214 protein-coding genes, 6 tRNA genes, 1 pseudogene and 1 riboswitch (1 of these 222 cut by a window edge) are annotated in these 198530 nt (G+C 65.5%); of the genes and pseudogenes, 126 read left to right on the plus strand and 95 right to left on the minus strand.

Annotated features, from left to right (window positions below):
- On the plus strand, positions 1-1120 hold the 3' portion of the coding sequence (locus tag QOL62_RS06640; protein WP_103730681.1) for a RelA/SpoT family protein. It extends 974 nt beyond the left edge of the window; 1120 of the gene's 2094 nt are visible here — the last part of the coding sequence; the start codon falls outside the window, past its left edge; its stop codon occupies positions 1118-1120.
- A gap of 34 nt (positions 1121-1154) precedes the next feature.
- On the opposite strand, the gene QOL62_RS06645 is transcribed toward QOL62_RS06640, so the two are convergent.
- Positions 1155-1481 (minus strand): DUF1905 domain-containing protein, encoded by a 327-nt coding sequence (locus QOL62_RS06645; RefSeq protein WP_283405678.1) that lies wholly within the window; start codon positions 1479-1481, stop codon positions 1155-1157.
- Positions 1478-2458, minus strand: a complete 981-nt coding sequence (locus tag QOL62_RS06650) for a peptidylprolyl isomerase (protein WP_283405679.1) — start codon at positions 2456-2458, stop codon at positions 1478-1480. The genes QOL62_RS06645 and QOL62_RS06650 overlap by 4 nt, the downstream gene beginning before the upstream one ends.
- Positions 2459-2535: 77 nt before the next feature.
- On the opposite strand from QOL62_RS06650, the gene QOL62_RS06655 reads away from it, so the two are divergent.
- Together QOL62_RS06655 and QOL62_RS19895 are read left to right on the plus strand one after the other, a co-directional pair.
- Positions 2536-2626, plus strand: a tRNA-Ser gene (locus QOL62_RS06655).
- 67 nt (positions 2627-2693) lie between these two features.
- Positions 2694-2948 (plus strand): annotated as a pseudogene (locus QOL62_RS19895) (phage integrase central domain-containing protein); the annotation flags it as partial.
- 19 nt (positions 2949-2967) lie between these two features.
- On the opposite strand, the gene QOL62_RS06660 reads toward QOL62_RS19895, so the two are convergent.
- The 5 genes from QOL62_RS06660 to QOL62_RS06680 all read right to left on the minus strand — a co-directional run bounded on the left by QOL62_RS06660 (position 2968) and on the right by QOL62_RS06680 (position 7795).
- On the minus strand, positions 2968-3924 hold the full coding sequence (locus QOL62_RS06660; RefSeq protein ID WP_158250708.1) for a Csu type fimbrial protein: 957 nt from the start codon (positions 3922-3924) through the stop codon (positions 2968-2970).
- Positions 3921-6302, minus strand: coding sequence for a fimbria/pilus outer membrane usher protein (locus tag QOL62_RS06665; protein ID WP_283405680.1), 2382 nt, complete (start codon positions 6300-6302; stop codon positions 3921-3923). The genes QOL62_RS06660 and QOL62_RS06665 overlap by 4 nt, the downstream gene beginning before the upstream one ends.
- Before the next feature lie 22 nt (positions 6303-6324).
- On the minus strand, positions 6325-7038 hold the full coding sequence (locus QOL62_RS06670) for a fimbrial biogenesis chaperone (RefSeq protein ID WP_283405681.1): 714 nt from the start codon (positions 7036-7038) through the stop codon (positions 6325-6327).
- A gap of 11 nt (positions 7039-7049) precedes the next feature.
- Positions 7050-7574, minus strand: a complete 525-nt coding sequence (locus tag QOL62_RS06675; protein ID WP_146049685.1) for a Csu type fimbrial protein — start codon at positions 7572-7574, stop codon at positions 7050-7052.
- 62 nt (positions 7575-7636) lie between these two features.
- Positions 7637-7795, minus strand: a complete 159-nt coding sequence (locus QOL62_RS06680; protein WP_283405682.1) for a hypothetical protein — start codon at positions 7793-7795, stop codon at positions 7637-7639.
- Positions 7796-8121: 326 nt separating this feature from the next.
- On the opposite strand from QOL62_RS06680, the gene QOL62_RS06685 reads away from it, so the two are divergent.
- Together QOL62_RS06685 and QOL62_RS06690 are read left to right on the plus strand one after the other, a co-directional pair.
- Positions 8122-9831: a sulfatase family protein gene (locus QOL62_RS06685; RefSeq protein ID WP_283405683.1), complete on the plus strand. Its 1710-nt coding sequence runs from the start codon at positions 8122-8124 to the stop codon at positions 9829-9831.
- A 147-nt stretch (positions 9832-9978) separates the two neighbouring features.
- Positions 9979-10797: a hypothetical protein gene (locus tag QOL62_RS06690; protein ID WP_283405684.1), complete on the plus strand. Its 819-nt coding sequence runs from the start codon at positions 9979-9981 to the stop codon at positions 10795-10797.
- 117 nt (positions 10798-10914) lie between these two features.
- Here the strand turns inward: QOL62_RS06690 and QOL62_RS06695 are convergent, their stop codons facing one another.
- Together QOL62_RS06695 and QOL62_RS06700 are read right to left on the minus strand one after the other, a co-directional pair.
- Positions 10915-11175 (minus strand): hypothetical protein, encoded by a 261-nt coding sequence (locus tag QOL62_RS06695; RefSeq protein ID WP_283405685.1) that lies wholly within the window; start codon positions 11173-11175, stop codon positions 10915-10917.
- Between the two features lie 137 nt (positions 11176-11312).
- Positions 11313-11930 carry a TetR/AcrR family transcriptional regulator gene (locus QOL62_RS06700; RefSeq protein ID WP_283405686.1) on the minus strand — a complete coding sequence of 206 codons (618 nt, stop codon included), beginning with the start codon at positions 11928-11930 and terminating at the stop codon, positions 11313-11315.
- Positions 11931-12029: 99 nt separating this feature from the next.
- Between QOL62_RS06700 and QOL62_RS06705 the strand changes: the two genes are divergently transcribed.
- The 4 genes from QOL62_RS06705 (at position 12030) to QOL62_RS06720 (ending at position 20299) form a co-directional block, all read left to right on the plus strand.
- A complete protein-coding gene (locus QOL62_RS06705; RefSeq protein ID WP_283405687.1) occupies positions 12030-13208 on the plus strand; it encodes an efflux RND transporter periplasmic adaptor subunit in 1179 nt (392 codons plus the stop codon).
- A gap of 6 nt (positions 13209-13214) precedes the next feature.
- Positions 13215-16394: an efflux RND transporter permease subunit gene (locus QOL62_RS06710; RefSeq protein WP_283405688.1), complete on the plus strand. Its 3180-nt coding sequence runs from the start codon at positions 13215-13217 to the stop codon at positions 16392-16394.
- Positions 16395-16396: 2 nt separating this feature from the next.
- Positions 16397-17848: an efflux transporter outer membrane subunit gene (locus tag QOL62_RS06715; RefSeq protein ID WP_199183727.1), complete on the plus strand. Its 1452-nt coding sequence runs from the start codon at positions 16397-16399 to the stop codon at positions 17846-17848.
- 186 nt (positions 17849-18034) lie between these two features.
- Complete coding sequence (locus tag QOL62_RS06720) at positions 18035-20299, plus strand: NADP-dependent malic enzyme (RefSeq protein WP_103727459.1); 2265 nt, start codon at positions 18035-18037, stop codon at positions 20297-20299.
- A gap of 80 nt (positions 20300-20379) precedes the next feature.
- On the opposite strand, the gene QOL62_RS06725 is transcribed toward QOL62_RS06720, so the two are convergent.
- From QOL62_RS06725 to QOL62_RS06740, 4 genes are read right to left on the minus strand one after another with little or no spacing between them, the layout of a single operon-like run.
- Complete coding sequence (locus QOL62_RS06725; RefSeq protein WP_233203696.1) at positions 20380-21468, minus strand: LLM class flavin-dependent oxidoreductase; 1089 nt, start codon at positions 21466-21468, stop codon at positions 20380-20382.
- Positions 21465-22373 (minus strand): aldo/keto reductase, encoded by a 909-nt coding sequence (locus QOL62_RS06730; protein WP_103727458.1) that lies wholly within the window; start codon positions 22371-22373, stop codon positions 21465-21467. The genes QOL62_RS06725 and QOL62_RS06730 overlap by 4 nt, the downstream gene beginning before the upstream one ends.
- 11 nt (positions 22374-22384) lie before the next feature.
- Positions 22385-23401, minus strand: coding sequence for a LacI family DNA-binding transcriptional regulator (locus QOL62_RS06735; protein ID WP_103727457.1), 1017 nt, complete (start codon positions 23399-23401; stop codon positions 22385-22387).
- Positions 23398-25431, minus strand: coding sequence for an alpha-glucosidase (locus QOL62_RS06740; protein ID WP_379502549.1), 2034 nt, complete (start codon positions 25429-25431; stop codon positions 23398-23400). Before QOL62_RS06740 ends, QOL62_RS06735 begins: the two co-directional genes overlap by 4 nt.
- 127 nt (positions 25432-25558) lie before the next feature.
- On the opposite strand from QOL62_RS06740, the gene QOL62_RS06745 reads away from it, so the two are divergent.
- Positions 25559-27883, plus strand: a complete 2325-nt coding sequence (locus tag QOL62_RS06745; protein WP_283405690.1) for a TonB-dependent receptor — start codon at positions 25559-25561, stop codon at positions 27881-27883.
- 546 nt (positions 27884-28429) lie between these two features.
- On the opposite strand, the gene QOL62_RS06750 is transcribed toward QOL62_RS06745, so the two are convergent.
- Positions 28430-29701, minus strand: coding sequence for an MFS transporter (locus tag QOL62_RS06750; RefSeq protein WP_283405691.1), 1272 nt, complete (start codon positions 29699-29701; stop codon positions 28430-28432).
- A gap of 164 nt (positions 29702-29865) precedes the next feature.
- Between QOL62_RS06750 and QOL62_RS06755 the strand changes: the two genes are divergently transcribed.
- From QOL62_RS06755 to glpK, 3 genes are read left to right on the plus strand one after another with little or no spacing between them, the layout of a single operon-like run.
- Positions 29866-30930, plus strand: coding sequence for a YeiH family protein (locus QOL62_RS06755; RefSeq protein ID WP_283405692.1), 1065 nt, complete (start codon positions 29866-29868; stop codon positions 30928-30930).
- A 20-nt stretch (positions 30931-30950) separates the two neighbouring features.
- Positions 30951-32435 (plus strand): glycerol-3-phosphate dehydrogenase, encoded by a 1485-nt coding sequence (locus QOL62_RS06760; RefSeq protein WP_283405693.1) that lies wholly within the window; start codon positions 30951-30953, stop codon positions 32433-32435.
- Positions 32432-33910 carry a glycerol kinase GlpK gene (gene glpK, locus QOL62_RS06765; protein ID WP_283405694.1) on the plus strand — a complete coding sequence of 493 codons (1479 nt, stop codon included), beginning with the start codon at positions 32432-32434 and terminating at the stop codon, positions 33908-33910. The genes QOL62_RS06760 and glpK overlap by 4 nt, the downstream gene beginning before the upstream one ends.
- Positions 33911-33982: 72 nt before the next feature.
- Here the strand turns inward: glpK and ahpF are convergent, their stop codons facing one another.
- The 4 genes from ahpF to aroC all read right to left on the minus strand — a co-directional run bounded on the left by ahpF (position 33983) and on the right by aroC (position 38078).
- On the minus strand, positions 33983-35572 hold the full coding sequence (gene ahpF / locus QOL62_RS06770; protein ID WP_283405695.1) for an alkyl hydroperoxide reductase subunit F: 1590 nt from the start codon (positions 35570-35572) through the stop codon (positions 33983-33985).
- 142 nt (positions 35573-35714) lie between these two features.
- Positions 35715-36281, minus strand: a complete 567-nt coding sequence (gene ahpC / locus QOL62_RS06775) for an alkyl hydroperoxide reductase subunit C (RefSeq protein WP_103727449.1) — start codon at positions 36279-36281, stop codon at positions 35715-35717.
- 221 nt (positions 36282-36502) lie between these two features.
- Positions 36503-36967: a YaiI/YqxD family protein gene (locus tag QOL62_RS06780; protein WP_283405696.1), complete on the minus strand. Its 465-nt coding sequence runs from the start codon at positions 36965-36967 to the stop codon at positions 36503-36505.
- Positions 36968-36998: 31 nt separating this feature from the next.
- Complete coding sequence (gene aroC / locus QOL62_RS06785; protein WP_283405697.1) at positions 36999-38078, minus strand: chorismate synthase; 1080 nt, start codon at positions 38076-38078, stop codon at positions 36999-37001.
- Between the two features lie 93 nt (positions 38079-38171).
- On the opposite strand from aroC, the gene QOL62_RS06790 reads away from it, so the two are divergent.
- The 4 genes from QOL62_RS06790 to QOL62_RS06805 are packed head-to-tail and all read left to right on the plus strand — an operon-like array spanning position 38172 to position 39755.
- Entirely contained in the window at positions 38172-38315 is a 144-nt protein-coding gene (locus QOL62_RS06790) for a hypothetical protein (protein WP_283405698.1), read from the plus strand.
- A complete protein-coding gene (locus QOL62_RS06795) occupies positions 38312-38659 on the plus strand; it encodes an ArsC family reductase (protein ID WP_283405699.1) in 348 nt (115 codons plus the stop codon). The genes QOL62_RS06790 and QOL62_RS06795 overlap by 4 nt, the downstream gene beginning before the upstream one ends.
- A gap of 26 nt (positions 38660-38685) precedes the next feature.
- Positions 38686-39249, plus strand: coding sequence for a nicotinamide riboside transporter PnuC (gene pnuC / locus QOL62_RS06800; protein ID WP_283405700.1), 564 nt, complete (start codon positions 38686-38688; stop codon positions 39247-39249).
- Positions 39246-39755: an AAA family ATPase gene (locus QOL62_RS06805; RefSeq protein WP_103727444.1), complete on the plus strand. Its 510-nt coding sequence runs from the start codon at positions 39246-39248 to the stop codon at positions 39753-39755. Before pnuC ends, QOL62_RS06805 begins: the two co-directional genes overlap by 4 nt.
- On the opposite strand, the gene QOL62_RS06810 is transcribed toward QOL62_RS06805, so the two are convergent.
- Together QOL62_RS06810 and ubiG are read right to left on the minus strand one after the other, a co-directional pair.
- Positions 39752-40801 carry an NAD(P)H-dependent amine dehydrogenase family protein gene (locus tag QOL62_RS06810; protein WP_283405701.1) on the minus strand — a complete coding sequence of 350 codons (1050 nt, stop codon included), beginning with the start codon at positions 40799-40801 and terminating at the stop codon, positions 39752-39754. The two genes, QOL62_RS06805 and QOL62_RS06810, sit on opposite strands and share 4 nt — an antisense overlap.
- Positions 40802-40893: 92 nt before the next feature.
- Positions 40894-41643 carry a bifunctional 2-polyprenyl-6-hydroxyphenol methylase/3-demethylubiquinol 3-O-methyltransferase UbiG gene (gene ubiG, locus QOL62_RS06815; protein WP_283405702.1) on the minus strand — a complete coding sequence of 250 codons (750 nt, stop codon included), beginning with the start codon at positions 41641-41643 and terminating at the stop codon, positions 40894-40896.
- An 82-nt stretch (positions 41644-41725) separates the two neighbouring features.
- Between ubiG and QOL62_RS06820 the strand changes: the two genes are divergently transcribed.
- Positions 41726-42985, plus strand: a complete 1260-nt coding sequence (locus tag QOL62_RS06820) for an aspartate kinase (RefSeq protein ID WP_103727441.1) — start codon at positions 41726-41728, stop codon at positions 42983-42985.
- A gap of 63 nt (positions 42986-43048) precedes the next feature.
- Here the strand turns inward: QOL62_RS06820 and QOL62_RS06825 are convergent, their stop codons facing one another.
- On the minus strand, positions 43049-44344 hold the full coding sequence (locus QOL62_RS06825; protein ID WP_283405703.1) for an acetyl-CoA hydrolase/transferase family protein: 1296 nt from the start codon (positions 44342-44344) through the stop codon (positions 43049-43051).
- Between the two features lie 224 nt (positions 44345-44568).
- On the opposite strand from QOL62_RS06825, the gene QOL62_RS06830 reads away from it, so the two are divergent.
- From QOL62_RS06830 to QOL62_RS06845, 4 genes are all read left to right on the plus strand, one after another.
- The gene (locus QOL62_RS06830) at positions 44569-45600 is read left to right on the plus strand and encodes an NAD(P)H-dependent flavin oxidoreductase (RefSeq protein ID WP_283405704.1); all 1032 of its coding nucleotides are present in this window, start codon (positions 44569-44571) and stop codon (positions 45598-45600) included.
- Positions 45601-45611: 11 nt separating this feature from the next.
- Positions 45612-46466, plus strand: a complete 855-nt coding sequence (purU, locus tag QOL62_RS06835) for a formyltetrahydrofolate deformylase (protein WP_103727438.1) — start codon at positions 45612-45614, stop codon at positions 46464-46466.
- 72 nt (positions 46467-46538) lie between these two features.
- Positions 46539-46940 carry a VOC family protein gene (locus QOL62_RS06840; protein WP_283405705.1) on the plus strand — a complete coding sequence of 134 codons (402 nt, stop codon included), beginning with the start codon at positions 46539-46541 and terminating at the stop codon, positions 46938-46940.
- Positions 46941-46997: 57 nt separating this feature from the next.
- The gene (locus tag QOL62_RS06845; protein ID WP_283405706.1) at positions 46998-47870 is read left to right on the plus strand and encodes a dienelactone hydrolase family protein; all 873 of its coding nucleotides are present in this window, start codon (positions 46998-47000) and stop codon (positions 47868-47870) included.
- Positions 47871-48072: 202 nt separating this feature from the next.
- Here the strand turns inward: QOL62_RS06845 and QOL62_RS06850 are convergent, their stop codons facing one another.
- Entirely contained in the window at positions 48073-48396 is a 324-nt protein-coding gene (locus QOL62_RS06850; RefSeq protein ID WP_283405707.1) for a hypothetical protein, read from the minus strand.
- Between QOL62_RS06850 and QOL62_RS06855 the strand changes: the two genes are divergently transcribed.
- From QOL62_RS06855 to trxC, 3 genes are all read left to right on the plus strand, one after another.
- On the plus strand, positions 48396-49397 hold the full coding sequence (locus QOL62_RS06855) for a TerC family protein (protein WP_283405708.1): 1002 nt from the start codon (positions 48396-48398) through the stop codon (positions 49395-49397). The genes QOL62_RS06850 and QOL62_RS06855 overlap by 1 nt on opposite strands.
- Positions 49398-49518: 121 nt before the next feature.
- Entirely contained in the window at positions 49519-50067 is a 549-nt protein-coding gene (locus tag QOL62_RS06860; protein WP_283405813.1) for a pseudouridine synthase, read from the plus strand.
- Between the two features lie 15 nt (positions 50068-50082).
- A complete protein-coding gene (gene trxC / locus QOL62_RS06865) occupies positions 50083-50535 on the plus strand; it encodes a thioredoxin TrxC (RefSeq protein ID WP_103727432.1) in 453 nt (150 codons plus the stop codon).
- 27 nt (positions 50536-50562) lie between these two features.
- Here trxC and QOL62_RS06870 read toward each other — a convergent pair whose 3' ends face one another.
- From QOL62_RS06870 to QOL62_RS06905, 8 genes are all read right to left on the minus strand, one after another.
- Positions 50563-50706, minus strand: coding sequence for a hypothetical protein (locus QOL62_RS06870; protein ID WP_283405709.1), 144 nt, complete (start codon positions 50704-50706; stop codon positions 50563-50565).
- Entirely contained in the window at positions 50703-52379 is a 1677-nt protein-coding gene (gene ybaL / locus QOL62_RS06875; protein ID WP_283405710.1) for a YbaL family putative K(+) efflux transporter, read from the minus strand. The genes QOL62_RS06870 and ybaL overlap by 4 nt, the downstream gene beginning before the upstream one ends.
- A gap of 95 nt (positions 52380-52474) precedes the next feature.
- The gene (locus tag QOL62_RS06880) at positions 52475-52807 is read right to left on the minus strand and encodes a hypothetical protein (RefSeq protein WP_283405711.1); all 333 of its coding nucleotides are present in this window, start codon (positions 52805-52807) and stop codon (positions 52475-52477) included.
- 154 nt (positions 52808-52961) lie between these two features.
- A complete protein-coding gene (nadA, locus tag QOL62_RS06885) occupies positions 52962-53948 on the minus strand; it encodes a quinolinate synthase NadA (protein ID WP_103727429.1) in 987 nt (328 codons plus the stop codon).
- A gap of 83 nt (positions 53949-54031) precedes the next feature.
- The gene (locus QOL62_RS06890) at positions 54032-54742 is read right to left on the minus strand and encodes a hypothetical protein (protein ID WP_283405712.1); all 711 of its coding nucleotides are present in this window, start codon (positions 54740-54742) and stop codon (positions 54032-54034) included.
- A gap of 73 nt (positions 54743-54815) precedes the next feature.
- A complete protein-coding gene (locus QOL62_RS06895) occupies positions 54816-55712 on the minus strand; it encodes an MBL fold metallo-hydrolase (RefSeq protein WP_283405713.1) in 897 nt (298 codons plus the stop codon).
- Positions 55709-56227, minus strand: a complete 519-nt coding sequence (locus QOL62_RS06900; protein ID WP_283405714.1) for a DUF1465 family protein — start codon at positions 56225-56227, stop codon at positions 55709-55711. Before QOL62_RS06900 ends, QOL62_RS06895 begins: the two co-directional genes overlap by 4 nt.
- Positions 56228-56339: 112 nt before the next feature.
- Positions 56340-56537 (minus strand): YdcH family protein, encoded by a 198-nt coding sequence (locus QOL62_RS06905; RefSeq protein WP_103727425.1) that lies wholly within the window; start codon positions 56535-56537, stop codon positions 56340-56342.
- Between the two features lie 248 nt (positions 56538-56785).
- Here QOL62_RS06905 and QOL62_RS06910 point away from each other — a divergent pair, with 248 nt between their 5' ends.
- The 5 genes from QOL62_RS06910 (at position 56786) to tilS (ending at position 62550) form a co-directional block, all read left to right on the plus strand.
- Positions 56786-56941, plus strand: a complete 156-nt coding sequence (locus QOL62_RS06910; RefSeq protein ID WP_103727424.1) for a DUF465 domain-containing protein — start codon at positions 56786-56788, stop codon at positions 56939-56941.
- 139 nt (positions 56942-57080) lie between these two features.
- Positions 57081-59357 (plus strand): phosphoenolpyruvate--protein phosphotransferase, encoded by a 2277-nt coding sequence (gene ptsP, locus QOL62_RS06915; protein ID WP_283405715.1) that lies wholly within the window; start codon positions 57081-57083, stop codon positions 59355-59357.
- Positions 59358-59525: 168 nt separating this feature from the next.
- Positions 59526-60482, plus strand: a complete 957-nt coding sequence (locus QOL62_RS06920; RefSeq protein WP_283405716.1) for a helix-turn-helix domain-containing protein — start codon at positions 59526-59528, stop codon at positions 60480-60482.
- 147 nt (positions 60483-60629) lie between these two features.
- A complete protein-coding gene (locus tag QOL62_RS06925; RefSeq protein WP_103727421.1) occupies positions 60630-61583 on the plus strand; it encodes a hypothetical protein in 954 nt (317 codons plus the stop codon).
- Positions 61564-62550, plus strand: coding sequence for a tRNA lysidine(34) synthetase TilS (tilS, locus tag QOL62_RS06930; protein WP_283405717.1), 987 nt, complete (start codon positions 61564-61566; stop codon positions 62548-62550). Before QOL62_RS06925 ends, tilS begins: the two co-directional genes overlap by 20 nt.
- Before the next feature lie 6 nt (positions 62551-62556).
- Here the strand turns inward: tilS and QOL62_RS06935 are convergent, their stop codons facing one another.
- Both QOL62_RS06935 and QOL62_RS06940 read right to left on the minus strand, forming a co-directional pair.
- Positions 62557-63204, minus strand: coding sequence for a L,D-transpeptidase family protein (locus tag QOL62_RS06935; RefSeq protein ID WP_283405718.1), 648 nt, complete (start codon positions 63202-63204; stop codon positions 62557-62559).
- A 95-nt stretch (positions 63205-63299) separates the two neighbouring features.
- Entirely contained in the window at positions 63300-63932 is a 633-nt protein-coding gene (locus QOL62_RS06940) for a TetR/AcrR family transcriptional regulator (protein ID WP_283405719.1), read from the minus strand.
- Positions 63933-64044: 112 nt separating this feature from the next.
- Between QOL62_RS06940 and QOL62_RS06945 the strand changes: the two genes are divergently transcribed.
- From QOL62_RS06945 to QOL62_RS06955, 3 genes are all read left to right on the plus strand, one after another.
- Positions 64045-66417 carry a TonB-dependent receptor gene (locus tag QOL62_RS06945; protein ID WP_283405720.1) on the plus strand — a complete coding sequence of 791 codons (2373 nt, stop codon included), beginning with the start codon at positions 64045-64047 and terminating at the stop codon, positions 66415-66417.
- A 22-nt stretch (positions 66418-66439) separates the two neighbouring features.
- The gene (locus tag QOL62_RS06950) at positions 66440-67306 is read left to right on the plus strand and encodes an alpha/beta fold hydrolase (protein WP_283405721.1); all 867 of its coding nucleotides are present in this window, start codon (positions 66440-66442) and stop codon (positions 67304-67306) included.
- Between the two features lie 113 nt (positions 67307-67419).
- A complete protein-coding gene (locus QOL62_RS06955) occupies positions 67420-68709 on the plus strand; it encodes a spinster family MFS transporter (RefSeq protein ID WP_283405814.1) in 1290 nt (429 codons plus the stop codon).
- Positions 68710-68749: 40 nt separating this feature from the next.
- Here the strand turns inward: QOL62_RS06955 and QOL62_RS06960 are convergent.
- The 3 genes from QOL62_RS06960 to QOL62_RS06970 form a co-directional block, all read right to left on the minus strand.
- Positions 68750-68825: transfer RNA gene (locus QOL62_RS06960), tRNA-Thr, on the minus strand.
- A 98-nt stretch (positions 68826-68923) separates the two neighbouring features.
- Complete coding sequence (locus tag QOL62_RS06965; protein ID WP_283405722.1) at positions 68924-69817, minus strand: hypothetical protein; 894 nt, start codon at positions 69815-69817, stop codon at positions 68924-68926.
- A 34-nt stretch (positions 69818-69851) separates the two neighbouring features.
- The gene (locus QOL62_RS06970; protein ID WP_283405723.1) at positions 69852-71174 is read right to left on the minus strand and encodes a replication-associated recombination protein A; all 1323 of its coding nucleotides are present in this window, start codon (positions 71172-71174) and stop codon (positions 69852-69854) included.
- A 78-nt stretch (positions 71175-71252) separates the two neighbouring features.
- Between QOL62_RS06970 and QOL62_RS06975 the strand changes: the two genes are divergently transcribed.
- A complete protein-coding gene (locus tag QOL62_RS06975) occupies positions 71253-71687 on the plus strand; it encodes a hypothetical protein (protein ID WP_283405724.1) in 435 nt (144 codons plus the stop codon).
- Positions 71688-71753: 66 nt separating this feature from the next.
- Complete coding sequence (locus tag QOL62_RS06980; protein WP_283405725.1) at positions 71754-72581, plus strand: sugar phosphate isomerase/epimerase family protein; 828 nt, start codon at positions 71754-71756, stop codon at positions 72579-72581.
- 3 nt (positions 72582-72584) lie between these two features.
- On the opposite strand, the gene QOL62_RS06985 is transcribed toward QOL62_RS06980, so the two are convergent.
- Positions 72585-74168, minus strand: coding sequence for a GMC family oxidoreductase (locus QOL62_RS06985; protein WP_283405726.1), 1584 nt, complete (start codon positions 74166-74168; stop codon positions 72585-72587).
- Positions 74169-74330: 162 nt separating this feature from the next.
- On the opposite strand from QOL62_RS06985, the gene QOL62_RS06990 reads away from it, so the two are divergent.
- Positions 74331-75221: a TIGR03620 family F420-dependent LLM class oxidoreductase gene (locus QOL62_RS06990; protein ID WP_283405727.1), complete on the plus strand. Its 891-nt coding sequence runs from the start codon at positions 74331-74333 to the stop codon at positions 75219-75221.
- Positions 75222-75417: 196 nt separating this feature from the next.
- Here the strand turns inward: QOL62_RS06990 and QOL62_RS06995 are convergent, their stop codons facing one another.
- From QOL62_RS06995 to QOL62_RS07025, 7 genes are all read right to left on the minus strand, one after another.
- Positions 75418-75618 carry a hypothetical protein gene (locus tag QOL62_RS06995; protein WP_103727410.1) on the minus strand — a complete coding sequence of 67 codons (201 nt, stop codon included), beginning with the start codon at positions 75616-75618 and terminating at the stop codon, positions 75418-75420.
- A 79-nt stretch (positions 75619-75697) separates the two neighbouring features.
- A complete protein-coding gene (locus QOL62_RS07000) occupies positions 75698-76192 on the minus strand; it encodes a DUF1810 domain-containing protein (RefSeq protein ID WP_283405728.1) in 495 nt (164 codons plus the stop codon).
- A 3-nt stretch (positions 76193-76195) separates the two neighbouring features.
- Positions 76196-76417 (minus strand): hypothetical protein, encoded by a 222-nt coding sequence (locus tag QOL62_RS07005; RefSeq protein WP_103727409.1) that lies wholly within the window; start codon positions 76415-76417, stop codon positions 76196-76198.
- Positions 76418-76566: 149 nt separating this feature from the next.
- Positions 76567-77400, minus strand: coding sequence for a 2,3,4,5-tetrahydropyridine-2,6-dicarboxylate N-succinyltransferase (dapD, locus tag QOL62_RS07010; RefSeq protein WP_103727408.1), 834 nt, complete (start codon positions 77398-77400; stop codon positions 76567-76569).
- Positions 77401-77522: 122 nt separating this feature from the next.
- Positions 77523-78188 (minus strand): guanylate kinase, encoded by a 666-nt coding sequence (gene gmk, locus QOL62_RS07015; RefSeq protein WP_103727407.1) that lies wholly within the window; start codon positions 78186-78188, stop codon positions 77523-77525.
- A 96-nt stretch (positions 78189-78284) separates the two neighbouring features.
- On the minus strand, positions 78285-78734 hold the full coding sequence (locus tag QOL62_RS07020; protein WP_103727406.1) for a hypothetical protein: 450 nt from the start codon (positions 78732-78734) through the stop codon (positions 78285-78287).
- Positions 78735-78762: 28 nt separating this feature from the next.
- Complete coding sequence (locus tag QOL62_RS07025; RefSeq protein ID WP_103727405.1) at positions 78763-79260, minus strand: SspB family protein; 498 nt, start codon at positions 79258-79260, stop codon at positions 78763-78765.
- A 197-nt stretch (positions 79261-79457) separates the two neighbouring features.
- Between QOL62_RS07025 and hisB the strand changes: the two genes are divergently transcribed.
- The 15 genes from hisB to QOL62_RS07100 all read left to right on the plus strand — a co-directional run bounded on the left by hisB (position 79458) and on the right by QOL62_RS07100 (position 89057).
- Positions 79458-80060, plus strand: a complete 603-nt coding sequence (gene hisB / locus QOL62_RS07030; protein ID WP_103727404.1) for an imidazoleglycerol-phosphate dehydratase HisB — start codon at positions 79458-79460, stop codon at positions 80058-80060.
- Between the two features lie 49 nt (positions 80061-80109).
- The gene (gene hisH / locus QOL62_RS07035) at positions 80110-80733 is read left to right on the plus strand and encodes an imidazole glycerol phosphate synthase subunit HisH (protein WP_283405729.1); all 624 of its coding nucleotides are present in this window, start codon (positions 80110-80112) and stop codon (positions 80731-80733) included.
- A 4-nt stretch (positions 80734-80737) separates the two neighbouring features.
- On the plus strand, positions 80738-81469 hold the full coding sequence (gene hisA, locus QOL62_RS07040) for a 1-(5-phosphoribosyl)-5-[(5-phosphoribosylamino)methylideneamino]imidazole-4-carboxamide isomerase (protein WP_283405730.1): 732 nt from the start codon (positions 80738-80740) through the stop codon (positions 81467-81469).
- Complete coding sequence (locus QOL62_RS07045) at positions 81466-81711, plus strand: hypothetical protein (protein ID WP_103727401.1); 246 nt, start codon at positions 81466-81468, stop codon at positions 81709-81711. The genes hisA and QOL62_RS07045 overlap by 4 nt, the downstream gene beginning before the upstream one ends.
- 4 nt (positions 81712-81715) lie before the next feature.
- Positions 81716-82477, plus strand: coding sequence for an imidazole glycerol phosphate synthase subunit HisF (gene hisF / locus QOL62_RS07050; RefSeq protein WP_103727400.1), 762 nt, complete (start codon positions 81716-81718; stop codon positions 82475-82477).
- Between the two features lie 86 nt (positions 82478-82563).
- On the plus strand, positions 82564-82767 hold the full coding sequence (locus tag QOL62_RS07055) for a PEP-CTERM sorting domain-containing protein (protein ID WP_283405731.1): 204 nt from the start codon (positions 82564-82566) through the stop codon (positions 82765-82767).
- 67 nt (positions 82768-82834) lie between these two features.
- Positions 82835-83161: a phosphoribosyl-ATP diphosphatase gene (locus QOL62_RS07060; RefSeq protein ID WP_103727467.1), complete on the plus strand. Its 327-nt coding sequence runs from the start codon at positions 82835-82837 to the stop codon at positions 83159-83161.
- 13 nt (positions 83162-83174) lie between these two features.
- Positions 83175-83552 (plus strand): histidine triad nucleotide-binding protein, encoded by a 378-nt coding sequence (locus tag QOL62_RS07065; protein ID WP_103727399.1) that lies wholly within the window; start codon positions 83175-83177, stop codon positions 83550-83552.
- Between the two features lie 102 nt (positions 83553-83654).
- The gene (locus QOL62_RS07070; RefSeq protein ID WP_283405732.1) at positions 83655-84140 is read left to right on the plus strand and encodes a YbgC/FadM family acyl-CoA thioesterase; all 486 of its coding nucleotides are present in this window, start codon (positions 83655-83657) and stop codon (positions 84138-84140) included.
- Positions 84137-84844 (plus strand): protein TolQ, encoded by a 708-nt coding sequence (gene tolQ, locus QOL62_RS07075; RefSeq protein ID WP_103727397.1) that lies wholly within the window; start codon positions 84137-84139, stop codon positions 84842-84844. Before QOL62_RS07070 ends, tolQ begins: the two co-directional genes overlap by 4 nt.
- On the plus strand, positions 84844-85287 hold the full coding sequence (locus QOL62_RS07080; RefSeq protein ID WP_103727396.1) for an ExbD/TolR family protein: 444 nt from the start codon (positions 84844-84846) through the stop codon (positions 85285-85287). The genes tolQ and QOL62_RS07080 overlap by 1 nt, the downstream gene beginning before the upstream one ends.
- A 24-nt stretch (positions 85288-85311) precedes the next feature.
- Positions 85312-86361 carry a hypothetical protein gene (locus QOL62_RS07085; protein WP_283405733.1) on the plus strand — a complete coding sequence of 350 codons (1050 nt, stop codon included), beginning with the start codon at positions 85312-85314 and terminating at the stop codon, positions 86359-86361.
- Positions 86358-87725: a Tol-Pal system beta propeller repeat protein TolB gene (gene tolB, locus QOL62_RS07090; protein ID WP_283405734.1), complete on the plus strand. Its 1368-nt coding sequence runs from the start codon at positions 86358-86360 to the stop codon at positions 87723-87725. The genes QOL62_RS07085 and tolB overlap by 4 nt, the downstream gene beginning before the upstream one ends.
- Before the next feature lie 154 nt (positions 87726-87879).
- On the plus strand, positions 87880-88419 hold the full coding sequence (gene pal / locus QOL62_RS07095; RefSeq protein ID WP_283405735.1) for a peptidoglycan-associated lipoprotein Pal: 540 nt from the start codon (positions 87880-87882) through the stop codon (positions 88417-88419).
- A 104-nt stretch (positions 88420-88523) separates the two neighbouring features.
- Entirely contained in the window at positions 88524-89057 is a 534-nt protein-coding gene (locus tag QOL62_RS07100; RefSeq protein ID WP_103727392.1) for a J domain-containing protein, read from the plus strand.
- A 91-nt stretch (positions 89058-89148) separates the two neighbouring features.
- On the opposite strand, the gene infC is transcribed toward QOL62_RS07100, so the two are convergent.
- Both infC and pdeM read right to left on the minus strand, forming a co-directional pair.
- Positions 89149-89670 (minus strand): translation initiation factor IF-3, encoded by a 522-nt coding sequence (gene infC / locus QOL62_RS07105; RefSeq protein WP_103727391.1) that lies wholly within the window; start codon positions 89668-89670, stop codon positions 89149-89151.
- Positions 89671-89834: 164 nt separating this feature from the next.
- Positions 89835-90527 carry a ligase-associated DNA damage response endonuclease PdeM gene (gene pdeM / locus QOL62_RS07110; RefSeq protein ID WP_283405736.1) on the minus strand — a complete coding sequence of 231 codons (693 nt, stop codon included), beginning with the start codon at positions 90525-90527 and terminating at the stop codon, positions 89835-89837.
- A gap of 91 nt (positions 90528-90618) precedes the next feature.
- On the opposite strand from pdeM, the gene hemF reads away from it, so the two are divergent.
- From hemF to QOL62_RS07130, 4 genes are all read left to right on the plus strand, one after another.
- Positions 90619-91482, plus strand: coding sequence for an oxygen-dependent coproporphyrinogen oxidase (hemF, locus tag QOL62_RS07115; protein ID WP_283405737.1), 864 nt, complete (start codon positions 90619-90621; stop codon positions 91480-91482).
- 79 nt (positions 91483-91561) lie between these two features.
- Positions 91562-92860 carry an MFS transporter gene (locus QOL62_RS07120; RefSeq protein WP_283405738.1) on the plus strand — a complete coding sequence of 433 codons (1299 nt, stop codon included), beginning with the start codon at positions 91562-91564 and terminating at the stop codon, positions 92858-92860.
- A 287-nt stretch (positions 92861-93147) separates the two neighbouring features.
- Positions 93148-93354, plus strand: coding sequence for a ParD-like family protein (locus QOL62_RS07125; protein ID WP_283405739.1), 207 nt, complete (start codon positions 93148-93150; stop codon positions 93352-93354).
- A gap of 39 nt (positions 93355-93393) precedes the next feature.
- Positions 93394-93804: a DUF6841 family protein gene (locus QOL62_RS07130; RefSeq protein ID WP_283405740.1), complete on the plus strand. Its 411-nt coding sequence runs from the start codon at positions 93394-93396 to the stop codon at positions 93802-93804.
- Positions 93805-94007: 203 nt separating this feature from the next.
- Here the strand turns inward: QOL62_RS07130 and uvrB are convergent, their stop codons facing one another.
- Positions 94008-96194 (minus strand): excinuclease ABC subunit UvrB, encoded by a 2187-nt coding sequence (gene uvrB, locus QOL62_RS07135; RefSeq protein WP_103727386.1) that lies wholly within the window; start codon positions 96192-96194, stop codon positions 94008-94010.
- Between the two features lie 114 nt (positions 96195-96308).
- Here uvrB and QOL62_RS07140 point away from each other — a divergent pair, with 114 nt between their 5' ends.
- Complete coding sequence (locus QOL62_RS07140; RefSeq protein ID WP_283405741.1) at positions 96309-96854, plus strand: DUF3617 domain-containing protein; 546 nt, start codon at positions 96309-96311, stop codon at positions 96852-96854.
- A 16-nt stretch (positions 96855-96870) separates the two neighbouring features.
- Entirely contained in the window at positions 96871-97632 is a 762-nt protein-coding gene (locus tag QOL62_RS07145) for an esterase/lipase family protein (RefSeq protein WP_283405742.1), read from the plus strand.
- A gap of 13 nt (positions 97633-97645) precedes the next feature.
- Here the strand turns inward: QOL62_RS07145 and QOL62_RS07150 are convergent, their stop codons facing one another.
- The gene (locus QOL62_RS07150; RefSeq protein ID WP_283405743.1) at positions 97646-99154 is read right to left on the minus strand and encodes a YifB family Mg chelatase-like AAA ATPase; all 1509 of its coding nucleotides are present in this window, start codon (positions 99152-99154) and stop codon (positions 97646-97648) included.
- A 197-nt stretch (positions 99155-99351) separates the two neighbouring features.
- On the opposite strand from QOL62_RS07150, the gene QOL62_RS07155 reads away from it, so the two are divergent.
- The 11 genes from QOL62_RS07155 to QOL62_RS07205 all read left to right on the plus strand — a co-directional run bounded on the left by QOL62_RS07155 (position 99352) and on the right by QOL62_RS07205 (position 108382).
- Positions 99352-100062: an alpha/beta hydrolase gene (locus QOL62_RS07155; RefSeq protein ID WP_283405744.1), complete on the plus strand. Its 711-nt coding sequence runs from the start codon at positions 99352-99354 to the stop codon at positions 100060-100062.
- A 70-nt stretch (positions 100063-100132) separates the two neighbouring features.
- The gene (gene rpmH / locus QOL62_RS07160) at positions 100133-100267 is read left to right on the plus strand and encodes a 50S ribosomal protein L34 (protein ID WP_039388288.1); all 135 of its coding nucleotides are present in this window, start codon (positions 100133-100135) and stop codon (positions 100265-100267) included.
- Between the two features lie 148 nt (positions 100268-100415).
- Positions 100416-100799, plus strand: a complete 384-nt coding sequence (rnpA, locus tag QOL62_RS07165; protein WP_103727550.1) for a ribonuclease P protein component — start codon at positions 100416-100418, stop codon at positions 100797-100799.
- Positions 100796-101041: a membrane protein insertion efficiency factor YidD gene (yidD, locus tag QOL62_RS07170; protein WP_283405745.1), complete on the plus strand. Its 246-nt coding sequence runs from the start codon at positions 100796-100798 to the stop codon at positions 101039-101041. Before rnpA ends, yidD begins: the two co-directional genes overlap by 4 nt.
- 69 nt (positions 101042-101110) lie before the next feature.
- Positions 101111-102874, plus strand: coding sequence for a membrane protein insertase YidC (yidC, locus tag QOL62_RS07175; protein WP_103727552.1), 1764 nt, complete (start codon positions 101111-101113; stop codon positions 102872-102874).
- The gene (gene yihA / locus QOL62_RS07180; protein WP_103727553.1) at positions 102871-103512 is read left to right on the plus strand and encodes a ribosome biogenesis GTP-binding protein YihA/YsxC; all 642 of its coding nucleotides are present in this window, start codon (positions 102871-102873) and stop codon (positions 103510-103512) included. The genes yidC and yihA overlap by 4 nt, the downstream gene beginning before the upstream one ends.
- A gap of 190 nt (positions 103513-103702) precedes the next feature.
- Complete coding sequence (locus tag QOL62_RS07185; protein WP_103727554.1) at positions 103703-104836, plus strand: DUF47 family protein; 1134 nt, start codon at positions 103703-103705, stop codon at positions 104834-104836.
- A gap of 10 nt (positions 104837-104846) precedes the next feature.
- The gene (locus tag QOL62_RS07190; RefSeq protein ID WP_103727555.1) at positions 104847-105848 is read left to right on the plus strand and encodes an inorganic phosphate transporter; all 1002 of its coding nucleotides are present in this window, start codon (positions 104847-104849) and stop codon (positions 105846-105848) included.
- A gap of 80 nt (positions 105849-105928) precedes the next feature.
- Complete coding sequence (locus QOL62_RS07195; protein ID WP_103727556.1) at positions 105929-106594, plus strand: glutathione S-transferase family protein; 666 nt, start codon at positions 105929-105931, stop codon at positions 106592-106594.
- Between the two features lie 16 nt (positions 106595-106610).
- Positions 106611-107456, plus strand: a complete 846-nt coding sequence (locus tag QOL62_RS07200) for a S1/P1 nuclease (protein ID WP_283405746.1) — start codon at positions 106611-106613, stop codon at positions 107454-107456.
- A gap of 8 nt (positions 107457-107464) precedes the next feature.
- Positions 107465-108382 carry a DMT family transporter gene (locus QOL62_RS07205; protein ID WP_283405747.1) on the plus strand — a complete coding sequence of 306 codons (918 nt, stop codon included), beginning with the start codon at positions 107465-107467 and terminating at the stop codon, positions 108380-108382.
- On the opposite strand, the gene QOL62_RS07210 is transcribed toward QOL62_RS07205, so the two are convergent.
- Positions 108375-109154 carry an SDR family NAD(P)-dependent oxidoreductase gene (locus tag QOL62_RS07210; protein WP_283405748.1) on the minus strand — a complete coding sequence of 260 codons (780 nt, stop codon included), beginning with the start codon at positions 109152-109154 and terminating at the stop codon, positions 108375-108377. The two genes, QOL62_RS07205 and QOL62_RS07210, sit on opposite strands and share 8 nt — an antisense overlap.
- Before the next feature lie 93 nt (positions 109155-109247).
- Positions 109248-110576 (minus strand): NupC/NupG family nucleoside CNT transporter, encoded by a 1329-nt coding sequence (locus QOL62_RS07215; protein WP_283405749.1) that lies wholly within the window; start codon positions 110574-110576, stop codon positions 109248-109250.
- Positions 110577-110683: 107 nt separating this feature from the next.
- Here QOL62_RS07215 and QOL62_RS07220 point away from each other — a divergent pair, with 107 nt between their 5' ends.
- From QOL62_RS07220 to QOL62_RS07270, 11 genes are all read left to right on the plus strand, one after another.
- Entirely contained in the window at positions 110684-111334 is a 651-nt protein-coding gene (locus tag QOL62_RS07220; protein ID WP_103727561.1) for a queuosine precursor transporter, read from the plus strand.
- 80 nt (positions 111335-111414) lie between these two features.
- Entirely contained in the window at positions 111415-112314 is a 900-nt protein-coding gene (argB, locus tag QOL62_RS07225; protein ID WP_103727562.1) for an acetylglutamate kinase, read from the plus strand.
- A 40-nt stretch (positions 112315-112354) separates the two neighbouring features.
- The gene (locus QOL62_RS07230) at positions 112355-112906 is read left to right on the plus strand and encodes a hypothetical protein (RefSeq protein WP_103727563.1); all 552 of its coding nucleotides are present in this window, start codon (positions 112355-112357) and stop codon (positions 112904-112906) included.
- Positions 112907-113109: 203 nt separating this feature from the next.
- The gene (locus tag QOL62_RS07235) at positions 113110-113403 is read left to right on the plus strand and encodes a YggT family protein (protein WP_103727564.1); all 294 of its coding nucleotides are present in this window, start codon (positions 113110-113112) and stop codon (positions 113401-113403) included.
- Positions 113403-114293 (plus strand): bifunctional methylenetetrahydrofolate dehydrogenase/methenyltetrahydrofolate cyclohydrolase FolD, encoded by an 891-nt coding sequence (folD, locus tag QOL62_RS07240; protein ID WP_103727565.1) that lies wholly within the window; start codon positions 113403-113405, stop codon positions 114291-114293. The genes QOL62_RS07235 and folD overlap by 1 nt, the downstream gene beginning before the upstream one ends.
- Before the next feature lie 28 nt (positions 114294-114321).
- Entirely contained in the window at positions 114322-115035 is a 714-nt protein-coding gene (locus QOL62_RS07245; RefSeq protein WP_283405750.1) for a Cif family virulence factor, read from the plus strand.
- A 10-nt stretch (positions 115036-115045) separates the two neighbouring features.
- Positions 115046-115681 carry a MarC family protein gene (locus QOL62_RS07250; protein ID WP_103727567.1) on the plus strand — a complete coding sequence of 212 codons (636 nt, stop codon included), beginning with the start codon at positions 115046-115048 and terminating at the stop codon, positions 115679-115681.
- Positions 115681-116022 carry a YnfA family protein gene (locus QOL62_RS07255; RefSeq protein ID WP_103727568.1) on the plus strand — a complete coding sequence of 114 codons (342 nt, stop codon included), beginning with the start codon at positions 115681-115683 and terminating at the stop codon, positions 116020-116022. The genes QOL62_RS07250 and QOL62_RS07255 overlap by 1 nt, the downstream gene beginning before the upstream one ends.
- A 78-nt stretch (positions 116023-116100) precedes the next feature.
- Entirely contained in the window at positions 116101-117111 is a 1011-nt protein-coding gene (locus tag QOL62_RS07260) for an LLM class flavin-dependent oxidoreductase (RefSeq protein WP_283405751.1), read from the plus strand.
- 7 nt (positions 117112-117118) lie between these two features.
- The gene (locus QOL62_RS07265; protein ID WP_283405752.1) at positions 117119-117916 is read left to right on the plus strand and encodes an IclR family transcriptional regulator; all 798 of its coding nucleotides are present in this window, start codon (positions 117119-117121) and stop codon (positions 117914-117916) included.
- Positions 117917-118051: 135 nt separating this feature from the next.
- Positions 118052-118726 carry a response regulator transcription factor gene (locus QOL62_RS07270; protein ID WP_103727571.1) on the plus strand — a complete coding sequence of 225 codons (675 nt, stop codon included), beginning with the start codon at positions 118052-118054 and terminating at the stop codon, positions 118724-118726.
- A gap of 9 nt (positions 118727-118735) precedes the next feature.
- On the opposite strand, the gene QOL62_RS07275 is transcribed toward QOL62_RS07270, so the two are convergent.
- Entirely contained in the window at positions 118736-119344 is a 609-nt protein-coding gene (locus QOL62_RS07275; protein ID WP_103727572.1) for an LON peptidase substrate-binding domain-containing protein, read from the minus strand.
- 5 nt (positions 119345-119349) lie between these two features.
- Positions 119350-120249, minus strand: coding sequence for a tetratricopeptide repeat protein (locus tag QOL62_RS07280; RefSeq protein WP_103727625.1), 900 nt, complete (start codon positions 120247-120249; stop codon positions 119350-119352).
- 211 nt (positions 120250-120460) lie between these two features.
- Between QOL62_RS07280 and QOL62_RS07285 the strand changes: the two genes are divergently transcribed.
- The 3 genes from QOL62_RS07285 (at position 120461) to QOL62_RS07295 (ending at position 121169) form a co-directional block, all read left to right on the plus strand.
- Positions 120461-120535 (plus strand) — tRNA-Gly (locus tag QOL62_RS07285).
- A 113-nt stretch (positions 120536-120648) separates the two neighbouring features.
- Positions 120649-120993 (plus strand): hypothetical protein, encoded by a 345-nt coding sequence (locus QOL62_RS07290; protein ID WP_103727573.1) that lies wholly within the window; start codon positions 120649-120651, stop codon positions 120991-120993.
- A gap of 101 nt (positions 120994-121094) precedes the next feature.
- Positions 121095-121169, plus strand: a tRNA-Gly gene (locus QOL62_RS07295).
- Between the two features lie 129 nt (positions 121170-121298).
- Here QOL62_RS07295 and QOL62_RS07300 read toward each other — a convergent pair.
- Complete coding sequence (locus QOL62_RS07300) at positions 121299-122645, minus strand: TldD/PmbA family protein (RefSeq protein ID WP_283405753.1); 1347 nt, start codon at positions 122643-122645, stop codon at positions 121299-121301.
- A 90-nt stretch (positions 122646-122735) separates the two neighbouring features.
- Positions 122736-123161 (minus strand): hypothetical protein, encoded by a 426-nt coding sequence (locus QOL62_RS07305; RefSeq protein ID WP_103727575.1) that lies wholly within the window; start codon positions 123159-123161, stop codon positions 122736-122738.
- A gap of 200 nt (positions 123162-123361) precedes the next feature.
- Here QOL62_RS07305 and lptB point away from each other — a divergent pair, with 200 nt between their 5' ends.
- The 3 genes from lptB (at position 123362) to QOL62_RS07320 (ending at position 126642) form a co-directional block, all read left to right on the plus strand.
- Positions 123362-124159, plus strand: a complete 798-nt coding sequence (lptB, locus tag QOL62_RS07310; protein ID WP_283405754.1) for an LPS export ABC transporter ATP-binding protein — start codon at positions 123362-123364, stop codon at positions 124157-124159.
- A 110-nt stretch (positions 124160-124269) separates the two neighbouring features.
- The gene (gene rpoN / locus QOL62_RS07315; RefSeq protein WP_283405755.1) at positions 124270-125769 is read left to right on the plus strand and encodes an RNA polymerase factor sigma-54; all 1500 of its coding nucleotides are present in this window, start codon (positions 124270-124272) and stop codon (positions 125767-125769) included.
- 273 nt (positions 125770-126042) lie between these two features.
- Entirely contained in the window at positions 126043-126642 is a 600-nt protein-coding gene (locus QOL62_RS07320; RefSeq protein WP_283405756.1) for an energy transducer TonB, read from the plus strand.
- A gap of 271 nt (positions 126643-126913) precedes the next feature.
- On the opposite strand, the gene dinB is transcribed toward QOL62_RS07320, so the two are convergent.
- A complete protein-coding gene (gene dinB / locus QOL62_RS07325) occupies positions 126914-128044 on the minus strand; it encodes a DNA polymerase IV (RefSeq protein ID WP_283405815.1) in 1131 nt (376 codons plus the stop codon).
- A gap of 106 nt (positions 128045-128150) precedes the next feature.
- On the opposite strand from dinB, the gene QOL62_RS07330 reads away from it, so the two are divergent.
- The gene (locus QOL62_RS07330) at positions 128151-129401 is read left to right on the plus strand and encodes a multidrug effflux MFS transporter (protein ID WP_233203711.1); all 1251 of its coding nucleotides are present in this window, start codon (positions 128151-128153) and stop codon (positions 129399-129401) included.
- A 19-nt stretch (positions 129402-129420) separates the two neighbouring features.
- On the opposite strand, the gene QOL62_RS07335 is transcribed toward QOL62_RS07330, so the two are convergent.
- The 6 genes from QOL62_RS07335 to crtY form a co-directional block, all read right to left on the minus strand.
- The gene (locus QOL62_RS07335) at positions 129421-129567 is read right to left on the minus strand and encodes a lmo0937 family membrane protein (RefSeq protein ID WP_103727580.1); all 147 of its coding nucleotides are present in this window, start codon (positions 129565-129567) and stop codon (positions 129421-129423) included.
- An 88-nt stretch (positions 129568-129655) separates the two neighbouring features.
- Positions 129656-130618 carry a phytoene/squalene synthase family protein gene (locus tag QOL62_RS07340; protein WP_283405757.1) on the minus strand — a complete coding sequence of 321 codons (963 nt, stop codon included), beginning with the start codon at positions 130616-130618 and terminating at the stop codon, positions 129656-129658.
- 67 nt (positions 130619-130685) lie between these two features.
- Positions 130686-131279: an LOG family protein gene (locus QOL62_RS07345; RefSeq protein ID WP_283405758.1), complete on the minus strand. Its 594-nt coding sequence runs from the start codon at positions 131277-131279 to the stop codon at positions 130686-130688.
- A gap of 1 nt (position 131280) precedes the next feature.
- Complete coding sequence (locus QOL62_RS07350; RefSeq protein WP_283405759.1) at positions 131281-131718, minus strand: hypothetical protein; 438 nt, start codon at positions 131716-131718, stop codon at positions 131281-131283.
- A complete protein-coding gene (locus QOL62_RS07355) occupies positions 131715-133193 on the minus strand; it encodes a phytoene desaturase (protein WP_283405760.1) in 1479 nt (492 codons plus the stop codon). The genes QOL62_RS07350 and QOL62_RS07355 overlap by 4 nt, the downstream gene beginning before the upstream one ends.
- Entirely contained in the window at positions 133190-134389 is a 1200-nt protein-coding gene (gene crtY, locus QOL62_RS07360; RefSeq protein ID WP_283405761.1) for a lycopene beta-cyclase CrtY, read from the minus strand. The genes QOL62_RS07355 and crtY overlap by 4 nt, the downstream gene beginning before the upstream one ends.
- Positions 134390-134451: 62 nt before the next feature.
- Here crtY and QOL62_RS07365 point away from each other — a divergent pair, with 62 nt between their 5' ends.
- The 3 genes from QOL62_RS07365 (at position 134452) to creD (ending at position 137496) form a co-directional block, all read left to right on the plus strand.
- Positions 134452-135024 carry a GNAT family N-acetyltransferase gene (locus tag QOL62_RS07365; RefSeq protein ID WP_283405762.1) on the plus strand — a complete coding sequence of 191 codons (573 nt, stop codon included), beginning with the start codon at positions 134452-134454 and terminating at the stop codon, positions 135022-135024.
- A 91-nt stretch (positions 135025-135115) separates the two neighbouring features.
- Entirely contained in the window at positions 135116-135961 is an 846-nt protein-coding gene (locus QOL62_RS07370) for a MipA/OmpV family protein (RefSeq protein ID WP_233203712.1), read from the plus strand.
- A gap of 83 nt (positions 135962-136044) precedes the next feature.
- The gene (creD, locus tag QOL62_RS07375) at positions 136045-137496 is read left to right on the plus strand and encodes a cell envelope integrity protein CreD (protein WP_283405763.1); all 1452 of its coding nucleotides are present in this window, start codon (positions 136045-136047) and stop codon (positions 137494-137496) included.
- On the opposite strand, the gene QOL62_RS07380 is transcribed toward creD, so the two are convergent.
- The gene (locus tag QOL62_RS07380) at positions 137493-138083 is read right to left on the minus strand and encodes a uracil-DNA glycosylase family protein (protein WP_283405764.1); all 591 of its coding nucleotides are present in this window, start codon (positions 138081-138083) and stop codon (positions 137493-137495) included. The two genes, creD and QOL62_RS07380, sit on opposite strands and share 4 nt — an antisense overlap.
- A gap of 57 nt (positions 138084-138140) precedes the next feature.
- The gene (locus QOL62_RS07385) at positions 138141-138761 is read right to left on the minus strand and encodes an SOS response-associated peptidase family protein (protein WP_283405765.1); all 621 of its coding nucleotides are present in this window, start codon (positions 138759-138761) and stop codon (positions 138141-138143) included.
- Positions 138762-138804: 43 nt separating this feature from the next.
- Positions 138805-138916: riboswitch (TPP riboswitch) on the plus strand.
- A 61-nt stretch (positions 138917-138977) separates the two neighbouring features.
- Here QOL62_RS07385 and thiC point away from each other — a divergent pair.
- From thiC to QOL62_RS07400, 3 genes are all read left to right on the plus strand, one after another.
- On the plus strand, positions 138978-140837 hold the full coding sequence (gene thiC, locus QOL62_RS07390) for a phosphomethylpyrimidine synthase ThiC (protein WP_283405766.1): 1860 nt from the start codon (positions 138978-138980) through the stop codon (positions 140835-140837).
- A 67-nt stretch (positions 140838-140904) separates the two neighbouring features.
- Entirely contained in the window at positions 140905-141192 is a 288-nt protein-coding gene (locus QOL62_RS07395; protein WP_283405767.1) for a hypothetical protein, read from the plus strand.
- A complete protein-coding gene (locus QOL62_RS07400) occupies positions 141189-141941 on the plus strand; it encodes a DUF72 domain-containing protein (protein WP_283405768.1) in 753 nt (250 codons plus the stop codon). Before QOL62_RS07395 ends, QOL62_RS07400 begins: the two co-directional genes overlap by 4 nt.
- A 39-nt stretch (positions 141942-141980) precedes the next feature.
- Here the strand turns inward: QOL62_RS07400 and QOL62_RS07405 are convergent, their stop codons facing one another.
- Entirely contained in the window at positions 141981-142610 is a 630-nt protein-coding gene (locus QOL62_RS07405) for a twin-arginine translocation pathway signal protein (RefSeq protein WP_103727593.1), read from the minus strand.
- Positions 142611-142801: 191 nt separating this feature from the next.
- On the opposite strand from QOL62_RS07405, the gene QOL62_RS07410 reads away from it, so the two are divergent.
- From QOL62_RS07410 to QOL62_RS07420, 3 genes are all read left to right on the plus strand, one after another.
- On the plus strand, positions 142802-143119 hold the full coding sequence (locus tag QOL62_RS07410) for a YciI-like protein (RefSeq protein WP_103727594.1): 318 nt from the start codon (positions 142802-142804) through the stop codon (positions 143117-143119).
- Positions 143116-143496 carry a DUF4440 domain-containing protein gene (locus QOL62_RS07415; RefSeq protein ID WP_283405769.1) on the plus strand — a complete coding sequence of 127 codons (381 nt, stop codon included), beginning with the start codon at positions 143116-143118 and terminating at the stop codon, positions 143494-143496. Before QOL62_RS07410 ends, QOL62_RS07415 begins: the two co-directional genes overlap by 4 nt.
- 88 nt (positions 143497-143584) lie before the next feature.
- Complete coding sequence (locus QOL62_RS07420; protein WP_103727596.1) at positions 143585-143944, plus strand: hypothetical protein; 360 nt, start codon at positions 143585-143587, stop codon at positions 143942-143944.
- On the opposite strand, the gene QOL62_RS07425 is transcribed toward QOL62_RS07420, so the two are convergent.
- A complete protein-coding gene (locus tag QOL62_RS07425; RefSeq protein WP_283405770.1) occupies positions 143941-144408 on the minus strand; it encodes a hypothetical protein in 468 nt (155 codons plus the stop codon). The genes QOL62_RS07420 and QOL62_RS07425 overlap by 4 nt on opposite strands.
- A gap of 194 nt (positions 144409-144602) precedes the next feature.
- Positions 144603-144875 (minus strand): hypothetical protein, encoded by a 273-nt coding sequence (locus QOL62_RS07430; RefSeq protein ID WP_103727598.1) that lies wholly within the window; start codon positions 144873-144875, stop codon positions 144603-144605.
- Positions 144876-145182: 307 nt separating this feature from the next.
- On the opposite strand from QOL62_RS07430, the gene QOL62_RS07435 reads away from it, so the two are divergent.
- On the plus strand, positions 145183-145626 hold the full coding sequence (locus tag QOL62_RS07435; RefSeq protein WP_283405771.1) for a COG3650 family protein: 444 nt from the start codon (positions 145183-145185) through the stop codon (positions 145624-145626).
- Here QOL62_RS07435 and QOL62_RS07440 read toward each other — a convergent pair.
- The gene (locus QOL62_RS07440; RefSeq protein WP_283405816.1) at positions 145623-146090 is read right to left on the minus strand and encodes an OsmC family protein; all 468 of its coding nucleotides are present in this window, start codon (positions 146088-146090) and stop codon (positions 145623-145625) included. The genes QOL62_RS07435 and QOL62_RS07440 overlap by 4 nt on opposite strands.
- A gap of 303 nt (positions 146091-146393) precedes the next feature.
- Between QOL62_RS07440 and QOL62_RS07445 the strand changes: the two genes are divergently transcribed.
- Complete coding sequence (locus tag QOL62_RS07445; RefSeq protein ID WP_283405772.1) at positions 146394-146726, plus strand: hypothetical protein; 333 nt, start codon at positions 146394-146396, stop codon at positions 146724-146726.
- A gap of 118 nt (positions 146727-146844) precedes the next feature.
- On the opposite strand, the gene QOL62_RS07450 is transcribed toward QOL62_RS07445, so the two are convergent.
- Complete coding sequence (locus tag QOL62_RS07450; RefSeq protein ID WP_103727602.1) at positions 146845-147996, minus strand: glycosyltransferase family 4 protein; 1152 nt, start codon at positions 147994-147996, stop codon at positions 146845-146847.
- A 122-nt stretch (positions 147997-148118) separates the two neighbouring features.
- Positions 148119-148592, minus strand: a complete 474-nt coding sequence (locus QOL62_RS07455) for a hypothetical protein (RefSeq protein WP_283405773.1) — start codon at positions 148590-148592, stop codon at positions 148119-148121.
- 437 nt (positions 148593-149029) lie between these two features.
- Between QOL62_RS07455 and QOL62_RS07460 the strand changes: the two genes are divergently transcribed.
- The 5 genes from QOL62_RS07460 (at position 149030) to QOL62_RS07480 (ending at position 154604) form a co-directional block, all read left to right on the plus strand.
- Positions 149030-149758 carry a response regulator gene (locus QOL62_RS07460; protein ID WP_103727604.1) on the plus strand — a complete coding sequence of 243 codons (729 nt, stop codon included), beginning with the start codon at positions 149030-149032 and terminating at the stop codon, positions 149756-149758.
- The gene (locus QOL62_RS07465; RefSeq protein ID WP_103727605.1) at positions 149758-151083 is read left to right on the plus strand and encodes an ATP-binding protein; all 1326 of its coding nucleotides are present in this window, start codon (positions 149758-149760) and stop codon (positions 151081-151083) included. The genes QOL62_RS07460 and QOL62_RS07465 overlap by 1 nt, the downstream gene beginning before the upstream one ends.
- Before the next feature lie 127 nt (positions 151084-151210).
- Positions 151211-151900 (plus strand): carbonic anhydrase, encoded by a 690-nt coding sequence (locus QOL62_RS07470; protein ID WP_283405774.1) that lies wholly within the window; start codon positions 151211-151213, stop codon positions 151898-151900.
- The gene (locus QOL62_RS07475) at positions 151897-153438 is read left to right on the plus strand and encodes a SulP family inorganic anion transporter (protein WP_103727606.1); all 1542 of its coding nucleotides are present in this window, start codon (positions 151897-151899) and stop codon (positions 153436-153438) included. The genes QOL62_RS07470 and QOL62_RS07475 overlap by 4 nt, the downstream gene beginning before the upstream one ends.
- A gap of 302 nt (positions 153439-153740) precedes the next feature.
- On the plus strand, positions 153741-154604 hold the full coding sequence (locus tag QOL62_RS07480) for a TorF family putative porin (RefSeq protein WP_283405775.1): 864 nt from the start codon (positions 153741-153743) through the stop codon (positions 154602-154604).
- Between the two features lie 173 nt (positions 154605-154777).
- Here the strand turns inward: QOL62_RS07480 and typA are convergent, their stop codons facing one another.
- Positions 154778-156610, minus strand: a complete 1833-nt coding sequence (gene typA / locus QOL62_RS07485) for a translational GTPase TypA (protein WP_103727608.1) — start codon at positions 156608-156610, stop codon at positions 154778-154780.
- Positions 156611-156849: 239 nt separating this feature from the next.
- Here typA and QOL62_RS07490 point away from each other — a divergent pair, with 239 nt between their 5' ends.
- On the plus strand, positions 156850-157317 hold the full coding sequence (locus QOL62_RS07490) for an RDD family protein (protein ID WP_283405776.1): 468 nt from the start codon (positions 156850-156852) through the stop codon (positions 157315-157317).
- Between the two features lie 25 nt (positions 157318-157342).
- Here QOL62_RS07490 and QOL62_RS07495 read toward each other — a convergent pair whose 3' ends face one another.
- A complete protein-coding gene (locus tag QOL62_RS07495) occupies positions 157343-159898 on the minus strand; it encodes an ABC transporter permease (protein WP_379511575.1) in 2556 nt (851 codons plus the stop codon).
- The gene (locus tag QOL62_RS07500) at positions 159861-160637 is read right to left on the minus strand and encodes an ABC transporter ATP-binding protein (RefSeq protein ID WP_283405817.1); all 777 of its coding nucleotides are present in this window, start codon (positions 160635-160637) and stop codon (positions 159861-159863) included. Before QOL62_RS07500 ends, QOL62_RS07495 begins: the two co-directional genes overlap by 38 nt.
- 49 nt (positions 160638-160686) lie before the next feature.
- On the opposite strand from QOL62_RS07500, the gene QOL62_RS07505 reads away from it, so the two are divergent.
- Positions 160687-161382 (plus strand): arylesterase, encoded by a 696-nt coding sequence (locus tag QOL62_RS07505; protein WP_283405778.1) that lies wholly within the window; start codon positions 160687-160689, stop codon positions 161380-161382.
- Positions 161383-161407: 25 nt separating this feature from the next.
- Here the strand turns inward: QOL62_RS07505 and recF are convergent, their stop codons facing one another.
- Together recF and QOL62_RS07515 are read right to left on the minus strand one after the other, a co-directional pair.
- On the minus strand, positions 161408-162511 hold the full coding sequence (gene recF, locus QOL62_RS07510; protein WP_283405779.1) for a DNA replication/repair protein RecF: 1104 nt from the start codon (positions 162509-162511) through the stop codon (positions 161408-161410).
- Positions 162512-162569: 58 nt separating this feature from the next.
- On the minus strand, positions 162570-163310 hold the full coding sequence (locus QOL62_RS07515) for a queuosine precursor transporter (RefSeq protein WP_103727612.1): 741 nt from the start codon (positions 163308-163310) through the stop codon (positions 162570-162572).
- A 98-nt stretch (positions 163311-163408) separates the two neighbouring features.
- Between QOL62_RS07515 and QOL62_RS07520 the strand changes: the two genes are divergently transcribed.
- Positions 163409-163485: transfer RNA gene (locus tag QOL62_RS07520), tRNA-Arg, on the plus strand.
- A gap of 56 nt (positions 163486-163541) precedes the next feature.
- On the opposite strand, the gene QOL62_RS07525 is transcribed toward QOL62_RS07520, so the two are convergent.
- From QOL62_RS07525 to QOL62_RS07560, 8 genes are all read right to left on the minus strand, one after another.
- Positions 163542-164336: an NUDIX hydrolase gene (locus QOL62_RS07525; RefSeq protein WP_283405818.1), complete on the minus strand. Its 795-nt coding sequence runs from the start codon at positions 164334-164336 to the stop codon at positions 163542-163544.
- 326 nt (positions 164337-164662) lie between these two features.
- A complete protein-coding gene (gene grxD, locus QOL62_RS07530) occupies positions 164663-164992 on the minus strand; it encodes a Grx4 family monothiol glutaredoxin (protein WP_283405780.1) in 330 nt (109 codons plus the stop codon).
- A gap of 30 nt (positions 164993-165022) precedes the next feature.
- Positions 165023-165256, minus strand: coding sequence for a BolA family protein (locus QOL62_RS07535; protein WP_283405781.1), 234 nt, complete (start codon positions 165254-165256; stop codon positions 165023-165025).
- Between the two features lie 23 nt (positions 165257-165279).
- Positions 165280-165597 carry a DUF1476 domain-containing protein gene (locus tag QOL62_RS07540; RefSeq protein ID WP_103729436.1) on the minus strand — a complete coding sequence of 106 codons (318 nt, stop codon included), beginning with the start codon at positions 165595-165597 and terminating at the stop codon, positions 165280-165282.
- 143 nt (positions 165598-165740) lie between these two features.
- A complete protein-coding gene (gene leuD, locus QOL62_RS07545) occupies positions 165741-166340 on the minus strand; it encodes a 3-isopropylmalate dehydratase small subunit (RefSeq protein ID WP_283405782.1) in 600 nt (199 codons plus the stop codon).
- Positions 166340-166522: a hypothetical protein gene (locus QOL62_RS07550; protein WP_103729434.1), complete on the minus strand. Its 183-nt coding sequence runs from the start codon at positions 166520-166522 to the stop codon at positions 166340-166342. The genes leuD and QOL62_RS07550 overlap by 1 nt, the downstream gene beginning before the upstream one ends.
- Positions 166523-166548: 26 nt before the next feature.
- Entirely contained in the window at positions 166549-167988 is a 1440-nt protein-coding gene (gene leuC / locus QOL62_RS07555) for a 3-isopropylmalate dehydratase large subunit (RefSeq protein WP_103729433.1), read from the minus strand.
- 80 nt (positions 167989-168068) lie between these two features.
- Positions 168069-168419: a hypothetical protein gene (locus tag QOL62_RS07560; protein WP_283405783.1), complete on the minus strand. Its 351-nt coding sequence runs from the start codon at positions 168417-168419 to the stop codon at positions 168069-168071.
- A 170-nt stretch (positions 168420-168589) separates the two neighbouring features.
- On the opposite strand from QOL62_RS07560, the gene QOL62_RS07565 reads away from it, so the two are divergent.
- The 3 genes from QOL62_RS07565 to QOL62_RS07575 all read left to right on the plus strand — a co-directional run bounded on the left by QOL62_RS07565 (position 168590) and on the right by QOL62_RS07575 (position 170917).
- Positions 168590-169111: a sterol desaturase family protein gene (locus tag QOL62_RS07565; RefSeq protein WP_283405784.1), complete on the plus strand. Its 522-nt coding sequence runs from the start codon at positions 168590-168592 to the stop codon at positions 169109-169111.
- Positions 169112-169303: 192 nt separating this feature from the next.
- A complete protein-coding gene (locus QOL62_RS07570) occupies positions 169304-169558 on the plus strand; it encodes a hypothetical protein (protein WP_103729430.1) in 255 nt (84 codons plus the stop codon).
- Between the two features lie 72 nt (positions 169559-169630).
- On the plus strand, positions 169631-170917 hold the full coding sequence (locus QOL62_RS07575; RefSeq protein WP_283405785.1) for a L,D-transpeptidase family protein: 1287 nt from the start codon (positions 169631-169633) through the stop codon (positions 170915-170917).
- Between the two features lie 25 nt (positions 170918-170942).
- Here QOL62_RS07575 and QOL62_RS07580 read toward each other — a convergent pair whose 3' ends face one another.
- Positions 170943-171302 (minus strand): YbaN family protein, encoded by a 360-nt coding sequence (locus QOL62_RS07580; RefSeq protein WP_103729428.1) that lies wholly within the window; start codon positions 171300-171302, stop codon positions 170943-170945.
- Entirely contained in the window at positions 171289-171699 is a 411-nt protein-coding gene (locus QOL62_RS07585; RefSeq protein WP_283405786.1) for a SufE family protein, read from the minus strand. The genes QOL62_RS07580 and QOL62_RS07585 overlap by 14 nt, the downstream gene beginning before the upstream one ends.
- Before the next feature lie 80 nt (positions 171700-171779).
- Here QOL62_RS07585 and QOL62_RS07590 point away from each other — a divergent pair, with 80 nt between their 5' ends.
- Positions 171780-173849, plus strand: a complete 2070-nt coding sequence (locus QOL62_RS07590; protein WP_283405787.1) for an NAD(+) synthase — start codon at positions 171780-171782, stop codon at positions 173847-173849.
- Between the two features lie 467 nt (positions 173850-174316).
- Here QOL62_RS07590 and QOL62_RS07595 read toward each other — a convergent pair whose 3' ends face one another.
- From QOL62_RS07595 to QOL62_RS07625, 7 genes are read right to left on the minus strand one after another with little or no spacing between them, the layout of a single operon-like run.
- The gene (locus QOL62_RS07595; RefSeq protein WP_103729425.1) at positions 174317-174562 is read right to left on the minus strand and encodes a hypothetical protein; all 246 of its coding nucleotides are present in this window, start codon (positions 174560-174562) and stop codon (positions 174317-174319) included.
- Complete coding sequence (locus QOL62_RS07600) at positions 174559-174849, minus strand: hypothetical protein (protein ID WP_103729424.1); 291 nt, start codon at positions 174847-174849, stop codon at positions 174559-174561. Before QOL62_RS07600 ends, QOL62_RS07595 begins: the two co-directional genes overlap by 4 nt.
- Positions 174849-175154 carry a hypothetical protein gene (locus QOL62_RS07605; RefSeq protein WP_103729423.1) on the minus strand — a complete coding sequence of 102 codons (306 nt, stop codon included), beginning with the start codon at positions 175152-175154 and terminating at the stop codon, positions 174849-174851. Before QOL62_RS07605 ends, QOL62_RS07600 begins: the two co-directional genes overlap by 1 nt.
- An 11-nt stretch (positions 175155-175165) precedes the next feature.
- Positions 175166-175450 (minus strand): hypothetical protein, encoded by a 285-nt coding sequence (locus tag QOL62_RS07610; protein WP_103729422.1) that lies wholly within the window; start codon positions 175448-175450, stop codon positions 175166-175168.
- A 31-nt stretch (positions 175451-175481) separates the two neighbouring features.
- Entirely contained in the window at positions 175482-175868 is a 387-nt protein-coding gene (locus QOL62_RS07615) for a PspC domain-containing protein (protein ID WP_283405788.1), read from the minus strand.
- Positions 175869-175896: 28 nt separating this feature from the next.
- A complete protein-coding gene (gene pspA, locus QOL62_RS07620; RefSeq protein ID WP_103729420.1) occupies positions 175897-176679 on the minus strand; it encodes a phage shock protein PspA in 783 nt (260 codons plus the stop codon).
- Positions 176676-176867, minus strand: a complete 192-nt coding sequence (locus QOL62_RS07625) for a hypothetical protein (protein ID WP_103729419.1) — start codon at positions 176865-176867, stop codon at positions 176676-176678. Before QOL62_RS07625 ends, pspA begins: the two co-directional genes overlap by 4 nt.
- 161 nt (positions 176868-177028) lie before the next feature.
- Between QOL62_RS07625 and pspF the strand changes: the two genes are divergently transcribed.
- The 8 genes from pspF to rbfA all read left to right on the plus strand — a co-directional run bounded on the left by pspF (position 177029) and on the right by rbfA (position 186103).
- Positions 177029-178060 carry a phage shock protein operon transcriptional activator gene (pspF, locus tag QOL62_RS07630; RefSeq protein ID WP_283405789.1) on the plus strand — a complete coding sequence of 344 codons (1032 nt, stop codon included), beginning with the start codon at positions 177029-177031 and terminating at the stop codon, positions 178058-178060.
- A 130-nt stretch (positions 178061-178190) separates the two neighbouring features.
- The gene (locus QOL62_RS07635) at positions 178191-178952 is read left to right on the plus strand and encodes an EAL domain-containing protein (RefSeq protein ID WP_283405790.1); all 762 of its coding nucleotides are present in this window, start codon (positions 178191-178193) and stop codon (positions 178950-178952) included.
- Positions 178953-179167: 215 nt separating this feature from the next.
- Entirely contained in the window at positions 179168-179728 is a 561-nt protein-coding gene (gene rimP, locus QOL62_RS07640; protein WP_283405819.1) for a ribosome maturation protein RimP, read from the plus strand.
- A gap of 3 nt (positions 179729-179731) precedes the next feature.
- The gene (gene nusA / locus QOL62_RS07645) at positions 179732-181381 is read left to right on the plus strand and encodes a transcription termination factor NusA (protein ID WP_283405791.1); all 1650 of its coding nucleotides are present in this window, start codon (positions 179732-179734) and stop codon (positions 181379-181381) included.
- Positions 181362-182117: a DUF448 domain-containing protein gene (locus QOL62_RS07650; protein ID WP_103729415.1), complete on the plus strand. Its 756-nt coding sequence runs from the start codon at positions 181362-181364 to the stop codon at positions 182115-182117. The genes nusA and QOL62_RS07650 overlap by 20 nt, the downstream gene beginning before the upstream one ends.
- A gap of 22 nt (positions 182118-182139) precedes the next feature.
- The gene (gene infB, locus QOL62_RS07655; RefSeq protein ID WP_283405792.1) at positions 182140-184911 is read left to right on the plus strand and encodes a translation initiation factor IF-2; all 2772 of its coding nucleotides are present in this window, start codon (positions 182140-182142) and stop codon (positions 184909-184911) included.
- Positions 184912-185035: 124 nt separating this feature from the next.
- Positions 185036-185572 (plus strand): DUF1697 domain-containing protein, encoded by a 537-nt coding sequence (locus tag QOL62_RS07660; RefSeq protein ID WP_103729413.1) that lies wholly within the window; start codon positions 185036-185038, stop codon positions 185570-185572.
- 138 nt (positions 185573-185710) lie between these two features.
- A complete protein-coding gene (rbfA, locus tag QOL62_RS07665) occupies positions 185711-186103 on the plus strand; it encodes a 30S ribosome-binding factor RbfA (protein ID WP_103729412.1) in 393 nt (130 codons plus the stop codon).
- 77 nt (positions 186104-186180) lie between these two features.
- Here rbfA and QOL62_RS07670 read toward each other — a convergent pair whose 3' ends face one another.
- Positions 186181-187788, minus strand: a complete 1608-nt coding sequence (locus QOL62_RS07670; RefSeq protein WP_283405793.1) for a DUF1963 domain-containing protein — start codon at positions 187786-187788, stop codon at positions 186181-186183.
- 143 nt (positions 187789-187931) lie between these two features.
- On the opposite strand from QOL62_RS07670, the gene QOL62_RS07675 reads away from it, so the two are divergent.
- From QOL62_RS07675 to pnp, 5 genes are all read left to right on the plus strand, one after another.
- Positions 187932-188522 (plus strand): thymidine kinase, encoded by a 591-nt coding sequence (locus QOL62_RS07675; RefSeq protein WP_103729410.1) that lies wholly within the window; start codon positions 187932-187934, stop codon positions 188520-188522.
- Between the two features lie 73 nt (positions 188523-188595).
- Positions 188596-189102, plus strand: coding sequence for a DUF2239 family protein (locus QOL62_RS07680; RefSeq protein ID WP_283405794.1), 507 nt, complete (start codon positions 188596-188598; stop codon positions 189100-189102).
- Positions 189102-190007 carry a tRNA pseudouridine(55) synthase TruB gene (truB, locus tag QOL62_RS07685; protein WP_283405795.1) on the plus strand — a complete coding sequence of 302 codons (906 nt, stop codon included), beginning with the start codon at positions 189102-189104 and terminating at the stop codon, positions 190005-190007. Before QOL62_RS07680 ends, truB begins: the two co-directional genes overlap by 1 nt.
- A gap of 5 nt (positions 190008-190012) precedes the next feature.
- Positions 190013-190282: a 30S ribosomal protein S15 gene (gene rpsO, locus QOL62_RS07690; RefSeq protein WP_103729407.1), complete on the plus strand. Its 270-nt coding sequence runs from the start codon at positions 190013-190015 to the stop codon at positions 190280-190282.
- A 201-nt stretch (positions 190283-190483) separates the two neighbouring features.
- Entirely contained in the window at positions 190484-192781 is a 2298-nt protein-coding gene (pnp, locus tag QOL62_RS07695; RefSeq protein ID WP_103729406.1) for a polyribonucleotide nucleotidyltransferase, read from the plus strand.
- 104 nt (positions 192782-192885) lie between these two features.
- Here the strand turns inward: pnp and QOL62_RS07700 are convergent, their stop codons facing one another.
- Positions 192886-193371 carry a hypothetical protein gene (locus tag QOL62_RS07700; protein ID WP_283405796.1) on the minus strand — a complete coding sequence of 162 codons (486 nt, stop codon included), beginning with the start codon at positions 193369-193371 and terminating at the stop codon, positions 192886-192888.
- Between the two features lie 119 nt (positions 193372-193490).
- Between QOL62_RS07700 and QOL62_RS07705 the strand changes: the two genes are divergently transcribed.
- A complete protein-coding gene (locus QOL62_RS07705; RefSeq protein ID WP_283405797.1) occupies positions 193491-193901 on the plus strand; it encodes a hypothetical protein in 411 nt (136 codons plus the stop codon).
- Between the two features lie 62 nt (positions 193902-193963).
- On the opposite strand, the gene QOL62_RS07710 is transcribed toward QOL62_RS07705, so the two are convergent.
- Together QOL62_RS07710 and QOL62_RS07715 are read right to left on the minus strand one after the other, a co-directional pair.
- A complete protein-coding gene (locus tag QOL62_RS07710; RefSeq protein ID WP_283405798.1) occupies positions 193964-194638 on the minus strand; it encodes a peptidylprolyl isomerase in 675 nt (224 codons plus the stop codon).
- Positions 194639-194653: 15 nt separating this feature from the next.
- Entirely contained in the window at positions 194654-195355 is a 702-nt protein-coding gene (locus QOL62_RS07715) for a GcrA family cell cycle regulator (RefSeq protein WP_283405799.1), read from the minus strand.
- Between the two features lie 96 nt (positions 195356-195451).
- Between QOL62_RS07715 and QOL62_RS07720 the strand changes: the two genes are divergently transcribed.
- Positions 195452-196345 (plus strand): ABC transporter permease, encoded by an 894-nt coding sequence (locus tag QOL62_RS07720; RefSeq protein WP_103729401.1) that lies wholly within the window; start codon positions 195452-195454, stop codon positions 196343-196345.
- A 51-nt stretch (positions 196346-196396) separates the two neighbouring features.
- On the opposite strand, the gene hspQ is transcribed toward QOL62_RS07720, so the two are convergent.
- A complete protein-coding gene (gene hspQ, locus QOL62_RS07725) occupies positions 196397-196777 on the minus strand; it encodes a heat shock protein HspQ (protein ID WP_103729400.1) in 381 nt (126 codons plus the stop codon).
- A gap of 153 nt (positions 196778-196930) precedes the next feature.
- On the opposite strand from hspQ, the gene QOL62_RS07730 reads away from it, so the two are divergent.
- Together QOL62_RS07730 and QOL62_RS07735 are read left to right on the plus strand one after the other, a co-directional pair.
- Positions 196931-197020, plus strand: a tRNA-Ser gene (locus QOL62_RS07730).
- An 86-nt stretch (positions 197021-197106) separates the two neighbouring features.
- A complete protein-coding gene (locus QOL62_RS07735; protein WP_283405800.1) occupies positions 197107-198369 on the plus strand; it encodes a hypothetical protein in 1263 nt (420 codons plus the stop codon).
- Positions 198370-198530: the final 161 nt, after the last annotated feature.

Here is a 198530-nt window from a genome sequence, read left to right on the forward strand (position 1 = left end):
GCGTGAGATGCACCGCCTGAACGAATTCGGCCTTGCCGCTCACTGGGCCTACAAGCAGGGTGGATCGCGACCCGACGGTCAGGTCGGCTGGCTGCGCGACCTCATCGAGATCGTCGATGCCAGCCATGACGCCGAGGAACTGCTCGAGAATACCAAGATGGCGATCTATCAGGATCGCATCTTCGCCTTCACTCCAAAGGGCGCTTTGTTCCAGTTGCCCAAGGGGTCGACGGCGGTGGACTTCGCTTTCGCGGTTCACACCAAGCTCGGCAATGCGGCGGTCGGTGTGAAGATCAACGGCCGCCACGTGCCGTTGCGCACCCAGCTGGCCAACGGCGACGTGGTGGAAATCATCAAGAGCACCACGTCCGAGCCGCAGCTTTCGTGGCTCGGCTTCGTCGTCACCGGCAAGGCGCGGGCCGCCATCCGCCGCGCCGTCCGCGCCAAGGAGCGCGCCGAAGTGGCCGAGATCGGCTCCAAGCTCTACGACGAGATCGCGAGCCGCCTGCCGCAGAAAGTCGGCAAGAAGGCGCTCGCCCATGCGGTGGAACGTCTGGACTTGCGTGATGAGGAAGACCTGATGTTCGCAATCGGCTCAGGCCGTTTGTCGGACCGCCAGGTCATGGAAGCCCTGGTTCCCGGCAGCACGGCTGAACTGCCTGAGGATCCCGAGTGGACCCGCACCGAACGCGCGATCTCGATCCGGGGGCTTACCGCCGGGGTCGGTTTCGAGCTGGCGGAATGCTGCCATCCGGTCCCCGGCGACCGCATCGTCGGTCTGCGCCGCCCCGATCACAAGGTGGAAGTCCACGCGATCGACTGCATGACGCTGGCCAGCGGGGTCGATGCCGACTGGCTCGATCTTTCATGGGGCGAGCGGACCACCGGCGCGGTCGGGCGCTTGCAGCTGATCCTCTACAACCGCCCCGGTACACTTGCCGAAGTGACGCAGATCCTCGCGAGCAACCGCGCCAATGTCACCAACCTGCAGATGACCCAGCGCGATGAGCCTTTCGGCACTTACGAGGTGGACCTTGAAGTCTCCGACCTCGCGCACCTTACCCGCATCATCGGTGCCCTGCGGGCCAGCGATGCGGTGGCAGACGCCGAGCGGATCTAGTTCCTGCCCGCGTGCGCTGCGGAAGGGGGCATCCTCAGAAGGTCAGCGAAACCTCCACGGCATCGCCTTCGCCGATATCCTCGGCCTCGCGCACGGCGGCCTTCACCGGCAGCAGCCAGCCACCGTCGGAGGTGCTGGGGAACACTGAAGTCGCGAACTCCGTCTCCCCGATCCGCGCCTTGACCTTTAGCGACCCGAACCCGCGCGCGGTGCCCTCCAGCTTGCGCATAATCGCGGTGCCCGAAAGCGTCTCGCCTGCCGCGCCGTCGATGGTAAGGAAATGCCAGGTGCCGTTGTTCGCACCACCGGTCCAGCGCCAGAGGCGGCCGGTGTAGCGCAGGTGCTCTTCATGAAGGGTCACGGTGTCACTACCCGGATCGGCACCGGCGCGTTGCAGATATCCACGCCGCCTGCAGGCTGGATGTAGAAGCTGTCCTTCCGGTTGGCGCGCTTGTCGACATAAGCGGCGAAGCTGGCGCTTTCGGTGGAGAGGTATTCGTAGGCGGCCAAATCGGCGACGTCATTGCCCATCCGCACCGAGACGATCCGCGTGCGTTCCGCCGGCGTTTCATAGAAGCCCAGTGGTCCCGTGCCGCGTGGCAGCGAGGACATGTGCTCCATCCCCGCGATGATCCGACCGACGAGCGCGATATTGCGGTCGAGCTGGCGCGGCGCCTGCCCGATCACGGTATAAAGCTCCGCTCCGGTGCCCGTATCAGGCGAGAGATTGCGGCCGACGCCGACCATGCCGTAGCAGTGGACAGGCCAACCGACACGACCATCGGCGGCAAGGGGCCAGCCCCGATCGAAAAGACTGAGGCCGTTGGGCAGATAGGAATCGGGATTGGTCGGCAGCGCCGCGGTTCGGCCGGCTTCCTTTGCGCTGCGCTGCACGAACGTCGAGCGCAGCCTTTCATCCAGTTGCGCCACGTAGTCCTTTTCAGTCGGCCCCGCCAATCCTGCCGGCAGCGCCTTTGCCTTTCCCGGCGTTTCGCCATCGGGATCGCCCCATTGCACGACGTAGTTATCCTGCACCCGCACCACCGCGATCCCGTCGAACCAGTGCGCGGCCACGAGCTTGCGGATGTTTCCCACCCATCCTTGCGAAAACGGCGCGGGCATGAGCTGGATCACCACTCGGCGCGGCTTGCCTCTGGTATCGGGAGCCAGATCCATGACCATCAGATCGTTGGGCGCGATCCGCTGCCAGTCCGATTCAGGGGCGGCGTCGACGACCTCGTTGGGCGTCACGAATTTATCCGTGGCTGCCTGCGACGGCACGGTGCCGATGGCAGGGAAGAGGGCCACAAGCGACAGAGCGGAAAGGAATTTGCGCATAAGGCTTCATGCCATCACCACACCGCTTGCGAAACCCTCCGCGACTCGCTAGTGGCCGCCTCCTAACCAGTGCATGCGGAGCGGTGGCCGAGTGGTCGAAGGCGCTCGCCTGGAAAGTGAGTATACGTCAAAAGCGTATCGAGGGTTCGAATCCCTCCCGCTCCGCCAGCAGCTAGTCTGCAAGTATCCCTAAACGTCTGACTTCAGCCAATTCGGGCGCTTCGGCGTGGCCGCTGTGTCTGCTATCGGCCTCGTTTATTCTCATACATCGGCTCCGCCATGGCACGTCGGCCAAGCGGGGCAAAAACTGCAAAAAGGCCGCTGGTCGAAGGTTCAGGCACAGGATGTAGCGGGTGGTCCGGACGGAGCGGTATATCCGTCTCTCGGGCGCAAGGCGATCGAGGACATCGAGGCCCCGGATGTTCGGGCACGGCTGCAAGGAATCTTGGGCGCGAGAGGGATCCAGGCGGCGCATCGGACGCGGCAGCCGATCAGCGCCATCCAGGCGCCTAGAAGTGTAGCACCACGGTCACCGTGTCCGAATAGCTTCCTACAGGCGGGGGCATGGCCACGGTCACGCGGCCATAGACGGGATTGGACTGCACGGTGCCAGTTCCTGTCCCGAGGATTGTTCCGTCGATCGGGATAAGTTGAGACCGTGCGGTGTCGCGGTAGAGCCGGTAAGGAACATAATCGCCGCCCGCACTGCGCATCCGGCGCTCGCTTCCATCGAGATACTGCCCACCATCGAAACTCAGCGTCCAGCTGGTTGCGGCAGGGCAGGTCACCTGCACGGACCCGACCGCATCCACTTCGGTCCAGAAGCCCGCGGGCGCACCGAAATCGACAGCTTCGATGATACCCAGGTTGCACGCCTCGGCGAGGTTTGCCGTGACGTTGATAGAAAAGTCCAGCCCGCTAAGGTCATTCAACTGAGACACGCAGGTCTGCGAACCCGCCGCCAGAAAACCCAGAACAGTATTGAAGAAAAAGGCCTGGTACGTTCCGACGGGCGATGACTGTCCGGCCGGTATGCGGCCGTAAAACGTCAGGGTCCCGCTTATGGTTGCCCCCGCCGCGACGGTCGCGGTTTGCGCAATCGGCAGCGTTTTGGTCCAGGCAATGGTCGCAGCAGGATCGACGTACAGATTGAAATCGAGCGTGTTTGCACCGCTCTGCAGCTTGGGTTGGGCCGCCGTGCCGGGAAAGCTGGGATTGCCAATGCCCGTGCAGATCGTAAAAGTCGTGGGTGTCGTGTTGAAGCTCCGGCAGGTGTAGCGGATATCGCCGCTTGCGGTAAGCGAGGTGCCGAAATTAATCGTCACCGGCTGAGTGGTGAGCGAGCAGACGACGTTCGCCTTCGCCGGTTGAGGCGCCAGTAAGAGAACGAGGGCCGCCAAGGCAACGAGCAGTGTCAGGATAGCGGGAGCGGCGTGCCTGACGACGCCGGGCGGCGAAGCGATCATTGACATGTCACCGGCCCGATCTGAGGCAAGCCGCCAACGACCGGCACAAAGTCGAAGCTTGCGCGGCATTCCCCTCCCTCCGGCAGCTCTACAAGAATGCGATTGTGCGCAGCCAGCCCGGTGAGGAATACGCGCCCATCATGACCGACCACTGTCGGGCCGCCGCCATCCTCGATCGTCACCAGTGCACCGACAGCCAGCGGCTGCGACGCACCATCGACCAGAATGATCACGGCCGCCGCTTGGGGTCTGACGCCGAAATCCACGATGACCCCGGCGCGATCATCGGGCACAACCTCGATCTCGGTTTGCGGAGCGCTCATGTCGAGGGGAAGGCTGGTCGGGTCAATCTCGATGCGATTGGTCGCCAGAGAACGCAACGAAGGCAGCAGCGCGCGACCGTGCGCGTCCGTATGGCCGACCTCCCGCGAATCGACGAGCAGCGGCGTGTTGGGCCCGCCTCCGCGAACTACGGCGAAGCTTCGGTCTACCGTTGGCGCCAGGAAGAGACCGCCCATGGCCACGATCGACCCCTGAATGAAGCCATTGACCCTCGTCTCACCGTCGAAATTGTCGACGCCGCCGCCGAGAGTGGCGTGGTGACCGCGATAGCGCACGTCGGCCGCGCGATAGTCGGTCCCGGTCCCGGAGACGACTTCCTGGCTTGCCAGGTTGACGTTCCAGGAACCCTCTCCATAGCCGCTGTTGTAGGTGAAGCGCGACGATATTCGCGTCGCATCGCGCGAGTGCGCAACATTCGCGGCTGCTGTGCTGCGCCGGCCGAGCGCGACGGTCAGTCCCACTGCGACGCCATAATCCTTGCGGTCCGTGAAGTCTCTGAACCCGTTGACCCACAGCGACAGGTTTGTGCCCAAGGACCGTTGCGCGGAAAAGTTCGCAGCACGGAATTGCTGGTTCGCCAGTTCGACATGGGTGTAGGCCAGGTTGATGCCGATATCGGCGATCGAGAAGCTTGCCCCGAAGCGATCGATCTTGCGCGCAAAGGCAACGAGCAGCGGATCGTCGTCAGGCGTTGGCAGTGGATCGGTTGGCAAGCCGGGATGGACCGCACCCAGCGGATCCGCGCGCCTGGTGGCATGGAATGAGGTTGCTCCCACGAGGGTCTGATAGCGGGAGTTCGAGCGTTCGATCCCACCAAAAAAATCTATCCCAAGCACATGGGCCTGCCCTTCCAGCACGAAGCGTCTGCCGGTGCGCTCGCGGAAACGGCTCACCGAGGCACCTGCCGAGATGGCACCGAACCCGCCAAGCCGCACGGTGCCGCCCAAGCTACCCATGACATGGCCGCGCATACCTTCGACATGGGCGCGCAAGGTCAGCGCGTCCGACACCCCGTATCTGACGCTTGCGGACCCAGAGAACCGGGAAAGATAGTCAAAGGACTCCGAGCCGTAGTTCAACCTGGGAAAGCCGGCCTCGACCGAAAAGTCCAGCCTGCCCTGCGGGAGCAAGTCGGGAGCGAAGAACAGTGGCTTGCTGAGCCTGGTCTCTCGACCCGTCGCATCCGTCAGCACGACCGTCGCGGTCGCCCCGCCGCCGATATTGGGCAGCGAGCGAAACTGGAATGGCCCTCTGCCCACTGTACCGGTAAAGTACCGCAATCCATTGATGTAGAGGTCGACCGTGGAGGGAACCGCCGCAGTTCCGTTGAGCGTCGGCAGCGCCATGGTGACAAGGTCGGGGCGGGATTCGAAATCGCGCTGGATCTGGATGCCGGCGAGCCGATAGGCGCTCGCAATCCCTCCGCCGCTGCCGATCGTGTCGCCAAGCGTCAGGGCAATCGCTGTTCTCACATCGACGATGCGCCAGTAGGTATCGAGCCGAGTGTGGTCCACCCCGCCGTTGCCATCGTCCGCAAGAGTGGCAAATCCTGTCGTGGATAGCACACCCCGCCGGGTCAGGATGCGCAGGTCATATTGCGCCGACGCCTGGCTATCCTTGCCGATATCGGCGTATACGCCGTAGTTGAGCAGCGCGCCGGTGTTGCGCGTAACTTTGTCCAAGTCGATTTCCCGGGGAGCGATTCCCGCATCCAGCACCATCGGAACAACCGCCGCATCCGTCGCATCGATCTCGACCGCCTGAGCCGCTTCGATGTAGCGATAGGTAATGCCGGGCAGGTCATCCAGTCGAACGAGGTCTGCCGGGGGCCGCGCAGGCGGCACTTTCAGCCCGAGGCCCTGCAGGCGTTCGGCCGTTGCCGCAAGCGCTCCGTCTGGAAGCTGGACGAACTCCCACAACAAGGGCGACCGCACGCCGTTCACCCGAACCTCAAGGACGAGCGTGACGGGTGTTTGCGGACTCGACTGCGCGTTCACCGGCGATGGAACCCAGCTCACCCCCGCGATCGCAACCATCAGCGCGGACAACAGGCACGGGTTAGTTGCTCGCGATGGTGATCGGCGCGCGGACTTCACGATCGCCAACTTCGGCCACAAGTGTCAGGTTGGCGTTGGTTGCGGGAAGGGGGGTGTTCGCCGCCGACGTCCACCGCCGCATGCTTCCGGGCAAGACATACCCGTTCAAGCCGCTTCCGAACGACACATTCCCCACCGCCAGCGCCTCGACGCGCGCGTGGCCCGTGCCCGTGTTCGTCGCCTCCACTAACAGGCGGCCGCCCGACTTGTAGGCTTTCCACGAAAGGCTCGAGGAGGCGTTTGCCGTGCCGAAAAAGACCGGTAGATCGTATCGGATGAGAATGTCGACGGTGCGGGCTTCTGCACGCTTCCGCTCCGCTGCGGGCAACTCATCCACCCAAAGCCGGTAGCTTTTCTCTCCGGAGGCTACCGCGCCGGCTGTCCGCGCGACCCGGATGGTGTACGAAGCGCCGCCCGGGATTGTCGTCGCAGGCGGGCTGACCACGACGTCGGTAGTGGGCGTGAGCGTGTCCTTCCCATTCGCCTGGGACCATTCGAAGACCCGGATCTGGACCGAAACCTTCTCAGCGCTGGTGTTCTGAAGGGTGATTGCGGACGCCTGCGATGGTGCGCTTACCACCACACGCAGGGGTTCTACGCGTAGCGAAGCCTGCGCCGCGGCGACGTTCGGAATGGAGAGAAGGGCCGCAAGGGCGGCGGACAAACGCACGTACATCGCAATCTCCTTCAAAAACTGACCGTTACGATGACATTGTCAGTATAGCTGTCCGCTGGGGGTGTCGGGCTCAAAGGGGGCACGCGACCGTAGACGGGGACCGGCTGATAGGCGCCGTTCGCGGTAACAAAGATGTTCGATAGGACGGCAGTTCGCGCAGCGTCGCTGTAAATCTGGTAAGGGATCAACTGCGAGGTGTTTACCGCGCCGCGCATTGCCCGGTTATCGATATCGCTGGCGTTCTCGCCCGGGCCGAACGTCACACTGTATGTCGTGCCTGCGTTGCAGCGCACCTCAATGCCACCGACTGTTCCGGTGCCGATCTCGCGATCTATCGGATCGTCGAGTCGAGATGTCGTCCCGAAGTCCAGTTCCGCTTCACCCCCGCCAATCGTACTGCCGGGCCATGCAACTTCGCACGCTTCCTCGACAATCAGGCGGACGTCGAGTGATCCAGATTCTTGCCTTAGCTGTGCCTGCGCCGGCGTGATCCACATCACGGCAAGACCCAGAACGGTGGCTGACAATCGTCGCATGATGATGAATCTCCTCTGCCAAAGCGAGAACAAACGTGGGCTGCCCGATTTGCCGACAAGCGCTATTTCGCCCGGTGCGCCATCGCGCCGTGGACCATCTGCGGATACTGGAACAGGTTGTAGATCTTCTGCAGGCGCAGTGTGGTAAAGGGTTCGGCCCACAGGCCCATTCCGATGTCGTCGCCCCAGATTCCCAGAATATTGGGTTTGCCCTTGGGCATCACCGTATCTCCTTCTGTCGCAAGGCTGGGAAGACAACTCGCATCCCCCGGATGTTGCAACAATCGGGGTAAACCCGGCCAACTGCGCAATTTTCCCTGACCGAGAGACTGCATGTTCCGTTCTGAAAAGCGATGGACCGCACAGTGTCGATCGAGGGCGGTCGATCAGCCCAGCCACCGTTCAGTCAGAGCAAGCGGCCTTGTGATTCTCATCGGGATAATCCCGATACCCTGAGCAGGCGGGGATGATATTCGAAGTGTTGGCGCGGCCACGCGGTACCGCTCATGCGCCGCCGCAGGATCGTAGGCAGGACAGGCTTCGAACGATGGCTCATCACGCTTTGGGAGAGGACAAAGCCTCGCGCTACAACGTCATTCTCATCCTTGTCGATCAGGAGCGGTACTTCAGCAGCTATCCCTTTCCGGTAGATGGCCGCGAGCGGCTCATGCGGCAGGGGATTACCTTCACCCGCCATCAGAATTGCTCGAACGTCTGCACGTCGTCGCGCTCGGTGGTTTATACCGGCTGGCACATGCCGATCACGGGCATGTTCGACAATGTCGGACTTCCCTGGATGACGAACAACCTGGACCCGGCGCTGGGCACCATCGGATCGCTGTTCAGGCAGACCGGCTACTACGCCGCCTACAAGGGCAAGTGGCATCTCAGCAACGAGCTGGAGGGAGGCCATTTCGCCGGGGGCAAGCCGGACATCGGCCTTCAGCCTTCGCCTCATTTCCACACCGTCATGGATGGCTATGGCTTCAGCGACTATCACGGGATCGGCGACGTGATTGGTTGGTCGCAAGGCGGCTATCTTTATGATGAGATCACCGCCGCCCAGACCGTAAGCTGGCTGCGCGGAACCGGGCAAACGCTGGCCCGCCAGGGCGAGAACTGGTTCCTTGCCATCAACCTGGTCAACCCTCACGACGTGATGTTCATCGACACCGATGAGCCCGGCACGCCGGTGCAATGGCAAGGCAAACTGAACGACGGCGGCGTGTCAATGAACCCCGCGCAACCGCCCGATCATCCGCTCTACCAAGCGCGCTGGGACAATGTCCCTCTGCCCGAGAGCCGCCATCAACCCTTCGATGACCCCGGACGACCAGCGGCTCACCGCGAGTATCAGCGCGCCCGCGCCGCACTGGTAGGCGATTTTGTGGATGAGGACCGCCGCTGGAGGAAGCTCCAGGACTACTATTTCAACTGCATCCGCGACTGCGACCGGCATGTTGTCACCATCCTGGACGAGTTGGACGCGCTGGGGCTGATGGAGAACAGCGTGATCATGTTCACCGCCGATCACGGGGAACTGGGCGGCTATCACGGCATGCATGGCAAGGGCTCGTCCATATACCGAGAACAAATGCAGGTCCCCATGATCGTCGCGCATCCCGCCGTTCCCGGCGGCGGTCGCTGTGACGCGCTGACCTGTCATCTTGATGTCGTCCCGACGCTTCTGGCGCTTTCCGGCATACCGCAAGCGGAACGAGATTCGATCCTCTCCGATCGCCGGGGGCGCGATTTCTCGCCGCTGCTGGACCGGCCCCAGGAGGCGGGCGTGAATGCGCTGCGCCCTTCAAGCCTCTATTGCTTCAACATGCTGACTTATGCGGATGCCGACTATCTGGCGAAGGTCCAGGCGATCAAGCAGCGGGCGGACCTCACCGAAGAAGGCAAGAAGCGTGAAACGGGCAGTATCGAACTCGACCTGTCGAAGCGGTCGGCCATTCGCTGCGTCAATGACGGCCGCTACAAGTTCGCGCGCTATTTCTCGCCCAGGCAGCACAACAGCCCGCAAAGCATGGACGATCTCCTGAAGTTCAACGACATCGAGCTGTTCGACACGCGGGACGATCCGGACGAAACGAACAATCTCGCGCAGGATACCGAACGCAATGCCGCGCTGATCATGGAGATGAGCAACAAGCTCGAAGCCATCATCAGACAGGAAGTCGGAGAGGATGACGGCGGGTTCCTGCCGCTCAGCGGCCTGGAACGCTGGAACTTAGACGTAGTGGTCGAATAGCGGCCACGGCGTCGCGCCCCCGCAGCCGGGATCGGAAACGAATATCGACGAGCTAAGCAGCCGAACCCGTATCAGGGGCAGTCCAGAAACAAGGCTCCTATTGGCGGTGCTTTCCGCCAACTCAGCGAGCCAGGGCCGGAGATCAAGGTGTCAGACAACCTCAGTCTTTCCTTTCGCATCATCATCGTGGTTCTGGCGGGGTTCTCCTCCTGCTCAGCCGCAGCCCAGGAGGCCGAGGATGCGGACGAACTTGCCCGCAAGATCTCCAACCCCGCCGCCTTCATGATCAGCGTTCCGATCCACGCCGACCTGGATCTCGGCGACGCGGCGCACGATACCGTCGAACGCTACCTTCTCGATATCGAGCCAGTCATTCCCTTCCGGCTCAGCCAGAACTGGAACATGATTTCGCATACGGATTTCCCGCTCGCCTACTCCAATCCGGCGGGGCCCGGCGGCGGCACCTTCGGCCTTGGCGATATCAATCAGACATTGTCTTTCACGCCCGCCAAGCACGGTGGTCTCGTCTGGGCCCTCGGGGCTCGGGCGAGCATCCCGACCGCGACCAGCAAAATCCTCGGCACGGGAAAGCTAGCAGTCGGCCCGTCGCTGCTTCTTCTTCGCCAAACAAAGTCGCTGACCATGGGCGTTTCGGCCGATCATCTCTGGTCCATTGCCGGCAAGAGCGACAGGGCCGACATCAGCAGCACGGAAGTCCAGCCGTTTCTCGCATGGCATATCGGCGGTGGCCGCACGATTTCCAGCAATCTCGACGTGTCCTATGACTGGGAGGGCGACCAGTGGGAGGTGCCGTTAAACGTCTCATTTTCGAAGGTGACGAAAGTCGGCCGGCAGATGATGAGCCTCTCCATCGGCGGGAAATACTGGTTTGAAGCGCCCACCGATCAGCCCGAATGGGGTATCACGATCGGCGCAGTCCTGCTCTTCCCGCAGGGCACCCGCTGAACTCGCCGGGTTCCTGTGGCTGCGAAGGAAGCCCCGGCGCTCCTGCATTCTCCAGGATCTGCTTGCGATACGGCAGGCGCTTGGCGCCCGCCCGCTTGGGCCGCCGGCTCGGCCTGGTCAGTTGACCCGGCGGCGGTGCTTGCCGCCGTAAGTGCGACCGCAGTAGTCGTCGAGTTCGCGCATCTCCGTAGCCGCCGCAGCCGCAATCGAAGCCGCGCAGGGCAGGCTGGTCTCATTAGCGGCGATGCGGGCTTCCACGCGGTCCCGCAGTTCCTCGATGTCGGCGCGCGACAGCACGTTCTTTTCACGCAGGTAGCAAATCAGGCTTTGCAGAAGGATCATCGCCTTTTCGCCGGACTCGACTTCCTTGTTTTCCATCGTCCCATCCTCTCGTATGGCTCGTTAGCCGTTTATTGCAGACAGGATGATATACCTGCGGCCTCTTGTCCAGAGGGCAGGGCAAATCAGGAAGAGCTGCGACGCGTAGATTTTGCAGTGCAGCATTTCTGCATCTGTCAGGTTTGTGACAGGTTCTTCACCTCTTTGCGTAGAAAATCGAGCATCGTTGCGTGCAGCGCCTGCGGGTCGCTGTCAGGATAGAGTTCGCGCAGCGCAGCCAGGCCCCACGACATGGCGACGATGAGATCGATTACCATCGAAAGGCGGGGCGCGGGCGCATTCGGCGCCAGCGATTCGAGCGCGGCGCCGATGCTGCCGCGCAGGCGTGCGTCAACGCGCGCGTTCATTTCCGCGATGATCGGATTGCGCCCCACCTCCGCGAGAATCTCGCACATCAGGCGTCGATCGTCGTCGTCCGGCTCATCGAAGCTTACCCGCTCGATCCAGGCGAGGATGGCCTCGCAGTCCTGCGCCCCGACTGCGGCGCACAGTGTCCCCTCATCCAGCCAGACGCTGATCTGCGCCTCGCAAATGGCCGCGATGATCGCCTCCTTGTTGGCGAAATCCCGGTAGATCTGGCCGACAGCAATCCCTGATGCAGCGGCAATTTGCGCAATGCCGGTCTGATGGAACCCTCTCTCGACGAAAAGGTTACGTGCGGTGTCGAGCAAGTGTTGCCGGCGCGCGGCCGAGCGTGCGGCCCGGGGGCGATCCGTCATGGTTTCCTTTGTCATTCCCCAATCCCGACTTGCATTCGATTGTGCGACGCAATAAACGCGCCAAAGATGAGTGAACGCTCACTCACGCTTTAACTCTTTCTGTGGACATACTCCATGAAAAAAATCGCCCCGGCCATCGTGCTGCTTCTTACGGCCTGCGGAGGAGCTGGCGAACAGCCGGCTGCCGGTCCGCCGGAAGTGGGTGTGATCACGGTGCGCGAGGAGGCGGTGGAGCTCACCACCGAGCTTCCCGGCCGAACGAATGCCTATGAGACTTCGGAGGTGCGTCCGCAGGTCAACGGTCTGATCCTGTCGCGCCTCTTCACCGAAGGCGATCAGGTGCGAGCGGGGCAGCCGCTCTATAGGATCGATCCGGCGCCCTACGAAGCGGCCGTGGCGAATGCGCGTGCGGCGGTGGCGCGCTCGCGCGCTGCCATCGCGTCGACCGAGGCGCTGGCCCGTCGCTACGGCGAGCTGGTGAAGATCAACGCGATCTCGCGGCAGGAGGCGGAAAACGCCGTGACCAGCGCCCAGCAGGCAAGGGCGGACGTGGCGGCCCAGCAGGCGCTCCTGCGCAGCGCCGAGATCGATCTTGCCCGCACGACGATTCGCGCGCCGATCTCCGGCCGCATCGGCCGCTCCACCTACACGACGGGTGCGCTGGTTTCAGCCGCGCAAACCGATCCGCTCACGACGATACAGCGGCTCGACCCCATCTACGTCGACATCCAGCAGTCCAGCGCCGAACTGCTGCGCCTGCGCCAGCAGCTGCTCTCGGGTGAGCTTTCGCGGGGAGGCGGTCAGGTCAACGTCAAGCTGAAGCTGGAGGACGGCAGCGTCTATCCGCAGGACGGCGTGCTGAAGTTCACCGACGTGACGGTTGACCCGCAGACCGGCAGCCAGATCATTCGCGCTCAGTTCCCCAATCCGCGCGGTCTCCTCCTGCCCGGCATGTATGTGCGCGCCCAGTTCGCGCAGGCCACCAAGACCAACGGGCTTCTCGTCCCGCAGATTGCCGTCGCCCGCGACGAAAAGGGCAATCCCACGGTCCTCGTGATCGGGGCGCAGAACAAGCTGGAGATGCGCAAGATCACCGCACCGCGCACGATCGGCAGCAGCTGGCTGGTCACTTCGGGCCTGAAGGCCGGCGACCGCGTCGTCGTCGATGGAGCGCAGATGCTGAGGCCCGGCGTGCCGGTGAAGCCGGTCGCGCCTCAGGGGCAGGCAGCGGGGCAGGGGCAAAAGCCGGCAGGCGCCCCCTCCAACGCGCAACCCGCGAACAAGGGCCGGTAAGCGACCATGTCACGTTATTTCATCGACAGACCCATCTTCGCATGGGTCATCGCGATCGTTCTGATGATGGCGGGTCTCCTCGCCATCCGCAGTCTGCCGATCGCCCAGTTCCCCGAGATCGCGCCACCGACCGTCTCCATCTCCGCCACTTATCCCGGTGCCGATGCGGAAACGCTGGAACGCACCACGACGCAGATCATCGAGCAGCAGCTCAAGGGAATCGACAACCTGCGCTACTTCTCGGCGAACTCCTCGTCGGCGGGCACCGTCTCGATCACCCTGACCTTCGAGCAGGGCACGGATCCGGACATCGCGCAGGTCCAGGTTCAGAACAAGCTTCAGGCGGCCACGCCGCTCCTGCCGCAGGAAGTCCAGCGGCAGGGCGTCCAGGTCCAGAAGTCCGCGGCGAGCTTCCTGCTCGTAACGGCCGTCTATTCGGAGGACGGCAGCCACAGCGCCACCGACCTTGCGGACTACATCGTCAGCCAGGTGCAGGATCCTGTCAGCCGCATCAACGGCGTGGGCGAACTGCAGATCTTCGGCACTCAGTACGCCATGCGTATCTGGGTCGATCCGCTCAAGCTGCGCAGCTATGACCTGACGATCGCGGACGTCCGGAACGCGGTACAGGGGCAGAACGCTCAGGTTTCCGCAGGCCAGATCGGCGCGCTGCCCGCCTCGAATGAGCAGATGCTCAACGCGACTGTCTCGGTGCAGTCGCGCCTGCAGACGCCCGAGGAGTTCGGCAATATCCGCCTGCGCTCCACGCCGGACGGCGCCACCGTGCGCCTTCGTGACGTTGCGCGCGTGGAACTTGGGGCCGAACTCTACGGCTTCGACACACAGTACAACGGCAAGAACGCATCGGGCTTTGGTGTCCGGCTGGCGTCCGGCGCGAACGCGCTCGACACCGTCGATGCGGTGAAGGCCGAGGTCCAGAAGATCGCCAAGAACTTCCCGGCCGACGTCAAGGTCGCCTTCCCTTACGATTCGACGCCGTTCGTGCGCCTCTCGATCGAGCAGGTGGTCCATACGCTCGTCGAGGCGGTGGTGCTGGTGTTCCTCGTCATGTTCCTGTTCCTGCAGAACTGGCGCGCGACGCTGATCCCGACCATCGCGGTTCCCGTCGTCCTGCTCGGCACCTTCGGCGTGATGTCGATGCTGGGCTACTCGATCAACACCCTGACGCTGTTCGGCATGGTGCTTGCCATCGGCCTGCTGGTCGACGACGCCATCGTCGTCGTCGAGAACGTCGAACGCCTGATACAGGAGGAGCATCTTTCTCCGAAACAGGCCGCGCGCAAGTCCATGGACGAGATCAGTGGGGCGCTGATCGGCATTGGCATGGTGCTTTCGGCGGTGTTCCTGCCGATGGCGTTCTTCGGCGGCTCTACCGGCGTGATCTACCGCCAGTTCTCGATCACCATCGTCTCCTCGATGGCCCTGTCCGTGCTGGTGGCCCTGATCCTGACGCCGGCGCTCTGCGCCGCGATCCTCAAGCCGCACAAGTCCGACCAGCCGGAGGGCAACGGACTGCTCGCTCGCTTCTTCCGGTGGTTCAACGACAAGTTCGACCGGGGCACCGAGAAGTACCAGCGCGGGGTGCGCCGCACCGCCCGTGGCTGGAAGCGTTCCGGGCTGGTGTACCTGCTGATTATCGGCGTGATGACGGCCCTGTTCATCCGCCTGCCCAGCGGCTTCCTGCCGGACGAGGACCAGGGCATGATGTTCGCGCTCGTGCAGGGCCCCTCGGGTTCGACGATGCCTCGCACGCAGAAGGCCCTCGACGTGGTGCGCAACCACTTCCTCGAGACGGAGAAAGCGAACGTCGAATCGATCTTCACGATCAACGGCTTCTCCTTCTCCGGCCAGGGCCAGAACGCAGGCATCGCCTTCGTGAAGCTGAAGGACTGGGAGGAACGCAGCGGAGCGGAGAACCGTGCTCCGGCGCTGGCGCAGCGCGCAATGGGCGTGTTCTCCAAGTACCGCGACGCCATGATCTTCGCGGTCATGCCGCCCGCCGTGCAGGAACTCGGCAACGCCACCGGCTTCGACCTGTGGCTGGTGGACGAGACCGGCATGGGTCACGAGAAGCTGATGGCCGCACGCAACCAGCTGCTCGGCATGGCTGCCCAGGACCAGCGGGTGGCGCAGGTCCGTCCGGTCAGCCTTGACGATGCCCCGCAGCTCGACGTGCAGATCGATCAGGACAAGGCCGGCGCGCTCGGGCTGGACATCGGCGCGATCAACTCGGAGATCTCGACCGCATGGGGCGGGGCCTACATCAACGACTTCCTTGATCGGGGTCGCACCAAGCGGGTCTATATCCAGGCCGACCAGCCGTACCGCTCGTCTCCAGAAGCGATAGAGAACCTCTACGTGCGCGGTGAGAACGGCCAGATGGCGCCCTTCAGTTCCTTCGCCACCGTGGACTGGAAGCAGGCCCCTGTGATCCTCACCCGCTACAATGGCCGTCCCGCCATGCAGCTTCAGGGCGCACCGGCAGCGGGCCTGAGCACGGGCGCTGCGATGGAGGCGATCGAGGAGATGCAGCAGAAGCTGCCGCCCGGCACCGCGATCGAATGGACCGGCCTGTCCTACGAGGAACGCCTTTCCGGCGGTCAGGCGCCCGCGCTCTATGCCTTGTCGCTTGCGGTCGTGTTCCTGTGCCTTGCCGCTCTCTACGAAAGCTGGTCGGTGCCGATCTCGGTCATGCTGGTGGTGCCGCTGGGTGTGGTGGGCGCGTTGTTCGCGGCCTGGCTCACCGGGCTGGGTAACGACATCTACCTGCAGGTCGGCCTCATCACCACGATCGGCGTCTCGGCCAAGAACGCCATCCTCATCGTGGAGTTCGCGGAGGAGCGTGTGCAGGCCGGCATGAACGCCTTCGACGCCGCCATGGAAGCCGCGCGCCTGCGCCTGCGGCCGATCCTGATGACGTCGCTCGCCTTCATCTTCGGCGTGATGCCGCTGGCGGTGTCGACCGGTGCGGGCGCAGGTGGCCAGAACGCCATCGGCCGCGCGGTCGTGGGCGGCATGCTCACCGCCACCATCTTCGCGATCTTCTTCGTGCCGATGTTCTTCGTGGTCATCGCCCGGCTGTTCAAGCACGGGCAGACTGACGGCGTCCAAGACGATCCGGACGCGGAGCCTTACGGACGCGGCCCCGCGCCGCAGGAAATCTGAACATGACCAAGCCTATCCTCTTCCTGCTTGCCGGTACGGTGCTGCTCTCCGGGTGCAATCTCGCTCCGAAGTACGAGCGGCCGACCGGGGCCGTGCCCGTCACGCTTCCGCAGGGCGGCATCTACCCCACGGCCCCAACGGACGCGGTGGACGTGTCGCGCATCGGCTGGCGGGACTTCTTCCTCGATGACCGGCTGCAGCGGGTCATCGAGCTGGGCCTCGCCAACAACCGCGACTTGCGGATCGCGGCGGGGAACGTCCTGCAGGCGCGCGCGCAGTACCGGGTCCAGCGGTCCGACCTGCTGCCGACGGTCAACGCCAGCGGCACGGGCACGTACACCAACAACGTGTTCGGCGCCGGCGGTGCCAACGGTGCGACCGGCGGCAGCACCGACATCGAGGCCTATCAGGCGACTGTCGGCCTTTCCGCCTTCGAGCTCGACCTCTTCGGCCGGGTGCGCAACTTGTCGCGTGCCGCGCAGGAGCAGGTCTTCGCCAGCGAGGAGGCGCAGCGCTCGGCCCGCATCAGCCTGATCGCGGAAATCGCGAACGCCTGGCTGACGATGGCCGCCGACAGCGAGCAGCTGCGCCTGTCGCGCGGGACGCTGCGCACGTTTGAGGACACCCTGCGGCTCACCCGTGAACAGTTCCGCGTGGGTATCGGCTCGGAACTGGAAGTCCGGCAGGCGGAGACGAACTACCAGGGTGCCCTGAACGACATCGCGGTGCTGGAAACCAGCATTGCACGCGATCAGAACGCGCTGAACCTGCTGGCGGGGACCACCGTGCCGGCCGCGCTCCTGCCGACCGACTTCGGCAATGCGCCCATGACGCGGGACGCCTTGCCGGGGGACATCTCCTCGGAGGTGCTGCTGCGTCGGCCCGACGTGCTCCAGGCAGAGCATCAGCTCATCGCCGAGAACGCGAACATCGGCGCGGCACGGGCCGCCTTCTTCCCGACGATCTCCCTGACGGCCACGCTTGGCACGCTCAGTACGTCGCTTTCGGGTCTCTTCAAGGACGGCACCTACACCTACAACGCCTCTCCGGGCATCGGCCTGCCGCTGTTCGACTTCGGCCGTCGCCAGGGCAACCTCGACTACGCCCGCGCCTCGCAGCAGGTCGCGGTGGCGACGTACGAGCGCGCGATCCAGACCGCGTTCCGGGAGGTGGCCGACGCGCTTGCGCAGCGCGGCCGCATCGATGAGCAGTTACGGGCGCAGACCAACCGGGCCGAAGCGGCCCGTGTCGCCGCGCGCCTTTCGGATGCCCGGTACCGCTCGGGCGTCGATTCGTTCCTGACGACGCTGATCCAACAGCGGACGGCCTACGCAGCCGAGCAGCAACTCGTGGGAACGCGCCTGACACAGGCCAGCAATCTCGTGGAGCTGTACCGGTCGCTTGGCGGCGGTATCGAGGAGACGACGCCGGTCGGGGCACCGGCGGCGCCCTAAGTCTCATCTTGCGCCGTGCGCCCGGGCGCACGGCGGATTCTCAGGCTATTGCTCTTCGAATCGTGCCGAAAAAGGGCGCTGAGCACTCGACACAGAGGCTCTAAGCGTGTTGGAGGAAACGGACATCCTATCGCTGCCACGATGGGGTGAGACGCTGACTTTGGCTACTGACCACGGGACGAACACATGGACGAGACGCTGCGCCGCGCCGCACTTGATTACCACCGCCTTCCAAGCCCTGGAAAGCTGGCGATCGAGCCCACGAAGCGCATGGTCAACCAGCGTGACCTCGCGCTCGCCTATTCCCCCGGCGTGGCTGCGCCGTGCCTCGAAATTGCCGAGGATCCGGCCAAGGCGCTCGATTATACCGCGCGCGGCAATCTGGTCGCGGTGATCTCCAACGGCACCGCCGTGCTCGGCCTCGGCGCCATCGGCGCGCTGGCGTCGAAGCCGGTGATGGAAGGCAAGGCGGTCCTGTTCAAGAAGTTCGCCGGGATCGACGTCTTCGACATCGAAGTCGACACCACCGATCCCGACAAGTTCGTGGAGGCCGTGGCGCTGCTGGAGCCGACCTTCGGCGGCATCAACCTGGAGGACATCAAGGCGCCGGAGTGCTTCGCGATCGAGGCCGCTCTGAAGGCGCGGATGAACATCCCGGTGTTCCACGATGACCAGCATGGCACCGCCATCGTCGTGGCCGCCGCCGTGCGCAATGCGCTGGTGCTGCAGGGACGCACGCTGGCCGATGCGCGCCTCGTCACCTCTGGCGCCGGTGCCGCCGCGCTCGCTTGCGTGGACCTGCTGGTATCGATGGGCCTTCCGGCCGAGAACGTCACGCTGACCGACAAGGATGGCGTCATCCATTCCGGCCGGGAAGGTATGCTGCCCAACATGGCGCGCTATGCCCGCGACACGGACGCGCGAACGCTTCCCGAAGTCCTGCCAGGGGCCAACGTCTTCCTCGGCCTCTCGGCGCCGGGCGTGCTCAAGCCGGAATGGCTTCCGCTGCTCGCCGACAATCCGCTGATCTTCGCGCTGGCCAATCCGGAACCGGAGATCCGCCCCGAAGTCGCGCGCGAGGTCCGGCCGGACGCAATCATCGCCACGGGCCGTTCGGATTACCCGAACCAGGTCAACAACGTGCTGTGCTTCCCTTACATCTTCCGCGGCGCGCTCGACGCGGGCGCGACGCAGATCAACGAGGCGATGAAGGCTGCCGCGGCCGAGGCAATCGCCGGGCTGGCCCGCGTCCCCGCGCATGACAGCGTTGCTCAGGCTTATGGCGGGCGCAAGCTGGTGTTCGGTCCGGAATACATCATCCCCACGCCTTTCGACCCGCGCCTGATCGTGGAGATCGCGGGCGCCGTCGCCAAGGCGGCGATGGACAGCGGGGTCGCTACCAGGACGCTGGACATCGACGCGTACAAGCGCAGCCTTGCCACCGGCAATGCGCGTTCGGGCCAGCTCATGCTGCCGGTGTTCCAGGCCGCGCGCGGCGCGTACAAGCGCGTGGCCTATGGCGAAGGCGAGGACGAGCGTGTCCTGCGCGCCGTGAAAGATGCGCTCGACGAGGGCATGGTACGCCCGACGCTCGTCGCCCGCCGCCGCATTCTCGAAGAGAAGCTGCCGAAGCTGGGCCTCACCTTCGAACTCGGCAAGGACGTCGACGTGATCGACCCCGAAACCGACGTCGAGATCATGGACCAGCTGGCCGAGGCCTATCGCATGGTCGCTGCGCGCAAGGGCGTGCCGGCGGCGGAAGTGGTGCGCCACACCTATCGTCGGCCCACGGTTACGGCGGCCATGCTGCTGCGTACGGGGCGGGTGGACGCCGCGCTGGTTGGTGGCAACTCGGAATACTGGGGCCAGATCGAGCACGTGCTGCGGATCATCGACCGCGCGCCGGGCGTGAAGCGGGTCTATGCACTCTCGGGCCTCATTCTCGACGCGGGCGCGCTGTTCCTGACGGACACGCACATGGTGCCCGATCCGACGCCGGAGCAGGTGGCGGAAATGACGGTGTTGGCCGCGCAGGCGGTCCGCCACTTCGGGCTCGATCCGAAGATCGCGCTCCTGTCCCACTCGAACTTCGGCGCCTCGCACAGCCCGAGCGCGCGCAAGATGCGCGCCGCCACGCAGCTGGTGCGCGCCGCTGCGCCGGAGCTGAAGGTGGACGGGGAAATGCACGCGGACGCGGCGCTGAGCCAGGCGCTGCGGGACAAGCTTGTGCCGGATTCCGCGTTCGAGGGCGCGGCGAACCTCTTGGTGATGCCCAACCTGGATTCCGCGAACATCGCGCTTACGGCGCTCTCGGCATCGTCAAGCTCGCCCACGGTCGGGCCGATGCTGCTGGGGCTTTCGCAGCCGATCCACGTGCTGACGCCGGGTGTCACCGCGCGCGGCATCCTCAACCTGACCAGCATTGCCGTCTGCGCCGCGGACAGTCACTGAGGCTTGCGGACGCCTCCTGAAGCGTTTTCAGGACGGCCTAAGAAAAAAGGTTCCGGGGGCTACCCGGAACCTTTTTCGTATCAGAGCACCAGAGGGGCGTGATTGATCTTGGGCAGGACGTGCCGCGAGAACAGGTCCGCCTCCGCGGCATGGGGATAGCCCGAGAGAATGAAGGCGTCGATGCCTTCCGCCTGGTAGGCCTTGATCTTGGCGAGCACCTGGTCGGGATCGCCCACGATCGCTGCGCCACAGCCCGAGCGGGCACGGCCGATGCCGGTCCACAGGTTCTCCTCGACGAAGCCGTCGCCACCTGCGGCGGAGCGCAGTTCGGCCTGACGGGTCACGCCTACGCTGGCGGTGTCGAGCGACTTCTGGCGAATGGCTTCGCCGGCCGCGTCATCCAGCTTGGACAGCAGGCGGTCGGCGTAGGTCCGTGCCTCGTCTTCGGTTTCGCGCACGATGACGTGGGCGCGGTAACCGAACTTCAGCGTCCGGCCGTATTTGGCAGCCCGCGCGGTCATGTCGGCGATAGTTTCGCGAACCTTGTCCATCGTGTCGGGCCACATGAGGTACACGTCGCACCCCTGCGCCGCCGCCTCACGCGCGTCCTCGGACAGTCCGCCGAAGTAGAGCGGCGGGCACTTGCCGGAGACGGTGGTGATGCGGGCCGGAGGCAGGTCGAGGTTGTAGAACTCGCCCTGGTACTTGAGGTGCTCGCCGTTCAGCATGATCTTGAGGATCTGCATCACCTCCAGCGTGCGCTGGTAGCGTTCCCGGCTGCCCAGCTTTTCACCAGGCAGGTCGGAGGAGATGATGTTGACCGTCAGACGTCCGCCAAGGATGCGGTCGAGCGTGGCGATGCGGCGGGCCAGCTGCGGCGGCCAGTCCTCGCCCATGCGCACGGCCCAGAGCAGGCGGATCTTCTCCACCAGCGGGGCGATGGCGCCCGCGAACATGGTGGTGTCGATGCCGAGCGCATAGCCGGAGGGAAGCAGGATGTTGTCGAACCCGCCTTTCTCCGCCTGCAGCACGATGTTGCGGCAGTGCTCCCAGCTTGACGCCAGCGCCGGGTCGGGCTGGCCCAGGAACTCGTAGTCATCGTCGCAAAGGGCCGAGAACCAGCTTACTTCGCAGGTCTTGTCAGTTGCAGTCATGGAGCTGTTCGTCATGGCAGGGGCTCTCCTTTCGATGCGACCAGTACCGCGTACCAGCGGGCGCGGGTCCAGCGGACCTTCAGTGCGTCCGCCGCTTCGGCGATCCGGTCCGCTTTTTGCGATCCGACGATCGGAATGACGCGCGCGGGGTGCGCCATGATCCAGCTGTAGGCGGCCGCCGTGCGCGACACGCCGAACTCTTCAGCCACCTCGTCAAGCAGGCCCGCGACGGCCTTTGTGCGCTCATCCGAGGGATTGGCGATACGCCCACCGCCAAGCGGGGACCAGGCCAGGACCGCCATGTCCATGGCAATGGCCTGGTCCAGTTCGCCGTTCTCGATCGGAGCGAGCTTGAGCGGCGAAAGCTCGGGCTGGGTCGAGACGATCGGAAGCTCCAGAAACTGTTGGAGCGTCGCGATCTGGCTCGTAGTGAAGTTAGAGACGCCGAAGCTGCGGATTTTTCCTGCTTTATAGGCTTCGCCGATGGCTTTTGCGATTTCCGAAGGGTGCGTGAGAATATCGGGACGGTGAATCTGCCACAGTTCGACAGTGTCCGTCCCGAGGCGGGTGAGTGAAGCGTCAATGGCCGAGGTGAGATATCCGGCGCTGGAATCGTAGGGCACGCCCATCGAGATGCCGCCCTTGGTGGCGATCACGAACTTGCCGCGCAGCGAGGGATCGGTCGCGAGGGCCCGACCCAGCAGGGCTTCGGAAGCACCGAAGGCCTCGTCGTTGTCGGGGCCGTAGATGTCAGCCGTGTCGATGAGCGTGATGCCGGCGTCGAGCGCGGCGTGAAGCAGCTTGACCACCGCGTCCACATCGTCGCCGCAAAGGCGCCAGTTGCCCCAGGCGAGGGCGGAAACTTCGATGCCGCTCTTGCCGAGCTGGCGGCGCGCGGCGGGGGAGGGAAGGTGAGTCATGGAACGTCCTGTCAGGGAAGAAGATCGGGATTGATGGATGCGACGGATGCGCGCTCGACAAGGTCGTGCGGCAGACGGCGGTGCGTGAGTTGCGAACCGCCGAGGAGAAGCTTGGTCGCCTCGTGCGCCAGCTCTCGCGTGGGTTGGCGGATCGTGGTGAGCTGGGGCCAGACCATCCGCGCCACCATGGTATCGTCGAAGCCGACGACGGAAAGATCGTCGGGAACGATGAGGCCCAGGTCGTGCGCCACCGAAAGGACACCGGCGGCCATGTCGTCGTTGCTGGCGAAAATGGCCGTCGGGCGGCGTCCACCGGCAAGAAGCGCATGAGCGGCCGCCACGCCGCTGTCGAAGTCGAATTCGCCGGGCTGGACCAGCGCCGGTTCGAAGGACAGGCCCGCGCGGTCAAGCGCGCGGCGATAGCCGAACAGGCGTTCCTCGGAGGCCATGTGGTTGGAATGGCCCTTCACGAAGCCGATGTGGCGGTGCCCCTTCGCGATCAGGAAGCTGGTCATGTCATCGGCGGCCTGCGCGTCGTCCATGAACACGGAGGAGGTCATCGCGTGGTTCGTGCCGGGGGATATGCGCACGAAGGGGATGTCCATGCCTTCCAGCGCCTTCAGCACCGGAACGCAGTCCGTCACCGGCGAGGACAGCACGATACCATCGACGTGCGTCTCGGTGACGAGGCCCCGTACCTGATCTCCCACGAGAGGATCCGCAACGTCGACCGGCTGCGCGATGAGGCGCGATCCGGCTTGCTGGCAGGCCTCCCAGCAGCCCATCTGCACCTGGTTCATGTAATAGGGGCTGTGGTTGTCGTAGATGAGCGCGATCTGGCCGGACTTGGTGCCCGCCAGGATGCGCGCCGCGACGCTGGGCCGGAACCCCAGGTCCTGCATCGCCTTCTCCACCCGCTCACGCGTGTCCGCGCTGACGTAGCGGTGGCCGTTCAGCACCCGGCTGACGGTCTTGATCGATACCCCGGCCAGCGCCGAGACGTCCTTGATGTTCGATCGTTCGCTCATATCCTCTCCTTCAGGGAGGCGAAGAGTGGAGCGAAGTTGCTGTCAGGCAAATAGAAAACGGGCGGCTGACCATAAGGCGCCGCGATTCTGTACGTGCCGGGCGCGAAGGTCTCACCGGTCCACAGATGGTGCCACGGCCGGTCGCCGGGGAGGATGACCTCGCGTGTTGTGGCATCGGCTTCCACGATCGGAGCGACGAGCATGTCGCGGCCGTAGAGGTACTGGTCTTGCACTGCGAACAGCGCTTCCTCGAAGTAGTGGAGGAACAGCGGGCGCTGCACCGGCAGCCCGGTCTCCACCGCCTCGTCGCTCAGGTGCCGGACATAGGGCGCCAGCGCCTTGTGAACGCGGGACATGGCGGCGAACTGGGCGAGCAATTCCGGGGTCGAGTCCAGTTGGAGGTTGTCGTCTGGGCGATTGCCCTCATGGCTGCGCATGACCGGCGAAAACGCGCCCAGCTCGCACCAGCGCATCATCAGGTCGGCGGTGCGGACGTTCCCGTGCAGGCTGGTGTAACCGCCGACGTCGCTGTGCGAGTAGGCGTTGCCGACGAGCCCGGCGGAAAGGGCGGCGGTGATGACGGTGTTGATGCCGTCATGCCGGGTGAAGTCGACCGACTGGTCCCCGGCCCAGAGCAGCGGGCAGTGCGCCTGAACGCCGGAGAACCCGGCGCGCATGAAGAACACGACCTCGCCGGTCTTTCCCCGGGAGGCGACCGCGCGGGCATTCGCCTCGGCCCAGAGCACCGGCCAGCGGTTATGCATCAGCATCGGATCGCTGCCGTCGTGCAGGCGCAGGTCGACCGGCAGGTATTCGCCGAAGTCGGCCATCCACCCGGAAAGGCCGAAGTCCAGCATTTCCCGTCCGATCACGCGCTCGGCAAACCAGTCCATCGCGGCGGGGTTGGTGAAGTCCACCACGCCGCAGTCGAACTCGCCGAAGTCGACGAGATAGACCTCGTCGCTGTCCTGCCGCAGGGCAAGATATCCCAGCTCGGCGGCTTCGGCGTACTGCTTGCCGTCGTTCGCCAGATAAGGATTCACGTAGCCGAGGAAGCGCACGCCCTTTTCGGAAAGGGCGGCGATACGCGCGGGCAGGGCGGGGTAGCGCGCCTCGTTCCAGGACCAGTCCCAGAACAGGCGGCGCCCGAAGCTGGTCTGGCGGATGCCGATCCAGTCTTCGCACCACAGGCCGGAGACTTCGGCGCCTGCGTCCATGATCGCGTCGAGGCGGGCGAAGCTGTTTTCGCCGTCCTTGAGGCCCACGATCGCACCGCCGATTGCCCAGTCAGGGAGGGCGGGCTGGCGGCCGAAGCGGGTGCTGAGCTGACCCACCAGCGCAGGCAGATCGGCGGCGGCGAAGAATTCGAGCGTGAAACTGCCTTCCCAGACCTCGATCCGGTGACGGCTGGCGTCCGTGAAGTCGAGCACCGAGTAAGCGCTGGAATCGAGATGGCAGGCCCACAGGTGCGAGGAGATGAACGTCGGCTGCGGGTAGTTGGTCCACCAGTAGTCGCCGCCCGCCATGCCCTGCTCGTCCATGAGGCGAGTCAACTCGGTTGACTTGTCCCGCCCCACGCCGGGTTCGCTGGTCCAGATCGGAAAGCGCCGCCCGGAAAGGTCGAGGTAGCTCATCTGCTCCCCGCCGCCCCAGACATGTTCGCCCGCCTGCGCCGCGAGGTCGATCCATACGCGGTCGAAGCCGGGCTCCAGCGCCTCGATCCGCAGCGTGTTGCCCTGCGCGCTGAGGCGCAGGAGCGGCGCGCCGCCCCGTTGGGAGGAAAGGACGATCGCATCGCCATCAGCCGTGGCAAACGCAGCCTCGACCCGACCACGCGGCGCATCGGAAATGGCGAAGTTGCCGCGCACCATCTCGACGTTGGGCTCGCCGCGCGCCACGGCGACCGCAGGGTGCGCGGATGTGCTGCGCAGCACCTCGGTTCCTGCCAGGAAGCAGGCGAAGCCATCGTCGCGAACGGTGAAGGTCAGCGGCAAGATCCAGATCCCATCAGTGTGTTTCTTTTGCAGCATCGGTGAAGCCACCGTGCTGTCCTCATGTGACAACGCTTGACAGAAATGTTGCGGCCAATCAAGAGGAGCTTAACCGACAGGACCACCTGAGGTGTAACACCTAGGCTGACTGCGCAAGGAGGGGAGAATGACGATTTCCGCACAGGGTATATTCACGTTCCGGCGGACGGCGCTGGGGCTATCGGCATCGGCGCTGGCGTTTGTGGCGGCTACGCCCGCACAGGCGCAGGTTGACGAAATTGTCGTTACTGCTCAAAAGGTTGAGCAGAACATTCAGGATGTTCCCATTGCCATCAGCGCGGTGACGGGTGAAGCGCTTGCACGCGCTGGCGCCAAGAGCCTGGAAGACATCACGTCCATCGTTCCCTCCGTCACGTTCCGCAAGGGCACGACCAGCGCCAACAGCGCGATCGTGATGCGCGGCGTGGGCACGATCAGCTTCTCGATCGCGGCCGAGCCCAGTGTGTCCACCGTTGTCGACGGCGTGGTTCTCAGCCGTTCGGGCCAGTCCTTCCTCGACCTCGTCGACTTCGATCGCCTCGAAGTGCTGCGCGGCCCGCAGGGCACGCTGTTCGGCAAGAACGCGTCGGCCGGCCTCGTCAACATCGTCTCCAGGGGCGGCACCGACACGTTCGAGGCGGAAGCCAATGTGTCGGGCACGACGGACGATGAATATCGCGCGCGTCTCACCCTTTCGGGGCCTGTCGCTGAAAACGTCACCGGCCGCCTGACGGGGTTCTACGGCACGTTCGACGGCAACCTGAAGAACACCTACTACGACAAGACGGTCAACGGCTACGAGCATTATGGCGCCCGCGGCGTCCTTGACTACGATGACGGCAGCAGCCGCCTGCGGTTCATCGCCGATTACTTCAAGGCCGATGACGATTGCTGCGCCGAAGTGACCGGCGTGTCGCGCGGCTCGGCCATCGACAACGAACTGGGCATCGTTCCGCGTGGCGAGGACACGCGTGACGTCAACCAGAACCTCATCACCCGCTCGCTCGACCGGCAGTACAGCTTCACGCTGAACGCTGACATCGATACCTTCGCGGATCACACCTTCAGCATCGTCACCGGCTACCGCAACTGGCGCAACACCGAGATCCGCGACGGCGACTTCCTGCCGCGTCCTCTCGCTCCCCTTCCGGACCAGCTCGCCGGAACCGACCAGCTGCATGACCGCGGCACCGTCAAGACCGACCAACTCTCGGCCGAGGTCCGGCTGGCATCGCCGCAGAACCAGCCGCTCACCTATCAGGTCGGTGGTTTCCTGTGGTACTCGAAGAACACGCAGGACTTCACCCGCGCCGACATCACCTGCTCGGCCGCGGCGGTCGATCCCGCTACGGGTGCGGCTCCGTGCAACCTTGCGGACCCTCTCACGACCCGCTTCCCGACCGCGACTTCGCGCAGCGACGTGTCGTTCCGCAACTGGGCGGTGTTCGGGCAGGCGACGTACGCGTTCACGGACGCGCTGCGCCTGACCCTGGGCGGCCGCTTCACGCATGACAGCGTCAGCTACACCCACACGCGTGCCCCGGCGGTCGATGCCGTGACCGGGCTTCCGGGCACCGGCGCCGGTCTTTCGGGCGTTGGCGCGGGTGGCTCGATTGCCGGCGGCGGCAACGGCACCAACACTTCGAGGGGCAGCACCAGCGCCGACAACTTCTCGGGCAAGGCCGTGTTGCAGTACGACGTCGCGCAGGACGTGATGGTCTACGGCAGCTACACGCGTGGCTACAAGGGGCCGGCGTTCAACGTCTTCTTCAACCACACCGCGCCGACCAATTCGACGCCGATCGATCCTGAGAAGTCGGACAGCTTCGAAGTCGGCTTCAAGAGCCAGTTCCTCGACCGCATGGTGCAGCTCAACGCCGCCGCCTTCCTGGTCGATTACAAGGGCTTCCAGGCCAACAACTTCTTGCTCCTGAACGGCGCCGTGGTCACCAACCTGACCAACGCGGGCACCGTACGCTCCAAGGGCTTCGAAGCAGACCTGACCGTTGCGCCGACCGAAGGCCTGACGCTGCGCGCCAACGCGGCCTATGCCGATGCCAAGGTTCGCCGCTTCAACCCGAACCCGCTGACCAACGCACAAGACGCGCGTGACGGAACCCGTCTGCCGCTGGCGCCGAAGTTCAGCTACACCATTGGCGGCGATTACGACGCCGATCTCGGCCCGGTGAAGCTCTACCTGTCGAGCGACTGGCACCATGTCAGCAAGCAGTACTCGGACCTTGGCGAAAGCGGACCGATCGACCCGTACGGCATCTGGAACGCCAGCGTGGGCGTGTCGGACCCGGACGACAAGTACCGCCTGACCTTCATGGTCCGCAACATCCTCGACGACAGCTATGTCCTGCTCAACACGAGCGCAGGCCAGCGCCTGATGATCCCGCGCGACGCGGACCGTTATGCAGGTATCAACTTGCGAGCGCGCTTCAACTGAGGCGGCCCCCCCGCCTCAGGTGAATGCTTGCAAAGAACCCCCGGTGCTCCTCCTCCTCCGCACCGGGGGTTTTCTTTGTCTTCTTGACATTTTGTACCATTTTGGTTATCTGATCCTGCCGGTCTCGATCGGCAAGCGGCGGGGCGGGCGCGTGAAGCTGACGTTTCCTCTCCCGCACGCGGTCGGCGCCCGGTTGCGGAACACCGGACAAAGCCGCAGTTAAGGGATGCGTGGATGAAGCTGGAGGTATGCCTCCAGGGCCGGCGGCAGGGGAGCGAGCCCGACCCGCCACCCCCGCGCACCACAGGGCCGTGTCGGGAGCATCGTGAGGTCTGCCCCTCTCCGACCGTTCGCAACCGTCAAAGGCAAGACCCGGCATGTCGCCTGAAGCCGGCGGCCCCCAGCGCCGGCCGCAGCCCGTCCGCTGAATTCCCAGGCGTTATCCCGCATTCGCCAGCGGGCACATCGGCGTGCGTGGACAAGAAAAAGGGGAGGGCCGCAGGCGGGGCCTCCCCTTTTTCATAGGTAACCGGCGGTGCGGCGCGTTCAGTCCGCCGTGGCAAGCCGGGGCTGCATGAGGTGGATGAAGGCCAGCGCAACGAGGTAGGCGGAGCCGCAGATCACGAAGAGCGGGCCGTAGCCGAGGCCGGTGTGGAGTGACCAGCCGGCGAACTCGATGATGCCCGTCCCGGTCAGGTTTCCGGCCACGGCGCCCAGCGCGATGACCGTCGCCATGCGCCGCGCCGGAATGATCTCGGTCGCCATGCCGAAGATGTTGGTCGAGAACCCCTGGTGCGCAAAAAGGCCAAGGCCGATGCAGACGGCGGCGATCCACGGGGTCTGGGCTATCAGCGCGAGCGGCATGACAAGGACGATCAGCGCGAAGGCCAGCATCGATCCCTTGCGCGCTACGTTCATCGAAACGCCGCGCAGCAGCAGCGCGGGATAAAGCGCTCCGCTGCTGATCGCGCCCAGCGCCGCCAAGACGAAGATCACGGCGATCGGCCAGCCGAGTTCGCCCTGGCTCAGATCGAACTGCCGCGCGAAGAAGTCGGGGGTCCAGAACAGGACGAACCACCAGACGAGGTCAGTGAATGCCTTCGCGCCGATGACGGTCCAGCTGCGGCGGTCGGACAGGATGGCGCGCCATTCCACCTTTGCGCCCTTCTCCGTGCCGGACGTTCCGCCGGTCTGCGCTGCGACGGGCGTCAGCCTCGCGGTGTTGAGCTTCCAGAGCACCAGCCAGACGAGGCCAAGGCCGCCAGTCACCAGGAAGGCGGCCTTCCAGCCGAAGGCGATGGCGAAGGGCGGGATGATCAGCGGGGTGAGGATGGCGCCGATGTTGGGCGCGGTGTTGATGATGCCGATGCCGACGGAACGCCGCTGCACCGGCAGGTAGATCGCCGCCGTCTTCATCGCCGCGGGGGTGTTCACCGATTCCGCCGTGGCGAGAACGGCACGCGCGATCACGAACTGCTGCACGCTCGCCGCCAGCGCATGAGCCATGCCCGCAAGACTCCAGACGGTGACGGCAAGCCCATAGGCGAAGCGCACGCCGAAGCGGTCGACGAACCAGCCCACGCCCAGCAGCGATACGGCGGCGGACAGCTGGAAGATCGAACCGAGGTGCGCGAACTGCTGGTCGCTCCACTGGAATTCGGCTTCCAGCATCGGCTTGAGAAGGGCCAGCACCTGCCGGTCGACGTAATTCAGGGCGGTCGCGAAGAAGATCAGCGCGATCAGCACGTTCTGCGCGCGGGCCGAGCCCGGTTCGGTAAGGGGCGCGGCCGGTCCGCCCGTGGTCTGGTGGCTGGTCATTGTCGTTCTCCCATATCCGGCCCTTGCAGCAGCGGCAATTCAACCGTGCCTGCTCGCTAAAGCTCTTGCTCCATCGCGTGCATCGCCATAGAGGTCAGTATGACAGCGCAGGACATACGGCAAGCATCTTCGTCGAGAAGGATGCGGCGAAAGGACGGGGACGAGTGAGCGCACAACACGCCGGCGACCTTTATGGCGAGATGTTTCTTGCCGCGCAGGAACAGGCGGCAAAGCCCAGCCGCCTTGAAACATGGAAGAAGCTGTGGCCGGGACTCGCCATCTGCGGCATCGCCAGCATCGCCGCGGCCTGGCTCTCCGAACACTACGGCGCGCCTATCATCCTCATGGGACTGCTGATCGGGCTTTCCCTCAACTTCGTCACCAGCGACACGCGCACGCACCCGGGCCTCGATTTCGCCTCGAAGGCGTGCCTTCGCTGGGGCATAGTCGTGCTGGGCACGCAAGTGACCCTGGCGCAGATCGTCGCGCTCGGGCCGGTGCCTTTCCTCGCGCTGCTGATGGTGATGGCGGCAGCCATGGGAGCGGCTCTGCTGGTGGCGCGGATGACCGGGGCCTCCACGGCGATCGGCATCCTGGCGGGCGGCGCGACGGCGATCTGCGGCGCGTCGGCCGCTCTGGCGCTGTTCGGGGTGCTGGGCGGCAAGCGGATCAGCCAGGCGCAGTTCGCGCTAACCCTCGTCGTCATTTCGATGGCCAGCGCGCTGGCGATGTCGTTCTACCCGCCGCTTGCCGGGATGATGCATCTGGATGATCGGCAGGCCGGCTTTCTGATCGGGGCCTCCATCCACGACGTGGCGCAGGCCATCGGCGGCGGTTACGCCTATTCGGACGTGGCGGGCAGTTACGCGACGATCGTGAAGCTCAGCCGCGTCGCCTTGCTGGCGCCGGTGGTGGCGGTGGTCTCCCTCATCTTCACGGACGAGGACGCAGGCCAGCGCCACTGGATCCGGAAACTCGCGATGCCCTGGTTCATTACCCTGTTTCTGGCCGTGGTCGTGATCAACTCCCTGGTCACGATCCCGCCTTTCGTGGTTCACCTGAACCTGACGCTGTCGAAGGCGCTGCTGCTGCTGGCGGTCACCGCCACGGCCATGCGCTCGCGCCTTGACCTCGTCATGCAGATGGGCTGGCGCGCAGCAATGCCCGTGGTCGCCGCGACGCTCGCGTCGCTGCTGGTGGCGACGGCGTTCAGCATGGTGATCCTGTGACTTTGCCCAAGGAACAGAAAATGAGTGGAACCCTCTACGATATCGCCGTCATCGGCGGAGGCGTGAACGGCTGCGGCATCGCGCGCGATGCGGCAGGGCGGGGCGCCAGGGTGCTGGTGCTGGAGAAGGGCGACCTGGCGAGCGGCACATCCTCGGCCTCCACCAAGCTGATCCACGGCGGCCTGCGTTATCTCGAGCATTACGAGTTCGCCCTCGTTCGCGAAGCCCTCACGGAGCGCGAGCGGCTGTGGCAGATCGCACCGCACATCATCCACCCGATGCGCTTCGTGCTGCCGCATGTGAAGGGCCTGCGCCCGCGCTGGCTTCTGCGGCTCGGTTTGTTCCTTTACGATCATATCGGCGGCCGTCGCGCGCTGCCGCCGACGCAAAGCATCGACCTGCGCAAGCATCCCGCCGGTCGGCCGCTGAAGGCAGGGTTCGGTCCGGCGTTCGTCTATTCCGACGGATGGGTCGATGACGCGCGCCTCGTCGTCCTCAACGCGCGGGACGCGGCGGACAAGGGCGCAACCATCCTCACGCGCACCGGGGTCGAAGGGCTGGAGCGCGTGGACGGCGCCTGGACCATTCACACCCGCACGTGCGAATTTCGCGCCAAGGCCGTGGTGAACGCGGCTGGCCCTGCCGTGCTCGACCTGATCGGCCGCGCGGGAGAGGCGACGCAGCGGCGCATGCGGCTTGTCCGCGGCTCGCACATCGTGGTGCCCCGCCTGTTCGATCACCCTTACGCCTACTTCTTCCAAATCCCCGACGGCCGCATCTTCTTCGCGATACCGTACCAGCAGGATTTCACCCTCATCGGCACGACCGACCGCGACCACGAGGGTTCGCTCGATGAAGTCCACGCGAGCGAGGAGGAGATCGCCTACCTTTGCGAAGCGGCCAACGCCTATTTCGACAAGGCCATTTCGCCGGCGGATGTAGTGTGGACGTATTCCGGCGTTCGGCCCCTGGTCGACGATGGGTCCGGCAAGCCCGAGGCCGCTACACGCGGATACAGCTTCGATCTCGATCTTGATCCGCAGGGTTGCGCACCGTTCCTTTCCGTCTTCGGCGGCAAGATTACCACCTACCGCCATCTGGCGAAGGACGCGGTCGAGAAGCTGCAGCCGCTCGTGCCCGCGCTCGCGGGAAGCGACTGGACCGCCGAAGCCCCGCTGCCCGGCGGCGACTTCCCGATGAAGGAGCTGGACGGGCTGAAGGCCGGCCTCGCGCGCGACTACCGGTTCCTGGACGAAGGCACCGTCGATCGCATCGCGAGGGCATATGGCACGAAGGCGCGCGAGTGGCTCGGTCCGGCGAGCAGCCTGGAGGCGCTGGGTGCGAATTTCGGCCATGGTCTTACGGCTGCCGAAGTGGATTACCTCGTCGCTCGCGAATGGGCGCGTACGGCGGAGGACGTGCTGTGGCGGCGGACAAAGCTGGGGCTGCGGCTGGACGCGACGCAGGTGGAGAGGCTGAAGAACTACATGGGTGGGGAAGAGTGAGCGGCGAATATATCCTGGTCCTTGACGAAGGGACCACTTCGACACGGGCGATCGTCTACGCAGTGGACGGGACCATTCTCCACCTCGCGCAGGCCGAACTGACGCAGTCTTACCCCGAACCCGGCCGGGTGGAGCACGATGCCTCCGAAATCTGGGAAAAGACGCTGTCCTGCGCGCGAGAGGTGATTGGCGAGGCGGGCGGCGCGGAGCGCATCGCCGCCCTTGGCATCACCAACCAGCGCGAAACCGTCGTGGCCTGGGACCGCACCACCGGGGAGCCGATCACGCGCGCCATCGTCTGGCAGGACCGGCGCACGGCGGAGGCCTGCACGCGCCTGCGCGACGCCGGGCACGAGGCCATGTTGCAGGAGCGCACCGGCCTTGTCGTGGACCCCTATTTCTCCGGCACCAAGATGCGCTGGATTCTCGACAACGTGCCGGCGGCGCGAGAGCTTGGCGATCGGCTGGCGCTGGGCACGGTGGAGAGCTGGCTCGTCTGGAAGCTGACCGGCGGGCTTCACGTGACGGACGCCAGCAACGCCAGCCGGACACAGCTTCTGGCGCTCGACGGAGCGGACTGGGATGAGGACCTGCTCGCGCTCTTCGGCGTGCCACGGCACGCGCTGCCCGAGGTGGTCGATACCTGTGGCGTGATCGGCACCTGCGACACGGCCCTTCTGGGCGCACCGATCCCGATCAGTGGCCTTGCGGGGGACCAGCAGGCGGCGACGATCGGCCAGCATTGCCTCAAGGTCGGCGAGACCAAGGCCACCTTCGGCACCGGCGCCTTCATCCTCACCAACATGGGGGAGAAACTGCCGCGCTCCTCGCACCGCCTGCTCGGCACCGTGCTGTGTCAGCACGAGGGCAAGCGGACTTATGCCTTGGAAGGCTCGATCTTCGCGGCGGGTAGCCTGATCAAATGGCTGCGCGACGAACTCGGCGTCATCCGCACGGCGGGGGAGAGCGAGACGCTGGCGCGCGCGGTGCCTGACAACGGCGGAGTGTTGTTCCTTCCGGCGCTGGCAGGGCTGGGCGCTCCCCACTGGAAGCCCGACGCCAAGGGCGTGGTGACCGGCCTGACGCAAGGCAGCACCCGGGCGCATATCGTGCGGGCCGCTATGGAGTCGATGGCCCACCAGTGCCATGACCTTCAGGCGGCCTTTGCCGCGGACGGAGCTGCCTGGACTTCCCTGCGGATCGATGGCGGAATGAGCGCCAACGACTGGATGGCGCAGGATCTTGCCGACCTGCTGGGGCTGCCGGTGGAACGACCCGCCGATACCGAGACGACGGCACTTGGCGCGGCGATGCTGGCTGGCGTCGGTGCCGGTATCCACGCCACGCTCGAAGATGCGATGACGATGGGCAGCGCTTCGCGCCGCTTCACCCCGGACATGGACGAGGGCAGCCGAACTGCTCGTATCGGGCTGTGGCAGGCGGGCTTGCGCAGGCATATCCACGGGCTGGCCTGACGCGCACGAAAAAGCGGGCGGGAATCCTGGAGATTCCCGCCCGCCTCTCGTTGGGACTGGTTCTGGTCAGGCTCAGGCGGCCTGCGCGATCTCCGCCGGAGCTTCGTTGCGGATCAGGTAGTCGAACGCGGAAAGCGCCGCCTTCGAACCTTCGCCCATGGCGATGATGATCTGCTTGTACGGCACCGTGGTCACGTCGCCCGCCGCGAACACACCGGGCAGGTTGGTCGCGGCTTTCTCATCGATGACGATCTCGCCGCGGCCGGTCAGTTCGACGCCGCTGTCCTTCAGCCATTCGGTATTGGGCACCAGGCCGATCTGGACGAACACGCCTTCCAGTTCGATCTTGCGTTCTTCGCCCGAAGTGCGGTCCTTGTAGAGCAGTGCGTTGACCTTCTCGCCATCGCCTTCGACCTCGGTGGTCTGGGCGCTGGTGATGATGACGACGTTCTTCATCGACTGCAGCTTGTCGACCAGAACCTGATCTGCGCGCAGCTTGGCGTCGAATTCGATCAGCGTCACGTGACCGACGATATTGGCAAGGTCGATCGCGGCCTCGACGCCGGAGTTACCGCCGCCGATCACCGCCACGCGCTTGCCCTTGAACAGCGGGCCGTCGCAGTGCGGGCAGTAGGCCACGCCCTTGTTCTTGTACTCGGCTTCACCCGGAACGCCGAGGTTGCGCCAGCGGGCACCCGTGGTCAGGATCACCGAGCGCGCCTTGAGCGATGCGCCGTTGGCGAAAACGATCTCGTGCAGGCCGCCGAGTTCCTTCGCCGGGATCAGCTTTTCCGCACGCTGCAGGTTCATCACGTCGATATCGTATTCACCCACATGCGTTTCCAGCGCGGCGGCGAGCTTGGGGCCTTCGGTGTAGGGAACCGAAATGAAGTTTTCGATGCCCATCGTGTCCTGCACCTGCCCGCCGAAACGCTCCGCGGCGATGCCGGTGGAGAAGCCCTTGCGCGCGGTATAGACCGCCGCTGCCGCGCCCGCAGGACCGCCGCCGACGACGAGCACTTCGAACGGCGTCTTCTCGGCCAGCTTGGCTGCGGCCTTGGCGTCTGCCGTGCTGTCGAGCTTGCCGAGGATTTCCTCGATGCTCATCTTGCCCGAACCCCACATCTGGCCGTTCAGGAAGACCGCCGGCACAGCCATCACGCCGCGCTCCTCGACCTCGGCCTGAAAGGTGCCGCCTTCGATCAGGGTGACGTCCACATGCGGGTTGTTGAGCGCGATCAGCGTCAGCGCCTGCACCACGTCGGGGCAGTTGTGGCACGAGAGCGAGAAATACATCTCCAACTGCAGCGAGCCTTCGAGCGCCTTCGCCTGCTCCAGCACCTCGTCCGAGACCTTCGGCGGGTGGCCGCCGGTCCAGAGGAGAGCGAGCACCAGCGAGGTGAATTCGTGGCCGAGCGGCAGGCCCGCAAAGCGCACCCAGGCGCTCGCGTCCGAAGCGCGGCGGATGATGAAGCTGGGGCGGCGCGCGTCGTCGCCGTCGAACGTGGCAGTGACCTTGTCAGAGAGCGAGGCGATCGTGGTCAGCAGCTCGCGGGTCTCGTCCGATTTCGCATCGTCGCCCAGGGAGGCGACGAGCTCGATCGGCTCGCGCAGCATGCCGAGGTATTGCGAGAGCTGTTGCTTCAGGTTGGCGTCGAGCATGAATCTCAGGTCCTTTGACATTTCTGGATAAAGGGGTGGCCCGGGGTCCGGGTTCCACCGGAGAGCACAGGGGTGCGGCTCCGGGGAAGGAATGCCCCGGGCCGCACACCTTCAGCACGCGACCCGGAAAGTCGCGGCTGTCTTAGAGCTTGCCGACGAGGTCGAGCGAGGGAGCGAGGGTTTCGCTGCCTTCTTCCCACTTGGCCGGGCAGACCTGGCCGGGGTGCTCGCGCCAGTACTTGGCGGCCTTGATCTTGCGGACGAGTTCGGCTGCGTTGCGGCCCACGCCCTCAGGGGTGATTTCAACGAGCTGGATCACGCCGTCGGGATCGACCACGAAGGTGGCGCGATCGGCAAGGCCCGAATCCTCGCGCAGAACGCCGAAGTTGTTGGTGAGCTTGTGGTTCTGGTCACCAAGGAAGGCGTACTTCAGCTTGCCGATCTTGTCGGAGGTGTCGTGCCATGCCTTGTGGCTGAAGTGCGTGTCGGTCGAAACGCCGAACACTTCCACACCCATGCCCTGAAGCGTTTCGTACTGCTCACCAAGGTCTTCCAGCTCGGTCGGGCATACGAAGGTGAAGTCCGCCGGGTAGAAGAAGAAGACGGCCCACTTGCCCGCGATGTCTGCTTCCGTGACGTCGAAGAAGTCCTTGCCGGCCTGGAAGGCGGTGTTCTTGAACGGCTTGATGGTGCTGCCGACGATACCCATGGATGTAATCTCCCTCAGATGGGTGGTTAAAACTGACGTGACGCAGATAGGCCCTGCGAGTGTGGATTTGTAGCCGCTTGATCCGATTGGCATAATCGGATGTGGCGATCACGCAGGACGCGACTTATGGGCTTTGCCGATAAAATGCCCCCCCGTCTGCGGGTTCTCGCTGGAGGAATGACGCAGGAGCGCAGCGCGAGGTTGCGGCTCGGCTCGGCCGTTCACCTGGTGCGGCGGGCGAGCTTCACCAGCATCTCGTCGAGCGAGGAGAGGAAGCGGGAGCGGTCCTGCTTCGAGAAGGGCGGGGGACCGCCAACGACGTCGCCGTTGGCGCGCAGGTCGGCCATGATCGCCCGTGTGGCGATGGCGCCACCGATCGAGGCGGTGGTGAAGGGCTTGCCGTTGGGTGCCAGCACGCTTGCGCCAAGCTTCAGACAGCGGTCAGCGAGGAGAATGTCGGCGGTGATGACCACGGTGCCCGTATCGGTGTTCGCGACGATCCAGTCGTCGGCGGCGTCGAAAGCATCGCTCACCAGCTTGCGGGTGACGAGGGTGCCTTGAGGGACGCGGATCGGGCTGTTGCTGACAACGACGACCGGCACCTTGTGCCGCGTGGCCACCTTGTAGACCTCATCCTTCACCGGACAGGCGTCGGCGTCGATCAGGATGCGCAGGGCTGCGCTCATGGTTGCGCCGGTCCGGCGATCATGCACACGATCACCCGCATTGGCCCCTGTGAAGCAGCTTGTGGTCCGCCAGCACGAGAGCCATCATTGCCTCGACCACGGGAACCCCGCGGATACCGACGCAAGGATCGTGACGGCCCTTGGTGAACATCTCGGTCGCCTCACCGGAGCGGGTGATGGTCTGCTGCGGGGTGAGGATCGAGCTGGTCGGCTTAAAGGCGACCCGGCAGGTCACCGGCTGGCCGGTGGAGATACCGCCTGCGATGCCGCCCGCGTGGTTCGCAAGGAATTCGGGCGCTCCGTCAGGAGCCTCGGCGGAAGGGCGCATCGGGTCGGCGTTCTGCTCGCCCGAAAGGCGCGCGGCGGCGAACCCGTCGCCGATCTCCACGCCCTTGACCGCGTTGATGCCCATCATCGCCGCTGCAAGGTCGGCGTCGAGCTTGGCATAGAGTGGCGCTCCCCAGCCGGCGGGGACGCCGCTGGCGTAGCATTCCACCACCGCACCGACCGAGGAGCCGGACTTGCGCGCATCGTCAACGATCTTCTCCCAGCGCTCGGCAGCGGCGGCATCGGGGCAGAAGAAGGGGTTGGTGGCGATTTCCGCCTCGTCGAACTTGCCGGGATCGATCATGTCGCCGCCGATCTCGGACACGTAGGCGACGATCCTGACCTCTGGGATGACGAGGCGCGCCACTGCGCCCGCAGCCACCCGGCTTGCGGTCTCGCGCGCGGAAGAGCGTCCGCCGCCGCGATAGTCGCGAAAGCCGTACTTGGCGTCGTAGGCGTAATCGGCGTGACCCGGGCGATAGGCGACCGCGACTTCCGAGTAGTCCTTCGACCGCTGGTCGACGTTCTCGATCATGAGGCTGATCGGCGTGCCGGTCGTGCGCCCTTCGAAGACGCCGGAGAGGATACGGACCTGGTCCGGCTCCTGACGCTGGGTCGTGAATTTCGACTGGCCAGGACGGCGCGCATCAAGGAATGGCTGAATCACGCTTTCGTCAATCGCCAGGCCGGGGGGGCACCCGTCGACGACGGCACCGATCGCCGGTCCGTGGCTCTCGCCCCAGGTGGTGAATCGCAGAAGGCGGCCGAAAGTGTTCACGCTCATGCCTGCGCCTTGGCGCGCAATCTTCCGATTGTCCAGAATGCGCGGCGTGCCACATGCTTGCGGAAGCGACTGCGAAGGTCCATGAGCGCGACCATGTTCCTGGAGGTCTTCCGCCACCCCAAGCACGATGACGTAGGCGCCGCCGCGTACCGGGCCGGTGCCCAGGCGCAGGTCAAGGCCGTCCTCCTGTGCAACAGACGACGCGTGCATCACATCGAGAGAGACACAGAATCGTGAGCCTTCACTTCTACGGCATCCCCAATTGCGACACGGTGAAGAAGGCCCGCAAGTGGCTGGAGGCCCGGGACGCCGACTACACCTTCCACGACTACAAGAAGGAAGGCGCCGATGCCGCGCGGCTTGAGGCGTGGGTGGCCAACGTTGGCTGGGAAACGCTGCTGAACCGGGCGGGCACCACCTTCAGGAAGCTGCCGGAGGAGGACAAGCAGGATCTCGATGCCGCCCGGGCCGTCGCGATCATGGTCGCGCACCCGAGCACGATAAAGCGCCCGGTCGTGGAGCATCCGGGCGGGCTGCTGGTGGGATTCAGGGAGCCGGAATGGGCTGCGACGCTGGCGTGATCGGCGGCTGACGCGGGGCAGGCTTCATGAACCTTGTCGAATGGGCGGCGGCGCTGCTCGGCCTTGCCAACATCGCCCTGCTGGTACGCCGCAGTGTCTGGAACTACCCGTTCGGCATGGCGATGGTCGCGCTTTACGCCCTCGTGTTCTTCGAGGCGAAGCTCTACGCCGAGGCCGGGCTGCAGGGCTTCTTCTTCGCCGCGCAGGCCTGGGGCTGGGTGCTGTGGGTCCGGGCCGGTGGAGGCGACACGCAGGTGCCGGTCCGTTGGCTCGGGAACTTCAGCCGCCTCGTCTGGACAACGGCGACCGCGGCGCTGGCGCTGAACCTGGGATGGGTGATGCACCGCTTCACCGACGCGTCGCTGCCCTATGCCGACGCCGCGATCGCAGGCGCCAGCATCGCGGCGCAGATCCTGCTGGCCTTTCGCCGTATTGAGAATTGGGTGCTGTGGATTCTCATCGATATGGCGTCCATCGGCGTTTATGTGAGCAAGGGCCTGTGGCCGACTTCGGGGCTTTATCTGGTGATGCTTTTGATGTCCGTGCAGGGTCTGCGGGAATGGATTTCCGCCGCGAGGAAACCGGCATGAAGACAGTGTGCCTGCACGGCGCGGAAAGCACGGGCAAGTCAGTGCTGTGCGAGCGGCTGCTGACGCTGCGCGGTTGGCCCTTCGTGCCGGAGTACGGCCGCGCCTATTGCGAGGAGCGTGGCACCGACCTCTCGATGGTCGATCTTCTCGTCATCGCGGAGGGGCAGGCGCGGGCCAATCGGCGCGCCATGGCCGAGCAGCCGCCGCTGCTCGTGCTCGATACCGACCAGCTCATGACGGCCGCCTGGGCGCAGATGCTGTTCGGCGAAGTTCCCGATACGCTCCTTTCGTATCCGAAGGCCGATCTCTACCTGCTGTTCGAACCGGATGTGCCCTGGTGCGAGGATGGTACCCGCTTTTTCGGCGAGGACATGGAGCGCCGCCGTTTCGCCGCGCTCAGCGAAGAGATGCTGCTGCGAGCCGGAGTACCGTTCGTGCGGGTTTCCGGTTCGTGGCAGGAGCGCGAGACGATGGCGCTTGGCGCGATAGACCTTCTGCTCGCCTAGCGCCGCGCGCGGTTCCATTCGCCCACGGGTGCCACCGGCAGCCCGACGTCGAGAAGCCCGAGCACGCCAGGGGGTGAGGCCTTGATCTGCGGCACGGCGCTGACGGCGGGCAGGGCGGTCATGATGTCCCAATCGTGGTTCTTCCAGTGCGGCTCCGGGATCAGGCGCATGCGCGTGTCGATGCTCGGTTCACCCTGGACGACGAGATGATACTGATCGTCGTCGATTTCCCAGCCTTCGGCCAGATTGCGGGTGAGGTACCACACGACCGTCAGGATCACGACGGTTTGGCCGCCGACCTTGCCACGCCAGCCGCCGCGCAGGGCGGCGTTGGTGCCCTTGTCCATCCCCATCCAGCCAAGGTCGACGTTCTCCGCGGCGGTGGCGTACTCGCAGAAAAACTCGATGTCGTCGAAGGTCAGGTCAAGGGCGGCACCGATGCGTTCGACAGCGTCGCGAAAGAGGATCAGCCAGGCCTGCGCCCGTTCCGCCAGTTGCGGCGTCATGCCCCCCGGCTCTCCGATGCCGAGGAAGCCCCAGGTCTCCACGGATTCGTAGACGGAACAGTCCGCCGATTCGGTGAGGGAAACGGAACGCACATCGCGGCAGATCGCAGTCAGGCTGGCGGTGACGGAGTTGATCCAGCCGGGATTGATGCCGGTGATGTACAGCGAGGAATTTCCCCTGGCGCAGGCCGCCTCGAGCCGCTCCTTCACTTCGCCCCGGATGCCGCCGACATTGAGGAACAGGTTGGTGGAGACCATGTCGGCGCCGCTCTCCAGCAGTCGCACGGCATGATCGAGATCGGCTTCGAACGGCGTGTAGAGGATGGTGTCGGCGCCCAGCGCGAGAAGGGTTTCGACATCGTTGGTGGCAAGGATGCCGGTGTCCGGTCGTCCGCACAGTGCCCCGGCATCCTGGCCGTTCTTGTCATCCGACCAGGCGAAGCACCCCACCAGTTCCAGCCGGGGATCGTCGAGGATCGCGCGAAGGGCGTGCTTGCCGACCTTGCCGGTGGTCCACTGAATGACGCGCAGCCGTTCCATCTTGCTCTCCCTCTTCCGGGAGGGAATGTTCCGGCATCCGGGCGGCGAGGGAATTCCCGCGTGGGTACGTCCGTCTCGTCCGCCCGCCGGTCTCAGCGCTTGCGGGCGGTGACGATGAAGTTGAGCGAGAGATCGTCGGAGAGGTGGAGGCCTTTGAGCGGCGACCAGGCGATACCGCGCGGGGTGCCGAGTTCCAGGCCGGCCCTGCTGGCCAGATCCTGCAGTTCCGCCGGCGTCACGAACTGGGTCCAGTCATGGGTCCCGCGCGGCACATGGCCGAGCCGCTCGGCTGCCTCCACCAGAAGCAGGCGCGAGCGTGCGGTGCGGTTGGGGCAGGAGAGAATCATCAAACCATCCGGAGCGAGCGCTGCGGCAAGCTGGCTCATGAAGGCGGCCTTGTCCGTCACATGCTCGACCACCTCCAGCGAACAGACGAGATCGAAGTTTGCGAGGCCCAGCGTTCCCAGCTCCCCCGCCCGGTAGTTGATCGGCAGACCCATCGCGTCGGCATGGGCGCGGGCGGCGGCAATGTTTTCCGGCGCGGCATCGACGCCGGTCACGGCTGCGCCCATGCGCGCCAGGGGTTCGCACAGCAGGCCCGCACCACACCCGGCATCGAGCGCGGTCTTTCCGGCCAGAGGCTTCAGCGCGCGCGAATCCTGGCTGAAATGCAGGTCGATCGCCTCACGGATGAAGGCCAGTCGTACCGGATTGAGCTTGTGGAGCATCGCGGAGGAACCGGCGGGATCCCACCATTCTGCGGCCAGGGCGCCGAAGTGAGCGGCCTCCTTGGGATCGATTGTTGCGCCGGAAGCAGGCATCGAGGCAGTTGCATTGTCCATGATCCCCCCCTAACAGCGCCGCCGACTCTTATCCACACCCGCGCATGTCGCCCGGGTATTTATGCAGGGGAGCAACGGCGCCTTGGCACGTATCGTGATGAAATTCGGCGGCACTTCCATGGCCGGCACCGAGCGCATCCGGCGCGTGGCGGGCATCGTCAAACGCCAGCAGGAAGCCGGGCATGAAGTGGCGGTGGTCGTTTCCGCCATGGCCGGCGAGACGGATCGCCTGGTGAACTTCTGCCGGGAAGCCAACGCGCTTTACGATCCCGCCGAATATGACGTCGTCGTCGCATCCGGCGAACAGGTGACCTCCGGTCTCCTGGCGTTGACGTTGCAGGCGATGGGCTGCAAGGCGCGGTCCTGGCTCGGCTGGCAGGTGCCGATCAAGACCGACGACGCACACGCCAAGGCCCGGATCGAGGAGATCGATGCGGATGCCCTGATCGCTTCCATGCAGGCGGGCGAGATCGCGGTCATCCCCGGCTTCCAGGGCGTTTCGCCCGAAGGCCGGGTGACCACGCTTGGCCGTGGCGGCTCGGACACCTCGGCCGTGGCCGTGGCGGCGGCGGTGAAGGCGGATCGCTGCGACATCTACACCGACGTCGATGGCGTCTACACCACTGACCCGCGCATCGTCGCCAAGGCGCGCAAGCTGCCGCTCGTGACGTATGAGGAAATGCTCGAGCTGGCCTCGGTCGGCTCCAAGGTGCTGCAGACCCGCTCGGTCTCCCTCGCCATGAAGGAGAACGTGCGGGTGCAGGTGCTTTCCTCGTTCATCGACGAGGGCGCGCCTGCCGCCGACACCATCCCTGGAACCCTGATCGTCAGCGACGAAGAACTTGAAGGAAGCGATATGGAACGCCAGCTCATCACCGGCATCGCCGCCGACAAGAACGAGGCCAAGGTCACCCTGACCCGCGTGCCTGACCGTCCGGGCGCGGTGGCGTCGATCTTCGCTCCACTGGCAGAATCGAACATCAACGTCGACATGATCATCCAGAACGTTGCCAAGGACAAGGGCGAGACGGACGTCACCTTCACCGTGCCTCAGGCCGACCTCGTGCGCGCCCAGGCGCTGCTGGAAGAACGCAAGGAAGTGATCGGCTACTACCGCCTCATCGCCGACGGTACAGTGGCGAAGATCAGCGTCGTGGGCGTGGGCATGCGCAGCCACGCGGGCGTGGCGAGCACCATGTTCAAGACGCTTGCCGATCGCGGCATCAACATCATCGCCATCTCGACCAGCGAGATCAAGGTTTCGGTCCTGATCGACACGGACGAGACCGAACTGGCCGTGCGCGTGTTGCACACCGCCTATGGGCTGGACGCCGCCGCCTGATCGCAGCGCTCCTGCCGGGACATCAGGAAAAGGCGGCGCGCCGAGCGCCGCCTTTTCGCGTTTTCAGAGCGCTCTCGCCAGTTCGTCCCGGAACTTCGGGTCGGCAAGGCCGATGAGAAGGTCGGCGCGCTCCCGCAGGGACTTGCCGCGCAGGTTCGCCGCGCCGTGTTCGGTGACGACCCAGTGGACGTCGTTGCGCGGCGTGGTCACCGGTCCGTCGAGGCGCGGGACGATCCGGCTGACGGTGCCGCCGCGTGCGGTGGACCGGCAGGCGATCACTGACACCCCATGGCGCGACGCATTGGCTCCTCGCACGAAATCGAGCTGGCCGCCTGCGGCGGAATGCTGCCGTCCCGCCATGAACTCCGAGTTGCAGGCGCCCTGCAGGTCCACCTGGATGGTGGCGTTCACGGATACGACATGATCGTTGCGGCCGATTTCCGCCGGGTCGTTCACGATGTCGACCGGGAGCGAATAGAGCTGCGCGTTCCCGTCCATCCAGCGGTAGAACGGCTCGTCCCCCATGGCGAAGGTGAAGACGCTGCGCCCGGGATGCGTCGCCTTGCGCCGGTTGGTGACGGCGCCCGAGTGCACCAGCCCGGCCAGCGAGGGGGTCAGCAGTTCCGTATGAATACCCAGCTCCGCGCGGTTGCCGATGAGGCGGCAGACCGCAGCGGGCAGGTTGCCGATGCCCATCTGCAGGCAGGCGCCGTCGTCCACCAGTTCCGCGATATAGCCGGCGATCGTCTCATCCTCGGCCGACATGCCCTGTTCGCCGAAGGACAGCAGTGCTGCCCGGTTTTCCACCACCGCGCTGACCTGCGAGATGTGAAGCGGCGTCGAACAGGCGACGCGCGGCATCGCAGGGTTGACCTCGACAATGACGGTGCGCGCGCAGTGAGCGGCAACGGAGGTGTAGTCGTTCGCGACGCCGAAGCTGAAGTATCCGTTCTCGTCCATGGGTGAAACAGTGAGGATGCAGCTGTCGAGCGCCAGTTCGTCGCGCAGGAGGCGGGGTGATCCGCTGAAGGCGCAGGGCACGAAGTCGATCAGCGCTTCGGCCGAAGGGTCGGCAGCGACGAGGGCGCGTTCGACCCCGCTCATGAAGACGCACCGTGGCTGGATGGCCCCAAGCCGGTCGCGTCGCAGGATGGTCGATCCGGCGTGCGCCTGCGAAAGCAGGTACCACACCCGCAGGTCCTGCACGTCGCCCGCCTCTGCACGGCGGGCGAGAGCTGCAAGGAGGGCGGGGGGCTCCGCCACCGCCATGCCAAGGGCAAGATCGCTGCCGCTCCTGACGAGGCGGACCGCTTCGTCCGCACTCATGAGCCTGTCGGCATAGATCTGCTTCGCGTTCATCATCAACTCCCGGCATTGCCTTATCCTTCGCGCAGGTTTGCCGGGGGGCGCCGTCGAGGCAAGTGCAGTGCGTGCAATCGAGCCGCTCCAACGGTCACTCGTCAAGCCGGGCGGCGATGGTCCGGCGGGCTCATCCGACATCTGCCCTTTCTGGCCGCTTGTCTGGGGCCGCTTCGACCCGTATGGCGCACGGCTGTCGAAAAATCCGGGGCATGGGAACGTCAATGACCGCCAACACCAAGACTTCAGCGCTGATGGCGCGTGGCTGCGAATTCCTCGGTAGCGAGACCGCGATCCTGTGCGGCGCGATGTCGTGGGTGTCCGAACGCAATCTCGTTTCGGCGATCAGTAACGCGGGCGGCTTCGGTGTGATCGCCTGCGGCGCGATGACGCCTGCGCTTCTGGACACGGAAATCGCCGCCACCGAGGCGCTGACGTCCAAGCCCTTCGGCGTGAACCTCATCACCATGCACCCGCAGTTGTTCGACCTTATCGATGTCTGCGCAAAGCACGGCGTCACGCATGTCGTGCTGGCTGGCGGTATCCCGCCTAAGGGCAGTGTCGAGGCGATCAAGGCGCATGGTGCCAAGGTCATCTGCTTTGCGCCCACGCTGGCGCTCGGCAAGAAGCTGCTGCGCTCCGGCGCGGACGCGCTTGTGATCGAGGGCATGGAAGCGGGCGGCCACATCGGCCCCGTGTCCACGTCCGTCCTCGCGCAGGAAATCCTGCCGAGCCTTGCGGCGGATCATCTGGTGTTCGTGGCCGGCGGCATCGGCCGCGGCGAAGCGATGGCAGGTTACCTGGAGATGGGTGCGGCCGGCGTGCAACTCGGCACCCGCTTTGCCTGCGCCAGTGAATCGATCGCGCATCCCGATTTCAAGAAGGCGTTCTTCCGTGCCTCCGCGCGGGATGCCATCGCCTCGGTGCAGGTCGACCCCCGCCTGCCGGTGATTCCCGTCCGCGCGCTCAAGAACAAGGGCACCGAGGAGTTCACCGCCAAGCAGATCGAGGTGGCGCGCCGCCTCGACGCTGGTGAGGTCGACATGGGCGAGGCGCAGCTTCAGATCGAGCATTTCTGGGCCGGAGCCCTGCGCCGCGCGGTCATCGACGGCGACGTGGAGAGCGGCTCGATCATGGCCGGACAATCGGTCGGCATGGTCAGCAAGGAAGAGCCGGTCACGGATATCATCGCCGCCCTCATGGCCGAAAGCGAAGCCGCGCTGACCAACCGCGCCGGCGCGCCGATCGCCGCCTGAGGACGGGAACCATGGCCGAACCGCTGATCCTGGCGCTGTCCTGCGCCGACCGTCCCGGCATCGTCGCGCGCGTCACCGGCTATCTCGCGCAGATGGGGGCGAACATCGTCGAGGCCCAGCAGTTCGATGATCAGGAGCAGGGCCGCTTCTTCATGCGGGTCGCCTTCGATCCCGGCACTGCCGACCGAGAGGACATTCGCGAGGGCTTCGGCCCAATCGCTCACGAATACGGGATGGCCTGGTCGATGCAGCGTCGCGACCGGCCCCGGCGCGTGCTGCTGATGGTCAGCAAGTTCGATCACTGTCTGGCCGATTTGCTGTACCGCCACCGGATCGGCGAAATCGCCATGGACATCGTCGGCGTGGTGTCGAACCACCCGCGCGAGGCGGTGAATACCTTGATGCTGGGTGACATTCCCTTCCATCACCTGCCGGTGACCCGTGACACCAAGGCCGAGCAGGAGGCGCAGGTGCGCGCTCTGGTGGAGGAGACGCGGGCCGAACTCATCGTCCTCGCCCGCTACATGCAGATCCTGTCCGATGAAATGGCCGCCTTCCTTTCGGGGCGGTGCATCAACATCCACCACTCGTTCCTGCCGGGCTTCAAGGGCGCCAAGCCCTATCACCAGGCGCACGCGCGGGGCGTGAAGATGATCGGGGCGACCGCGCACTACGTGACCGCCGATCTCGACGAAGGGCCGATCATCCACCAGGACGTCGAACCCGTCACACACGCCGACACGCCAGAGGATATGGTCCGCAAGGGTCGCGACATCGAGCGTCGCGTGCTCGCCGAGGCGGTACGCCTTCACCTTGAGGATCGCGTGCTGCTCAACGGCGCGAGAACGGTTGTATTTCGCAGCTGACGCGGCACGATCACCATTGCCTCCCGGCTCATCCCGCGCGACAGTGGCGGGAAAGACGGAGGGAAGAGGGCCATGCAGGTCAGCGGTATCGATCACGTCAACGTACTGACGGATGACCTCGAAGGCACTGCCCGCTTCTATGAGCGGGTGCTGGGCCTGGTGCGCAGCGAGAACCCTTCCATCCGCGCCGGCATCGCGGGATACTGGATGAGGGACGCCTCCGGTCTGCCGATCGTGCATCTCGTTGACCGGACGACCGCGCCCGGCCGCTATGACGAGTACCAGCCCGGTGCGCCCACGAACGCGCTGCACCACGTCGCCCTGCGCTGCACAGGCTTCGGTGCCGCCTGCGAGCGGCTGGATGCGATGGGGCTCTCCTACCGCGTGAACGACCTTCGCCACATCGGTCTGCGTCAGATCTTCCTGACGGATCCGAATGCAGTGAACCTCGAATTGAATTTCAACGGTGATTGAGCGGATCGGTGCGCAACGCTAGGCTGGCCAGCGAAGCGACGAGCGGAGAAAAAGCCTATGTGTGAAGACTTCACGGCCGAGGATTTCGCCAGGGCAGACCGCCGCATGAGGGGACTCGATCGGCGACAGTTTACCGTGCTTGGCGCCGGCGCGGCACTGGCGGGATGCGGTGCGGTTGCGGGTGAGAGTGGACCGTCGCTGCAGGAGCGCATGGTTTCCATCACCACCGCCGATGGCGTGTGCGACGCGTTCTTCGTCCATCCGGGCAAGGGGGCTCACCCCGGCGTCGTGATGTGGCCCGATGTGGCCGGTTTGCGGGATGCGAAGAAGATCATGGCCCGCAGCCTTGCGGCGCGCGGCTATGCGGTGCTTGTCGTGAACCCCTATTACCGCTCAGCCCCCGCGCCCATCATGAAGAGCTTCGCAGAATTTCGGACCCCGGAAGGACAGGCGAAGATCGGGCCCATGCGCGCCGCGCTGACCCCGGACGCCGTCACACGGGACGCGAAGGCCTACGTGACCTTTCTCGATGCGCAGAAGGCGGTGGATCGAAGGCGGGGGATAGGCAGCAACGGCTATTGCATGGGCGGTCCCTTCACCGTGCGGACGGCAGCGGCCGTACCCGCCAGGGTTGGAGCGGCGGTGTCCCTGCACGGAGCCGGGCTCGTCACCGATGCTGCCGATAGTCCTCACCGGCTGCTGGCCGGAACGAAGGCAGGCTTCCACTTCGCCATCGCTCGAAACGACGATGCGAAGCAGCCCGGGGCCAAAGATGCGCTGCGCAAGGCGGCCGAGGCTGCACATCGCCCGGCGCAGGTCGAAGTCTACCCCGCCGACCACGGATGGTGCGTTCCCGATTCGCCGGCTTATGATCCCGTTCAGGCGGATCGCGCATGGCAGCACATGCTGGAGCTTTTCGCGCAGCTCTGAGGTTCGGCCCGCACTCCCTGTTCGCGCGCCTTCGGCCATGTCGGACGCGGTGGACATCGTTGGGGGTTGAACAGACTCCGGAATTCACGTATTGGAACGGGGCGGGCCGGGCCCCTCTGGCGCGGCGCGATCGGGATATTTCCCTCGCGCCTCGTGATGTCGGACCGCATCGGGTGATCCCGGTGCAGGTTCAGCATTCCTTTCAAGCAAACCATGCGCCGCTCATCCGATCGAACAGCAACCCGTTCGATAGGGATACGTAATGACTGAACGCATGTTCCGCCTGCTCGAGCTCCACCAGAAGCTCGATGCCTCCCTGCGCCGCAAGAAGGCGGCACGGCGCGAGATCGGCGATTTCGTTGAAATCACTCTCCTTACCACACGAAAACTCAAGCTCAGGAACAGGTTGGCCCGGCAGATCGTTCCGCCCGTGGCCGTAGCTAGCCTGTAACCTGCGCGCCGGCGCGCCCTCCCCCCTTCCTGCGCGCCGGCGCAACCCTTTTGCCGTGACAAGGGCGTTCGACAATGGAATTTCTCTTCGCTGACTGGCTTGGCACCCCTGCCTGGTTCTGGCTGGCCTTCGCCGCCGTGGTCCTGCTGCTCACCGCCTTCGATCTCGGCGTCCTGCACAAGGATGACCGGGAGATGGGTATCTCCGAATCCCTGAAGCTGTCGGTGTTCTACATCGGCATCGCCATGGTTTTTGGTGCCTGGATCTGGTGGGCCAAAGGCTCGGCGCCGGCGATCGATTACTACACGGGCTACTTCATCGAGAAGGCGCTCTCGATCGATAACGTGTTCGTGATCTCCATGATCTTCGGATACTTCGCGGTCCCCGCCAAGTACCAGTATCGCGCGCTGCTGTGGGGCATCCTTGCGGTGATCGTGCTGCGCGGCCTGATGATCGCGGGTGGCGCCGCACTGATCGCGAACGCCTACTGGGTCATGTACCTGTTCGCCGCGTTCCTGATCTTCACCGGTATCAAGATGCTGTTCACCAGCGACCATGATCCGGACATCGGCAACAACGCCGCCATCCGCTGGATATCGCGCCACATGCGCGTCACCAAGCAGCATCACGGCGAGCACTTCTTCGTCCGGGAAGCGAACGCCAGCGGGCGCATGGTTCTGGCCGCAACGCCGCTGTTCCTGGCACTCGTCGTCATCAATCTGGCGGACTTGGTCTTCGCGATAGATTCGGTGCCGGCGATCTTCTCGATCACGACGGATACCTTTATCGTCTACACTTCGAACATCATGGCGATCCTTGGCCTTCGCGCGCTTTACTTTGCGCTGGCGGCGATGGTGCACCGCTTCCACTACCTCAAATATGCCCTAGCGCTCGTGCTGGTGTTCATCGGTGGCAAGATCCTGATCGCCGACTTCGTTTTGGGCGGCGCCAAGTTCCCGCCGCTGATAAGCCTCGGCGTGACCCTCGCGCTGATCGCGGGCGGGGTGGCGTGGTCGCTGTGGAAGACGCGCGGCGAAGCGGCCAACGCTACTTCAACGGGCGCATCGCACCGCTAGGACCTGCTCCAAAGACAAGGCATTGGCGGGAGCGGCAATAATCAGGTGCGCCGCTCCCGCCATGCCGCTACCACTCCGGCATGAAAGCACGACGTGCCACTCGCCCGCAGAGGATCGCGCCATGGGGCGCCTGATCCTGTTCAACAAACCCTTTGACGTGCTCTCCCAGTTCACCGACGCGCGGTCACCCACGCCCCGGGCGACGCTGTCGGATTTCGTGGACGTACCCGGCGTCTATCCCGCCGGGCGCCTCGACCGCGACAGCGAAGGCTTGCTCCTGCTGACGGACGATGGCCGGCTTCAGGCCCGCATCGCAAATCCCCGTTTCAAGGTGCCCAAGACCTATCTCGCGCAGGTGGAGGGGGAGCCGGACGAAGCCGCGCTGCAGGCGCTGCGCTCGGGCGTGGTGTTGAACGACGGGCCGACGCGCCCGGCCGAAGCGCGGCGGATCTCTCCGCCCGATCTCTGGCCGCGCACGCCTCCCGTTCGCTACCGCAAGAGCGTTCCGGATTGCTGGGTAGAACTGTCGATCCGGGAAGGGCGTAACCGGCAGGTTCGCCGCATGACGGCAGCGATCGGGCATCCCACGCTGCGGCTCGTGCGTTGGCGGGTAGGTGAATGGTCGCTCGACGGCATCGCTCCCGGCGAATGGCGTGAAGTGACGATCTGACCAAGGAGGCGTTGCATGTCCGACACGATGATCGTGGCCTGTCCGGCCTGCTCCACCCTGAACCGCGTGGCGCGCGAACGGCTTGGGGCGGGGGGCAAGTGCGGGAAGTGCGGCTCGCCGCTGTTCGCCGCCGCGCCGGTGACACTCACGTCCCGGAATTTCGACGCACACGCCGCCCGTAGCGGTCTGCCGCTGCTGGTTGATTTCTGGGCCGCGTGGTGCGGGCCCTGCCGTCAGATGGCACCGGCGTTCGCTGCGGCAGCGGGGCAGCTGGAACCGGAAATGCGGCTGGGTAAGCTGGATACCGAGGCCGAAGGCGCAATCGCCGCTCGCTTCGGCATCCAGTCCATCCCGACCCTTGTCCTTATTCGCGGGGGCCGCGAGATCGCGCGCAAGGCAGGGGCCATGCCCGCAGGGGCCATCACCGCCTGGGCAAGGCAGGCGGCAGGGGGGCGGCAGACCTCCTAGCGCCTCCCGTATTCTCCGGCCGCAACGCTAGTGCGCGAGCGCGGAGAACGTCGCATGGCCGGGAAGTTCCCCGTGGTTCATCACGCAGGCGGTGGGAACGGCGACGGCAAGGACGATGCCGCTCCAGATCGCCCACTTGAACCAGTGCGGCGGCTTCCTGCGCGGCGTCATGCCGTCAGCTCCCCAGGCGTGGGCGCCTTGCGCCTGTCGTCTTCGATGGTGGCCAGCATCTGCCGGGCAATCTCACGTTCGCCAAGCACCACGCTGTCGGCGCCATGCTGCACAAGGTGTTCGCATTGGGCGTCGCTATGTGCGCGTGCGATCACTGAAAGGTCGGGACGCAGGGCCTTGGCCTGTTCGCAGATGGCGCCCGCTTCGAATCCCTCGGGAATGGCGATAAGCATCCGGTGCGCCCGCTCGATGCCGGCCTCGCGCAGCACGCCGGGCTCGACCGCGTTGCCGGTGACCACTTCGAAGCCGTCCGCGCGGGCCTGCCGGGCAAGGTCGCCCTGCGATTCGATCAGCAGCACCGCCGTGGGCTGCGCCCGCAGTCCCCGTGCAACGAGCTTGCCGACGCGGCCGTAGCCGACCAGGATGACGTGCTCCTCGTGCCTGCGCTCGCGTTCGATTTCGGTCTGGACCGCCTCTTCCGCCAGTTGCTTCTTTACGGAACTGGACCGACCCACCGCGAGATTGAAGATGAACGGGTTAAGGAAGATCGAGATGATCGCACCCGCGAGGATGAGATCGCGTCCGGCGTCCGGCAGGAGACCAAGCCCGGCCCCCAGTCCGGCAAGGATGAAGGAAAACTCACCGATCTGGGCCAGGCTGGCCGAGATGGTCAGCGCGGTGTCGTTCCTGTGCCCGAAAGCGCGCACGATGAACCAGGCCGCGAAGGATTTGCCGACGATGATGGTGAGCACCGTCACCAGAAGCGGCAGCGGCTGCTCGGTCACCACGGTCGGGTCGAACAGCATACCGACGGAAACGAAGAACAGAACGGCGAAGGCATCACGCAGGGGCAGGGTTTCTTCCGCCGCTCGGCGGCTGAGCTGAGTCTCGCCAAGGATCATGCCTGCGAAGAACGCCCCCAGGGCAAAGCTGACGTCGAAGACGTAAGCCGCGCCGAAAGCCACGCCGAGCGCCACCGCTAGGACGGCGAGCCGGAACAGCTCGCGCGAGCCTGTGTGCACGACCCAGTGCAGCCCCCAGGGCAGGACCCGGCGTCCGACGATCAGCATGAGCGCGACGAAGCCCGCCACCTTGAGCAATGTGCTGGCCAGCACCCACGGGAGCGAGGCTGCGGCGTCACCGCCGGCCAGCCCGGACGCGAGCGCAGGCAGCAGCACGAGCGCGAGCACCATGACGAGATCCTCGACGATGAGCCAGCCTACGGCGATGCGTCCCCGCTCCGTTTCCACGAGGTTCCGGCTCTGGAGCGCGCGCAGGAGCACCACGGTACTGGCCACCGAAAGAGCCAGGCCGAACACGAAGCCGGCGATCAGGCCCCAGCCCATCAGGGTGCCTATTCCGATGCCCATGAGCGTGGCGGCGCTGATCTGCACCAGCGCGCCGGGTATGGCGATGGACTTCACGGCGAGGAGGTCCCGCAGCGAAAAGTGAAGGCCCACGCCGAACATGAGGAGGATCACGCCGATCTCGGCAAGTTCCTGGGCAAGCCCGACATCGGCTACGAAGCCGGGTGTGAAGGGGCCGACGAGGACGCCGGCGAGAAGATAGCCTGCAATGGGAGAGACCCGCAGGCGGTGGGCAAGTGCACCCATGAAGAAAGCGATCACCAGACCGGCGACCACCGTGCCGATGAGAGGTGTGTGATGAGGCATTGGACGTTCCGTGCTACGCAGCACCCGCCATGCCTCCGGGGCGCAGGGCGGGCATGGCTGAACCCTGGATCGGGTCGACCCGATCCCGCGGCGTGTCAGGCCACCGGGGGTGCTCGCGGCTGGGCCCGGGTGCAGCGCCAGCCCGGACGTTCAGGAGCGCAGGTGCGCCCGGGCTCCCGAGGAGCAACAAGGACGGCAAGCGTCGATGCCGTCGAGCCGGAATGCAGGACGGTAAGTGCGTCGTCCGATGGATCGGGCTGGGCTGCGGCGAGCTGGCCGGGCGCCATCCGGCGCGGCTGCTCGGTGGAGACGTCCACCGTCGAAGGGCTGAAGGGGGAGCCCGTGGTGCGGACTTCGTTCGTGGGCAGGAGCGCATGCGCGAAGACCGCCGCCAGCAGAAGCAGGCACCAGACTTCCAGTTTCCTCATGATGAGGTTTTCACGCAAGCGCTCGAGTCTCCGGGATTGTGAGGGGCGGCACCTGATGTGCCAGCCCCTTGCAATGTAGGAGACGAAGGCCGGTTTCGCCAGTCGTCAGCGCCGCTGTTCTCTCCGTCGACAGCGGAGAGTAGCGCCCAGGAGGTCAGCGCGCGCCGAGGTCGCCCTGTCCGATCGTGCCGCTTGCCATCTCCAGCATCCGGTCGAGGCTCTTCTTCGCGGCAAGACGGAGCCCTTCCTCGATTTCCACGCGCGGGCTCAGGTCGCGCAGGGCGAGGTAGAGCTTTTCGAGGTTGTTGAGCGCCATGTACGGGCAGATGTTGCAGTTGCAGTTGCCGTCCGCGCCCGGCGCGCCGATGAAGGTCTTGTCCGGGATCGCCAGCTGCATCTGGTGGATGATGTGCGGCTCGGTCGCCACGATCAGCGTGTCGCCCGGCATGGTCTTGGCATACTGGAGGATGCCGCTGGTCGAGCCCACGTAATCGGCATGATCGACGATGTGCGGCGGGCATTCCGGATGCGCGGCGATCGGTGCGTTCGGATGCTGGGCGCGCAGCTTGAGCAGCTCGGTCTCGCTGAAGGCCTCGTGTACGATGCAGACGCCCGGCCAGAGCAGCATCTCGCGATCGAACTTGCGCGACAGGTATCCGCCCAAGTGACGGTCGGGACCGAAAATGATTTTCTGGTCACGCGGGATCTGCTGGAGGATGGTCTCGGCGCTGGAACTGGTCACGATGACATCGGACAGCGCCTTAACTTCCGTGGAGCAGTTGATGTAGGTGAGTGCGATGTGATCGGGATGCGCTTCCCGGAAGGCCTTGAACTTCGCCGGAGGGCAGGAATCTTCCAGGCTGCAGCCGGCGTCGAGGTCAGGCAGCACGACGATCTTGTCGGGCGAGAGGATCTTGGCGGTATCCGCCATGAACTTCACGCCGCAGAAGGCGATCACCTCGGCGTCGGTCTCGGCGGCCTTGCGGCTGAGTTCCAGGCTGTCGCCCACGAAGTCGGCCAAGTCCTGCAGTTCCGGCTTCTGGTAATAATGAGCGAGGATGACCGCGTTGCGCTCCTTGCGCAGGCGCTCGATCTCGGCGCGCACGTCGATGCCGGAAAGGTCGGCGGGCATTACGGTCATGGCGTTCCCTACATCCTGTCCCGGACCTTGCTCCGGGTGGGGGCCTATCTAGGGGCGGGAAGGCCCGGACCCAAGAGGAATTTTCAGGCCGTGAACTGCGACGCGAAGGCGATCCACGGCGGGCTGATGGCGAGAAGTTCGATGAGCACGTGCGCGAGGACGACGGCCACGGCGACGGCGGCTGTGGCGGGGTGGACATGCCCGCGCTCGCGCCGGTCGTGCCGCGCGATGAGGGCGACGACGCCTAGCTGCACCGCCATGACCAGCCACTCGCCCCAGGGGGCCAGGAGCGGCATGGGCAGGACACGTCCCAGCGCGGGCTCCATGATGACGATCATCGAACCTACCATCAGGCGCTTGTGCCAGTCCCCCTCATTGCGGCGTGCCACCGCCGCCAGCACCAGGGTCGCGAAGACGATGATGCCGACGTGAACCAGCGCAAGAAAGTAGGCGGGGGTGAACATCGGCGGAAAGAACCCGGCGCGCAGGGCGGCAAGGCAGGTCATGCTCGCCAGCACGATGATCGTCGGAAGCATGACGGCGCTCGCCCAGCCTAGCCGGCGGTGAAGTTCGCGGCCCGCTCCCCTCGCCAGCAGTGCCTGCGTGACGGCAAGCCCCAGCCACGCCAGCATCGCCGCGCCGTGGACGTGAAAGACGATCGGCACCTGCATGTATGGAACAAAGCCCCGAAGGGCAAATTGCGCAAAGCCGAAGACGATGAACAGGCTGAGGCCGATCGTCATTCTTGCCCAGGACGAGACGCGGGAAACACGGGCCGCCGTGACTGTCGTCATGACTATCCTCCACCCTTTTCAGGCCGGGCGATAATACCGCCCTGCGCAGGGTTCAGGCAATACTCGTGGTGCTCTATGCCTCGACTGTGTGGGTGAGTGCCCAGGTGTCGTCGTGTCTTGTTGTAATGCCGCGCTTTTCAAGATCGATGAGGTGCGCGAGAACGGAGCGACCCGCCGCCGGCCAGAGCCGCTCGTCTACGCCCTTGTACATACGGGGCACCATGTCTGCGATTCGGGTGCAGCCCGACTCGATCTGGCGCAGGATCTGCTTTTCGCGCTGCCGGCGATGGCCGATCATGCCGCGCACCAGCTGGCGCGGCTTCGTTACTTCCGGCCCGTGCGCGGGGTAGTAGACACGATCCTGTTCGCGCTCGTACAGCCGGGCGAGGCTGGCCATGTAGGCCGTCATGTCCCCGTCTGGCGGTGACACCACGCTCGTCGACCATCCCATGACATGATCGCCTGTGAAGAGCGCGCCGGTCTCCTCGAGGGCAAAGCAGAGGTGGTTCGACGTGTGGCCGGGTGTCGCGATAGCCCGGAGCGTCCAGCCCGTGCCGGTCACCGCCTCGCCATCGGCAAGCACGCGGTCGGGCGCATAGGCGTCATCGAACGAGGCGTCGGCGCGCGGGCCGTCGTCCCGCAGCGAAAGAGGCGCGCAGCCGACGATGGGCGCGCCGGTGAGGGCGCTCAGCGGGGCTGCGGCGGGCGAATGATCCCGGTGCGTGTGCGTGCAGCAGATCGCAACGACCGTGCTGTCGCCGATCGCCTCCACCAGGGCCGAGAGGTGCTCCGGCTCGTCGGGGCCTGGATCAATCACCGCGATTTCGCCCTTGCCGTGCGGGCCTACCAGGTAAGTCTGGGTGCCGGTGAAGGTGAAAGCCGAAGGATTGCGGGCCAGCACGCGGCGCACGAGCGGGCCGACCTGCTCGGCGCGCGCGTATGGCCGCTCGATCTCGAGGGAAGCGTTCATGCAGGCGATATGGGGTCTCGGGTGTCGCCTGTCGAGTTCGATGGCGCCCTCGGGTCCGAGGGTGCTCTCTTCATCCTTTCTCGCAGGCGTTGCAGAGCCTCGGAGGCCGCAGAGGTGCATGGCGCAGTAAGGCGCCAGGTCTCGTCAAGGCGGGACAGGCGCTCATGGAATTGGCGCGTCGCGTCGCAGAGGCGCCGGGCGGCGGGATCGAGCCGATGGGATTGAGGGCTGGGCGCGGCCGCAGCCGGCAGGCGGGTGCGATGCGAAAGCTCCGCCCGACCGATCTCCCGGCGGAAGAACGCCTGGTACGCATCAAGCCAGGTGAGAGCGGCGATCAGGGTCGTGGCCGCGCGCAATCCCTCCTGTGCCATGACCGAGCGGCGTTCGTCTTTCCCCGCCGGAGCGGCCGGAGCCGGTAGCGGTGCGAACGTGACGGCCACCTCGCTGGAGAGGGCGAGTGCCTCGCGGCGCAGCCCTTCGACGATACGCGGCTTGATGGTCACTGTGGACGGCATGGCACGGCCCTATTTCGCAGTCGGCGGCCCGCTGCAAGCGGTCCGTTCAGCCTTTCCTGCGCAATACGCACTGTAATATGCGGGACTAGATGCCGTCTCCGGGTCGGCCTGCTCAGGCGATGATGTCGGGGATGAGGTAATCCTCGATGTGCGCGATCTGGTCCTTCAGGCGCAGCTTGCGCTTCTTGAGGCGGGCAATCTGCAACTGGTCGCCGCCGCCTGCGGTCATGAGCGCGTCGATGGCAGCGTCCAGGTCGCGGTGTTCGACCCTCAAGATCTCCAGGCGCTTACGCATTTCCTCTTCGGTCACGCCGGAATTCCCCAGTGTTCAAGGCACTTGCTACGCTGTTGAGCCTGCTGCGACCGATTCTCGCCGACGCAGGTTTGATGCGGTTCACCGATATGTAGCATTCCGGGTCTTCGCAAGGTGCAGTGGATGTGTTTCCTTGTTTGCCGCGCCGGATCTCCGATGGCGAGTCGCCAATCAGGTCGCTTGTCATCAGCCCTCTTCTGGGCACCGTTCGCATAGGGTCCGGCCCCCAAGAGGAGGAACGTCCAATGGATAATTCGCACGTCAGCACTCTGCAGCTCAAGCATGCCGGTATCGAACGGCAGATCCACGAGGAGTTGGGCCGCCCGATCCCTGATGCCGCGACGATCCAGGCTCTCAAGAAGAAGAAGCTCAAGATCAAGGAGGAAATGGCCCGATATTGAGCGTGGCGCCGATGTTTTGCATCGAAAAGCCGCGGAAATCGGGCCGGTTGGCTGGCATGACGCCAGTTTAATCCAACCAAGTCGCATCGGCGGCATCCGCTGCGTTCCCAAAGCGAAGACTTTGCGGTACGCCTCGGCGATGACCAGCGGAGCCGTCGAAGCAGCCCGAACCATTCTCACGCGCCTTCATGAGGTGATGGCGTCGCGCAGCAACGCGCAAACCAAGCTCAACAACGTCGTGGAAGTGATCGGCGAATCGCTGAACAGCGAGGTCTGCTCGATCTACCTGCTGCGCGAAGGCATGCTTGAGCTGTTTGCGACTCGCGGCCTGGCGCAGGAGGCCGTCCACGTCACGCGGATGGCCATAGGCGAAGGGCTCGTCGGCACTATTGCCGATCGCATTGAAACGCTGAACCTGGCCGAAGCGGCTGCGCATCCTGACTTCATGTACCGACCTGAAACGGGCGAGGACAAGTTCCACTCCTTCGCCGGCGTACCGATCGTGCGGCGTGAGCGCGCGGTGGGTGCCCTGTGCGTCCAGCACGTCGAGCCGCGCCGTTACGAAGAGGTTGAGATCGAAGCGCTGCAGACGGTGGCGATGGTGCTTTCCGAACTCATCGTGAACGCCGACCTCATCGATGAGGAGGATGCCCGCGCCCTGTCCGCCGCGCAGACCGGGCCGGAGCAGCTTCGTGGCCTTACTCTTGTAAAGGGGCTCGCATCCGGCGTCGCTGTCTACCACCAGCCGCGCGTTACGATCGAACATGTCGTTGCAGAGGACACCGAGGCGGAGCGCCAGCGCGTGATTCTCGCCTTCGAGCGCATGCGCGAGCAGATCGACCGGATGGCCAACCAGGCGGAATTCGGCGTCGGGGGCGAGCATGAGGAAGTGCTCGAGACGTATCGGATGTTCGCCTACGATGAGGGGTGGACGCGCCGGATCAACGAGGCCATCGATTCAGGGCTGACGGCCGAAGCCGCGATAGAGCGTGTGCAACAGCGCACCCGCATGCGCATGCGCCAGATCGACGACCCCCTCCTGGCCGACCGCATGCACGATCTGGAGGATCTTGCGAACCGTCTCCTGCGGATTGTCTCCGGCCAGATCGGCACGGCCGCCACGATGGGGCTGCGCAACGATGCGATCCTCATCGCCCGCAATCTCGGTCCGGCCGAACTTCTCGAATACGATCGGCGGCGCCTGAAGGGCGTGATCCTTGAGGAAGGGTCGCTCACCAGCCACGTGGTCATCGTCGCACGCGCGATGGGTGTTCCGGTGCTCGGCCGGGTGCGCGGGCTGCGCGGTGTCGTGCGCGAAGGCGACCCCCTGTTGCTCGACGCCGATCAGGGCACGGCGATCGTGCGTCCGTCCACCGGCATCTCCGAGGCCTTCGCGGCGCGCTTCGCCCGAAACCGGGAGCGTCAGGCCATCTACGCCGGCATGCGCGACGTCCAGCCGATGACCCGCGACGGCACACGCGTCAAGGTCATGATCAACGCCGGGCTCCGGGACGACGTGGCCAACCTGAACCTCACCGGCGCCGACGGCATCGGCCTGTTCCGGACCGAATTCCAGTTCCTTGTCTCCGCCACGCTTCCCCAGCGCGAGAAGCAGACACGGCTTTATCGCGACGTCATGGACGCGGCCGGGGATCGTCCGGTCATCTTCCGTACCGTTGACATTGGCGGGGACAAGACGCTGCCTTACCTGCGCCACGACGATGGCGAGGGGGAGGAGAACCCGGCTATGGGCTGGCGCGCGCTGCGCGTGGCGCTGGAACGCGATGCGCTCCTCAAGGCACAGGCGCGCGCGCTTCTTGAAGCTGCGGCGGGCCGTCCTCTCAACGTCATGTTCCCTATGGTCGCCGAGCCCTGGGAATTCGATGCGGCCAAGGCCGTGTTCGACCAGCAGCTCGCGTATCTGCGGCGGCAGAAGAAGGCTCTGCCCGAGGCGATCCGCTATGGCGTGATGCTGGAGGTGCCCTCGCTGGCGGAGCAGCTTGATCTGCTGGTGCCGAAGATCGCGTTCCTGTCGATCGGCACGAATGACCTGACGCAGTTTCTCTTCGCCGCCGACCGATCAAATCCCAAGCTGGCGGAGCGGTACGACTGGCTGAGTCCCGCGATCCTTCGCTTCGTTCGCCGCGTCGTGCGGACACTGGAAGGGACGTCGGTCGACATCAGCGTCTGCGGGGAAATGGGCGGCCGGCGGCTTGAGGCGCTTGCCCTGCTCGGTCTTGGCGTGCGGCGCCTGTCGATCACCCCGGCGGCGGTAGGACCGATCAAGGAACTCGTCGGTAAAGTGGATCTCAGTGAGATCAGCGCCGCGATGGACGACTGGCTGGCGGCCCCGCCTGCGAACCTGCGCGGCGCCATTACCGCGTGGGCGGCGGATCGGGACATTTCGGTCGACTGAGAACGGGAACAGGGCGCGGCACCGTTCGCGCCCTGTTCGCGCCTGCTTTCGTCTCCTGAGGGATTTGCCCTATTAATTTGGCCGGAAAGGCGGCCGCTCATTGACTTTGCGGCCCTGCACGGTTTGGTTAGGGCCATCAAGGTTGCCTTCACCACCCGACGGAGCGGAATGGAAAACGTCGAAACCCAAGGTCTTGCTCGTGGGCCACAAAGCGTAGGAAAGCAGCTTCGTGCGGCCCGTGAGGCTGCCGGCAAGACGCGTTCCGACATCGCAACGCACACCAAGATCGCGGAGCGTCATCTGGCCGCGCTGGAAGACGATCGCCTGGGAGACCTCGCGGCTCGCACGTACGCGGTCGGCTTTGCGCGTGCCTATGCCCGCGCCGTGGGGCTGGACGAGCGCCAGATTGCGGCAAAGGTCCGCGAACAGCTCGATCAGGATACGCCGGACCGCCCCCAAACGCCGCCGAGCTTCGAACCCGGCGACCCGGCCCGTGTGCCGACCCGCCGCGTTGCCTGGGGCGCGGCGCTGGGGGTTGTCGCCGTCGTGGTCGTGCTGCTGGTGTTCTGGAGCAATTACCTTTCGCCCGAAGGTGAACTGCCGGAGCTTGTGGCCGAAAAGACCGCTACGCCTGCCAACCGCTCAGCGGCACGGGCTGTGCCCTCGCCACAGGCTGCGGCATCGACGGGACCGGTGGTGCTCACGGCGACGGGCGATCGGGTGTGGGTGAAGGTCACTGACGCAAACGGTGCCCAGGTGCTGCAGAAGGAGCTCGCCAAGGGCGAAAGCTGGGCCGCACCGGGCGAAGTGGCGGGCCTTGAACTGCGCACCGGGCGTCCGGACGCGCTGCAGATCACCGTTGGGGGCAAGGCCATTCCCCCGCTTGCGACCGAACCGCGTGTCGTATCCGGCGTGTCGCTTGCCGCGGCCGATCTGCTGGCACGTGGCAATCCGGCTGCCGCCCCGTCGCAGGGCGCTACGCCGGCGGCATCACCCGGTCCTGTGGCGGCCGCCCCGGCCGTCCCCGTCGCCGTCGCCGAGCGGCCTGTCCGTCGGCGGAACCCGGCGCACCAGCCTGCAGAGGCGCCGACGCCGGAGTCCCTTCTGCCCGCATCGGTGCAGTAGGCTTTCCACGATTTTCGAGGTCCGCCCTCCTCGACAGGCCTGTCTGACTTGGGCAACACCGGCAGGGCGATTGGTTAATCCATGGTGCAGATCGCGCCGATATACGGCAGGCGATCACTTGTGGGTTGGTTGGGAGTTGATTTGGCGATGATACGTTCTCTTGCTGCAGTAGGCTGGCGTGCTGGACGTGAGGCCCGATGGCTTGCCTGCACGGCGATGGTGGTCCTGGCAACTGTCGGTGCGGGCCCCGCGCTTGCCCAGGATGCCAACACCAGCGCTCGGCTCAACAAGGTCGAAGCGGAAGTGCGCGCCCTGCAGCGCAAGGTATTTCCCGGTGCCGACGGGAAGTATTTCGAGCCGCAGATCAGCACCGCTCCCACTCCGACGCCTTCGGTCGGTTCGCCGTCCACTACGCCGCTTACCGACGTGCTGACGCGCATGGAAGCGGTGGAAGCCCAGATGGCCCGCCTTACCGCGCAGGTGGAGCAGAACACCAACCGCATCAGCCAGCTTGAAGCGAAGCTGGTGGCGGCTAATCCTGCCCCTGCGGAGGTAATCGGTGCCCCGGCACCCGCACCCGTCGGCGCTCCGACGACGCTGCCGGTGGCGACCACGCCGCAGCCGCTGGCTCCGGTGGCAACGCCGCGCCCCGCCGCGCCGTCGAACTCGCGGATCGAGGCCGTGAAGGCGATCGTGAAGCCGCAGACCGCCGACGCGGGCGATGATGAGTACAGCTACGGCTTTCGGCTATGGGAAGCGAAGTTCTACCCGGAAGCGCAGCAGCAGCTGAAGCTGTTCCTGGAGAAGTACCCCAAGCACGCACGTGCCAGCTTCGGCCGCAACCTGCTGGGTCGCGCCTATCTGGACGATGGCAACGCGGGAGAGGCGGCGAAATGGTTCCTGCAGAACTTCCAGGCCGATAAGCGCGGGGACCGCGCTCCCGATAGCCTGCTCTACCTCGCCGTGTCGATGAAGCAGCTCAAGGATACGAAGCGCGCCTGCATCGCCCTTGCCGAATTCAGCGAGACTTATCCCGCCGAAGCCGCTGGGCGCCTGGCATCGACCTACAACACCACGCGCAATGGACTCACCTGTAACTGACGGGCTAGGCGCCGCGGCAGACCGCTTCCGGCTCAGCCTTTCGTCAGTCTGGCCCGAGGGAGCGGAGGAAGGGGCGAAGCTGGGCCTGGCGGTTTCCGGCGGCCCTGACAGTCTGGCGCTCCTGCTGCTTGCGCACGCGGTCCTGCCGGGCCGCGTGGAAGTGGCGACGGTGGACCATGCGCTGCGGCCGGAGAGCGCGGCTGAAGCGGCTGAGGTGGCGGCGGTCTGCGCTGAACGAGGCATCGCTCACGAAACACTGCGGGTCGAAGTGGCGCCCGGGAACGTCCAGGCCGAAGCGCGCGCCGTGCGCTACGCCGCAATGGCGGACTGGGCTTCCCGGCGCGGCCTGTGCGCACTGGCGACCGCGCACCACGCGGACGATCAGGCCGAAACCCTGCTCATGCGCCTTAACCGGGCGAGCGGCGTGGCGGGACTGGCGGGTGCGCGGGCGCGGGGCACCGTACCGGGGGCTCGCCTGCTTCTTCTTCGTCCGGTGTTGAACTGGCGCCGGGCGGAACTGGCCGAAGTCGTCACGGCAGCAGGCCTTGTCGCGGCGGACGATCCCAGCAACGCAAACGATCGCTTCGATCGCGTGCGCATCCGCAAGGCGCTGGTGCAGTCGGATTGGCTGGATGTGGATGCCCTCGCGCGCAGCGCTGCGCATATCGCCGAAGCGGACGCCGCGCTCGAATGGATGGCGGCGCTGGAGTGGCGCTCGTGCGTGAAGCCGGAGCCCATGGGCCTGAGGTACCGCCCTCAGGCGCCGCGTGCCGTCGTGATCCGCGTGGTGGCCCGGATCGTTGCCGAACTGGATAGTGCCGAAGCGCGGGGCGGAGCCATCGCCCGGCTGGTGGACGGCCTGTCGAGCGGGCGGCCCGCGTCCATCGGCAACCTGGTGGCTCGGCCGAACGCCGGCGGGTGGAGCTTCTCTCGTGCTCCGGCCCGGGCTCCGAGAAGGCAGGGCTGAGGCAGCTTATCCGCCGAGGAGATTGTCGCCCACGGTAATCCGCTTGCCGCGTGTGATGTAAACCTTGTCGCCCAGCTTCGTCGTGTCGAACACCTTGGCGGCGAAGGCGTTGGGCATACCCACGCAGCCATGGCTGGCATAACCGAGCGCCACGTCGGAGCCGTGCAGGCTGATCCCGTCGTTGGTCAGGCGTTGCATGAAGGGCATGGGCGCACCGGTATAGATGTTCGACACGTGGTCGCGGTCCTTCTCAGTGATGGGAAAGACGCCCAGCGGTGTCGGCTTCTCATCGGTTCCGAGGAGGACGGCAGCCGCACCAATTTCATACCCGCCGCGAAAGACCGAGATCACCCGCGCGTCCAGATCCACGGTGAGCACGATCGGACCGTCCGGCGCGTCCGCATCGTTCCAGTGCCACTCTCCGTACCGGATCGGACCCTTGATGGGCAGGACACGCTTGATGACGAAGGGCTCTTCTTCGGCGGGTGCGGGTGCAGGGGCGAACTGGGGCGTGGGGGCGGCCTGCTGACGCGGCGCGGACGGCGCGAAAGGCGGAGCCTGTTCGGATGAGCCCGAGGACGCGGAGGCAAAGAGCACGGCGGCGATGGTAGCCGCTGCGATGAACCCGGAGGCGAGGAAAAGGCGCGCGTTCAACTTCTACAACCCAGACAATGGCGCCGTTATTCCTGGCAGCCACTCGTTAGTATCACGTAAAGCGTCGGGCCGGAGGATCGTGCCCGATTTTTCGCTTAGGGACGTTTGACTATCCCCTCGCGCAGGATTGAATTGGCCAGTTCGGCGATGTGTTCCGGGGGCTCGTCATCCCAGACCGCGTAACGCAGACCGAGGAACACGTTCATGCCCATGATGGCCCATGCGTGCGCTTCTCCCAGATCCTCGCGAAGATCGCCCTTTACAATGCCGTCTGCAAGGCGCTCGTGGATTCGCGTCGCGGTGGACTGGTAATGCTGGCGGAAGCTTGCAGGATCGACGAATTCGCACTCGTCGATGATGCGGTAGATTTCCTTGTGCTCCGCCGCAAACCGCAGGAAGCCTACGAGCGACGCCCGCTCCGTTTCCAGTGCGGGAAGATCCTGGCTGCGGGCGCTCCGCGCCGCTTCGCGCACCTTGCCTGACAGATCATCGACGAGCGCCCGGAAGATCTCGTCCTTTGAATTGAAGTAGGTGTAGAAGCTGCCCAGCGCAGTGCCCGCGCGCCGGGTGATGCCGGTGATGGACGCCTCGTGAAACCCGCGCTCCCCGAATTCGATGGCCGCCGCGTCCAGCAGCTTGCGCAATGTCCGCCGACCGCGCTCCGTCCTCGGCGACTTGTTTGCCGCAGCTGCATCAGGAGGGATTCGGGAAGACGGCTCTGTGGTCACCCGGCCACAGCTAGACCGGGGATCAAGCGAAGGCAAATTTTCAAAGTTGAAAGTTGGTTCAGGTGTCAATATAGCTGTGCGCCAAGAACGAAAAGCAATGGGAGTGATTGTGATGCCAAAGGCGCGCTTTTTCGCGATTTCTTCGAGTGTGCTGGCGCTGACCGGTGGCTTTGGCGCAGCGCCCACGATGGCCCAGGACGCCGCACCCGCGGCCGAAACGGCGGCCCAGGCTGGCGACATTATCGTCACCGCGCGGCGACGGGAGGAGCGTCTTGTCGATGTCCCGATCTCTGTTTCGACCTTCAGCGGCGCCCAGCTCGAGAAGTCGGGCGCGCTCGACATCACGGACATCGCCAACGTGTCCCCGAACGTGACGCTGGAACCCTCCCGAGGTACGAACTCCACTCTCTCGGCATTCATCCGCGGCGTGGGGCAGCAGGATCCGGTCTCCGGGTTTGAGCAGGGTGTCGGCATCTACCTTGATGACGTGTACCTCAACCGCCCGCAAGCCGCTGTTCTGGACATCTACGACGTCGAGCGGATCGAGGTGCTGCGCGGGCCGCAGGGCACGCTCTACGGACGCAATACCATCGGCGGCGCGGTCAAGTACGTGACCAGGCAACTGCCCCAGGACTTCGCATTCCGGATTCGCGGCACCTACGGCAGCTACGACCAGGCCGACCTCGTCGCGACCGCGTCCGCGCCGGTCAGCGAACTGATCCGCGTGGGCGGTTCGGTCGCGCGCCTGTCGCGGGGCGGCTTCGGCAAGAACCTGACCACGGGCGAGGACAACTACAACAAGGATATCTGGGCAGGGCGAGCCAGCGTCGATATCGGCGGCTATGGCGAACCTGTGCTGATCCGCATCTCCGGCGACTATACTAAGGACAAGTCGAACGCGCGCGGTGGCCATCGCCTGATACCAGGCTATGTCTCGGGCGCCCCGGTGCTGAGTGACGTCTATGACACGCGCGGCGGCCTCAACGATCCGAGGCAGGAAGTCGAGGCCTACGGCTTTGCCATAAACGCCAGCGCCGACCTCACCGATCAGCTGACGTTCCGGTCCATCAGCTCCTGGCGCAAGGACGACAGCGCTTCACCCATCGACTTCGACGCGCTTCCCGCCGTCGATGTCGATGTTCCGGCCTATTACCGCAACGAGCAGATCAGCCAGGAATTCCAGCTGCTCTACGACGACGGCGGCATGGTTCAGGGCCTGATCGGCGCCTACTACCTCAATGCCAACGCCGACACCCAGTTCGACACACGGCTCTTCACCGCCCTCAATGGTCTGACCGCCTTTACGCAGGCCAATGTCGATACCGAGACTTTTGCAGTTTTCGGTGATTTCACGGTCGACTTCAGCGAGCGGCTCAGCCTGTCGGTCGGCGGCCGGTACACGTGGGATGAGCGCAAGGCCGAGATCCTGCGGCAGAACTACCTCGGCGGCGGTTCTCCGGTCTTCGGCGGCGCGGGCCTTGCGCTCGGGGCTCCAAGCACGAACTTCTCAGGCAAGGCCACCTTCAAGAAGTTCACGCCGCGCGCCTCGATCAGCTTCAAGCCGACGCCCGATCACAACATCTACGCAAGCTTCAGCCAGGGCTTCAAGGGCGGTGGGTTCGACCCGCGCGGCGTGGGTGTGAACGCTCCGTCGGCGACACCCGGCGCGCCGACCAGCGCGGAAATCGCCGACTACCTCAGCTTCGAACCGGAGACGGTCGACAGCTACGAGATCGGCTACAAGGGCAACCTGTTCGACGGCGCCCTTTATCTCGCCGCCGCCGGATTCTACATGAACTACAAGGACGTCCAGATCCCCGGCTCCGCAGGCTGCACGGTAGGCGGAATTCCGACGTTCTGCGGCATCATCACCAATGCCGGCAAGGCGCGCTTCAAGGGCGTGGAACTCGAAGCGAACGCCCGGCTGGCGCAGGACCTGATGACTGGTGGCGACAGGCTGAGCCTTTCGGGCGCGCTCGGCTACATCGATGCCGAGTACCGCGAATACATCGCGAACATTCCGATCGACCCGGCCGTTCCGTCGATCACCCAGCCCACCGACGTGGCCGAGTACCGCAAGGTTCAGAACACGCCCAAGTGGACCGTCAGCGGTACGCTCGCCTACTCCACGCCCATCGGAGAGGGCGACCTCGATCTGAGCGCGACATATGCCTACCGCAGCAAGACCTATCAGTTCGAGATCCCCAATCCCTACCTGGACCAGAAGGGTTTCGGTCTGTTCGACGCCAGCCTGGTCTACACCGCGCCGGAAGGCCGCTGGAGCCTGGGCGTGCATGGCAAGAACCTGTTCGACAAGCGCTACAAGACGTCGGGCTACACCTTCCTGGCGGCCGACCCGCGCACCGGCGAACTGGCGACGCGGCCGAATGGTCAATTCGTACCGACGCTCGGCACCGAAGGTATACTGACCGCCTACTACGGCAACCCGCGTCAGGTCTTCGCCACGGCAGCCCTGGCCTTCTGACGTCACAGGGGAGATCCACAGGATGGAGTACCATGTCCACCGCTACCGCAGCGCCTGCGGGCGCCTTGAACTTGCCGCACGTGACTATGCGGCGGCGGAGGGCGCGCCGGTGCTGCTGCTGATGCATGGCCTCACCCGCAACAGTGCGGACTTCGAGCCCTTGGTGGCGGGTCTGGCCGGTCGTTACCGGATGATCGTGCCGGACCAGCGGGGGCGCGGGCTGTCGCAGTGGGATCCTGATCCCGACCGCTATCGCCCGGATGTCTACGCGCAGGACATGCTGGCGCTTCTCGACGGGCTGGAGATCAGGCAGGCGGGGCTGGTGGGAACGTCCATGGGCGGGCTCATGGCGATGGTCATGAACGCGCTTCGTCCCGGACTGGCGCGTGCAATCGTCTTCAATGACATCGGCCCGGTGCTGGACCCTGCCGGGCTTGCCCGCATCCAGTCCTATGTGGGTCCTGGCGGGGCGATGGCCGACTGGGCCGAAGCCGCCGCCCGCACCCAGGCCATCAACGAAGCAGCTTTCCCCGATTACGAAGACGAGCAGTGGCTTGCCTTCGCCCGCCGCATCGCGAAGGACGATGACGCCGGGGGCATCGTCTTCGCCTACGATCCGGCCATATCCCAGAGCATCGCCGGAGACGATCCGCAGACGGTGCCGCCCGACCTGTGGCCTCTGTGGGATCTGCTGGATACGGTGCCCGCGCTGATCGTCCGGGGGGCTCTCTCGGACCTGCTCGCAGCTGCGACAGTGGAGGAGATGGCGCGGCGCCACTCCGGCCCCTTCTTCGCTGTCGAGGTGCCACGGGTCGGACATGCGCCCATCCTTGACGAGCCGGTCGCCTTCGCTGCCATCGACGCCTTTCTCCAGCAGCACATGGCTTGACCCAGGCGCGGGGTCCTGCGCACCGGGAGGACGCGGCGGGCGCGGGCCATCCCGCAGGAGTTCCGCTCACTGCGGCCGCCCCGCCGCGCGGAAGCGACAAGAAGGCAGACATGATGCAGCAATCCGGACGCGCCTCAGATACGCAGACCGCGCAGGGGGCTTCACCGAAGCTCGTGCTGGGCATGCTGCTGCTGGTCTACGTGTTCAACTTCGTGGACCGGCAGATACTGTCCATCCTCGCGGCTCCAATCCAGGCTGATCTCGGTCTGACGGATGCGCAAATGGGCATGCTGGGCGGTCTTGCTTTCGCGATCCTCTATTCTACGCTGGGGGTGCCGCTCGCCTGGATCGCGGACCGGACCAGCCGGTCCTGGGTCATCACCGGGTCGCTGGTGGTGTGGAGCCTTTTCACGGCTGCCTGCGCCATGGCGCAGGGCTTCTGGCACATCTTCCTCGCGCGGCTGGGCGTCGGGGTGGGAGAGGCCGGCGGCGTGGCGCCAAGCTATGCCGTGATCGGCGATCACTTCCCCAGCCATCGACGGGCGTTCGCGCTTTCCATCTACGCCCTTGGCATCCCCCTTGGCTCCGCAGCCGGGGTGATGGCCGGTGGGTATGTCGCCCAGGCTGTCGACTGGCGGATGGCCTTCCTTGTCGTCGGGCTCTGCGGAGTGGTGATCGCGCCCTTGTTCAAGATGGTGGTCAAGGATCGGCCCCGGCCTCAGTCCGGACCTACGGTGCGCTTCGCCGATGTCGCGGCGACGCTCGCGCGCAAACCTTCATTCTGGCTGTTCAGCTTCGGCGCTGCGTCCAGTTCCATGCTGGGATACGGCGTGGCCTTCTGGCTGCCCAGCCTGCTGCAGCGCAGCTTCGGGCTGACTCTTGTCGAGACGTCCTGGTTCTTCGGCGCCATCCTTCTTCTGGGCGGTACGGTGGGTGTTCTCGGCGGCGGCGCTCTTGCGGATCGCTTCGGGAAGGGCGACCGCGCCTGGTACGGCCGCGTACCGGCGATCGGTTTCGTCTGCGCGGTCCCGTTCTACGCGGGCGGCATCTGGACCTCGAGCGTGCCGGTTGCTTTCGTGCTGTTCCTGCTGCCGCAGGCCCTGGCCTATTTCTGGCTTGGCCCGGTGACCAGCGCCGTGCAGCATCTGGTGGATCCGCCCGCCCGTGCCACCGCTTCGGCGCTTTTTCTGCTGATCAACAACCTGATCGGCCTTGGCGGGGGCATTTACGCGCTGGGGGCGCTTTCCACGGCCTTGCAGCCCGTCTGGGGCACGCAATCGCTGCGCTACTCCATGCTCTTCGCTCTGGTCCTCTACCTCGTGGCAGCCCTGCTGATGACCTTGGCGGGACCAAGGCTCCGCACCGACTGGGTAGACGAGGCGCCAGCCCGGCAGCCCGCCTGAGCTATGGTCAGGCGCAGGTAGGCGCGGGAGAGGACGAAAATGGTGCCGGCTACAGGATTCGAACCCGTGGCCCCCTGATTACAAATCAGGTGCTCTACCAACTGAGCTAAGCCGGCGGTGCTTTACAGTACGTCTGCGGCCCTTAACGCGACGAAGGGGCGGCGGTAAAGCCAAATCGAACGTGGCCTGTATCCGGGACGTCGCCGCTCCCCGATCAGGCCGCGCCGAAAGTCCACCCTTCCGTGATTGCAAGCTCGCGATCGAGCTCGGCCGGGCGCCACAGGTGCGGTCGGTGCGCTGCCACGCGCAGCCAGGCCGCGGTCACGATCGCGTCGGCGCTGTGATCATCGATGCGGCCCGTTCCGTCCGCCCGCTTCGATCCGAGCCGTTGGAGAGCCGCATTGACCTCGCAGTAGTCGGTCATCTTCGCACGGCCCACGCTTCGTCCGGCCTCAAGGGCTGCGAGCGAGGTGTAGATTTCCGTCACCACCGACCCGGTGTCCGGAACGGGATCGACCGGCCAGACGGGGAGCCGCCCGCGCAGACGGTGGAGCAGCCGCATCCCCGTGAGACTGGACTTGCCTACTTGCGCGGCGCCCACGAGGTTGAAGTTCGAATAGGGGCGGCAGCCCGCTCGTGCCTGCGCTTCTTCCGTCACGCGCATGCGTCCGCGCCGGTGGTCGGCGCCTGGAAGGTGAAACAGCGCGCCTTCTCGCCCACCATGCCGCCGGAAGTAAGCGCTCGCCGCCTCGTGATCGACGAAGCTGCTTGCGGAGAGATGAGGGTCATCGGCGCAGATTGCGTCAACCAGCGCCCAGAGCGCGGGCGCGTCGGCAGGGCTGTCCGACCAGCCGGGGAAGAAGGCGCCGCCATCCCGGAACGGCAGCGAGAGCCCCAGGTCGAGGCCCACCAGGGTCTCGGCAGGCAGGCGATGAAGGAGGAAGTCGAGGACATCCTGCCGGGACCAGACATCGTGCGATGGCGGGCGCAACAGGCAGGGAGCCTCGTCTCCGCTTGCGCACAGGGCTACGGCGATGCCTTTCTGCCGTTCCCCGACGGCGCCCGACCAGTCGACGGCAAGGAAATGCCGGAAACGCGGCTCCGTCATGAAGCCGGGAATGGGGCTGCAGGTGGCGCTCGCATCACTCGCCGCGCCGCTCGGCCCGCTTCTTGTCCCACCATTCTATCCGCTTCCTGACTTCGCGTTCGAAGCCCCGTTCCACCGGCTCGTAGTACGTTTGCGGTGGCATGCCCTCAGGCCAATAGTTGTCACCTGAAAAGCCATCGGGGGCATCATGGTCGTAGGCGTAGTCCTTGCCGTAGCCGATCTCCTTCATCAGCTTGGTGGGGGCATTCAGGATATTGGCGGGAGGATTGAGCGACCCTGTGTCCCTCGCGCTCTTCCAGGCGGCCTTGAACGCGGAATAGGCGGCGTTCGACTTGGGCGCTGTCGCCAGATAGAGGCAGGCCTGCGCGATCGCCAGTTCGCCTTCGGGCGATCCGAGGAACTCGTAGGTGTCCTTGGCGGCCAGGCACTGGACGAGCGCCTGCGGGTCGGCAAGGCCGATGTCCTCGTTCGCCATGCGTACCAGGCGGCGCAGGACGTAAAGTGGCTCTTCTCCGGCCGTCAGCATCCGCGCAAGGTAGTACAGGGCGGCCTGCGGATCCGACCCACGTACCGATTTGTGCAGTGCGCTGATGAGATTGTAGTGCCCGTCGCGATCCTTGTCGTAGACCGCTACCCGGCGCTGCAGGAAATGCCCCAGCCCACCAGGGTCGAGCGGCTCGGAAATACCGGCGGCATACAGCGTCTCCACTTGGTTGAGCAGGAAGCGCCCATCCCCATCGGCGGAGGCCACAAGCGCGTCGCGCGCGTCCTGTGTGACAGGCAAGCGGCCTTCCAGAGCCTCGGCCTTGTCGAGCAGCGCGTTCAGCGCCTCCGGCCCAAGGCGGTGGAGGATCAGCACCTGGGCCCGGCTCAGCAGTGCCGCGTTGAGAGCGAAACTGGGGTTTTCGGTCGTGGCGCCCACAAGCGTCACGGTGCCCCGCTCAACGAAAGGAAGAAAGCCATCCTGCTGGGCGCGGTTGAACCGGTGTATCTCGTCCACGAAAAGCAGCGTGCGTTGTCCAGCCTTCCCGGCAACATCGGCTTCGGCGAAGGCCTTCTTCAGGTCGGCCACGCCTGAGAATACCGCAGAGACCGCCGCGAAACGCATGCCCACGGCGTCCGCCAGCAGCCGCGCGATGCTGGTCTTGCCTGTGCCGGGTGGCCCCCAAAGGATCATGGAGGAAAGCCGTCCCGCAGCGACCATGCGGCCGATCGCGCCTTCCGGCCCGGTGAGGTGTTCCTGGCCAACAACCTCGGACAGGTTGCGGGGGCGGAGACGGTCCGCAAGGGGCGCGTCGTCCCGCAGCACCTCTGGTGCGGCGGCAGGGGAAAGGTCATCGGCGAAAAGGTCGGCCATGTTGCTTACTTAGTCGCTTGTGCAGCGAATTGCATCGGTTTGCGCAGAGGAGTAGGCTCGCCGCAAAGGGGACGCGGCGTGAGGAACAGCGAAAGGGCAGGAAAGCCGGGTTGGGCCTATTGGGCGATTGCGGCTGCTGCGCTTGCCTGGAATGCCCTTGGCTGCATCGACTTCACTCTCACGGCATCGCGCACTCCGGTTTACCTCGCCCAGATGAAGCCGGAGGTCATCGACTGGCTGGATAGCGCGCCGACATGGAGCATGGCGGCCTGGGCGCTGGGGGTGGGCGGCGGTGCGGCTGGCGCGCTGTTATTGCTGCTGCGGTCCCACTTTGCCCCGGTGGCCTTCGCGGCGTCGCTGACAGGGCTGGGGCTGACGCAGGCGTGGCAGGTTGCCTCCCCGATGCCGGGGGCCACGTTCGCCGCAAGCGCCATGTCGGCGCTGATCTGGATCGTGGCGATCGCTCTCCTGTGGTTCGCCTGGCGACAACGGCGCGCGGGCGTCCTGCGGTGACTCGCGCGAGGCTTCAGCTGGCGACCTCGCGCTTCGTTTGCCCCTTCGATGAAAGGAAACGGGCCCATGCCGCATCCGTTCGGGCTTGATCAGCAGACCGTGCTGGGGCTTGACCCTGTGGCGCACGTCGGGCTGGCGGCGGACCTGGGGTGCCGTACCGTCACGCTCGGGCTTGCCCGGAACGCCGGGGGGGAGAACCCGCACCGGTATCCGCCATGGTCCCTGCGCGAGGATGCGGTGCTTGTGCGCGAGACGAAGGCGGCGCTCCGCGACGGGGGCGTGGTCATCGCAGTGGGAACCGGGTGCGACATCTCGCAGCAGATCGATGCTTCGCAAAGGGCTGCTGACATGGACATGTTCGCGGAACTCGGAGCGGTCCGCGTCAGCGCCTCCGACATGGGCGCGGAGCGGGAGCGCGCGTTCGACCAGTTCGGCGCGCTGGCCGAAATGGCGGCGGCACGGGGCATGGAACTGTGCATCGCGTTTTCCCCGGTGCTCACGATGCGGTCTTTGCCGGATGCCCTGCAGGTTATCGCGCGGATCGGCGCGCAGGGCGGGCCGGGAAGCGCAACCACGGTGCTGATCGACGCCATGCACTTCTTTCGCTCCGGCGGGACGGTGCAGCAGGTGGCCGAGCTTGACCCGGCCCTGATTGGCCATGTCCAGCTTTGCGATGTGCCGCTACGGGGAACCGGCGACTACATGGCCGAAAGCACGTCCGGACGGATGATACCGGGGCAGGGCGAGCTTCCCCTGCGCGAATTTGTGGAAGCGCTTCCGCGGGGGCAGGTGCTGGGCCTTGACGTTCCTCTCATCGGCGCCGCGCGCAGCGGGCGGGACGTGCGCGACTATGTCGGCGAGATCCTCCGGCGAACGCGAGAGTATCTGGCCTGAACGTCAGCGCCGATCGGCCAACATCATCTCGGCGCCTTTCTCCGCGATCATCATGGTTGGCGCATTGGTGTTGCCGGACGTGATGGAGGGCATCACCGATGCATCAATCACGCGAAGCCCGTCGATGCCCGTGACGCGCAGCCTTGCGTCGACGACGGAACCCATGGCCGCCGTGCCCACCGGGTGGAAGATGGTGGTGCCGATCTCCCCGGCCGCGCGTTGCAGGTCGCCTTCACTTTCAAGGCCGGCGCCGGGGCGCACCTCCTCCGGGTGGAAGCGGGCGAGGGCAGGCTGCGCCACGATTCGCCGGGTGATGCGGATCGCCTCTGCAGCGACGCGGCGGTCTTCCTCGGTCGAGAGATAGTTGGGGCGGATGGAAGGCGGTTCAGCCGGATCGGCTGCGGTGATGTGCGTGGCGCCCCGGCTTTCCGGTCGCAGGTTGCACACACTGGCGGTGAAGGCGGGATAGGGGTCCAGAGCGCCACCGAACGCCGCGAGGCTGAGCGGCTGCACGTGATATTCAAGGTTCGGCGTCGCGTAACGCGCGTGGCTGCGCGTAAAGACGCCGAGCTGGCTCGGCGCCATCGCCATCGGCCCTGTGCGGCGCAGAGCGTATTCCAGCCCGATCATTGCCTTGCCCAGCAGGTTGCCCGCCCGGGCATTGAGTGTCGCCACGCCTGACACGCGGTATGCGCAGCGCAGTTGCAGATGGTCCTGCAGGTTCGCCCCGACCTGCGGACGATGAACAACGGGCACCACGCCGAGTTGCGCAAGGTGCGCACCATCCCCGATGCCACTGCGTTCGAGGATCGCGGGCGAGCCGATGGCACCTGCCGCCAGCACGACTTCCCCCCGTGCGCGAGCCTGTCGGCTTTCACCTGCCAGAGTGTAGGCGATGCCGATCGCGCGACCGTTCTCGACAAGGACGCGATCAACCAGCGCGCCGGTTTCCACCTTCAGGTTGCGCCGGGTGCGCACCGGCTTGAGGAAGGCATCGGCGGCGCTCCAGCGCCAGCCGCGGCGCTGCGTGACCTGAAAGAAGCCCGCCCCCTCGTTGTCGCCGGTGTTGAAGTCATGGCTATGGCGAATGCCCTGCTGCTCGCAGGCGTCACGGAACGCCTCCAGGATGTCCCAGCGAAGGCGCTGCCTTTCAACGCGAATTTCGCCGCCCCCGCCATGGTAGGCGCTGGCTCCCTCGTAGTGGTCCTCCGCGCGGGTGAAGTAGGGCAGCACGTCGTCCCAGCCCCAGCCGCTGTTTCCCGCTTGCCGCCATCCGTCATAGTCGGCCGCCTGGCCGCGCATGTAGATCATGCCGTTGATCGAGGAGCAGCCGCCCAGCACGCGTCCGCGCGGATACTTGAGCGCCCGGCCGCCCAGACCCTCCTCGGCTTCGGTGGAAAGGCACCAGTCGGTACGCGGATTGCCGATGCAGTACAGGTAGCCCACGGGGACCCGGATCCAGATGTAGTTGTCCTTGCCGCCCGCCTCCAGCAGCAGGACGCGGTTTGCGGGATTGGCGCTGAGGCGATTGGCGAGCACGCAGCCTGCGCTTCCTCCACCCACGATGATATAGTCGAACTCTCCCATTCATCATGGGCTATGCCGCGGTCCTCAAGCTATCAAGCGGCCGCTTGGGGCAGGCCCTCCTCCGGGGCGAATGGCCGCACGGGCGATGCCGTCGGGCAAGAGGCGTAAAAGGCTTGATGCGCCGGTGGGCGGCCCTCACACCCTGCAGACAAGGAGGAGGCCATGACGATACCTTCCATCGGAAAGGTCGGGGTCTGGTCGCTGGAGCTGCGTTTCGGAGACAAGGCCCGATCCGCCGCAGCGGCCGCCGAGCTTGAGGCAATGGGCTACGGCGCCTTGTGGATACCGGGAGGTATCGACGATGGCGCGCCAGCCGACGTCGAACGGCTGCTGGCCGCGACATCGACCATCACTGTGGCCACGGGCATCCTCAACATCTGGAAGCATGACCCCGCCGAACTGGCGGCCTGGTTTCTGGGCCTTCCGGACGACTGGCGCGCCCGCACGCTCCTGGGCCTCGGCATCAGCCATGGTCCGATCATCGGCGAAAAGTGGGGCAGGCCGCTCGAGGTCATGAGCGCTTTCCTTGACTCGCTGGCGGCCGCAGGAATGCCGCGCGACAGCCTCTGCCTTGCTGCGCTCGGCCCCGGGATGGTGGCGCTGTCCGGCGCACGGACGGCGGGCGCCCACCCCTATCTCGTGACACCCGAACACACGGCGGGCGCCCGCGTGATACTCGGCCCTCGGGCGCTGCTTGCGCCCGAACAGGGCGTCATTCTGGAAAGTGACCCGCAGAAGGCCCGGGCCACGGCGGTTGAGGCGCTCACAAATTATCGGCGGCTCCCCAACTATCGCAAGAACTGGCTGCGCCTGGGTTTCACCGACGCGGAGATTGATGCCGACGATCCCCGTCTCCTCGCCGCCTTGTTTTCCGCCGGAGGACCGGGTGAGGCAGCGGAGCGTCTGCAGGCGCACTTCGACGCCGGAGCGGACCACGTCTGCGTCCAGGTTCTTGCCGGGGCGCAGGGTGGAGACTTGGACGTCCTGCTGCCCAGGTGGCGCGCGATCGCTGACGAACTCGGCCTGACGACGAGGCGGCAGGCGCCGCGTTAACGGTTTGGAAACCCTTCCAGGCTAGATCCGGGGACACAGGAGATGGCGGCTTCGGCCGTCAGATTGACAGGAGCCGCCGGCGAACCGGGCGTGATCCCTGCCGACAGGTTGGGGTCGAAACCGTGGTGAAGGTGCCGCCGTCTGGCGCATCGGCACCTTTCGCGAGCGGCTCCTGGCAATTCCCGACAGCTACCCCTCAGCCTCCCAGTGCATGCTGTTCCGCCGTCACCGGGGCGCGGGACGGCTGGTCCACGACGGCGCGCGTGATCCACACGGCGGACATCGCGACCAGCGCCAGCAGCAGGCTGACGATCAGGACATAGCGGACGATCTGCGGGGTGCTTCCCCCGCGCGCTTCATCGTCATCGAGATGAACTTCGTCACCGGTACGATGCATGGCTGCTCTCCGTCGGCCCGACGGCGGCCTTCATGGTCGCGCATCATCGGACCATCTTGCGGAACGCCAGGAGCGGCAATCAAGTTCCCGGCGATGCGCTTCGAGCATGACGCGCGGATTGCTCCTCGAGCAGATGCAGGGTGCGCCCATCCCGCTTCCCTCCGAAGAACGTCTCGAGCGCATCGGCGAAAGGGGCGGCAGCCTGGCCATCCGGCGACGCGTACTCGAACAGGGTCATGCTGCTGCAGAACTTCATGGCATCGATAGAGCCGAGGATCTCATCCGCGCTTCGCCGTCCGCGCCAGGCCAGCATGAGGTGAGTGACCTCATGCAAACGGCGACCCAGGATAGGGTGGGCAAGGTAGTCCTGGGCCTCGTTCAGATTCGCAATGGCGTAGTGGCGCGCCATCGGGCTTGATCCCAGCCCTGCGATCTGGGGAAAGACGAACCACATCCAGTGCGTGCGTTTGTGTCCGGCTGACAGCTCCACCCGGACCTCATCGAAGATTTCGTCCTGCGCCGGCACGAAACGTTCAAGATCGGGCACCGTGCCGAACGCCTGACTGGTACCCATCGGTCAGGGTTGTTGCGGCTCGTCGCGCTGTTCGGCGACGGCTCGCTCGGTGTCCGCATGACCACCCGTTTCCGGCGTGGTAAGCACGCCCGTCAGCCAGACAGCCGAAAATCCGAGGATGACAAGAACGAGGCTGATGAGGAGGATATACCGCACAATGCCGGGTGTCGAACCGCTGCGGGCCTCGACGTCGCCGAGGTGTACTTCCTCTTTCCGTCTTTCCATTCTCGTCTCTCCGGTAGCGAACGGTGTTCCGCCCATTTCCACACGAAACACTTCAGGGCGACCGGCGTTCCGCCAGCCGCCCTGCAGAGATGGTTTCGTTACCGTGAGCCGCACGCCATCGGTAAGGCGAACGGCCGCTATAGCCGCGATCAGTCGCGCAGGAGTTCGTTGATACCGGTCTTCGAGCGGGTCTGCGCGTCAACGGTCTTCACGATCACCGCGCAGTAGAGCGATGGGCCGGGCGTGCCGTCGGCAAGCGGCTTGCCGGGCATCGCGCCGGGCACGACCACGGCGTAGGGGGGGACACGGCCGATGTGGACTTCGCCGGTCGCACGGTCGACGATCTTGGTCGAGGCACCGATGAACACGCCCATCGAGAGAACCGCACCCTCGCCGACGATGACGCCTTCGGCGACTTCCGAGCGGGCGCCGATGAAGGCGCCGTCCTCGATGATGACGGGGCCTGCCTGGAGGGGCTCAAGCACGCCACCGATGCCGGCGCCGCCCGAGATGTGCACGTTCCTGCCGATCTGCGCGCAGGATCCGACGGTGGCCCAGGTGTCCACCATCGTGCCCTCGCCGATGTAGGCGCCAAGGTTCACGAAGCTCGGCATCAGCACCACGCCCTTGGAGACATGGGCGCTGCGGCGCACCACGGCACCGGGAACCACGCGGACACCGGCAGCCTTGAAGCGGCTTTCATCCCAGCCCGCGAACTTGAGCGGCACCTTGTCGAAGGCGGGCGCGCCGGCTGCGCCGTAGTCCATCACGCCATTGTCGTTCAGGCGGAAGCTGAGAAGGACAGCCTTCTTGAGCCACTGGTTCACGACCCATTCGCCGTCGACCTTTTCGGCCACGCGGGCCTTGCCCGCATCAAGCAGCTCCAGGGCTTCGTCGACGATCTGGCGAACGTCCTCACTGGCGGGCGTGACGGTGTCGCGGGCGTCGAATGCGGCTTCGATCTTGGCGGCAAGGTCGGACATGGCTGGGTCTCCGGAAGATGGGTAGGTCGATCTGTTGCGGCGCGGCCTAGAGGCTGAGCGGCGGGGCGGCAAGAGCTACGTCACCGTGGCGGCGCGCAGGCGGCTTCGCCATAGCGGCCGGGTCAGTCGTCGGGCTGCATCAGTTCGCGCACGAAGCCGATCAGCCCCGTCTGGCGGGCGCGGCGGAGCCGTTCGGCATGGAGAATCTTCTGCACCTGTTCGAAGCAGCGATCGATATCATCATTGACGACGACGTAGTCGTAACCGTCCCAGTGGCTGATTTCGGACCGGGCGCGCTCCATCCGGCCGTGGATGACCTCCGGAGTGTCGGTTCCACGGCCAGTGAGGCGGCGGCGAAGTTCCGCAATGCTGGGGGGCAGGAGGAACACGCGCACCACGTCGCGCTCGAGCTTCTGGTAAAGCTGCTGGGTCCCTTGCCAGTCGATGTCGAACATGTAGTCGACACCCTCCTTCAGGCCGGCCTTGACCTGGGCCTTGGGCGTTCCGTAGCTCTGGCCAAAGACGGTCGCCCATTCCAGGAACTCCCCGTCCTCGGCCATGCGATCGAACTGGGCATGGCTGACGAAGTGATAGTCACGCCCATCGACCTCACCCGGCCGCGGCGCGCGGGTGGTGCAGGAGACGGAGTTGCGGATATGGGGATCGCCTTCGAGCAGCATCCTGGCGATGGTGGTCTTGCCAGCGCCCGAGGGCGAGGACAGGATGAACATCAGCCCGCGGCGGGCGAGTGTACCGGTGGTGTCGGGAGAGGGAGCGTCATGGGCCATGGTTCCCGATGCCGATGACGGCCCCGCAAATCAAGTGGCGGTTGCGCGAGGGGGCAGGTCAGTCGCGGACAGAAGGCCCGGGCCGCAGCCTCCAACTCAGGAGGTTTCCCCATCCTTCGCCTGTTCATGGAGATCCCTGGCGCCTTCGGCGCGCGCCTGCCGGGCACGGCTCCGGTCGTACAGTGTCTTGACCACAAGGGCACCGCTGACCGCCAGCGCTCCGGGGACGGACCCGACGGCGACTCGCGCCAGGGCGCCGTGCAGCAGCGTTTCGCTGATCGAGCGGCCCTTCAGGATCGACTTGGCCTTGCGCGGCGAATAGCTCGCTCCGAGGACGGACCGCTCCACCGCGCGGCGGGCAACCATGGTCCCGGTGCGCAGCGCGATGTCCGCGATGACCAGGTTCGTCGCCGGGTTGGGGCTGGGCCCGTGGAGTTCGCCACCGTTGTTCGCAAGGTTCTTGAGCCCCCTGGCGGGGGCGGAGACGACATTTGCCGCCTTCTTTGCCTGCTTCTTGAGAACTCCGGTTCCAAGCTTCGTAGCCATCTTGCGCCCTATCCCCGGGCGAGCCCGGTCACTTCTTCTTGCCGAAATCCACGGAGACCACGTTCGAGCCATCCTCGCTGGGAGTAATGCGCGAGGCGACATCGCGTTCCGCGTCGTTCTCCGCCGGGGAGACCTGCTCGCTCTCGACGTCGGCCATGGCGTGGAACTGGAGACCAAAGTCGACGGCCGGATCGACGAACGCGGTGATCGCGGAGAACGGAATGTCCAGCTTGGCCGGCATCTGGTTGAAGGAAAGGCTGACGGTGAAACCGGTGTCCGAGACGCCGAGATCCCAGAACTTGTTCTGCAGGACGATGGTCATCTCATCGGGGAAGCGGGCCCGCAGGTCGGCGGGGATGCTTACGCCGGGGGCACCCGTCTTGAAGGTGATGTAGAAGTGGTGTCCGCCGGGAAGAACGCCGTTGGAGGCTTCTACCTGGCCAAGCACGCGGCCGACGACGGCGCGCAGGGCCTCCTGCACGATTTCGTCGTAAGGGATCAGGCTGTCTTGCGTGGTGTCGTTCATCGCGCCCTACGTGCTCATGCTGGCTTGTCCGGTCAAGCGTGTTCCGACCTAAAAAGACGCCGATGGTCCCATTTTCTCTGTTGCAGGAGAGAAAATCGCCTGTTTCGGCTCTCGCCTGTTCAACGCCCCCGTGGCCTTCCGGCTCCGGATGAGGTGCGGAATTGATTCCCGCTCAGACACGTCTATTAGGCACGGCCATGCGTACCGCCACGATCAGCCGCAAGACTCACGAGACCGACATCGAAGTCGAGGTCAATCTCGACGGCACCGGCGCCTATGACGTGTCGACCGGCATCGGTTTTCTTGACCACATGATCGAGCAGTTCAGCCGCCATTCGCTGATCGACATCCGGTGCCGGATCAAGGGCGACCTCCACGTCGACCAGCACCACACGACCGAGGACAGCGCCATCGCCATCGGACAGGCGATCACCAGGGCACTTGGAGACAAGGCGGGCATCGGGCGTTACGGCGACGTGAATTCCCCGATGGATGAGGCATTGAGCCGCGTATCGCTGGACATCTCGGGCCGTCCCTATCTTGTGTGGAAGGCCAGGTTCACCCAGGAGAAACTCGGCGAATTCGATACTGAGATGGTGGAGCACTGGTTCCACTCGATTGCGCAGGCGATCGGCATCACGCTGCACATCGAACTGCTCTACGGCACCAACAATCACCACATCTGCGAAGGCATCTTCAAAGGCTTTGCGCGCGCAATGCGCAGTGCGGTCGAACTCGACCCGCGCAAGGGCGGAGCCATCCCCTCGACCAAGGGAATTCTCGGGCAGGATACGCTGTGATGGCAGGGTTCGTCTCCATGAGCCGCCGCCCTTCCAGGGCTTCGCGCGCGTGACGTTGGCGCTGATCGACTATGGTGCGGGCAACCTGCACTCGGTCGCCAACGCTCTTCGCGCTGCGGGTGCGGAAGACCTGACCATCACCGCCAGTCCCGATGTGGTGCGTGCGGCGGACCGCATCGTTCTGCCCGGCGTCGGCTCCTTCAGGGCCTGCGCGGAAGGGCTGCGCGCCATCGGCGGCATGGTCGAGGCGATGGCCGAGCGCGTGCATGTGGGCGGCGCGCCTTTCCTTGGCATCTGCGTTGGGATGCAACTGCTCGCCACGCGCGGCCTGGAGCATGGCGTTACGCCGGGGCTCGACTGGATCGCCGGCGAAGTTCGCCTGATCGAGCGGACGGACCCGCAGATCAAGATCCCTCACATGGGCTGGAACGACGTGTCGCTTGGTCTTCACGACCCCGCAGAGGGCCTGATCGATGCGGGCGAGGCCTACTTCCTGCACTCTTACCACTTCCAGCCGGAAGACGGGGCAAACGTGGCTGCCATGACGGACCATGGCGGCGGGCTTGTCGCGGCCGTGGCGCAGGACAATGTCGTGGGTGTGCAGTTTCACCCTGAGAAGAGCCAGCAGTACGGCCTTTCGCTGCTGTCCCGTTTCCTCGAATGGAAGCCCTGAGATCATGATCGTCTTTCCCGCCATCGACCTCAAGCAGGGGCAGGTCGTCCGCCTTGCCGAAGGCGACATGGAACGCGCCACCGTCTATGGCGACAACCCTGCGGCACAGGCCACGCTTTTCGCCGAAGCCGGGTCGCAGTTCCTGCACGTCGTCGATCTGGACGGCTCGTTTGCCGGTCGGGCCGAGAACCGCGGCGCGGTGGAAGCGATCCTGGAGGTGTTTCCCGGCCATGTGCAGCTGGGCGGCGGCATCCGAACCCCCGAAGCGGTCGAAGGGTGGTTCGACCTTGGCGTCTCGCGCGTGGTCATGGGCACGGCGGCACTAAAGGATCCGCAGTTCGTCAAAGACATGGCAAAGGCCTTCCCAGGCGGCATCGTCGTTGCCGTGGATGCGCGCGACGGCATGGTCGCGACGGAAGGCTGGGCGGAAGTGTCCGACGTCTCGATCGTGGACATGGCCCGGCGGTTCGAGGACGCGGGCGTTGCCGGCCTCCTGTTCACCGACATCGGACGCGATGGCCTGCTCAAGGGCGTCAACATCGAGGCGACGGTGGATCTTGCGCGGCGCACCGATCTTCCCGTGATCGCCAGCGGCGGGGTGAAGGGGCTTGACGACATCCGCCTCCTGGCGCTGCACGCGAAGGACGGCATCGAAGGCGTGATCACCGGCCGCGCGCTCTACGACGGTCGCCTCGACCTGGCGACGGCGATTCAGTTCGCGGAGCGCGAGGGGTGAACGAGAATCGCCTGATGGCGGTGCTTGCGCTTGCCATCTTCGTGCCGGGCGCGGTGTGGGCCTGGCAGGACTTCCGCGCCGGGAAAGCCCGCCTGATGCTGTTCAGCCGCGCGCGGGTGAAGATCGAGACGATGCGTGCGGACAATCCGCGCAAGTTCGCCATCTACACCGCCTTCAACTTCGCGCTCTGCGCGGTGGTGGCGGTGTTCGCAGTCTTGCTGTTCTTCAAGCCGGTGGAGTGAGGCCATGACCGTACGTATCCGGGTCATCCCCTGCCTCGACGTCCGCGATGGGCGTGTGGTGAAGGGCGTGAACTTCGTCGACCTGAAGGACGCCGGCGATCCCGTCGAGCAGGCGCGCGCCTATGATGCCGCCGGAGCGGACGAGCTGTGCTTCCTTGATATTTCAGCCAGCCACGAGGGACGCGGAACGCTCCTCGATGTGGTGCAGCGGACGGCCGAAGTCTGCTTCATGCCCCTGACCGTCGGCGGCGGCGTGCGCACGGCCGAGGACGCGCGCGCGCTCCTGCTGGCGGGTGCGGACAAGGTGGCGGTCAATTCCGCTGCCGTGACGCGGCCCGAAGTGGTCGCGGACATCGCGGAGAAGTTCGGATCGCAGTGCATCGTGGCGTCGGTGGACGCTCGGCGCACGGCACCGGGCAAGTGGGAAATTTTCACGCATGGCGGCCGCAAGGCCACGGGCATCGACGCCCTCGAACACGCCATGAAGCTTGCGCGTTTCGGAGCCGGCGAACTTCTCGTGACCTCGATGGACGGGGACGGCACGCAGAATGGGTATGATCTTGCTCTCACGCGCGCCATCGCCGAGGCGGTCTCCGTGCCGGTGGTGGCGAGCGGCGGCGTCGGCAACCTCGATCATCTGGTTGCCGGGGTGACGCAGGGGAAGGCGAGCGCGGTGTTGGCCGCCTCCATCTTCCACTTCGGCAAGTATACCGTTGCAGAGGCTCACGCCGCCCTGCGCGCGGCCGGATTGCCCGCCCGCGGCTGAGGCACGGCGTCCCGTTGCGGGAATCCGAAACCGGGGAGCGGCCATGAGCGCGCTTGCCCCGGAGCCGTTCTTCACCGAAGGCGGACGTGGCGATTGAGCCGACTGAAGGATTCGCATTGCCCCGGCTGAAGGTCTTGCCCGCCCTCATTGCGGCCTCGCTTCCACCGTTTCCTGCCCATGCGGCGGGTGGCATCCCGCTTCCTGAGCCAAGCGGCCTCATGCTGCTGGGGATCGGTGTTGCAGGCGTGGTGATAGGGCGCAGATTTTCGGTAAAGCGGCGCGATGATTGAAGCCGCCGCTGACGGTTCGGGCGCGCAGGCGCTTGACCACGCTGCCCGTCCGCCGCATTGCCCCAGCATGAGCAGCCCCGATACCCTCGCGCGTCTAGAAGCCACCATCGCCGAGCGGCGATTAGCCAGCCCCGATACCAGCTATGTCGCCAAGCTGACAGCCAAGGGTGTCGAGAAGATCGCGCAGAAGGTGGGCGAAGAGGCGACGGAGACTGTCATTGCCGCGCTCACCGGCAGTTCTTCGGCATTGGTGGGGGAGGCGGCGGACCTTCTTTTCCATATGATGGTGCTGCTTGGCGAAAAGGGTGTGCCGTTCGCGGACGTGCTGGCGGAACTGGATCGCCGTGAGGGAGTGTCCGGGATTGCCGAAAAGGCCGCCCGCCCCAAGGACTGAACCGGAGAAACCGATGCCGATCGACCCGACACTGCCGTACGACGACACGAACATCTTCGCCAGGATCCTGCGCGGTGAACTGCCGTGCTCCAAGGTCTACGAGGACGATCACGCGCTCGCCTTCAACGACATCCGTCCGCAGGCACCCGTGCACGTGCTGGTGATCCCGAAGGGGCCGTATGTCTCGTGGGATGATTTCACCATGAAGGCCGACGATGCGGAGATCGCAGGCTTCATGCGCGCCGTCGGCAACGTCACGCGCCAGCTGGAGCTCGACGGCCCCGGTTATCGCCTGATGGTGAACATGGGGGCGAGCGGCCATCAGGAAGTGCCCCATCTGCATTTCCATATCTTCGGCGGCCGACAGTTCTACCAGATGATCGCCGACTGATCGCCGCAATCCACCGGAAATTTACCTCGCAATACAGGTAGCGGGGGTGGTTACTGGTGGGGCGGGCTTGCAGTCATGTGCCCTGCCGTTACACATCCGGGCATGATGGACGCACCAGCCTCCTTACCCGCGCCCGCATCCGGCGTGATCGCCGGCGACGTGCACCATTATGCTTTGCGCGTGTTCTACGAGGACACCGACGCCGGCGGAGTGGTGTACCACGCCAATTATCTTCGGTGGTTCGAGCGGGCACGATCGGATCTCCTCGACGTCCTTGGCATAGACCAGCGGGCCGCGCTTGAGGCAGGTACCGGCCTCTACACCGTAGCCGAGGCGAACCTGCGTTACCTGGCTCCCGCACGACTGGGCGATACGATCGTCATCGAGACGAGCGCCGTCACCGTCGGGCGGGTTGCCTGCACCCTGCGGCAGGTCGCGTTGCGCGACGGCGTTCGGCTTTGCGAAGGGCTCGTAAAGGTAGGGTTCATCAGCCCTGAAGGACGACCACGCCGACAACCTGAAGCCTGGCAACAGGCTTTTACCTCACTTGTTCCCATCGCCAATCCGGCCCCGGAAGGACCAGAATGACGCTCGATCTGCTTGCCTCGACTATCAGTTTCGCCGGCGACAATGACCATCTCAATCCGGTTAAGCTGTTTCTCGACGCCGATATCGTCGTTCAGGCGATCATGGCCGGGCTGGTTCTGGCCAGTGTCTGGGTGTGGATGATCATCGTCACCTTCACCCTTCGCATGGGTGCCGTGAACCGCCGTTGCGACGAGTACGAGGAAGGGTTCTGGGAGGCGCAGAACTTCGATGTCTACCAGAAGGAACGCCGTCGTGGCGACGTGCCGATGGGCAAGGTCGCCGGTGCCGGGCTTGGAGAATTCAAGCTCAACGCGGCGGCCAACATCGACCTTGAGGGCGCCCGCCAGCGCATCGCCGGCGTCATGAACTCGGCTGTGGGCGAAGAGGCCGACAAGCTGTCGGACCGCCTGAACTTTCTCGCCACAGTCGGCTCGGTGGCCCCTTTCGTGGGTCTGTTCGGTACGGTCTGGGGCATCATGAACAGCTTCTTCCAGATCGGTCAGCAGCAGAACTCGTCCCTGGCTGTCGTGGCGCCGGGTATCTCCGAGGCGCTGTTTGCAACCGCAATCGGCCTCTTCGCCGCTATCCCCGCAGTGATCGCCTACAACCGCTTTTCGCATCGCGTTAATGGCTTCGAGGCCCGCCTGCAGCGGTTCGCGGACCACCTGCACGCCGCCCTGACGCGTCAGCTGGAGCAGCGCTGATGGCGATGGGCCTCTCCGGAGGGGGCGGCCGCCGGCGCCGGCGCGGCGCGCGCGGCCCCATGGCGGAAATCAACGTCACACCGCTCGTGGACGTGATGTTGGTGCTGCTGATCATCTTCATGGTCACGGCGCCGCTATTGAAAGCGGCGGTCCCCATCGAGCTCCCCGAAAGCCGGGCCAAGGCGATGAGCGAGGAGCAGGGCCAGATCACCATCACCGTGCGCAGTGACGGCGCCGTCTTCTATGAAGAAAACGAGCTCGCCCCGGGTGAGCTGCCGGACCGGCTGGCTGCCACACCGCGGGGGCCGGATGGCAAGCCGCCGCTCGTCACTTTGCGTGCCGACAAAGCGCTGGAATACGGACGCGTGATGGAGGTCATGGGCGAACTCAATCGCGCGGGCTTCAGCTCCATCTCCCTGGTGACAGATGTCAGCGGCGGTTAAGGCGCTCAGGCTAGGTTCCGGCTGATGGCTGCACTGGGATTGCGCAAGGATGAAGGGGTCGGCCTGGCCGTTGCCGTGGCACTGCATCTGGCGGTGCTGGGCGCGATCCTGTTCAGCCCGCGCTCGAATGACGTGGTGAAGCCGCCAGAGCGTATCGCCGTGACCATCAGCGATCAGGTGGGGATGACCTCGACCGCGCCCGACCCCGGCAAGGCGGCGCCTGACGCCGGACCGGAGCAGGGCGAGCCGGCACCGCCCGCTGCCGCCGCTCCGCCGGAGCCTGCACCTGCGCCCGTCGCGGATCCGGAACCCGCGCCCGCCCCGGCGCCTGCACCTCGTGTGACCGAGAAGCCGCGTCCGGAGCCCGCGCCGAAGCCGGAGCCGCGGCCCACGCCGAAGGCAGTTCCCAAGCCCGCGCCGAAGCCGCAGCCGAAGTCAACTCCCAAGCCCGTGCCGAAGCCAAAGCCGAAACCTGCACCAAAGCCTTCGCCCTCGCGCAAGACCAGCGCAATCGACGACATCGTCAGCAAGAAGACGACCGCGAAGCCTGCGGCCAAGCCTGCGACTAAGCCGTCCGCAGCCAAGCCTGTGGCCAAGCCGGCCGCGAAGCCCGCTTCCGGCAGCAGCGGCGCGTCGGCTTCCAAGGCCACTGCCGCGCCGAAGAAGGCAGGAAGCAGTGCCTTCGATGATGCCTTCAAGAACGGGACGCCGGGAGCCACTGCCACGCGGCAGACGGGAACGCCCGCTGCCCAGATCGGCGCGCAGGCCCGCTCGGCCCTTGGCGCGGCGATCAATCGGCAGCTCAAGCCGCACTGGCAGGCGCCACAAGGCGCCGACGTGGAACTGCTGGTGACGAAGGTGCGCTTCCGCCTCAATCGTGATGGCAGCCTGGCCGGTGCGCCGCAGGTGGTCAGCACGACGGGGCAGAACGCCACGAACCAGGCACAGGTGACGCGTCACCAGGAGCAGGCCGTTCGCGCAGTCCGGCTGGCCGCTCCCTTCAGCTTGCCCGACGACCTTTACGAGGGCTGGAAGGTCGTCACGACAAACTTTGACAGAAGGCTATCGCAATGAAGATAACCCGCATCCTCGCACTTGGTCTGCTGCTGTCCGCCGCAAGTGGGGTTGCCGCGCAGGTGCCGACCCCGGTCGAGCCTCAGACGGAGGGTGGCCTCGAGGTCACCGTCTCCGACGAGAGCGAGTGGCAGGATCTCGGCATCGCCATCACGACCTTCGCCACCGATGCGGATGTGCCGACCCGGACAAATGCCGGCTCGACCGTGCAGCTCGGCCGCGCCCTGGCGCAAGTGGTTGCCGGTGACCTCAAGAACAACGGTCTGTTCAAGCCCTCAGGGCCGGACGGCCTTCCGCAGCCGTCTTATCCGCAGGTTCAGTCACCGGACTATGCACCCTGGGTATCTCGCGGGGCCGACATGCTCGTGCAGGGCTATGTGCGGGCCGGCGGCGACGGCAATCTGACAGTTGGCTGCTATCTCTATGACGTGCAGCTCAAGCAGCAGCTGGTGAAGGGCGGCTGGCAGGTGCCGCCTTCCGACTGGCGCCGCGCGGCACACAAGTGTGCCGACATGGTCTATTCCCGCCTGTCCGGAGAAAGCCCGTTCTTCGACTCCAAGATCGCCTACATCGCTGAAACCGGTCCCAAGGACCGCCGCATGAAGCGTCTTGCGATCATGGATTCCGACGGCGCGAACCATCGCTATCTCACCAGTGGGCAGTCCATGGCGCTGACGCCGCGCTACTCGCCGGACTACCGCAAGATCCTCTACCTGTCCTATCTCAACGGACAGCCGAGCATCTACGCGTACGATCTGGCGACTGACCGGCAGACGCTCATCGCCCGCACCGGCGCTCCGACCCTTGCACCACGTTGGTCGCCGGATGGCAAATGGGTGCTCTATTCAGTGGCGAAGGGCGGTACGACGGACATCTACCGCATCTCGTCGGCGGGCGGCGGCACCCCGCAGCGTCTGACCAATGGGCCCGGTATCAACATCGGCGGAAGCTATTCGCCCGATGGCTCGCAGATCGTCTTTGAAAGCGATCGATCGGGCAGCCAGCAGATCTACGTCATGAATGCGGACGGATCCAACCAGCGGCGCATCAGCTTCTTCGGAGGCCGTGCGGCCACGCCGGAGTGGAGCCCGCGCGGTGACCAGATCGCCTTCACGCACATCGCCGGGAACCTGCGCGTCGCGGTGATGACGCCTGGCGGGGGCGGCATGCGCCATCTGACCAACTCCTGGCAGGACGAAGCTCCGACCTGGTCCCCCAACGGCCGCATCGTGCAGTTCTTCCGTACGGAACAGCGCTCCGGCCTGGCGTCGATCTGGCAGGTGGACCTCACCGGCCGAAACGAGCGCAAGCTGCCCACTCCGGTTGGTGCATCGGACCCCGCATGGGGGCCGGTTCGCCCCTGAAGCCGGAGATGAGACGCGTACGCGCCGCCTGGATTCTCCAGACCCGACCGGGTGTGCCGGGTTGCGCAGCGTTCATCTTGCTTGTGTAGGAAATTGAACGGAACCAAATTACCATGCCGCCCATTTCCGGGGCGAGCTGCATAGGAGTCTGCCGATGCCTTCTTTCCTCTCCACTCTGCGCGTAAGCCGCACGGGCGCGGTCGCGCTCGTCGCAGCCGGCGCCTTGGCGCTGTCCGGGTGCGGCAAGAAAGCTCCTGCGCAGCTGCCGCCCGATCCGGTTTCGGCCACCGCCGCGCCCACCGGTCCGACCGACAGCTACGGCGCGCAGCCCGGAAGCCAGGCCGACTTCGTCGCGAAGATGATGGGCTCGGATACGATCTACTTCGGCCTCGACCGGACGGACATCGACGCGGAAGATCAGGCGGCGCTCACGAAGCAGGCGCAGTGGCTGCAGCAGTATTCGGCCAAGCGCGTCACCATCGAAGGTCACTGCGACGAACGCGGAACCCGCGAATACAACATCGCGCTGGGTGAACGCCGCGCCAATGCCGCCAAGAACTACCTGGTCAGCCTCGGCATCGATCCTGCTCGCGTCACCACCGTAAGCTACGGCAAGGAGCGCCCGATCGCTCTCGGCTCCGACGAACAGTCGTGGGCCCAGAACCGCCGCGCTGTGACCGTCACCATCGATTGAGGAACGTGGAGGACCCGGCGGGCCGCCGGGTCCTTTCCGAACAGTATGATATTTCCCTTCCCAAGGCTTGAATCGCAGGGCGTTCGGAGCATATCGCTCATCTGATGAGCCGCGCACGCCGATCCACTGACTGGGGGTTCCCACGCTGGCGCGGCTATGGCAGTTCGCGCGAAGCGGCACAGGTGCGCCTGTGCGATCGCCACGGCTGTTCCGAGCCCGGGAACTGCCCCGCGCCCAAAAGCCCCAACAGCCCGGACCGCTGGATGTTCTGCCAGCGCCACGCCGCCGAATACAACGCGGGGTGGGATTACTTCGCCGGTCTTGACGCGGAGGAAGCCGCCGAACGCGAGGCGAGCGAACGTTCCGAAGCCTCCGGCTTTCGCGAATCGGCGCACTATGGATGGGCCGGTTCTGGAGACGGGACCCGCAGCAGGGACGAATTGCGGGCTCTCGAAGCTCTTGGGCTCGATCCCGATGCCGATTTCGATGCCGTGCGCAAGGCCTGGCGCAGCCGCGCCAAGGAGGTCCACCCCGATGTTCGGCCTAACGATCCCGAAGCCGCCAAGGCGTTCCAGACCTACCAACTTGCCTACGAAGTCCTGCGCGCGGCGGAGGAGCGCCGGGAATGGCGGGGCTGATCGGCGTTTTGACGCTATCGTGAGTTGAAACGACAAAGGGCGCGGCCATCGGCCACGCCCTTTGTGTTTCGTCAGCTCCGGACGGCGGCGCTTACTTCGGCGCCAGCACCATCAGCATCTGGCGGCCTTCCATGCGCGGGTAGGCTTCGACCTTCGCCACTTCCTCGACGTCCTGCTGGACGCGGCGCAGCAGGTCCATTCCCAGCTGCTGGTGCGAAAGTTCGCGGCCGCGGAAGCGCAGCGTCACCTTGACCTTGTCACCGTCACCGATGAAGCGCACGACGTTGCGCATCTTGGTGTCGTAGTCATGGTCATCGATGTTCGGACGCATCTTGATCTCCTTGATCTCCTGCGTCTTCTGCGTCTTTCGTGCGGCGTTGGCCTTCTTCTGAGCCTCGTACCGGTACTTGCCCACATCGAGGAACTTGCACACCGGCGGATCCGCGTTCGGGGAAACCTCAACGAGATCCAGACCCACATCCGCAGCCTGCTCGATAGCCTGGCGCGTGTACATGACGCCCAGATTTTCGCCATCCTGGTCGATGACGCGGACCTTGTCCGACTGGATCATGTTATTGTAGCGCGGTCCACTCTTGACCGGTGGCGTCATCATGCGCCGGGGTGGGGGTGCTATAAGCGTTCTCCTGAGTCGTTACTGTCGACGTGGCTGAATTCGGCGGTCATTAATGCGAATCGGCGTCCCGCGCAAAGCAGGATTTCGTCACGATTCGCATGATGCCCCGGCCGAGGGTGCGGCCACGGGCGCTATATAGGCCTTCAGGCCGCTTTACGCCAGAGCGGATAGCGAACCAGCTGGCCACGTGCCGGCACGAGCGCTTCGATCGCGTCGGCAGGCTGAAGGGCCGATAGGATAACCGGATCGCCTGCATTCATTCCGCCGGTCAGGGCGCCGAACGCAGGAAGGATGAGCCGGTTCTCGCTGCGAACGGCACAGGGGCGAGCGATCCGTCTTCCGCGCGCTTCAACCACGAGGCGGGGATGGAAATGGCCGGAGACTTCGGCTTCGCGCGTGCCGGGCAGCGCCTGATGACGCAGCATCAGCCCGTTCACGGCCATCTCCTCCACCCGTGTTCCCCCGGCTTCGGCACCGAGATGAGGATCGTGGTTGCCGGTGATCCACACCCAGTCGAGCGCCCTCGTTAGAGCGGAGAGCATGCCAGCAGCGTGCGGTTCAAGCCGCGCCGGTCCCTTGCTGTCATGGAAGCTGTCTCCCAGCGCAAAGACGCGGCGGGCCCCCGTCACACGGATGGCGGAGGCGACGCGCTCCAGCGTTTCGCGCGTGTCGTAGGGTGGCAGCATCTGCCCTGTGCGGGCAAAGAAGCTGGCTTTCTCAAGGTGCAGGTCCGCAACAAGGAGGGCCTGCTCACGCGGCCAGAACAGCGCGCTGGGGCCTCGGCTGCCTTCATCGACGAGCCGCATCTCCTCTGAGCAGAACGAAAAGGGAACCATGGCTTTCCCTTGCCGCAGCCGGTTCGATTTGGCAAGCGCGCCATGGACTTTGACGGCGCCAAAGCGACGCCGCCTTGCCATGAGGACACGGATGACTGACTGGACTCCCTACACCGCGCGCGCCAGCGACTGGTTCCGTAGCCTGCGGGACCGTATTTGCGCTGAGTTCGAGGCGATCGAGCGCGAGGCGGGTTCGGAGGCGGTGTTCGGTTACACGCCATGGCAGCGCACCGCCGTCGAAGGGGAAGGCGGCGAGACCGGCGGCGGGACGCGGGGCCTCATGAAGGGCCGCGTCTTCGAGAAGGTCGGCGTCAACATCTCCGCCGTCTCCGGCGGGCTGGCGAAGGACTTTGCCGCGACCATCAACGGCGCCTCGGCGGAGAACAACGCGTTCTCCGCGACGGGCATCAGCCTCGTCGCGCATATGGCCAACCCGCACGTCCCGGCGGTCCACATGAACACCCGCTTCCTCACCACTACCAAGGCGTGGTTCGGCGGCGGCGCGGACCTCAACCCGCCGCTGCCCTACGCCGAGGATACCGCCGAGTTCCACGCCGCGTTCAAGGGCGCCTGCGATGCGCATGGCGCGGATTACTACGACCGGTTCAAGGCTTGGGCGGACGAGTACTTCTACATCCCCCACCGCAAGGTCCATCGCGGCGTCGGCGGCATCTTCTATGACCATCTCGAGTGCACGGACGAAGCAGCCTGGGAAGCCAACTTCGCCTTCACGCAGGCCGTGGGGGAGGCGTTCCTTGCCGTGTTCCCGCGCCTGGTCCGCCGCCGCATGGGCATGGCTTTCACGCCGGAAGATAAGGCACAGCAGCTCGAATGGCGCGGCCGTTATGCCGAGTTCAATCTCGTCTACGACCGTGGCACGCTGTTCGGCCTGAAGACCGGCGGCAACATCGACGCGATCCTGATGAGCCTGCCGCCCGAAGCCACCTGGAGCTGACGACCGGGCCTGCGCTGCGTACGTGCGCGACCTGGGAAGTGAAGGAGCCCAGCGGCCTGCGCGGGGAGGATCGTGCCGCATGCAGCCGCAGCAGGGCGATTGCGTTGTAAGCGCCATGCCGCCAGCACCACCCGCTTCGCTCGACCGCCGCTCCCTTACCCTCGCGGCCTTGTCGACCGTCGTGGAGTGGTACGACTTCACTCTCTTCCTTTACCTCGCCACGGTCCTGTCCCGCGTGTTCTTCGTGGGCAAAGGAGCGGTGCTCACCACGTTGCTGGGATTTGCGATGGCTTACCTGATGCGCCCCGTGGGTGCAGCGGTCTTCGGCCACTTCGGAGACCGGCACGGGCGGCGGGCGACGCTGCTCGCGTCGATGGCGCTCATGACGGTGGCGATGCTGCTCACCGCGTTGCTGCCGACGGCGGCGCAGATTGGGCCGGTGGCCGGCGTCCTGCTGCTGGCTTTGCGCTGCGTCATGGGATTCGCCGTCGGGGGCGAGTACACCGGCGTCGTCGCCTATCTCCTCGAAGGCGCGCCCGTACATCGGCGCGGCCTCGTCACCTCGCTGGCGGCGGCAACCAGCGAGGTTGGCGGGCTCCTTGCGGCCGGGGTGTCGGCTCTGGTCGTGACCTTGATGCCCACCGCCGTACTCGATGGTTGGGGCTGGCGCATCCCTTTCTTCGTCGGAGCCGCACTGGCCGGACTGATTCTTCTTGCCCGCGCGGCCATGGCCGAATCGCCGGAGTTTGAAGCGCAAAGGGAGGCGGGTGCCCTGGTTCGGCGACCGCTTCGCCGCGCCATGACTCATTACCGGTCGGGTATTCTGCGCGGCTTCGCCATCTCGGCTCTGGGCTCCATCACGTACTATGTCGGCATCACGTATGTGCCGGTATTCCTGACTACTGCGGGAAGCCTGAACGAAGCACAGGCCCTGCAACTCGCCACCGGGGCAGGATTGGCCGTAATACTGGTTACCCCGGTTGTCGGGCTGTTATCCGACCGCTTCGGCCGCCGCCCCGTCCTCGTCAGCCTGGCCGTGCTCTCTGCCGCGCTGCCTTACGCATTGTTCCAGTTGCTTGCAGGAGCCGCCCCTGCGGCCGTGTGGTTGGGCGCCATCCTGCTGGCTTCGCTGGCTGGCGGCGTCAGCGCGGTCGGAGCGGTCGCAACGGCCGAGCAGATGCCCGCCGAAGGCCGCCTGAGCGGCCTGGCCCTCGGCGCCACGACCGCGACAGCGATCTTCGGCGGCCTGACTCCCTGGCTGGCGCAAGTGCTGACCCTGCGCACGCAAAGCCCGAGTGCTCCCGGCGTCATGATCGCGCTGGTGGCGATAGGCGTGCTGCCGGTGCTGCTGAAACTACCGGAAACGCGGCCGCGATGATCAGGCCGCGCGAGGCGTTATGCGTTCGGGATCGCCCTCGTGGCCCCGCCGGGCGAGGCATTTCGCAAGCGCCCCCATCTCTTCATTAGGTATCTGCGATTGCCTCCAGAGCGGACTTCCCGGTTCCGCCCCATTGCGGAAGTTCGCGAGGTAAGGTCAGCATCCCGAAACCGGCCATTCGACGCGCGCAAAGCAATGGGCAGAGCGACGACAGGTCGGGATAGCCATTGACGGAATTATATGCGTTTCATAAACGAATCGTATATCAACAAGACGGGTGTTGGCTAATGGGTTTGGTAAAGATTGATGACAAACTGCATGAGGAGGCCCGCCGCGCCAGCGCCGTGATGTGCCGGTCGATCAACGCCCAAGCCGAATTCTGGATGAAGATCGGGATGCTTGCCGAGGCCAATCCCACCCTCGCCTTCAATGATCTCGTGAAGATGCAGCTCGCGGAAGCGAACGTCTGCCTCGCCCAGCCGCGCGTCGCCTGATCGAGCGCTGCCATCACTTCCGCTACCGCTAGGACGGACATGACCTTTCATGACGAAATCACGGACTTCTTCAGCCGCTACGTCGATGCCTTCGCTCGCGAGGACGCCGACGCGTTAAGCGAGCTGTGGGACGAGGTTGGGCTATTTCCCGCCCCCAACGGCAATTTCGCCATGGCGCGATCCCCGTTCCGCGATCATTGCATCTCACTGTTCGACTTCTATCGAGCGCAAGGCATCGTGCGACCGGAAGGTGCCCTGCTGTCCGCCGAGGAGTTGTTCCCGAACGTTGCCCAGGCACGCATGGTTTATCGCATGATGGGGGCCGACGGCGCTCCTGTGGCCGAGTGGGAGCATGTCTATATCCTGCGCCGCACCGACACCTGGCGCGTATCGCTGACCCTAGCCGATGGTGAGATGGCGGCTTGGACGGCCAAGGGCGTTCAGCTCTGATCGGGTTTGCTACCGCTTGGCCATTCCCGGAACGCGATCGTTTTCGGGACGGCAGCTATCGCAACCTACTGGCCAGAAGCTGACGGCTGCAAATCCACCCTTACTCGCCATGAGAGTTGCTCGCGAAGCGGGTTGATAGCGGACAGTCGTGCTGTTTGAAGATTTTGCCCCGCGGGCTGGGCAAGCGAAATGGCGGCCCAGCCCTATTTCCCGAACTTCCTTTGCGTCTTGCCGTACCGCAGCTTGCGTGTTCCGGGCTTGCCTTCGTTGCTGCGGCCGACGCGGGGGGCTTTATGTTCCGCCTCGGGCAACCCAAGTTCGCTCTGTTCGAGACGTCGGATCTCGTCGCGCAGGCGGCCGGCTTCCTCGAATTCGAGGTCGGCGGCTGCGGCGCGCATGCGCTTTTCCAAGTCTTCGATGTAGCCGCGCAGGTTGTGGCCCACGAGGTTGTTGGTGCTGTCGTCCTCTAGGTCGATCACCACGCCGTCGCGGCTGGCGGTGTCCGCCACGATGTCGGCGATGCGGCGCTTGATCGTCTGCGGGGTGATGCCGTGCTCGGCGTTGTACTCCTCCTGCTTCGCGCGGCGGCGGTCGGTTTCGGCGATCGCCCGCTCCATGGATCCGGTCATGCGGTCCGCGTAGAGGATGACGCGGCCATCCACGTTGCGCGCGGCGCGGCCGATGGTCTGGATCAGGGAGGTTTCCGAGCGCAGGAAACCTTCCTTGTCGGCATCAAGGATGCAGACGAGGCCGCATTCAGGAATATCGAGGCCCTCGCGCAGCAGGTTGATGCCGATCAGCACGTCGTAGACGCCCATGCGCAAGTCGCGGATCAGTTCGATGCGCTCCAGCGTCTCGACGTCGGAGTGCATGTAGCGCACCCGCACGCCCTGTTCGTGCATGAACTCGGTCAGATCCTCGGCCATGCGCTTCGTGAGGGTGGTGACGAGGGTGCGGTAGCCCTTGGCCGCCGTTTCCTTGCACTGGGCGATGCAGTCCTGCACCTGGTCCTCGACCGGGCGGATCTCCACCGGCGGGTCGATCAGGCCGGTGGGCCGGATGACCTGCTCGGCGAAGACGCCGCCGGTCTGCTCCATTTCCCAGCCCCCCGGCGTGGCCGACACGGCGAAGGTTTGCGGGCGCATCGCGTCCCACTCGTTGAAGCGTAGCGGCCGGTTGTCGATGCAGGAGGGCAGCCGGAAGCCGTACTCGGCCAGCGTGATCTTGCGCCGGTGGTCCCCGCGCGCCATCGCGCCGATCTGCGGCACCGTCTGGTGGCTTTCATCGATGAAGAGCAGGGCGTTGTCCGGAAGGTACTCGAACAGCGTCGGCGGCGGCTCGCCGGGCAGGCGGCCGGTCAGGAAGCGGCTGTAGTTCTCGATGCCGTTGCACGATCCCGTGGCGGCGATCATCTCGAGGTCGAAGTTGGTGCGCTGTTCCAGACGCTGCGCTTCCAGCAGGCGGCCTTCGGCTTCCAGTTCCTTCAGGCGTTCCGTCAACTCGAAGCGGATCGCCTCGCTGGCCTGGCGCATCGTCGGCCCCGGCGTGACGTAGTGCGAATTCGCATAGACGCGCACCTTGGGCAGAACCGCGCCCTTCTTGCCGGTCAGGGGATCGAACTCGGCGATCTCCTCGATCTCGTCGCCGAAGAAGCTGATGCGCCATGCAACGTCCTCCAGGTGGCTCGGGAACAGTTCGAGGTTATCACCCCGCACGCGGAAGTTGCCGCGTGAAAACGCTACGTCGTTGCGCTTGTACTGGAGGGCGACGAGCTTGCGGATGATCTCGGTCTGGTCCTGGGCCTTGCCCGTCTCCAGGTCGAAGATCATGGCGGAGTAGGTCTCGACCGAGCCGATGCCGTAAAGGCACGATACGGAAGCGACGATGATGACGTCGTCGCGCTCCAGCAGTGCGCGGGTGGCCGAGTGGCGCATCCGGTCGATCGCCTCGTTCACCGAACTTTCCTTCTCGATGTAGGTGTCGGACCGGGGCACGTAGGCTTCGGGCTGGTAATAGTCGTAGTACGACACGAAGTATTCGACCGCGTTCTCCGGGAAGAAGTCCCGGAACTCCGCATAGAGCTGCGCGGCGAGGATCTTGTTCGGCGCGAGGATCAGGGCGGGGCGCTGCAGTTCCTCGATGACCTTGGCCATCGTGAACGTTTTGCCCGAACCGGTGACGCCGAGCAGCACCTGCGTCTTTTCCCCCTCGCGGGCGGAGGCGACGAGATCGGCGATGGCGGTGGGCTGGTCGCCGGCGGGTGCGTAATCCGAGACGATCTTGAACGGCTTGCCCGGCATCGACTTGTCGGGCCGCTGCGGCTTGTGAGGGACGAAGGCGCCGGTCGTATCCGGTTCTTCCAGGCCGCGACGAATGATGAGCTCTGCCATGGCGGAACATATGGGGTCTGCCGTTCGTCACGGCAACAGCTGCCGCAGCATTGTGCGTTGGCGTGGGGGCGAGCGGGTGTTAGCGCTGCGGTTTGTACACTGGGAGAGAGAGCGGTGAAGGCAGGTATCATGATGGCGGCGCTGGCCGGGCTGGCGCTCTCGGGTTGCGGTTCCGAGGACACGGCCGATGGTGCGCCACGCAGCGAGGCGGACCTGAAGAAGGAGGTCGCGAAGCTCGACGCGCCGGAACCGGGCCAGTACCGGCAGGTTCTGGAAGTGACGCGGCTCGACCTGCCGGGCCTTCCCCCCGAAGCGGCGGAGCAGATGAAGACGGCGATGGCGGACAAGCAGGAGACCCTCGTCTGCATAACGCAGGCCGATGCCGACAAGGGCTACCGCGACATGTTCAAGGACGTGCGCAAGGGCAGCGAATGCGCCTATTCCCGTTTCGAGGTGAACGGCGGAAAACTGGACGCGCAGATGGACTGCAAGGCGGCGGGGCAGGGCCAGATGGTTATGAAGCTGGCCGGTACGCTCGGGCCGAATCGTTCGGACGTTACCATCGACGTGGATCCCGTGGGCAACCCGTTACCTGGTCAGGGGATGAAGATGACCCTGCGCCTGACCACCACGCGCGTGGGCGACTGTCCGGCGTCCTGATGCTGACGGAGGCCTGATGGAGCGACTGAACGCGCAAGTTCCTCCGGCCGGCGAAAGCCTGCGCGATGCGATAGCCCGGCGTATCGCATTCGTGCGCGAGCAACACCCGCAGGGCGTCCGCGCTCCGTCGAAGCGGTTGCTGCTGGGCGAACTTCGCTCGCTCTATCGCGGCGGCTATCGAGGGCAGGCGGTGACGGCCGCTGCGCGGCCGATGCCGGTCATGCTCCTGCCCGGCTTCTGCACGCACCCGCTTCGCATGAAGCCGATGGCCGATGCGTTGCGGGCGGCCGGGCACCGCGTCTACGACTGGGGTCTCGGCTTCAACATGGGGCCGAGCGCCCGCAGGTTCTCCCTCCTCCTGGACCGCGTCGCCCGTATAGCGTCCGAAAACGCGGAACCGGTCGCGCTGGTCGGGTGGAGCCTGGGCGGCGTCTTCGCGCGGGAGGTGGCGCGGCAGCAACCGGAATTTGTGGCGAAAGTGATCACGATGGGCTCGCCCTTTTCGGGCGATCGGCACGCGAACAACGCGTGGCGAGCCTACCAGATCATCACCGGGCACACGGTGGACACGCCGCCCGTCGAGTGCCACGCATCCAAGCCTCCCGTGCCGACCGTGGCGCTCTGGAGCCCACGGGACGGCATCGTCGATCCCCGCGCCGCAGCGGGTTGGCCGCAGGAGCGCGACCGCGCCGTCGCGGTTCGCTGCACGCACCTGGATTTCGCCGGAGCGCCGCAGGTCGTGGCCGAAGTCCTGCGCCAGCTCGACGTGGAGGAGTGAACGAGGCGTCCGGTCAGGCGCGCGGAGCCTGGCGCCTGTAGCTCAAAGCCTCGGCCACGTGGATGCGCTGAACTCCCTCGCTTCCGGCGAGATCGGCGATCGTGCGCGCCACCCTCAGGATGCGGGTGTAGCCGCGTGCGGAGAGCCGCATCGCCTCCGCAGCCTGGAAGAGCAGGCGTTTCCCGCCCTCGTCAGGTGTGGCGTGCTTTTCGAGACGGTCGCCGTCCATTTCGGCGTTCGTCCTGGTGCCGGTGCCGGCAAGGCGTTCCGTCTGCACCCGCCGCGCCCGCGCCACGCGTGCGGCCACTTCGGCGCTGCCTTCCTCGGGCGGGGGCAGCGCGAGATCGGCGGCGCGCACGGGGTCGACCTCCACGTGAAGGTCGATGCGGTCCAGCAGGGGGCCGGAAACCTTGCTCTGGTAATCGGCGGCGCAGCGCGGCGCGCGGGAACAGGCGAGTGCCGGGTCGCCGAGATGCCCGCAACGGCAGGGGTTCATGGCGGCCACGAGTTGCACCCGGGCCGGATAGGTGAGGTGCGCGTTGGCCCGCGCCACCGTCACTTCCCCGCTTTCCAGTGGCTGACGCAGCGAATCGAGGGCCTGCCGCTGAAACTCCGGCAACTCATCAAGGAAGAGGACGCCCAGGTGCGCCATGGAAACCTCGCCGGGCCGAACCTTGATACCGCCGCCGGTTAGAGCAGCAATCGACGCTGAGTGATGGGGCGAGCGGTAAGGCCGCGCGCGGCTGATGCGCCCGCCTTCCAGCGTGCCTGCGACCGAGGCGATCATGGACACTTCGAGGGCCTCTGCCGGGGTGAGTTCCGGCAGCACTCCCGGCAGACAGGACGCGAGGAGCGACTTGCCGGCTCCGGGAGGACCCACCATCAGCAGGTTATGCGCGCCCGCTGCGGCGATCTCCAGCGCGCGGCGGGCGGTTTCCTGCCCTTTTACCTGCCGCAGATCCGGCCCGCGCGGCGGGGGAGCGACTTCGCCCATCGGCGGGGTTTGCAGCACCTGCTGGCCCCGCAAGTGATTGAGCAGGCTGATGAGATTGGGCGCGGCAAGCACGGGCACGCCGCTGGCCCATCGAGCCTCGGACCCTTGCGACGCGGGGCAGATGAGACCCTTCTCCAACTCGCTCGCATGGAGGGCGGCCAGCAGAACGCCTGGGGACGGGATCACCCGTCCGTCCAGCGCAAGCTCCCCCACGGCCACGAAGTCGCCAAGGTGCTCGGCATCGATGACGCCCATCGCGGCGAGAAGAGAGAGCGCGACGGGCAGGTCGAAGTGCGAGCCTTCCTTGGGCAGATCGGCAGGCGACAGATTGACGATGATCCGCTTGGGCGGCAGCGCCAGCCCCATCGCGGTCAGAGCCGCGCTGACGCGTTGCTGGCTTTCCCGCACCGCCTTGTCCGGCAGGCCGACAAGGGTGAAGCCCGGCATACCGGGGGCAATCTGGCATTGCACCTCAACGGCGCGCGCCTCCAGCCCGAGGTACGCGACGGTCGAGACAATGGCGACCACGGTGTAAGCCTTTCTTCAGGAAATCCTTGCAAGAGGGGGGCTTAGTACCGGGGAGGGCCATAGCGCCATTTCCAAAATCATGGCTTACAGCACTTTAACCTTGTTTCTCAGGAAGTGGGTAAGGGGGGCGGCCGCACTTTTTGCGCATGCGCCCGTTCCTCATCTGCCTTGCATGTGCCGCGTTCGCTGCCGCACCTTTGGGCAAGGCGCAAGACATCGCTGATGCTCCCGCGGGAGAGGCCGGCACCGCCGCTTCCGTTTCGTCTGCCGGCAGCGAGCGCCGCCTCGCCGGCGCTCCCGCCCGGACCAGGCCGGCGGGCGCCGCATACGGTCCGTTTCGCGTGCTTGACGAAGGACGGGCGGCACTTGTCGATGCGACCGATAGCCACACGCCGCAGCAGTTCGCGGCCATGCTGCAAGATCATCCGGGAATCCGGATATTGGAAATGATCGACTGCCCGGGCACTGAGGACGATCTTGCAAACCTGCAGGTCGGCCGCATGATTCGCCAGCGTTCGATCTCGACTTACGTGCCGACGGGCGGTTCCGTCCGATCCGGCGGTGTCGAGCTTTTCCTCGCGGGTGTCCGGCGCTACGCCGATCCCGGCGCGGAGTTCGCGGTCCATTCGTGGCAGGACGAATCGGGGTTGGAGGCTGCGGACTACGCGGCTACTTCACCCGAAAACCGGCGTTATACGGACTATTACCGACAGATGGGAATGAGCGCCGCCGAAGCGATCGCGTTCTATGCAATGACCAATGCCGTTCCTTTTTCCTCCGCCCGCTGGTTCGGGGCCGGTGAGATGGCTGCGTGGGTGCCGCTGGACGATGTGCAGATCGAGGTCGCACCGCGCTTTCAGTTCGCCCGGTACGCGCCTGTTCTTGACTCTGTGCCCTCGCTCCAGTAACGGCGCCCAACGATTTCCGTGGTCGTCCGGTTCGGGCGGCCCTTATTTGTTCAAATTTCCGAGGACTGACATGAAGCGCACTTTCCAGCCCAGCCGCCTTGTCCGCGCCCGCCGTCACGGCTTCCGCGCTCGCACCGCGACTGTCGGCGGTCGCAAGGTGCTTCGCGCTCGCCGCGCTCGCGGCCGCAAGAAGCTCTCGGCCTGATTCGCCGGTATGGCAGGGGCTTCGTGCCCTTGCCGGAGCGGCGCCAGCCCACGCTTTCGCCTGTGGCGAGGGCATGGGCTGGCGCCGTTTTGCTTTGTTGCGAATCGCCCTCGGGACATTCGCGCCGAGCCGTGCCTAGCTTGCCGACATGGCTGACGCCTACACTATCCTGAGCCGTCGTTCGGACTTCCTGGCCGCCAACCGCGGCCTGCGAGTCGCGCGTCCGGGTTTCGTGCTGCTGGCCAACCGCAATGATGGTCTTGGCCGACGTGCCGGCATCACGGTGACGAAAAGGATCGGCAACGCCGTCGTCCGTAACCGGATGAAGCGGCGGTTCCGCGCCCTACTGCGCGAACTCCTTCCCGAACACGGGCTGGCGGACACCGATCACGTGCTGATCGGCCGCGAAGGCGGGGTGGAACGCGATTTCGCCCTGCTGCGCGCCGAACTCATCGCCGCCCTTGGCCGGGCGCGGGACGGAAAGGGCGATTCGCCTCGCCCGCAGGGCCGCAGGCGCGGGCCTCGCAAGTGAAACGGTTACTCGCCTTCCTCGTCTCGCTTCCGGGGCTGGCGATCATCGGTGTCGCGCGGCTCTGGCAGATCGGCCCGTCCGCGATCATGCCGCCCACCTGCCGCTACACCCCGTCCTGTTCGCAGTACGCGATCCTGGCGGTACGCAAGCATGGTGCGATCAAGGGTGGATTGCTGGCGCTGTGGCGTCTATTGCGCTGCCAGCCGTGGGGCGGGCACGGTCACGATCCCGTACCGGACTGACGCGATCTAGAGAATAACCGGTGGCGCCGCGCCGCTGCTGACCGGAATACGAGCAGGAAACAAGCCTTCGTGGAAAACCAGCGCAACATCATCCTAGCGGTCCTGCTGACCGCGCTCGTGCTCTTCGGCTGGGAGGCCGGGGTCGGCTACTTCTATCCGCAGGCCAAGACGCCGACCCAGGTCGTGGCGGCAGGCGGCGCGGAAAAGGCGTCGAGCCCCACCAAGCCCACGCGCGAAGGCGGTCTGCGCGATGCCGCGGACGTGGCGCTGGAACGCAAAGACCTCCAGACCGAGCTCGCCTCGGGCGGACGTGTCCGGATCGCGGCGCCCGGACTTTCGGGCTCCATCAACCTGACCGGCGCGGTCGTCGACGATCTCGTCATCAACCGCCACCGTGAGACGGTCGAGAAGGATTCGGGTCCGGTTCGCATCTTTTCGCCGGCCGGCACGCCCGCGCAGCAATTCGCGCAGGTCGGCTGGGTGGGTGAGGGCGGCCTTGCGGCGCCCACGGCCAGCACAGTCTGGACCGCGCCTGCCAACGCCACGCTGACGCCCGGCACGCCGGTCACGCTGACCTGGTCCAATCCGACCGGCCAGCGCTTCGTCATCACGTATTCCATCGACGAGAACTACATGATCTCGGCGGTGCAGACGGTCGAGAACGCGGGCGGCGCCCCGGTCGTGGTCAAGCCCTTCGCGCTTGTGAACCGTACCGAGAAGACCGCCAGCCTCGACACCTGGAACGTGCACTCGGGGCCGATCGGCGCGTTCGACGGTTCGGTGACCTTCGGGAACGACTATTCGGACGTGGCCGAAGCCGGCACCATCACCGAAGCGGGCAAGGCGGACTGGATCGGCTTCACCGACATCTACTGGATGTCCGCCCTGATCCCCGTGAACGCGAAGGCGGAAAGCACCTTCCGTTCGCTGGGTAACCAGATCTTCCGCGCCGACGTGGTCTACGACCAGAAGGTCGTGCAGCCCCGCACCCGGCAGAGCGTGACGACCAAGATCTTCGCGGGCGCCAAAGAGCACACCGTGCTTGACGCCTACGAGAAGCAGGGCATCGCCAACTTCGGCCTCGCGATCGACTGGGGCTGGTTCCGCTGGTTCGAGAAGCCGATCTTCTGGCTGCTCACCAAGCTGTTCAGCCTCGTCGGCAACTTCGGCGTCGCGATCATCCTGCTGACCGCCATCGTGCGCGGCATCATGTTCCCCGTCGCCCAGCGCGGCTTCGCCTCGATGGCGGCCATGCGCGCCATCCAGCCCAAGATGAAGGCGATCCAGGAGCGCTACAAGGACGACAAGCAGAAGCAGCAACAGGAGATCATGGCCCTCTACAAGCAGGAGAAGGTCAATCCGCTGGCGGGCTGCCTGCCCATGTTCCTGCAGATCCCGGTCTTCTTCGCGCTCTACAAGACCCTGATCCTGGCGATCGAAATGCGCCATCAGCCGTTCGTGCTGTGGATCAAGGATCTTTCCGCGCCCGATCCGTTGCACATCCTCAACCTGTTCGGGCTGCTTCCCTTCGATCCGCCCAGCTTCCTTGCAATCGGCGTGCTGGCCCTCCTGCTGGGCGTGACGATGTACCTGCAGTTCCAGCTTAATCCGGCCCAGATGGACCCGGCGCAGCAGCAGATCTTCAAGCTTATGCCCTGGTTCATGATGTTCATCATGGCGCCCTTTGCATCCGGCCTGCTGGTGTACTGGATCACGTCCAACATCCTGACGATCGCGCAGCAGAGCTATCTCTACAGCCGCCATCCGCAGCTGAAGGCGCAGGCCGAAAAGGACGCCCAGGACAAGAAGCGCTCGGCGGCGCGCGCCAAGTGAGCGACGATCATGACGACCTGACCGAGCGCGCGCGCAAGCTCTTTTCGGGACCGGTGACGTTCCTGAAGAGCGCGCCCGCGCTCAAGTTCCTGCCTGATCCCGAGGTTCCGGAGATCGCTTTCGCGGGACGGTCCAATGTCGGCAAGTCGTCGCTGCTGAACGCGCTGGTCGGCCGCAAGGCGATCGCGCGGACTTCGGTTACGCCGGGCCGCACGCAGGAGTTGAACTTCTTCGAGGTCGGCGAGCCGCTGCGCTTCCGGTTGGTCGACATGCCGGGTTACGGCTTCGCCAAGGCGCCGCCCAAGGTGGTCGAGACCTGGCGGCGGCTGGTGCGCGATTACCTGCGCGGCCGGGTGGTGCTGAAGCGCACGCTCGTGCTGATCGATTCGCGCCACGGGGTGAAGCCCGTCGATCTCGAGATGATGGAGATGCTGGATCAGGCCGCGGTGGGCTACCGTCTCGTTCTGACCAAGGCGGACAAGATCAAGGCCACCGAACTGGACGCCGTCCACGCCGCCACCGTCGCCGAAGCGCGCAAGCACCCCGCCGCATTTCCGGTGGTCCACGTCACCAGCTCGGAAAAAAGCTTGGGCATCGACGAACTGCGCGCCGCCGTCCTCGGCGATTCGGAGCTTTGACGAGGGTTCCCCGCGCCGCCGGAGGGTGGCGGTCCTGATCGCGTGACGGCCGCCCCGCAGCTGCCCGGGCTGATCGTGGTGGCCGTGCACAATCAGAGTGTGATTTGCGGCATGTGACGATTGCGTGACGGCCGCTGGTCCCTTATGGGGCCGACCTTCGCTGGCATGGGGATGAAAGGAGATCTCGCCGATGCGCCAGATTGCCGTTCTTCCTTACCGCACGATCGGCAATGCCGTCGATGCGCCGATCCAGATCCTGCTCATCACCTCGCGCCAGTCGCGCCGGTGGGTCATTCCCAAGGGCGGCCTGATGAAGGGCATCGCCCCGCATGCCGCCGCCTCTCGCGAAGCCGAGGAAGAAGCCGGTGTGCTCGGGGCAACCTGCCCGGTGCCGCTGGGCTCATACCGTTATCGCAAGCAGCGCAATTCCGGCGCGTCGGTCTGGGCCGACGTCGACGTATATCCCTTCGCCGTCACCGACGAACTCGCAACCTGGGACGAACAGCATCAGCGGGAACGCAGGTGGTTTTCGCTTGCCGATGCAGCGGCTGCGGTTGACGAGGAAGATCTGCGCGCTCTCATCCGTTCCTTCGGCGCACGTGAATTCCGCGCCGCCGCCAGTCCCGCCCGCCTGCTTGGCGTGGCCGTGGATACGGTGGCAAGCAAGACAGGGGTCAATGCCATGTTCGCCTGGTTCCAGAAGCTCCTTCCCGAGCAGGGCAACTTCTTCGACCTGTTCGAGAAGCAGGCCGCAACGCTGGTGGCGGGTGCGGATGCGCTTGCCCGCCTCGCCCAGGGCGGGCCGGGCCGCGCACAGCACATCCGCGAGATCGCGGAGCGTGAGCACGATGCCGACGACATCACGCGCGAAGTGCTCCAGACGGTGCGCCGCAGCTTCCTGACGCCGTTCGACCGCTCCGCCATCACCAGCCTCATCAACACGATGGACGACGCCATCGACGAGATGCAGCAGACGGCGAACGCGTCCGACCTCTACGACGTCACGGAGTTCGAGCCCGAGATGATCGACATGTGCGCGATCATCGTCGATTCCGCGCGGCTGACCGCTGAAGCGATCCCGCTGCTTCGCAAGATCGGCGACAACGGTCACCGCCTGCATGAACTCACCGAGCGCCTTGTGCGCATGGAAGGTCATGCAGACGAGATCCACGCAGCCGGCCTGAAGCGGCTGTTCAAGGCCGATCTCAAGGAGCCGATGCACTTCTTCGTGCGTCAGGAAATGTTCAAGCGCCTGGAACGCGTGGTCGACCGCTTCGAGGATCTTGCGAACGAGATCGACGGGCTGGTCATCGACCACTCGTAAGGCCCGACCCATGGACCACAGTCTTGCCCTGCCGCTGCTGATCGGCCTCATCGCGCTCGCGCTCGCCTTCGATTTCCTCAACGGCCTGCACGATGCGGCGAACGCCATCGCGACCGTGGTTGCGACCCGGCTGCTCTCTCCTGTCTTCGCGGTGCTCTTCGCGGCCGCCGGAAACTTCGCGGCCTATTTCTTCGTGGGCCTGCACGTGGCGGAGACGGTCGGCAAGGGGATCATCCAGGTCGACGCGGTGACGCCGGCGGTGGTCTTCGGCGCCTTGGTCGGGGCGATGTTCTGGAATGTGCTCACCTGGATCAAGGGTATTCCTTCAAGCTCCAGCCATGCGCTGATCGGCGGGCTGCTGGGCGCGGGCATGATGCACGGCGGGTTCGGCGTGGTGGAAAGCTCGGGCACGATCAAGACGATCGCGGCGATCTTCGTGTCGCCTCTGCTGGGCTTCGGCATTGCGATGGCATTGATGCTGGTGACGAGTTGGCTGTTCAAGGGCACCAGCCCACGCCAGTCGAACAGCATCTTCAAGAGCCTGCATCTGCTTTCCAGCGCCGCCTATTCGATCAGCCACGGCGGCAACGACGCGCAGAAGACGATGGGTATCATCGCGGTGCTGCTGTACTCGACGGGCTACATGCCGGAAGGCTTTCACGTGCCGCACTGGGTCGTGCTCTCCTGCTACCTCGCAATCGCTCTCGGCACGATGTCGGGCGGCTGGAAGATCATCAAGACGATGGGGTCCAAGCTGACGAAGCTGAACCATCACTCCGGGTTCTGCGCCTCGACGGCGGGTTCCATCGTGGTGTTCGGGGCCTCCGCGCTCGGCATTCCGGTTTCGACGACGCATGCGATCACCGGATCGGTGGTCGGCACCGGCGCCGCGCGCCGCGCCAGCGCGGTGCGCTGGTCGGTCGCCAGCCGCGTGATCGTGGCCTGGTTCATCACCATCCCCGCAAGCGCGATCGTCGGTGCCCTGTTCTACCTGCTGACCCGCGCGTTCTGAGGCAGGGGGCGTAGTCGCCCTCGACAGGCTGCGTGGTAGCCACTAGGCCCGGTCTCTAGCCACTCGAGGAACGCCGTCCCGTGAAGCTCATCATTGGCAACAAGAACTATTCGAGCTGGTCGCTGCGTGGCTGGCTCGCCTGCAAGCAGTCGGGCCTGCACTTCGACGAGATCACCGTCCCTCTTTTCGGGGAGGAATGGGAGAGCCTGAAACGCAGCTCGGACGATCTGGCCCCCAGCCAGGGCAAAGTGCCGATTCTTTGGGACGGCGACGCGGTGGCATGGGATTCCCTCGCCATCGTCGACTATCTGGCCGACAAGGTGGGGCGCGATCGTTTCTGGCCGAAGGAGGACGCGGCGCGCGCCATGGCGCGCTCGATGGTGGCGGAGATGCATTCCAGCTACCTGTCGCTGCGCCGCCACTGCCCCATGAACATCCGCGCCCGCGTGCAGTTGCCGGGCCTGGAGGACGAGACCCGCACTGACATCGTGCGCATTCTCACGCTTTGGGCGGAGGCGCGTGCACGGTTCGGCAAAGGAGGGCCGTTCCTCTTCGGCACGTTCGGCGCGGCGGACGTTTTCTACGCCCCTATCGTCAGCCGCTTCCTCACGTACGGGATCGGCGTACCCGGTTTCGCCCAGGCCTACATGCAGGCGGTATGGGAGCACGAGTGGATGCAAGCCTGGATCGCCGCGGCCGAAACGGAGGAGTGGGTGATCGAACAGTTTGAGCATCCCGTTACCTGAGGTTGAACGCTTTCCCATGCGCAAGTTGCTGATCATCGCCGCCGCCGCGGCGAGCCTTCTGTCGAGCCAGGCCATGGCTTGGGGCAGCTACGGTCATCGCACCATCGGTTCCATCGCCATGGCCAACGTGAAGCCGGAAACCCGCGCGGCGATCGGGCGGCTGCTGGCGCACGAGGCCGAGATCGATACACCGCAATGCTCAATGCGCACGATCGAGGATGCCGCGACATGGCCGGATTGCATCAAGGGTGAGCGCTGGCGTTGGGCCTACCAGAACTCCTGGCATTACCATGACCAGCCCATCTGCGGCACGTTCGACATGAAGCAGCTGTGCCGCGACGGCATGTGCGCGACCGCGCAGATCGAGCGTGATGAAAAGCTGCTGGCGAACCGCAAGCTCGCTCCCGTCCTTCGCCTCGAGGCGCTGGCCTTCCTGGTCCACTTCGTCGGTGACCTGCACCAGCCGCTTCACGTCGGCGAGAACGAGGACCAGGGCGGAAACGCGGTCAAGGCGGACTACGGCGACGCGCCGGGCCGCAACCTGCATTCGATTTGGGACAGCACGCTGGCAGAGCGGGCGATCACCTCGGCATCGCCGCCGCTCGTGCGGGTCTATTCTCCTGCGGAGAAGGGGCGACTGGCGACCGGAAATCTCGAGGACTGGACGCGCGAAAGCTACGAGATCAGCCGTGACTTCCTCTACCCGCTGGCCTTCGGCGGGACGCTGCCGTGCGACGTCAAGGAGCCGCCGCGCATCGTGTGGACCAACGCCGCGATCGAACAGGCCATTCCGGTCGTCGACGAACGCATCCAGCGTGCCGGCCTGCGGCTCGCGCGGATGCTCGACAAGGCGTTGGGCTGATCCCCGCAATGGCGGCTGCCGGGAAGGAGCGTCCCACGATCCGGGCCTTCGTGCTGCTGGGGCTGGTGATGCTCTTCTGGGCCGGCAATTCGATTACCGGCCGGGCTGTGAAGGACGAGATACCGCCGTTCACACTGGCATTCGGCCGATGGCTGATCGCCGCGCTTATCGTCCTCCCGTTCACGGCGCGGCAGGCCTGGGCAGAGCGTCGCGCGGCGCTTGAAGGATGGCGCCCGATCCTGGTGCTCGGCTTTCTCGGCATCGTCTGCTTTAACGCGTTCATCTACTCGGGTCTGCGCCATACCAGCGCCACCAATGCGCTGCTGCTGCAGGCGTCCATCCCGGCGCTCGTTCTCGTGTTCAACCGGCTCATCTTCGGGGCGAGGGCGGGGCCGCTTCACCAGCTCGGCGTGCTCGTCTCCAGCATCGGCGTGGTCTTCATCGTGTTCAGGGGCGATGTCTCGGCCCTGCAGGCGCTTCACCTCGGCGCGGGGGATGCGCTGATCCTCGCGGGTGTGGTCGTCTGGGCCCTCTACACGGTGCTGCTGCGCACCAGACCGCCGATTTCGCCGGGTAGTTTTCTGCTTCTGGTGTTCATCATCGGTGCGCTCGCAATGGCGCCGCTGGCCGCCGGGGAATGGGCGCGTGGCCACGTGGTTGCGTGGAGCTGGCCGGTCGTTGGCGCCTTTCTCTACGTAGGTGTATTCCCCTCGGTCCTGGCCTACTTCATCTACAACGCCGTCACGGCGCAGCTTGGGCCCGCCACGGCGGGGCAGGCGATCACGCTGATGCCGCTGTTCGGCGCCTTGCTTTCGGCCCTGCTGCTGGGAGAGCTGCTGGAGGCCTATCACCTGGTCGGCATGGCGCTCATACTGGCCGGGATACTCCTGTCGGCAAGCGGGCTGGCACTGCGGTCCGCTACCTAGCCATGCGCTTCATGCTCTCTGCCATCGCGGCCAATGCTTCGCGGCGCGGCTGCGCCCGTATCGCCTGGAACATCGCGCGGTAGTGCTCATGCGGGACGAAGGTGGGGCCTTCGCGCAGATTGTCGAGCGCAAGGCGGGCCACGTCGTTCGGGCTTTGCAGGTTCGCCAGCCCCTTCATGCCCGCGGTAGCCTCGGTATCGGTCGCGCCGGGGCACAGGGTGAGCACATCCACGCCTGTGCCTTGCAGTTCTCCCCAGAGCGCCTCTCCAAGCGCCACGACAAGCGCCTTGGTGGCCGAATAGGCGGCCGAGTAAGGGCAGCCGATGAGACCTTCGACCGAGGCGGTGAAGACGATGCCGCCCTTGCCGCGCCGCTTGAGGTGCGGGAGGAGGCCGTGCGCTAGCTGCATCGGCGCGTGACAGTTCACCGTCAGCATCCCTGCCATGCGCACGGGGTCCTGCAGTTCGAACCCGCCCTTGATGTTGAATCCCGCGTTGCTGAGGAGAACGCCGATGTCGGCATGACCCGTGCGCTGGAGGATGCGAGCGGGCGCGTCCGGCTCCTGAAGGTCAGCGCCGATGACGCTGACAGCCACGCCGTGGGCGGCAGTCAGCCGGTCCGCAAGCGCTTTCAGCCGATCCGCCCGGCGCGCGGTGAGGATGAGATCCAGTCCGCGCCGCGCCAGCTCTTCGGCGAAAGCCAGTCCAATACCAGACGATGCGCCCGTAACGAGGGCGGTGGGGCCGTAGGTTTGGCGGAACAGGTCCGTCATGCAGGTCTCCTCTCCCGTTGAGAGAGACCCATGCCGCGCCCGCTTGTCCAGCGCGCGCGCAAAGCATCGCCCTCCGGATCGGAAGGAAACCCGTCAGGCGAGGGTCAGGAACAGGCCCGCGAGCGCCGCGCTCATCAGGTTCGAAAGGCTGCCTGCGGCGAGGGCGCGGATGCCCAGCCGGGCGATCACGGGGCGCTGGTTGGGCGCAAGGCCGCCCGTCACCGCCATCTGGATGGCGATTGAGGAGAAATTGGCGAAGCCGCACAGCGCAAAGGTCACCACGGCCACGGTGCGGGGCGAAAGGCCGGTGTCCTTGCCCAGTTCGATAAAGGAGACGAACTCGTTGAGGACGATCTTGGTGCCGAACAGCCCGCCCGCGTGCATCGCCTCGGTCCAGTCCGGCGTGGCGAGAAGATAGAACACGGGAGCGAAGAGATAACCCAGCAGGGACTGGAAGGTCACCCCCTGGAAGCCGAAGAGACCGGCGGCCCAGCCGACGAAGCCGTTGGCCATGGCGATGAGGGCGACGAAGGCAAGCACCATCGCGCCGACCGCCACCGCCAGCTTCACGCCTGTTTGTGCGCCCTGCGACGCTGCCATGATGATGTTCGCCGGCTTCTCCTCGTCGTGCTCGACCGCTTCCAGTTCGTCCACGTGAACGCCGGGGAGGTGAGTCACGTCCGCGCGGTTCAACGCCGCGGCCACGGCGCCGGCGGGCGGCACGGTGGTCTCATGGATGTCCTCGTCGGCGGGCGAGGTGCCGGGGCGCGGGTCCGGCATGATCATCTTGGCCATGAAAATGCCGCCCGGCGCGGACATGAAGGCGGCTGCGACAAGATAGTCGATGCGGATGCCCATGGAGGCGTAGGCGGCCAGGATCGTGCCTGCCACGCCTGCGAGACCGACGGTCATGACGCAGAACAGCTGCGAGGGATTGAGGGAGGCCAGATAGGGCCGGATGACCAGCGGGGCTTCGCTCTGGCCGACGAAGATGTTGGAGGCCGCGCACAGGCTCTCGACCTTGGAGATGCCGGTGACCTTCTCCAGCGCACCGCCGATCCAGCGCACCACCAGCGGCATGATACGCAGATAATAGAGGATGGAGATAAGGGAGGCGAAGAAGATGATGACCGGCAGCGCCGCGATCGCGAAGCTGGTGCCGCCAACTTCCGGCGATGCGAGCGGGCCAAACAGGAAATCCACCCCGGCATGGGCGTAGCCGAGCAGGCTCTCCACGCCCGAGGCCGCACCGCGCAGCAGCCGGTTGCCGAAGGGCACATAGAGCACCAGCGCCGCAAGCCCGGCCTGAAGGGCGAACGCCGCGCCCACCACTCTCAGGCGAATCGCCCTGCGGTCGATGGAGAGCAGGAATGCTGCCGCCATGATGAGAACGATGCCGATCAGGCTATAGGCGACAGTCATCGAGGCGTTTGGCTCCGCGGGAAAAACGGTTGAGAATAACGTGAAACCCTACTTGCGCGGGCGCGGGACGACTAGTGCAATTGTCTGATCGCCGCTAGGGGGTGTGGATGGATCGTCCGGCGCCTGTAATCACCCGCTCTCTTTTCGTCTTCTCGCTGCTCTACGGTGGCCTCGTCGTCCTGGCGGGCGTGCTGGGTACAAAGCTGGCCTCATTGGGCACCTGGCCGGTGCTGGGTGACCTGGCCGTCGAATCGGGAATTTTCGCGTTCCTCCTGCTCGTCGTCCTGTCGAGCGCGATCGCGGAACTGCACGGGACGCAAACCGCCAACCGACTGGTGCGTTTCGGATTCATCCCGCTCATCGTCTCGATGGTGCTGCTCACCCTTGTCATCCACGTGGTGCCGCCCGCGACGTTCTGGAACGATCAGGAGGCTTACGCCCGGCTGCTGGGGCAGGGCGCGCGGATGCAGTTCGCGGGCCTCATCTCCTACGGCGTGTCGCAGACGCTCAACGTGCTGATCTTCTCCAAGCTGTCGCAAGGCGGGGGACGACTGCTGCTGGTTCGGGCCTGGGTCGCCTCGATGCTGTCGCAGATCATCGACACGTTCCTGTTCATCACCATCTCCTTCGCGGGCACCGGGTTGCCGATCGTGCAGATCATGGAAGGCCAGATCATCTCCAAGCTGGTGCTTTCGACGATCATGGTGCCGCCCTTCATCTGGTTTTTCGTGAAGCTTGGGCGCAAGCTGGACGCCTGACGCTACGGGCCACGCGAAAAAGGGCAAAAAAACAGCCGAGACGGGTTCAAAATCGCGCGTACGAGCGTAATAGCGCTTGCATGTCGAATCCGCACCACGCCGCTCTGCTGGCCAAGGCCAAGACCCTCGTCGACGCGCTGCCGTACATGCAGCGGTACGCCGGTCGAACTTTCGTGGTCAAGTACGGCGGCCATGCGATGGGCGACCCGGAAAAGGCGGTGGACTTCGCCGAAGACGTGGTGCTGCTCAAGGCCGTGGGCATCAACGTCGTCGTCGTCCATGGTGGCGGTCCCCAGATCGGGGCCATGCTCAAGAAGGTCGGCGTCGAAAGTCAGTTCATCGATGGTCTGCGGGTCACCGACAAGGCAACGGCAGAAGTGGCCGAGATGGTCCTGTCCGGTGCCATCAACAAGGAAATCGTCGGCTGGATCGCAAAGGCCGGCGGCAAGGCGATGGGCGTGTCCGGCAAGGACGGCGGCATGGTCACCGCGCGCAAGGTGCAGCGCACCCGCAAGGATCCCGACAGCCGGATCGAGCAAGTCGTCGATCTGGGCTTCGTGGGTGAGCCGGAGACCATCGACACCAAGGTGATCGAGACGATCTCGAACTCCGGGATGATCCCGGTCATAGCGCCGATCGCCGTCGGCCCCGAGGGCGGCACGTACAACGTCAATGCCGATACGATGGCGGGCGCCATCGCTGCGGCTCTGGGCGCGTCGCGCCTGTTCCTTCTCACGGACGTGCCGGGGGTGCTCGACAAGCAGGGGAATCTCCTCACGGACCTCACGCCCGCCGCGATCGAGGGGCTGAAGGAAGACGGCACGATTTCAGGGGGCATGATTCCCAAGCTTGAGACCTGCATCCACGCCGTCGAAGCGGGCTGCGAGGCTGCCGTTGTGCTTGACGGACGGGTTTCGCATGCCATGCTGCTCGAAATCTTCACGCAGGAGGGCGCCGGAACGCTCATCCGGGCAGCCTGAAGGAACTGGAAATCGGGAACTGAAAGGCCACACTGACCGCATGCGTACAAAAGCCGCACTTGCCATCCTTCTTACGGGCTCGCTCCTGGCCCTGACCGCGTGCGGCAAGGCTGGGGAAGATCCAGCCGTGCTGGAAAGCGCCAGCGCCGAGGTGGACGCAAGCGAGGCGGTGGTCGACGCGGGTCCTGTCAGCGAGGCTACCGATGCGACCAGTCCGGCAGCGATCGCGCTGGACATGGGCGCGCTGAGCGAGCGCCGCGATCCGGAGCGGCTGCTGCGTTACTACGTCAGTGCGCTGCGTGCGGGCGAATGGGAGGCGGCGTCGCGCGCGTGGAGCCTCGATGCGCAGATGACCCCGGAAAAGCTGCAGGCGGAATTCGGCGGAGCATCGCCCCGTCTTGCCGTCGGCAAGGGTGACACCGGCGGAGCGGCGGGCTCGATCTACTACGAGGCGCCTGTGGTGGTCGATTACGGCGGCGGCCGGGAATCGAAGCGCGGCACCATCGTCCTGCGCCGCGTGAACGATGTCCCCGGCGCCAGCGAGGAACAGCTGAACTGGCGGATCGAGCGAAGCTCCACGCTCGCGCAGTAACCCCTGTCTGCTCGGCGGCAGGTTCCCCGCCGCCGACGCGGGAGCAGGACATGCGGTGCACGCCGGTCGATCTCTCTTGAGCGCCTGCAGACGCGCCCTTGCCCCGATGGCGTCTGCTCGGCTATCAGCCCGACCATAGACATTGCCGCGAGCGCCTTCGTGTGAGGCGGCTGGCGGAGCCTCAAGCCTCCAAGGAGCCGGTGTTGCTGTTCCTCACCATTTTCCAGATCATCAGCTACCTGATCGACATCATCGTCTTCGTGGTCATCGTGCAGTTCGTTCTCGGTCTGCTGATCGCGTTTAACGTCGTCAACACGCAGAACCAGTTCGTTGCGGCGGTGTTCACGGCCCTCAACGCCATCCTTGATCCGCTCCTGAAGCCGATCCGGCGCATCATGCCCAATACCGGCGCGATCGACTTCTCGCCCATGGTGCTGATCATCGGGCTGAAGATCCTCCAGATCATCTTCGGCAACCTTGCCATGGCTGGCTACTGATGGCGCAGATCATCGACGGAAAGGCCTTCGCGGAAGGCCTGCGCGCGCGCGTGGCGACGGCTGCCGTTGGCTTCGAAGCGAAGACCGGACGCAAGCCGGGACTTGCGGTGGTGCTGGTGGGGGAGGATCCGGCCAGCCAGGTCTATGTGCGCAACAAGGGCAAGCAGACGCTCGCCTGTGGCATGGCGAGCTTCGAACACAAGCTGCCGGCCGACACGTCGGAGGAAGAGCTGCTTGCTGTGGTCGAGCGGCTGAACACCGACCCGGCCGTGGACGGCATTCTCGTCCAGTTGCCGCTGCCGTCGCACATGAACGAGCAGAAGGTCATCGCCACGATCAACCCCGATAAGGACGTGGACGGGTTCCACGTCGTCAACGTCGGCCGCCTCGCCACCGGTCTGCCGGGATTCGTGCCCTGCACGCCGCTGGGCTGCGTCATGCTGCTCAAGGACAGGCTGGGCTCGCTGTCCGGCCTGGATGCGGTGGTGATTGGCCGTTCAAACATCGTCGGCAAGCCGATGGCCCAGCTCCTTCTGGCCGAGAGCTGCACGGTGACGGTCGCCCATAGCCGCACCCGGGACCTTCCCGAGGTGGTGCGCCGCGCCGACATTGTGGTGGCCGCCGTGGGCCGTCCCGAGATGGTGAAGGGCGATTGGCTGAAGCCGGGTGCGACCGTGATTGACGTCGGAATCAACCGCGTGCCGGGAAGCGAAGAGGGCAAGACCCGGCTCGTGGGCGACGTCGACTTCGCCTCCGCAAGCGAAGTGGCGGGGGCCATCACGCCCGTGCCCGGAGGTGTAGGTCCGATGACCATCGCCGTGCTGCTGCGCAACACCATCGTTGCCGCGCATCGCAACGCCGGGCTCTCCTTCGACGAGGGATCGCTCTGACTGTGGTTCCGACCTCGCGGGGTGGTCGATGAAGCGGCTGGCGTTCGGCCTGGTGCTGGTGGCGGCCGCTGTCGCGCCGCTCCAGGCGGACGCCCGGTCCCGCGGCAGGCCGCCGCTGCCGCCAGGGGCCGGCACCGCCAACCCGAGCGCTTTGGTCGCCGCCGAGATGGCGTTCGCCCGGATGGCGCGGGAAAAGGGGCAGTGGACGGCGTTTCGCGAATATGCGGACGATGCCGCGATCATGTTCGTGCCTCAGGAAGTGGAGGCACGGGAGTGGCTGAAGCGGCAGGAAGACCCGCCGGCTCCAGTCCAGTGGCAGCCGCACGAGGTCTGGATGAGCTGCGACGGCTCGCTCGGCGTGACGAAGGGTGCATGGCAGAGGCCGGACGGCTCGGTTGGCTGGTTCACCACGATCTGGAAACAGCAGAAGAAGGGAGAGTACCGTTGGGTGCTCGACCATGGCGACAGCCTGCCCGAGCCGTTGCCGGAGCCCGAGATGCTCTCTGCCAAGGTCGCCAGATGTCGCGGGGCTTCGCAGGCGGCGCCGCCACGCACCGATGCCCTTCCTGCCGACGCTGCGGCCGATGCGCGCACGTTCATGGGGGGCACTTCGATGGACGGCACGCTGCGCTGGCACCTGACGGTGCGCAGCGGCGACGATTCTCGGACAGTGGCGATAGAAATGTGGAACGGTGCACAATTCGACACAATCGTAGAGGACAACGTCGTTCCGGGAAGCTAGGCTCACGCCGATGTACGAACTCTTCCTGAGCGCCTTCATTACCCTCTTCGTGGTGATCGACCCGCCCGGCTGCGCGCCGATCTATGCGGGCCTCTCCGCCGACGCAAGCCGAAGACAGGCCGTGTCGATGGCGTTGCGAGCCTGCGTCATAGCGGCCGCGATTCTCGTCGTCTTCGCCCTGTTCGGCAAGACGTTGCTCGGCGCGTTGCATATCGAGCTGGATGCCTTTCGTATCGCAGGCGGCATCATGCTTTTCATGATCGCGATCGATATGGTGTTCGAGAAGCGCACCCAGCGGCGAGAGGAGCGTGCGGAGAAGATCATCGCGCACAACGCCGAGACGCCTGAAGTGGAGGACGTGTCCGTATTCCCCATGGCCATGCCGATGCTGGCAGGGCCGGGCTCGATCGCGACGATGATGCTCCTCGCCAGCCGTGCGCATGAGACGCAGCAGATGGTTACGATCCTGGCGGCGATGTTAAGCGTCATGGCGCTCGCCTTTGCGGCACTGGCGGCGGCAGGCCCGCTTATGAAGGTGCTGGGCGACAAGGTGGAAGCCGTCATCACCCGGCTGTTGGGCGTACTGCTCGCCGCGCTTGCTGCCCAGTACGTGATCGACGGCATCAAGGCATCCCTGCTTTCCTGATGATCCCGGCGCCGCTTCTCACCGGCGCCGTCTATGCCTCCGCCGCCCTGGCCGAAATCGCCGGCTGCTTTGCATTCTGGGCCTGGCTGCGCCTGGGCAAACCCGTGTGGTGGCTTGTGCCGGGCGCGGCTTCGCTGGCGCTTTTCGCCTGGCTTCTGACGCTCGTCGACACTTCGCAGGCGGGCAGGGCCTATGCCGCCTACGGCGGCGTCTACATCACGTCGGCGCTCGTATGGCTATGGCTTGCCGAGGGCGTACGCCCGGACCGATGGGATCTGGCGGGCGCGGCCCTTTGCCTGATTGGCGCGGCGGTCATCCTGCTGGCACCGCACCGGGCCTGAGTCCTGCAATGATCGCTCCTGCGCGTTGCCGGGCGTCGCTCATGGTCTAGGGTGCGGCCGACGTGGGGAGGAGTGGCGATGGCCGGCAGTTTGAGCTTCAGCTACCTGTACGATTTCCGCAATCCGGAACCCTGGAGACGGCCGTTCGAGGGTCTCTACGCCGAGACGCTGGACGTTGTCGCGGAAACGGAGGCGCTGGGCTTCGACGGAGCCTTCGTTCCGGAACACCATCTTGCCGATGACGGCTACATGCCGTCTCCGCTTGTCACCCTGGCTGCCATGGCCGCGCGGACAAGGCGGATGCGGCTGGGCACCGGGATCGCGCTTGCCCCCTTGTACGAGCCGCTGCGCTTCGCCGAAGATTGCGCCGTCCTCGACATCCTTTCGCAGGGGCGGTTGCAACTGGGCCTCGCCCTTGGCTACCGGCGCCGGGAATACGACGCGCACGGTTTGGATTTCAGCCGTCGCGGCGCTCGCTTCGATGCCTTTCTGGACATCGTTCGCCGATTGTGGGCAGGCGAAACCATCGATCGGGGAGGGCCCTTCTTCACCCTCTCCGGGGGGCGAGTAAGCCCCCGGTCGGGGCGCTCGCAAATACCGCTCTACATCGGCGGGTTCGCGCCCAAGGCGCTGGAACGCGTTGCCCGGTATGCCGATGGCTACTTCGGCAATATCGAGATGTGGCCCCTTTACCGGGAGAAGCTGGAGGCGGCCGGCAAGGATCCGGCGGCGGCGCGGATCTGGCTGCAGGGGCTGATGCTGGTCGTGGCGCACGACAAGGCCGCTGCGCTGGAGGAACTGGCTCCCTACTTCCACTACGTGAACAACAGCTACGGCGCCTGGATGAGCGAGGACAACGCGATCGGGATGGATGATCCGGCGATGGCGCCGATGAGCCTGGAGGCATTCAAGCGCAGCGGCATCCTCCAGATCCTCACGCCTCAGGAGGCCGTCGCTCATTTCCGGCGCCTTCAGGACAAGGCGCCGTTGGAGCAATTCACGATGATGAAGCCACCCGGTCTTCCGGCGGAACGCTTCCTCGCCTATGCGAGCCTCTTCGCGCGGGACGTTCTCCCGCACTTCAAGTGAGGGTGGCTTGGGCGAGAGCGAGCGTAGGAGTGACGAGCGGCGGGGTGGCTCTCCGCAATCGGTAACGCGCGTCATCCGTCTGCTGGAAGCGCTCTGCGCCAGCAACGAGCCGGTTTCGCTGGCGGATCTCAGCCGCCGCCTCGCCACGCCGAAAAGCAGCCTGGCGGCGCTTCTGCGCGGGCTGGCTGACGAAGATCTGGTACTCGGCGCGGAAGGTGCCTGGCGGCTCGGCCCCGGCGCTTTCGGGCTGGGCAGCGCTCTGATGGAAGCGCGGCGGCGGTTGCAGAGCTCCGACCTTGTTCGCGAGGGTATGCGCCGCCTTTCTGCCCGAAGCGGTGAGACGGTGCTGCTGGCGGTGGGGGACGATGAGGGGGATATGGTCACCTATGTGGACCTCGTCGAAAGCCGCAATGTGGTGCGCTATTCGGTTTCGGTGGGGGACCGGCGGCCGTTCTATGCCACCGCCAGCGGCAGGGCTCTGCTGGCGACATGCTCCCCTGCGGCGGTGGAGGCTTATCTCAAGCGCATCGTTCCGGCCCGGCTTTCGCCACGGACAGTGCTTGGCCGCGAAGCGCTGTCCGCAGCCGTCGAGCAGGCGCGGGCGGATGGCTATGCCCAGACCGTTGATCAGGCGGCGGAAGGGGTGACCGGCACCGCGGCGGTCGTGCGCGACGCGGCCGGGGGGCTCGTGGGCGCTCTCGTGATTGCCGCACCCACGGCGCGGGCGAGCGGGCGCCTCAATGAGCTTGCCCGCATGGTGCAGGAAGAAGCCGCGGCGATCTCGCGCAGCCTGGGCTTTCGATAGGTCCTCCCGGCACCCGTCCTCAAGTATCTGCACCTTTCACGGTCTTGTCGCCTGTTTGTCACCGCTCCGTCACAGAGGGGCGGCAAGAGTTCCCGCAGTCAGGAAAGCACCAGATGAAGGGCGGGCCGAGGGGCGATGCGGCGGATCGACATATTGCTTGCAAGCGAATTATCCGGCGGGCACGCGCCATTCCGTCATGGAGAGTTCGACGTCGCCTTCCATCCCTGGACCGACGTTGCCGAACTGCCGCTGATCGAAGGCGCGCTCTGGATCTTCATCGACTGGGTGTTGCCGGAAATGTCTGGCCTTGAGCTGTGCCGCCGGGTGCGGGCAGACAGCCTGACGTCTCACGCGCATGTGACGATGGTGCTGGAGGAGGATAATCTCGAGGATCGCAAGCGCGCGCTGCGGACGGGGGCGGACGATTACATGGTGGGTCCGCTGGCGCGGGGTGCCCTGCTCGACCGGGTCCTGGGCGCGCGACATGGCGAACAGGACAGCACCGGTATCCGCCTTCTCGCCCAGGGCGACCTGATGGTGGACGTGGCGGCGTTCCAGGCCCGCTTCAAGGGGAAGCCCATATCGCTGATGCCGAACGAGCTGCGGCTGTTGCGCTACTTCATCGAACATCCCGGCCGCGTCTTCAGCCGGGCGCAGCTTATCTCCGCGCTGGGCAAGCAGGAGCCGCCGGTGGACGAACGCACCGTCGATGTCTGGATCGGCCGGCTGCGGCGCGCGCTGCGCGGGGCGGGTGCGGGCAACCCACTGCGGACCGTACGGTCGCTGGGCTACGTCTTCGACAGCTTGTAGGCCGGGCCGTTACTGCAGGGTGGTGCCGCCCTCGTCGTCGTCTCCGGCGCGTCCGAAGAACTGCATGAGCTGCACCAGCAGTTCGCAGCGGGCGGAGAGACCGGGAGCTTCCAGCAGGGCCTGCCGGGCAGCGATGTCGAACGGCGCGATCTGCGAGACGCCATTGATGAGCGAGGTGTCGTCCAGACGGCCGACCTGCTCCCAGTCAACCACGTATCCCTGTGCCTTGGCGAACCGGCGGGCCTCCCGTTCGAAGCTGGCGCGTTCGATGGGCGCGAGCACTTCTTCCGGATCCTGAAGGAGTTCGGCCTCGACCTGTCGAAATGGAGTGGTCACGTCCAGTTCGCGCAGGATACGAAACCGCGTCTCTCCCTCGAGCATGATGTTGAAGCGCCCGTCCTCGAGTGCCTCCACATCGCCGATGCGCCCGAGGCAGCCGATGGAAAACAGCGGGGCGCCTTCGTTCGCGCGGCGCGGCTGGATCATTCCGATCCGGCGATCGCGGGCCAGAGCGTCGCTCACCATGGCGCGGTAGCGGGGCTCGAAGATGTGCAGCGGAAGCTGCAATCCGGGATAGAGCACCGCACCGGGCAGGGGGAAGATGGTGATCCGCGCCAACCGCGTCAGCCGAACAGCAGCGTGGAAAGCTTGCGCCGGGTCGCGGAAACCCAGGGATCCTCCAGGCCGATGGCCTCGAAGATCTGCAGGAGCTTGCCGCGTGCCGCGCCCTCGTTCCATTCGCGATCGGCGGCGATCATGCGCAGGAGCGTTTCAGCGGCAGCATCCCGTTCGCCCGCTGCGAAGGCTGCTCCGGCGAAGGCGAACTGCGCGTCCATGTCCGCTGGACGCTCGGCGGCGGCGGCACGCAGGGCGGCAAGTTCCCCATCCTCCGGCTTGTCCTTGGCAAGGGCGAGAGTGTTACGGGCACGCTCCACGTGGGGATCGGTGGAAAGCGGTTCGCCCAGAGAATCCAGAACCTGCTCAGCCTCCTCGATCCGGCCAGCGGCAACGAAGGAGCGGACGAGGCCCGCGAGCACTTCGCCGTTGTCCGGCGCCAATTCCAGGATCTGCATGAAGATGCTTGCCGCCCGCTCGCCATCGTCCTGGGCAAGCGCTTCCTCGCCCATGGCGATAAGCGGCGCGAGGTCGGGCTGGTCTTCGCCAGCAGGCTGAACCGGAAGCTTCGCGAGGAGCTGGTCCAGCATTCCCTTCAGCTGCGATTCGGTCCGGGCGCTGGTCAGGTCCGCGACGGGCTGGCCCTGGAAGATCGCATAGACCGTGGGGATCGACTGTACTCGAAACTGCGCGGCAATGAACTGTTCTTCATCGACGTTCACCTTGGCAAGGAGCACGCCCTTGTCGGCGTATTCCGCCGCCACCTTTTCAAGAATGGGCGTGAGCGCCTTGCAGGGGCCGCACCATTCAGCCCAGAAATCAAGGATCACGAGCTGGGTCATCGAAGGCTCGGCCACCGCCTTGCGGAAACGGTCAACTGCCTTCTGCTCGTCGAGATTGAGACCCATGCTGGCCAAGATTCGTGCTCCGTTTCGTGAAATGTCGGTCATAGATTGGCTCTTCCGCACCGTTTGTGAAGGGCGAATGCGCCATTGTGGCCGGTTTCGCGGCTCAGTGAAAAAACTTTGCTTTTTCCGCTTGCGACGCCCCTGAACCGCTGCTAGTGGGCCGCCTCCACCCCGGACCCGCCGCTTAGGCAGCGGGCTTCGAAGCGCCAGAGCGGGCGTAGCTCAGGGGTAGAGCACAACCTTGCCAAGGTTGGGGTCGAGGGTTCGAATCCCTTCGCCCGCTCCAGTTTCCTTTCATCGCGAACATATTTCCCTTCGGGGTCAGCGCGTGGTTTTCCGGCGCGCGATGAGGGTAAGTTCGATTTGAAACATTCACATTCCGCCGCGATAGTCGCGCGCATGCAGAACCTCTTCCGAATCCTGTTCTGGCTGGCGCTTGTCCTGGCCGTCACGATGGCCGTGCTGCCGCATCCGCCAACCCTGCCGGGTGCGCCTAGCGACAAGCTGCAGCACATGATGGCCTTCGCCACGCTCGCGGTGCTGGCCGTGCTCGGTCATCCGCGCGTGCCCAAGCTGGTTATCGCTCTCGCCCTTGTCGCCCTGGGAGGCGCGATCGAGGTCGTGCAGATGATTCCCTCTCTCAATCGCGATGCGGAGATGGCGGATCTGGTGGCAGACGGCTTTGCCGTGCTGGTCATGTTGGGCGGTGTCACCTTGATTCTCGGAATACGCAGGTCTCGCTGAAGTTTTTGTGAAAGCGCCTCTTGCAGAGGGTGAGAACCGCTGCTAGTGGCCCCTCCACCCGATCGGAAGGCGCTTTCGCCGCCGATCCACCAAACGCCAGAGCGGGCGTAGCTCAGGGGTAGAGCACAACCTTGCCAAGGTTGGGGTCGAGGGTTCGAATCCCTTCGCCCGCTCCAGTTTGCCTTTCAACCGACATCTATAAACACGCCACCTGCCCATTTTTCAGATGGTGCGTTGCGCTTCGCGGGTCGCTCTCAAGTGGCTGCCGGACGGGACGAAGTCCGCGCCCGGCCGGCTGGTGCAGCTCAGTCGCCTGCCACCGTCATGCCATCAATGCGAAGGGTGGGCACGTTGACCGCGCGATGCCATTCAAGGTCGTTGGCAGGCGTCAGCTCGCGGAACATGCGCAGCAGGTTGCCCGCGATGGTGAATTCGGCGATCGGGCCGGCAAGTTCTCCGTTTACGATACGGAAACCGGCGGCACCCCGGCTGTAGTCGCCGGTCACGCCATTGACGCCCTGTCCGATCAGTTCCGTGACGTAGACGCCGTCAGCGATGCCGGCCATCAGTTCGGCAGGCGTCGCGGTCCCCGCCGCGAGGTGGACGTTGCTGGCGGAAATGCCTGGGGCACCGCCTCCATTGCGGGCGGCATGCCCAGTGGGCGCAAGGTTGAGCTGGCGGGCGGAGGCCGAATCAAGGAGCCAGCCGGTCAGGCGGCCATCCTCGATGATGTTGCGCGCGCTCGTCGCCAGGCCTTCGCCATCGAAGGGCCGGGAGCGCAGGCCGCGCGGCATGTGCGGATCATCCACGACCAGCACGCCCGGCGCGAAGATCTGCTCATCCAGCTTGTCGAGCAGGAAGCTGGAGCGCCGCGCGATGGCATTGCCCGTGATCGCGCCGAGCAGGTGCCCGACGATGGAGCCGGAGACGCGCGGGTCGAAGATGACCGGCAGGACGCCGCCCTTCATCTTGCCCGATCCCAGTTTCGCCACCGCTCGTTCCCCTGCGAGGCGGCCGATGTCGGCGGGCGAGGGCAGGTCCGCGTAGTGGTGCGCGCTCCGCCAGGCGTTGTCGCGCTGCTTTTCCGCACCGTCACCGCTGACGACCGATGTGCTGAGGGAGTGGCTTGTCGAACCGTGGGCGCCCGCGAAGCCATGGCTGGTCGCAAGCGCGAAGACCCCGTGTCCGAAGCTTGCTGTGGCGCCGTCCGAGTTGGTGATGCCTTTCAAGGCGCGCGCCGAATCCTCGGCTTCCAGCGCGGCCTCTCGCAGCGCCTCGGGGGAGGGTTCGTGCGTATCGATGAGGTCGAGATGGGGGAAAGGGCCGCGGGTGAGGCGGTCCTGCGGAGCGAGGCCGGCGAATGCATCCTCCGGTGCGGCACGGGCCATGTCGATGGCCCGTGCGGCCAGTTCGTCCAGAGCGGCGGGGGAGAGGTCCGAAGATCCGATGCTGGCAGAGCGCTGACCGATGAACACCCGCAGTGCGATATGTTCGCTCTCCGACCGCTCCACGTCCTCCAGCTTGCCGAGCCTTACCTGGATGCCTTCCGAGGAGCTTGCGCCATATACGGCGTCGGCAGCTTCGGCTCCGGCCCTGCGCGCGCGCTCGACGAGATCGAAAGCCCGATCCCTTGCCTGATCCGGACTGAGCATGCCTGTGAACTCCCGATGATGCGTGTCTTGCGCGTTGCCCTAGTCGCCGTGCCGGCGAAGGGCAAACGGGAGTTTGGAACGGCGCGGCGCTCAGGCGAAGGCGAGGGAGAGCCCCTTGAAGATGGCGGTCAGGGCAAAGGGAAGGCCGATCGCCAGAAGCCAGAGCGCAAGCCGGTCGCGCTTGTAGAAGGGCGCAAGCGCGGGGTCATGCGCTCCTTCGTCGTCCAGCTGCTTCCAGCGGGCCTCGAAGCGGCGGCAGGCCGGGATGATGGCCATGACCAGAACCACAAGCGCGAAGTAGGGCAGCAACGATCCGCCATGGGTCTTGAGCGCGCTTATGGTGACGAAGATCTGGAGGGCGGTGTAAGTGAGCAGCGCGTAGGCGATGTTGTCGCTCATCTTGCGCCGCCAGTCTCCCGTGGGCGCAACCTGCTCTTCGGGGGAGAACGTCGGCGCGGCGCGGGCGCTGGAACCTCGCACCTCCTGGTGCGCTGGGGGGTGTGAAAGGCGGTTCATGAGGGCGGTTCTCCTCGTCGCTGCGACCGTTCCAGTACATCACTGAAAGGCCTTTATGACAAGTTCAGTTCCAATGGCCCTTCGCGATGGCGGCACGCGCCCGGTCGCCTGCGCGGTCATGCACGAAACCTGCCAGGGGCCTGGCGGTATTGCAAATGCCGTCTTGCCGCGCGCTGCCTCCCTGCGGTAAGCCCCGCGCGATGACGGCCGATATCTCGCAGCACCCCACCGCCACCGGCTCGACCGGGGCTATCGCTTCCGCGCTCCTGGCGCAAAACGGCGGGCTTGAGGTAATCTCGATTGCCAAGAGCTACGATAAGCGCGCGGTCCTCACTGACATTTCGCTTTCCGTGGCGAAGGGTGAAGTGCTCGGCCTGCTGGGGCCTAACGGCGCGGGCAAGACGACCTGCTTCTATTCGATCATGGGCCTGGTGCGGCCGGACTCGGGCCGCATCCTGATGGACGGCGTCGACGTCACGCGGCTGCCGATGTATCGGCGCGCGATCCTGGGCCTTGGCTATCTGCCGCAGGAAACCTCGATCTTTCGCGGGATGACGGTCGAGCAGAACATCGGCGCGGTGCTCGAACTGAACGAGCCGGACAAGCACGTGCGGGCGGCCGAACTGGACCGGCTGCTGGACGAATTCGGCCTGACACGGCTGCGCTCCAGCCCGGCGATGGCCCTTTCCGGCGGTGAGCGCCGTCGCTGCGAGATTGCGCGCGCGCTGGCGGCCAAGCCTTCGATCATGCTGCTCGACGAACCTTTCGCCGGCATCGATCCGCTTTCGATCTCCGACATCCGGGATCTCGTGAGGGATCTTAAGACACGCGGCATCGGCGTGCTCATCACCGATCACAACGTGCGCGAGACACTCGACATCGTCGATCGCGCCTGCATCATCTACGGCGGCCAGGTGCTGTTCGCCGGTAGCCCGGAAGCGCTTGTGGCGGACGAGAACGTGCGACGGCTCTATCTGGGTGAGGGTTTCACCCTGTGAATCTGGAAGGCCCTTCGGCAGGCTGGGAACGGACGGGGGCCGATGCGTGTCATCCCGCTTCGCGTGATCCGGGCCTGACGAGGGATCGGTTCATCCCGGACTGCTGAGGGATGGCTCTGGGGCCACGCCTGGATCTCAGGCAAAGCCAGTCGCTGGTGATGACGCCGCAGCTCCAGCAGGCGATCAAGCTGCTGGCGCTGTCAAACCTCGAAGTCGAAGCGTTCATTGGTGAGGCGCTCGACGGCAATCCGCTGCTTGACGTGACTGCAGGGGGAGCATCCACCGATGTGGTGGATGTGGCGTCCGATCTTCGCAGCACCGCTCTTGAAACCTCCGGAGTCGATCGCCTGATCGGCGAAGGGCGCGCCGCTGACGACCGCCCCCTCGACATCGACGCCTCCGCGCTGGACCGAGACCGCGACACCGGTGACGGTGCTGCACGCGGGGACGCCAGTTGGGGCAGTGACATTCGGCTCGGGGGAGAGGACACGCCGGGGTTTGAGGAAAGAGCGGTCCAGGGCGGCACTCTGGCCGAACATCTCGAGGCGCAGATCGGCGCGGTGTGTGGCGACCGACGGGTGGAAGACGTGGCCCGCTACATCATCGGCCAGTTGGATGAAGCCGGCTATCTGTGCGCCAGTGTGCGGGAACTGGCTGGGGATCTTGGCATTGCCGAGAGCGGCGTCGAGGAGGCGCTGCAGCTTGTACAGTTGCTCGATCCCACGGGCATCGGCGCGCGTGACCTGTCCGAATGCATCGCGCTTCAGGCGCGTGAGGCGGATCGCTACGATCCCTTGATGGCGAAGCTGATCGACAACCTCGACCTGCTGGCACGCGGCGACCTGACACGGTTGAAGCGCATCTGCCGGGTCGATGACGAGGACTTCGCTGACATGCTGGCCGAACTGCGCGGCTACGATCCGAAGCCGGGCCTGCGCTTCGGCGGCGAGCCGGGCGCTGCCGTCACGCCGGATATCCTCGTCACGGCCCGCGCCGATGGCGGCTGGGACATCGCATTGAACCAGGATACGCTGCCGCGCCTCGTCGTCAATCGCGGCTATTACGTCGAACTCAGGGGTGAGTGCGACGACAAGGCCGCTCGGGCCTGGCTGTCCGAGAAGCTGGCGGATGCCAATTGGCTGATCAAGGCGCTGGACCAGCGGCAGAAGACGATCCTCAAGGTGGCGGCTGAACTGGTCAAGCAGCAGGAGGGCTTCTTCCGCAAGGGAGTGTCGCACCTGCGTCCCCTGACGCTGCGCTCGGTTGCCGAAGCCATCGGAATGCACGAATCGACAGTGAGCCGCGTGACTTCGAACAAGTTCCTCATGTGTCCGCGCGGCACCTTCGAGCTGAAGTTCTTCTTCAGCTCCGGCGTCGGATCTGCGGAGGGGGAGGGGGGCGCTTCGGCAGAAGCGGTCAAGGCGGCGATCCGGCAACTCATCGATGCCGAGAATCCCAAGGCGATTCTTTCGGACGATGCTCTTGTGGAACTGTTAAAGAACAAGGGCTTCGAGCTCGCCCGCCGGACGGTAGCCAAGTACCGTGAGGCAATCGGTCTTGGAAGTTCGGTGCAGCGGCGCCGTCAGAAGGCGCTCGCCAGCGTGCGGTAGCTCTTCCCCGTGTTGCAATGCAGCGCGAACTTAGGAAGGCAATGATAAACAAGCTGCGAATAAAAGGTTGTCGCGCTTAGTAAATAGTCATTTCCAAGTAGCGATCTTGTGTTATCTTGCCGTCCATAAAGGGTGCTTGACTTGCGGTAAGCTGCTAGATCGGGCCCCAAAAAAATGGAGAGGATGCCCATGTCTTTTGTCGATGGGAGTTCCGGGAGTAAACGCAAGGCCTTGACCGGTGCAGCGGTTGCCGTTGTTCAAGGTGCCTTGGCGGTGGCGATTGTAAACGGGCTGGCTGTCACATTCTTCGAGACCGAAAAACCAAGAAACCTGCCTAGCCAGTTCTTCCCCACTGCGCCCGTCACGCCGCCAGTCGAACCGACACGGGAACCGGAAGCGCAGTCTGTGGTGCCGGTCACGACGCCGGTTATCCCCAAGCCGCGCATAGACCTCGTGCCTGAACTTCCGCAGGACGGTGTCATCATCGATCCGCTTCCGACCACTGCACTGAGCGAGATCAGTCGCGAACCCGCGACGCCCGCGGTGGCCACGAGCGAGCCTGCGTCCCGCTTTGTCGCCGCTAAGGCACGGCCGCGCGGGGACGTTGCACGCTGGGTGACGACGGAAGACTATCCCACTGCAGACGTGCGGGCAGGCAATACCGGCACGGTCGGTTTCCGACTGTCGATCGACGTCACCGGACGCGTGCGGGATTGCAGCATCACGCGAACAAGTGGTCATCCCGGGCTTGATGCCGCTACGTGCCGCCATGTCACGCGGCGCGCGCGCTTCGAACCGGCCACCGACACTGCGGGCCTGCGCGTAACCGGGGTTTACGAAGGAAGCATTCGCTGGGTCATTCCAGTCGACTGACGCACTTGGCGGCCTTCGGGCTGCCCGGCCGGGTCGCGGTCCGTTCCGCCAACCAGTGGACCGCCCCGGCCGCCCCCATAACTGACCGCATCCGCAGAAATGGGGGTGCGACTGTCCTTCCCGGCCTGCCCCCCAAAGACATGGCCGGGAAGGGCTTTCTTCTTGAAGGCGGGCAGATTTCGCATGCGGCGCGGGAACCTGATCCGCCTCTCCGGGTTCTACTATCGTGTCCCCAATACAGGGCGGTCCGCAAGCGGGCCGCCCTTTTTGGTTAGAGCAGGGGCAACTGGCCACTTGCCTCCGATGCGGTGTCATTTGGCCGCTGTTCCAGGCCGGAAAGTGTCAATCCCATCAGCCGGACGGGCTGCGGCAGAGGCAACTGGTCCTGCAACAACGCGTGACCGAGGGTGGCGAATTCGTGCTTGTCCGTGACAGGGTGCGAAAGCGACCGGGCGCGGGTGAGAGTCTGGAAATCCGCATAGCGCAATTTCAAGGTGATCGTTCGGCCACGCGCGCCGGATCGCTCGATCCGCTCCCAGACGACATCGACGATGTGGTCCATGGTCTCCCGCAGAGCCCCGGGATCGACGATGTTCTCTCCGAAGGTGCGCTCGCCACCGACGGATTTGCGCGGGCGGTCGGCGCGGACCTGTCGCAGGTCGACGCCGCGCGCCGCGCGGAACAGGTACTCTGCCAAGCTGCCGAAATGGGTCCGCAGGAAGGCGAGGTCCCTCGCGGCAAGGTCCGCACCGGTCTCGATGCCGAGTCGGGCCATCTTCTCCGCGCCGCGTGGCCCGACGCCGTGGAAGCGCCGAACCGGCAGGCCGGCCACGAAGGCGGCACCTTCCCCCGGCCGGATCACGCAGAGGCCGTCCGGCTTGTTCTGGTCGCTTGCGAGCTTGGCGAGGAACTTGTTGTACGACACGCCGGCGCTGGCAGTCAGCCGGGTGTCCGCCTTGATCCGATGCCGGATTTCCTTGGCGATGCGAGTGGCCGAGCCGATCCCCTTCAGGTCGGCAGTGACGTCCAGATAAGCTTCATCGAGCGACAGCGGCTCCACGTGCGGCGTGTAGTCGAGGAAGATGGCGCGGATTTGCTGGCTCACCTCGCGGTAGACGTCGAACCGGGGCCTGCGGAAGATGAGGTCCGGACAGAGCCTGAGGGCCCGCACCGAGGGCATTGCGGAGCGAACGCCGAAGCGCCGCGCCTCGTAACTGGCGGCCGCCACCACCCCGCGACCTGACGTGCCGCCCACCGCAACCGGTAACCCCCGCAGGGAGGGGTCGTCTCGCTGCTCGACGCTGGCGTAGAAGGCGTCCATGTCGACATGGATGATCTTGCGCAGGCCATCGGCCTCTTCGTCCTCAGCCGGCCCGGAACGGTGATCATGCTGCGGTGACATGCCGATTTCTATAAAGCCGTTGATGATATTTCCGCCACCCGGTTCGTGTTTTAGCTGGAACCGGGGGTGCATCTGCGGCATTCGCTTGCCCATGAAGTCCCCAACCATGCGTGATCAGAACTTTCCCATGGGGGAGTTCGAGTTTGTGGCCATGATGGCTGCCTTTCAGGCGCTGCAGGCCCTGGCGATCGACGTGATGCTTCCGGCGCTCGGCACGATCAGCGCGGACCTTCAGGTGGCGGATCCCAACCAGCGGCAGCTCATCGTCGGCGTCTTCCTGATCTGCTCGGGTCTGGGGTCGTTGTTCCCGGGAGCCATCGCTGACCGCTTCGGCAGGCGCCCCGTCGTGCTGGCGGCGATCACGACCTACGTTGTCCTTTCGCTGGTGTGTGCCTTTGCCGCCAGCTTCGAGCTCCTGCTGATTGCGCGTGGGGTAATGGGATTCGTCACATCCGCCATGGTCGTCATGCCCATGACCATCCTTCGCGACCGGTTCGAGGGGGATCGGATGGCGCGCAGCCAGTCGATGATAGCCATGACGTTCATGGTGGTGCCCATGATCGCACCGATGCTGGGTCAGTCGGTGCTGCTTTTCGCGGGGTGGCGTTGGATCTTCGGGATCATGGGCGCGATTGCCGGTGTGATCTTCGTGTGGGCCTGGGTCCGGCTTCCCGAAACTCTTCATGAGGACTATCGCCAGCCGGTCCGCGCCAAGGTCATCGCAGGAAACATGGCCGTGGCGCTCAAGGAGCGCGCTGCCATCGGCTACTTCCTCGGCGCGGCGCTGGTTCAGGGCGCTCTGTTCGGCTACATCAACAGCGCACAACAGCTTCTGGGCGAGCATTTCGGGGCCGGGACCATGTTCCCGCTGCTGTTCGGCGGCATGGCGTTGGTCATGGCCTCCACCAATTTCGCCAACGCCCGCATCGTCGAGCGCTTCGGCGCCCGCCGCGTGTCTCACGCCGCCCTTTTGGGCTACATCGTCATCGGCGCCGTCCACTTCCTGCTGGCGCTGCGCGGCGAGGGCTTGTGGACGTTCCTGCCGCTCATGACCTTGTCGATGTGTATGATGAGCTTCATCGGCTCCAACTTCCAGTCGATCTCGCTTCAGCCGTTCGCCCGCATCGCAGGGGCGGCTGCCTCGGTCATGGCGTTCGTTCGGATGGTGCTGGGGGCGACGCTCGGCGCCTTGATCGGCCAGGCTTACGACGGGACCGCGCGCCCGATCATGGCGGCCATGGTCATCTGCGGCACGGGCGCGTTGGCGCTCGTGCTCTATTCGGAGCGGGGACGGCTGTTTCGCCGGATCAATCCGCCCGAATACTATCGCAAGGCGCCCCCGCCCGTCGGGCAGTAAGGCGCCTTGCAGCGAAGAACTAGACTCGGCGGCCGCGGAAGAGCTGGACGAGACCGACGATGATGGCCAGCACCAGCAGCACGTGAATGACGGCACTGGAGACATTGAAGACCACCAGACCCAGCAGCCAGAGCACGAAGAGTATGGCAGCAATGGTGAACAGCATGGGCGCTTCTCCTGAGGTTTGTTTCAGGAGAAACACCTGCCGCTGACACAGGCTCCCACTTTTATTTCGGCATTGTAAGCGGGATGTCTCAGCGCGCCATGGCCGCAAGTTCGCGCCGCGATGGCGTCGGCTTGCCGGCTGCGCGGGGAGCGCGGCGGGCCTCGGCAAAAGCTGTGCCGATCAGGCGCAGTTTCTGCCATCGGCTGGTGCTCACCCGGTGATCCCAGGCGTGAGCACCAAGGCGTTCGACCTCCCGCGCGATGCCGCCGTAGATGCCAGCGGCGGCGAGCACCGCCCAGCGCTGGCGGAACATCAGGCGGCTGGTACCGAACCGAGCGGAGATTTCGTACTCGCGCGCCAGTGCGCAAGCGCGGGCGACCAGCGGGACCAGCGCATGGCGGTAGTGCGGCTTCGTTACCTCACCCGGCGGTATATCGGCTTCCGCCAGCCACTCCATCGGGAGATAGCAGCGGCCATTGGCGTCATCCTCCGACACGTCGCGCACGATGTTGGCCAGCTGAAACGCGAGGCCGAGGTCGCAGGCGCGGTCGAGCGTGTCGTCATCGTCGGCCGCTACGCCCATGACGGCGGCCATCATGACGCCCACGGCCCCGGCGACGTGGAAGCAGTAGCGCAGCATGTCAGCTTCGGTGCGCGGGCGCCAGTCCGCTGCGTCGAGCGCGAAACCGGCGAGTACGTCATCCACCATGGCGCGGCTGATCGGCGTTTCGCGCATGAGCTGCCCCAGGGCGTCGAAGGCGGCATGGCCGGTATTCTCCCCCGCCACCGCGAGGTCGGTCAGGCTGCGGATTGTGGCGAGCCGCGCTTCCGGGCGAAGGCTACGGCCATGATCTCCGAGCGAGGCGCCGCCGTGGTCCTGATCGTCCGCGATGTCGTCGCAGGCGCGGCACCAGGCGTAAAGCAGCCAGACTCTCTCGCGCGTGGTGCGATCGAAAAGGCGGCTGGCGGCGGCAAAGCTGCGAGAGCCCTTGCGAATGGAATCGTGCGCCGCGATGACGAGCGCGGCGCGGTTCCGTTCGGCCTTCGTCATGCCCCGATAGGCTCCGCTATTATCGCGGACGCTGTTCCCTGGGGAACCCTGTCGAAGCGCATGAGGATCACAGCGTGTTCGGGTCCATGCTGACGATCGGCACGATCGGTTCGTAGGCGCGCATGCGCTTCAGCAAGGGATCGAGCTCGGTTTCCGCCATGATGATGCCTTGGTGGGCGGGGCGGACGAAGCCGACTTCGGCCATGTGGCGGTTGAACTGCAGCAGCCCGTCGTAGAACCCGAAAGCATTCAGGATGCCCACCGGCTTGCTGTGGTAGCCCAGCTGAGACCAGCTCACCGCTTCCCACAGCTCGTCCATGGTGCCGACGCCGCCGGGCAGGACAAGGAAGCCGTCCGACAGGTCGGTGAAGGCGGCCTTGCGTTCGTGCATGGTCTTCACGATCGTCAATTCGCAGTCGTAGTTGGCCACTTCGCCGCCGCGACCGTTGCCGCCTACAAGGGCTTCGGGGATTACGCCGATGCATTCGCCACCGGCGGCCAGGGCGGCTCCGGCTACGGCGCCCATGAGGCCGAGGCGACCACCGCCGTAGACGACGCCGATGCCCTGGCGGGCAAGGGCAGTGCCGACATTCGCGGCAAGCTGGACGTAGCGGGGATCGGCGGGAGTGGCGGAGCCGCAATAGACGGCGAGACGCTTCATGTCAGTCAACTACCTTGATGTTCACCAGCGCGCCTTCGGGAAGGTCACGCGTTTGCCGGGCGATCTCGCCCGTGATCTGGATGAGGCGGACAAAGTCGATCCGCACCAGGTTCTCCTCGCGGTAATCACCGGCGACGAGGGCCTGTGGCGTGAGGCTGTAGACTTCGCCCAATGCGGGCGGCCCTAGCCGCTTTCCCGCCGCATCGACAAGAGCATCCGCGCGCCAGATGGCTATTGTTTCAGCCCGATCCATGTGCGCCCGTGCCGCGTCCTCGTTTCCGAGTGCGGTGACCTCGCCAAGATCGGGGTCGACGTAGTGATAGGTGCCTGCTTCATCCACGACCAGCATGTGCCCCATCAGGCTGTGCGCGATCACCTCCGCAAAGGCCACACCCGTCCACGCCCAGGCGGCGTTGAGGGCGATGACCTCCCGGGTCACCGCAGATCCTCCAGCATGAGCCGAGCGGTCGCCTTGGCGCTGCCGACGACGCCGGGAATGCCTGCGCCGGGGTGAGTGCCGGCGCCCACAAGGTAGAAGTTCCTCAGCTTGTCGTCCCGGTTGTGCCCGCGGAAGAAGGCGCTCTGCGTCAGGATTGGCTCAAGGCTGAACGCATTGCCGTTCCACGCGCCAAGGTCTTCCACGAAGTTGGGCGGTGCGTAATGGAAGCGGGTGACGATCCGATCCTCGATATCGGGGATCAGGCGGCGGCCCACTTCGGCGATGACCCGCTGTTCGAGGATCGGCCCGACTTCGTCCCAGTCGATCGGGAGCTTGCCCATGTGCGCGACCGGAATAAGCGCATAAAACGTGCTCTTGCCCGCGGGCGCCATTGAGGGGTCGGTGACGGTCGGATGGTGCAGGTAGATCGAGAAGTCGCGCGGCAGCACGCCGTTCTCGAAGATGTCGTCGAGCAGGCCCTTGTAGCGCGGGCCGAACAGGATGGTGTGATGGGGAATGCCGGGCCAGGTGCCCTCCACCCCGAAGTGAACCACGAAGAGGCTTGGCGAAAAGCGCTTCTTGGTCAGACGCTTCGCCATCTGCTGTCCCCGCGGCGTGTCGCGGAGCAGTGTGCCGTAGGTGTGCATGAGGTCGCCGTTGGAGGCGACCGCGTCGAACCGGTCGCGCCAGCCGCTTTCGCACTCAACCTCGGTGACCTGGTCGCCAATCGTGTGGATCTGCCGGACCTTGTCCCCGACGCGCAGCGTGCCGCCCAGCCGTTCGAACAGCGCGGCCATGCCCTGTGCCAGCTTGTTTGTGCCACCTTTGGTCCACCACACGCCGCCGTCCTTCTCCAGCTTGTGGATCAGGGCGTAGATCGCGCTTGTCGTCATCGGATTGCCGCCGACGAGCAGCGTGTGGAAGGACAGCGCCTCGCGCAGATGCTCGTTCTTCACGAAGTGCGAAACCATCGAGTAGACCGACCGCCAGGCCTGATAGCGGGCGAGGGCGGGCGCGGCCTTCAGCATGCTTGAGAAGTCCAGGAACGCCTCATGCCCCAGCTTGACGTACCCCTCCTGCCAGACGCCAGCGGAATACCGTTCGAACTCCTCGTAACCCTCGATGTCGCCCGGGGCCACGCGGGCGATCTCTCGGCGCAGGGCGCCTTCGTCGTTTGAGTAGTCGAAGGTGACGCCGTCCGTCCAGTTGAGGCGGTAGAAGGGCGACACCGGCATCAGCGTCACGTCGGCGGCCATGTCGCTGCCGGACAGCGCCCAGAGCTCGCGCAGGCATTCGGGATCGGTGACCACAGTCGGTCCCGCATCGAAGGTAAAGCCCTCCCGCTCCCAGACGTAGGCGCGGCCGCCCACCTTGTCCCGCGCCTCGACGAGGGTGGTGGCGATGCCTGCGCTCTGCAGGCGGATGGCGAGAGAGAGGCCGCCGAAGCCGGCACCGATGACGCAGGCCTTCTTCACGAGAGGCCCCCCAGGTCGGCCAGCGGGCGTCCACGACCCGTCAGGCTGGCGAGGGCCGCGCCGATCGGCACAGGCGGCTTGCCCGCCAGGATGCGGGCCATGTCTCGGGTGGTGGAACGGCTTGCGTAGAACCGTTCGATAAGACCCTCCGGCAAAATGTAGAAGCGGGCGAGCATGCGCCAGCGCTCCGGCCCTTCGGCCGCTCCGAATAGCATACGGCTCAACATTCGATAAAAGCGCCTTTCGCGCCAGTGCTGGATAGCACGGTCATGACTTGCCCTAGATAGGGCCGCTGCAGAGAGATTGTCGAGGCCGCTTACCAGCAGCGCGAAGCGCACCGCATCGGGGATCGAGTAGGACGTGAGCGGATGAAGGAGCCCCGCCCGCGTTCCTGCGCGGGGAAGGTCGGCGCCCGCAGTCCAGAAAGCGCCGAAATCCCCGTCTGCGACGACGGGCAGGACGCCCTTTTCCTCGTAAGCGACCTGTTCGACCGCCCAGCCCGAAGTAGCGGCATATTCTGCGATGCGACCGCGCAGGACGGGCAGGTCCAGATCGGGCGTATCGGAATAGTACGTGTCCTCGACGAAGATTTCGGTTTCGGAGAACGGCAGGCAATAGACGAAGCGGTAGCCGTCGAGCTGGGCGACGGTCGCGTCCATCACCACCGGGCGCGACAGGCCGTGCGGGGCGGACAGGCGCAGCGTCTGGCCGAGAAACTTCTGCCAGCCCCCGCGCATGTGCGGCAGGCCTCGGCTCCCGCGCGCGTCGATGACGGCTGCGGCTTGAAAATGCCGGCCGTCGGCCAGCGTGACCCCGCCTGAATCCGCCGCCTTGACCTCCACGCCGGTGACGATCCGCTCAGCCGGCAGCGCGGCGCGCACCGCTTTGTCCAGCATCGGGCCGGTGGCGCTTCGGTAAGGCGTGGAAAGATCCCGCCGATTGCCGGGGAAACGCACCTGATACCCGTCCCAGCGTGCCGCCACCATGGGCGCCACAAGGGCTTCGCCGCCCTCGGGCAAGTCACTGGCGAAGAACGACCAGACATGATCGCCGCCAAGCCTTTCACCCTGTTCAAAAATCTTGACGCGAACGTCGGGTCGGCGGGCCGCAAGGGCGAGGGCGATCAGTCCTCCGGCAAGTCCACCGCCGAGGATTGCAAGGTCACACGAGGCATCGTTGCCGGAAAATCGGTCCATCGTCGCGCTGTTTAGGCACTGCGAACGATTGCTGCAACTTGGCAGTCCCGGCGCTTTGCTGCATGTTCCTGATGATGACCGGGCAATTGACCATCTGCGACGCCACGTCGGGGGACGTGGCAGCACTCGCGGAAATCTTCGCGCACTACGTGGAGGAAAGCACTGCGACCTTCGAAACCGAAGCGCCTGACGCCGCCGAGATGGCGCGCCGGAGGCTGGATCTGGTCGACGGCGGCTACCCGTTCCTCGTGACCCGGGGTGCGAACGGGCGCGTCCTCGCCTTCGGGTTTGCGCAGCGTTACGGGCCTCGGGCCGGGTACCGCTACAGTGTGGAGACGACGATCTATGTCCGCCACGACTGCCTTGGCCGCGGCATCGGCAGCGCCTTGCTTCAAGCCTTGCTGACCGAATGCGAGCGGCGTGGTTTCCGGCAGGCCTTCGCCGTGATCGCGGCTTCGGAGCCCGCCTCTGTCGTCCTTCATGCGCGCGCAGGATTTCTGCCGGTCGGCACGCTGGCGGCAGCGGGGTGGAAGCACGGGCAGTGGATAGACGTGTTTCTGATGCAGCGCCGGCTCGGCGAAGGCAACGACACTCCGCCGGACGGCGCGCCCGTTATAGCCGTTACCACGCGCTGAAATATTTCTGCGCGCTGACGTATACGTCGCAGGGCTTACGCAACCGTGGGGGCGCGAATGCGTTGCCCTGTCAAATAATCAGGGGATCTTCATGCTTTCACGTCTAGCACCCAGCCTCCTCGCGGTTTGCGCTGCGCTGCTGTCGATGCCGCTTGCCGCTCAGGAGGCGCCCGAGGAGAACGTTCTCGATGGCGACCATCTGACTGTCGGCGTTGGCGCAATCTATCTGCCAAGCTACCGCGGTTCTGACGATTATCGCGTGCAGCCGGTTCCTTTGGTGCGGGGGCGTTTCAAGGGCATCGACATCAACCCCCGCCCGGCCGGCGTGGCGCTGGACTTCATCCCGGATGATCGCGATTCCGGCTTCGGTTTTTCGCTTGGCCCCGTCGGCACGGTCGCATCGAACCGGAACGGCGGTATCAAGGACGATGTCGTGCGCGCCGCCGGGAAGCTGGACGTTGCCATCGAACTGGGCGCTTCGGCCGGCGTGACCAAGTACAAGCTGCTTCACGAGTACGACTCCCTTACCCTGTCGACCGATGTGAAGTGGGACGTGAACGGCGCCTACAAGGGCATGACCTGGTCACCGGCGATCAGCTACGCCACGCCGCTAAGCCCCGCGCTCTTTGCGGTCCTCGCCATCAGCGCGCGTCATGTGGACGACGATTTCGCCCGCTACTACTACTCGGTGACCCCGGGGCAAAGCGCGGCGAGCGGCCTTCCGGTCTACAACGCCAAGGGTGGATGGGACAGCGCCAACGTTTCGCTCCTGACCGCCTACGACCTTTCGGGCGACGTGCGGGACGGCGGGTTCTCGCTTTTCGGCGTGGCGAACTACTCGCGCATGCTGAACGACGGCAAAGACACGCCGTTCACGTCGCTGCGCGGCAGCGCGAATCAGTGGCTTGTCGGGGCGGGCGTCGCGTACACGTTCTAAGCGCTCCGGGGGCAATCTGTGGCGGCCGGGATACGGCTCGTGCATGATCGCGGGAGACAGGGCAGACGAGCACAGGAGACCTGATGGAGCATGACAGCACGCCGCGCCGGGAACGTTCGCCCGGCATGAAACTGCTGTTCGTGGGGCTGGTGGCCCTCGTCCTGATGGTTCCGCTGCTGCTGGTCTACGCGCTCGTCTACGATCGGCAGGACCAGTCGCGCACGGCGCAGAATGCCATCAACGCCGGATGGGGCGGTCCGCAGATCCTGTCCGGCCCGGTCGTCGTGGTGCCCTTTCGTACCACGCAGACTCAGAACGAGACGGTGGATGGAAAACCGATCACCCGCGTCGCCGAGGTGGAGAAGCTGCTCTACATCTCTCCCGACAGCAATCGGGTGAAGACCCGCGTGGACCCGCAGGAGCGGCAGAAATCGATCTACCGGTCGGTTCTCTTCACTGCCAGGGTTGATGGCAAGGCGACCTTCACCCTTCCCGCCGACCTTGCGCGCTTCGGCGTCACGCGGGAGCGGCTGATCTGGGAGCGCGCGGAGGTGCGGGTCGGAACCTCGGACGCGCGCGGCCTTACCGCCGGCGGATCGCTCACCGCCAACGGTCGCCCGCTTGAAGTGCAGCCCGGCAAGGGCCCCGCCGCGTCGGGCGGGCAAGGCTTCTTCGCGTTCCTGCCCTGGGACGGTGCCGGCACGCTTCGCATCGGATATGCGCTGGAAGTGCGGGGCAGCGGCGGGATCAGCCTTGTCCCTCGCGGCGGGCAGACGCAGTGGGAGGTCACCTCCAGCTGGCCGAGCCCAAGCTTCTCCGGCTCGTTCCTGCCGGACCAGCCGCGAGTTTCCGATGCGGGGTTTTCCGCGCGTTATCGGATCGACAAGCTCGCTCTGGGCCAACCGCCCGTGGCGATGGAAGATGTTGGCTTCCCGGTGCGCGGGAACGACGGCGTGCAGATTGAGCTGACGGACACGCGCAGCGCCGCGTCAGGCGGGATGGCTTCCGGCGGTGCGCCCGAAGTCATCGGCGCTCCGGGGCGGGTGGTGAACGTCGATCTCGTAGAGCCGGTCAACCTCTATTCCAAGGTCGATCGTTCCGTGAAGTACGGGTTCCTGTTCATCGGCTTCACTTTCCTCGCCTTCTTCCTGTTCGACGTGGTGGGCGGTGCGCGCGTGGCTCCGGTGGAGTATCTTCTCACGGGCGCGGCGCTGGTGCTGTTCTTCGCACTGCTGCTGGCCTTCGCCGAAGTGATCGGCTTCACGCTCGCGTACATCCTCGCAAGCGCGGCGGTGATCGGGCTTCTCACCGCATACAGTGCCGCTGTGTTGAAAAGCTGGAAGCGAGGCCGCTTCATCGGCGCGCTGCTGGTCGGGCTCTACGCGCTGCTTTTCGTCCTCCTCAATCTTGAAGCGTGGTCGCTTCTGATCGGTTCGGTGCTGCTGTTCGTCGCACTCGCAGGCGTGATGTACGCGACGCGGCAGGTGGACTGGGTTTCAGTCGGGCGGCCCCGCACAGCCGCACCTTCGGCCTAATCCGTGCCGAGGACCTGCGCAACACGGCGGCGCAGGTCGGGCAGGACGTTCGCTTCGAACCAGGGATGCTTCGCCATCCAGATCCGGCTGCGCCACGCCGGATGGGGAAGCGGGAACAGGCCTTCAGGCGCCGCGCGCCACTGGCGCACCGCTTCGGTCAGGTTGGGCGCGAAGCCACGCGGGAGGTAGCGCTTCTGGGCATACTGGCCGACCAGCAGGGTCAGCCCTATGTTCGGCATCTGCGCGAGGAGGGCTGCGTGCCAGCGCGGCGCGCATTCGGGGCGGGGCGGCTTGTCCCCGCCGCTGGCCTTGCCGGGATAGCAGAAGCCGGAAGGCATCTGCGCCACCTTGGACGTGTCGTAGAACGTCGCCTTATCCATCCCCAGCCAGTCCCGAAGCCGGTCGCCGCTGTCGTCGTTCCAGCCGATGCCGCTGGCGTGGACCTTGCTGCCGGGCGCCTGTCCGATGATGAGGAGCCGCGCGGCGGGGCTGGCGGCAACGAAGGGACGAGGCTCGAAGCCGAGCGCGTTCTGACACAGGCGGCAGGAGCGGATCTCGCCGAGCAGGCTGTCGAGAGAGGTAGCCATCGCACGCGAGATGGGTCGCGCCCCGGCCTTTGGCAACTGTCAGCCTTTTGGCGAAGGTCAGCTGCGCAGAGTCATGAGCGAGGACGAATAGGGCGCCACCAGACCTTTCGCCCTGTCCCAGCCGCCGCGCAGCCAGATTTCCTGCGCCGCTGGATCGGGGGGCAGGATCACCGGCATCGTGTCTCGGCCTTCCGCTTTGAGCGCGGCGTTTGCCGGGCAGGAGAGGAGGGCGAAGGAAGGAATCTCGCTGTCCTTCCACACGGCTGCCATGGCGAAGACCGGCTGATCGGTGCAGGCAAACCAGCATTGCCGCCGCTTGCCGTCAGCCGGCGAAGGGCGGCCCCCTTCCATGAAGGCGGTTGCGGGGACGAGGCAGCGGAATTCGCTGTTGCGCAAGTTGCCGATCCAGAACGGACTGTCGAGGTTGCGCACCGTCAGTATGCCGCGTTGTTCCTGCACGGAGGGGGGCGGTGGCACACCCCATAGGCGCGGGATCATTCGGCGCGGCGTGCGCTCGCGGGGCCTTGGCCCGGCCACGGCCTCGCGCCCGGCGGTGATGACCGGCGCGAACTGGCCCGGTGCGGCGTGCCCGCCCGACCACGGATCGTTACCGGCCTCGGCTCCGAAAAGGCGGGCAACGGCCTGAGCGGCGCCGTCCAGGCGATAGAGCATCGGCATTGCCTATGCCCCTAGACCGCGCCTTCGCCGCCGTCTATCTTCCACGCCGTCCCCGGGGAGCCAGCGAGTGGCTGAGAGTTGTGGGTATGCTCCACAAGACCCGTCGAACCTGAACCCGTTAGTACGGGCGGAGGAAGTGGAGCGTCGGGTCGAAGTCCGTCCATGGCCCGCAGTTTCGTCTCTTTTTCCGTCCCATGGAAGGAAGAGAGGCAATCCATGGCAGACATCAACAGCACGCTCGAAATCGGCGTCACCACCGGCCCCATTCGCGGATCGAGGAAGATCCACGTTGGCCCGCTCGGTGTGGCCATGCGCGAGATCCATCTGGAACCCGGCAGCGGCGAAGCGCCGGTGCGCGTCTACGACACGTCCGGCCCTTACACCGATCCCCAGGCCACCATCGACATTTCGGCAGGCCTTGCGCTCAAGCGCCGCGAATGGATCCTCGCGCGCGGGGACGTCGAGGACTATGCCGGTCGCGAGGTGAAGCCCGAGGACAACGGCCTCAGGGGGCCCGACCGCTCCGCCGGTGTCCCCACCTTCGCCAACGTGATGAAGCGCCCGCTGCGCGCGAAGCCCGGCCGAAACGTCAGCCAGATGCACTACGCGAAAGCCGGTATCATCACGCCCGAGATGGAATACGTGGCCGAGCGCGAAAACCTCGGCCGTGCGAGGCTCAAGGAATATGTGCGTGACGGGCAGAATTGGGGAGCCTCCATCCCCGACTACGTGACGCCCGAATTCGTGCGCGAGGAGGTGGCGCGCGGCCGCGCCATCATTCCGTCGAACATCAACCACCCCGAAAGCGAGCCGATGGCGATTGGGCGCAACTTCCTGGTGAAGATCAACGCCAACATCGGCAACTCCGCCGTCGCTTCGGACGTGGCGAGCGAAGTCGACAAGATGGTCTGGGCGATCCGCTGGGGCGCGGACACCGTGATGGACCTGTCCACCGGCAGGAACATCCACGACACGCGCGAATGGATCATTCGCAACAGCCCCGTGCCCATCGGCACCGTGCCGATCTATCAGGCGCTCGAAAAGGTCGGCGGCATTGCCGAGGAACTGACCTGGGAGATCTTCCGCGACACATTGGTCGAACAGGCCGAGCAGGGGGTGGACTACTTCACAATCCATGCGGGTGTGCGCCTGCCCTTCGTGCCGCTCGCCGCCAAGCGCGTGACGGGCATCGTTTCGCGCGGCGGCTCGATCATGGCCAAGTGGTGCCTGGCGCATCACAAGGAATCGTTCCTCTACGAACGCTTCGACGAGATCACCGAGATCATGAAGGCCTATGACGTCGCCTATTCGCTGGGTGACGGGTTGCGTCCCGGCTCGATCGCGGATGCCAACGACGAGGCGCAGTTCGCCGAACTCTACACGCTCGGCGAACTGACCAGGCGCGCCTGGGAACAGGACGTGCAGGTCATGATCGAAGGGCCGGGCCACGTGCCGATGCACAAGGTCAAGGAGAACATGGAAAAGCAGCTTCAGGCTTGCGGCGAAGCGCCGTTCTACACCCTCGGGCCGCTCGTCACCGACATTGCCCCGGGGTACGACCATATCACCAGCGGCATCGGCGCGGCCATGATCGGCTGGTACGGCACCGCGATGCTCTGCTACGTCACGCCCAAGGAGCACCTGGGCCTGCCGGATCGCGACGATGTGAAAGTTGGCGTCGTCACGTACAAGCTGGCCGCTCACGCCGCCGACCTCGCGAAAGGCCACCCTGCGGCCAAGGTCCGCGACGATGCGCTTTCCCGCGCGCGGTTCGAGTTCCGCTGGCGGGATCAGTTCAACCTTAGCCTCGACCCCGATACGGCGGAGCAGTACCATGACCAGACCCTTCCGGCAGAAGGTGCCAAGTCCGCGCACTTCTGCTCAATGTGTGGGCCCAAGTTCTGCTCGATGAAAATCTCGCAGGAAGTGCGCGAGTTTGCCGCGAAGCAGAACCAGCCGGTTGAGACCTTCGTGGCCGCCGAAGACGCCGAGGCGGGCATGGCCGAGATGAGCAAGGTCTTCAAGGATACCGGCGGCGAACTCTACATCGGCTCCAACGGACGCGAGCACGATTGACGACAGGTCCCAAGCCGATCACCCTCGTCACTGCGCAGCCCGCGCCCGCAGTGACGAGGATCAGGCAATGCACCGGAACCCGGCCGCCGACTGGATGAAGCTGGCCCACGACAGCTACTGGCTGGGGGTGGAGAGCCTCACGGTCATCGGGCTGCGCACGTTCGACATCATGACGGGACAGGGCAGTGGGCGCGAGAACCGGCTCATGGTCACGGAGAAGGTCCGTGCCGCCGCCACGGCGGGGATGATGCTGGCGGCAGGCGGTGGGTCGGCCACAAGCACGGGCAAGGCCGTGCGGCATTACCGCCGAAAGGTTGCCGCCAATCGCAAGCGGCTGACGGGGAAGAATCGGTGACCGTGCACATCGGAGTTGGCGGCTGGACCTATGCACCATGGCGCGGCCTCTTCTACCCAGAAGGCCTGCCGCACGCTCGCGAACTCGCCTACCTTGGCGAGCGGCTGACCGCGACGGAGATCAACGCGACCTTCTACCGCCGTCAGAGCCCGGCCAGCTTCGCCAAATGGCGCGACGCGGTGCCGGATCATTTTCGCTTCGCCGTCAAGGGCAGCCGTTACTGCACCACGCGCAGGAATTTGGCCGAAGCGGGTGAGGGCGTGGCGAACTTCATGGCTCAGGGGCTCGTCGAACTTGGCCCGAAGCTGGGCCCGATCAATTGGCAACTTCCTGCAGCGAAGGCGTTCGATCCCGATGAGATCGGCGCGTTCCTGGCCCTGCTGCCTACACGGCAGGAGGGCATGATTCTGCAACATGCGATCGAAGCGAGGCACGAAAGCTTCGATGATCCTGCCTTCTTTGCATTGTGCCGCAAGGCGGGGGTCGCGGTCGTCCTTGCCGATTCGCCAAAATACGCCGCTCTGAATGCGACCGAGGGCGCCCCCTTCATCTACGCCCGTCTGCAGAACGCCCGCGCCGAGCTGGAGCAGGGCTACGCCGAAGGTGAACTCGAGGCCTGGAAGGAGCGCATCGGAGCCTGGACCGTCGAGGGGCGCGAGATTTTTGCGTTCTTCATCAACGGGGCCAAGGAGCGAGCTCCCGCTGCGGCACTGGCGCTGCTGGGTAAGCTGGCGCTGCAGGGTGCCTGACGTGTCCGCAGCCCCGTTCGCAGCGTGGCTTTGCCAGATTTACGCGCCAGCCTTCTGCGCCGCCACGAGAGCATCCCAATCCTTCCACGCGATGGCGCGGCCGGGGTAGGCCACCCTGGCGAAAGGCCAGTCTTCGGCGATCCAGGCCGTCACCCAGCTGTACAGCCGCGTGTCGAACCCGGCGTCGTATTCGGCCTTGGTTACCCAGAGCCTCACTACGGCGTCGTAGCCGTCGACCGGGCTGGGCGACACGTACACCGAGCCCCGTTCCCGCTTTCCGTCCGGCGTCAGGACTGCGTAGGCGAAGGATTTGCGCTCCCGGAAGCGAGTCTGCTCGTTCTCCATGTCGCGCATCGCGTCAGCGGCGGAAAGGTTGGCATGGGGCCAGTCCGTGCTGCGCGTGAAGGTCGCCTGCAGATGCTCGATCGAGGACATGTACGCGGCGAAGTCCACATCCACCACGTCAGGGCCGAGCGGCACGAGCTTAAAGCTGTCGGCCTCCGCCTGTGCCGGAACGACGAAGTCGGAGGGAACAAGGGCGGGCGTACCTTGGCCGGGCCCGGGGGACGTTGCCTCGGACGCCGTTGCGGAGGCTTGGGCGAAGGCCGATCCGGGGGCCATCATCAGCATTGCCAGCGACAGGCTGACGCCTGCGATCTTCAGAATCATCCGGTGCGCTCCCACGGTCGATCGTGACCGCTGTGCATTGAGAGCAATCCTGCCTCGCTGGCCTAGATGCCGTTGGTCCATGGGCGGCATAGACCCGATCTATGGGCTCCCGCGCGCTGTGCCTTCCAGATCCGGTGGATGGTTGAAGGCAGGGCCTTTCCGGGGGGCGCAGCGCGCGCCATGATCCCTGTATGAACCATTATCTGCTCATCTATCACCTAGCCCCGGGCTATCTCGAACGGCGTGGCGCATTGCGTGACGCACATCTCGAACACGCGTGGAGAGCCTGCGAACGTGGCGAGATGCTTCTGGCGGGGGCTATCGAAAATCCGCTGGACACGGCGATGCTGCTCTTCGCAGGGCAGGGGCCAGAGGTGGCGGAGGCCTTTGCGGTCGCCGATCCCTATGTGAAGGAGGGCCTTGTCGAACGCTGGAACGTGCGGCGGTGGATGACCGTCGCCGGTGAAGGCGCGGCATCTCCGCTGCGGCCGGGTGTGGAGGGATTATGACGGAACTCGCCGTCCGGGCCCGACGCGCCGCCTTCAATCGCGCCATTGCCGACGGTGACGCGGCCGCGATCGGACCTTTGCTGGCAAAGGACTGTGTCATGGTGACCGGCAGCGACAGTGCCGTGATTGCTGGCCGCATGGCGCAGGTAAAGATCTGGCGGCGGGAATTCGGCCATGCCGATCGCCTGATCTACCAACGGACGCCTGAACATGTCATCGTTTCGGCGGTTGAGCCGGTCGCAATGGAGCAGGGGCACTGGCATGGGACGGCTGCCGGCTCGCCGCAGCCGGGGGCCTCGGGAACTTATGCGGCCAAGTGGCGCGAGATGGCGGGGGAGTGGGTCATCGAGGCGGAGGTCTTCGTCACCCTTGGATGAAAATCTTTCCCGCGCGCCGGACTTCGACTAAGGAGCGCCGCAACCCGGCTCGCCGGTCGAGCGTCCGGGCTTTTCCCGAGGATGTGCGATGTTCGGCAGCGGACCGCCGGAGCGTGTGCAAAACCTGCGCACGGGCGAAGGACGAGGACGTGCGCGGATGAAGCAGGATTGCGCCACCCGGGACTTGCTGGACGAGGCCGGCAAGCTTTGGGCGGAGGCCGGATCGGTGATCGCGATGCGCACGGCACGCATCAATCGCTGCGATGCCGATGCGGGGACCGAGATGGTTCGCATGGTGACCGAAAAGGTTTGGGCTGGCTGGGAACTCGGCATTGCCTTTGCCATGGGGCAGCTTGGCCACGATCCGGAGACGGTATGCCGCCATATGGTGTCGCATTACCGCCGCGAGGTCCGCAAGAACCTGCGGCGCCTGTCCGCTAACGATTAAAGGGCGGTTTCGGCCGCGAGCACGTCCTGCGCTGCATCGGCCGCACGGTTTGCGGCAGCGGTGGCGGCGTCGCCCGCGCCCCCGACCCTGCCTGTCGGAGGCGGAACCGGGCGCGCGGGTGGCATCGGCTCACTCAGCCGCTTCGGCGGCTCCCCGGCATGGTAGGCGAAAGGGCGGTTGTCTTCCGCCGCGGGGTCCGGCTCATAGTCCGGCGCCTCCAGATCTTCCGGGGAGTAGGCCAGCCCGTCCGCACCGCCTTCGGCCTGAAAAGGCCATTGCGCGGTGCCAAGGACGAAAGCTCCCTCGTCGCTATCAGAACCCGCGTCCGGCTGCGCGACCGGCGGAGGGGAGAGGCTCTCTTGCGCATCGGGGAGGCGCGTGATCGCGCCTGTCGTCAACGCGGCGAAGGCGGCACCCGCAAGCCCGCCGCCCATCAGCAAAAGAACAAATTTGCCCGCAGCCATCAAATTTCCAAAGGTGTGTGCGCCTGAGGCGCTACTTCAACCGCCATCCCTTGTCAGCGCCCGGCACGAGAAAAAGGCGCCGTCCCGGCGGTGCGGGACGGCGCCTGGTTCGGCGCTCAGCGGCTCAGGCGAGGGAGAGGAGGATGCCCGAGCGCGCGAGCTGCGCGATCAGTTTGCCCGAAACCTGCCCGTTTTTACTGGGCGAGGTTCAGCTTGGCGGCCTCTGCGGTCGTGAACGACACATAGCGGCTGTTGTAGGTGCCCGATACGCGGCCACCCTTGACGTAGAGGCGGAAGGGAACGCCGGCGGAGGTCGTGCCGTTGATCACGGTGACCTTGCCCTTCTGAGCGGTGGTGTAGGTGTAGTTCACGCCCTCGTGCGAGAACTCACGGCTGTCATCAGCGTGAGCAGCGGCCGGAACGGCGAGAAGAGCGATGGCAGCGGAGGCGAAGACAGTCTTGAACATGGTGCGATCCTTGCTTTTCGACGAGGCTTGGTTCGCCTCGGGCTGCAGTTATCTTGTGCGGTGCAGCAAAAGCGCAGTTGGCTTAGCATCGCAATTTCATTAGCGGTAATTGCTGTTGCATAACACGCAAGCGCATAGAAAGCGCTGGAATTTGATAATGTTGAACGAGAGTTCAGCGCTACGGCGGCTTGAAAAAGATTAGTTTTCCGGCGTGTGACCCGCGCAGATCAAACGCCGAAGCAGAACTGCATGCGAATCGGCGCACCTTGCGATTGAAGACTCGGCTCCTCGCTCGTAGGCTCGAATCATGTCGCGGCTAACCTCTCTCACGCTTCCGTCGCTTGCAGGGTTCTTCGCTCTTGCAGCATGTCATTCTGCCACCGACAACCTGCCTGGCGATGCCGGCGATCACCGCCCGTGGAATGGCATCAAGCCTGGAGAGATCATTCAGCTTGTCGGTACCGAGCCCTTTTGGGGCGGTACGGTCGGCGCCGAAGGATTCCGCTACACGACTCCGGAAAACCCGGAAGGCGTTCAAGTGCCCGTCGCGCGCTTCGCGGGGCGCGGCGGCGTATCCTTCAGCGGCTCCATCGGCGGGCGCGAGGTGATACTGGCGGTCACGCCGACACGGTGCAGCGATGGGATGTCCGACACCGTCTACCCCTTTGCCGTGACTCTGCAGATGGGGGAGCAACTACGGCAGGGCTGCGCCTGGACGGATCGCGAGCCCCGCCTTGGTGCGGCGCGCTAGCCCTTCAGCGACTTTTCCAGAGTGACTTCGCAGTTGAACAGCTTGGAGATCGGGCAATTCGCCTTGGCATCGTTCGCTATGCGATCGAACTCATCCTGTGAGATGCCGGGCACGGTCGCCGAAAGCTTCAGGGCCGACTTAGTCACTGCGAAACCGTCACCCTCCTTGTCGAGAGTCACGGTGCATTCGGTGTCCAGGGTCCCGTCAGAGTAACCCGCGCTCGCAAGAGCGAAGCTGGTGGCCATCGTGAAGCACGCGGAATGGGCGGCGGCGATCAGTTCTTCAGGGTTGGTGCCGGGCACGCCTTCGAAACGGGTGCCAAAGCCATAGGGCTGTTCCGACAGCACACCGGACCGGGTGGAGATCGAGCCTTTGCCAGACTTGCCGAAGCCGACGTAGCGTGCAGACGCGGTGTTGGTGGTCGTCGCAGGTTCCTTTGTTCCAGGGGCAGGGCCGTTCGTCAGGCAACGCCATCCGGGCTGGACGGTTCCTCCACCCTGCCGCCGGAATTTTTGCGCGTGAGCAACTGCGGTGAAAACTGTCAAACTGCCTGCGCATTTTTCCCTGAATTTGCACCGTAGAACTTCGATTCTTCAGCACGCAGCGAGTATAAATTGAATACAGCTGATCATACTGCAGTGCGATATTTGCAGCAGTATCAAGGTTCCTCACCAATGACTGCTTCGTGGAACCGTGTCTGCATGTTACGAGTCTCTTCCAGATGACGGACCTGCAGGACAGGTCTGCACCGGAGAGGAAGAGTCGTGATGAAGCGATTCCTGACAGCGTTGCAGGCAGGGCTTGTCCTGCTTGCAATGGCAACGGCCGGGGCGACGCACGCCAGCGCCGACGTGGCGCCTGCGGAGATGACCGGCGCCTATTTCATGCGCGACACGCTGGTTCTCCGCGCCGACGATCTTGCGTTGATACAGCGCAAGCCCGCGCTCTATGTCGCCAGCTTCAATGACGACATGGCGACGGTCGCCTATTCGATGGAAGAGGGCCGCATCGTCTACCGGGTCGTGGACGGTGAACTGAACGGCGCGGTCCGGGCGGAGATCGACCGTGCGCTGGTGCGGCTGCAGCGCAAGGGAGCGTGACACACCCAAACGAGATCATGCCGCGCGCACAAGCGGCTGGCCGTTTTCGGCCAGAGGCAGGGAGGAGAGAGGCGCGAGGCGCGGTGTAAACGCCGCGCCTTGTCCTGAACTGTTGCGCTTAGCCGCGCGTCTTCTGGCGGATGAGCCGCAGGTAGGTGTCGGCCACAGCCTGATTGATGCTGTCCCAGCTGAATTCCCGTGCGCGCGCGACGCCAGCCTCGCCATGGGCGCGGCGTAGCGCGGCATCTTCGGCGTAGTTCTTCAGTGCTTCGGCAAACTGGTGGCTCGCTCCCGGTGGGATGAGGCGGCCGGAGACACGGTCGTCCACCAGGCTCTGGCTGCCGGTTGCGGCGGCCGCCACTACCGGAATGCCGCATGCCATTGCCTCCAGCGTGACGTTGCCGAAGGTTTCGGTCACAGACGGATTGAAAAGCACATCAAGGGAGGCCACGGCCCTGCCCAGGTCAGAGCCGGCCTGGAAGCCAACGAAGGCGCCGCCGGGCAGGCGTTCCTCGAACCACTCTCGGGCGGGGCCCTGGCCGATCACCAGCACCTTGTGAGGGACGTTGCGCCGGCGAAGCTCGTCAACGGTATCGGAAAAGACGTCGAGGCCCTTTTCCATAACCAGCCGACCGAGAAAACCGATTACGACTTCGTGGTCCTCGATGCCGTGGCTGCGGCGCCATTCGAGATCCCGGCGGCCCGGGTTGAAGATCTCATGATCCACACCGCGCGACCAGATCGACACATCGTAGTTCATGCGCTGCTCGCGGAGGAGCTGCGCCATGCTTTCCGATGGCGCGACCAGAGCGTCGCAGCGCCGGTAGAACCGGCGCAGGATGGCTTCTACCACGGGTTCGCCCCAAGCCATGTTGTAGTAGCGCAGATAAGTCTCAAACCGCGTGTGGACGGAGGCGAGAACCGGAAGGTTCTGGCGCCGCGCCCAGGATACGGCCTGATGGCCGACCGGATCCGGCGAGGAGACGTGGACCACGTTCGGCTTGAAGGCAGCAAGATCGCGGCGCGCCCTGCCGGAAATGGAGAACGGGAACCGGTATTCCGGCCGTCCCGGAATTGCGAAGGCGCGCACGCCGATCAGTTGCCCGGTGGGTTCGAAAGCCGGACGCGCCACGGTGGGAGCGTAGACGCGCACGTCGGCGCCTTGACGAAGAAGAAAGCCGACGAGACGGTTAAGGGCCTGGTTGGCTCCATCGCGAACGTAGTTGTAGTTGCCTGAAAAGAGGGCAATGCGCAGATCTGCGGTATTCATGGTGAGGCGCCCATAGCCGCCTCAGCCCCGCTTGGCGAGGGTGGTTCAGATGGGCCGGTGGATCACCTCCACGGGAGGCGCAGCGCTTGCACCTGCTGCCCATGGCGGTGTTCCGATCAGCCTCAGCGGCGACGGTCGTACCGATCCCGGCCACGGCCGTCCCAGCGGTCCCTACCACGATTTGCGCGACGATCATCCCGCCAGTGCCGGCTGCGGTTCCAGTCGCGGCGATCGCCTCCGCGCCAGCCGGGGCGGTTCCATTGCGAATAGTACCGATCGTAGTAACGGTCCCGGTAGTAGCGGTTCGGCGCGTTGTCGTAGTAGTAATAGTAGCCGGGTCGATCACGCACCCGCACGTAGCGGCGTGAACCCCAGCGGTCGCGGTCGTAGTAATACCGGTCGTCGCGATCCGCGAGCGCGGCTCCGAGCGCGAGGCCGATGACACCGGCGCCGATGGCGATGGCGGCCGTGTTGTCGCCGCGATCGTAGTAGCGGTCCTGCGCCTGGGCCGGAGAGGCCGTCATCACGACGGATGCAGCCACGGCCGCGCCGAGCGCCAGTTTCTTGCCGATGGATTTCAGTAAATTGGTACTCATGACTTGCGTCTCCCTTTCCGAGCCAACCGGGTAACGGCGGTTGCGGTGGGCACGTCGATAAGCTTTTGAACTAAAAGGACTGAACTGCGGGTGAACCCGTCACGGCTCGATAGGACGCGGCGGAAGGCGCTGGTCGCGCTCGCCGTCCCGTTCGTCGTCGCCGGCAACATTTCGTCACGTCAGGGCCAAAACCTTGTCATTCGACGGCCCCACTCTGAAGCGCTCCGGTCGTTGCTCGGCAAAACCGCAGGCTATGGCTGCCTTCCGCCGTTTGCTCCGGCCGGATCTCTCATGCCCTTTCAGTGGCCGGCGCCAAGCCGTGCTACTGAGAGAGATTTTCCGCCGCGCGGTTTCCCTGACCGCGCGGTTCCTCTATATGCCAGCAGAGTTTGTTCACGATGACGGCCGCACCACTTCATAGAAATTCGCAAGAAACGATGTCCACGCCCCCCACTATTCTGCTCGTCGAGGATGATGGAGCGTTGCGCACGCTTACGGCGCGGGCCCTGCGTCAGAGCGGGTTCAATGTGCTCACCGCTGCGACGGGCGCGGAAATGTGGGTGACGCTGCGGGAGACCGCAGTCAATCTCGTGGTGCTCGATATCATGCTTCCCGGGACCAGCGGCTTCGACCTGTTCCGCCGCTTGCGCCGCGAAAGCGATGTTCCGATCATCTTCATCAGTGCACGAGGAAGCGAGGAAGATCGCGTCCTTGGCCTTGAACTGGGCGCGGACGATTATTTGGCCAAGCCATTCAGCACGCGCGAACTGGCGGCCCGGGTCAGCGCCGTCCTGCGTCGGGGCGGAGGGCTTGATTCATCGACGGAGCCGGCCGCCGATACGCGCAGCCCCGACATGATCCAGTTCGACGGATGGCAGGTGTCCATCGCCCGGCGCGAGCTTCGGTCACCCAGTGGCGCGATCGTGGACCTTACCGGCGCCGAATTCGACCTGCTGTCCACCTTTCTCGGCTACCCTCAGCGCGTTCTGGGACGCGAGCGGCTCATGGAACTCTCGCGCTCCCGCATCGGCGACAGTTCGGACCGTTCCATCGACGTTCTGGTAAGCCGCCTGCGCCGCAAGCTGCAGGCGGAAGGCGCCGAGCCGCCGATCGTGACTGTTCGGGGTGTCGGCTACATGTTCAAGGCCGAAGTGATCCGCAACTGATGGCAGGCAGGCTTGTCGCTCGATTCAGGCGCCTGGGCCTGCCTGAGCGACTGCTGGCCGTGCTGTTGCTCGTCGTTCTGGTCGATTTCGCCGCCAACTCCTTTCTTTTCGACCGGGTGAACTCATTCGTCCTGCGCCGTGACGATGCGGAAAGGATTGCGGAGAACCTCGTGCTGGCGCGGCGAACACTGCAGCGGGCCCCGATGGCGGAGCGCACCGATCTGGCCGGGGTGCTGAGTACCCAGCGTTTCAAGCTGAAGTGGTCGGCCCCGGCCGCTCGCCGTCGATCGGCCCTCGGCTTGTCCAACCTGCGCGAGCAGGTGCTGGAAATTGCCCCCGAACTGGCGCTTGCCGATCTCGAACTCCATCTCGAGGGGGTTCCGGGCAAAGGCAATATCGGCGGTTCCATGCGCCTGTCTGACAACAGCTTCGTGGAGTTTCGGACGTATGCGAACGCCGCGTGGAAGCTGACCGCAAGTCGCGTGATCAGGCTGGCGCTGCCCACGCTGCTCCTCTTGGCTCTGGCCTGGGTCCTGGTGCGCACGACGCTGAAGCCGCTGCGCACGCTTATTGCAGCCACGCGCCACCTTGGCTCCGGTCCGCCTCGTCTGGTGCCGGAACGTGGGCCGGATGAATTGCGAGAGCTGATCCGCGCGCTGAACGAGATGCAGCAGCGCATCCATCAATCCCTCATCGATCGAACCCAGACAATGCTGGCGATCGGACACGACCTGAAAACGCCTTTGGCCCGGATGCGGCTTCGGCTCGATGACGACAGCGTCGACCCGGAAGTTCGCGACGGCCTGAACAAGGATATCGAGGAGATGCGCATGCTCCTCGATTCGATCCAGGCCTATGTCGAGAGCGACGGCCGGTCGATCCCCGTAGCCCGCATCGACATAGCGGTGATGGCCGAAACCCTCGTCGATACAGCCGCCGACCATGGTGCGGACGCGACGTATTCGGGGCCGTCGAACCTGGAGATCAGCGTAAGGCCGGTGCCCATACGGCGGGCGCTCTCCAATCTCATCGAGAACGCCCTCCACTACGGCGGCAATGTCCGGGTGCGCGTGAGGCGCGACGGCGGGGCGGTTGAGATCGTCGTGGAAGACGACGGTCCCGGTATCCCGGACGACAGGATCGCCGATGCCCTTCAGCCTTTCGTCAGGCTGGACACGGCGCGTGCGCGGGACACGGCGGGCATGGGGCTCGGCCTGCCGATCGTCAGCAAGGCGGTCCGCTCCGAAAACGGGACGCTCGACCTGCGCAATCGTGCCGAAGGCGGGCTGCGTGCGACGATCCGCCTGCCGCTAGAGCAAGGTTGAGCCGCGCTGCAGCGCAGCAAGACTTCGTAACAACGCCGCATGAATGCCGAAAATCAGGACACCTAACTTTTCACATTAAGTCGCGGTGCGTGCGCCGACGGCAGTGGATAACAGAAAGGTGTTCAGCATGAACGAACTCATCGGTCGCGTCTTCAACTTCGAGAAGACACTTTTTCCAGCCAGCAGCGAGCTCTTCAACAAGCTCACCACGCACGGCCAGTCGCCCAAGGCGCTGATGATCTCCTGCGCCGATTCGCGCATCGTGCCCGAGCAGATCATGCAGGCGGATCCCGGTGACCTGTTCGTCTGCCGCAACGCCGGCAACATCGTGCCGCCCTACGCCACGCAAAACGGCGGCGTCACATCCACGGTCGAGTATGCCGTGGCGGCGCTGGGCGTGCGCGACATCATCGTCTGCGGTCACTCGGACTGCGGTGCGATGAAGGCCCTCTCTGATCCCACGGGTCTCGAAGCGATGCCCAACGTCGCCGCATGGCTGAAGCACGGCGCGGCCGCCGCGCACATCGTCAGCACCTGCCATTCCGAACTGGACGGCAAGGAGCGCGTTCGTGCGATCACGCTTGAAAACATCATCGCGCAGATCAACCACCTGCGCACTCACCCGTCCGTCGCTGCCGCCATTGCCCGCGGCGAGATGACGCTGCATGGCTGGATGGTCGATATTCATGCTGGGCAGGTGCTGGGTCTCAACGGCGAAACCGGCGAGTTCGTTGCTCTGCGCGAGGACCGCGACCTGCCGGTTGCCCTGCCGGCACGTGCCCGCATCGCCACCGAATACGCCGAGGCGGCTGAATGAGCACGCTCTCACCCGCCATGGGGGAAGAGCGCTCAGGCATCTTCTCCCACTTCGGTCGGGACTTCACGGCTTCCATAGTCGTGTTTCTCGTGGCCATGCCCCTGTGCATGGGTATCGCGATCGCATCCGGCGTGCCGCCGGAGAAGGGCCTCGTCACCGGCATAATTGGTGGCATCGTCGTGGGCCTGCTGGCGGGGTCGCCGCTGCAGGTCAGCGGACCGGCTGCCGGCCTGGCCGTCATCGTGTTCGAGTTCGTTCGCGAGCACGGACTGGAAGCGCTGGGGCCGGTGCTGCTGCTGGCAGGCATTCTCCAACTCGTTGCGGGTGCGCTCAAGCTGGGTGGCCTGTTTCGCGCGATCAGCCCGGCGGTGGTTCACGGGATGCTTGCGGGCATCGGCGCGCTGATTGTCATCGGCCAGTTCCATATCCTGTTCGATGAAAGGCCGTTGTCCAGCGGCTTGCAGAACCTGGCCGCGATGCCGGAGCGGATCTTCGGGCTCGACTTCTCCAATGCGGCGGCGACGGAAATGGCGTTGTTGCTCGGCCTTCTGACGATCGTCGTCATGATCGGCTGGGAGAAGGTGCGTCCCAAGTCGATGACCCTTGTTCCAGGCGCACTGCTGGGCGTTCTGGCCGCGACCGCCATCGCCTGGGGATTGGGTCTGGAGGTCGCGCGCATCGAGGTGCCGACTTCCATCGCTGCAGCGTTCGCTTTTCCCACGAGCGCCGCCTGGTTCGCCCCGCTGGGCAATCCCGCGCTCATCGTGGCCGCGCTCGCCATCGCCTTCATTGCCAGCGCGGAAACCCTGCTCTCGGCTGCGGCGGTCGATCGCATGCATGATGGTGAGCGTACGAAGTACGACAAGGAACTGCGTGCGCAGGGTGTTGGCAACTTCCTGTGCGGTGTCTTCGGCGCACTCCCCATGACGGGCGTCATCGTCCGCTCATCCGCCAACGTGCAGGCCGGCGCGCGGACGCGGCTGTCCACCATGCTTCACGGCGTGTGGATCCTCGGTTTCGTCGCCCTGCTGCCGTGGCTGCTGCGCGAAGTGCCGATGGCGGCCCTTGGCGGCGTCCTCGTGGTGACGGGCTGGAAGCTCGTGAGCCTCAAGCATGTCCGTCACCTCTTCAAGGTGCATGGCGTGCTGCCGGCGGCGATCTGGGCGGTTACCTTCATCCTGGTGGTGACCACAGACCTGCTGACGGGCGTGCTCGTAGGCCTCGCGCTCTCGGTCATCGAACTGCTGCCGCACTACAAACACCTGCGCCTCAAGGTGGAAGAGCACGACGAGGGTGAGGCCACTCGCCTTGAACTGAACGGCGCTGCGACTTTCGTGGGCCTGACGCGCCTGAACAACGTGCTTGAGAAGCAGCCGCCTCATCGTCCCGTCCATCTCGACCTCGGTCGCGTGAAGGCGATGGACCATACGACGGCGGAAACCCTTTCCGAATGGATCAGCCGTCGCCGCCAGGGCGGCCAGCGTGACCGCGTCACCGGTCCGGATAATATCCTGCGGCCACTTCCTGTGGCAGGCTGACCCGGCTCAGGGAGCCGACGACACCCGCCTCAGGGCCATGACGCCGAAACCCGGGCGGCTGTGCAATCGCGCAGCCGCCCGTTTTCTTTCGACCGAAGCCCCCCGGCGGGAGCGAATGTGTTGCAGGCCAACCACAGCTGATCGCCCCGTGATGCTATGGAAGCACATGGCGCTTGCCAAGATGCGCCCATGCCCTAGGGTTGGGAGCGTCTGCAGGAACAAGGCCCGCCACGTAGCGGCTGCCTGGCGTGCGGGCCGCAGGACGGAACATGCTACAACAGTAACATGAGGGTGTTCCGACTATGACGTCTCGTCTCTTCTCCGGCGTCGCCGGCTCCGTGGCTGCCTGCACTGCCGCCATGATCGGCTTCGCCACCCCCGCAATTGCGCAGGAAGAAGCTCCCAGCGAAATCTCCGTCTCCGGAACCGTTGGTCTCGTGACCGACTACCGCTTCCGCGGCGTGTCCCAGACGGATGAGGAACTGGCGGTGCAAGGCGGCGTCACCGTTTCGCACGCAAGCGGCGCCTACGTCGGCACTTGGGCTTCGAACCTGGCCGGGTGGGGCACGTTCGGCGGCTCGAACACCGAACTCGATATTTATGGTGGCTACGCCGCCGAAGTCACGCCCGGTGTGAAGCTCGATGTCGGCCTGACGTGGTACATGTATCCGGGTGGCGCGGACACGACTGACTTTGCGGAACCCTACGTGAAGCTTTCGGGCGACGTGGGGCCGGCCAGCGTGCTCGTGGGCGTGGCCTACGCACCCAAGCAGCGCGCGCTGGGCCGCGTCTACTATGATGCCGACGCGTACAACGCCGGCGTTCCCGATGCCCCGGGCAAGAAGTCCGACAACTTCTACATGTGGGCGGATGCAAGCTCCGCGATCCCCGAAACCCCGCTCACCGTGAAGGGGCACATCGGCTATTCGAACGGCAACTCCGGCCTCGGCCCGAACGGGACGAGCGTTGCGCCGACCGGCAGCTACGTGGACTGGATGCTGGGCGCCGACATGGCGGTCGGGCCGCTCACGCTCGGCATCGCCTACATCGACACCGATATCTCGAAGTCGGAATCGGCTTACCTTTACCCGAACTTCGCCTCCAGCAAGGATGGCTCGCAGATCGCGGGCGCGACCGTGGTGTTCTCGCTCGGAGCCTCGTTCTAAGCGAACCGACGGGCGCCTGCCTCACCGGTGGTGGCAGGCGCCTGCGGGCGGGAGCACCGGCAGGAGCGCCATTCAGGGAGGAGGGCTCCTGTTGCTGCGGGCCAACGAAAAAGGGCGCGGTGGTCAAGACCACCGCGCCCTTCGTGCTACTGCCCCTGGAAGGGAGGCCCCGTTCAGGCGTTTTCCTTCTTGCGGCTCGCCTTCTTGCGCTCATGCGGGTCGAGGATCGCCTTGCGCAGACGAATCGACTGCGGCGTCACTTCCACCATCTCGTCGTCGTCGATGTAGGCGATGGCCTGCTCGAGCGTCATGATCTTGGGCGGGGTCAGGCGGATGGCGTCGTCCTTGCCGGTCGAACGGAAGTTCGTCAGCTGCTTCGACTTCATCGGGTTGACTTCAAGATCGTCGGGCTTGGCGTTTTCGCCAATGATCATGCCTTCGTAGATCTTGTCCTGCGGCTTCACGAACAGGATGCCGCGCTCTTCGAGGCTGTTGAGAGCGTACCCGACGGCTTCGCCCGTGCCGTTCGAGATCAGGACGCCGTTGAGACGGCCTTCGATCGGGCCCTTGTGAGCGTCGTACTTCTCGAACAGGCGGTTCATGATGCCGGTGCCGCGGGTATCCGACAGGAACTCGCCGTGGTAGCCGATAAGGCCGCGCGAAGGGGCCGAGAAGGTGATGCGGGTCTTGCCGAGGCCTGAAGGACGCATGTCGGTCAGCTCGGCCTTGCGGCGCTGCATCTTCTCGACGACTGTGCCCGAGTATTCGTCGTCCACGTCGATGACGACGGTCTCGTACGGCTCGGTACGGCCACCGTTCTCGTCCGTGCCAAACAGCACGCGCGGACGGCTGATGCCGAGTTCAAAGCCTTCGCGGCGCATCGTCTCGATGACCACGCCGAGCTGGAGTTCGCCGCGACCGGCGACTTCGAAGCTGTCCTTGTCGGCCGACTCGGTGACGCGGATTGCGACGTTGGTTTCCGCTTCGCGCATCAGGCGGTCGCGGATCATGCGGCTCGTCACCTTGTCGCCTTCACGGCCCGCGAGCGGGCTGTCGTTGACGGCGAATCGCATCGCCAGCGTCGGCGGATCGATAGGCTGGGCCTTGATCGGAACGGAGACGGACGGATCGGCAATGGTGTTGGCCACGGTGGCCTTCTCAAGGCCTGCGAGCGCGATGATGTCACCGGCGCGGGCTTCGTCTACGGGCACGCGGTCGAGGCCGCGGAACGTCAGCACCTTCGTCGCGCGGCCCACCTCGATGACCTTGCCGTCGGCGTCGATGGCCCGGATGGGGTCATTGACCTTGAGCTTGCCTGACTGGACGCGGCCGGTCAGGACGCGGCCCATGAAGTTGTCACGGTCGAGAAGCGTGGCAAGGAAGGAGAACGGCGCGTCGACGTCGAGGTTCGGTGCCGGCACGTGCTCGACGATCTTCTCGAACAGCGAGGTCAGCGTGCCTTCGCGAGCGTCCGGATCGTAGCTGGCGTAGCCGTTGCGGCCCGACGCGTAGAGAACCGGGAAGTCCAGCTGCTCGTCATTGGCGTCGAGGCTGACGAAGAGGTCGAACACCTCGTCGAGCACTTCGGCATGGCGGCCATCGGGACGGTCGATCTTGTTGACCACGACGATCGGCTTGAGGCCGAGGCCCAGCGCCTTGCCGGTGACGAACTTGGTCTGCGGCATCGCGCCTTCCGAGCTGTCGACCAGCAGGATCACGCCGTCGACCATCGAGAGAATGCGCTCGACCTCTGCGCCGAAGTCAGCGTGGCCGGGCGTGTCGACGATGTTGATGCGGTAGCCGTTCCACTCAATCGAAGTCGGCTTCGCCAGGATGGTGATGCCGCGCTCTTTTTCGAGATCGTTCGAGTCCATGGCGCGCTCTTCGACGCGCTGGTTGTCGCGGAAGGTGCCGGACTGGCGGAAAAGCTGGTCGACGAGGGTGGTTTTGCCGTGGTCGACGTGCGCAATGATCGCGATGTTGCGCAAAGGAAGCGGGGCGGACATGGGTCTACTCTCAGTAGGAGGGCTAGGGCGAGCAGCCCTGTGCTGCACCGCAAAATTGGCGCGCCCTTAACCGATTACAGTGATTCCGGCAAGCGGGGTACGCTGTCCGGTTGAGGCGGCGATGGGTCGCTCCGTCGATCGGCCGGGAAACCTCTGCGCGCCCGGAGCGGTTCAGGCAGGGAAGCACGCTCGGCGCGCGGACGTGGACGAGGGGCGCATAATCCATAAAGGGGCAGGTGATGACACGATATGGCGGCTTTTGGTGGCGGGCGCTGGCTTACCTGATCGACGCGATCATCCTTCAACTGGCGCTGTCGGTGTTGGGCGGAGCGCTTGGGTTCGGGTTGATGTTGCCGCTGGCAGGCACGGGCAGCCTGGCCGATGCCGTGATCGGATTCTCAATGCTCGGCATGATCCTTGTCCTGCTCGTGGGCCAGTGGCTCTACTTCGCCCTGATGGAAAGTTCGCGGCTGCAGGGCACCCTGGGCAAGCTGGCGGTCGGCCTCATCGTCACCGACGAGGAAGGGCGCCGGATAAATTTCATGCGGGCGACGGGGCGCTACTTCGCCAAATTCCTGTCCGGTCTCATCCTGTGCATCGGCTATGCCATGGCGGCATTCAGTGCCCGCAAGCAGGCGCTCCACGACATGATGGCCGGAACGCTGGTCTACAAGACCCGCGATCCTTCCAGCCTTTCTGCGCAGTAGTGGGCCAGGCCCGCCTGAGCCACCCCTAGAGTTCGCGCAGCGCGCTGGCGGGCTTTGCGCGCAGGAGCGGCAGCGTGGCGGCGAGGGCGAACGCAAGGATGAGCCCCACACCCGAAAGCAGCACCGCGGCGATCCGCGCCCAGTCCGGCAACCATTCAAATTCGAACAGCTTCACCACGATAATCCAGGCGGCCCCACTGCCCACCAGCAGCGAGACCCCCGCCAGTACGGCGGCGATGAAGCCGTACTCCGCCATCAGCAGACCGAGCAGCTGCCGTCGGCTCGCGCCCAGGACGCGGAGAATCACCGTATCGTAAGTCCGGCTGGCGCGGGCGGCGGCGATGGCGCCGAGCAGGACGGCAAGCCCGGCCAGTACGGTCACGGCAGCAGCGGCGAGGATGGCCGCGGACATCTGGTCAATGAGGGCGCGTGCGTCCCGCAGCAGGCTTCCCGTTTCGATCACGGAGGAGGAGGGGAATGCCCGTGCGAGCCGTGGCAGGAGGTTCGCTGTCGCTGCGCCGTCCGGCACTTCGATGGTGGCGGCCAGGTTGTGCGGCGCGTCAGCGAGGGCATTGGGCGAGAAGACGAGCACGTAGTTGAAGCCGAGGCTGTCCCAATCGATGCGGCGCAGTGCGGCGATACGGGCTGTGCGTTCCACGCCCAGAACGCTGATCGTCACGTAGTCGCCGACCTTTACCCCAACGGCTTCAGCCAGCTTCTCATCAAGCGAGACCAGCGGTTCGCCGCGGTGAAGTTCTGGCCACCACTGGCCTGCCGTAACCGTGCTGCCTTCCGGGACAACGGACGAATAGGTCAGGCCGCGTTCGCCCCTCAGCGCCCAAGCGCCATCGGGCAAGTCCTTGCCCAGGCTCGAAACAGTGGTCATGGCGCCCTTGGACCCATAGGCGAGTATCCGACCGCGCAGGTTCGGCACGATCCGCAGCGTGGCGTCCGGAATCGTGCGCTCCACCGTCCGGCGAAAGTCCGCAGTCTTGTCCTTCGGGACGTCGAGGACGAAGAAGTCCGGCGCGCGGTCCGGCACGGTCCGGCGAATGTTCGCGTCAAGGCTGGTCTGGACGGCGGCGATCAGGACGAAGGCCGAAAGCCCGAAGCCCAGCGCCGTCACCAGTGCTCCGGTCTGCGCTCCGGGGCGATGAAGATTGGCGAGCCCGGCGCGGAGCATGGGACGGCGGGATCGCGGCAGCCGCGCGGCCAGGGCCCGGATGCCGATGCCGATCACTGCCAGCAAGGCCAGTATCGCAGCCGATCCTGCCAGAAAGCCGAGCGTTACAAGCGGCTGTGCGGCATTGAACAGGGCGAGAGCGACGATGGCGAGAAGGCCCAGCCCGACGGGAAAGGCAAGAGCCTTCCTGTCGACGACCAGCGGCGCGACGCGGGCGCGCATAAGCGCCATGGCGGGCCAGCTGCGGGCGCGCATCAGGGGCGGGGCGGCAAAGACCAGGGCCACGAGCAGGCCATAGCCTGCCGCCGTCGCCAGGGCGGCGGGGGAGACGGTGAAGCCGGTGTCCACCGGCAGAAGGCTCTGCAGCGCCGTTGCCAGGAGCGGAGTGACGAGCACGCCCGCGCAAAGGCCGGCGAGGCTGCCGATGATTGCGGCGGCGCCGACCTGGAGTACGTAAATTCGGGCTATGTCACCGCTTGTGGCGCCCAGCACCTTGAGCGTGGCGATGGAATTGCGCCGCGCTTCCAGGTAGGAGGTGACGCCGCCACCGATGCCGATGCCCGCAATCACCAGCGCCGCCAGTCCGACCAGCATGAGAAACTCGCCCATGCGGCTGACAAAGCGCTGGGTAGAGGGCGAGGCCGCCTTGCGGGTTCGAGTCTCGAAGCTGGGGCCGAAACGCTCCTTCAGGCGCTCGACCGCAGCTTCCGGGTCACGCCCCGCAGCGTCGAAGCGCACCTTTGCGACGCTGCGGTACATGGCACCCGGCGCCGTGAGCCCGGCTTTCTCCGGTAGCTCCAGCCCAACGATGGCCGTGTCACCCAGGGCGAAACCTTCGCTCATCTGCTCCGGGTCCGCCTCGATGATGCCGGAGACGGCGACAGGCACGCCGCCCACGGTGATCGTGTCGCCGGGAGCTACACGCAGGCGTGCGGCGGTGCCTCTCGCTATCCAGGCGCCGTTTGCAGGCGGCGCCCTGACCTCGCGGCCGTCGGTAAGCTCCAGAGTTCCATAAAGCGGCCAGGCATCGTCCACCGCCTTCAGCGCGACCGGCGCCGTCATGTCCCGGTGGCTAGCGATCGCCTGAAGGCGCAGGCCCGGGGAGGTCTGTCCGAGGGAAGCGAGTGCCGCGTTCTCCTCTTCCGAAAGGGGGCGCTGCCAGATGCGCAGCTCGATGTCGCCGCCAAGGATCTCTCGCCCGCGGGAGCCGAGTTCGCGCTCGATCGAACCGGTCAGCGTACCGATCGCCGCGATCGCTCCCACCCCGAGGAACAGGCACACGAGAAGGAGTCGCAATCCCTTGAAGCGCGCCGAAAGATCCCGGCGGGCGAAGGTCCAGGCGGTTCGCCAGGGCAGAGCCTCAACCAAGCGCGGCACTCGTGCGGCGGGCCGCGGCATCGACGGCTTCGTCCCGGCCCGGGACGTCGCTGGCGATGCGGCCGTCGCCGATGGTCACCACCCGCTCGCAGCGGTGGGCCAGCGCTTCGTCGTGCGTGATGATGAGCAGGGTCGCCCCCGTCTCGTCCCGGCGGGCGAAGAGAAGGTCGATGATGGCCGCGCCGGTTGCACCGTCGAGGTTGCCCGTCGGCTCATCGGCGAAGACCAGCGTCGGGCGCGGCGCGAGGGCGCGGGCGATGGCCACGCGCTGCTGTTCGCCCCCGGAAAGCTGCGCCGGGTAGTGAGAAAGGCGATGGCCCAGACCGACCGCCTCCAGTTCGGCCCGTGCGCGCTCATGAGCATCCGCCATCCCGGCCAGCTCCATCGGGGTAGCCACGTTTTCCAGCGCGGTCATCGTCGGCAGGAGGTGGAAGGCCTGCAGCACGATGCCGATACGCCCGCGGCGTGCCCGGGCCAGGGCGTCCTCATCCATGGCCGCAAAGTTTTCGCCCGCGACTTCGAGCGTTCCCGATGTGGCACGCTCAAGACCACACAGGACAGCCATCAGCGAGGACTTGCCCGATCCGGAAGGCCCGAGCAGGGCCAGCGTCTGCCCGTGCGGCACGGAAAGGTCCACTCCGCGCAGGATGTCGACCGCGCTTTCCCCGGTGCCCAGCGTGAGGCGCAGGTCGCGGGCAAGGATTGTCGGGACGGAGGTGGCGCCGTCAAAGGCGTGGGAAGGGCTTGTCACCGCTCCCATATGGGATAGCACCATCCCATCCGACAAGTCGGTCTTTCAGGAGAATGCCTTGCGCCATCCTTCCCTCGCGCTTCTCGCCGTTTCCTCCCTGGCTCTGGCAGCCTGCGACAACACACCGTCCGCCCCCCCGTCGAGCGCGAGTGTCGTTGATGAGCCGCCCGGGATCCCGGTGATGGGTCCTGAGCGGCCGATCCTGGCATTCGGCGACTCGCTTCTGGCAGGCTACGGTCTGGAGGATGGCGAAAGCTATCCGGACCGGCTTGAACAGGCGCTGCGCGCCCGCGGGGTGAATGCGCGCATCGTGAACACCGGGGTTTCCGGAGATACCACGGCTGCGGGTCTGCAACGCCTGGAGTTCACCTTGAAGAACCAGTCGGTGAAGCCCGAACTTGCGATCATCAGCCTTGGTGGCAACGACATGCTGCGTTCCCTTCCGCCGGAGGAGACGCGCGCCAACCTGGAGAAAATCCTGCAGCGGCTGAAGCAGGACGACATCCCCGTGGTGCTGCTGGGCATGCTGGCCGCGCCCAACCTGGGCAAGGATTACGCCGCCGCCTTCAACCCCATCTACCCGCAGCTGGCAGACACCTATGGCGCCGTGCTCGTCCCGTTCTTTCTTCAGCCCGTGATCGACAAGCCGGACCTCATGCAGGGGGACCACGTCCATCCGACCGCATTGGGCATCGACGCCATCGTGGCGGCGACTGTGGACGATGTCGCGGACGCCCTGCCTCAGACGAAATAGCGCTCTCGCCGCCGGAAGGGAGAGGTCAGGGCAGGCGCCGCACCGTCCCGGCGCTGACTTCCCAGACGGCCGCCTCGCCGGCAATAGCCTCGAACGGCGCCAGTTCGGTCCCTGTCAGCCAGACTTGCGCCGAGCCGGTTCGCAACCGATCGAACAGGGCCTGTCGGCGCAGCGGATCGAGATGCGCGGCAACCTCGTCCAGCAGGAGCAGGCGCGGGCGGCTGTCGGCGTCGAGGGCGTGTGCCGTCTCCAGCAGTCGCGAGTGCGCGAGGGTGATCGCGATCAGCATGGCCTTCTGCTCGCCGGTCGAGCAATCGGCAGCCGGCTGGTCCTTGCCCGCCATCGTGACGGCAAGATCGTCTCGATGAGGCCCCGTCAGCGTCCGCTGCGCGGCGCGTTCGCGCGCGCGGCCCTCGCGAAGGGCAGCGGCAAGCGCGTCCTGCTCCAGCGGACCGCCCGGCAGATACGCTAGCGAAGGACGGGCAAACGGCGCTTCCGGTAGCGCTGCCAGCTCCACCTGGAGCTGCGCGACGAGTTCGGCCCGGGCAGCGGCGACGAGCGCGCCCGCCTCCGCGATCTGCAATTCCAGGGCATCCAGCCAGCGTGGATCGGGCGTGCGCTCATCGGAAAGCAGGCGGTTGCGTTCGCGCAGGGCGTTGTCGAGCCGCGCCGCGTTGGCGGCGTGCCCCGGCACAATGGCGAGCACCAGCCGGTCGAGGAACCGGCGGCGGGCTCCAGCGCCTTCCACGAAGAGGCGGTCCATGGCAGGGGTCAGCCATCCGATCGAGAGCCACTCTCCCAGGCTCAGGGCAGATGCCTGCCCCCCGTTTACCTGGACCAGGCGGCGGCCGGGCCGTTCGGCGGCGCTGCCCGTGCCCAGCCGGACCGGCTCCCCCTTCCACGTCTGCAGGGATGCGTTCACCGCGAAGCCGCCATCGCCATCCTGCGCGGGGAGGTCGGCAAGCTGCGCGCGGCGCAGGCCTCGTCCGGGCGCCAACAGGCTGATCGCCTCCAGGATATTGGTCTTGCCTGCGCCGTTCTCCCCAACGAGCAGGTTGAACTGAGCCGTGCCCTCGACGGCGGTTTCGCGGTGGTTGCGGAAACGGGAGAGGAGGATACGATCGAGCATGTGGAGCGCGGCCTAGCCGTTCACCGGTGCGGGCTCAATCCTTCTGCCCGCCGACCGATCAGGCCGGTCCCGCCTTGGCGAAGGGGGAGAAATCGAGGTTCTCGTCGAACACCTCAACGCCCTCACGCGCCTTCAGCCAGCCCACGACCGCGTAAGTCACGGGGGTGAGCACGGCCTCCCATAGCACCTTCATGCCCCAGTTCGTCACCATGACCGTCAGTACCTGCTCGTGAGTCCAGATGCCGAGGAAGGCGATGGGATAGAAGAAGGCGCTGTCGACAGCTTGCCCGAATACGGTCGAGCCGATGGTCCGCAGCCACAGATGGCGCCCCGCCGTGAGCAGCTTCATCCTGGCGAGGACAAAGGAGTTCACGAACTCGCCGGCCCAGAAGCCGATGAGGGAGGCAAGAACGATGCGCCAGGTGGAGCCGAACACCATCTCGTAGGCGGCCTGGCCATTCCAGCCATCGGCCGGGGGCATTGCAACGACGATGAAGCTCATGAAGGCCATGAAGATCAGGGCAATGAAGCCAGCCCAGACGCAGCGGCGAGCGTTGGCATAGCCGTAGACTTCGGTGAGAACATCCCCGATCACGTAGCTGACCGGAAAGAAGAGGATGCCAGCGCCGAAGGTCACACCCTGCCAGCTCGCCAGCTTCGATGCCCCGATCAGGTTCGACAGCAGGAGAATCGCCACGAAACCCGCCATCACATAATCGAAATACCGATAATGCCGCCGCGCTCCTGCAAGGCCGTCGATGCGGGAGAGGGACGATGCGGTGTCGGCGGGCGCGTTCATGGCCTGTGCGTAACGTGGCTTTCCAGCCCCGCAAAGCACAAGTTTGGTAACGCTACAGGTTTGCGCATCCGCTCATCCGCGCTATGGGAACCCTGCGCGCGCCCGTAGCTCAGCTGGATAGAGCACGAGCCTTCTAAGCTTGGGGTCGCAGGTTCGAACCCTGCCGGGCGCGCCAGACCTGCACCACCTTCGCCCGAAGCGCGCCGCCTGACGGACGGCTTGCCTCACGTTCTATCCCCGTCGCGCGCTGCTCTTGAGCTGGCCGAGTACCGGGTAGCCGAGGCCGTCGGGAATAACCAGCCACTCCTCGCCATCGCGCAGTTCGATGGCCGGATGGATGCGATGAACCGGATGTGCCGCGATGTCGGCGAGAGCTTCGGCGTGGCCGGCGTATTGCGCCAGTCGCTCAAGATTGCGGCGTGTGGGAAAGATCACTGCGATCTCTCCGCGATCGGCCATGGCTAGGGCGTCGGCGGCGCTGGTCCAGAAGAGGCGGGAATTCTCGGTCGCGTCGACGGTGACATCCACCGCCCCGGTGCCGAGATCCAGCACGAAGAACCGGGTGTCGAAAGCGCCTTCCCACAAGGGGCACCAGTGGGCGAAGAACGCCAGCCGGCCAAGGTCCAGTTCCCATCCGAAGTGTGCGAGAACGGTGTCCAGCCGGCCGGTCTCCAGAAGCATCGCCCGTGCGGCAACGGCTTCCCGGGCCGTGACGGGGGTGCGGATGGCGATGAGGAGGCCCGTCTCTTCCAGCGTTTCGCGGACGGCTGCAATCCGTGCGGCGGCGATCTCCTCGAGCTGGTCCGGCAGAAGCTGACGGGCAAGGTCATGATCGGCGGGGTCGACGCGGCCGCCCGGGAACACGGCAGCGCCGCCTGCGAAGCGCATCCCGTCCGATCGCTGCACCATCAGCAGTTCGGGCGGTCCGCCGTCAGCGGCATGGCGGAAGATCACGACGGTGGCGGCCGGAACGACACGGACACCCTGCGAAGGCATCGGCAGGTGGGAAGGAGCACTGGGAAACATGGCTGGACCGTTGCCGATGGCGTGCAGGCCCGCAAGGAGAATCGCGATGGAAGCGGCCATACCGCGGAGGCGGGTGTCGGCAGACTTTACATGTTGATGTGAGACGGGCGCGCGGCCGGCACGGCGAAGCGCCTGATTTCAGGCGCAAATGAAAACTGGCACGGCGCCTGCTTAAGGAGTATTGTACCCCGAGAGCAGTCTCGACTGAGGCGGGACCGGTCAGTCTCCCGGTTCCGCCTCCCCGGGGTTCCCGATCAGCCTGAAGGAAAAGCAAAAGGCCCGGGAAGTGGTTCCCGAGCCTTCACTATTCGCGTCTGGCCGAAGGGTCAGGCCTGTGCGGCGATTCCACTATCGTTCATGAGCTGATGCAGCTCTCCGGCCTCGTACATCTCCATCATGATGTCGCTGCCGCCGACGAACTCACCCTTCACGTAGAGCTGGGGAATCGTGGGCCAGTCGGAGAAGGTCTTGATGCCCTGACGGATCTCCATGTCCTGCAGCACATCGACGGTTTCGTAGGAGACGCCGAGGTGATCGAGGATCGCGATCGCACGGCTCGAGAAGCCGCACTGCGGAAACAGCGGAGTGCCCTTCATGAAGAGAACCACATCGTTGCTGCTGACAATGTCGCCAATGCGGGCGTTGACGTCGGACATTTTATAGAACCCTTGGTTTAGTATGCGACGTCAGTTGGGGACGGCGGTGGTAAGTTGCAAGGCGTGGAGCACACCGCCCATGCGGCCGCCCAGAGCCTCGTAGACCAGCTTGTGCTGGATGACGCGGGGCTTTCCGGCGAAGGCTGTCGAAACGACGTGGGCGTAATAGTGATCACCGTCACCTGCAAGGTCGGTGATCGTCACCTCTGCATCCGGCAGGGCTGCACGGATGAGGGTCTCGATCTCTTCGGCGGACATCGCCATGTGTCAATCCTCAGGGTTTCGCGTCAGCCAAGAAGCTGGCGACGGGCTTCGACCTGCTTGGCTTCAAGAGCCGTGCGCACTTCACTCTCGGACGTATCGACGCCCGCGGCGGTGAGATCGCCCAGCAGCTTGCGGATCACGTCCTCGTCGCCGGCTTCTTCGAAGTCGGCCTGGACCACGGCCTTGGCATAGGCTTCCGTTTCGGCGTGCGAGAGCTTCATGCGCTCGGCCGCCCATTCGCCGACAAGGCGGTTGCGCCGCGCCTGGATGCGAAACTGAGTGTCGGCATCAAGAGCGAACTTGGCTTCTTCTGCGCGCTCGCGATCCTGGAAACTGGTCATTGGGACAACCTCTGTCGTGGAGCTTCAGGCTTGCCGATAGGGAACGCCGGGGACCGGGGCAATCCCTGTTTCGCGCGACCTTCAACGATCGACAGGGTGCAGTGTCTGCTTCCCCGCCGGATCAGGGCAGGGAAGCGGTCTTGTCAGGCGGCGACGGTCGCCTGGGCCAGGAACGGCAGGGCGTCCTTTGCCTTCGCCTCGTAGCTGCCGATGGCGTCACCCTGCGCCATGGTGAGGCCTACCTCATCAAGGCCGTTAAGCAGGCAGTGCTTGCGAAAGGCGTCGATCTCGAAGGTGAAGCGATCCTGGAACGGCGTGGTCACCGTCTGAGTGTCGAGATCGACGTCGATCGGGTGCTCCCGCGCCACGTCCATGAGGCGGTCGATCGCCTCCTGCGGCAGGGCCACGGTGAGGATGCCGTTCTTGAACGCGTTGCCCGAGAAGATGTCCGAGAAGCTGGGCGCGATCACGCAGGTCACCCCCATGTCGAGCAGAGCCCAGGCGGCATGTTCGCGGCTGGAACCGCAGCCGAAGTTGTCCCCGGCGATGAGGATCGGGGCGCCGGCCCAGGTTTCGTCCGTGAAGACGTTGCCCGGCTCCTTCTTCACCGCTTCGAATGCACCCTTGCCAAGGCCTTCGCGGGTGATGGTCTTGAGCCAGTGCGCAGGGATAATGACGTCGGTATCGACGTTCTTGCGGCCGAAGGGGATCGCCTTGCCGGCGACGTGGCTGATCGGCTGCATCAGTCGGTCTCTGCCGGGTAGTGCGGCGCGGTGCCGGTCTGGCCGGGCTGCGGCTCCTGCGTCTTCTTGTCCTTGCGGCGCTTCACGAAGAGGAGGGCGGCGGCGATTGCGGCCGAGCCGATGGCGGCGCCGGCGGCGATTGCGGCCTTGCCGGCCAGCGAGTTGTCGGATTCGTGGGACATGAACCTATCCTATCAGCTTGTGCGCGTCAGATCACGGGCGCCAGGTCGCGCACATCGGTCAACTTGCCGGTGACGGCAGCCGCCGCCGCCATCGCGGGACTCATCAGGTGCGTGCGCGAGCCAGGCCCCTGCCGCCCGGTGAAGTTGCGGTTGCTGGTGGACGCGCAGCGTTCGCCTGCCGGCACCTTGTCCGGGTTCATGGCAAGGCACGCCGAGCAGCCGGGCTCGCGCCATTCGAGGCCGGCGTCCATGATGATCTTGTCCAGCCCCTCCGCTTCGGCCTGCGCCTTGACGAGTCCCGAACCCGGCACGACGATCGCCCACTTGACGTTGCCCGCCTTGCGACGTCCCTTCAGCACTTCGGCGGCGGCGCGGATGTCCTCGATGCGGCTGTTGGTGCAGCTGCCGATGAAGATGTTCTGCACTTCGACGTCGGTAAGGCGCGTCCCGGGCGTCAGGCCCATGTACTCGAGGCTGTGCTTCACGGCATCGCGCTTGGATGCGTCCGCGAAGTCCTCCGGTGCCGGGACGACGCCGCCGATGCCGGAGGTGTCTTCCGGGCTGGTGCCCCAGGTGACGGTCGGCTGGATGTCCTCGGCGCGGATGAACACGGACTTGTCGTAAGTCGCGCCTTCGTCGGTGGCGAGGCTCTTCCACCACGCTACGGCCTTGTCCCAGTCCTCGCCCTTTGGCGCATAGGGCCGGCCCTTGACGTATTCGAATGTCGTTTCGTCCGGAGCGACCAGGCCGGCGCGGGCGCCCGCTTCGATCGACATGTTCGAGACCGTCAGGCGCCCCTCGACGGACATCTCGCGGAAGACATTGCCGGTGTATTCGATGACGTAGCCGGTGCCGCCGGCGGTGCCGATCACACCGATGACGTGGAGAATCACGTCCTTGGGCGTGACGCCGGCCCCCAGAGTGCCCTCGACGCGGACCTCGAAGGTCTTGGACTGCTTGAGCAGCAGGGTCTGCGTGGCGAGCACGTGCTCCACCTCACTGGTGCCGATACCGAAGGCGAGGGCGCCCAGACCGCCGTTGCAGGCGGTGTGGCTGTCCCCGCACACGATGGTCGCGCCGGGCAGGGAGAAGCCCTGTTCGGGGCCGATGACGTGAACAATGCCCTGTTCGGGATCGGCGTCCCCGATGTAGCGGATGCCGAAGGCCGGGGCGTTCCTTTCCAGCGCTTCCAGCTGCTGCGCGCTTTGCGGATCGGCGATGGGAATCCGGTTGCCGGCAGAGTCCCGGCGGGCGGTGGTGGGCAGGTTGTGATCGGGCACGGCAAGCGTAAGGTCCGGACGGCGTACCGGTCGACCGGCGGCGCGAAGGCTTTCGAAAGCCTGCGGGCTCGTCACTTCATGCACGATGTGCCGGTCGATGTAGATGAGGCAGGTACCGTCGTCGCGCGTGTCGACGACGTGGGCGTCCCAGATCTTCTGGTAGAGGGTGCGCGGTGCTGTTGTCATGATTGAGCGCGAATAGGCGCCCCTGCTCCGCAATTCAAGCGGTGCAAAGGCGCCTTCGTGCGTAATTTTATTGTGGCGGCTTAGCGGCGCTGATCGTGACGGTCCGTGCGCAACTCTGCCTTGATACGGTCGACGCGATTCTGAAGCGTCCGGGTTTCCTGACGGTTCAGCCCGTTGCGTGCGTAGCTGGTGTAGAGCTTCTGGACCTGGGCGGCGTCGCGGCGCAGGTTCGTCGCCTCTCGCTGCGAGATGGTCCGGCGGGCGGCGGCGCGGTCGATCTGGGCACGCAGGCCGCTGATCTCGGCGCGAACGCTGGACGACTGGCTGGACGTCTGGTGACGGGGAGCGGCCTCCGCGATCGCGGGAGTGACGGCGGTGAAGCCCAGCGCGGCGACGAGGGCGGGAGCGATGATCTTCGTGAACGTGCGCATGACGGTCTTCCTTGTTGAACTCTGAAACCGGAAGCGGTGGCTGTAAGGACCGCTTCGTTGCATTCATTTCTAGGTCTTTGAAGATGAACGCCAGCTACATGGCCTGTCGCACAGATGTCCGACTTTGTAAGAGAGTGTCGCAAGCTGCGGAGCGGCTGCTATAAGGGGCCATGTCCAGCCTTGCAGCCATACTGATCGTCCTCGCCTCCGTTGCCGGCATGGAGTTCGTCGCGTGGGCGAGCCACAAGTACATCATGCATGGCTTCGGTTGGGCATGGCATCGCGATCATCATGAACCGCATGACCGCCTCCTCGAGAAGAACGATCTCTATGCCGTATTCGGGGCCGGAATCAGCATCGCCATGTTCGCCGTCGGGTCGCCGCTGGTCATGGCGAACCGGGCCTGGGAGCCTGGGACGTGGATCGGCCTTGGCGTCCTGGTCTACGGCATCATCTATACGCTGATTCACGATGGCCTCGTACACCAGCGGTACTTCCGCTGGGTGCCGAAGCGCGGCTACGCCAAGCGGCTGGTGCAGGCCCACAAGCTGCATCACGCCACGATCGGCAAGGAGGGCGGCGTCAGTTTCGGCTTCGTGGTGGCCCGCAACCCTGCGGTGCTGAAGCGCGAACTTCGCGCGCAGCGCGCGAAGGGCATCGCCGTGCTGCGCGACGCGGTGGAGGAACGGTAGGGCGGCTCTGTCCTGACCCTTCGAGGCTCGATTTATCCCGCGAGGGAGACGTTTCGGCGCGAATGCGGCACCTTTTTGCCTTGCAGCATGACCGGAACGCATTCTTCGCGAGTTTCGGCAGGTACCTTGTAGCAGTGCCACGGGAGCGACGGTCCTGTCCTCCCGGCACGTATTCTTTAGAGGAACCTTCGCATGAAGAAAGGTCTCATCGCTCTTGCACTGGCAGGCGGCATCGGCGTCGCGGGTTGCGCGCAGAAGGACGAGCCCCTCGCCGCGGCTCCGCCGCCACCCCCGCCAGGTGCCGTAGCCGGCTCGACCGCGGCCGACCGCAACGGCGACGGTGTCATCGATGGCTACTATACGGCCGACGGTGTCTATCACCCGAACTACACGCCGCCGCCTCCGCCGCCGCCGCCGGCTCCCGACCGCACCGGTGAGAAGGGCTGACGCAGCAGCTTCATGAATGTCCGTCCGTTTCTCCGCGGCCCGGCCTCAGCCGCGCTGCTAACCGCGCTTGTCTTGACCGCCACGCCGGCAATCATCCACCCGGCGCAGGCGGCGGCCGCCAAGACGGGCGCTAAAGCCTCACCCGCGAATGCCGCCGACCGCGCGACGGCGGCAGCGATACGGGGCGAAGCTGGCGGCAAGCTCGCATCATTCTATGCAGGCACGAATTTCGAGCCGGTTTGGAGCGTAAAGGGCCGAATGGGCCCGAGCGCCCGAAAGCTGATCGGCTACATCGAGGATGCGCGCCTCGATGGGCTCGACCCCGACCGCTACAAGCCGGATGCCCTGCGTGCGGCGGTCGCGGCAGCCGACAGGGGCGGTGCGGAGAAGCGGGCGCAGGCGGACATCGCCTTGTCCCGGGCCTTCGCCCGCTACGTTGCCGACATGCGAAAGGCGCGTGATGTCGGCATGACCTTCGCGGGCAAGGGGTTGAAGCCGTCCCGCCCGGCGGATGACGCCGTCCTGCGCGTGGCGACCATGCGCAGGCTGGGCGCCTATATGGACGAGATGGGCTGGATGAGCCCTCACTACGTCCGCATGCGCGAGGCGCTGCGGGCGGCTGAAGCTCGGGGGGCGGACCGCGAGACGCTGGAGGTGTTGCGCCTGAACCGGGAGCGGGCGCGCGTGCTGCCCTCTCCTGCGGTGCGGCATATCGTTGTCGATGCCGCCGCCGCACGCCTTTACTACTACCAGAACGGGGAGCAGGTCGGCTCGATGCGCGTCGTCGTCGGCACCGCCCGGACGCAGACACCGATGCTGGCCGGATACCTGAACTGGGCGATCTTCAACCCATACTGGAACGTGCCCGATTACCTCGTGCGGGACAATGTCGCCCGAAAGGTGCTGTCCGGCCGCACGCTGGACTCCATGAACATGCAGGCGCTGGCCGACTGGAGCGATGAGCCCGCCGTCCTCGATCCTGCGAAGATCGACTGGCAGGCGGTTCGCGACGGGCGGCAGGACCTGCGTGTCCGTGAACTGCCGGGGCCGGTGAATTCGATGGGGAAGGTCAAGTTCCTGTTCCCCAACGACGAAGGCATCTACCTTCACGATACGCCGAACCGCGATCTCCTGGCGAAGGATGCCCGGTTCTTCTCCAACGGCTGCATTCGTCTCGAGGATGCGGCCGAGCTTGGCCGGTGGATGATGGGCAAGGCCTACGGAGCGAAGGGCAAGGCGCCTGAACAGGCCGTGCCGCTGCCCGCGCCCGTCCCGGTCTACCTGACCTATCTCACGGCGACGCAGACGAAGAAGGGCTTCGCGCTGCTTGACGACGTCTACCAGCGCGACCGGAGGTGACAGGGGGCGGCCGCGTTTCGAAGCATCACTCCGGGCGGGTCCAGATCCAGGTTCCCACGGTAGCCAGAACCGCGAGCGGGATCAGCAGCCACCAGCCCCCCGCCGTCATCCCTACGACGAGTGTGCTGAACGCCATCGTGCCAAGGGCCGCGTACTTGCCCCGGCGGGTGATGGCGCCCCGGTCCCGCCACTCGCGCAGGTGAGGGCCGTACTTCGGGTGCCGGTAGAGCCGCTCGGCCCACTCCGGATGACTTCGTGAAAAGCACCAGGCGGCGATGAGATAGAAGACGACCGTGGGCAGCAGCGGGATGAAGATACCCAGCGTGCCCAGCCCGACGAAGAACGCTCCGCCGGCGATCCAGAGGGGCCGGCTAAGCCTGCGCATAGCGCGCGGCGGTTTCCCGGATCAGCGCGATCATGTTGGGCACGCCTTGCGTGCGGTTGGACGAGAGCTGGTTCTTCAGGTCGAACGATTCCAGCGCGGCGGCGATGTCGGTTTCGGCGACCATGGAGGCCGGCTTGTCCTGCACGGCTGCGATCACCAGAGAGACGATGCCCTTTGTGATCGCCGCGTTGCTGTCCGCCAGGAAGTGCAGCGTGCCGTCGTCCCGCGCCATGGGATAGACCCAGACGCTGGCCGAGCAGCCGCGCACTTTCGTCGCGTCGGTCTTCAGGGCATCGGGCATGGCGTCGAGTTCGCGGCCCAGTTCGATGAGGAGCCGATAGCGTTCGTCGCCGTCGAGGAACTCGTACTCTTCGCGGATGTCATCGAGAGATCGCATGCAATGGGCATTTAAGGGCGGGAACGGGGAGGGCAAGGGGAACATTGCCTCGGCTATGCGTTCCTGTCAGGGAGATGCCGATGAACGAAACGCCCAAGACCCAGCCGAGCCACCCGTTCTTTGCCATGCACGAGCATGGCTTCGTCCGCGTTGCCACGTCGACGCCGCGGGTCCGCACCGCCGACGTCGCCACCAATGTCGCGGCCGTTTTGGAAGAAGCGCGCCGCGCTCACGCTGCGCACGTCGATCTTCTCGTCTATCCCGAACTGTGCCTGTCCTCCTATGCGATCGACGACCTGCACCTGCAGGCCGCGATGATCGAGGCGGTCGAGGCGGGCATCGCCGATATCGTCAAGGCAAGCGCCGATCTTTCGCCCGTCCTGCTCGTGGGGGCGGCGCTGGAGCGCAGCGGGCGGCTCTACAACTGCGCCCTGGTGATCGCGCAAGGTCGGCTGCTGGGCGTGGTGCCCAAGTCCTACCTGCCGAACTACCGTGAGTTCTACGAGAAGCGCTGGTTCGCCAGCGGCAAGGCGATCCGTGGCTCGACGATCGTCGTCAACGGGCAGGAGGTGCCGTTCGGCGTGGACCTCGTCTTCGCCTCGTCGGTGCTGAAGAACTTCCGCTTCTTCGTCGAGATATGCGAGGACTTCTGGGCGCCGACGCCACCGAGTTCGCTGGGCGCGATGGCGGGTGCGACGATCCTGTGCAACCTGTCCGCATCGAACATCGTGATCGGCAAGTCGGACGAGCGCCACATGCTCTGCCGCGCGCAGTCCGCTCGCGCGGCGGCGGCTTACGTCTACTGCGCGGCCGGGCATGGCGAAAGCACGACGGACCTGGCCTGGGACGGGCAGGGAATCGTCTACGAACTGGGCGACCTGCTGGCTGAGTCCGAACGCTTCGCCCTCGACGCGCAGCTCTGCATCGCCGACGTTGACTGCGACCGGATCGCGATGGACCGCATCCGCCTCCCGACCTTCAACGACGCTTCGGACGTGGCGGGCAGGCCGGAGGAGACGTTCCGCACGATCACCTTCCGCCATGCGCCGGCGGAAGGCGACATCGGCCTGCACCGCCCGATCCGCCGCTTCCCCTTCGTTCCGGCCCGCGCCGACAAGCTCGATGCGGATTGCTACGAGGCGTTCAACATCCAGGTCGATGGCCTGATGCGGCGGCTGGAGTCCACCGGCTCGAAGTCGATGGTCATCGGCGTCTCGGGCGGCCTTGATTCGACGCACGCCCTCATCGTGGCGGCGCGCGCGTGCGACCGGCTGGGCCTGCCGCGCACGATGATCCGGGGCTACACGATGCCTGGCTTCGGCACGAGCGAGGGCACCAAGTCCAACGCCTGGAAGCTGATGGACGCGGTCGGCATCACGGCGGAGGAGATCGACATCCGTCCCGCCGCGCGCACCATGCTGGAAGGCATCGGCCATCCCTTCGGCCGTGGCGAGCCGGTCTACGACGTGACGTTCGAGAACGTGCAGGCGGGCCTGCGCACGGACTACCTGTTCCGCCTCGCCAGTCAGCATTCAGGCTTCGTCATCGGCACGGGTGACCTGTCGGAACTGGCGCTGGGATGGTGTACCTATGGCGTGGGCGACCAGATGAGCCATTATGCCGTCAACGCCGGCGTTCCCAAGACACTGATCCAGTACCTCATCCGCTGGTGCGCCACGACGGACCAGTTCGACGCATCGACGGAGCAGGTGCTGCTCTCGATCCTGGCAACGGAGATTTCGCCCGAACTGGTCCCGGCCGGGGAAGACGGCGCGATCCAGAGCACCGAAAGCAAGATCGGGCCTTACGAACTCAACGACTTTTTCCTGCACCACATCATGCGCTTCGGGCAGAAGCCCTCCAAGGTGGCCTTCCTCGCCTGGCACGCCTGGCGCGACGCCAGCGCGGGCAGGTGGCCGGCGGGCTTCCCTGAAGAGAACAAGAACCAGTACGACCTGGCGGCGATCCGCGGCTGGCTGGAGAAATTCCTGCGCCGCTTCTTCGCCTTCAGCCAGTTCAAGCGTTCGGCCATTCCCAACGGCCCCAAGGTGTCGTCGGGTGGCGCTCTCAGCCCGCGCGGCGACTGGCGTGCCCCATCGGACGCCAGCGCGGCGGTATGGCTGGCGGAGCTGGACGCGAAAGTGCCCTGACCCGCGCGGGCGCCGGACGGCGCACGGCAGGCAGGGCTGATCGCCCGCTGGCGAATGCGGGCTTTACGCCTTGGGGAAAACGCGAGGCAAAACCGGGCCGGCGTCGGGGCGTCCCTGCTGGAACGCGGGGAGGGAGACTGTCGTGCGAACGGCCGGGTAGCAGTCAGGACAGCCCGGCGCGACCCTGTGACGGAGACGGTTCGGACAGGCCGTGCGGGTTCGCAAGACAGGGCTGTGTCCGCTTTCGTGGGAAGCTGCCTTCACGCAGAAGGCTACCGATTGCACGAAAGTTGGGGTGGAGGGGCCGCTGTGCCGCCCGTCCAGTGAACCGCTCCGGGAGGACGCTCGTGGCGTGGTCCACGGCTTTACACCCGCGCACCGCCCACAACGCCGACCCGAGACACCTTGGCGGACGAGGCCCCGTCTGCCGCAGATGGCGAGGTTTGTAACCTAATGGGTGAAAAATGTCAATCGCGCAACGCGTCGATCTCGCGCGCGAGATCCTTGCCGCGCTGCTCGTCGGTGGCGATGCGTTCCAGCACGGCGATACGCTTGCGCATGGCGTCGACTTCCCGTTCAAGCTCGTGCTCGCGCGCTGTGTGATCGTAATCTCCATCAGCGCGCTTGTCGCTGAGTGCGCGGTACCGCTGGGCCTTGAGCCAGGTCACGCACGCGATGGCGAACAGAACGACGACGGCGGTCCAGAAGCTCATTGTGTAGTCACCTTCGTCTCGTCTTTGCGCAGCGCCTCGATCTGAAGGGCGATCGCGTGACCGCTGCTTCCATCGGTGATGATCCTTTCCAGGACACGCACCCGATTTTCAAGCTCGCTGTTGTGCGTGGCGTACTGGGCGGCCCTTTCCGCCGTCGCGCCCGCGGTGATCTCCAGCTTGCGCTCGAGGAACTTGAGGCGCCGCTTGTACATCTCGGCCAGAATCGCGAAGATAGAGACCATCGCGATGAGCACGGCGCCAAGGCCCATGAAATCTCCGAAGCTCATCAGGCAGCGTCCTTTGCGCGGCCGTCGCGCAGTGCCTCGATCTGCGCTGCGGTGACGTACCCGGTGTCGGTGACGATGGCCTCGAGGGTAGCAGCGCGCCCTTCCAGCGCGTCCAGCCGCGCGCGAAGCTGCGCGTTCTCCTCGGCAAGCCGCTCGTTCACGGCCTTGCTGGCCGGTTCGGTCTTGCCGCCCCATTCGTCTTCCAGCGCATAGCCGTGGCGCGCCCGGATCCAGTTGTTGATCAGCCAGCCGGCGGTGCAGATGCCGACGATCACCAGCACGAAGTCCGCGTCTCCCCAGTTCATCGTGCTTCTCCTCAGTTCATCTTGGGCTGCGGGGCGCGGGCGGCTTCCACCTCGCGCTTGTCCCGCAGGGCCTCGATCTGGAGGGCGGTGTCGTAGCCCCCGTCGGTGATGATGCGTTCGAGTACACGCACCCGTTCTTCCAGCTCGCGGCTATGCGAGGCGTACTGGGCGGCCTTTTCCGCGGTTGCCTCGACCTGCAGTTCGGCCATGCGCCGCTGGTGGCGGGTCCAGATTGCGAAGCTGCCGACGATGAAGGGGGCGAGCGGTATGAGCAGTGCGAGAATACCGGCGTCCATGATTGTCGTCCCTGTTTGCCCGGAGTGCCGATCAGCGCAGCGAGTCGATCTCGGCCGCGAGGCGGGAGCTGCTGTTGGAGTAGTGCGCTTCCATGTCGGAAAGGCGGCGGTCCATGTCCGAGAGGTCGGAGCGCAGGTGGCTGGACCCGATCGTGCCGCCCTTGCGGGCGCGGCGACGTTCCATCCGGCGCAGCAGGCGCATTTCCTCTTCCTCCGAGTAGAGGCCCATCGGCCGCTTCTGCGCCAGGAAGGCGATGGCGAAATAGAGCGGGAGCACCACCGGCGAGACGAAGACGAGCAGCAGGATTGCCGCCAGCCGGATCCAGAACGCGTCGACCTCGGTGTAGTCCGCGATCCCGGCGCACACGCCGCAGATCTTGGCGTTGGACTTGTCGAGATAGAACTGTCCGCGAGACATTGTCGTTTCCCTTCTATGCTCTGCTGTCTTACTGCTTGTTCATCTGGCGCTTCATCTCGGCGAGTTCCGCGTCGATGGTGTCACCATCGGCGAGCGCGGCGATTTCCTCGGCGAGGGTCGGCTGGCGGTGGTCGGAGAGGCTCATGGCCTCGGCACGGCCTTCGGCGTAGTCGACGCGGCGCTCGAGCTGGTCGAACCGGGCCATCGCCTCGTCCACGCGCTCGTTCGACAGGAGCGTGCGCAGTTTGACCCTGTTTTCGGCGCTCTGCAAGCGTGCCGCGATGGACGACTGGCGGCTGCGGGCCTCACGAAGGCGCGTCTGCAGCTTTTCGATGTCGGCCTCGTAAGCGCGCAGCGCATCGTCGAGCACCAGGATCTCGGCAGAGAGCTGTTCGCCCATGTCGGCGGCCTTCTTGCGCTCAAGCAGGGCGGCCCGGGCCAGGTCCTCGCGGTCCTTCGAAATGGCGAGCTGCGCTTTGTCCGCCCAATCGGCCTGAAGCTTCTCCAGCTTGGCGACGTGGCGACGCAGTTCCTTCTGGTCCGCGATGGTGCGGGCCGAGCTGGTGCGCACTTCGACAAGCGTCTCTTCCATCTCGAGGATGATGAGGCGGATCATCTTCGCCGGATCGTCGGCCTTGTCGAGAAGGTCGTTGAAGTTGGCGGCGATGATGTCGCGGGTGCGGGAGAAGATGCCCATGGCCAAATGTCCTGTCGTAAACTGTCGGGTTTCGCCCGTTTCAAGGCGGTATGCGCGCCGGGCGCCCTGCGGTGGATTCTGGAGCAGTTCGATCTCCGCGTCGAGCCTGCTCATGCGAGCGGCGCTCCGCAGGAATGGGACATCGGCGCGGCATGGGCCTGGGGCACGGCGACCTTGTCGGCCAGCGCAACCAGGTTCAGCGCGCCCATTGCCAGCAGGCTGGCGATGATCGCCCAATCGAGCTTGGTGCGGGCCAGTGTGGAGCGTCCCTGGCCTGTGGTCTTGGCGGTGATCGGGAGCATGTCGAAGTTTCCTCTAGTCCTGAACTTGTGTCTTGCGAACTCTTCAGCAAGCCCCGTGCCAAATTGCGAGAACGCCCGATTTCCTGGGTTTGTCCAGGACTCTCCCGGGATGAACGGGAAATGAATTGCCAAGATGCGGCGAATTCCACTAACCTTTGGGAATGGAGCGCGATGTGCAGTTCATCGGCCAGTCAACGGCCTTCCTCGATGCGGTGGAGCGGGCAAGCCGCGCCGCCGCCGTGCGTCGGCCGGTGCTTGTCATCGGGGAACGCGGGACCGGAAAGGAACTGATCGCCCAGCGCCTGCACCATTTGTCTCCACGCTGGGGTGAGCCGCTGGTGACGCTCAACTGCGCGGCGCTGCCCGAAACCCTCATCGAAGCCGAACTGTTCGGCCACGAGGCCGGCGCCTTCACCGGAGCCACTCGGGCGCGGGCCGGGCGGTTCGAGGAAGCCGATCGCGGCACCCTGTTCCTCGACGAGCTGGGCAACCTTTCCATGGCGGCGCAGGAGCGCCTGCTGCGCGCGATCGAGTACGGGGAGGTCGTGCGCATCGGCTCCTCGCGCCCGCTGACGGTGGACGTGCGCATCGTCGCCGCCACCAACGCCGACCTGCCGCGCATGGCGGCCGAGGGCGCCTTTCGTGCCGACCTCCTCGACCGCCTGAGCTTCGAGGTCATCACTCTCCCGCCGCTGCGGGCCCGGGAGGGTGATGTGCCCGAGCTTGCGGACTACTACGGCCGCCGCATGGCCAGCGAGTTGGAGTGGGGGCGCTTCCCCGGCTTTTCCGCCGCTGCGGTTGAGGCTCTCGAGGCGCATGACTGGCCCGGCAACGTGCGCGAACTGCGCAACGTGGTGGAGCGCGCGGTGTACCGCTGGGGAGATGAAAGTTGCCCGATCGACGAAATCGTCTTCGATCCCTTCGCCAGCGCCTGGGATCTGCGGGAACTGCCGCAGGGGCCGCAGGAAGGGGTTCCTGTCCTGCCCTGCGCATCCGAGCCGGCGCCTGCCGAGGCGGCATCGGCATCGGCATCGCTGCGCGAGGCTGTGGAGGCGCATGAACGCGCGCTCCTTCTGGCCGCTCTTGAGCGGCTGCGCTGGAACCAGCGCAAGGCGGCGGCTTCGCTGGGGCTGACCTACGACCAGCTCCGGCACTGCATCCGGAAGCACGGCCTGCACCAGAGCCGGGATTAGCCCCGGCCCCGCTGCGTGATGCGGCGGCAGGTCGCGCCCCTCGGACTGGCTTCAACCCGCGTTAACCCTATCTTATACAGCGTGCGCGATAGTCTCAGGCCTTACAGTCGCAGGCCTTGAGGAGATGCGCATGCAAACCGGTTGTCAGGGCTGCAGGTCCACGGATCATGAATTCTCGATCGCGATGGCGTTCCAGCCCATCGTCGATGTCGAGACGGGACTGCCGTTCGCCTATGAGGCCCTCGTGCGGGGCGCTCAGGGGGAGGGTGCGGCACAGGTTCTTGCACAAGTCACGCCCGAGAACCGCTACGCCTTCGACCAGAAGTGCCGCGTGGCAGCCATTGAAGGAGCGGTGGAGGCGGGCATTCTTGCAACCGGCGCGCGGCTTTCGATCAATTTCCTGCCCAATGCGGTCTATTCTCCGCTCGCCTGTATCCAGCTCACGCTGAAGACCGCGAGCGCCGTGGGCTTTCCGACGGACCGCCTGATCTTCGAGTTCACCGAGAATGAGGAGATGGTGGACACGGAACACGTTCGCGGCATCGTCGAAAGCTACCGACGCATGGGATTTTTCACCGCACTGGACGATTTCGGCGCAGGACATGCCGGCCTCGGCCTTCTTGCGCAGTTCCAGCCGGACTTCATCAAGCTTGATCGGGAACTGATCCGCGGAATAGACGCGAGTTCGCAGCGGCGGGTGATCGTGGCAGGGATGATGGATATCGCCCGGGGGCTCGGCGTCACCGTGATTGCCGAAGGCGTGGAAACGCCGGGAGAGTTCGCGGCCTTGCGTGCGCTGGGAGTCCGGCACATCCAGGGCTATGTGCTCGCAAGGCCGGGGTTCCGAACGCTGCCGGTCGCGACCTTGCCCCCAGCCGTTCACGCGGACTGATCCCCAGGATCCGGGAGTGGCTGCGCGTCCTCTCGGGTCTGCTTCCGATCTTCCTGAGTTTGCGCCCAAGTCCTCCTTGCAATTTTCGGGAATCGCGCCTATCTGGCGCTCATCCCGTAATTGGTGAAACAACGAACGGGCTGGCGCCGGTAGGGGCCGGCGCGAAGTCGCGTTGCACCAGCTGCGCCGCATAACACATGTCTACGGAGCCAGGATTGGTCGATATCGCACGTCTTACCGAAGTCATCGAGCCGGAGGTCAAAGCCCTGGGCTTCGATCTCGTGCGCGTGCGCATCTTCGGAAAGAGCGAAGTCGGTGACGACGAGATCGCCCTGCAGATCATGGCGGAAAACCCGGCGACCGGGCAGCTTGTCCTCGATGACTGCGTCGCCTTGTCGCACCGCATCTCGGATCGCATGGATGCGCTCGAGGAAGCGGGCGAAACCCTGATCGAGGAAGCGTACCGCCTCGAAGTCAGTTCGCCCGGCATCGACCGTCCGCTCACCCGTCCCAAGGACTATGCCGCCTGGGCTGGGCATGAGACGAAGGTGAACCTCGTCAACCCCGTGGAAGGCAACCGCAAGGCTCTCCATGGCGATCTCGTCGGCATCGAAGGGGATGTCGTGACGCTGGACGACAAGAAGTCCGGCCGCGTCTCGTTTCCCCTTTCGGACATTCAATCGGCCCGCCTGATCCTCACCGACAGGCTGATCGCAGCAACCCGGCCGCTGGATACCAGCGGCGCGGACGACATTCTTGAGGAACAGGAAGACTAAGCCATGGCTAGTGCGATTTCCGCCAACCGCGCCGAGTTGCTCGCGATCGCGAACTCCGTCGCGTCGGAGAAGATGATCGACAAGTCGATCGTCATCGAGGCGATGGAAGAGGCCATTCAGAAGTCGGCCCGCAACCGTTACGGCGCCGAGAACGACATCCGTGCGAAGCTCGATCCGCGCACCGGCGACCTGCGCCTGTGGCGCGTCGTCGAAGTGGTCGAGCATGTCGAGGACTACTTCAAGCAGGTCGATCTCAAGCAGGCCGAAAAGCTGCAGAAGGACGCCAAGATCGGCGACTTCATCGTCGATCCGCTGCCTCCGGTGGATCTGGGTCGCATTGATGCGCAGTCCGCGAAGCAGGTGATCTTCCAGAAGGTCCGCGACGCCGAGCGCGACCGCCAGTACGAAGAGTTCAAGGACCGCGCGGGTGAAATCATCACCGGCGTCATCAAGTCGGTCGAGTTCGGCCATGTGATCGTGAACCTCGGCCGCGCCGAGGGTGTGATTCGCCGCGACCAGCAGATCCCGCGCGAAGCCGCCCGCGTCGGTGAGCGCGTGCGTGCGCTGGTCCTGCGCGTGGAGCGTCAGAACCGCGGTCCGCAGATCTTCCTCAGCCGCGCGCACCCGGACTTCATGAAGCGCCTTTTCGCGCAGGAAGTGCCCGAAATCTACGACGGCGTGATCGAGATCAAGGCCGCCGCCCGCGACCCGGGCTCGCGCGCCAAGATCGGCGTCATCAGCCACGATCACTCGATCGACCCGGTCGGCGCCTGCGTCGGCATGAAGGGCAGCCGTGTTCAGGCCGTCGTGCAGGAAATGCAGGGCGAGAAGATCGACATCATCCCCTGGAGCGAGGACACCGCGACCTTCGTCGTCAACGCCCTCCAGCCCGCGACCGTCAGCCGCGTCGTCATCGACGAGGAAGAAAGCCGCATCGAAGTGGTGGTGCCCGATGACCAGCTGTCGCTGGCGATCGGCCGTCGCGGTCAGAACGTGCGCCTCGCCTCGCAGCTGACCGGCTCACAGATCGACATCATGACTGAGGCGGAATCTTCGGAGAAGCGCCAGAAGGAATTCGTCGAGCGCTCGAAGATGTTCGAGGAAGAGCTGGACGTCGACGAGACGCTTTCGCAGCTGCTGGTGGCCGAAGGCTTCAGCGAGCTGGAGGAAGTCGCTTACATCGACGTCAACGAGCTGGCTGCGATCGAGGGCTTCGACGAAGAACTGGCCGAGGAACTCCAGAGCCGTGCGCATGAGGCGCTCGAGCGTCGCGAGGACGCGAATCGCGAAGCCCGCCGCGCGCTGGGCGTCGAGGATACGCTGGCCGAACTGCCGCACCTTACCGAAGCGATGCTGGTCACTCTGGGCAAGGCGGGCATCAAGACGCTTGACGATCTGGCGGACCTCGCCACCGACGAGCTGATCGCCAAGAAGCGCTCCGAGCAGCGTCGCCGTGACGGTTCGGTGAACCGCCGCGCCCGCGACGAGGACAAGGGCGGCGTGCTCGGCGAGTATGGCCTGAACGAAGAGCAGGGCAACGAGATCATCATGGCTGCCCGCGCGCACTGGTTCGACGACGAAACCGAAGCGCAGGACGCCCCCGTGGCCGATGCGCAAGCTGAGGAGGCCGCCGATGCGGAATCCTCGCAATGAGCGCGTAAGCTCCGACATTGACGGCAGCTCGGCGGAGAGGACATGCATCCTCTCCGGCGAGAAGGCTGTGCGCGGAGAGTTCATCCGTCTGGCGATTTCGCCGGACGGGCTGGTCCTTCCCGACGTCCACGCGCGTGCCCCGGGGCGCGGCGCGTGGATCGGCGTATCACGCGCAGACCTTGAAATTGCGGTGTCGAAGAACAAACTAAAGGGAGCACTGGCGCGTGCATACAAGGGCGCGCCGATCACCATCCCCGAAGATCTTGCCAACAGGATCGAGGCCGCGCTCATCCGCGCTCTCACGGACCGGCTGGGGCTTGAGATGAAATCGGGCAGGCTGCTTCTGGGCTCGGACCGCATCGCGCAGAACGCGCGTGAGGGCCGGGTGGAGTGGCTCGCCCATGCCGCCGATGCGCGCGAGGATGGCTCGCGCAAGCTCGACCAGGCCTGGCGCGTGGGGAGCGAGGCGGAAGGATCCGGTCTGAGAGGCATCACCTTGCCTCTGGACCGGGAGGCGCTGTCTGTGGCATTGGGCCGCGACAACGTCGTTCACCTGGCGCTGAACGATCGCGGAGCGGCTGACCGAGTCGACTCGCAGCTAAAGCGCCTCCTGCATTTCCAGGGGCAGGTTATCAGCCGGGAGGCCCCGAACGGGGACGGCGGCCAACGTGACTTGGATGCCGGCTTGGATGATGAAAACGGAGCGGCACCGGCCGCGTCCGTCACGACGAATTGACCGAAGGGCGAAGACGAGAAATATGAGCGAGACCGACAACAAACCGACCCTGGGCCGCAAGCCGCTTGGGCTTAAGCGCTCGGTGGAAGCGGGTGAGGTCAAGCAGACCTTCAGCCACGGCCGCACCAACAAGGTGGTGGTCGAGGTGAAGCGCCGCAAGCTGATCGGCAAGCCCGGCGAGGGCGAGGCTGCTCCGGCTCCCGCGCCCGAACCGAAGGCTGCCGCTGCTCCGGCACCGGCTCCGCAGCCGGCTGCGCCGCGTCCCGCTCCGCCGCCGCCGCCGGTCAAGCGTGCCGCGCCGTCCAACGAGACCCCGCAGGAGCGCGTTGCGCGCCTCCAGCGCGAGGCCGAGGAAGCACGCCTCCAGATGCTGGAGGAAGCGACTCGCCGCGAGCAGGAAGCACGCCTGCGCGCCATCGAGGAAGAGAAGCAGCGCGCCGATGCCAACCGCCGCGCCGAAGAGGAAGCCGCTGCGGCCGCCAAGGCTGAAGCAGACGCCGCCGCCAAGGCTGCCGAACCCGCTCCCGCTCCGCAGGAAGTCCCGGCTCCGGTCGAGACCCCGGCTCCGGCTGCCGAAGCACCCGCGGACAAGCCCGCTGAAGCGGCGCCCAAGGCGCCTGCCGCGAAGGCCGCCGAGCCCGCGCGCGCACCCGCTCCGGCGGCGACCCCGGTTCCCGCACCGCGTCGCTTCACTCCGGTGCAGCGCCCTGAGCCGCGCCGTCCCGAACCCGCAGCTTCGGCGGGCGCCGCTACGGCAGCGTCGGCAGGCTCGAGCGGCGGCAGCGCTGCTGCGCCCAAGGCTCCGGCCGGTGCCAAGAAGGGCGCTGCGACCGCGTCGTCGCGTCCGGGCTCCAACCAGCAGAGCGATCGCAATGCCAAGGGTGGCGATCGTCGCCAAGCCGGCAAGCTGACCGTCAGCCGCGCGCTCAACGACGACGAGGGCGCCCGCGCCCGTTCGCTCGCCGCCCTGAAGCGTGCACGTGAAAAGGAACGCCGTTCGAGCTTCAGCGGCCGTTCGCAGCCGCGCGAGAAGCAGGTGCGTGACGTCATCGTCCCCGAGGCGATCACCGTTGCCGAGCTGGCGAACCGCATGGCTGAAAAGGCAGCGGATCTCGTGAAGTCGATGTTCAAGATGGGCATGATGGTCACCGTCAACCAGACGATCGACCAGGATACGGCGGAGCTGCTGGTCGAGGAATTCGGCCACAACATCCAGCGCGTGTCGGAGAGCGACATCGACATCGACCACACCACGGACGTCGATCCGGAAGAGACGCTGAAGCCGCGTCCGCCGGTGGTCACGATCATGGGCCACGTCGACCACGGCAAGACCTCGCTGCTCGACGCGCTGCGTGGCACCGATGTCGTGCGCGGCGAAGCGGGCGGCATCACCCAGCACATGGGCGCCTACCAGATCAAGACCAAGGGCGGCGACTTCGTCACCTTCCTCGACACCCCGGGCCACGCCGCCTTCACGCAGATGCGTATGCGCGGCGCCAACGTCACGGACATCGTGGTGCTGGTGGTAGCGGCCGACGACGGCATCATGCCGCAGACGGTCGAGGCCATCAATCACACCAAGGCCGCGGGCGTGCCGATGATCGTCGCGATCAACAAGTGCGACAAGCCGGAAGCCAACCCGCAGAAGGTGCGTGAGCGTCTGCTCGAACACTCGATCGTGGTCGAGGAAATGTCGGGTGACGTGCAGGACGTCGAAGTCTCGGCCAAGACCGGCAAGGGTCTGGACGAGCTGATCGAGAAGATCCTGCTCCAGGCCGAACTGATGGAGCTCAAGGCCAATCCGGACCGCATGGCCGAAGCCACCGTGATCGAAGCCAAGCTCGACAAGGGCAAGGGTCCGCTCGCGACGGTGCTGGTCAACCGCGGCACGCTCAAGGTCGGCGACATCCTCGTCGTCGGCACGGAGAGCGGCCGTGTGCGCGCCATGCTCGACGACAAGGGGCGCCAGCTCAAGCAGGCTCCGCCCGCGATGCCGGTGGAAGTGCTGGGCATCGGCGGCGTGCCGATGGCCGGTGACCTGCTCACCGTCGTCGAAAGCGAGCAGCGCGCCCGCGAGGTGTCGGCCTACCGTCAGGAACAGGCGACCGCGAAGCGCACGGCGATGGCACCGGCAAGCCTCGATACCATGTTCTCGGCCCTCGCCGACAAGCAGAAGGTCATCGAGTACCCGGTCGTCGTGAAGGCGGACGTGCAGGGTTCGGTCGAGGCGATCAACGCCGCGCTCCACGCCCTCTCGAACGACGAGATCAAGGTGCGCATCCTGAACTCGGGCGTCGGCGCGATCACCGAAACCGACGTGACGCTGGCGGCTGCCAGCGACGCGCCGATCATCGGCTTCAACGTCCGTCCGAACGCCAAGGCCCGCGAACTGGTCGAGAAGACCAAGACGCCGATGATGTACTACGACGTCATCTACGAGCTGACCGCAGAGGTCGCGAAGCAGATGGCCGGCATCTGGGGTCCGGAGCGCATCGAAACGGTCGTCGGCCGCGCCGAAGTCAAGCAGGTCTTCCCGGCCGGCAAGCGCGACAAGGCCGCTGGTTTGCTGGTCCTCGAAGGCTACATCCGCAAGGGTCTCAGCGCGCGTCTCACCCGCAACGACGTCATCGTTTCGGCAACGACGATCGCCTCGCTGCGCCGCTTCAAGGACGATGTGGACGAAGTCCGCGCCGGTCTGGAGTGCGGTGTGGTTCTGGCCGACACGAACGACATCAAGGCGGGCGACCACCTCGAAGTCTTCGAAGTCAGCCACCGCGAACGCACCGTGGGCTGAGCCCGGGCTTCACAGCAACACTGACAGGGCGGCCATCGTCGGGAAACCGGCGGTGGCCGTTCCGCTTTTCCGCCACTGTCCGCTGTGGCAGGCTCGGCGGCGGAAAGACTGAGGACGAGATTGCATGACGCGCTACTGCGCCTTCTTCGCGGCCATCAACGTCGGGGGCAACCGGCTGACGATGGCGGACCTGCGCTACGCCTTCGAGCGGGAGGAGTTCGAGAACGTCGAGACCGTGGTGGCCAGCGGCAATGTCCTGTTCGACTTCGACGAGCGGCCGACCGAGGGGCTGGAGGAACTCTTCGCGTACATGATGAAGGACCGGTTCGACATGACCACCTTCGCCGCCGTCCGTACCCGCGAGGAGGTCCGCTCGGCCGTGGAGGACAACCCGTTCACCGGCATCGGCCAGGATCATTTCGTGCACACGCTGTTCCTTGAGCGCGATGCCGATCCGGAGCACTTCGACAGGATGGTCGCGGACCATTCCGGCAGAGGGCCCGAGAAGATCGCGCTGGGGCCGCGCTGCCTCTACATCGATTATGTGGATGGCGTGGGCGGCTCGAAACTGACCAGCGCCTTCATCGAGCGGCGGCTCGGTTGCCGGGGTACGGCGCGGAACGTGCGCTCGCTGGCGCGGATCCACAGCAAGATGGGATGATCCTGCGCCGCGTCAGACAAGCCGGAGCAGGCCCCGCCTTTGACGCGGGGTTGCATCCGCGATAACGGCAAATCCCGGGCGGGGAGCCGTAACACTCTGTTGCAAAATAGCGCGGGCCGCCCAAATGGACGCATCACGATGGCAAAACACCAGACTACTCCCGAACAGCACTCCGTCCGCCTCCTGAAGGTGGGTGAGCAGGTGCGCCATGTCATTTCCGAGATACTCACCCGCCAGCAGGTTCACGACGAGGTGCTGACGGCGCATTCCGTTTCCGTGACCGAGGTGCGCATGACGCCGGACCTGCGGCAGGCGACCGTTTACGTGAAGCCGCTGTTGGGCCAGGACGAGGAGGTCGTCCTCAAGGCGCTGCGCACAAACACCGCCTTCTTCCAGCGCGAGGTGGCGCAGCGGCTCAAGCTCAAGTTCGCGGCGAAGATTCGTTTCCGCTCGGACGAGACGTTCGACGAAGCCAGCCGGATCGACGCGCTGCTGAACGACCCGCGCGTGAAGCGGGACCTGGAGGACTGAGGGAAACCGCCCTGCCGTTGGCTTCAGCGGGGCAGGTGGGCCAAGGGGCCAGCGCCGTGGAGCCGGGGTTGTCGGCCTTACGGGAGTTCCTCGAAGGTCACCCGCGCCGCGCTCCAGTCCTGCGCGGCGAGCGAGACAGGATCGATCCGGAAACGCCAGACGCCGTTCTCCGGCCAACACCATTCCACGAGATCGTCGTAGCCCAGCTGCAGCAGGAGGGTGTCACCCCCGTCGATGTCGAGCATCCGGTGCTGGTGTACGGGCGGCAGCCTATACTCCCGGTTGATGCGGCGCAGGATCGGATCCGGCAGGGCCGCCAGCATCTCCGCCGGACCCACCATCATGGCGCGCAGCGAAATCGTCGCCAGTTGCGCCAGCGTACCGGGCACGCGGTCCTGCACGGCCGCACCGTAGCGTTCATGAACCTCGGCGAGGATGTCACCCACAATCGTCAGCTCGTCGGGTGTTAGCTGCGTCATGGGGTCACGCCCGGCGACGAACTGGTCCAGCGCGTCGACCATGGCGGGAAGCGCGGCGCATTGCTCCTGCAGGAGGGCAAAGTCGGCATCGAGCTGTTCGGCGATTTCCTGCGCGTCTTCCAGGGCATAGGGCACAGCGGCGGAATCGATGCGCAAGCGCGCGAGTTCCGCATGCTGGCGCGCCATTTCATCGCGGCGCCGCGCCAGGAGAGCGGGGCTTTCGTCCCGGGCGTCCTGCAGCCTATCGGCCAGGTGGATGACCGAATGCCACCATAGCGTTTCCAGCGGGGCACCGACGCCGGCTGCGTAGAATGGATGGTCGCGCAAGGGCGCGTAGCGGCGCAGTTGCTGCACGAAAGCGTCCTCGTCCGCAGGATCGGGGAGGTCGAGCGCGGCGGGGGTGACCGGCCAGAAGGGGAAGAACCAGCGCGTCAGTCGCGATGCCCGCACCGGGAAAGGTGAGCGGCCCTCCTCGTAGGCGGGTGGCAGGCCGTCAGGCGGGGCGCTGAAGTCGTGGACGCCTTCGGGCACCGGTACGACTGCGCCCTCTCCCAGGAAGAAGGCGAGGGAGCCGGTGGTCGGGAGCGGCGTGTCCGCGCGGGCGGCGGCCAGTTCCGCAAGGCTGATCTGTGCCGCGAAGGGCAGCGGGGTTCCGGCGGCGTCACGGGGCCAGGGGCGATCGCCCAGACGCGGCAGGCCGCCCAGCCAGCTTTGATCCATGAACCAGTCGCGATACCGTTCGCGCGGCTTGCGGATCAGCGCGATCGGGGTGGCCGGGGGCGGAAGCGGTGGCGGAGCGGCCGGCGCGGAGGGCGCTTCGGGAGGCTCCTCTTCGGTAGCAGGTCCTGCGGCCGGGAAGGCGAGCTCCGGCTCCTCCAGGGCAGGTGCCGAAGGCTCGCCGCCCGGCGCTGGAGATGCGGTGTCCTGCGAAGAGGAATGACGCGCGCGTGACCGATGGTCCTGCGCCGGCCGGGCGGTGGCGGGGGCGCGGGGGCCGGCTTTTACCGCCAGGGCGGCGAGGACGGCGAACCCGATCCCGGCCATCAGCAGCGCGAAGACGGCGGCGGAGCGACCCTGCATTTCAAGGACGCGCTGGCCAAGGGGGTCGAAAGGCGCGAAATCGCCGCCCAGCGGGATCAGCGCCAGCCAAGCCGCGATCGTGGCGGGCAGCGCGAAAGCTGCCAATGCGGCAAACAGTCTCTTCATGCGTCCGCGCGCTCCATCCGGTGCTCCCTTGTGGCCCCTCTTGCTCTTTGTTCGCTGTGGTGGACTGTTAAGGGCAATCGAGCCGGGGAGAAGCCCGGCAAGGCGCGTGCGTCGCCCCGGAGGCGGTGTTATCCCCAGAACCGATGGCCAAGCTCTATTTCTACTATGCCAGCATGAACGCGGGCAAATCGACCACGCTGCTGCAGGCGAACTTCAACTACCACGAACGTGGCATGCGCACGATGCTGTGGACCGCCGCGATCGACGACCGCAGTGCGGAAATGGGGACCGACCACGCGATCGAGAGCCGCATCGGCCTCCACGCCGCCGCGCACCGCTTCGATCCGGGCACCGATCTTTTGCAACAGGTGCGTGCAGCGCACGCGGTGGAGCCGATCTCCTGCGTGCTGGTGGACGAAGCGCAATTTCTCACCCCTGAGCAAGCGTGGCAGTGCGCGGACATCGCCGACAAGGCCGACATTCCCGTGCTTTGCTATGGCCTGCGGACGGATTTCCGGGGAGTGCTGTTCCCCGGCGCCGCCGTGCTGCTGGGGATAGCCGATGCGCTGGTGGAGCTGAAGGCGGTGTGCCACTGCGGGCGCAAGGCCTCGATGAACCTGCGGGTGGACGAAAGTGGCGCCGCCGTCAGCGAAGGCGCCCAGACCGAGATCGGCGGGAACGACCGCTACGTCGCACTCTGTCGCCGCCACTTCAGCGAAGCGCTCGGTCGCTAGCCACTATATTTTACCCGGGTGAATTGACCTTTTGCGCCCGGTGAAATAGTGGGGCTAGCGAAAGGAAGCTGGCATGACCGTGACGGTGTTCTACAAGGACGAGGTGATCGCGCGCGGCGAGCCGGGTGCCTTCACGCAAGCCCTGCGCGATCTGGGGCCGCTTTCGCGCAGCAGCGATCTTCTCGGCTTCGATGACGATACCGGCCGGCAGGTTGACCTCGACCTGACCGGGAGGGCCGCGCCCCGGCCCCGGGGGCGCCCGTCGCTGGGGGTGGAGGCGCGCGAAGTGACGCTGCTCCCCCGCCACTGGGGATGGCTGTCCACGCAATCGGGCGGAGCTTCCGTGACCTTGCGGAAGCTGGTGGAAGCCGCCATGCGCGCCGGGCGCAGCGAGCGGGATTGCCTTGACGCGGCGTATCGGTTTCTCACCGTCATGGCGGGCGATCGCCCCGGGTACGAGGAAGCGATCCGCGCCCTCTACTCCGGCGACCGCGAGAACTTCGACGCGCTTTGCGTCCTTCTGCCCACTGCCGTTGCCGAGCATGCCCGCAAGCTCGCCTGGCCCAAGGAAAGCCTCTGATGCCGCAAGGCTGGATCATTCTCGATAAACCCCTGGGACTGGGTTCCACCCAGGCCGTCGCCGCCGTGAAGCGCAACCTGCGCGAGGCGGGATACGGCAAGAAGGTCAAGGTCGGCCACGGCGGCACGCTCGATCCGCTTGCCTCCGGCATTCTCCCGGTGGCGCTGGGGGAGGCGACGAAGCTGACCGGCCGCATGCTGGACGCGAGCAAGGCCTATGAGTTCACGGTGCGCTTCGGCACTGAGACGGAAACGCTCGACCTCGAAGGCGCCGTGATCGCCAGCAGCGATGTGCGGCCAACCGCCGCTGAAGTGGAGGCGGTGCTGGCGCGGTTCACCGGGCCGATCGAACAGGTTCCGCCTGCCTACTCCGCCCTGAAGGTCGACGGGGAGCGGGCTTACGATCTCGCGCGCTCGGGCGTGGCGGTCGAGTTGAAGGCGCGGGCGGTGACGATCTTCGAGCTGCGGCTGCTGCGTTTCGACGAGGCGGAAGGGGCGACCCTTCTGGCGAAAGTCTCGAAGGGTACTTATATACGCAGCCTCGCGCGGGATATCGCGCGAGGCCTGGGGAGCTGCGGCACGGTCACCATGCTGCGCCGGATCCAGGCCGGTCCGTTCGACCTGTCTCACGCGATTTCGCTGGACAAATTGAACGAAATCGGCAAGGGCGCTCCGCTTGAACAGATACTCTTGCCGCTGGAGGTGGGGCTGGACGACATCCCGGCCATCGACCTCGATCCGGAGCAGGCAAGGGCGGTCCGACAGGGCCGCGTTCTGACCGGAATGCCCCATGAAGACGGGCTTTACTGGGTGAGGCAAGGGGTAACCCCCGTCGCGCTGGTCGAGCTTTCGGACCACGAGGTCCGTGTCGTCAGGGGGTTCAATCTCTCGGATGTCGCGGAGTAGAAGACATGTCGGTTACCGCTGAAAAGAAGCAGGACATCATTTCGGACAACGCTCGCGCCTCTGGCGACACGGGCAGCCCGGAAGTTCAGGTCGCGATCCTCACCGAGCGCATCAAGAACCTGACGGAGCACTTCAAGGCGCACCACAAGGACAACCACTCGCGTCGCGGTCTGCTGGCCATGGTCAACAAGCGCCGCTCGCTGCTGGACTACCTGAAGAAGAAGGATGTGGCGCGCTACAACGCCCTCATCCAGAAGCTCGGTCTGCGTAAGTAAGATCGACATGGAAGCGGCCCCCAGCGGGCCGCTTCTTGTATGCGGGCGGCGCATGCGATCGCATCTGTCGCTCACCACACGGGTATCTCCGCAATCCGGCGGAGGGCCCTGGGGCCTGACAAAGCCCCGCACCGGACCGGGACGGTATCCCCGGCAGTAAGCCCCGCAAGGCAATAGGGCCTGCGGGTCGAGGAATTGATAATGTTCGACGTAAAGACCGTAAGCATGGAGTGGGGCGGCAAGACCCTCACCCTCGAAACCGGCCGCATCGCCCGTCAGGCCGATGGCGCCGTTCTCGCCACCTATGGCGAAACCGTTGTGCTCTGCGCGGTGACCGCCGCCAAGTCGGTGAAGGAAGGCCAGGACTTCTTCCCGCTGACCGTGCACTACCAGGAAAAGTTTTCCGCAGCCGGCCGCATCCCCGGCGGCTTCTTCAAGCGTGAGCGCGGCGCGACCGAAAAGGAAACGCTGACCAGCCGCCTGATCGACCGTCCGGTCCGCCCGCTGTTCCCCGAGGGCTTCTACAACGAGATCAACGTCATCGCTCAGGTCCTGAGCTTCGACGGTGAGACCGAAGCCGACATCGTCGCGATGATCGCGGCTTCGGCTGCCCTGACGATCTCGGGCGTTCCCTTCATGGGCCCGATCGGCGCCGCCCGCGTCGGCTTCGTCGACGGCGAGTACACGCTGAACCCGAAGCAGACCACGGCTCTTGAGGAAGGTCGCCTCGACCTCGTCGTCGCCGCGACCGGCGATGCCGTGATGATGGTGGAATCGGAAGCCAAGGAGCTGACCGAGGAAGAGATGCTGGGTGCCGTCGTGTTCGCGCACGACGAGATCCGCAAGGTCGTCAATCTCATCATCGATCTCGCAGAACAGGCCGCCAAGGACCCCTGGGACATCGACCTGTCGGACAACACCGCCGACATCAAGGCGAAGCTCAAGAAGGCCGTCGGCAAGGACATCGCCGCTGCCTACAAGCTGACCAACAAGTCCAAGCGCTCGGACGCGCTGAACGCGGCCCGCGCCAAGGCGAAGGAAGCTTTCTCCGACGAGACGCCGCAGACCCAGATGGTCGCCATCAAGACCATGAAGAAGCTGGAAGCGGAAATCGTGCGTGGCGCCATCCTCAAGGACGGCAAGCGCATCGACGGCCGCACGCTTGAACAGGTCCGCCCGATCGAGGCGATCGTCGGCTTCCTGCCCCGCACGCACGGTTCCTCGCTGTTCACGCGCGGTGAGACGCAGGCGATCTGCACCACCACGCTGGGCACCAAGGACGCCGAGCAGATGATCGACGGCCTCGAAGGCCTGTCGTACTCGTCGTTCATGCTGCACTACAACTTCCCGCCTTACTCGGTCGGTGAAGTGGGTCGCTTCGGCGCCCCTGGCCGCCGCGAAGTCGGCCACGGCAAGCTGGCATGGCGCGCGCTGCACCCGGTGCTGCCTTCGAAGGAAGACTTCCCCTACACGATCCGCGTTCTCTCGGACATCACGGAGTCGAACGGTTCGTCCTCGATGGCCACCGTCTGCGGCGGTTCGCTCTCGATGATGGACGCCGGCGTACCGCTGGTTCGCCCGGTGTCGGGCATCGCGATGGGCCTGATCCTTGAGGGCAAGGAATTTGCCGTTCTCTCGGACATCCTGGGCGACGAGGATCACCTCGGCGACATGGACTTCAAGGTCGCGGGCACCGAAGCGGGCATCACCACGATGCAGATGGACATCAAGATCGCCGGCATCACGCGCGAGATCATGGCCAAGGCGCTGGAGCAGGCGAAGGCCGGCCGCGCGCACATCCTGGGTGAAATGACCAAGGCTCTGGGTTCGTCGCGCACCGAACTGTCGGCACATGCTCCGCGCATCGAGACGATTCAGATCGACAAGTCGAAGATCCGCGACGTCATCGGCACCGGCGGCAAGGTCATCCGCGAGATCGTCGCGGAGACCGGCGCGAAGGTGGACATCGACGACGAAGGCGTGATCAAGATCTCGTCCTCCGACATCAACCAGATCGAAGCCGCCAAGAAGTGGATCCTCGGCATCGTCGAGGAAGCGGAAGTCGGCAAGGTCTACAAGGGCAAGGTCGTCAACATCGTCGACTTCGGCGCCTTCGTGAACTTCATGGGCGGCAAGGACGGTCTCGTCCACGTGTCCGAAATGAAGAACGAGCGCGTGGAAAAGCCCACCGATGTCGTCAAGGAAGGCCAGGAGGTCTACGTCAAGGTCCTCGAAATCGATCAGCGCGGGAAGGTTCGCCTGTCGATGCGCGTCGTCGATCAGGACACCGGCGCCGAGCTGGAAGACACCCGTCCGCCCCGCGAACCGCGTGAACCGCGCGGCGATCGTGGCGAAGGTGGTCGCGGTGGCGACCGCCGTGGACCGCGCCGTGACGGCGGTGGCCGTGGCGGCGATCGCGGTCCGCGCGGTCCGCGTCGCGACGGCGGTGGTGAAGGTGGCAACCCGAACCACATGCCCGCCTTCCTCAAGGAAGACTGATCGGGTCACTCCGGTACGGAAAACGAGGGGGTCGCGCGAAAGCGCGGCCCCTTTTTCGTTGCAGCGCCCGGGGCGGAGGCCCGGCGGCCTGCGCGGGTGTGAGGTTAACGCGGTCTCTCGGAAGGCGCAGGAGGGGGAGGGGGCGGCGGAGGAGGAGGCGTGATGCTCTTCGAACAGAAGCCGAACTCGGAACAGGCTCCCCAGTCCGGAACACCCGCGAAGCGGATCTGGAGATGCACGTCGACGTGGGACAGCTGGCCCGCAAGCGCCTTCGCGCTCGATGACGCCATGCGGAAGGCTTCAGCCACCGCGATCAATTCGGAAGTGTAGGGACCTGCCTGCTCCGACGCCCGCAACAGCGAACACTCTGCGAGCAGGCCTTCCCTCTTCACCTTCCCGCATCGGATCTCAGCGTGGAGGTAGGCTTTGCCAGGGCTGGTGAAGATCCGCTCAAGCATCGGTATCGGCGGCTCTCCGGCCCAGACGATCGGTTCCGCCGAGCCGTCCCTCCTGACTGCTTTTCCAACGGCATCGGCATAGACGCCTTGCTCGGGGAGGAAGGCGGCAGCGGCCAGGAGCCAAAGAGACATCGATACCCCCAGGTTGGGTGCAGTTTCGGATGAGGTTAGCGTGCAATAACCATACTGGCCACATCTGACGTCAGACGCAGCATCCCGCTGAAATGCGCTCGCGTTTTCGATGCACGATGATGACCGGGCGTGATAATGCCTGCGGGATGGCACCAGGTGAACAGCTCAATCCTGCGGATTCGGACGAGAGCCTCGTTGAAGAAGAGAGCGTCCGGGAGGACGTGAGGGCCTTCGGTTACCTGAGCATACTTCTCCTGCTGCCGACGTTGGCTTTCGGAGCTGTCTTTTCTGCCCTTCTCGATCTTCCGGGCTGGACTGTCCTCCTTCTCGCGGTTCCGGTGCTGCTGGCTCCGAGGCTCTATGCCCTCTGGCGCCTTGACCAATCCTCGCTGCGGGTGAAAATTGCAGGTGTCTTCCCGTCGCGGGCGGCGCGGCGGAAGTGGTTGATCATCGCCGCCGTCGTGGTCCTTGCCGAAATGCTGGCGCATGTCCTGGCGCCTCACGTACTCGGGTCTGCTCCGGGTTGGTGATGCCTGTCAGGCCGGGGGAACCCTGCACAACGATTGCCGCCTCAACTCGCGGGCGCGGGGCGTTATTGTCCTGCAGGGGGCGCCTTGGTGCGGCGGGCGCTGATTATCTTCACGTCCTGCTCGAGGATCTGGCCCTTCATCACGCCTTCGCCCTTGGTGGCGGAACGCGGCAGGCTCCAGATCGTACGCACGACATCCATGCCCGACGCCACGTGGCCGAAGGCGGCAAAGCCGGCGCCGGGATCGGTGCCGTCGTCGCCCGGCCGGGCATCAAGGGACGGCATGTCTGACAGCAGGATCAGGAAGTCGGCCTGTGCGGAGCCGGGCGCAAAGCGAGCCATAGAGACGGTGCCCGCGACATGCTTGATGCCGCTCCTGCTGTTCGGCTCATGCGCCACCGGAGGGAGCAGGTTTGCGCCGTTTCGTACGCCGCCTTGAAGCAACCCCTGTGCCGGATCATGATCGAGATGCATGGCGCGGTAGAACACTGCGCCGTCCATCTTGCGCGCATCGACGTACTTGAGGAAGTTGGCCGTGGTCAGCGGCGCGTGGATCTTGTCCAGCGCCAGCGTGACGACGCCTTGCGGCACCGTCAGCGCGACATAGACGTATTCCGCCGGAGCAGGAGCAGGAACGGCTTGAGGCGCTGCCGGAGCCACAGGTGCGGCATTCTGCGCAAGGGAAGGGGAGAAGGCGAGCGGCGCTGCCAGAAGGGCAAGCGCCGCGCGAAGCCTCATCCCCGGCCCCATAAATCAGCGAACCCGGGGGCCGCCGAACGGCAGTGGCGGCGGCGCACGACGCGCGCCGCGCGGCAACTGCGCCTGATACGCACGGCCGCAATGCTCCACGCAATACGGGAAGCCGGGGTTCACCTTCTCACCGCAGAAGTGGAAGTCCGGTTCGCCCGGGTGGCCCATCGGCCAGCGGCAGATGCGATCGTTGAGGTCGAGCAGGCTGGTCTTGCCGGCGATCTCGGGGCTCGGCTTGGCCGGGACGAGGCGGCGCGGCGGCGCGGGCGGGATCGGCTGCTGCTGGTCACCCGGGCCCTGCCGCAGGAAGCCGCCGGGGCCGACGGACACGATGCGCGGCTGTGCCGGCGCGGCGGGTGCGGCATCGGCCGCAGGCGCGACGGGCTGTGCTGGCGCGCGCGGAGCCGGAGCCTGCGGGGCCGGCGCGGCAGCGCGTGCGGCGGGTGCTTCGGCGCGGGGCGCGGGAGCCGGCTCAGGCGCCGGCGCAGCTTCGACGGGTTTGGGCTTCTTCGGAGCGGGGGCCGGGCGTGCGGGCTTGTCGTTCGCCTTTACCGGGGAAGGACGCGCCTTGAGGCCGAGGCGATGGGCCTTGCCGATCACCGCGTTGCGGCTGACGCCGCCAAGCTCGTCCGCGATCTGGCTGGCGGTTGCCCCGCCTTCCCACATCTTGGTCAGCTTCTCGATCCGCTCGTCCGTCCAGCTCATTCCAGTTCCATCTTACGAAGCGAAGCGATCACAGAATCGCCTCAGATTTCCAAGCGCCGCTTGCCTCGGAAGGCTTCAGCCGATAGTCGCCGGACCATGGCCGATCAACCCCATTCGACTGAGCTGCCGAACGCCCCGGGAGCTTACGACCCCGCTGACGGCTCGAAGCGCCGTTTCCCCACGAAGGGAGAGCCGATCATCCACCAGGTGAACTGGGTGGGGCTCAAGACCCTTTATATGAAGGAGGTGCGGCGTTTCTTCAAGGTCCAGACACAGACGATCTGGGCGCCCGCCATCACGACGATGCTGTTCCTCGTCATCTTTTCCGTTGCATTGGGCCGTGGCGGACGGGAGGTCCTGGGCGTGAACTTCGCGACCTTCGTGGCGCCCGGCCTGATCGTCATGGGCATGATGCAGAACGCCTTCGCCAACTCCAGCTTTTCCTTCCTGGCCGGCAAGGTGCAGGGCACCATCATCGACTTCCTCATGCCCCCGCTGACCGAGGGCGAACTGATGGTGGCGATGATCGGCGCGGCTGTTACGCGGGCGGTGCTGGTGGGGCTGGCGCTGGTGGCCGCGATGTTGCTGTGGCCGGGCGTCGACCTGTCTGTCGCGCACCCGTGGGCAGTGGTCTGGTTTGGTCTGGCAGGTTCGGTGTTCCTGGCGCTGCTCGGGCTTCTCTCCTCGATCTGGGCAGAAAAGTTCGACCACAACGCGGCCGTCACCAACTTCGTCATCGCGCCGCTGTCACTTCTGTCGGGCACGTTCTACGTGATCGACAACCTGGCACCCGCGTTTCAGACGATCAGCCGGGCGAACCCCTTCTTCTACATCATTTCGGGCTTCCGCTTCGGCTTCCTGGGCCAGAGCGACATCGGCGATACCAACATGGCGGTGCTGCACAGCGCGATCGGCGTCGGGCTGCTTGACGCCGCGATGGCGGTGCTGGTGTTCCTGGTCCTGCGATCGGGCTGGAAGCTCAAGGGCTGACGCCGGCGCAGGCGGCCCCGGCATCGCGCGCCAGCTCTCGATTAAGGCCTCTCAGTGCGCGAGGCCACGCCGCAGCGGGTAGCGGCCGTTGCTGTAATCGTCGAACAGCTCCGACAGGGACGGGTGCTCTACCGGGCCGCCCTCCGCGTCGGCCGTGAGGTTCTGCTGGCTCACATAGGCAACGTAGCTGGAATCGCCGCTTTCGGCGAGCAGGTGGTAGTAGGGTTGTTCGCGCTCGGGCCGGACTTCGGCAGGGATCGACTGGTACCATTCTTCGCTGTTCGCAAAGACGGGATCTATGTCGAATACCACCCCGCGGAAATCATGATGCCTGTGCCGCACGATGTCTCCGATCGCGAAACGCGCGCGCGTACGAAGCGGTGCATCGATCACGCGTCCGGCCTGAGGCGAAAAGAAGGACGCTCTGTTCATGGCTCCCATCTAGGTTTGCTGCCTTAAGCAAACAAGCAGGAAGCGTCGCCAGTTCCCGTTTTTTGAAATGAGGGCTTGGCAAGCCCGAACAAGTCGGCTAACGGCGCGCTTCCCGACCCGGTGGAACCAGTTTCCACCGCACACGTCTCGAGCGGAGAGGTGGCAGAGTGGTCGAATGCGCCGCACTCGAAATGCGGTGTACGGGTAACCGTACCGTGGGTTCGAATCCCACCCTCTCCGCCACGACTTTCCTAAGTGATTGTCGTCATTTAACCTTCTGACAAAGCGTCGCTTTCCACCGTCCCGGTGCTACAAAGTGGTGCTACAAAATGCGGTTGATGACGCATGTTCGAAGGTCGAGTGATGGCGGATTCGAAGTCCGCATCGTGGTCCCCGTTGGCCTTCGCTCCACGATCGGTAAAACGAACCTGACCCGACGCCTCGGGCGGCTCTCGAAATCGGACGCCAATCGTCTGGCCGCGCCGGTCATCCAGCAGTTCCATGATCTCATTGAGCGAGCAAAGGCAGGGCCGCTCGACGATCCATCCCCTGTGCCTGTTGGCGTCGCCACCTTGGCCCCACCTTCGAAGCCTTCTCCCCGGCAGGCTTCCTCGCCGAAGTTGATGGCGATCTTCGAAGGGTATCTGCGCGAACGGCAGCCGTCGCCTGCGACGATCAAGCGGTGGCGTCCGGTGATCACCCATCTTGTCGATCATCTTGGGCATGACGAGCCGCGCAGCATCAGCGCTGATGATATCATTGGCTGGAAGGAGGCGCTGGCCCGTCAGGGCGCTAGTGGGCGGACGATCCGCGAAGTTTATCTCGCTGCCGCCAAGGTGGTGTTCGCATGGGGCGTCGAGAATCGGAAGCTGGACGCCAACCCCGCCGCTGGCGTCTCCGTGCGGGTGCCGAAGCGGCACCGCCCGCGTGGGCCGAGCTTCACTTCAACCGAGGCGCGCACGATCCTGTCGGCATCGCTCTCAAGGGATCAGGGCAAGATCAGCCGTGAGCACGCTCTGGCTCGACGGTGGATACCATGGATGTGCGCCTACAGCGGTGCGCGCGTCGGGGAGATCGCTCAGATGCGGGGCCGGGACATCACTGAGGTGGATGGCATCTGGGCGATGCGGATCACGCCGGAGGCCGGTTCGACCAAGAGCGGGCAAGCGCGGATCGTGCCGCTTCACCCACATCTGGTGGAGCAAGGGTTGCTGAGGGTAGCGGAAAAGGCTGGCGACGGGCCGATCTTCTATGACCCCGCGCGTGGTCGAGGCGGGTCTGCTGGCAACGCCCATTATCGGAAGGTCGGTGAACGGTTGGCCGCATGGGTGCGCGACCTCGGCGTCGATGACCCGCATGTCCAGCCCAACCATGGGTGGCGGCACCTATACAAGACCCTCGCCCGCCGAGCGGGCATGGAGCCCGAGGTGCGCGACGCGATCCAAGGCCACGCGCCTCGTAGCATCAGTGAGACCTACGGTGAGTGGCCGATCGATGTCTTGGCTCGGGCGGTCAACCTGCTGCCAAGGTTCAATGTCGGTGGATCAGTGAACAGGGCGTCCCCGCACGCGGGAACGCTCACCACTTTGTAGCACCGGGACGGTGGAAAGCGACGCTTTGTCAGAAGGTTAAATGACGACAATCACTTAGGAAAGTCGTGGCGGAGAGGGTGGGAAGCCGTTCAACGCCATAAAACCCGCTGATATCGCGTGCTATTTCGAGGTTCATTGATAGCAGATTGTCGCACTGAAGT

The organism is Novosphingobium panipatense (genome assembly GCF_900182875.1).
In the GTDB taxonomy this organism is placed as follows: Bacteria; Pseudomonadota; Alphaproteobacteria; order Sphingomonadales; family Sphingomonadaceae; genus Novosphingobium; species Novosphingobium panipatense.

Coding starts and splice junctions, on each gene's coding strand:
- QOL62_RS06780 (WP_283405696.1), bottom strand. CDS start 36,967: ATGAGCGCAGCCCTGCGCATCCTGATCGACGCCGACGCCTGTCCGGTG.
- QOL62_RS06710 (WP_283405688.1), top strand. CDS start 13,215: ATGTCACGTTATTTCATCGACAGACCCATCTTCGCATGGGTCATCGCG.
- QOL62_RS07065 (WP_103727399.1), top strand. CDS start 83,175: ATGCCGATCGACCCGACACTGCCGTACGACGACACGAACATCTTCGCC.
- QOL62_RS07080 (WP_103727396.1), top strand. CDS start 84,844: ATGGCGATGGGCCTCTCCGGAGGGGGCGGCCGCCGGCGCCGGCGCGGC.
- QOL62_RS07680 (WP_283405794.1), top strand. CDS start 188,596: ATGACCGTGACGGTGTTCTACAAGGACGAGGTGATCGCGCGCGGCGAG.
- QOL62_RS06980 (WP_283405725.1), top strand. CDS start 71,754: ATGCCGCATCCGTTCGGGCTTGATCAGCAGACCGTGCTGGGGCTTGAC.
- QOL62_RS07020 (WP_103727406.1), bottom strand. CDS start 78,734: ATGGCTACGAAGCTTGGAACCGGAGTTCTCAAGAAGCAGGCAAAGAAG.
- QOL62_RS07060 (WP_103727467.1), top strand. CDS start 82,835: ATGAGCAGCCCCGATACCCTCGCGCGTCTAGAAGCCACCATCGCCGAG.
- QOL62_RS06890 (WP_283405712.1), bottom strand. CDS start 54,742: ATGACGACAGTCACGGCGGCCCGTGTTTCCCGCGTCTCGTCCTGGGCA.
- QOL62_RS07100 (WP_103727392.1), top strand. CDS start 88,524: ATGAGCCGCGCACGCCGATCCACTGACTGGGGGTTCCCACGCTGGCGC.
- pnuC (WP_283405700.1), top strand. CDS start 38,686: ATGAACCTTGTCGAATGGGCGGCGGCGCTGCTCGGCCTTGCCAACATC.
- QOL62_RS06735 (WP_103727457.1), bottom strand. CDS start 23,401: ATGAGCGAACGATCGAACATCAAGGACGTCTCGGCGCTGGCCGGGGTA.
- QOL62_RS06965 (WP_283405722.1), bottom strand. CDS start 69,817: ATGACGGAGCCGCGTTTCCGGCATTTCCTTGCCGTCGACTGGTCGGGC.
- QOL62_RS07470 (WP_283405774.1), top strand. CDS start 151,211: ATGAACGAACTCATCGGTCGCGTCTTCAACTTCGAGAAGACACTTTTT.
- QOL62_RS06830 (WP_283405704.1), top strand. CDS start 44,569: ATGACCGCCAACACCAAGACTTCAGCGCTGATGGCGCGTGGCTGCGAA.
- QOL62_RS07345 (WP_283405758.1), bottom strand. CDS start 131,279: ATGAAGCGTCTCGCCGTCTATTGCGGCTCCGCCACTCCCGCCGATCCC.
- QOL62_RS07495 (WP_379511575.1), bottom strand. CDS start 159,898: ATGCCGCGGCCCGCCGCACGAGTGCCGCGCTTGGTTGAGGCTCTGCCC.
- QOL62_RS07610 (WP_103729422.1), bottom strand. CDS start 175,450: ATGGACGCCGGTATTCTCGCACTGCTCATACCGCTCGCCCCCTTCATC.
- QOL62_RS07290 (WP_103727573.1), top strand. CDS start 120,649: ATGCAGAACCTCTTCCGAATCCTGTTCTGGCTGGCGCTTGTCCTGGCC.
- QOL62_RS07455 (WP_283405773.1), bottom strand. CDS start 148,592: ATGAGTACCAATTTACTGAAATCCATCGGCAAGAAACTGGCGCTCGGC.
- QOL62_RS07550 (WP_103729434.1), bottom strand. CDS start 166,522: ATGTCCCACGAATCCGACAACTCGCTGGCCGGCAAGGCCGCAATCGCC.
- dinB (WP_283405815.1), bottom strand. CDS start 128,044: ATGTCACCGCAGCATGATCACCGTTCCGGGCCGGCTGAGGACGAAGAG.
- QOL62_RS07205 (WP_283405747.1), top strand. CDS start 107,465: ATGGCGGCTGCCGGGAAGGAGCGTCCCACGATCCGGGCCTTCGTGCTG.
- QOL62_RS06695 (WP_283405685.1), bottom strand. CDS start 11,175: ATGGAAAACAAGGAAGTCGAGTCCGGCGAAAAGGCGATGATCCTTCTG.
- QOL62_RS07340 (WP_283405757.1), bottom strand. CDS start 130,618: ATGACGAAGGCCGAACGGAACCGCGCCGCGCTCGTCATCGCGGCGCAC.
- hisB (WP_103727404.1), top strand. CDS start 79,458: ATGCGTACCGCCACGATCAGCCGCAAGACTCACGAGACCGACATCGAA.
- leuC (WP_103729433.1), bottom strand. CDS start 167,988: ATGACAACAGCACCGCGCACCCTCTACCAGAAGATCTGGGACGCCCAC.
- QOL62_RS07145 (WP_283405742.1), top strand. CDS start 96,871: ATGGAGCGACTGAACGCGCAAGTTCCTCCGGCCGGCGAAAGCCTGCGC.
- leuD (WP_283405782.1), bottom strand. CDS start 166,340: ATGCAGCCGATCAGCCACGTCGCCGGCAAGGCGATCCCCTTCGGCCGC.
- QOL62_RS07185 (WP_103727554.1), top strand. CDS start 103,703: ATGCGCCAGATTGCCGTTCTTCCTTACCGCACGATCGGCAATGCCGTC.
- QOL62_RS06680 (WP_283405682.1), bottom strand. CDS start 7,795: ATGCCCAAGGGCAAACCCAATATTCTGGGAATCTGGGGCGACGACATC.
- QOL62_RS06840 (WP_283405705.1), top strand. CDS start 46,539: ATGCAGGTCAGCGGTATCGATCACGTCAACGTACTGACGGATGACCTC.
- QOL62_RS07200 (WP_283405746.1), top strand. CDS start 106,611: ATGCGCAAGTTGCTGATCATCGCCGCCGCCGCGGCGAGCCTTCTGTCG.
- argB (WP_103727562.1), top strand. CDS start 111,415: ATGTCGAATCCGCACCACGCCGCTCTGCTGGCCAAGGCCAAGACCCTC.
- QOL62_RS07005 (WP_103727409.1), bottom strand. CDS start 76,417: ATGGAAAGACGGAAAGAGGAAGTACACCTCGGCGACGTCGAGGCCCGC.
- QOL62_RS06945 (WP_283405720.1), top strand. CDS start 64,045: ATGCCAAAGGCGCGCTTTTTCGCGATTTCTTCGAGTGTGCTGGCGCTG.
- QOL62_RS07490 (WP_283405776.1), top strand. CDS start 156,850: ATGACACGATATGGCGGCTTTTGGTGGCGGGCGCTGGCTTACCTGATC.
- nadA (WP_103727429.1), bottom strand. CDS start 53,948: ATGACCGTAATGCCCGCCGACCTTTCCGGCATCGACGTGCGCGCCGAG.
- QOL62_RS06725 (WP_233203696.1), bottom strand. CDS start 21,468: ATGACGAACAGCTCCATGACTGCAACTGACAAGACCTGCGAAGTAAGC.
- pspF (WP_283405789.1), top strand. CDS start 177,029: ATGGAGCGCGATGTGCAGTTCATCGGCCAGTCAACGGCCTTCCTCGAT.
- QOL62_RS07280 (WP_103727625.1), bottom strand. CDS start 120,249: ATGGGTCTCAATCTCGACGAGCAGAAGGCAGTTGACCGTTTCCGCAAG.
- QOL62_RS07430 (WP_103727598.1), bottom strand. CDS start 144,875: ATGTTCAAGACTGTCTTCGCCTCCGCTGCCATCGCTCTTCTCGCCGTT.
- QOL62_RS06925 (WP_103727421.1), top strand. CDS start 60,630: ATGATACGTTCTCTTGCTGCAGTAGGCTGGCGTGCTGGACGTGAGGCC.
- QOL62_RS06740 (WP_379502549.1), bottom strand. CDS start 25,431: ATGCTGCAAAAGAAACACACTGATGGGATCTGGATCTTGCCGCTGACC.
- QOL62_RS07245 (WP_283405750.1), top strand. CDS start 114,322: ATGAAGCGGCTGGCGTTCGGCCTGGTGCTGGTGGCGGCCGCTGTCGCG.
- QOL62_RS07380 (WP_283405764.1), bottom strand. CDS start 138,083: ATGGCTACCTCTCTCGACAGCCTGCTCGGCGAGATCCGCTCCTGCCGC.
- dapD (WP_103727408.1), bottom strand. CDS start 77,400: ATGTCCGACCTTGCCGCCAAGATCGAAGCCGCATTCGACGCCCGCGAC.
- recF (WP_283405779.1), bottom strand. CDS start 162,511: ATGCTCGATCGTATCCTCCTCTCCCGTTTCCGCAACCACCGCGAAACC.
- QOL62_RS06860 (WP_283405813.1), top strand. CDS start 49,519: ATGGGGCGCCTGATCCTGTTCAACAAACCCTTTGACGTGCTCTCCCAG.
- QOL62_RS06880 (WP_283405711.1), bottom strand. CDS start 52,807: ATGAGGAAACTGGAAGTCTGGTGCCTGCTTCTGCTGGCGGCGGTCTTC.
- QOL62_RS07270 (WP_103727571.1), top strand. CDS start 118,052: ATGCGGCGGATCGACATATTGCTTGCAAGCGAATTATCCGGCGGGCAC.
- QOL62_RS06920 (WP_283405716.1), top strand. CDS start 59,526: ATGGAAAACGTCGAAACCCAAGGTCTTGCTCGTGGGCCACAAAGCGTA.
- QOL62_RS07715 (WP_283405799.1), bottom strand. CDS start 195,355: ATGAGCTGGACGGACGAGCGGATCGAGAAGCTGACCAAGATGTGGGAA.
- QOL62_RS06685 (WP_283405683.1), top strand. CDS start 8,122: ATGGCTCATCACGCTTTGGGAGAGGACAAAGCCTCGCGCTACAACGTC.
- creD (WP_283405763.1), top strand. CDS start 136,045: ATGGAGCATGACAGCACGCCGCGCCGGGAACGTTCGCCCGGCATGAAA.
- QOL62_RS06955 (WP_283405814.1), top strand. CDS start 67,420: ATGCAGCAATCCGGACGCGCCTCAGATACGCAGACCGCGCAGGGGGCT.
- pal (WP_283405735.1), top strand. CDS start 87,880: ATGCCTTCTTTCCTCTCCACTCTGCGCGTAAGCCGCACGGGCGCGGTC.
- rpoN (WP_283405755.1), top strand. CDS start 124,270: ATGGCTCTGGGGCCACGCCTGGATCTCAGGCAAAGCCAGTCGCTGGTG.
- QOL62_RS07120 (WP_283405738.1), top strand. CDS start 91,562: ATGCAGCCGCAGCAGGGCGATTGCGTTGTAAGCGCCATGCCGCCAGCA.
- QOL62_RS06910 (WP_103727424.1), top strand. CDS start 56,786: ATGGATAATTCGCACGTCAGCACTCTGCAGCTCAAGCATGCCGGTATC.
- QOL62_RS07190 (WP_103727555.1), top strand. CDS start 104,847: ATGGACCACAGTCTTGCCCTGCCGCTGCTGATCGGCCTCATCGCGCTC.
- QOL62_RS07395 (WP_283405767.1), top strand. CDS start 140,905: ATGCACCGGAACCCGGCCGCCGACTGGATGAAGCTGGCCCACGACAGC.
- QOL62_RS06990 (WP_283405727.1), top strand. CDS start 74,331: ATGACGATACCTTCCATCGGAAAGGTCGGGGTCTGGTCGCTGGAGCTG.
- QOL62_RS07525 (WP_283405818.1), bottom strand. CDS start 164,336: ATGTTTCCCAGTGCTCCTTCCCACCTGCCGATGCCTTCGCAGGGTGTC.
- QOL62_RS06900 (WP_283405714.1), bottom strand. CDS start 56,227: ATGCCGTCCACAGTGACCATCAAGCCGCGTATCGTCGAAGGGCTGCGC.
- QOL62_RS06665 (WP_283405680.1), bottom strand. CDS start 6,302: ATGGTTGCGATCGCGGGGGTGAGCTGGGTTCCATCGCCGGTGAACGCG.
- rbfA (WP_103729412.1), top strand. CDS start 185,711: ATGGCAAAACACCAGACTACTCCCGAACAGCACTCCGTCCGCCTCCTG.
- QOL62_RS07580 (WP_103729428.1), bottom strand. CDS start 171,302: ATGCGCAGGCTTAGCCGGCCCCTCTGGATCGCCGGCGGAGCGTTCTTC.
- infB (WP_283405792.1), top strand. CDS start 182,140: ATGAGCGAGACCGACAACAAACCGACCCTGGGCCGCAAGCCGCTTGGG.
- QOL62_RS07435 (WP_283405771.1), top strand. CDS start 145,183: ATGTCGCGGCTAACCTCTCTCACGCTTCCGTCGCTTGCAGGGTTCTTC.
- QOL62_RS07255 (WP_103727568.1), top strand. CDS start 115,681: ATGATCCCGGCGCCGCTTCTCACCGGCGCCGTCTATGCCTCCGCCGCC.
- ahpC (WP_103727449.1), bottom strand. CDS start 36,281: ATGGGTATCGTCGGCAGCACCATCAAGCCGTTCAAGAACACCGCCTTC.
- QOL62_RS07735 (WP_283405800.1), top strand. CDS start 197,107: ATGCGGTTGATGACGCATGTTCGAAGGTCGAGTGATGGCGGATTCGAA.
- thiC (WP_283405766.1), top strand. CDS start 138,978: ATGGCAGACATCAACAGCACGCTCGAAATCGGCGTCACCACCGGCCCC.
- QOL62_RS07705 (WP_283405797.1), top strand. CDS start 193,491: ATGACCGGGCGTGATAATGCCTGCGGGATGGCACCAGGTGAACAGCTC.
- QOL62_RS07220 (WP_103727561.1), top strand. CDS start 110,684: ATGGATCGTCCGGCGCCTGTAATCACCCGCTCTCTTTTCGTCTTCTCG.
- pspA (WP_103729420.1), bottom strand. CDS start 176,679: ATGAGCAGGCTCGACGCGGAGATCGAACTGCTCCAGAATCCACCGCAG.
- QOL62_RS06750 (WP_283405691.1), bottom strand. CDS start 29,701: ATGACCAGCCACCAGACCACGGGCGGACCGGCCGCGCCCCTTACCGAA.
- QOL62_RS07480 (WP_283405775.1), top strand. CDS start 153,741: ATGACGTCTCGTCTCTTCTCCGGCGTCGCCGGCTCCGTGGCTGCCTGC.
- QOL62_RS07465 (WP_103727605.1), top strand. CDS start 149,758: ATGGCAGGCAGGCTTGTCGCTCGATTCAGGCGCCTGGGCCTGCCTGAG.
- QOL62_RS07025 (WP_103727405.1), bottom strand. CDS start 79,260: ATGAACGACACCACGCAAGACAGCCTGATCCCTTACGACGAAATCGTG.
- QOL62_RS07405 (WP_103727593.1), bottom strand. CDS start 142,610: ATGATTCTGAAGATCGCAGGCGTCAGCCTGTCGCTGGCAATGCTGATG.
- QOL62_RS06855 (WP_283405708.1), top strand. CDS start 48,396: ATGGAATTTCTCTTCGCTGACTGGCTTGGCACCCCTGCCTGGTTCTGG.
- QOL62_RS06670 (WP_283405681.1), bottom strand. CDS start 7,038: ATGTACGTGCGTTTGTCCGCCGCCCTTGCGGCCCTTCTCTCCATTCCG.
- truB (WP_283405795.1), top strand. CDS start 189,102: ATGCCGCAAGGCTGGATCATTCTCGATAAACCCCTGGGACTGGGTTCC.
- QOL62_RS07475 (WP_103727606.1), top strand. CDS start 151,897: ATGAGCACGCTCTCACCCGCCATGGGGGAAGAGCGCTCAGGCATCTTC.
- QOL62_RS07670 (WP_283405793.1), bottom strand. CDS start 187,788: ATGAAGAGACTGTTTGCCGCATTGGCAGCTTTCGCGCTGCCCGCCACG.
- QOL62_RS07445 (WP_283405772.1), top strand. CDS start 146,394: ATGAAGCGATTCCTGACAGCGTTGCAGGCAGGGCTTGTCCTGCTTGCA.
- QOL62_RS07585 (WP_283405786.1), bottom strand. CDS start 171,699: ATGCGATCTCTCGATGACATCCGCGAAGAGTACGAGTTCCTCGACGGC.
- QOL62_RS07210 (WP_283405748.1), bottom strand. CDS start 109,154: ATGACGGACCTGTTCCGCCAAACCTACGGCCCCACCGCCCTCGTTACG.
- QOL62_RS07305 (WP_103727575.1), bottom strand. CDS start 123,161: ATGAACCGCCTTTCACACCCCCCAGCGCACCAGGAGGTGCGAGGTTCC.
- QOL62_RS07250 (WP_103727567.1), top strand. CDS start 115,046: ATGTACGAACTCTTCCTGAGCGCCTTCATTACCCTCTTCGTGGTGATC.
- QOL62_RS07625 (WP_103729419.1), bottom strand. CDS start 176,867: ATGCTCCCGATCACCGCCAAGACCACAGGCCAGGGACGCTCCACACTG.
- QOL62_RS07570 (WP_103729430.1), top strand. CDS start 169,304: ATGAAGAAAGGTCTCATCGCTCTTGCACTGGCAGGCGGCATCGGCGTC.
- tilS (WP_283405717.1), top strand. CDS start 61,564: ATGGACTCACCTGTAACTGACGGGCTAGGCGCCGCGGCAGACCGCTTC.
- QOL62_RS06950 (WP_283405721.1), top strand. CDS start 66,440: ATGGAGTACCATGTCCACCGCTACCGCAGCGCCTGCGGGCGCCTTGAA.
- QOL62_RS07590 (WP_283405787.1), top strand. CDS start 171,780: ATGAACGAAACGCCCAAGACCCAGCCGAGCCACCCGTTCTTTGCCATG.
- typA (WP_103727608.1), bottom strand. CDS start 156,610: ATGTCCGCCCCGCTTCCTTTGCGCAACATCGCGATCATTGCGCACGTC.
- grxD (WP_283405780.1), bottom strand. CDS start 164,992: ATGTCCGACGTCAACGCCCGCATTGGCGACATTGTCAGCAGCAACGAT.
- QOL62_RS07385 (WP_283405765.1), bottom strand. CDS start 138,761: ATGCCGATGCTCTATCGCCTGGACGGCGCCGCTCAGGCCGTTGCCCGC.
- rpsO (WP_103729407.1), top strand. CDS start 190,013: ATGTCGGTTACCGCTGAAAAGAAGCAGGACATCATTTCGGACAACGCT.
- infC (WP_103727391.1), bottom strand. CDS start 89,670: ATGATGACGCCACCGGTCAAGAGTGGACCGCGCTACAATAACATGATC.
- rpmH (WP_039388288.1), top strand. CDS start 100,133: ATGAAGCGCACTTTCCAGCCCAGCCGCCTTGTCCGCGCCCGCCGTCAC.
- QOL62_RS06825 (WP_283405703.1), bottom strand. CDS start 44,344: ATGAACGCGAAGCAGATCTATGCCGACAGGCTCATGAGTGCGGACGAA.
- QOL62_RS06720 (WP_103727459.1), top strand. CDS start 18,035: ATGGACGAGACGCTGCGCCGCGCCGCACTTGATTACCACCGCCTTCCA.
- ptsP (WP_283405715.1), top strand. CDS start 57,081: ATGACCAGCGGAGCCGTCGAAGCAGCCCGAACCATTCTCACGCGCCTT.
- uvrB (WP_103727386.1), bottom strand. CDS start 96,194: ATGGCAGAGCTCATCATTCGTCGCGGCCTGGAAGAACCGGATACGACC.
- QOL62_RS07615 (WP_283405788.1), bottom strand. CDS start 175,868: ATGTCTCGCGGACAGTTCTATCTCGACAAGTCCAACGCCAAGATCTGC.
- hemF (WP_283405737.1), top strand. CDS start 90,619: ATGACTGACTGGACTCCCTACACCGCGCGCGCCAGCGACTGGTTCCGT.
- QOL62_RS07085 (WP_283405733.1), top strand. CDS start 85,312: ATGGCTGCACTGGGATTGCGCAAGGATGAAGGGGTCGGCCTGGCCGTT.
- hspQ (WP_103729400.1), bottom strand. CDS start 196,777: ATGAACAGAGCGTCCTTCTTTTCGCCTCAGGCCGGACGCGTGATCGAT.
- QOL62_RS06995 (WP_103727410.1), bottom strand. CDS start 75,618: ATGCATCGTACCGGTGACGAAGTTCATCTCGATGACGATGAAGCGCGC.
- QOL62_RS07335 (WP_103727580.1), bottom strand. CDS start 129,567: ATGCTGTTCACCATTGCTGCCATACTCTTCGTGCTCTGGCTGCTGGGT.
- QOL62_RS07425 (WP_283405770.1), bottom strand. CDS start 144,408: ATGGCTGCGGGCAAATTTGTTCTTTTGCTGATGGGCGGCGGGCTTGCG.
- QOL62_RS06870 (WP_283405709.1), bottom strand. CDS start 50,706: ATGACGCCGCGCAGGAAGCCGCCGCACTGGTTCAAGTGGGCGATCTGG.
- QOL62_RS07130 (WP_283405740.1), top strand. CDS start 93,394: ATGACCTTTCATGACGAAATCACGGACTTCTTCAGCCGCTACGTCGAT.
- QOL62_RS07215 (WP_283405749.1), bottom strand. CDS start 110,576: ATGACTGTCGCCTATAGCCTGATCGGCATCGTTCTCATCATGGCGGCA.
- QOL62_RS06745 (WP_283405690.1), top strand. CDS start 25,559: ATGACGATTTCCGCACAGGGTATATTCACGTTCCGGCGGACGGCGCTG.
- QOL62_RS07000 (WP_283405728.1), bottom strand. CDS start 76,192: ATGGGTACCAGTCAGGCGTTCGGCACGGTGCCCGATCTTGAACGTTTC.
- QOL62_RS07410 (WP_103727594.1), top strand. CDS start 142,802: ATGAACCATTATCTGCTCATCTATCACCTAGCCCCGGGCTATCTCGAA.
- QOL62_RS06730 (WP_103727458.1), bottom strand. CDS start 22,373: ATGACTCACCTTCCCTCCCCCGCCGCGCGCCGCCAGCTCGGCAAGAGC.
- aroC (WP_283405697.1), bottom strand. CDS start 38,078: ATGAGCGTGAACACTTTCGGCCGCCTTCTGCGATTCACCACCTGGGGC.
- QOL62_RS07415 (WP_283405769.1), top strand. CDS start 143,116: ATGACGGAACTCGCCGTCCGGGCCCGACGCGCCGCCTTCAATCGCGCC.
- QOL62_RS07500 (WP_283405817.1), bottom strand. CDS start 160,637: ATGGGAGCGGTGACAAGCCCTTCCCACGCCTTTGACGGCGCCACCTCC.
- QOL62_RS06705 (WP_283405687.1), top strand. CDS start 12,030: ATGAAAAAAATCGCCCCGGCCATCGTGCTGCTTCTTACGGCCTGCGGA.
- QOL62_RS06715 (WP_199183727.1), top strand. CDS start 16,397: ATGACCAAGCCTATCCTCTTCCTGCTTGCCGGTACGGTGCTGCTCTCC.
- QOL62_RS06650 (WP_283405679.1), bottom strand. CDS start 2,458: ATGCGCAAATTCCTTTCCGCTCTGTCGCTTGTGGCCCTCTTCCCTGCC.
- QOL62_RS06985 (WP_283405726.1), bottom strand. CDS start 74,168: ATGGGAGAGTTCGACTATATCATCGTGGGTGGAGGAAGCGCAGGCTGC.
- QOL62_RS07605 (WP_103729423.1), bottom strand. CDS start 175,154: ATGAACTGGGGAGACGCGGACTTCGTGCTGGTGATCGTCGGCATCTGC.
- trxC (WP_103727432.1), top strand. CDS start 50,083: ATGTCCGACACGATGATCGTGGCCTGTCCGGCCTGCTCCACCCTGAAC.
- QOL62_RS07565 (WP_283405784.1), top strand. CDS start 168,590: ATGTCCAGCCTTGCAGCCATACTGATCGTCCTCGCCTCCGTTGCCGGC.
- tolB (WP_283405734.1), top strand. CDS start 86,358: ATGAAGATAACCCGCATCCTCGCACTTGGTCTGCTGCTGTCCGCCGCA.
- nusA (WP_283405791.1), top strand. CDS start 179,732: ATGGCTAGTGCGATTTCCGCCAACCGCGCCGAGTTGCTCGCGATCGCG.
- QOL62_RS07370 (WP_233203712.1), top strand. CDS start 135,116: ATGCTTTCACGTCTAGCACCCAGCCTCCTCGCGGTTTGCGCTGCGCTG.
- ybaL (WP_283405710.1), bottom strand. CDS start 52,379: ATGCCTCATCACACACCTCTCATCGGCACGGTGGTCGCCGGTCTGGTG.
- QOL62_RS06970 (WP_283405723.1), bottom strand. CDS start 71,174: ATGGCCGACCTTTTCGCCGATGACCTTTCCCCTGCCGCCGCACCAGAG.
- hisF (WP_103727400.1), top strand. CDS start 81,716: ATGACCGTACGTATCCGGGTCATCCCCTGCCTCGACGTCCGCGATGGG.
- QOL62_RS06810 (WP_283405701.1), bottom strand. CDS start 40,801: ATGGAACGGCTGCGCGTCATTCAGTGGACCACCGGCAAGGTCGGCAAG.
- QOL62_RS07635 (WP_283405790.1), top strand. CDS start 178,191: ATGCAAACCGGTTGTCAGGGCTGCAGGTCCACGGATCATGAATTCTCG.
- tolQ (WP_103727397.1), top strand. CDS start 84,137: ATGACGCTCGATCTGCTTGCCTCGACTATCAGTTTCGCCGGCGACAAT.
- QOL62_RS07260 (WP_283405751.1), top strand. CDS start 116,101: ATGGCCGGCAGTTTGAGCTTCAGCTACCTGTACGATTTCCGCAATCCG.
- QOL62_RS07365 (WP_283405762.1), top strand. CDS start 134,452: ATGTTCCTGATGATGACCGGGCAATTGACCATCTGCGACGCCACGTCG.
- purU (WP_103727438.1), top strand. CDS start 45,612: ATGGCCGAACCGCTGATCCTGGCGCTGTCCTGCGCCGACCGTCCCGGC.
- QOL62_RS07300 (WP_283405753.1), bottom strand. CDS start 122,645: ATGCTCAGTCCGGATCAGGCAAGGGATCGGGCTTTCGATCTCGTCGAG.
- QOL62_RS07650 (WP_103729415.1), top strand. CDS start 181,362: ATGCGGAATCCTCGCAATGAGCGCGTAAGCTCCGACATTGACGGCAGC.
- QOL62_RS06895 (WP_283405713.1), bottom strand. CDS start 55,712: ATGAACGCTTCCCTCGAGATCGAGCGGCCATACGCGCGCGCCGAGCAG.
- QOL62_RS06660 (WP_158250708.1), bottom strand. CDS start 3,924: ATGATCGCTTCGCCGCCCGGCGTCGTCAGGCACGCCGCTCCCGCTATC.
- QOL62_RS06845 (WP_283405706.1), top strand. CDS start 46,998: ATGTGTGAAGACTTCACGGCCGAGGATTTCGCCAGGGCAGACCGCCGC.
- QOL62_RS07330 (WP_233203711.1), top strand. CDS start 128,151: ATGCGTGATCAGAACTTTCCCATGGGGGAGTTCGAGTTTGTGGCCATG.
- rnpA (WP_103727550.1), top strand. CDS start 100,416: ATGGCTGACGCCTACACTATCCTGAGCCGTCGTTCGGACTTCCTGGCC.
- hisA (WP_283405730.1), top strand. CDS start 80,738: ATGATCGTCTTTCCCGCCATCGACCTCAAGCAGGGGCAGGTCGTCCGC.
- QOL62_RS07230 (WP_103727563.1), top strand. CDS start 112,355: ATGCGTACAAAAGCCGCACTTGCCATCCTTCTTACGGGCTCGCTCCTG.
- QOL62_RS07070 (WP_283405732.1), top strand. CDS start 83,655: ATGATGGACGCACCAGCCTCCTTACCCGCGCCCGCATCCGGCGTGATC.
- QOL62_RS07535 (WP_283405781.1), bottom strand. CDS start 165,256: ATGGCGATGTCCGCCGAAGAGATCGAGACCCTCATCCGTGCAGCCCTG.
- QOL62_RS07675 (WP_103729410.1), top strand. CDS start 187,932: ATGGCCAAGCTCTATTTCTACTATGCCAGCATGAACGCGGGCAAATCG.
- crtY (WP_283405761.1), bottom strand. CDS start 134,389: ATGGACCGATTTTCCGGCAACGATGCCTCGTGTGACCTTGCAATCCTC.
- QOL62_RS06700 (WP_283405686.1), bottom strand. CDS start 11,930: ATGACAAAGGAAACCATGACGGATCGCCCCCGGGCCGCACGCTCGGCC.
- QOL62_RS07560 (WP_283405783.1), bottom strand. CDS start 168,419: ATGCGCACGTTCACGAAGATCATCGCTCCCGCCCTCGTCGCCGCGCTG.
- lptB (WP_283405754.1), top strand. CDS start 123,362: ATGACGGCCGATATCTCGCAGCACCCCACCGCCACCGGCTCGACCGGG.
- QOL62_RS07515 (WP_103727612.1), bottom strand. CDS start 163,310: ATGAACGCGCCCGCCGACACCGCATCGTCCCTCTCCCGCATCGACGGC.
- QOL62_RS06790 (WP_283405698.1), top strand. CDS start 38,172: ATGTTCCTGGAGGTCTTCCGCCACCCCAAGCACGATGACGTAGGCGCC.
- QOL62_RS07700 (WP_283405796.1), bottom strand. CDS start 193,371: ATGTCTCTTTGGCTCCTGGCCGCTGCCGCCTTCCTCCCCGAGCAAGGC.
- QOL62_RS07125 (WP_283405739.1), top strand. CDS start 93,148: ATGGGTTTGGTAAAGATTGATGACAAACTGCATGAGGAGGCCCGCCGC.
- QOL62_RS07660 (WP_103729413.1), top strand. CDS start 185,036: ATGACGCGCTACTGCGCCTTCTTCGCGGCCATCAACGTCGGGGGCAAC.
- QOL62_RS06760 (WP_283405693.1), top strand. CDS start 30,951: ATGAGTGGAACCCTCTACGATATCGCCGTCATCGGCGGAGGCGTGAAC.
- gmk (WP_103727407.1), bottom strand. CDS start 78,188: ATGGCCCATGACGCTCCCTCTCCCGACACCACCGGTACACTCGCCCGC.
- folD (WP_103727565.1), top strand. CDS start 113,403: ATGGCGCAGATCATCGACGGAAAGGCCTTCGCGGAAGGCCTGCGCGCG.
- ubiG (WP_283405702.1), bottom strand. CDS start 41,643: ATGGACAATGCAACTGCCTCGATGCCTGCTTCCGGCGCAACAATCGAT.
- QOL62_RS07600 (WP_103729424.1), bottom strand. CDS start 174,849: ATGAGCTTCGGAGATTTCATGGGCCTTGGCGCCGTGCTCATCGCGATG.
- QOL62_RS07460 (WP_103727604.1), top strand. CDS start 149,030: ATGTCCACGCCCCCCACTATTCTGCTCGTCGAGGATGATGGAGCGTTG.
- QOL62_RS07595 (WP_103729425.1), bottom strand. CDS start 174,562: ATGAGCTTCTGGACCGCCGTCGTCGTTCTGTTCGCCATCGCGTGCGTG.
- pdeM (WP_283405736.1), bottom strand. CDS start 90,527: ATGGTTCCCTTTTCGTTCTGCTCAGAGGAGATGCGGCTCGTCGATGAA.
- QOL62_RS06805 (WP_103727444.1), top strand. CDS start 39,246: ATGAAGACAGTGTGCCTGCACGGCGCGGAAAGCACGGGCAAGTCAGTG.
- pnp (WP_103729406.1), top strand. CDS start 190,484: ATGTTCGACGTAAAGACCGTAAGCATGGAGTGGGGCGGCAAGACCCTC.
- QOL62_RS06675 (WP_146049685.1), bottom strand. CDS start 7,574: ATGCGACGATTGTCAGCCACCGTTCTGGGTCTTGCCGTGATGTGGATC.
- ahpF (WP_283405695.1), bottom strand. CDS start 35,572: ATGCTCGACGCCAACCTGAAGCAACAGCTCTCGCAATACCTCGGCATG.
- QOL62_RS07720 (WP_103729401.1), top strand. CDS start 195,452: ATGGCCGATCAACCCCATTCGACTGAGCTGCCGAACGCCCCGGGAGCT.
- QOL62_RS07450 (WP_103727602.1), bottom strand. CDS start 147,996: ATGAATACCGCAGATCTGCGCATTGCCCTCTTTTCAGGCAACTACAAC.
- QOL62_RS07540 (WP_103729436.1), bottom strand. CDS start 165,597: ATGACCAGTTTCCAGGATCGCGAGCGCGCAGAAGAAGCCAAGTTCGCT.
- QOL62_RS07420 (WP_103727596.1), top strand. CDS start 143,585: ATGTTCGGCAGCGGACCGCCGGAGCGTGTGCAAAACCTGCGCACGGGC.
- QOL62_RS07710 (WP_283405798.1), bottom strand. CDS start 194,638: ATGAGGCTTCGCGCGGCGCTTGCCCTTCTGGCAGCGCCGCTCGCCTTC.